At 44.2% G+C, this 227,999-nt stretch carries 248 protein-coding genes, 1 tRNA gene, 3 pseudogenes, 3 riboswitches and 1 other annotated feature (2 of these 256 only partly in view); of the genes and pseudogenes, 41 read left to right on the forward strand and 211 right to left on the reverse strand.

Going from position 1 to position 227,999, the window contains the following annotated elements; all coding sequences use genetic code 11:
* The 9 genes from AZ46_RS09110 to AZ46_RS09155 all read right to left on the reverse strand — a co-directional run.
* Positions 1-572 carry the 5' portion of an HD domain-containing protein gene (locus AZ46_RS09110; protein ID WP_029279922.1) on the reverse strand. It extends 73 nt beyond the left edge of the window, so only the first 572 of its 645 coding nucleotides appear in the window; the start codon lies at positions 570-572; its stop codon lies off the left edge, out of view.
* 130 nt (positions 573-702) lie between these two features.
* On the reverse strand, positions 703-1,449 hold the full coding sequence (locus AZ46_RS09115; protein ID WP_029279920.1) for a class I SAM-dependent methyltransferase: 747 nt from the start codon (positions 1,447-1,449) through the stop codon (positions 703-705).
* 226 nt (positions 1,450-1,675) lie between these two features.
* The gene (locus AZ46_RS09120) at positions 1,676-2,548 is read right to left on the reverse strand and encodes an Rpn family recombination-promoting nuclease/putative transposase (RefSeq protein ID WP_029279918.1); all 873 of its coding nucleotides are present in this window, start codon (positions 2,546-2,548) and stop codon (positions 1,676-1,678) included.
* 370 nt (positions 2,549-2,918) lie between these two features.
* Positions 2,919-3,350: a cytidine deaminase gene (locus AZ46_RS09125; RefSeq protein WP_029279916.1), complete on the reverse strand. Its 432-nt coding sequence runs from the start codon at positions 3,348-3,350 to the stop codon at positions 2,919-2,921.
* Positions 3,351-3,422: 72 nt separating this feature from the next.
* On the reverse strand, positions 3,423-3,830 hold the full coding sequence (locus tag AZ46_RS09130; RefSeq protein ID WP_029279914.1) for an NUDIX hydrolase: 408 nt from the start codon (positions 3,828-3,830) through the stop codon (positions 3,423-3,425).
* A 43-nt stretch (positions 3,831-3,873) separates the two neighbouring features.
* Positions 3,874-4,110, reverse strand: a complete 237-nt coding sequence (locus AZ46_RS09135) for a hypothetical protein (RefSeq protein ID WP_029279913.1) — start codon at positions 4,108-4,110, stop codon at positions 3,874-3,876.
* 112 nt (positions 4,111-4,222) lie between these two features.
* A complete protein-coding gene (locus AZ46_RS09140) occupies positions 4,223-4,618 on the reverse strand; it encodes a VOC family protein (protein WP_029279911.1) in 396 nt (131 codons plus the stop codon).
* A gap of 40 nt (positions 4,619-4,658) precedes the next feature.
* Positions 4,659-5,150, reverse strand: a complete 492-nt coding sequence (locus AZ46_RS09145; RefSeq protein WP_029279909.1) for a DUF6584 family protein — start codon at positions 5,148-5,150, stop codon at positions 4,659-4,661.
* A 465-nt stretch (positions 5,151-5,615) separates the two neighbouring features.
* Positions 5,616-5,987 carry a DUF2750 domain-containing protein gene (locus AZ46_RS09155; protein ID WP_029279905.1) on the reverse strand — a complete coding sequence of 124 codons (372 nt, stop codon included), beginning with the start codon at positions 5,985-5,987 and terminating at the stop codon, positions 5,616-5,618.
* Between the two features lie 270 nt (positions 5,988-6,257).
* On the opposite strand from AZ46_RS09155, the gene AZ46_RS09160 reads away from it, so the two are divergent.
* Positions 6,258-6,557, forward strand: a complete 300-nt coding sequence (locus AZ46_RS09160; protein WP_029279904.1) for a hypothetical protein — start codon at positions 6,258-6,260, stop codon at positions 6,555-6,557.
* A gap of 72 nt (positions 6,558-6,629) precedes the next feature.
* On the opposite strand, the gene AZ46_RS09165 is transcribed toward AZ46_RS09160, so the two are convergent.
* From AZ46_RS09165 to AZ46_RS09210, 10 genes and pseudogenes are all read right to left on the reverse strand, one after another.
* Positions 6,630-7,091, reverse strand: coding sequence for a GNAT family N-acetyltransferase (locus tag AZ46_RS09165; RefSeq protein ID WP_029279902.1), 462 nt, complete (start codon positions 7,089-7,091; stop codon positions 6,630-6,632).
* Between the two features lie 27 nt (positions 7,092-7,118).
* Positions 7,119-8,210: pseudogene (locus tag AZ46_RS09170) on the reverse strand (serine hydrolase domain-containing protein).
* Positions 8,179-8,955 (reverse strand): hypothetical protein, encoded by a 777-nt coding sequence (locus AZ46_RS09175; protein WP_029279900.1) that lies wholly within the window; start codon positions 8,953-8,955, stop codon positions 8,179-8,181. The pseudogene AZ46_RS09170 and the gene AZ46_RS09175 overlap by 32 nt, the downstream one beginning before the upstream one ends.
* A complete protein-coding gene (locus AZ46_RS09180) occupies positions 8,930-9,466 on the reverse strand; it encodes an RNA polymerase sigma factor (RefSeq protein ID WP_029279898.1) in 537 nt (178 codons plus the stop codon). Before AZ46_RS09180 ends, AZ46_RS09175 begins: the two co-directional genes overlap by 26 nt.
* Before the next feature lie 335 nt (positions 9,467-9,801).
* Positions 9,802-10,170 carry a hypothetical protein gene (locus AZ46_RS09185; RefSeq protein ID WP_029279896.1) on the reverse strand — a complete coding sequence of 123 codons (369 nt, stop codon included), beginning with the start codon at positions 10,168-10,170 and terminating at the stop codon, positions 9,802-9,804.
* 51 nt (positions 10,171-10,221) lie between these two features.
* Entirely contained in the window at positions 10,222-10,827 is a 606-nt protein-coding gene (locus tag AZ46_RS09190; protein WP_029279894.1) for a hypothetical protein, read from the reverse strand.
* A 169-nt stretch (positions 10,828-10,996) separates the two neighbouring features.
* Entirely contained in the window at positions 10,997-11,323 is a 327-nt protein-coding gene (locus tag AZ46_RS09195) for an ArsR/SmtB family transcription factor (RefSeq protein WP_029279892.1), read from the reverse strand.
* The gene (locus AZ46_RS09200) at positions 11,324-11,743 is read right to left on the reverse strand and encodes an SRPBCC family protein (protein ID WP_029279891.1); all 420 of its coding nucleotides are present in this window, start codon (positions 11,741-11,743) and stop codon (positions 11,324-11,326) included.
* A gap of 207 nt (positions 11,744-11,950) precedes the next feature.
* Positions 11,951-14,203, reverse strand: coding sequence for an ABC transporter permease (locus AZ46_RS09205; protein WP_029279888.1), 2,253 nt, complete (start codon positions 14,201-14,203; stop codon positions 11,951-11,953).
* The gene (locus tag AZ46_RS09210; RefSeq protein WP_029279886.1) at positions 14,200-14,901 is read right to left on the reverse strand and encodes an ABC transporter ATP-binding protein; all 702 of its coding nucleotides are present in this window, start codon (positions 14,899-14,901) and stop codon (positions 14,200-14,202) included. The genes AZ46_RS09205 and AZ46_RS09210 overlap by 4 nt, the downstream gene beginning before the upstream one ends.
* A gap of 254 nt (positions 14,902-15,155) precedes the next feature.
* Here AZ46_RS09210 and zwf point away from each other — a divergent pair, with 254 nt between their 5' ends.
* Positions 15,156-16,646, forward strand: coding sequence for a glucose-6-phosphate dehydrogenase (gene zwf, locus AZ46_RS09215; protein WP_029279884.1), 1,491 nt, complete (start codon positions 15,156-15,158; stop codon positions 16,644-16,646).
* Positions 16,647-16,706: 60 nt separating this feature from the next.
* On the opposite strand, the gene AZ46_RS09220 is transcribed toward zwf, so the two are convergent.
* From AZ46_RS09220 to AZ46_RS21480, 5 genes are all read right to left on the reverse strand, one after another.
* Positions 16,707-17,270, reverse strand: a complete 564-nt coding sequence (locus AZ46_RS09220) for a hypothetical protein (protein ID WP_029279882.1) — start codon at positions 17,268-17,270, stop codon at positions 16,707-16,709.
* Positions 17,270-17,479, reverse strand: a complete 210-nt coding sequence (locus AZ46_RS09225) for a hypothetical protein (RefSeq protein ID WP_029279881.1) — start codon at positions 17,477-17,479, stop codon at positions 17,270-17,272. Before AZ46_RS09225 ends, AZ46_RS09220 begins: the two co-directional genes overlap by 1 nt.
* Positions 17,480-17,596: 117 nt before the next feature.
* Entirely contained in the window at positions 17,597-18,022 is a 426-nt protein-coding gene (locus tag AZ46_RS09230; protein ID WP_029279879.1) for a hypothetical protein, read from the reverse strand.
* Between the two features lie 202 nt (positions 18,023-18,224).
* Positions 18,225-18,350, reverse strand: coding sequence for a hypothetical protein (locus AZ46_RS22450; RefSeq protein ID WP_029279877.1), 126 nt, complete (start codon positions 18,348-18,350; stop codon positions 18,225-18,227).
* Between the two features lie 291 nt (positions 18,351-18,641).
* Positions 18,642-19,433: an SMI1/KNR4 family protein gene (locus tag AZ46_RS21480; RefSeq protein ID WP_081870168.1), complete on the reverse strand. Its 792-nt coding sequence runs from the start codon at positions 19,431-19,433 to the stop codon at positions 18,642-18,644.
* 226 nt (positions 19,434-19,659) lie between these two features.
* On the opposite strand from AZ46_RS21480, the gene AZ46_RS09245 reads away from it, so the two are divergent.
* Positions 19,660-20,691, forward strand: coding sequence for an SDR family oxidoreductase (locus AZ46_RS09245; protein WP_029279872.1), 1,032 nt, complete (start codon positions 19,660-19,662; stop codon positions 20,689-20,691).
* Between the two features lie 51 nt (positions 20,692-20,742).
* On the opposite strand, the gene AZ46_RS09250 is transcribed toward AZ46_RS09245, so the two are convergent.
* The 7 genes from AZ46_RS09250 to AZ46_RS09280 form a co-directional block, all read right to left on the reverse strand.
* The gene (locus tag AZ46_RS09250; RefSeq protein ID WP_029279870.1) at positions 20,743-21,987 is read right to left on the reverse strand and encodes an MFS transporter; all 1,245 of its coding nucleotides are present in this window, start codon (positions 21,985-21,987) and stop codon (positions 20,743-20,745) included.
* A 102-nt stretch (positions 21,988-22,089) separates the two neighbouring features.
* Positions 22,090-22,734, reverse strand: a complete 645-nt coding sequence (locus AZ46_RS09255) for a hypothetical protein (protein ID WP_029279868.1) — start codon at positions 22,732-22,734, stop codon at positions 22,090-22,092.
* Between the two features lie 269 nt (positions 22,735-23,003).
* Positions 23,004-24,371 (reverse strand): MFS transporter, encoded by a 1,368-nt coding sequence (locus AZ46_RS09260; protein WP_029279866.1) that lies wholly within the window; start codon positions 24,369-24,371, stop codon positions 23,004-23,006.
* A 142-nt stretch (positions 24,372-24,513) separates the two neighbouring features.
* Positions 24,514-24,942 (reverse strand): VOC family protein, encoded by a 429-nt coding sequence (locus AZ46_RS09265; protein WP_029279864.1) that lies wholly within the window; start codon positions 24,940-24,942, stop codon positions 24,514-24,516.
* A gap of 166 nt (positions 24,943-25,108) precedes the next feature.
* Complete coding sequence (locus AZ46_RS09270) at positions 25,109-25,291, reverse strand: YqaE/Pmp3 family membrane protein (protein WP_029279862.1); 183 nt, start codon at positions 25,289-25,291, stop codon at positions 25,109-25,111.
* Between the two features lie 98 nt (positions 25,292-25,389).
* Positions 25,390-26,802 (reverse strand): NADP-dependent phosphogluconate dehydrogenase, encoded by a 1,413-nt coding sequence (gndA, locus tag AZ46_RS09275; RefSeq protein ID WP_029279861.1) that lies wholly within the window; start codon positions 26,800-26,802, stop codon positions 25,390-25,392.
* Positions 26,803-26,906: 104 nt separating this feature from the next.
* Positions 26,907-28,148: a DNA polymerase IV gene (locus AZ46_RS09280; protein ID WP_029279860.1), complete on the reverse strand. Its 1,242-nt coding sequence runs from the start codon at positions 28,146-28,148 to the stop codon at positions 26,907-26,909.
* Positions 28,149-28,337: 189 nt separating this feature from the next.
* Positions 28,338-28,478, forward strand: a riboswitch (cyclic di-AMP (ydaO/yuaA leader).
* A gap of 88 nt (positions 28,479-28,566) precedes the next feature.
* Between AZ46_RS09280 and AZ46_RS09285 the strand changes: the two genes are divergently transcribed.
* Positions 28,567-29,829, forward strand: coding sequence for a cation:dicarboxylate symporter family transporter (locus tag AZ46_RS09285; protein WP_029279858.1), 1,263 nt, complete (start codon positions 28,567-28,569; stop codon positions 29,827-29,829).
* Between the two features lie 37 nt (positions 29,830-29,866).
* Here the strand turns inward: AZ46_RS09285 and AZ46_RS09290 are convergent, their stop codons facing one another.
* The 6 genes from AZ46_RS09290 to mce form a co-directional block, all read right to left on the reverse strand.
* On the reverse strand, positions 29,867-30,097 hold the full coding sequence (locus AZ46_RS09290; RefSeq protein ID WP_029279856.1) for a hypothetical protein: 231 nt from the start codon (positions 30,095-30,097) through the stop codon (positions 29,867-29,869).
* A 676-nt stretch (positions 30,098-30,773) separates the two neighbouring features.
* Complete coding sequence (locus AZ46_RS21920; protein WP_158001637.1) at positions 30,774-30,950, reverse strand: hypothetical protein; 177 nt, start codon at positions 30,948-30,950, stop codon at positions 30,774-30,776.
* A 108-nt stretch (positions 30,951-31,058) separates the two neighbouring features.
* Positions 31,059-31,586 (reverse strand): peptide-methionine (S)-S-oxide reductase MsrA, encoded by a 528-nt coding sequence (msrA, locus tag AZ46_RS09300; RefSeq protein WP_029279851.1) that lies wholly within the window; start codon positions 31,584-31,586, stop codon positions 31,059-31,061.
* 64 nt (positions 31,587-31,650) lie between these two features.
* Positions 31,651-32,775, reverse strand: coding sequence for a M20/M25/M40 family metallo-hydrolase (locus AZ46_RS09305; RefSeq protein WP_029279849.1), 1,125 nt, complete (start codon positions 32,773-32,775; stop codon positions 31,651-31,653).
* Positions 32,776-32,793: 18 nt separating this feature from the next.
* The gene (locus tag AZ46_RS09310) at positions 32,794-34,341 is read right to left on the reverse strand and encodes an acyl-CoA carboxylase subunit beta (RefSeq protein WP_035207304.1); all 1,548 of its coding nucleotides are present in this window, start codon (positions 34,339-34,341) and stop codon (positions 32,794-32,796) included.
* Positions 34,342-34,343: 2 nt separating this feature from the next.
* Positions 34,344-34,760: a methylmalonyl-CoA epimerase gene (gene mce / locus AZ46_RS09315; RefSeq protein ID WP_029279845.1), complete on the reverse strand. Its 417-nt coding sequence runs from the start codon at positions 34,758-34,760 to the stop codon at positions 34,344-34,346.
* Between the two features lie 182 nt (positions 34,761-34,942).
* On the opposite strand from mce, the gene prli42 reads away from it, so the two are divergent.
* Entirely contained in the window at positions 34,943-35,035 is a 93-nt protein-coding gene (gene prli42, locus AZ46_RS21730) for a stressosome-associated protein Prli42 (RefSeq protein ID WP_087946338.1), read from the forward strand.
* 25 nt (positions 35,036-35,060) lie between these two features.
* On the opposite strand, the gene AZ46_RS09320 is transcribed toward prli42, so the two are convergent.
* The 9 genes from AZ46_RS09320 to AZ46_RS09360 all read right to left on the reverse strand — a co-directional run bounded on the left by AZ46_RS09320 (position 35,061) and on the right by AZ46_RS09360 (position 44,729).
* On the reverse strand, positions 35,061-35,576 hold the full coding sequence (locus tag AZ46_RS09320) for a L,D-transpeptidase (protein WP_029279843.1): 516 nt from the start codon (positions 35,574-35,576) through the stop codon (positions 35,061-35,063).
* Positions 35,577-35,597: 21 nt separating this feature from the next.
* Positions 35,598-36,581, reverse strand: coding sequence for an aromatic acid exporter family protein (locus AZ46_RS09325; RefSeq protein WP_029279841.1), 984 nt, complete (start codon positions 36,579-36,581; stop codon positions 35,598-35,600).
* A 126-nt stretch (positions 36,582-36,707) separates the two neighbouring features.
* Positions 36,708-37,430 (reverse strand): amino acid ABC transporter ATP-binding protein, encoded by a 723-nt coding sequence (locus tag AZ46_RS09330; protein WP_029279840.1) that lies wholly within the window; start codon positions 37,428-37,430, stop codon positions 36,708-36,710.
* A complete protein-coding gene (locus tag AZ46_RS09335) occupies positions 37,423-38,082 on the reverse strand; it encodes an amino acid ABC transporter permease (protein ID WP_029279838.1) in 660 nt (219 codons plus the stop codon). The genes AZ46_RS09330 and AZ46_RS09335 overlap by 8 nt, the downstream gene beginning before the upstream one ends.
* A gap of 79 nt (positions 38,083-38,161) precedes the next feature.
* A complete protein-coding gene (locus AZ46_RS09340) occupies positions 38,162-38,938 on the reverse strand; it encodes a transporter substrate-binding domain-containing protein (RefSeq protein ID WP_029279836.1) in 777 nt (258 codons plus the stop codon).
* A gap of 244 nt (positions 38,939-39,182) precedes the next feature.
* Positions 39,183-39,620 (reverse strand): BrxA/BrxB family bacilliredoxin, encoded by a 438-nt coding sequence (locus AZ46_RS09345; protein ID WP_029279834.1) that lies wholly within the window; start codon positions 39,618-39,620, stop codon positions 39,183-39,185.
* Positions 39,621-39,696: 76 nt separating this feature from the next.
* Positions 39,697-40,719: a methylmalonyl Co-A mutase-associated GTPase MeaB gene (gene meaB / locus AZ46_RS09350; RefSeq protein ID WP_051865385.1), complete on the reverse strand. Its 1,023-nt coding sequence runs from the start codon at positions 40,717-40,719 to the stop codon at positions 39,697-39,699.
* On the reverse strand, positions 40,716-42,869 hold the full coding sequence (gene scpA, locus AZ46_RS09355) for a methylmalonyl-CoA mutase (RefSeq protein ID WP_029279831.1): 2,154 nt from the start codon (positions 42,867-42,869) through the stop codon (positions 40,716-40,718). Before scpA ends, meaB begins: the two co-directional genes overlap by 4 nt.
* Positions 42,870-44,729 (reverse strand): methylmalonyl-CoA mutase family protein, encoded by a 1,860-nt coding sequence (locus tag AZ46_RS09360; protein ID WP_029279829.1) that lies wholly within the window; start codon positions 44,727-44,729, stop codon positions 42,870-42,872.
* 200 nt (positions 44,730-44,929) lie between these two features.
* Here AZ46_RS09360 and AZ46_RS21925 point away from each other — a divergent pair, with 200 nt between their 5' ends.
* On the forward strand, positions 44,930-45,106 hold the full coding sequence (locus tag AZ46_RS21925; protein WP_158001638.1) for a hypothetical protein: 177 nt from the start codon (positions 44,930-44,932) through the stop codon (positions 45,104-45,106).
* A 28-nt stretch (positions 45,107-45,134) separates the two neighbouring features.
* On the forward strand, positions 45,135-46,037 hold the full coding sequence (locus AZ46_RS09365; RefSeq protein WP_029279827.1) for a YegS/Rv2252/BmrU family lipid kinase: 903 nt from the start codon (positions 45,135-45,137) through the stop codon (positions 46,035-46,037).
* Positions 46,038-46,582: 545 nt separating this feature from the next.
* On the opposite strand, the gene AZ46_RS09370 is transcribed toward AZ46_RS09365, so the two are convergent.
* The 8 genes from AZ46_RS09370 to AZ46_RS09405 all read right to left on the reverse strand — a co-directional run bounded on the left by AZ46_RS09370 (position 46,583) and on the right by AZ46_RS09405 (position 56,833).
* A complete protein-coding gene (locus AZ46_RS09370) occupies positions 46,583-47,890 on the reverse strand; it encodes a dihydrolipoamide acetyltransferase family protein (RefSeq protein WP_029279826.1) in 1,308 nt (435 codons plus the stop codon).
* Positions 47,891-47,919: 29 nt separating this feature from the next.
* Positions 47,920-48,903 (reverse strand): alpha-ketoacid dehydrogenase subunit beta, encoded by a 984-nt coding sequence (locus tag AZ46_RS09375; RefSeq protein ID WP_029279824.1) that lies wholly within the window; start codon positions 48,901-48,903, stop codon positions 47,920-47,922.
* A 12-nt stretch (positions 48,904-48,915) separates the two neighbouring features.
* Positions 48,916-49,908, reverse strand: coding sequence for a thiamine pyrophosphate-dependent dehydrogenase E1 component subunit alpha (locus tag AZ46_RS09380; RefSeq protein WP_029279822.1), 993 nt, complete (start codon positions 49,906-49,908; stop codon positions 48,916-48,918).
* A gap of 44 nt (positions 49,909-49,952) precedes the next feature.
* Entirely contained in the window at positions 49,953-51,374 is a 1,422-nt protein-coding gene (lpdA, locus tag AZ46_RS09385) for a dihydrolipoyl dehydrogenase (protein WP_029279820.1), read from the reverse strand.
* Between the two features lie 47 nt (positions 51,375-51,421).
* On the reverse strand, positions 51,422-52,534 hold the full coding sequence (gene buk, locus AZ46_RS09390) for a butyrate kinase (RefSeq protein ID WP_029279818.1): 1,113 nt from the start codon (positions 52,532-52,534) through the stop codon (positions 51,422-51,424).
* Between the two features lie 64 nt (positions 52,535-52,598).
* Positions 52,599-53,693: a branched-chain amino acid dehydrogenase gene (gene bcd / locus AZ46_RS09395; RefSeq protein ID WP_029279816.1), complete on the reverse strand. Its 1,095-nt coding sequence runs from the start codon at positions 53,691-53,693 to the stop codon at positions 52,599-52,601.
* Between the two features lie 42 nt (positions 53,694-53,735).
* Positions 53,736-54,626, reverse strand: a complete 891-nt coding sequence (gene yqiS, locus AZ46_RS09400; protein WP_029279814.1) for a phosphate butyryltransferase — start codon at positions 54,624-54,626, stop codon at positions 53,736-53,738.
* 146 nt (positions 54,627-54,772) lie between these two features.
* Positions 54,773-56,833 (reverse strand): sigma-54 interaction domain-containing protein, encoded by a 2,061-nt coding sequence (locus AZ46_RS09405; protein ID WP_029279812.1) that lies wholly within the window; start codon positions 56,831-56,833, stop codon positions 54,773-54,775.
* A 195-nt stretch (positions 56,834-57,028) separates the two neighbouring features.
* Here AZ46_RS09405 and AZ46_RS09410 point away from each other — a divergent pair, with 195 nt between their 5' ends.
* Positions 57,029-57,259, forward strand: a complete 231-nt coding sequence (locus AZ46_RS09410; protein WP_029279810.1) for a DUF2627 domain-containing protein — start codon at positions 57,029-57,031, stop codon at positions 57,257-57,259.
* A gap of 39 nt (positions 57,260-57,298) precedes the next feature.
* Here the strand turns inward: AZ46_RS09410 and AZ46_RS09415 are convergent, their stop codons facing one another.
* Complete coding sequence (locus AZ46_RS09415) at positions 57,299-58,033, reverse strand: glycerophosphodiester phosphodiesterase (protein WP_029279808.1); 735 nt, start codon at positions 58,031-58,033, stop codon at positions 57,299-57,301.
* A gap of 41 nt (positions 58,034-58,074) precedes the next feature.
* On the opposite strand from AZ46_RS09415, the gene AZ46_RS21485 reads away from it, so the two are divergent.
* Positions 58,075-58,212 (forward strand): YycC family protein, encoded by a 138-nt coding sequence (locus AZ46_RS21485; protein ID WP_081414161.1) that lies wholly within the window; start codon positions 58,075-58,077, stop codon positions 58,210-58,212.
* Positions 58,213-58,279: 67 nt separating this feature from the next.
* On the opposite strand, the gene spo0A is transcribed toward AZ46_RS21485, so the two are convergent.
* The 23 genes from spo0A to AZ46_RS09535 form a co-directional block, all read right to left on the reverse strand.
* The gene (spo0A, locus tag AZ46_RS09420) at positions 58,280-59,068 is read right to left on the reverse strand and encodes a sporulation transcription factor Spo0A (RefSeq protein WP_029279806.1); all 789 of its coding nucleotides are present in this window, start codon (positions 59,066-59,068) and stop codon (positions 58,280-58,282) included.
* 303 nt (positions 59,069-59,371) lie between these two features.
* Entirely contained in the window at positions 59,372-60,661 is a 1,290-nt protein-coding gene (spoIVB, locus tag AZ46_RS09425; RefSeq protein ID WP_029279804.1) for a SpoIVB peptidase, read from the reverse strand.
* Positions 60,662-60,845: 184 nt separating this feature from the next.
* On the reverse strand, positions 60,846-62,570 hold the full coding sequence (recN, locus tag AZ46_RS09430; protein ID WP_029279802.1) for a DNA repair protein RecN: 1,725 nt from the start codon (positions 62,568-62,570) through the stop codon (positions 60,846-60,848).
* A 29-nt stretch (positions 62,571-62,599) separates the two neighbouring features.
* On the reverse strand, positions 62,600-63,049 hold the full coding sequence (gene ahrC, locus AZ46_RS09435; RefSeq protein WP_029279800.1) for a transcriptional regulator AhrC/ArgR: 450 nt from the start codon (positions 63,047-63,049) through the stop codon (positions 62,600-62,602).
* 181 nt (positions 63,050-63,230) lie between these two features.
* Positions 63,231-64,070, reverse strand: a complete 840-nt coding sequence (locus AZ46_RS09440; protein ID WP_029279798.1) for a TlyA family RNA methyltransferase — start codon at positions 64,068-64,070, stop codon at positions 63,231-63,233.
* A gap of 3 nt (positions 64,071-64,073) precedes the next feature.
* On the reverse strand, positions 64,074-65,966 hold the full coding sequence (dxs, locus tag AZ46_RS09445; RefSeq protein WP_029279796.1) for a 1-deoxy-D-xylulose-5-phosphate synthase: 1,893 nt from the start codon (positions 65,964-65,966) through the stop codon (positions 64,074-64,076).
* Between the two features lie 358 nt (positions 65,967-66,324).
* Positions 66,325-67,206: a polyprenyl synthetase family protein gene (locus AZ46_RS09450; RefSeq protein WP_029279794.1), complete on the reverse strand. Its 882-nt coding sequence runs from the start codon at positions 67,204-67,206 to the stop codon at positions 66,325-66,327.
* Positions 67,203-67,436, reverse strand: a complete 234-nt coding sequence (locus tag AZ46_RS09455) for an exodeoxyribonuclease VII small subunit (RefSeq protein WP_029279792.1) — start codon at positions 67,434-67,436, stop codon at positions 67,203-67,205. Before AZ46_RS09455 ends, AZ46_RS09450 begins: the two co-directional genes overlap by 4 nt.
* Positions 67,429-68,781 (reverse strand): exodeoxyribonuclease VII large subunit, encoded by a 1,353-nt coding sequence (gene xseA / locus AZ46_RS09460; RefSeq protein ID WP_029279790.1) that lies wholly within the window; start codon positions 68,779-68,781, stop codon positions 67,429-67,431. Before xseA ends, AZ46_RS09455 begins: the two co-directional genes overlap by 8 nt.
* A 19-nt stretch (positions 68,782-68,800) precedes the next feature.
* Complete coding sequence (folD, locus tag AZ46_RS09465) at positions 68,801-69,667, reverse strand: bifunctional methylenetetrahydrofolate dehydrogenase/methenyltetrahydrofolate cyclohydrolase FolD (protein ID WP_029279789.1); 867 nt, start codon at positions 69,665-69,667, stop codon at positions 68,801-68,803.
* Between the two features lie 34 nt (positions 69,668-69,701).
* On the reverse strand, positions 69,702-70,094 hold the full coding sequence (nusB, locus tag AZ46_RS09470; protein ID WP_029279787.1) for a transcription antitermination factor NusB: 393 nt from the start codon (positions 70,092-70,094) through the stop codon (positions 69,702-69,704).
* A 621-nt stretch (positions 70,095-70,715) separates the two neighbouring features.
* Complete coding sequence (locus AZ46_RS09480; RefSeq protein WP_029279783.1) at positions 70,716-71,123, reverse strand: Asp23/Gls24 family envelope stress response protein; 408 nt, start codon at positions 71,121-71,123, stop codon at positions 70,716-70,718.
* Positions 71,124-71,145: 22 nt separating this feature from the next.
* Positions 71,146-72,498, reverse strand: a complete 1,353-nt coding sequence (gene accC / locus AZ46_RS09485) for an acetyl-CoA carboxylase biotin carboxylase subunit (protein WP_029279782.1) — start codon at positions 72,496-72,498, stop codon at positions 71,146-71,148.
* 11 nt (positions 72,499-72,509) lie between these two features.
* Positions 72,510-73,010, reverse strand: coding sequence for an acetyl-CoA carboxylase biotin carboxyl carrier protein (gene accB / locus AZ46_RS09490; protein WP_029279780.1), 501 nt, complete (start codon positions 73,008-73,010; stop codon positions 72,510-72,512).
* A gap of 613 nt (positions 73,011-73,623) precedes the next feature.
* Positions 73,624-74,199: a SpoIIIAH-like family protein gene (locus AZ46_RS09495; protein WP_029279778.1), complete on the reverse strand. Its 576-nt coding sequence runs from the start codon at positions 74,197-74,199 to the stop codon at positions 73,624-73,626.
* A gap of 17 nt (positions 74,200-74,216) precedes the next feature.
* The gene (gene spoIIIAG / locus AZ46_RS09500; RefSeq protein ID WP_029279776.1) at positions 74,217-74,870 is read right to left on the reverse strand and encodes a stage III sporulation protein AG; all 654 of its coding nucleotides are present in this window, start codon (positions 74,868-74,870) and stop codon (positions 74,217-74,219) included.
* Complete coding sequence (spoIIIAF, locus tag AZ46_RS09505; protein WP_029279774.1) at positions 74,863-75,492, reverse strand: stage III sporulation protein AF; 630 nt, start codon at positions 75,490-75,492, stop codon at positions 74,863-74,865. Before spoIIIAF ends, spoIIIAG begins: the two co-directional genes overlap by 8 nt.
* A 12-nt stretch (positions 75,493-75,504) precedes the next feature.
* Positions 75,505-76,683 carry a stage III sporulation protein AE gene (gene spoIIIAE, locus AZ46_RS09510; protein WP_035207086.1) on the reverse strand — a complete coding sequence of 393 codons (1,179 nt, stop codon included), beginning with the start codon at positions 76,681-76,683 and terminating at the stop codon, positions 75,505-75,507.
* 10 nt (positions 76,684-76,693) lie between these two features.
* Positions 76,694-77,083, reverse strand: a complete 390-nt coding sequence (gene spoIIIAD, locus AZ46_RS09515) for a stage III sporulation protein AD (protein ID WP_174434979.1) — start codon at positions 77,081-77,083, stop codon at positions 76,694-76,696.
* A 12-nt stretch (positions 77,084-77,095) separates the two neighbouring features.
* Positions 77,096-77,302: a stage III sporulation protein AC gene (spoIIIAC, locus tag AZ46_RS09520; RefSeq protein ID WP_029279768.1), complete on the reverse strand. Its 207-nt coding sequence runs from the start codon at positions 77,300-77,302 to the stop codon at positions 77,096-77,098.
* Positions 77,303-77,323: 21 nt separating this feature from the next.
* A complete protein-coding gene (gene spoIIIAB / locus AZ46_RS09525) occupies positions 77,324-77,839 on the reverse strand; it encodes a stage III sporulation protein SpoIIIAB (protein WP_029279766.1) in 516 nt (171 codons plus the stop codon).
* Positions 77,833-78,756 carry a stage III sporulation protein AA gene (gene spoIIIAA / locus AZ46_RS09530; RefSeq protein WP_029279764.1) on the reverse strand — a complete coding sequence of 308 codons (924 nt, stop codon included), beginning with the start codon at positions 78,754-78,756 and terminating at the stop codon, positions 77,833-77,835. The genes spoIIIAB and spoIIIAA overlap by 7 nt, the downstream gene beginning before the upstream one ends.
* Before the next feature lie 72 nt (positions 78,757-78,828).
* Positions 78,829-79,110, reverse strand: a complete 282-nt coding sequence (locus AZ46_RS09535) for a YqhV family protein (RefSeq protein WP_029279761.1) — start codon at positions 79,108-79,110, stop codon at positions 78,829-78,831.
* A 188-nt stretch (positions 79,111-79,298) separates the two neighbouring features.
* On the opposite strand from AZ46_RS09535, the gene AZ46_RS21930 reads away from it, so the two are divergent.
* On the forward strand, positions 79,299-79,475 hold the full coding sequence (locus AZ46_RS21930) for a hypothetical protein (protein ID WP_161781207.1): 177 nt from the start codon (positions 79,299-79,301) through the stop codon (positions 79,473-79,475).
* A gap of 25 nt (positions 79,476-79,500) precedes the next feature.
* Here AZ46_RS21930 and efp read toward each other — a convergent pair whose 3' ends face one another.
* The 4 genes from efp to AZ46_RS09555 form a co-directional block, all read right to left on the reverse strand.
* Entirely contained in the window at positions 79,501-80,058 is a 558-nt protein-coding gene (gene efp / locus AZ46_RS09540) for an elongation factor P (RefSeq protein ID WP_029279759.1), read from the reverse strand.
* 48 nt (positions 80,059-80,106) lie between these two features.
* Entirely contained in the window at positions 80,107-81,171 is a 1,065-nt protein-coding gene (locus AZ46_RS09545; RefSeq protein ID WP_029279757.1) for a M24 family metallopeptidase, read from the reverse strand.
* On the reverse strand, positions 81,158-81,613 hold the full coding sequence (gene aroQ / locus AZ46_RS09550; protein WP_029279756.1) for a type II 3-dehydroquinate dehydratase: 456 nt from the start codon (positions 81,611-81,613) through the stop codon (positions 81,158-81,160). The genes AZ46_RS09545 and aroQ overlap by 14 nt, the downstream gene beginning before the upstream one ends.
* Positions 81,614-81,772: 159 nt before the next feature.
* A complete protein-coding gene (locus AZ46_RS09555; protein ID WP_029279755.1) occupies positions 81,773-82,303 on the reverse strand; it encodes a YqhR family membrane protein in 531 nt (176 codons plus the stop codon).
* 250 nt (positions 82,304-82,553) lie between these two features.
* On the opposite strand from AZ46_RS09555, the gene AZ46_RS09560 reads away from it, so the two are divergent.
* Together AZ46_RS09560 and AZ46_RS09565 are read left to right on the forward strand one after the other, a co-directional pair.
* A complete protein-coding gene (locus AZ46_RS09560; protein WP_029279753.1) occupies positions 82,554-83,501 on the forward strand; it encodes a DUF1385 domain-containing protein in 948 nt (315 codons plus the stop codon).
* Positions 83,502-83,544: 43 nt separating this feature from the next.
* Positions 83,545-83,919: an SA1362 family protein gene (locus tag AZ46_RS09565; RefSeq protein WP_029279751.1), complete on the forward strand. Its 375-nt coding sequence runs from the start codon at positions 83,545-83,547 to the stop codon at positions 83,917-83,919.
* 18 nt (positions 83,920-83,937) lie between these two features.
* On the opposite strand, the gene AZ46_RS09570 is transcribed toward AZ46_RS09565, so the two are convergent.
* From AZ46_RS09570 to AZ46_RS09590, 5 genes and pseudogenes are all read right to left on the reverse strand, one after another.
* Positions 83,938-84,810 carry a patatin-like phospholipase family protein gene (locus AZ46_RS09570; RefSeq protein ID WP_029279750.1) on the reverse strand — a complete coding sequence of 291 codons (873 nt, stop codon included), beginning with the start codon at positions 84,808-84,810 and terminating at the stop codon, positions 83,938-83,940.
* 112 nt (positions 84,811-84,922) lie between these two features.
* On the reverse strand, positions 84,923-85,354 hold the full coding sequence (mntR, locus tag AZ46_RS09575; RefSeq protein WP_029279748.1) for a transcriptional regulator MntR: 432 nt from the start codon (positions 85,352-85,354) through the stop codon (positions 84,923-84,925).
* A gap of 130 nt (positions 85,355-85,484) precedes the next feature.
* Positions 85,485-86,600, reverse strand: a pseudogene (locus tag AZ46_RS09580) (hypothetical protein); the annotation flags it as partial.
* Positions 86,601-86,859: 259 nt separating this feature from the next.
* Positions 86,860-88,299: pseudogene (locus AZ46_RS09585) on the reverse strand (vitamin B12-dependent ribonucleotide reductase); the annotation flags it as partial.
* Between the two features lie 317 nt (positions 88,300-88,616).
* Positions 88,617-89,453 (reverse strand): lipoate--protein ligase family protein, encoded by an 837-nt coding sequence (locus AZ46_RS09590; protein ID WP_029279742.1) that lies wholly within the window; start codon positions 89,451-89,453, stop codon positions 88,617-88,619.
* 219 nt (positions 89,454-89,672) lie between these two features.
* On the opposite strand from AZ46_RS09590, the gene AZ46_RS09595 reads away from it, so the two are divergent.
* On the forward strand, positions 89,673-90,044 hold the full coding sequence (locus tag AZ46_RS09595; protein WP_035319304.1) for a rhodanese-like domain-containing protein: 372 nt from the start codon (positions 89,673-89,675) through the stop codon (positions 90,042-90,044).
* A gap of 38 nt (positions 90,045-90,082) precedes the next feature.
* Here the strand turns inward: AZ46_RS09595 and gcvPB are convergent, their stop codons facing one another.
* Genes gcvPB through gcvT form a run of 3 tightly spaced genes read right to left on the reverse strand, consistent with a single transcriptional unit; the run spans position 90,083 to position 94,011 of the window.
* On the reverse strand, positions 90,083-91,543 hold the full coding sequence (gene gcvPB, locus AZ46_RS09600) for an aminomethyl-transferring glycine dehydrogenase subunit GcvPB (protein ID WP_029279738.1): 1,461 nt from the start codon (positions 91,541-91,543) through the stop codon (positions 90,083-90,085).
* Entirely contained in the window at positions 91,536-92,882 is a 1,347-nt protein-coding gene (gcvPA, locus tag AZ46_RS09605; protein ID WP_029279736.1) for an aminomethyl-transferring glycine dehydrogenase subunit GcvPA, read from the reverse strand. Before gcvPA ends, gcvPB begins: the two co-directional genes overlap by 8 nt.
* Before the next feature lie 25 nt (positions 92,883-92,907).
* Complete coding sequence (gene gcvT / locus AZ46_RS09610) at positions 92,908-94,011, reverse strand: glycine cleavage system aminomethyltransferase GcvT (RefSeq protein ID WP_029279734.1); 1,104 nt, start codon at positions 94,009-94,011, stop codon at positions 92,908-92,910.
* A gap of 166 nt (positions 94,012-94,177) precedes the next feature.
* A riboswitch (glycine riboswitch) is annotated at positions 94,178-94,270 on the reverse strand.
* 304 nt (positions 94,271-94,574) lie between these two features.
* Here gcvT and AZ46_RS09615 point away from each other — a divergent pair.
* From AZ46_RS09615 to AZ46_RS09625, 4 genes are all read left to right on the forward strand, one after another.
* Positions 94,575-96,251 carry a DEAD/DEAH box helicase gene (locus tag AZ46_RS09615; protein ID WP_029279732.1) on the forward strand — a complete coding sequence of 559 codons (1,677 nt, stop codon included), beginning with the start codon at positions 94,575-94,577 and terminating at the stop codon, positions 96,249-96,251.
* 3 nt (positions 96,252-96,254) lie between these two features.
* A complete protein-coding gene (locus AZ46_RS09620; RefSeq protein WP_029279731.1) occupies positions 96,255-97,049 on the forward strand; it encodes a YqhG family protein in 795 nt (264 codons plus the stop codon).
* A 296-nt stretch (positions 97,050-97,345) separates the two neighbouring features.
* A riboswitch (cyclic di-GMP riboswitch) is annotated at positions 97,346-97,432 on the forward strand.
* A 31-nt stretch (positions 97,433-97,463) separates the two neighbouring features.
* Positions 97,464-97,589 (forward strand): anti-repressor SinI family protein, encoded by a 126-nt coding sequence (locus AZ46_RS21490; protein ID WP_081414163.1) that lies wholly within the window; start codon positions 97,464-97,466, stop codon positions 97,587-97,589.
* A gap of 103 nt (positions 97,590-97,692) precedes the next feature.
* A complete protein-coding gene (locus AZ46_RS09625; RefSeq protein ID WP_029279729.1) occupies positions 97,693-98,028 on the forward strand; it encodes a helix-turn-helix domain-containing protein in 336 nt (111 codons plus the stop codon).
* A 56-nt stretch (positions 98,029-98,084) separates the two neighbouring features.
* Here the strand turns inward: AZ46_RS09625 and AZ46_RS09630 are convergent, their stop codons facing one another.
* The 3 genes from AZ46_RS09630 to AZ46_RS22065 all read right to left on the reverse strand — a co-directional run bounded on the left by AZ46_RS09630 (position 98,085) and on the right by AZ46_RS22065 (position 99,062).
* Positions 98,085-98,282, reverse strand: a complete 198-nt coding sequence (locus AZ46_RS09630) for a hypothetical protein (protein ID WP_029279727.1) — start codon at positions 98,280-98,282, stop codon at positions 98,085-98,087.
* A gap of 14 nt (positions 98,283-98,296) precedes the next feature.
* On the reverse strand, positions 98,297-98,578 hold the full coding sequence (locus tag AZ46_RS09635; RefSeq protein WP_235728219.1) for a DUF5658 family protein: 282 nt from the start codon (positions 98,576-98,578) through the stop codon (positions 98,297-98,299).
* Positions 98,579-98,849: 271 nt separating this feature from the next.
* Complete coding sequence (locus AZ46_RS22065; RefSeq protein ID WP_029279723.1) at positions 98,850-99,062, reverse strand: hypothetical protein; 213 nt, start codon at positions 99,060-99,062, stop codon at positions 98,850-98,852.
* A gap of 66 nt (positions 99,063-99,128) precedes the next feature.
* Here AZ46_RS22065 and AZ46_RS09645 point away from each other — a divergent pair, with 66 nt between their 5' ends.
* A complete protein-coding gene (locus AZ46_RS09645) occupies positions 99,129-99,452 on the forward strand; it encodes a DUF3889 domain-containing protein (protein WP_029279721.1) in 324 nt (107 codons plus the stop codon).
* Between the two features lie 57 nt (positions 99,453-99,509).
* Here the strand turns inward: AZ46_RS09645 and AZ46_RS09650 are convergent, their stop codons facing one another.
* From AZ46_RS09650 to comGA, 9 genes are all read right to left on the reverse strand, one after another.
* A complete protein-coding gene (locus AZ46_RS09650) occupies positions 99,510-99,689 on the reverse strand; it encodes a YqzE family protein (protein ID WP_029279719.1) in 180 nt (59 codons plus the stop codon).
* Positions 99,690-99,714: 25 nt separating this feature from the next.
* Complete coding sequence (locus AZ46_RS09655; protein WP_029279717.1) at positions 99,715-100,233, reverse strand: shikimate kinase; 519 nt, start codon at positions 100,231-100,233, stop codon at positions 99,715-99,717.
* A 73-nt stretch (positions 100,234-100,306) separates the two neighbouring features.
* Positions 100,307-100,681 (reverse strand): competence type IV pilus minor pilin ComGG, encoded by a 375-nt coding sequence (gene comGG, locus AZ46_RS09660; protein ID WP_029279716.1) that lies wholly within the window; start codon positions 100,679-100,681, stop codon positions 100,307-100,309.
* Positions 100,678-101,217 (reverse strand): competence type IV pilus minor pilin ComGF, encoded by a 540-nt coding sequence (gene comGF, locus AZ46_RS09665; protein ID WP_267881654.1) that lies wholly within the window; start codon positions 101,215-101,217, stop codon positions 100,678-100,680. The genes comGG and comGF overlap by 4 nt, the downstream gene beginning before the upstream one ends.
* The gene (locus tag AZ46_RS21935) at positions 101,102-101,410 is read right to left on the reverse strand and encodes a hypothetical protein (RefSeq protein WP_029279712.1); all 309 of its coding nucleotides are present in this window, start codon (positions 101,408-101,410) and stop codon (positions 101,102-101,104) included. Before AZ46_RS21935 ends, comGF begins: the two co-directional genes overlap by 116 nt.
* Positions 101,397-101,846 carry a competence type IV pilus minor pilin ComGD gene (comGD, locus tag AZ46_RS09675; protein ID WP_029279711.1) on the reverse strand — a complete coding sequence of 150 codons (450 nt, stop codon included), beginning with the start codon at positions 101,844-101,846 and terminating at the stop codon, positions 101,397-101,399. The genes AZ46_RS21935 and comGD overlap by 14 nt, the downstream gene beginning before the upstream one ends.
* Positions 101,824-102,135, reverse strand: a complete 312-nt coding sequence (gene comGC / locus AZ46_RS09680; RefSeq protein WP_029279709.1) for a competence type IV pilus major pilin ComGC — start codon at positions 102,133-102,135, stop codon at positions 101,824-101,826. The genes comGD and comGC overlap by 23 nt, the downstream gene beginning before the upstream one ends.
* 18 nt (positions 102,136-102,153) lie before the next feature.
* On the reverse strand, positions 102,154-103,188 hold the full coding sequence (gene comGB / locus AZ46_RS09685; RefSeq protein WP_029279707.1) for a competence type IV pilus assembly protein ComGB: 1,035 nt from the start codon (positions 103,186-103,188) through the stop codon (positions 102,154-102,156).
* The gene (gene comGA, locus AZ46_RS09690; RefSeq protein ID WP_029279705.1) at positions 103,178-104,245 is read right to left on the reverse strand and encodes a competence type IV pilus ATPase ComGA; all 1,068 of its coding nucleotides are present in this window, start codon (positions 104,243-104,245) and stop codon (positions 103,178-103,180) included. The genes comGB and comGA overlap by 11 nt, the downstream gene beginning before the upstream one ends.
* A 196-nt stretch (positions 104,246-104,441) precedes the next feature.
* Between comGA and AZ46_RS09695 the strand changes: the two genes are divergently transcribed.
* Positions 104,442-104,513: transfer RNA gene (locus AZ46_RS09695), tRNA-Gln, on the forward strand.
* A 369-nt stretch (positions 104,514-104,882) separates the two neighbouring features.
* On the opposite strand, the gene AZ46_RS09700 is transcribed toward AZ46_RS09695, so the two are convergent.
* Together AZ46_RS09700 and AZ46_RS09705 are read right to left on the reverse strand one after the other, a co-directional pair.
* Positions 104,883-105,131, reverse strand: a complete 249-nt coding sequence (locus tag AZ46_RS09700; RefSeq protein WP_029279703.1) for a hypothetical protein — start codon at positions 105,129-105,131, stop codon at positions 104,883-104,885.
* A gap of 182 nt (positions 105,132-105,313) precedes the next feature.
* The gene (locus tag AZ46_RS09705) at positions 105,314-105,694 is read right to left on the reverse strand and encodes a Spx/MgsR family RNA polymerase-binding regulatory protein (RefSeq protein WP_035207135.1); all 381 of its coding nucleotides are present in this window, start codon (positions 105,692-105,694) and stop codon (positions 105,314-105,316) included.
* Between the two features lie 268 nt (positions 105,695-105,962).
* On the opposite strand from AZ46_RS09705, the gene AZ46_RS09710 reads away from it, so the two are divergent.
* The gene (locus AZ46_RS09710; protein WP_029279699.1) at positions 105,963-106,208 is read left to right on the forward strand and encodes a DUF2626 domain-containing protein; all 246 of its coding nucleotides are present in this window, start codon (positions 105,963-105,965) and stop codon (positions 106,206-106,208) included.
* Positions 106,209-106,262: 54 nt separating this feature from the next.
* On the opposite strand, the gene AZ46_RS09715 is transcribed toward AZ46_RS09710, so the two are convergent.
* Complete coding sequence (locus AZ46_RS09715; RefSeq protein WP_029279696.1) at positions 106,263-107,351, reverse strand: class I SAM-dependent methyltransferase; 1,089 nt, start codon at positions 107,349-107,351, stop codon at positions 106,263-106,265.
* A gap of 8 nt (positions 107,352-107,359) precedes the next feature.
* Positions 107,360-107,992: an MBL fold metallo-hydrolase gene (locus tag AZ46_RS09720; RefSeq protein ID WP_029279694.1), complete on the reverse strand. Its 633-nt coding sequence runs from the start codon at positions 107,990-107,992 to the stop codon at positions 107,360-107,362.
* 81 nt (positions 107,993-108,073) lie between these two features.
* On the opposite strand from AZ46_RS09720, the gene AZ46_RS09725 reads away from it, so the two are divergent.
* Together AZ46_RS09725 and AZ46_RS21495 are read left to right on the forward strand one after the other, a co-directional pair.
* Entirely contained in the window at positions 108,074-108,520 is a 447-nt protein-coding gene (locus tag AZ46_RS09725) for a hypothetical protein (protein ID WP_029279692.1), read from the forward strand.
* Between the two features lie 83 nt (positions 108,521-108,603).
* A complete protein-coding gene (locus AZ46_RS21495; protein WP_029279690.1) occupies positions 108,604-108,777 on the forward strand; it encodes a DUF2759 domain-containing protein in 174 nt (57 codons plus the stop codon).
* A gap of 63 nt (positions 108,778-108,840) precedes the next feature.
* On the opposite strand, the gene AZ46_RS09735 is transcribed toward AZ46_RS21495, so the two are convergent.
* From AZ46_RS09735 to AZ46_RS09785, 13 genes are all read right to left on the reverse strand, one after another.
* Positions 108,841-109,149, reverse strand: coding sequence for an MTH1187 family thiamine-binding protein (locus AZ46_RS09735; protein ID WP_029279688.1), 309 nt, complete (start codon positions 109,147-109,149; stop codon positions 108,841-108,843).
* Positions 109,150-109,171: 22 nt separating this feature from the next.
* Positions 109,172-110,269 (reverse strand): YqgU-like beta propeller domain-containing protein, encoded by a 1,098-nt coding sequence (locus tag AZ46_RS09740; protein WP_029279687.1) that lies wholly within the window; start codon positions 110,267-110,269, stop codon positions 109,172-109,174.
* 51 nt (positions 110,270-110,320) lie between these two features.
* The gene (locus tag AZ46_RS09745) at positions 110,321-111,463 is read right to left on the reverse strand and encodes a M14 family metallopeptidase (RefSeq protein WP_029279684.1); all 1,143 of its coding nucleotides are present in this window, start codon (positions 111,461-111,463) and stop codon (positions 110,321-110,323) included.
* Positions 111,464-111,596: 133 nt separating this feature from the next.
* Positions 111,597-113,480, reverse strand: a complete 1,884-nt coding sequence (locus AZ46_RS09750; RefSeq protein ID WP_029279683.1) for an LTA synthase family protein — start codon at positions 113,478-113,480, stop codon at positions 111,597-111,599.
* 349 nt (positions 113,481-113,829) lie between these two features.
* Complete coding sequence (locus AZ46_RS09755) at positions 113,830-114,798, reverse strand: ROK family glucokinase (protein WP_029279681.1); 969 nt, start codon at positions 114,796-114,798, stop codon at positions 113,830-113,832.
* A gap of 67 nt (positions 114,799-114,865) precedes the next feature.
* On the reverse strand, positions 114,866-115,066 hold the full coding sequence (locus tag AZ46_RS09760) for a YqgQ family protein (protein WP_029279680.1): 201 nt from the start codon (positions 115,064-115,066) through the stop codon (positions 114,866-114,868).
* A gap of 147 nt (positions 115,067-115,213) precedes the next feature.
* Positions 115,214-116,383 carry a rhomboid family intramembrane serine protease gene (locus AZ46_RS09765; RefSeq protein WP_051865389.1) on the reverse strand — a complete coding sequence of 390 codons (1,170 nt, stop codon included), beginning with the start codon at positions 116,381-116,383 and terminating at the stop codon, positions 115,214-115,216.
* Positions 116,384-116,570: 187 nt separating this feature from the next.
* On the reverse strand, positions 116,571-116,747 hold the full coding sequence (locus AZ46_RS22190; RefSeq protein WP_087946341.1) for a hypothetical protein: 177 nt from the start codon (positions 116,745-116,747) through the stop codon (positions 116,571-116,573).
* Between the two features lie 67 nt (positions 116,748-116,814).
* Positions 116,815-117,585 carry a DUF92 domain-containing protein gene (locus AZ46_RS09770; protein WP_029279677.1) on the reverse strand — a complete coding sequence of 257 codons (771 nt, stop codon included), beginning with the start codon at positions 117,583-117,585 and terminating at the stop codon, positions 116,815-116,817.
* The gene (locus tag AZ46_RS09775) at positions 117,578-118,144 is read right to left on the reverse strand and encodes a 5-formyltetrahydrofolate cyclo-ligase (protein WP_051865516.1); all 567 of its coding nucleotides are present in this window, start codon (positions 118,142-118,144) and stop codon (positions 117,578-117,580) included. The genes AZ46_RS09770 and AZ46_RS09775 overlap by 8 nt, the downstream gene beginning before the upstream one ends.
* Positions 118,145-118,207: 63 nt before the next feature.
* Complete coding sequence (gene rpmG / locus AZ46_RS21500; protein WP_070875478.1) at positions 118,208-118,357, reverse strand: 50S ribosomal protein L33; 150 nt, start codon at positions 118,355-118,357, stop codon at positions 118,208-118,210.
* Between the two features lie 109 nt (positions 118,358-118,466).
* Positions 118,467-119,516 carry a sugar phosphate nucleotidyltransferase gene (locus AZ46_RS09780; RefSeq protein WP_051827297.1) on the reverse strand — a complete coding sequence of 350 codons (1,050 nt, stop codon included), beginning with the start codon at positions 119,514-119,516 and terminating at the stop codon, positions 118,467-118,469.
* A gap of 6 nt (positions 119,517-119,522) precedes the next feature.
* Positions 119,523-121,208 carry a glycosyltransferase family 4 protein gene (locus AZ46_RS09785; RefSeq protein ID WP_029279671.1) on the reverse strand — a complete coding sequence of 562 codons (1,686 nt, stop codon included), beginning with the start codon at positions 121,206-121,208 and terminating at the stop codon, positions 119,523-119,525.
* 196 nt (positions 121,209-121,404) lie between these two features.
* Here AZ46_RS09785 and AZ46_RS09790 point away from each other — a divergent pair, with 196 nt between their 5' ends.
* Together AZ46_RS09790 and AZ46_RS09795 are read left to right on the forward strand one after the other, a co-directional pair.
* Positions 121,405-121,752: a hypothetical protein gene (locus tag AZ46_RS09790; RefSeq protein WP_029279669.1), complete on the forward strand. Its 348-nt coding sequence runs from the start codon at positions 121,405-121,407 to the stop codon at positions 121,750-121,752.
* Entirely contained in the window at positions 121,749-122,225 is a 477-nt protein-coding gene (locus tag AZ46_RS09795; RefSeq protein WP_029279667.1) for an MltG/YceG/YrrL family protein, read from the forward strand. The genes AZ46_RS09790 and AZ46_RS09795 overlap by 4 nt, the downstream gene beginning before the upstream one ends.
* Positions 122,226-122,325: 100 nt before the next feature.
* On the opposite strand, the gene phoU is transcribed toward AZ46_RS09795, so the two are convergent.
* From phoU to AZ46_RS09845, 10 genes are all read right to left on the reverse strand, one after another.
* A complete protein-coding gene (gene phoU / locus AZ46_RS09800) occupies positions 122,326-122,985 on the reverse strand; it encodes a phosphate signaling complex protein PhoU (RefSeq protein WP_029279665.1) in 660 nt (219 codons plus the stop codon).
* Positions 122,986-123,084: 99 nt separating this feature from the next.
* Entirely contained in the window at positions 123,085-123,909 is an 825-nt protein-coding gene (pstB, locus tag AZ46_RS09805; RefSeq protein ID WP_029279663.1) for a phosphate ABC transporter ATP-binding protein PstB, read from the reverse strand.
* Between the two features lie 35 nt (positions 123,910-123,944).
* Complete coding sequence (gene pstA / locus AZ46_RS09810; protein ID WP_029279661.1) at positions 123,945-124,823, reverse strand: phosphate ABC transporter permease PstA; 879 nt, start codon at positions 124,821-124,823, stop codon at positions 123,945-123,947.
* A 1-nt stretch (position 124,824) separates the two neighbouring features.
* Entirely contained in the window at positions 124,825-125,766 is a 942-nt protein-coding gene (pstC, locus tag AZ46_RS09815) for a phosphate ABC transporter permease subunit PstC (protein WP_029279659.1), read from the reverse strand.
* A 73-nt stretch (positions 125,767-125,839) separates the two neighbouring features.
* The gene (locus AZ46_RS09820; RefSeq protein WP_029279657.1) at positions 125,840-126,814 is read right to left on the reverse strand and encodes a PstS family phosphate ABC transporter substrate-binding protein; all 975 of its coding nucleotides are present in this window, start codon (positions 126,812-126,814) and stop codon (positions 125,840-125,842) included.
* A gap of 229 nt (positions 126,815-127,043) precedes the next feature.
* On the reverse strand, positions 127,044-129,206 hold the full coding sequence (locus AZ46_RS09825; protein ID WP_029279655.1) for a peptidoglycan D,D-transpeptidase FtsI family protein: 2,163 nt from the start codon (positions 129,204-129,206) through the stop codon (positions 127,044-127,046).
* 140 nt (positions 129,207-129,346) lie between these two features.
* A complete protein-coding gene (locus AZ46_RS09830) occupies positions 129,347-130,642 on the reverse strand; it encodes an MFS transporter (RefSeq protein ID WP_029279653.1) in 1,296 nt (431 codons plus the stop codon).
* 637 nt (positions 130,643-131,279) lie between these two features.
* Positions 131,280-131,888: a superoxide dismutase SodA gene (sodA, locus tag AZ46_RS09835; RefSeq protein ID WP_029279652.1), complete on the reverse strand. Its 609-nt coding sequence runs from the start codon at positions 131,886-131,888 to the stop codon at positions 131,280-131,282.
* 116 nt (positions 131,889-132,004) lie between these two features.
* A complete protein-coding gene (locus AZ46_RS09840; protein ID WP_029279650.1) occupies positions 132,005-132,487 on the reverse strand; it encodes a DUF456 domain-containing protein in 483 nt (160 codons plus the stop codon).
* Between the two features lie 95 nt (positions 132,488-132,582).
* Entirely contained in the window at positions 132,583-134,214 is a 1,632-nt protein-coding gene (locus AZ46_RS09845) for a Na/Pi cotransporter family protein (RefSeq protein WP_029279648.1), read from the reverse strand.
* A 214-nt stretch (positions 134,215-134,428) separates the two neighbouring features.
* Between AZ46_RS09845 and AZ46_RS09850 the strand changes: the two genes are divergently transcribed.
* Positions 134,429-135,202: a DUF1189 domain-containing protein gene (locus AZ46_RS09850; protein WP_029279646.1), complete on the forward strand. Its 774-nt coding sequence runs from the start codon at positions 134,429-134,431 to the stop codon at positions 135,200-135,202.
* A gap of 61 nt (positions 135,203-135,263) precedes the next feature.
* Here AZ46_RS09850 and AZ46_RS09855 read toward each other — a convergent pair whose 3' ends face one another.
* The gene (locus AZ46_RS09855) at positions 135,264-137,003 is read right to left on the reverse strand and encodes a methyl-accepting chemotaxis protein (protein ID WP_081870172.1); all 1,740 of its coding nucleotides are present in this window, start codon (positions 137,001-137,003) and stop codon (positions 135,264-135,266) included.
* Between the two features lie 223 nt (positions 137,004-137,226).
* Here AZ46_RS09855 and AZ46_RS09860 point away from each other — a divergent pair, with 223 nt between their 5' ends.
* On the forward strand, positions 137,227-137,559 hold the full coding sequence (locus AZ46_RS09860; RefSeq protein ID WP_029279641.1) for a hypothetical protein: 333 nt from the start codon (positions 137,227-137,229) through the stop codon (positions 137,557-137,559).
* A gap of 140 nt (positions 137,560-137,699) precedes the next feature.
* Positions 137,700-138,803: a flavodoxin-dependent (E)-4-hydroxy-3-methylbut-2-enyl-diphosphate synthase gene (gene ispG / locus AZ46_RS09865; protein WP_174434980.1), complete on the forward strand. Its 1,104-nt coding sequence runs from the start codon at positions 137,700-137,702 to the stop codon at positions 138,801-138,803.
* A 46-nt stretch (positions 138,804-138,849) separates the two neighbouring features.
* Here ispG and AZ46_RS09870 read toward each other — a convergent pair whose 3' ends face one another.
* Positions 138,850-139,239 (reverse strand): DUF308 domain-containing protein, encoded by a 390-nt coding sequence (locus tag AZ46_RS09870; RefSeq protein ID WP_029279637.1) that lies wholly within the window; start codon positions 139,237-139,239, stop codon positions 138,850-138,852.
* A 188-nt stretch (positions 139,240-139,427) separates the two neighbouring features.
* Between AZ46_RS09870 and AZ46_RS09875 the strand changes: the two genes are divergently transcribed.
* Positions 139,428-140,009, forward strand: coding sequence for a nucleotidase (locus AZ46_RS09875; protein ID WP_029279636.1), 582 nt, complete (start codon positions 139,428-139,430; stop codon positions 140,007-140,009).
* Positions 140,010-140,045: 36 nt separating this feature from the next.
* On the opposite strand, the gene AZ46_RS09880 is transcribed toward AZ46_RS09875, so the two are convergent.
* The 4 genes from AZ46_RS09880 to AZ46_RS09895 form a co-directional block, all read right to left on the reverse strand.
* The gene (locus AZ46_RS09880; protein ID WP_029279635.1) at positions 140,046-140,468 is read right to left on the reverse strand and encodes a Fur family transcriptional regulator; all 423 of its coding nucleotides are present in this window, start codon (positions 140,466-140,468) and stop codon (positions 140,046-140,048) included.
* Between the two features lies 1 nt (position 140,469).
* Positions 140,470-141,306, reverse strand: a complete 837-nt coding sequence (locus AZ46_RS09885) for a metal ABC transporter permease (protein WP_029279633.1) — start codon at positions 141,304-141,306, stop codon at positions 140,470-140,472.
* 2 nt (positions 141,307-141,308) lie between these two features.
* Positions 141,309-142,082, reverse strand: coding sequence for a metal ABC transporter ATP-binding protein (locus tag AZ46_RS09890; protein WP_029279631.1), 774 nt, complete (start codon positions 142,080-142,082; stop codon positions 141,309-141,311).
* A gap of 123 nt (positions 142,083-142,205) precedes the next feature.
* Positions 142,206-143,087: a YitT family protein gene (locus AZ46_RS09895; RefSeq protein ID WP_029279629.1), complete on the reverse strand. Its 882-nt coding sequence runs from the start codon at positions 143,085-143,087 to the stop codon at positions 142,206-142,208.
* 120 nt (positions 143,088-143,207) lie between these two features.
* Between AZ46_RS09895 and AZ46_RS09900 the strand changes: the two genes are divergently transcribed.
* Positions 143,208-143,468 carry a DUF2624 domain-containing protein gene (locus AZ46_RS09900; protein WP_406818057.1) on the forward strand — a complete coding sequence of 87 codons (261 nt, stop codon included), beginning with the start codon at positions 143,208-143,210 and terminating at the stop codon, positions 143,466-143,468.
* Between the two features lie 34 nt (positions 143,469-143,502).
* Here the strand turns inward: AZ46_RS09900 and AZ46_RS09905 are convergent, their stop codons facing one another.
* Together AZ46_RS09905 and AZ46_RS09910 are read right to left on the reverse strand one after the other, a co-directional pair.
* Positions 143,503-144,399: a deoxyribonuclease IV gene (locus AZ46_RS09905; RefSeq protein ID WP_029279625.1), complete on the reverse strand. Its 897-nt coding sequence runs from the start codon at positions 144,397-144,399 to the stop codon at positions 143,503-143,505.
* Between the two features lie 11 nt (positions 144,400-144,410).
* Positions 144,411-145,727 carry a DEAD/DEAH box helicase gene (locus tag AZ46_RS09910; RefSeq protein ID WP_029279622.1) on the reverse strand — a complete coding sequence of 439 codons (1,317 nt, stop codon included), beginning with the start codon at positions 145,725-145,727 and terminating at the stop codon, positions 144,411-144,413.
* Between the two features lie 243 nt (positions 145,728-145,970).
* Between AZ46_RS09910 and vrrA the strand changes: the two genes are divergently transcribed.
* Together vrrA and AZ46_RS09920 are read left to right on the forward strand one after the other, a co-directional pair.
* The gene (vrrA, locus tag AZ46_RS21735) at positions 145,971-146,702 is read left to right on the forward strand and encodes a VrrA/YqfQ family protein (protein ID WP_051827298.1); all 732 of its coding nucleotides are present in this window, start codon (positions 145,971-145,973) and stop codon (positions 146,700-146,702) included.
* 125 nt (positions 146,703-146,827) lie between these two features.
* A complete protein-coding gene (locus AZ46_RS09920; protein ID WP_029279618.1) occupies positions 146,828-147,769 on the forward strand; it encodes a 4-hydroxy-3-methylbut-2-enyl diphosphate reductase in 942 nt (313 codons plus the stop codon).
* 43 nt (positions 147,770-147,812) lie between these two features.
* Here the strand turns inward: AZ46_RS09920 and AZ46_RS09925 are convergent, their stop codons facing one another.
* From AZ46_RS09925 to rpsU, 26 genes are all read right to left on the reverse strand, one after another.
* Positions 147,813-148,934 carry a Nif3-like dinuclear metal center hexameric protein gene (locus AZ46_RS09925; protein WP_029279615.1) on the reverse strand — a complete coding sequence of 374 codons (1,122 nt, stop codon included), beginning with the start codon at positions 148,932-148,934 and terminating at the stop codon, positions 147,813-147,815.
* The gene (locus tag AZ46_RS09930; protein ID WP_029279614.1) at positions 148,931-149,644 is read right to left on the reverse strand and encodes a tRNA (adenine(22)-N(1))-methyltransferase; all 714 of its coding nucleotides are present in this window, start codon (positions 149,642-149,644) and stop codon (positions 148,931-148,933) included. The genes AZ46_RS09925 and AZ46_RS09930 overlap by 4 nt, the downstream gene beginning before the upstream one ends.
* A 135-nt stretch (positions 149,645-149,779) precedes the next feature.
* Complete coding sequence (gene cccA / locus AZ46_RS09935) at positions 149,780-150,142, reverse strand: cytochrome c550 (RefSeq protein ID WP_029279613.1); 363 nt, start codon at positions 150,140-150,142, stop codon at positions 149,780-149,782.
* Between the two features lie 179 nt (positions 150,143-150,321).
* Complete coding sequence (locus AZ46_RS09940) at positions 150,322-151,461, reverse strand: acyl-CoA dehydrogenase family protein (RefSeq protein WP_029279610.1); 1,140 nt, start codon at positions 151,459-151,461, stop codon at positions 150,322-150,324.
* 367 nt (positions 151,462-151,828) lie between these two features.
* Positions 151,829-152,941 carry an RNA polymerase sigma factor RpoD gene (gene rpoD, locus AZ46_RS09945; protein ID WP_029279609.1) on the reverse strand — a complete coding sequence of 371 codons (1,113 nt, stop codon included), beginning with the start codon at positions 152,939-152,941 and terminating at the stop codon, positions 151,829-151,831.
* Positions 152,942-153,035: 94 nt separating this feature from the next.
* Complete coding sequence (dnaG, locus tag AZ46_RS09950; protein ID WP_029279607.1) at positions 153,036-154,847, reverse strand: DNA primase; 1,812 nt, start codon at positions 154,845-154,847, stop codon at positions 153,036-153,038.
* Between the two features lie 32 nt (positions 154,848-154,879).
* A complete protein-coding gene (locus AZ46_RS09955; RefSeq protein ID WP_051865522.1) occupies positions 154,880-155,332 on the reverse strand; it encodes a YaiI/YqxD family protein in 453 nt (150 codons plus the stop codon).
* Positions 155,333-155,645: 313 nt separating this feature from the next.
* Positions 155,646-156,458 (reverse strand): pyruvate, water dikinase regulatory protein, encoded by an 813-nt coding sequence (locus AZ46_RS09960; protein ID WP_029279603.1) that lies wholly within the window; start codon positions 156,456-156,458, stop codon positions 155,646-155,648.
* Positions 156,459-156,477: 19 nt separating this feature from the next.
* A complete protein-coding gene (locus AZ46_RS09965; RefSeq protein WP_029279601.1) occupies positions 156,478-157,116 on the reverse strand; it encodes a helix-turn-helix transcriptional regulator in 639 nt (212 codons plus the stop codon).
* Between the two features lie 180 nt (positions 157,117-157,296).
* Positions 157,297-159,357: a glycine--tRNA ligase subunit beta gene (glyS, locus tag AZ46_RS09970; protein WP_029279599.1), complete on the reverse strand. Its 2,061-nt coding sequence runs from the start codon at positions 159,355-159,357 to the stop codon at positions 157,297-157,299.
* Entirely contained in the window at positions 159,350-160,240 is an 891-nt protein-coding gene (gene glyQ / locus AZ46_RS09975) for a glycine--tRNA ligase subunit alpha (protein ID WP_035207207.1), read from the reverse strand. Before glyQ ends, glyS begins: the two co-directional genes overlap by 8 nt.
* A gap of 312 nt (positions 160,241-160,552) precedes the next feature.
* A complete protein-coding gene (recO, locus tag AZ46_RS09980) occupies positions 160,553-161,311 on the reverse strand; it encodes a DNA repair protein RecO (RefSeq protein WP_029279595.1) in 759 nt (252 codons plus the stop codon).
* A 32-nt stretch (positions 161,312-161,343) separates the two neighbouring features.
* Complete coding sequence (locus tag AZ46_RS21510) at positions 161,344-161,487, reverse strand: YqzL family protein (RefSeq protein ID WP_081414167.1); 144 nt, start codon at positions 161,485-161,487, stop codon at positions 161,344-161,346.
* 117 nt (positions 161,488-161,604) lie between these two features.
* A complete protein-coding gene (gene era / locus AZ46_RS09985; RefSeq protein ID WP_029279593.1) occupies positions 161,605-162,513 on the reverse strand; it encodes a GTPase Era in 909 nt (302 codons plus the stop codon).
* On the reverse strand, positions 162,506-162,904 hold the full coding sequence (locus tag AZ46_RS09990; RefSeq protein WP_029279591.1) for a cytidine deaminase: 399 nt from the start codon (positions 162,902-162,904) through the stop codon (positions 162,506-162,508). The genes era and AZ46_RS09990 overlap by 8 nt, the downstream gene beginning before the upstream one ends.
* 112 nt (positions 162,905-163,016) lie before the next feature.
* The gene (locus AZ46_RS09995; RefSeq protein WP_029279589.1) at positions 163,017-163,394 is read right to left on the reverse strand and encodes a diacylglycerol kinase family protein; all 378 of its coding nucleotides are present in this window, start codon (positions 163,392-163,394) and stop codon (positions 163,017-163,019) included.
* Positions 163,366-163,839, reverse strand: coding sequence for an rRNA maturation RNase YbeY (gene ybeY / locus AZ46_RS10000; protein ID WP_029279587.1), 474 nt, complete (start codon positions 163,837-163,839; stop codon positions 163,366-163,368). The genes AZ46_RS09995 and ybeY overlap by 29 nt, the downstream gene beginning before the upstream one ends.
* A gap of 5 nt (positions 163,840-163,844) precedes the next feature.
* Positions 163,845-166,022 carry an HD family phosphohydrolase gene (locus AZ46_RS10005; protein ID WP_029279585.1) on the reverse strand — a complete coding sequence of 726 codons (2,178 nt, stop codon included), beginning with the start codon at positions 166,020-166,022 and terminating at the stop codon, positions 163,845-163,847.
* Between the two features lie 62 nt (positions 166,023-166,084).
* Positions 166,085-167,044, reverse strand: coding sequence for a PhoH family protein (locus tag AZ46_RS10010; RefSeq protein WP_029279584.1), 960 nt, complete (start codon positions 167,042-167,044; stop codon positions 166,085-166,087).
* A 3-nt stretch (positions 167,045-167,047) separates the two neighbouring features.
* On the reverse strand, positions 167,048-168,232 hold the full coding sequence (gene yqfD / locus AZ46_RS10015; RefSeq protein WP_029279582.1) for a sporulation protein YqfD: 1,185 nt from the start codon (positions 168,230-168,232) through the stop codon (positions 167,048-167,050).
* A gap of 16 nt (positions 168,233-168,248) precedes the next feature.
* The gene (gene yqfC, locus AZ46_RS10020; protein WP_029279581.1) at positions 168,249-168,536 is read right to left on the reverse strand and encodes a sporulation protein YqfC; all 288 of its coding nucleotides are present in this window, start codon (positions 168,534-168,536) and stop codon (positions 168,249-168,251) included.
* A 60-nt stretch (positions 168,537-168,596) separates the two neighbouring features.
* On the reverse strand, positions 168,597-169,085 hold the full coding sequence (locus tag AZ46_RS10025) for a hypothetical protein (protein WP_029279580.1): 489 nt from the start codon (positions 169,083-169,085) through the stop codon (positions 168,597-168,599).
* 30 nt (positions 169,086-169,115) lie between these two features.
* Positions 169,116-170,105 (reverse strand): flotillin-like protein FloA, encoded by a 990-nt coding sequence (floA, locus tag AZ46_RS10030; RefSeq protein WP_029279578.1) that lies wholly within the window; start codon positions 170,103-170,105, stop codon positions 169,116-169,118.
* A gap of 16 nt (positions 170,106-170,121) precedes the next feature.
* The gene (locus tag AZ46_RS10035; protein ID WP_029279576.1) at positions 170,122-171,420 is read right to left on the reverse strand and encodes an NfeD family protein; all 1,299 of its coding nucleotides are present in this window, start codon (positions 171,418-171,420) and stop codon (positions 170,122-170,124) included.
* 158 nt (positions 171,421-171,578) lie between these two features.
* Positions 171,579-172,025 (reverse strand): GatB/YqeY domain-containing protein, encoded by a 447-nt coding sequence (locus AZ46_RS10040; RefSeq protein ID WP_029279574.1) that lies wholly within the window; start codon positions 172,023-172,025, stop codon positions 171,579-171,581.
* Positions 172,026-172,038: 13 nt separating this feature from the next.
* Positions 172,039-172,212, reverse strand: a complete 174-nt coding sequence (rpsU, locus tag AZ46_RS10045; RefSeq protein ID WP_015595024.1) for a 30S ribosomal protein S21 — start codon at positions 172,210-172,212, stop codon at positions 172,039-172,041.
* 206 nt (positions 172,213-172,418) lie between these two features.
* On the opposite strand from rpsU, the gene AZ46_RS10050 reads away from it, so the two are divergent.
* A complete protein-coding gene (locus AZ46_RS10050) occupies positions 172,419-173,366 on the forward strand; it encodes a Na/Pi symporter (RefSeq protein WP_029279566.1) in 948 nt (315 codons plus the stop codon).
* Between the two features lie 39 nt (positions 173,367-173,405).
* Here AZ46_RS10050 and deoC read toward each other — a convergent pair whose 3' ends face one another.
* From deoC to gpr, 13 genes are all read right to left on the reverse strand, one after another.
* Positions 173,406-174,077: a deoxyribose-phosphate aldolase gene (gene deoC, locus AZ46_RS10055; RefSeq protein ID WP_029279563.1), complete on the reverse strand. Its 672-nt coding sequence runs from the start codon at positions 174,075-174,077 to the stop codon at positions 173,406-173,408.
* 520 nt (positions 174,078-174,597) lie between these two features.
* Positions 174,598-175,956, reverse strand: a complete 1,359-nt coding sequence (gene mtaB, locus AZ46_RS10060) for a tRNA (N(6)-L-threonylcarbamoyladenosine(37)-C(2))-methylthiotransferase MtaB (RefSeq protein ID WP_029279562.1) — start codon at positions 175,954-175,956, stop codon at positions 174,598-174,600.
* A 5-nt stretch (positions 175,957-175,961) separates the two neighbouring features.
* Positions 175,962-176,717 (reverse strand): 16S rRNA (uracil(1498)-N(3))-methyltransferase, encoded by a 756-nt coding sequence (locus AZ46_RS10065; protein WP_029279561.1) that lies wholly within the window; start codon positions 176,715-176,717, stop codon positions 175,962-175,964.
* Positions 176,718-176,730: 13 nt separating this feature from the next.
* Positions 176,731-177,669 (reverse strand): 50S ribosomal protein L11 methyltransferase, encoded by a 939-nt coding sequence (gene prmA / locus AZ46_RS10070; protein WP_029279558.1) that lies wholly within the window; start codon positions 177,667-177,669, stop codon positions 176,731-176,733.
* A gap of 20 nt (positions 177,670-177,689) precedes the next feature.
* Positions 177,690-178,805, reverse strand: coding sequence for a molecular chaperone DnaJ (gene dnaJ, locus AZ46_RS10075; RefSeq protein ID WP_029279556.1), 1,116 nt, complete (start codon positions 178,803-178,805; stop codon positions 177,690-177,692).
* A 567-nt stretch (positions 178,806-179,372) separates the two neighbouring features.
* Complete coding sequence (dnaK, locus tag AZ46_RS10080; RefSeq protein WP_029279554.1) at positions 179,373-181,202, reverse strand: molecular chaperone DnaK; 1,830 nt, start codon at positions 181,200-181,202, stop codon at positions 179,373-179,375.
* 25 nt (positions 181,203-181,227) lie between these two features.
* Entirely contained in the window at positions 181,228-181,824 is a 597-nt protein-coding gene (gene grpE / locus AZ46_RS10085) for a nucleotide exchange factor GrpE (protein ID WP_029279552.1), read from the reverse strand.
* An 85-nt stretch (positions 181,825-181,909) separates the two neighbouring features.
* Positions 181,910-182,938: a heat-inducible transcriptional repressor HrcA gene (hrcA, locus tag AZ46_RS10090; protein ID WP_029279550.1), complete on the reverse strand. Its 1,029-nt coding sequence runs from the start codon at positions 182,936-182,938 to the stop codon at positions 181,910-181,912.
* A 143-nt stretch (positions 182,939-183,081) separates the two neighbouring features.
* A complete protein-coding gene (gene hemW, locus AZ46_RS10095; protein ID WP_029279548.1) occupies positions 183,082-184,239 on the reverse strand; it encodes a radical SAM family heme chaperone HemW in 1,158 nt (385 codons plus the stop codon).
* Between the two features lie 96 nt (positions 184,240-184,335).
* Complete coding sequence (lepA, locus tag AZ46_RS10100) at positions 184,336-186,159, reverse strand: translation elongation factor 4 (protein ID WP_035319309.1); 1,824 nt, start codon at positions 186,157-186,159, stop codon at positions 184,336-184,338.
* An 870-nt stretch (positions 186,160-187,029) separates the two neighbouring features.
* Positions 187,030-187,371 carry a YqxA family protein gene (locus tag AZ46_RS10110; protein ID WP_029279542.1) on the reverse strand — a complete coding sequence of 114 codons (342 nt, stop codon included), beginning with the start codon at positions 187,369-187,371 and terminating at the stop codon, positions 187,030-187,032.
* 24 nt (positions 187,372-187,395) lie between these two features.
* Positions 187,396-188,595, reverse strand: a complete 1,200-nt coding sequence (spoIIP, locus tag AZ46_RS10115; protein WP_029279540.1) for a stage II sporulation protein P — start codon at positions 188,593-188,595, stop codon at positions 187,396-187,398.
* A 68-nt stretch (positions 188,596-188,663) separates the two neighbouring features.
* Positions 188,664-189,782, reverse strand: a complete 1,119-nt coding sequence (gene gpr / locus AZ46_RS10120; RefSeq protein WP_029279538.1) for a GPR endopeptidase — start codon at positions 189,780-189,782, stop codon at positions 188,664-188,666.
* 204 nt (positions 189,783-189,986) lie between these two features.
* On the opposite strand from gpr, the gene rpsT reads away from it, so the two are divergent.
* Positions 189,987-190,253, forward strand: coding sequence for a 30S ribosomal protein S20 (gene rpsT / locus AZ46_RS10125; RefSeq protein WP_029279536.1), 267 nt, complete (start codon positions 189,987-189,989; stop codon positions 190,251-190,253).
* A 35-nt stretch (positions 190,254-190,288) separates the two neighbouring features.
* On the opposite strand, the gene holA is transcribed toward rpsT, so the two are convergent.
* Positions 190,289-191,317: a DNA polymerase III subunit delta gene (holA, locus tag AZ46_RS10130; RefSeq protein WP_029279534.1), complete on the reverse strand. Its 1,029-nt coding sequence runs from the start codon at positions 191,315-191,317 to the stop codon at positions 190,289-190,291.
* 294 nt (positions 191,318-191,611) lie between these two features.
* On the opposite strand from holA, the gene AZ46_RS21515 reads away from it, so the two are divergent.
* Positions 191,612-191,746: a YqzM family protein gene (locus AZ46_RS21515; RefSeq protein ID WP_029279532.1), complete on the forward strand. Its 135-nt coding sequence runs from the start codon at positions 191,612-191,614 to the stop codon at positions 191,744-191,746.
* Between the two features lie 36 nt (positions 191,747-191,782).
* On the opposite strand, the gene AZ46_RS10140 is transcribed toward AZ46_RS21515, so the two are convergent.
* From AZ46_RS10140 to AZ46_RS10150, 3 genes are all read right to left on the reverse strand, one after another.
* Positions 191,783-194,131, reverse strand: coding sequence for a DNA internalization-related competence protein ComEC/Rec2 (locus AZ46_RS10140; protein ID WP_051865395.1), 2,349 nt, complete (start codon positions 194,129-194,131; stop codon positions 191,783-191,785).
* Positions 194,132-194,136: 5 nt separating this feature from the next.
* Entirely contained in the window at positions 194,137-194,685 is a 549-nt protein-coding gene (locus AZ46_RS10145; protein ID WP_029279529.1) for a ComE operon protein 2, read from the reverse strand.
* A 68-nt stretch (positions 194,686-194,753) separates the two neighbouring features.
* Positions 194,754-195,383: a helix-hairpin-helix domain-containing protein gene (locus AZ46_RS10150; protein ID WP_029279528.1), complete on the reverse strand. Its 630-nt coding sequence runs from the start codon at positions 195,381-195,383 to the stop codon at positions 194,754-194,756.
* 85 nt (positions 195,384-195,468) lie between these two features.
* Here AZ46_RS10150 and comER point away from each other — a divergent pair, with 85 nt between their 5' ends.
* On the forward strand, positions 195,469-196,293 hold the full coding sequence (gene comER, locus AZ46_RS10155) for a late competence protein ComER (protein ID WP_029279526.1): 825 nt from the start codon (positions 195,469-195,471) through the stop codon (positions 196,291-196,293).
* An 83-nt stretch (positions 196,294-196,376) separates the two neighbouring features.
* Here comER and AZ46_RS10160 read toward each other — a convergent pair whose 3' ends face one another.
* Genes AZ46_RS10160 through AZ46_RS10195 form a run of 8 tightly spaced genes read right to left on the reverse strand, consistent with a single transcriptional unit; the run spans position 196,377 to position 201,404 of the window.
* Positions 196,377-197,132, reverse strand: a complete 756-nt coding sequence (locus AZ46_RS10160; RefSeq protein ID WP_029279524.1) for a class I SAM-dependent DNA methyltransferase — start codon at positions 197,130-197,132, stop codon at positions 196,377-196,379.
* Positions 197,129-197,458 carry a ribosome silencing factor gene (gene rsfS / locus AZ46_RS10165; RefSeq protein ID WP_029279522.1) on the reverse strand — a complete coding sequence of 110 codons (330 nt, stop codon included), beginning with the start codon at positions 197,456-197,458 and terminating at the stop codon, positions 197,129-197,131. The genes AZ46_RS10160 and rsfS overlap by 4 nt, the downstream gene beginning before the upstream one ends.
* A gap of 23 nt (positions 197,459-197,481) precedes the next feature.
* Positions 197,482-198,060 carry a bis(5'-nucleosyl)-tetraphosphatase (symmetrical) YqeK gene (yqeK, locus tag AZ46_RS10170; protein WP_029279520.1) on the reverse strand — a complete coding sequence of 193 codons (579 nt, stop codon included), beginning with the start codon at positions 198,058-198,060 and terminating at the stop codon, positions 197,482-197,484.
* Positions 198,050-198,619, reverse strand: a complete 570-nt coding sequence (locus AZ46_RS10175; RefSeq protein ID WP_029279518.1) for a nicotinate-nucleotide adenylyltransferase — start codon at positions 198,617-198,619, stop codon at positions 198,050-198,052. Before AZ46_RS10175 ends, yqeK begins: the two co-directional genes overlap by 11 nt.
* 15 nt (positions 198,620-198,634) lie before the next feature.
* Positions 198,635-198,928, reverse strand: a complete 294-nt coding sequence (gene yhbY, locus AZ46_RS10180) for a ribosome assembly RNA-binding protein YhbY (RefSeq protein ID WP_029279516.1) — start codon at positions 198,926-198,928, stop codon at positions 198,635-198,637.
* On the reverse strand, positions 198,922-199,764 hold the full coding sequence (aroE, locus tag AZ46_RS10185) for a shikimate dehydrogenase (RefSeq protein ID WP_029279514.1): 843 nt from the start codon (positions 199,762-199,764) through the stop codon (positions 198,922-198,924). Before aroE ends, yhbY begins: the two co-directional genes overlap by 7 nt.
* A 15-nt stretch (positions 199,765-199,779) precedes the next feature.
* Positions 199,780-200,886 (reverse strand): ribosome biogenesis GTPase YqeH, encoded by a 1,107-nt coding sequence (yqeH, locus tag AZ46_RS10190; RefSeq protein WP_029279512.1) that lies wholly within the window; start codon positions 200,884-200,886, stop codon positions 199,780-199,782.
* Positions 200,887-200,888: 2 nt separating this feature from the next.
* A complete protein-coding gene (locus AZ46_RS10195; protein ID WP_029279510.1) occupies positions 200,889-201,404 on the reverse strand; it encodes a YqeG family HAD IIIA-type phosphatase in 516 nt (171 codons plus the stop codon).
* A gap of 380 nt (positions 201,405-201,784) precedes the next feature.
* Between AZ46_RS10195 and sda the strand changes: the two genes are divergently transcribed.
* Positions 201,785-201,925, forward strand: coding sequence for a sporulation histidine kinase inhibitor Sda (gene sda / locus AZ46_RS10200; protein WP_029279508.1), 141 nt, complete (start codon positions 201,785-201,787; stop codon positions 201,923-201,925).
* Between the two features lie 423 nt (positions 201,926-202,348).
* Complete coding sequence (gene pssA / locus AZ46_RS10205; protein ID WP_029279506.1) at positions 202,349-202,888, forward strand: CDP-diacylglycerol--serine O-phosphatidyltransferase; 540 nt, start codon at positions 202,349-202,351, stop codon at positions 202,886-202,888.
* 31 nt (positions 202,889-202,919) lie between these two features.
* On the opposite strand, the gene AZ46_RS22195 is transcribed toward pssA, so the two are convergent.
* Positions 202,920-203,087: a hypothetical protein gene (locus AZ46_RS22195; protein ID WP_168713771.1), complete on the reverse strand. Its 168-nt coding sequence runs from the start codon at positions 203,085-203,087 to the stop codon at positions 202,920-202,922.
* A gap of 568 nt (positions 203,088-203,655) precedes the next feature.
* Between AZ46_RS22195 and AZ46_RS21520 the strand changes: the two genes are divergently transcribed.
* Together AZ46_RS21520 and AZ46_RS21525 are read left to right on the forward strand one after the other, a co-directional pair.
* A complete protein-coding gene (locus AZ46_RS21520; RefSeq protein WP_081414168.1) occupies positions 203,656-203,796 on the forward strand; it encodes a YrzI family small protein in 141 nt (46 codons plus the stop codon).
* A gap of 43 nt (positions 203,797-203,839) precedes the next feature.
* Entirely contained in the window at positions 203,840-203,980 is a 141-nt protein-coding gene (locus AZ46_RS21525; protein WP_081414169.1) for a YrzI family small protein, read from the forward strand.
* Between the two features lie 174 nt (positions 203,981-204,154).
* On the opposite strand, the gene sigK is transcribed toward AZ46_RS21525, so the two are convergent.
* A complete protein-coding gene (sigK, locus tag AZ46_RS10210; protein ID WP_029279504.1) occupies positions 204,155-204,895 on the reverse strand; it encodes an RNA polymerase sporulation sigma factor SigK in 741 nt (246 codons plus the stop codon).
* 237 nt (positions 204,896-205,132) lie between these two features.
* On the opposite strand from sigK, the gene AZ46_RS10215 reads away from it, so the two are divergent.
* On the forward strand, positions 205,133-205,879 hold the full coding sequence (locus AZ46_RS10215) for an SGNH/GDSL hydrolase family protein (RefSeq protein ID WP_029279502.1): 747 nt from the start codon (positions 205,133-205,135) through the stop codon (positions 205,877-205,879).
* Positions 205,880-206,097: 218 nt separating this feature from the next.
* Here AZ46_RS10215 and AZ46_RS10220 read toward each other — a convergent pair whose 3' ends face one another.
* The 4 genes from AZ46_RS10220 to AZ46_RS10235 form a co-directional block, all read right to left on the reverse strand.
* A complete protein-coding gene (locus AZ46_RS10220; protein ID WP_029279500.1) occupies positions 206,098-207,231 on the reverse strand; it encodes a bifunctional cystathionine gamma-lyase/homocysteine desulfhydrase in 1,134 nt (377 codons plus the stop codon).
* A gap of 1 nt (position 207,232) precedes the next feature.
* Positions 207,233-208,156, reverse strand: coding sequence for a PLP-dependent cysteine synthase family protein (locus tag AZ46_RS10225; protein WP_029279498.1), 924 nt, complete (start codon positions 208,154-208,156; stop codon positions 207,233-207,235).
* Positions 208,157-208,238: 82 nt separating this feature from the next.
* Positions 208,239-208,937 carry a 5'-methylthioadenosine/S-adenosylhomocysteine nucleosidase gene (gene mtnN, locus AZ46_RS10230; protein WP_029279496.1) on the reverse strand — a complete coding sequence of 233 codons (699 nt, stop codon included), beginning with the start codon at positions 208,935-208,937 and terminating at the stop codon, positions 208,239-208,241.
* Between the two features lie 62 nt (positions 208,938-208,999).
* On the reverse strand, positions 209,000-209,641 hold the full coding sequence (locus AZ46_RS10235; protein WP_029279494.1) for a class I SAM-dependent methyltransferase: 642 nt from the start codon (positions 209,639-209,641) through the stop codon (positions 209,000-209,002).
* Positions 209,642-210,003: 362 nt separating this feature from the next.
* Here AZ46_RS10235 and AZ46_RS10240 point away from each other — a divergent pair, with 362 nt between their 5' ends.
* Entirely contained in the window at positions 210,004-210,204 is a 201-nt protein-coding gene (locus AZ46_RS10240; RefSeq protein ID WP_029279492.1) for a DUF2536 family protein, read from the forward strand.
* Between the two features lie 29 nt (positions 210,205-210,233).
* Here AZ46_RS10240 and AZ46_RS10245 read toward each other — a convergent pair whose 3' ends face one another.
* The 17 genes from AZ46_RS10245 to AZ46_RS10325 all read right to left on the reverse strand — a co-directional run.
* Positions 210,234-210,923, reverse strand: coding sequence for a DUF1510 family protein (locus AZ46_RS10245; RefSeq protein WP_029279490.1), 690 nt, complete (start codon positions 210,921-210,923; stop codon positions 210,234-210,236).
* Positions 210,924-210,977: 54 nt separating this feature from the next.
* Positions 210,978-212,720: a peptidoglycan D,D-transpeptidase FtsI family protein gene (locus AZ46_RS10250; protein WP_029279488.1), complete on the reverse strand. Its 1,743-nt coding sequence runs from the start codon at positions 212,718-212,720 to the stop codon at positions 210,978-210,980.
* Positions 212,721-212,777: 57 nt separating this feature from the next.
* On the reverse strand, positions 212,778-213,251 hold the full coding sequence (greA, locus tag AZ46_RS10255) for a transcription elongation factor GreA (protein WP_029279487.1): 474 nt from the start codon (positions 213,249-213,251) through the stop codon (positions 212,778-212,780).
* 277 nt (positions 213,252-213,528) lie between these two features.
* Positions 213,529-214,164, reverse strand: coding sequence for a uridine kinase (gene udk, locus AZ46_RS10260; RefSeq protein ID WP_029279486.1), 636 nt, complete (start codon positions 214,162-214,164; stop codon positions 213,529-213,531).
* A 4-nt stretch (positions 214,165-214,168) separates the two neighbouring features.
* Positions 214,169-215,437 (reverse strand): peptidase U32 family protein, encoded by a 1,269-nt coding sequence (locus tag AZ46_RS10265; protein ID WP_029279484.1) that lies wholly within the window; start codon positions 215,435-215,437, stop codon positions 214,169-214,171.
* 34 nt (positions 215,438-215,471) lie between these two features.
* Positions 215,472-216,401 carry a peptidase U32 family protein gene (locus AZ46_RS10270; RefSeq protein WP_029279482.1) on the reverse strand — a complete coding sequence of 310 codons (930 nt, stop codon included), beginning with the start codon at positions 216,399-216,401 and terminating at the stop codon, positions 215,472-215,474.
* The gene (locus AZ46_RS10275) at positions 216,394-217,056 is read right to left on the reverse strand and encodes an O-methyltransferase (RefSeq protein ID WP_029279480.1); all 663 of its coding nucleotides are present in this window, start codon (positions 217,054-217,056) and stop codon (positions 216,394-216,396) included. The genes AZ46_RS10270 and AZ46_RS10275 overlap by 8 nt, the downstream gene beginning before the upstream one ends.
* Positions 217,057-217,237: 181 nt before the next feature.
* A complete protein-coding gene (gene mltG / locus AZ46_RS10280; RefSeq protein WP_029279478.1) occupies positions 217,238-218,365 on the reverse strand; it encodes an endolytic transglycosylase MltG in 1,128 nt (375 codons plus the stop codon).
* A 211-nt stretch (positions 218,366-218,576) separates the two neighbouring features.
* Positions 218,577-218,864, reverse strand: a complete 288-nt coding sequence (locus tag AZ46_RS10285; protein WP_029279476.1) for a DUF1292 domain-containing protein — start codon at positions 218,862-218,864, stop codon at positions 218,577-218,579.
* A gap of 31 nt (positions 218,865-218,895) precedes the next feature.
* Positions 218,896-219,312 (reverse strand): Holliday junction resolvase RuvX, encoded by a 417-nt coding sequence (gene ruvX / locus AZ46_RS10290; RefSeq protein WP_029279474.1) that lies wholly within the window; start codon positions 219,310-219,312, stop codon positions 218,896-218,898.
* A gap of 1 nt (position 219,313) precedes the next feature.
* A complete protein-coding gene (locus tag AZ46_RS10295) occupies positions 219,314-219,580 on the reverse strand; it encodes an IreB family regulatory phosphoprotein (RefSeq protein ID WP_029279472.1) in 267 nt (88 codons plus the stop codon).
* A 111-nt stretch (positions 219,581-219,691) separates the two neighbouring features.
* Positions 219,692-222,325 carry an alanine--tRNA ligase gene (gene alaS / locus AZ46_RS10300; protein WP_029279470.1) on the reverse strand — a complete coding sequence of 878 codons (2,634 nt, stop codon included), beginning with the start codon at positions 222,323-222,325 and terminating at the stop codon, positions 219,692-219,694.
* A 68-nt stretch (positions 222,326-222,393) separates the two neighbouring features.
* Positions 222,394-222,602 (reverse strand) — a binding site (T-box leader).
* Positions 222,603-222,647: 45 nt separating this feature from the next.
* Entirely contained in the window at positions 222,648-223,709 is a 1,062-nt protein-coding gene (locus tag AZ46_RS10305) for an AI-2E family transporter (RefSeq protein ID WP_029279467.1), read from the reverse strand.
* A gap of 726 nt (positions 223,710-224,435) precedes the next feature.
* Positions 224,436-224,627 (reverse strand): hypothetical protein, encoded by a 192-nt coding sequence (locus tag AZ46_RS10310; protein WP_029279465.1) that lies wholly within the window; start codon positions 224,625-224,627, stop codon positions 224,436-224,438.
* A 14-nt stretch (positions 224,628-224,641) separates the two neighbouring features.
* Positions 224,642-225,142, reverse strand: coding sequence for a PRC-barrel domain-containing protein (locus tag AZ46_RS10315; RefSeq protein ID WP_081414170.1), 501 nt, complete (start codon positions 225,140-225,142; stop codon positions 224,642-224,644).
* A gap of 2 nt (positions 225,143-225,144) precedes the next feature.
* Positions 225,145-227,520 carry an SF1B family DNA helicase RecD2 gene (recD2, locus tag AZ46_RS10320; protein ID WP_029279461.1) on the reverse strand — a complete coding sequence of 792 codons (2,376 nt, stop codon included), beginning with the start codon at positions 227,518-227,520 and terminating at the stop codon, positions 225,145-225,147.
* A 15-nt stretch (positions 227,521-227,535) separates the two neighbouring features.
* Positions 227,536-227,999, reverse strand: the 3' portion of a protein-coding gene (locus AZ46_RS10325; protein WP_029279459.1) for a tetratricopeptide repeat protein. It continues 190 nt past the right edge of the window; only the last 464 of its 654 coding nucleotides appear in the window; its start codon lies beyond the right edge, outside the window; it ends in the stop codon at positions 227,536-227,538.

Here is a 227,999-nt window from a genome sequence, read left to right on the forward strand (position 1 = left end):
AAAGCTTCTAATTCATTTTTAATTTCATAGAAACCCTTCCAATGTAATGAAGTGTTAAAGTTTGTACCGTGACGTAAACCAACTGAAACTAACCTTTTCTCAAGTATGGTGAAACCTTCTGCATCTGCAAGAGCATCACATAAGGTTATTACTTGATTGTATAAATCATATTCAGAATTGTTATCTAGTATTTCAACTAATTGCTTCTTCATATAATCAGGAACAAGGCTCCACTCTGCAGCATTCTCAATATTTTCATTCTTGCAGGGAAATGAATGTGTCACGCAAATAATTGCATTCCCTAAATACCCCAGATCGTTCATGTACATATATCCATCATAGGAATGAACAACAGATTTAGTAAAGCCCTTAAATCTGCCAATATCGTGCAAGAGGGCTGCATTATAAGCCAGATTAACATCAAGTTCGTGCCCGCATTTTCTAAGCTCTAAAACGATGAGTTCAGTAGCTTTGGCTACGTTAATCGAATGGTTGTACCAGGGGCCTGGATTTTTCTTATATGCCCATTCTAGTATTTCATTAGCGTATGCTCTATCCAAGATATATTTAATAAATAACCCTCTCTTTCATATAAGAATATAGCAGCCTACTTTACTGTTTCCTTTGTTCTACAATTCTGCTGTTTTTGAAAAGACGACCACTCTGCTGCAGTCGCCCCCAATTATTTAATAAGAATAATTGTCACTTTGCAAACTTACAAATACAAACCTCAGTTTTATAATGGAAAGTAACGCTTCCATTATGTTGGTATTTTGAGAAAAGTTGTCCAAGTTCTGCAACAAAATCATTATACTTTAGATCTAATTTTGAAGGTGTGTATGACAATGACAACGCACCTCCAATAAAACTTTCCTCTGTTACAGTATGCCAGTTGTCGTAGTAAACCTTGGTATACTCCTGCTCGAGAAAATTACGTTTTTCTTCATCTGGGTCAAAATTTGAAATGGCAGCAGTCGTTTTGACTTTATAATTATTTAATAGTGCTGCATATTCCATAGCCAACTGACTGGTTATCTGCATATCATTCCATAAAATAACCACAGACCCATTTTCTTTCAAAATCCTTCGAAATTCTTTCTTACATCGTTTTTTGTCAAACCAGTGAAATGCTTGTGCAATGGTAATTACATCTACACTATGTTCCATAAGTGATGTTTCTTCTGCCGGGGCCTTAATCATTTTAATGTTAGTGACATCTTTGCAATACACTTTGCACTCTTCAAGCATATGTTCGTTCGGCTCAATTGCCAAAATGTCGCACTCCAGACTCCCTAACATATGTGTAAGTATTCCGGTACCTGCACCAATGTCTGCAATAGTGGATTGATTATTAATATCTAATTCTTTCATTACTGATAAAATGTCTGTTGGATAGGAGGGTCTCCCAATTGCATATTCTCTGGTTTTATTATCAAATTCACTATTCATAAAGCGTCTCCTATCTTTGCCTGTTCATGACTATTATTGTCCCAATTACCATTTTATCACATTTACATCTTTATAAAGGTACTCTCAACTTGAATAAATCTTATGTTTTTTAAGAGACAAACTTACCCAGTTTCTTCGCTATTAATCTATTTGAATCTCCTGCCCCTTAAACTACTCAAAGAATTAAAAAAGTGCATGATCAGTTTAGATCACACACTTTCATGCTTTAGCGTATTTCTTTTTCCAATTCCTTAACTTCATCAAGGGAAAGACCTGTGTAATCTGAAACATCCTGAATAGACATGCCAGGGACTTTAAGGAGATTTTTAGCAATCTCTGCTGCCTTTTCAGACTTGCCTTCATCCAGCCCCTTACTCCTGCCTTCATTCCACCCTGCTTTTCTAGCTCCATCCATTTGCGTCTTTTGATCGGATAGATATTTCTCCCTCAATTGATACAACCTGATGGTTTCCTCGTCAGCACTTAAACGGCGTAGTTTATCTTCAGCTTTTGCTACTAATTGATCCAAGATAAACACCTCCTCTAAATTTTGCTGATTGTTTTTATCTTCTCTTAAGAATAATAACCATCGATGCAGTGAATTATGCACATCTGGTGTGATGCTGCTGAACTTCGGCATTTCAATAAAGTGGAGTTCAAGTAATTCTGTTAAGGTCTTTCCTGTTTTCGTATCACTTATTTTATGAATGGAATGAAACGATTCAATTTCATCCAGTAGAGTGAAACCCAATAAATTAATGGTGATTGTTCGATTAAGATCTGAATATTTCTCAGCAGCCTTAAAGTCTTCAGCATAAAGCTTTGCCCAGTAAAACAACGTTCTTTCAATCATATTGTGCTCGTTAACAAGCTGCACTTCGATGTTGATTTTCTCACCTGAATGACAAATTGCTTTTATGTCGAGAATCCCTTGCTTATCATCAATCTTATCTTTATCCAGCTTTTCTTCTACAATATACAAGTCTTCAACTTCTATATCTAAAACTGCATTTATAAATCCAATTAAGATGTCTTTATCTTTATTTTCACCAAACAGTTTTTTAAAAACAAAATCATTTAAAGGCTTTAATCGTTTCAAATCATAACTCCCTCTCTTTTAATTATATAACGAGGCACGGGTAGTTTAAAGCTTAAACGTAAGTGTTCATTCTATACGCCCTTAGTAATATGTCGACTCAGTGATAGAAAAGTTCCTTTGTCTGACTTTAAGAACGCAGATACTTCATTTAAAAAATATCATAGCCATTAAACAGGTTCGATTGATGGTGCAATCGTTCAATTATGAGAGAAATAAGTCTCTCCCTGATGACATATCGCAGCTACCGAATCCTTTTGGAGGAACCACTCTAGTTGCATCATCCAGAATTCTTTACCGATTGCTAAGTAATAATTTGTTTTATAATTTTTCGTTGAAAGTCAGTTTAAAATCCGGCTTTAAGTTAATTTCTCTATTCCATTTCACTCGTATATTTTTCTGGGAGTAATTCCATTACATTGCACTTCACTAATTTATCATTATAAGAAATAATGACATCTGTGTTTTTTCCATAATCGCTTATTAATTCCCGACACATACCACAGGGAGCAACTACCCAACATTTTTCTATATCTTCGTGTGGATGAGGGTGAGCAACTGCTACAATTGCTTCAAATTCGTGGTCTCCTTCAGAGATAGACTTACCAATGGCCATCGCTTCTCCGCAAACTGTTATTCTCCCCACATTCGCTTCTACGTGAACCGCAGAAAAAACATTACCTTTTATTGTTCTGACTGCTGCACCAATATGATGTCGTCCATATCTATAATTCTTTTCTATTACTTCTTCTGCTTGTTTAATCAGTTCATAGTCTTTATCATCTAAAGGTCTTACTTTTATCATAATGATTCTCCCCTTTGGTTGGTCCGCAACGTCAATCCTTTCTTGAATTGACGCCCTCTATTGATGAATATTCTACTTCCAAGTGGTTGTACTTGTTTGAAGCTGCTTACTTCCAGAAAGTTGATCAATTATCCGTGATAATTCTGAATGGAATTTTACTGATTTTAAATCTGTAATAAATTGAATCTCTTTAATCTTATCTACTTCATTAATAGCGGGAATTCCATTAGCGGCATTTGCGAAATAAAAGTAGCCGTGCCATTTGATATCTCCAAAATAAAAGGATCCATTATAAATCTCAATGAGATCATCAACATCTATTCCAATCTCTTCTTTTACTTCTCGTTTCGCACATTCTAAAGGCGTTTCACCTGCTTCTTGTTTTCCGCCCGGGAAGTTCCAGTCATCCGCTCTGTCCTGAACAACTAATATATTATTTCTTGTATCTTTAATTATTACACGAGAAAATGCTGCCTCCAAAGTACATTCCTCCAAGTTGATGACTGCTGTTTTTAGATTTTGCTCAGTATGAAGGAGTATATATCCTGTCCGTATCTGTATCAATTACAAAATCCACTTGAATATCTTCCTCAAAAGGGACGATGTCAAATTTATTTAATCTGCAAAAGATGCTGGGCAGATCACGAACATCAGCAGCCATTTGCTTTGCTCTTACATACATCTGCCTTAATTCTTGTTTTGAACATTTCTTTCCTGTAATCAGGATTTTATGATAAAATCCATCGATCTCGACAATCATTGTATTCACGATCGGTTGCTGGCCAATCTATATAGCACTAAGTATGTATACTAACCAATGAAGATAGGAATATGTCCTTCTTAAATTGACGCCATCCAAATGAAGCATAGATTTAAGGCGCTACAAGTTCCACCTTTATTCTATCCGGATCTTCAAAATACACGGCATAATGTTCATTACCACCTGCGAATGGATGTTTATCCGGATAAAGGATTGGTATCCCTTTCTCCTTTAATTTCCTTGTCAATTCATCTACGTGCTCTCGTGAACTCGAGTGAAATGCCAGATGGTTTAGGCCAACTCGACACCTATTAAAAGAAACATCCATATATCGTTCCTGTGTTTGTACGAAGACAAGGTAAGTATCTTCAATTTTCCAGCTCTGCCCCTGGTCCCATTCTTGATACTGGCTGTAACCCAGCTCTTCAAGAAACCACCCCCAGAATTCTATGGACCTTTTAAGATCAGATACATATATTTCAATGTGATGAATCATTCCTTTTGACAAACTATCCGCTCCTATCATATATCATGCATTTTTCCGCTTGCTACATTAGCCATTCCACAAAAGAATACACGCCTATAACAGCAAAGACAATTGTCCCTACTAATACTGAAAGACAGCCGACAACAAGCAGTTTATCAAACACTGAATCATCAGGTTCCTCGAGCAGCTTTTCAGTTACTTTTCTTTGAACGGGTGAGAAATTTTCACTGAATTTCAGATCATTTAATATTTCTTTATCGCCTTTAAACTTTAAAGCTCTTACAATCTGAAAAGGATTATTCCCCATCGATTTTTCGAATTCGATACAGGCATGCTCCATCTCAGGTGTTTTATTCTGTTCCAAATACCAGTATCTGCCCGCCATCGACGGGTACTTCAATGCATAGTAAATATCCCCTAATTTTCTGCGGAGCTCTAATTCATTTGGGTATGTTGCAATCAATCCATGCAGTCTGTCCCTGGCTTTCCCTAAATCGTTTTTCTTAATATCCTCATCAACCTTAAGGAGAGTATTTACCGGCACTTTTTCTATGTGAGACACCTCATTTGATTTATTCAATCCATCTTTTTTTAAAATCTGCCTCTTTGACAAAAAATCATCTCCATGAAAATCTTCCACTTACCAGTTTGTTGACACCAAATAAAAGCCAATACATGATACCTGCATTCAACAGAAAACCCCAGATTTCGAAGCTGATTTGACCGTCTCCATAGTACCCGAGCCATTGTGCCGGCACTCCAAAAAACCGGTAGTTTCCTTCCTCCCGGTATCCTATGCCAGGAATAAATGACAGGAAAACTGTTATAATCAATGAACTGACGATTAACCATTGTTTCTTATTCATTTGTAAGATAGAAATCACCTCATTAACAGCCGTTCCGTCCGATGACGTCCAATAGGACAGGGCTCCTTATACAAATATTCCAATACTGTTCGCCATAAAAAGCGCCAATCCTTCTTGATTGACGCTCCTTTCAGAAGCAAATTAGCTGAGCATTAAATACGGGTGAGCATTTCCTTTATCTCGTCACGATTTTGTATGCTCGTATTCTTTTCGTTTGGAAAAATGGCTGCAGCTCCCCCGTCTTTTTCAATATCCACCAGCAGTTCTTCTAGAAATTCCGAAAGCGGCATATTGAATGCTGCGGCTGATTTATTGACATGCGCTGCCTCCATCTCTGCAAAACTTCGACTTGGCCAAACCGGCAGTAAAAATGGATACTCTCCAAGTTCATCTTCAATTAGAACCAATTCTCCATGCTCGCCCTTAAGCAGCCACACCTGCTCATCTGTTGCAATCATTCCGTAAAAATATGCCAGCCGTTTTTCAGCAGGCCGGTTTAAGATAAATCGTTTAATGAATTTCATATCCATCTTTCCTTTATATGTATTTTCTATAAATCAGGAATTCTCTTATTGCTGCAGTCTGCCAAAGCGGTGCACAAACTGGCATCATCTTCATCCGCCTAATCCATACTAATTATTCCAAATAGATACACCAGTAACAACACCTTTTTTCATCCACTAAAAATTTATTTCTTTCAGCAGATAAGTCTATATTATATATCTGAATTCAGCCTTCCTATGATAAACTCAGCTTATCAGTATTTTCCAATTATGAAGAGAGGCGTTCCAGATATGATTCATGTTCTATTGATTACTGCGGGTTTTCTAATTTTGCTGTTTGCAGTCCGTAAAATAGTCACTGGTGAAAAATCAAACCCAAAGACGATTCTTGCAGAAGCAAAACAAATTGGCCGTTCGTTGCTATTGGGAATTGTTACTGTCTTGTCACTCTTATTCATTACATATGAGGTCTGGATTCTGGCAGGGAGTTCGGAGGATTGGGATGGCGTTTACATTTCAGCAGCTACTGTCATAGGAACCGTTCTTTTATCTTTTGGCTATTATCATAGAGTGAAATCCAAGTACAGTTAGAAGCTTATCGTTTGCCCCAGCCATCGATTTCTGTCGATGAACAAAGGCAAACGTAAGAACTAAATCGTCCACTTAAGAAGGAAAATATTCCATCGGCTCAACGCAATGTGCATACCCATTTTTCTTATAATACCCAATCGAATCATCACTTGGCCAAACAATGACAAATTCAAACTTGTTTTCTTTAATCCACTGATTAATCGAGCTTAGCATCCTGCTTCCAATCCCTTTGTTTCTATATTCCGGAATGGTGTACACGTTTGTCATGAACGCAAAGGGATAGGTTGTTCTTCCAGGCCGCGGTACTTTTTCAATTAGTTCTAAGTATATGTGCGATACTAGTTTTTCATTTTCATCAGCAACCCATATCATCCACCGGTTACCCTTAATAGCGTGCTCCAAGAAGGTTCGGCATTCTTTCTCGAAGTCTGGAAAAGATGAGTTTTCCTTGCTCTCATCATGCTCAATAGTGAAATCCCATCTCATTTTTATTAATTGGTCAATATCCTTTTCTTCAGCAAACCTTAGTTTCAAATGAAGTTCCTCTCCTGTCTTCTAAACTTAGTTTCTCACTTTTCCCAAACACCTCATCACCGTATCGCCGAATGACCTGACGTCCTGTAAATAATCATATCCCTCAGGTGACCCAAAGCTATTAAACATACGGACAGCAACGATGTTTTCTTCAGGGATCACCAATAATGTAACGCCTGTATAGCCCAATATCTGATAGGAACCTCTGGGAACTCTTTCTCCGATTTCTGTTTCCTTGGCCGGCAAATCTTTCACAAACCACAGGAAACCATTCTGAGGAGAGTCAAAATCTAAAGCTGCCGGGCTCTGCAGGGATGTAGCCAGTTGGATGACTTCTTTTGGAATGATTTGTTCCCCGTTCATTCTTCCTTCTTTAAGGTGCAGATATCCCCATAAAGCCAGTTCGCGAGCAGATACATACATGTTCATCTTGTCGCCTTCTGTACTTTTGCTCGTTCTCCAGCTGCTATCGTGTTCAGATCTCAAAATGACATCAACAAGGTTTTCATTTTTTCCGGCATACCAATCCGATTCTGAAAAACCCAGCGGCGCAAACACTTGTCCATGAACAATTTCGGAAATGGTTTGTCCAGTTGTCCGCTTGACGATTTATGTCAGGGCATTTACGCCGGCCTGCCTGTAGGTCCATTTCTCACCAGCCTCATACTCCCGATAGACTGCGCCATCTTTTTCCGATAAGCCGTGGGTATGTGTCAATAAATGCCTGATGGTTGTGTCTTTCCAAACCGTTTCATTAAGCTCGGGCAGATAGCTCATTACCAAGTCATCTATGCTTTGAATGCAGCCTTTATGTACAGCATAGGCCACAGCGAAACCGATGTAGCTTTTTCTCACAGAGGCTACATGAAATTGAGTATCCCGCTGTACTTCTCTCGCATCAGGCTTGTTTGATTGCTCTCCAATATATTCTTCCAAAACAACAGAATCGTTTTGAATAACAAAAACTGCAGCTCCTGAACAGATTACTTGATTAAATGTATGAGTAACGTGTTTTAATAATGGGTCAAAATTCGAATTTGGCTTGGTATTAAAAAGCAACGTACATTCCTCCGGTGTCAGTAATCTGTTATTCTTTTTCGAATTGAAGTAAGTCTGCAAGTCTAATAAGTTCCTGCGGGTCTATTCTAGAATCTTTTTTACTCATTCCAGCAGAGTAGATATGATAAATATAGTTTTCAGTAACTACGTACAGGTCAGTCTTACCGATTCCTGTTTTTTCTTCCTGCATAACAGCTCTGTGACCTGATATTTTCAACTCGTATGCTGAATGGGACGAACTTGGATATTTCGTAAGCGGAAGCAGCATCTTCATTCTTGTATCGATTGGTTCATTGTGTCTTTGAGTAACGATATATATGTGCTGTCCCGGTGTAGTTGATGGGTAAATGGCCTGCGTTTCGAAGACTTCTTCCTTTCCCTGCTTGGAAATACTGAGATGGATTTCCGGTTCTCCTGCAATGGTTTTGATGGTTTCATTGGCATTCGTTGGATAGACCGTATTTTCAATCCCTTTTGTTGTTAGTACCGCGGTTTTTAGACCATTGATTGTTTCTATTTGATAATGGACACCTTCGATGAATTTGCTGTTTCCGATGCTATGATCGCCTGTTCCTGCGAGATTCAACTGTCCGCTTATCTGACCAGCCATCACAAACAGGAATAATGCAGCCAGTACTGAGCTTATTGAGAAAGTATAAATCCGCTGAAGTCTTAGCATCACATTCGTTTTTTTAATGTTTTTCATGAGTTTTCGTCGAACCATTTGCGCACGGTGAGGACTCCATTCTACTTGATCATCTAACTTCTGCAGGAGCTGGTCACAATAACTTACTTCTTTGTTCATCCTGATAACCCTCCTTGATCAATGTTTTTTCCAGGGCATGAATGGCTCTTGAGAGTGTGGATTTTACCTTCGTTTCTGACCAGCCAAGTATTTCGGACGTCTCGCTGATTGAAAATCCCTTGATTTTCCGGATAATAATAACCTCGCGATGCGAATCCTTCAGCATTTCCAAGGCCTGATAAAGTTCCTTTGAATTCTCTTTCATCTCAACGAAATGTTCAGGAAGCAAACTGGTATCTTTCTTTTGACGGAACAGCTCCATGACTAATCGAACCGGCTTTTTCTTTCTTGCGTCATCTACCGTCACATTGTGCGCAATTCGGAACAGCCAGGTTTTCGGACTTGAATCCTGCCTGAAGGAATGATGCTGCCTGAATGCCTTTAAAAACGTTTCGTGCGTTAAGTCTTCAGCCTGCTGATAATCTTTTGTCATCATTAAAATGTACTTGAAGATGGTCTGATGATACTGGCTGTACCATTCTTCTATTTCGGTCTCTCTTGCATCTTCCAAATGAATCGTCCTCTTCCTTAGATTGTAAGTACCTGTTATTTAGACGTATGACGTGTTGAAAAGTTGTGTTTTCAATTAAAAACATTCATAAAAAGAGCGTTTGCCTCATCATGCAAACGCCACTTATAAAATCATTCAATTATCAAAAATACCTTTCACAAGACGAAACAGCATCCTCGGAATAAACGTGATGATATTCCAAACTACTTCAAACAGAATTTCAAATCCAAACTCCCTGCATTTTTCTCTATATGAGTCTCTTCTTATACCTCTTCTGTTCATATTCAATTGTCGGACCTCCAAAGTAAACTTTCATATCAATTCGCTCGACAAACTTACTTCTCCTGCAAAAAGAAGGTTTCCTCATTCTCATCGTCCCATTTTATGGTCACCTTCTGCTTTTCCCCTTTTCCTGTCACAGAACATCCTCTGCAGTTGGAAGAGAGAGTAATTGTAGCGCCTTTAACATTTTTTTCTGATTGAGTCGTCTTTCCGTCGCCTATGTTTATGTCAAGAGCGTTAAATTGAGTGCTCTCATTTCCGCCCTTAAAATGAAATTCATAGCTGCCATGCTCATCGTTTCCATCAATCGTTGCTGTGTATTTACCACTCCAGCTTTTGCTTTCTCCTGAAAGGTTTATAAATTGATTCGTGCAACCTGACAAAACTCCTAAAAAAAGGACGGCAATAAATAGTTTCCTCATCTAATTCTCCCTTATCAGCGGTTCAGCCTGCTGTAAATGGATACAAACACGCTACCTCTTGGTTGGTATAATTTCTTCAATCCTCCACTTAAGAGTCTTGTCATTAACTCCTTCAGTGTTCTTCAAGACAAATTGATAATCGTCCTTTATCATTTCTCCTGTTTGATAGGTAAGAATAATTCTTTCTCCTTCTATCCCCAACTTCTTAAGATCCTGCACAGAATTTGGCTTCCAATCAATGCCTCTTCCGTTTTCATATGAAAAACCGCAAGGACAAGTTCCCGCTCTGTCTAAAGAGGAGAAGCCTGTGGTAGCTGCAACCAACTCTTTCGCCTCACTGAATGATCCTTTCACTTTATAAGATTCGACTGTCTGAACCGCATCCAGGAAATCTTGATACTCAACTGGTGTTCTTAATTCATCAATTTCATTTTTAAGGCTGGTAAAATCATTAATCAATCGTTCATTTTCTTTCAATGTATCTTCTAATACTGAAGATTTTTTTGCACTGTCTTCTTTTAAAGCGGCAACCTGCTCAGTCAGATCTTCTCTTTCCTGCTTTAATTTCTCTGCCTCATTTCCCATGTTTAGATTATTGATAATCATCATTGCTAAAAATATGACCAAAGCGATAATTGCATAAGCACTTTTTTTCAAGCCAGGACCCCCTCATTAAACGATAAAAAGTTGAATAGTTAAATTACGTTAACAGGCTGAAAAAGTTTCATTTTTCTAATAATTCACGTTTGCTAAATGTCACAAGGTCGCAAGTCAGCAAGAAAAAACTCAGTTCATGAATGAACTGAGTAATCATTTGTATGAAACACTAGAGTGATTCATCATCATTCTCAACAATATGTTTAAGGATCGACAATTTGTTATTCCAAAACTGTTCATAATAGGACAGCCATTGTTTAACTTCTGTCAGCGGCTCTGGATGCAGCTGATATATTTTTTCTCTGCCTACCTTTTTACCGCTGACTAAATTAGCTTCCGAAAGAATATGAAGATGTTTAGCTATGGCCGTCCGGCTAATAGGAAAATGAGAGGTAATTTCCGTAATGGCCAATTCTTTGCCCGCAAGTAATCGAAGGACTTCTCTTCTTGTTGGATCAGCTATTGCTTGAAATACATCATGCTTTAATGCTGACATTTATCCTTCAACAACCTTCAGAAGTCGTTCATTAACAAGATTAATCCAACCATACTCCATTCTCTCGCGAACAACAGAACTTTTTTCGTTTGCTTTGGGAAGAACTTCATCTGCAGATTTCCAGCCGCCATGAATCAGAGTGAATTCTGTCTTTCCGCCCAAGTCTTTTAGGAGAAAAGTAACGACCCATCCATCTGTATCCCAGGAAAAAGAAATTTTAGTTGGTTCATCCACTTCTAATACTTTACAGGGAGATGGACCAAAAGGGGATTGAATGTGGAACTCATGACCGACCTTGGCTTCGAAGTCATTGGGCATAAACCATGCTGCAATACCTTCCGAATTGCTTACTTTTGCCCATACCTTTTGAATAGGAGCTTCAAATATAATTGTTTGTTTAATATCTTGTAATGTCTCCACTAAAAACACTCCTTGTCACTTGAAAAATACAGAACCATTTGGTTTCGTTTTTAAGTATATAACACCTTTTGGTTTCATGTCCACATGAAAATTCTAGTTTATTTTTTCCTTTTGACAGAATTAATAGCTGTATTTTTTTATAAAAAAGAGACAATCACATGGAATGCAATTGTCTCTCTTAAATTTCCAGGGCAATATCAATTCTCTTTATTCCTGGCGCTTCAGCACTTCCTGCAGCGGAATGCGGCTGATTTTTCGTTTTGAAAGCTGCAGGGAGGTTACATATGATGCGTAGATAATGATAAAACCAGCAGCAATCATCAGATAGTCGGGTTCGATCGGAAGTGAAAATCCGGTTGATTCTGAAACAGATGCCATCAATCCTTTGTAGCTGATAAATGCAAGAGGAACGCCGAGTACGTATCCTGCTATTATAACCGGAGTATAGACATTCAGAAGCAGGGATGAAATTTCTTTCCTGTCATAGCCCATGACTTTCAGCAGGGAAATGTTCACGGTGTGCTCATCCATCATCATGCTGGTGATCAGGTAGATGATGAGGAGGCCGATCAAGAATGCGAAGATACCGATGACGGCCGCCGAATAGTTGGTCGGCTCAAGCAGCTGTTCCATACCTTTTTTCATCGCGTTTTTGTCTTCAATCGCCGCGATTGCTTCACCAGATTCCTTTTCTGGCTTTTCAAGCGTCCATTTTCCGATGTATGCATCCTCTTCCAGGCTCAGAAAGCGGTTCACGTCCCCGCGTTCCATGTAGATGGCATGACCGATAAAGATTTCTGCGACACCGGTGACAGTGACGGATTGCTCCTGGTCCGTCCAGGGATTTTGAAGCGTGATGGAATCTCCGGCTTCAAGGCCTTCAGCTGCAGCCAAAGCCTGCGTTACGACTGCCCCGTCTGACAGCGCGCCGTTCAGCTCTGTACCGCTGCTGTCAATCAGCTTCAGCATTGGCGTTGAGGGATCCAAACCAATGAGCTGCGTTTTTACGTCTTTTCTGCCGTCTTTCCCTTTTATAATGGCTTCTGCTGCAGAAAACGGACTTTCCTCTGCCGAAACAGGCTCCGTTTTTACTTCCTGATAATAGACCGCATAGTTATAGCGATAGGCATCTTCATACGTTTTTTTCATGAGGACGTTCATTGAATTCATGGAAATGAATCCAAAGGTGACTAATAAGGAAGAAAAGAGAATTCCTGTAAACAGCACAAGGCTCTTGGATGGACTGCTGAGCAGCATTTTCAGACGGAACCTTCTCTTAAAGCTCCATTTCGATGGGAGCTTTATTGCTCCTTTTTTCGAAAAAGACGGTCTTGAGTGCAGCAGCTGGAGCGGCGGTTTGCTGACTTTTTTCCTGATTGTCAGGAAACCGGCCAGACAAAGAACGGAAATCGGTACGGCAAATCCAGCGATAAGAGTGACCGGATCAAAGGCAAGCCGGTTTAAAATGGGCAGATTGTAAAAAGCGGTGTAGAGCTCTGTCAGTGGCCTCGCTGCAATCAGTCCCGCCGCTATCCCGAGTATCGTGCCGGAAATGGAAATGATCAATGGATACATCATAAAGGAGAGCGTGACTTCTTTTCTGGTGTACCCAAGCGCAAGAAGGGTTCCAATTTGATTGGACTGCACGTCTATTTGTCTTTTCAGCATTAAAACGACTATAAACAGGGCAAGCAGTCCGATAAAGACGGGAAGAACACTTCCGAATGACTGATTGGACTCAATTTCTGCGTCAATGTACGAAATCCTGACATTGTCTTTTGCATCGGTCCATTTCAGGACAGGAACCGTTTCTGAAACAGCCTTTTTCAGACTGCTTAAGGAACCGCTGTTTTCAGAAAATCGCCCGGAGTAATAAACAGGCGGCTGATTTCCCCCAGGAAAATCCTCTTTGTCTATCAGCACGACACCGAAGGTCTTCGGATCAGCCATCAGGTCATTCTCGTTTTGTACGCCGTAAATATAGTCCGGAAGATACACATGGGCTGTGATTTTATATGTTTCCCCTCCGGAGTCCCAGATGTCTCCCACTTTCAGCCCGTGTGCATCTGCAAAAGAAGCGGTTATGGCTGCTTCATTCTTTTCATCAGGCAAACTGCCTTTTACCACATACGGTTCGTTAATTCCTTGCTGAATAGAAAGAATCCGGGTAATGACTCCCTCCTTCCATTCGATATCCAGCCATTGGCGGGCCTGCAGATTCACGCCAAATTCCTTTTCAAATGATGCAAGCTGATCCTCAGACAGCCGCTCTCCCACTGTAAATTGAAAATCCTCCTGCTTATACTCTTCTCTAAACAGCTGATTGCTCGAATCCATCAGTGCCATTGTGCTTGAGAGCGTGACAAAAAGCATGACGGCAACCGCAAGAAGAAGAGCAGAGCCTCCAAACTGCAGCGGCTTTTGCCCGATGGTGCGCAGAGCCATGGCGGTGATTTTCATACCCATTTCACCTGCTCTGCAGGTATTGGAGCCTCATTTTTAACGGTTTCAATGATTTTTCCGCTTTTCATTTTCATGACGGTATGGGCCATATCGGCAATGCCTGGATTATGGGTGATCATTAGAATGGTTGTACCATATATACGATTGATTTCCTGAATAAGTGAAAGAATTTTTTTTCCGGTCTCTTCATCAAGAGCTCCTGTCGGCTCATCACAGAACAGGATACTTGGATTTTTTACGATTGCCCGTGCAATGGCTGTTCTTTGCTGCTCCCCTCCGCTTAATTGATGCGGAAACTTGTGCTGGTGTTCACTCATTCCGACTTTATCCAGGATCTCATCAGGAGAAAGAGGATGGTCGCTGATGTCAGCACCGGTTTCAACGTTCTCCCTGACAGTCAGTGCAGAAATAAGATTATAGGACTGGAAAATAAAGCCCGCATGCTTTCTTCTGAAAAGCGTTAGCTGCCTGTCGTTCATTTCATGAAGGTTTTCTCCCTGGACGGTGACCTGCCCCCCGTCTGCTCTGTCAATTCCGCCGGCCACGTTAAGAAAGGTGGATTTCCCGGAGCCGGATGGTCCTAGAATGACAATGATTTCGCCTTTTCCGCAGGCAATGCTGACGTCATTTAATGCAGGCACCTCTACTTCACCTGTACGGTATATTTTTCTGACATTCTCAAAACTGAAACTCATACAGACACCCCCGGTTATTTCTAGTATATTCCTCTGTATCGTACTAAAAATCTTCCTTCTTGACGATCTCTTATTTTTGCTTGTAATCATTTTCATTTCCGTTTTATGGATACAATAGAAATGGTTCATACTACTTATGTAGGAAATTGATCTTAAATGTTTGATTTACTTCATGGTTAGCATTAAAATTAAGTACTTGAACAGGTTACATATCATTATTAATAAATCCGCTGATACAAAGTGAGGTTCAATACATGAATACGGAACATAAACCAAAAGCAGTAATCGTAATTTTCGGAGCAACAGGAGATCTTGCCAAGCGCAAGCTTTTCCCCTCCATCTACCGTCTTCACCGCAGCAAAAAAATCGACAGTGACTTCGCTGTTGTAGGCGTGGGCAGAAGACCGTGGACAAATGAAGAATTCCGCTCAAATGTCAGCGACTCGATTCAGTCATCGATCAAGCAGTCATCTGAACTAGATGAATTTGCATCGCATTTTTACTATCATCCATTTGATGTGACAAATCCATCTTCCTACCTTGAGCTGAAAGGCATGCTTTCAGAGCTTGACGGCAAATACAGCATCCCTGGAAACAGAATGTTCTACATGGCGATGGCGCCGGAATTTTTCGGAACGATTGCCCGGAATTTAAAAAGCGAAGGCCTGACAGCGACAGAAGGCTGGAGCCGTCTTGTCATTGAAAAGCCGTTCGGACACGATCTGCCTTCTGCACAGGAGCTGAACGATGAAATCCGTGAAGCTTTCTCGGAAGATCAAATTTACCGCATTGACCACTATCTTGGAAAACAGATGGTGCAGAATATTGAGGTGATCCGCTTCTCAAACGCATTGTTTGAGTCGGTATGGAACAACCGCTATATCTCAAACATTCAGGTTACTTCAAGCGAAGTTCTTGGGGTTGAAGACCGCGGACGTTACTACGAAAATTCAGGTGCGCTTCGTGATATGGTTCAAAATCACTTAATGCAGATGGTCGCCCTGCTTGCGATGGAGCCGCCGATCAAGCTTGAAACAGACGAGATTCGTTCAGAAAAAGTAAAAGTGATGCGCGCACTCCGCCCTCTTACAGAGAAGGATGTGCCTGATTACTTCGTCCGCGGACAGTACGGCAAAGGCGATTCAGAAGACGTATCTGTTCCCGGCTACCGCGAAGAAAGCAATGTAGATCCGGAATCCAACACAGAAACTTATGTTGCCGGCAAGCTGATGATCGACAACTTCAGATGGGCTGGCGTGCCTTTCTATATCCGTACAGGAAAGCGCATGACGGCCAAATCAACGAAGATTGTTGTACAGTTCAAAGACCTGCCGATGAACCTTTACTCAAACGACGTAGACAGCAAGCATCCAAACCTGCTTGTCATTCACATTCAGCCGGATGAAGGCATCACGCTGCACCTGAATGCCAAAGAAGCAGGCGGCGGCTCTTACGTCAAGCCGATCAAGCTTGACTACTGCAGCAATTGTGTTGATCAGTTCAACACGCCTGAAGCCTACGAAAAACTCATCTACGACGGCTTGCGCGGTGACGCCACCAACTTCACGCACTGGGATGAAGTGTCGCTCTCATGGAGCTATGTGGACACCATCTCCAAAGCATGGGAAACGCACAAAGCAGAATTCCCTAACTACGCAGCCGGCACAATGGGTCCAAAAGCCGCTGACGAACTGCTTGAAAAAGACGGTTTCCACTGGTGGCCGATTACGGATATGGTTGATTAATTCTATGTTATATCGCACCGCTTTTAGCGGTGTTTTTTTATTGCACAAAAACATAGAAATTTAAACATGTCGCAAGTTCATATTCCTATTTAACAGCTGGTTGTATTCAGTCCAAAATTCTTCATACAATTCTTTATCGTAGTCATCAGAAATCCGTTTTTCTTTCGAATGATCAAACAATTCTTTCGCCTGAAGGGCAAAAGAGACAATCTGGTCTTTATAATCGATGCTGCTAATATTCACTTCTAACCCTGGATAATAGATACTCCCCGTATCCGGATTGGTTGTAGTAATCTTCACAAAATCCGATAGGATCACGTGATCGTTCAGGTGTTTGACGCTCCAGTGGATAGAAATGGGGCAGCCCATCATCAGGATTGCCCCGCATCCGTGGAGAATTAGCCCTTCATCATGTTCAGGGTCACAGCAATAATCATTTTCAAGAGTTCTCAGCATTGACAGAGCGGACTCACTGATTCCCCATTCTTCGTTAACGGATGACTGTGTAATAATCGTATCATGAACACTCAAGAAAATTTCACCATGAGAACATAAGTCTTGTTCATCATGGCAAAGCCAACGTTGATTCTCAATTTTGATTGTAAAGGGATTTGGCCGTTTCATTATTCATTCTCCTGTTTCGTAGGCTTCTTTCTTTGTTTGTTTCTTGGAGAGATTAACCAATTTAAAAAAGTAATGATTCCTGCTAAAGCAAAAGCTTCAATTACGTTTTGTTTCCAAAGCAAAACTTTTGTTTCCTGATAATCAAAAAATACTTTTGTTGTACTAATTAATAGAAATAGAATAAGGAAATAAATGAGCTCTTTTTTCAATTCATCAGCTCCGAACAAAGGATAAAGTAATCAACAAACATTACTAATGTTATTTTGAGGGTACTCTTATTATTCAAACAGCCGCCGCTTAACATTTAATTGTAATCTGCCCAAAACCTATTCATACTCCATTACGTTTAACCACTGCCCATCTGGACCTATTGTGATATTAGGGATTACATTTGATTCAAATAGTTTATAGAAGTCACCGTGCCTGTTAAGTTTGGATAGGTCTTCTGTCACATCTGTTTCAGAAAAAACAAGATAGTCCATTGTTGTTGACCTCAAGTAAAATTCATAGATATATTGCTTATTAAGGTCCTTTACGTACCCTACCTCACCAGTATCCCACTTGAAAAAACGGGATAACGAAATGGTTTTAACTGAGATGAAATTTGAAGAGAGTGTAGTAAACAATTCTTCTTCATAGTCTGGAATGATTGCATAGATGTAACATCCGTTCTTATAAAAAGAAGATACCTGATCTATCAATTCCTGTTCTTCAATTTCTTCGTCGAGGAATACCTCTGTTCTCATAAACAATCGATCACCCCCTTCCAGTTCTAATTATTTCAAGTCGAAACACAATACAACTTTTAATAACAAGCCTATGTTAAATTCTTTATGTTAAATTAGATTAAATTAAAAAGAAACCAAACTTATAGTGGTTTCCTGATCACTTTTTGAAATAGCCCTCAGTTATTTAAGGACATTCATGTTATTACTAAAAAGGAGCCAAGACAAATCAAAACCAATCTTTTACATAAGCAACTAATCCCATTAATGCACCTATTCCTGCCCCAATAAAAACAGGTACTACAAAATTTGATTTATATCTTTTTTTGCTTAGTATCTCATTATTGTGACTCATTAAAATGTCCCCTCTGTATACTATTATTTATTAACTATACGAAAAAATCAGGAAAAAGTTTCAAGTTCCCTCTACTAATTATCTTTTGAGTAGATGAATAAGTACTATACATTGGATTTTGACAATCTCAAACTATCGTAGCTTATTATCTCCTTTTTTGTTTGTTCCCTTTATTCAACAAAGATGCTGCGATAGCAGAAAAGATATCACCGAAAAGAGTTAAAAGAGCACTCATGTATGTCACTCCTTTCTATATAATCAATTTATGCTTTATATGAAATCCACTTCACATTACTGCACAAGGTTCCGGAAGTAAAATTCCTCATAATCCTTGATTTCATTGTCAATTCTTATCAAAATCACAATCTTCTTTACTGCCTTAGAAGATAGAACTCCCTTTTCATAAAACCCGTTGCCATAAGTGACAGCTAACTCTTTAATCCCAAGTATAGGACTTTGCAGAAGTAATATCACACTTTCCTCAATGAAGCGTTCGTTTCCTGCAGGATTAAAGTAGAGATAATCCAGGGCAGGAATGATTTCTTGTTCAATGTTTGTTAGAAAAGCGACTTTGAGTTCCTCATATGTCCAAACCCTTTGGTTCTGTTCATAAAAGAATTCATCATGCTCGTTTTCTTCTTCGGTATACAATTTGTTTAAAAAAGCTTCAAAGTCCGGAGCAAGTTCAATGACTAGTTCTGAATCAGCCTCAATATAGATGATTGGCGGATTTTCTTTTGTCTTTCGATAATCAAAAGCACTCCAGGAATGCCCGTCTCCAGAAAAAATCACAATATTATGCGGCAGTCCCCACTCGCTTATCAAATATTCACTGTTTAAAATACTGTGTTTTTCACCTATCCCCCAAATATGGCCTACATGAATATGATCATCTGCCCAGGATGTCGGGACATTCGTCGGGAACGATTTGTCATTAAGCGAGGCGCCATTTTGTTCGGTAAGAAGAGCTAGATAGGATTTAGGCAGCCTTACTTTGAGTTTTCCTTCAGCATGATGAACTGCTTCATCAGTTAAGGTAATTAATGTATAATAGTCATCATCTTTTTGCCAGATTGTTTTCAAGATTCATGTACTCCTTAATCGTAATTACAGCTTTCGTTTTTCTATAACATACTTCAACAACTGCGTCTCCTATCCTCTTTCAGACATAGAAATACTCGTGAAGCTTCAATTAATCATATAATGAATGCTTGATACCACACATCATATTCATTGACAGAACTTTCAACTCATATTACTATATGTTTAAACACTTAAACATATAGTTGTTGGAAGGATGATCTTAGTAATGAAGAAAACCGTACTTGTCACAGGCGGAACCGGCTATGTTGCAGCCTGGGTCGTTAAGGAACTGCTTGATGGCGGCCATGATGTAAGAATTACTGTCCGCGATGCAGCGAAGACAGAAAAATACCAGCATCTCCTGGATGTTGAGCAACAATCTTCCGGAAAATTGACAGTCTATGAAGCAGATTTGCTAGAAAAAGGAAGCTTCGATGAAGCCGTGAAAGGTACTGAGTATGTCTTTCATACCGCTTCCCCTTTTTTCATCAGCGGATTTAAAGATGCTCAAAAAGACTTGATTGAACCGGCTTTGGAAGGCACGAAAAACGTTCTGGAGTCTGTCAGACGCTCACCTGAAGTGAAACGGGTTGTCCTTACGAGCAGTGCAGTGGCCATTTTTGGGGATAATGCGGATATGGAGGGCAAGTCCTCTTTTAATGAACAGGATTGGAACACAACAAGCAGTGTTTCACATCAGCCATACAGCTACTCAAAAACACTCGCTGAAAAGGCTGCATGGGAAATGGCGGACAAGCAGCACTTTGATTTAGTCACCATTAACCCAACCTTTATTCTTGGTCCGTCTCTTTCAAAACGCTCAGATTCAACGAGCATCAGCACAATTCTCGATCTTCTGAAAGGCGGATTTAAAAGCGGTGTGCCAAACTTAATCAACGGAACCGTTGATGTGCGTGATGTTGCAAAAGCCCATGTGCTTGCAGCCTTCACTGAATCTGCAAAGGGCAGATACTTGATTTCAAATGAGGAAGCTTCCCTGCTCGATATGGCCCGAATATTTGAAGAGAACCGCCCAAATCACTATCCTCTTCCAAAACGCGAAGTGCCGAAGCCGCTCATCTGGCTGATTGCACCGAAAGTCGGCCTGACACGGAAGTATGTCAGCAAAAACGTTGGAATAAATGCTCGTTTTGATAATAGAAAAAGCATAGATGAACTCGGCATGACTTACAGAAGTCTAAAAACGACGCTGATTGATCAGAACGAGCAGCTTGAGGCTGACAGATTGCTTGCATAAAAAGACCAAAAAAGATGATTTCATGATGAAATCATCTTTTTTGATTTATTGTTACCCTTTAAGGACGGAAGAGGAAATAGTTTGATCAGATTCTATAAATCTTACATACTTCCTCACAGTAAAAGAATAAATCCCTGTACCAATCAATATAACGGAAGACAGAACAAAGAGGATGGTAATGCCGTATGCTTCAGCTATCATGCCGTACAGCAGACTGGATATGCCAAATACACCGGTCAAGATAGCGTCCCTGGCTGCAAACACTTTCGGCAGAAGCTTTCTTTCTGTGTGATTTTGTATAAGCGTGATTTGACTGATCAATTTGATTTCACTCCCTATTCCAACAAGGAATGAAATCAGAAGTGCTGCGGTCCCCTCTGTTGTGAATCCAAACATTAGGGTTAAGATTCCCCCGGCTGTTGAACCGGCAATGATTGCATAGCGAATTGATTTTTTTAAAATGGTCTCAAATCTTATACATAAAAGCCCGCCCAAAATCAAACCGGCAAAATAGGCTGAGTTCAAATATCCCCACCAGGCTTCACTTTTGTTCAGTACTTCTTCCACATAGACAAGCAGAACAGCTGCAATCCAAACGACTTGTGCAATAGAATCGAAGAAATCAACGACTGAAATAACGCGCAGGGACGGGGTTTTCCAAAGCGCTTTCCAGCCCTCCTGCATAGAATTCCACTTCGTCTTTCCTTCCTTTTCGTTACTGGCTTCATTGATATGCCGCATCTGTATTCGTGTCATCATAATGGTTGAAGCGGCAAAAAGCAGCACAGAGAAATATAATACTTCTTTTCCGCCGGCAAGCGATACCGAGATACTTCCAAGCGGCCAGCTTCCGAGCTGAACAAGTTGATCAATAACCGCCATAAATCCATTCGCGCGGACGATGCGGTCCTCTGGAACTAAATGCGGAACGAGCGAATTTCTGATCGGCACAGCCCAGCCGTCGAAAAAAGCGATGACTGAAATCAGCGGGAAAACTGTAAAGATCCCTTCCCCCGGAAAAAGAGTCAAGCAAACAGCAAGCATGAGTAAAAACATCGTCTTAATCAGTTGCGAGTATACAAGAATGGTTTTATAAGAGAATCGGTCAATCATGAACGGAGCTGTCATACCGCCTGCGAACCTTGACAGCGTGACAGCAAACGGAACAGCTGCTGTCATTGCAATTGAGCCTGAGACGGAATACATGTAACTTAACAGTGCTACGATATAGAATACATCTGCGGCATTTGCAAAAGCCTGGCCAATCCACAAAAAATCAAACGAATGGTTTTTCACCTGTCAATCACCTTCACTTGTCTTAAAATATGTTTAAGTAGTAAGTGAAAGTGTCATTACAATGGAACTCATCCTTTCTTAAGTAATGAACCCTTCTATGTCTTATTCCAGAAAGGAATTGACCATCGGAGACTTCCCATTTATTCCTGCGGGCAGGTCTCCTGCAATTTGTCTGCTGTCAATCTCTAAGAAATAAGCGGCTTTACTAAGTGTGTCATAAAAAAATGGAACTACTTCCATTTCTCTGAATACATACACCTCTATATTCTGACAGCCTGATTTATAAGCTTCAGTCAGACGGTGGTTTCCATTTATACAATAAGGGTTGCCGTTTGTCAGCAAACTGTTTTGAAGGATCATGACAGGATTTTTTTGATTGGGCTTAATTCTTGCAGGATCAGTGTTTACATTCCCTTGATCAACGGCGTGAATAATGCGGGATGGCTCGAAAATTTCTGCTTTAAGTCCATTTTTATTTATATGCGATGCTGCTCCATCAATGTCTAGCGCGTATTCAAATACTCCAGTTTCATATTCCGCATACAGGGAAAAAGTTTCTAGGCCAATTGGATGCACAACAGGGTATTCTTCTTTAGCCAGGATGCGGGTAAACACATCCAGCCATTTCTCTGCAATGTATGCACCGTGCTGCGAGGCGATCTTCATTTCTTCCATGCGCAAATGAAAATGACGGGCTGGCTGGAATATCCATGATTCTCTTTCATACTGCTCTATTTTTGATTCCACATGTATCTCCACGCGATCATTGTGATTTTTCACTTTATATTATCACATAATAACCACGCTAATTGCAGATAATTTCGAAAGCTTTAGAGACACTACTGTCAAAAAACACCACGAATGCGAATTCAACTCTGTAAAAAGTGGCGGCACTCCTGATGTAACATCACAATTAAAAATCCATGGCTTATATGTTCAACTAACATAAAAAAACGAACTAGTTAAACTCTAGTTCGTTTTTTTCCTTATATCTCAATCTCGTTATAGGCATCAATTCAGCTTTGAAGCAATCTCGCATTTCTTCGAACATACGATAAGAAAATAATGCCTGAAGCTCCAATCAGCAGCGTCATTCCCCAGAAAATGTTTGTATAAACAGCTGCGCCAGAAACACCATGCTGCCATTCAATCAAGAGACCTGACAGTGCGACACCGAATGCTCCGCCGAAAAATTGAATCAGCTGCATCAGGCCCATGCCCGAACCGATTTCATCCTCCGGCAGGATGCGGGATGCTTCGTTTGCAATGCTTGAGGTCAGGCTTGAAAAACCTGTGCTCATAAACATGTAGGCAACCAAAATCGCATATGGATTCTCTCCTGAGAACAAAGCCAGAATCAGCAGTGATATCATGAGCATCACATGGCCAAAGGAAATTAACGGTATATTTCCGAATTTGTCGATCAGCCGCCCAATGAACTGTGCGGCAACCGCTGAAAGGATAGCACCAGGAAAGATAATCAGACCGATGGCAGCCGGATCTTTTTCAAACAGCTCTGTCAGGATGATCGGCATCATAAAGAGCGCTGAAAAATGAAGAATAAATCCTGAAAATGCTGATAAAGCAAGCTTCACATACTGTCTGTTTTTAAACAGCGAAGGCTGCACAAACGGCAGGCTGACTTTGTGTATATGCCTCCATAAGAAATACAGGATGGCCAGTGAACCAATGAGAAGAGGCACTGACATGGTGGATAAAAAGAGCAGCAGCCCCGTAACTCCGAGACCTGTCAGCAATCCTCCGGTTGAATCGAAGTGTACCTTATGGACTTCCTCTTTAGGAAGCAGTTTTTTAAACAGGGGAAGAAGCAGGACAACAAATGCGGTGATGACAAATAAGTAATTCCATCCGAGATAGGTTGTAATGGCTCCTCCAATAACGGGTCCAAGTCCAAAACCGAGCGATGCGGCAGACGAAATCAGCGACATTGCCTTTCCTCTTCTGGAAATAGGAATATATTTACCCGCCAAAACCATGGCAAGACCAGGCACAGCCCCTGCTCCCGCTGCCTGAAGAACTCTTGCGAATAAAAGCAGATAAAAGTTATGAGAAATAAAACCGATAATGGATGCTGCACCAAGCATGGCAAGCCCGACTGCAAGCAGCCTTGAGATCGGAATAAAATCTGATAAACGGCTGTAAGTGAGAGTCGAGATGGCAAAAGCGATTGAGTATCCTGACACAATCCAGGATGCAGTGCCGGATGAAAGGCTCAAATCGCGAAGCACGCTCGGCAAAGCGACATTAAACATCGTCGTGTTCATCACAACGAGCCATACGGTTAAACTCCACAGCCAAACAATTCTGTTTTCATATTTTAAGCCAGGAACTGCTGGCGGTCTTTCTTCTATAATCGTTGACATTCTATCCCGCCCTCAGCTTTTATTTCGTATACCTAAAGAAATATATACTCTTACAGCCTGTATAGTCAACCGATTTGCTTCAATCGGTTCTGTAAAAAGATGAAAACCCTTCTTAACCAAGAAGGGCTCTCTTTTAGTCATATTATTCGTTTTCTTTAACAGCAGATACTTGCCATTCAACACCATATTTGTCTTTAACCTGACCGTATGCAGGACTCCAGAATGTTTCCTGAAGAGGCATTGTGACATTTCCGCCTGCTGAGAGTTTTTCAAATACATCTTTGGCTGCGTCTGCTGAATCAATATGAATCGCAATGGAAAGCTGCGAACCGAGAGTATAAGGCATTCCGGGAAACGTATCTGACAGCATCATGAGGGTATCGCCCGCTTTGAACTGTGCATTCATCACACGGTCCTTTGCATCAGCGGGAATAGGATGATTCGGATCCTCCGGCATTTCCCCGAATGTTTGAATCGAAACAAGTTCAGCATTTAATGCATCCACATAAAACTTCACTGCCTCTTGACCATTTCCATTTGTCACAATGTAAGGATTTACTGATGTGATCATGTTACACCTCATCGTCATAAATTTAATAAGAACATTTGTTCTGTATTATCATACCATGTACAGCTGCCTTTTGCTACACCCTTTTAAAAAATACAATAAATAAAGCCCGTCCCTCTATTTCTCTAGAGGCGGGCTAATTTCCTTCAGAGTCTGCATCTTTTTTAAGTTACCTCACTCCGTACTTCTTCATACGCTTCTCATCTTTTGCATCCTTCACCACAAGCACGGCGTGTATGGCTCCCGGAAGATAAAAAATGAGCGTCAAAATCAGGTTAAGCAGCGCCTGAAACGGTCTGCCGACAAACAGTACGGCAACAGGCGGCAGTAAAATCGCCAATAAATAAAGCATCACATCACCCCGTTCTTTTCTTATCCGTAACATTTTACCCCGATTCAGCGGTTTAGAAACAGCAAAAAACACGGAGCACAAGGCCCCGTGTTCTGTTTTTACTTAGACATCCATTCTGTATGGAAAATGCCTTCTTTATCTGTACGCTGATAAGTGTGCGCTCCGAAATAGTCGCGCTGCGCTTGAATCAGGTTTGCTGGCAATGTAGCCGTGCGGTAGCTGTCATAATAAGAAAGGGCAGCTGAGAAGCTTGGTACCGGAACACCCTGCTCAATAGCAACTGTCAGCACTTTGCGAAGAGCTCCCTGGTAGCTTTCTGCAATCTCCTTGAAGTAAGGATCAAGCAGAAGATTTGCAAGCTCGCCGTCACGGTCATACGCATCTTTGATTTTTTGAAGGAATGCTGCACGGATGATGCATCCTCCTCTGAAAATCATCGCGATGTCGCCATACTGAAGATCCCAGTTGTATTCCTCAGAAGCTGCTCTCATTTGGGCAAAACCTTGGGCATAAGAACAGATCTTGCTCATGTAAAGCGCTTTGCGGACAACTTCAATCAGTTCTTTTTTGTCTCCTTCATATGGTGTCACAGAAGGACCTGAGAGAATGCCGCTCGCTTTTACACGCTCATCTTTCATGGCAGAGATGAAGCGGGCAAATACGGATTCCGTAATAATCGGAAGCGGAACACCTAAATCAAGGGCACTTTTGCTTGTCCATTTTCCAGTTCCTTTTTGTCCTGCTGTATCCAGAATCATATCGACAAGCGGCTTGCCTGTTTCATCATCTGTTTTTGTGAAAATGTCAGCCGTGATTTCAATCAGATAGCTGTCAAGCTCGCCTTTATTCCACTCGGCAAATACTTCGTGGAGTTCCTGTGCAGATAAACCAAGAACATTTTTAAGGATGAAATAAGCTTCTGAAATCAGCTGCATATCGCCGTACTCAATGCCGTTGTGCACCATTTTCACATAGTGGCCGGCACCGTCCGGACCGATGTAAGTTGTACATGGATCTCCGTCCACTTTTGCAGAAATCGCTTCGAAAATCGGCTTTACAAGTTCAAATGCTTCCTTTTGTCCTCCAGGCATGATGGAAGGTCCTTTAAGGGCTCCTTCTTCTCCGCCTGAAACGCCGGTGCCGATAAAGTGAATGCCGCTTTCAGCAAGCTCTTTGTTTCTGCGCTGTGTATCTGTGTAAAGTGTATTACCTCCGTCGATCAGAATATCGCCTTTATCAAGATGAGGCAGAAGCTGTTCGATTGTTGCATCTGTTGCAAAGCCGGCTTTTACCATCAGAAGAATTTTGCGGGGTGTTTCAAGAGACTGAACAAACTCTTCAATGCTGTATGTACCTGTAAGGTTCTTGCCGCTGTGTTCTTTCAGCATTTCTTCTGTTTTATCTGAAGAACGGTTATAAACGGCCACCGAATAGCCGCGGCTTTCTATATTAAGAGCGAGGTTTTTGCCCATTACGGCCAAACCGATAACGCCAATTTGCTGTTTAGACATGTTTTTACTCCCTTTCTGTCCCGAATATCGTTGTGCGCATGAATATGCATTCCTTCTGTAAAATAACACAGTGCCCTTGCTTTTATCAAGGAAAGCGCCTTGTCTCATTCCCTTAAAAAATCTTTATTGAAACTTGTCCCGCTTGTTTTATCATCCTCCAGGCGGACCGCTTTCATCCCGCGTTTAATGACACTTTCGCCAAATTTTTTCTGGATGTCCTCAATCGTTTTAAAAAGCGGCTCTTTTTTTGCATCCTCCTGAAAAGAAAACAGATCCAGCTGTTTATAGGCATCTCCTTTTGGCACAAGGTCCTGGCACGTCACACCGAGCAACCGTACGGGCTCTCCTGTCCAATGCCTGTCAAAAATCTCTTTTGCGTGAGTGTACAGCTCTTCCTTTTCGCCAAGAGGGTTATTGACTGTCCGGCTGCGGGTAAATGTGCTCCGGTCTGAGTAGCGGATCGTGATAAAGATCTTTGTTCCGAGCACCTCTTTCCGCTTCATCCGCATGCTGACTGACTGGGAAAGGCGGTTCAGGGTATCATACAGGACGCGCACATCGCTTGAATCTTTGGAGAGAGTGGTTGAATTCCCTATGCTCTTAAAATCATTGATGCTGTCCGGGTTAACTTCTCTGCTGTCTATGCCGTTTGCCCGTTTTTTCAGCCGTTCACCGTTTATGCCCAGGAGCTGTTTCAATGAAATCGGATCGGCTTCAGCCAAATCTTTGATTGTTTTGACGCCGATGGTGAGAAGTTTTTCTGCCGTTTTTTCCCCCACTCCGTGCATCTCGCCTGCTGGAAGCGGCCACAGTGTCTCGTGAAGCTCCCTTTTTCTGAGAACGGTGATGCCAAGGGGCTTTTTCATATTGGAAGCCATCTTGGCTAGGAATTTATTTGGGGCAATGCCTATACTTGAAGGCAGAAGGAGCTCTTCAAGCAATCGCTGCTGAATCGTTTTTGCCACTTGAAGCGGATTGCCCTCCTTCAGATATTCCGTCAAATCCATATATCCCTCATCAATAGAGACAGGCTCAACAAGATCTGTAAATTCTCTTAACAGGTCAAACATCGCTCTTGATGCCTTCCGGTACCGGTCAAAATTCGGTTTCCTGACAATCAGTTCAGGACAATGGCGCTTCGCCTGCCACAACGGCATGGTTGTTTTCACGCCTCTGGCCCTGGCCTCATAGCTGCACGTGACAACAATTCCCTTCCGCTCTTCCACATTTCCGGCGATGGCGAGCGGCTTTCCCCTCAGCTCAGGCTCAAACGCCATCTCAACAGATGCGTAAAAACTGTTCATATCCACATGGAGAATGACCCTTGGACCGCTCTGCTGCTTCATGCCGTTCAACTTCTTTCCAAACTGTTATAGTGCCTCAATTTTATCACAGTCAGCAGATGAACCGCTAATGATGGGTACGGAATTAGAAAAGCGCAAAAATTTGATCCTTTCTTACTTTTTATAAAACAATTGACAGACTCCCCTTATCACAAGTAAATTATATCTTGTGTGTTTTTATTGTCCGTCAAATTTCATAACAAGCTTAATCTTTTCAGAGCGGGGGAATCATGCATTTGGTAAGGCTCTTACCTTGGGGTGAATCCGTAAATGGAAGGGAACTCTCAATCCCGAATCCGACAGTTAACCTCGTATGCTTTATTGGGAGAAAGACTTTAATTGTGTATTAAAGACCTTTCTTACTTTAGATTGGTCTTTTTTTGTTTTTTCAGAATTCTTACATCTCAGAGGAGGTTCTTCTATGAAAAAAATTCGTTTGGGACTGGCTTCCCAAATTTTCATTGGTTTGACTTTAGGTATTTTAGTAGGTGTTGTCTGGTTTAATGACCCCCGAGTTGCCGCAGTTTTGCAGCCGCTTGGAGATTTGTTTTTGCGTTTGATCAAAATGATTGTCATTCCGATTGTTATCTCTAGCCTGATCGTTGGAGTTGCAGGTGCTGGGAATGGAAAACACGTTGGAAGACTCGGCGGAAAAACCATTCTTTATTTTGAAATCATTACAACTGTTGCGATTGTCCTCGGCGTATTGCTTGCAAACGTCTTTCAGCCTGGACAAGGTGTGGATTTGGAATCTGCCCAAAAAACAGATATCCAGCAGTATGTCGATACATCTGAAGAGCAAAGTGAAAAATCGGTTGCCGAAACGTTCCTTCATATCGTGCCGACAAACTTCTTTAAATCTGTCGTAGAAGGCGATATGCTTGCCATCATCTTTTTCTCCGTCCTCTTCGGACTTGGCGTAGCAGCCATCGGAGAACGTGGAAAGCCGGTCCTTCAGTTCTTTGACGGTGTTTCACACGCGATGTTCCACGTCGTCAACCTTGTAATGAAAGTGGCTCCTCTCGGCGTGTTCGCCCTGATCGGAGTAACCGTTTCGAAATTTGGAATTGACTCACTGCTGTCTCTTGGAAAATTGGTTCTATTAGTATACGCTGCCCTGATTTTCTTCCTGATTGTTGTATTGGGGGCAGTTGCGAAATGGGCAGGCGTCAATATCTTTTCCCTGCTTCGCTACATTAAGGATGAGCTGCTGCTTGCGTTCAGTACATCAAGCTCTGAAACTGTCCTGCCCCGCATCATGGAAAAGCTTGAAAAAATGGGTTGTCCTAAGGGAATTGTGTCCTTCGTCGTTCCGATCGGATACACGTTTAACCTTGACGGATCCGTACTCTATCAAGCAATCGCTGCCTTGTTCCTTGCACAGGTCTACGGCATCGAACTGACAATTGTTCAGCAATTGACGCTGATCCTAGTCTTGATGGTTACGTCTAAAGGGATGGCTGCCGTTCCTGGAACATCCTTCGTCGTTCTGCTTGCCACTCTCGGAACAATCGGCATTCCCGCAGAAGGACTTGCCTTCATTGCTGGAGTGGACCGCATTATGGATATGGCCCGCACGGTCGTCAACCTTGTCGGCAATACCCTCGCTGCCATCGTGATGTCAAAATCCGAAGGCCAGTACAACCGGATTAAAGCGAATGAAGTCATGAAAGCAAGTGCATAAACAAGATCAGCCCCCGGAAAATGTTCCGGGGGTTTTGTTAGTTCTTCTTGTACTTCTTGAATACATATGTAAGCACTCCACCTACAATTCCAATCATGGCAGCAACCGGTGCAGAAAAAACAAATCCGATTGCTATTGCAAATCCGACTCCGGCACCTACGGACGGGTCCTCGTTAGGATAAAATTCTGCAAAAAGTGCCAGCCCCAGACAGATTAGAATAAATGATCCAATCCCTGTAATCAAAAACCCCTGAAAAAAATGTTTCATCTTATGCTCCTCATGATTTTATTGAAGTTCTCTCTCGTGAGAACATGGATTGTGTATTTGCTTACCCTCCACCCATCGTTTTTCGGTATCAGAGGGTACGATTCACCACTTTGCTTACCCTCCCACATCGTTTCTCAGTTTCCGAGGGTACGATTCACCACTTTGCTTACCCTCTCACATCGTTTCTCAGTTTTCAGAGGGTACGATTCACCACTTTGCTTACCCTCCCACATCGTTTCTCAGTTTCCGAGGGTACGATTCACCACTTTGCTTACCCTCTCACATCGTTTCTCAGTATCCGAGGGTACGATTCACCACTTTGCTTACCCTCTCACATCGTTTCTCAGTTTCCGAGGGTACGATTCACTCTTTAAATGACTCTCTAATGCTGCTAGCCTCAAGCTTCCTTCCACGAATTCAAAAACACATCATCCCTTACAAGAATGATGTGCTCCGCTTGACCCTGATTCACTGCTTTGCTTACCCTCCCACATCGTTTCTCGGTTTCCGAGGGTACGATTCACCACTTTGCTTACCCTCCCACATCGTTTCTCAGTTTCCGAGGGTACGATTCACCACTTTGCTTACCCTCTAATGCTGCTAGCCTCAAGCTTCCTTCCACGAATTCAAAAACACATCATCCCTTACAAGAATGATGTGCTCCGCTTGACCCTGATTACTTGCACTCTACTTTATCAAATCCAAACCGCTCCAGAAATTCATTGTAAGCTTCCATTCTGCCGAGGATTTTTCCTCTTTCCAGCTCTTCCATGTTCTCCTGGAGGAGTTTGCAGTTTTCTTCGGCTCTTGTTTTCACATATGATGCAATGGCACTTTCATTAAATGTATTCATTGTAATCACTCTCCTTATTATGGAAAATACCCATTGCAGGTTTAATACAAACACAGAGCCGAACATCGAAAAAGCCCTCCGTCCAAATGAACAGAGGGCTTGCTTGCTTTATTTCTTCCAGTTGTTCCGGATAAATTCTTCTCTTCCGGACTCTTCGCGCTCCTGCTTGTACTTTTCAGGGTTTTTCGCGTAGAATTTCTGATGGTATTCTTCTGCCGGATAAAATGGAGCGGCAGGAAGGATTTCAGTCACAACAGGTTTTTGAAAGCGTCCGCTTGCTTCAATTTCCTGCTTTGTTTTCTCAGCCTTCAGCTTTTGCTCTTCTGTGTGATAGAAAATGGCTGTGCGGTACTGGCTGCCGCGGTCAAAGAACTGGCCGCCGTCATCTGTCGGATCAATCTGCGGCCAATAGAGCTCAAGCAGGGTGTCATAGGAAAAAACATCCGGATCAAAGGTAATTTCGACCGCTTCCCTGTGTCCTGTATCACCTGTTTTGATTTGTTCATATGACGGATTATCAAGGTTTCCTCCCGTATAGCCCGAAACGACTTCAATAATGCCCGGCTGTTCGTCGAACGGCTTCACCATGCACCAAAAACAGCCGCCTGCAAATGTTGCCTTTTCTCTTCTTCCCATAATATGCACCTCTTTCTATGATGTAAAACAGCAGACACAATCCATGTGCCTGCCATCTTTTCACTTATTCGCTTTTAGCTACTTCTTTGATTATTGATACCACAAGTTCAGCTGTTTTGACAAGTTCTTCGATTGGCATCTTTTCATTTGTCGTGTGGATGTCTTCGTATCCGACAGCAAGATTGACAGTCGGGATGTCGAATCCGGCAATCACGTTGGCGTCACTTCCGCCGCCGCTTGTCTGAAGCTCGCTTGTACGGCAGATGTTTGCTGCCGCGCGCTTTGCCACTTCTACAACGTGATCTCCTTCGCCAAACTTAAAGCCAGGATACATCACTTCGATTTCAACTTCTGCACGGCCTCCCATTTCAGCCGCCGCACTTTCGAACGCTTCTTTCATTTTAGCTGTTTGAGCTTCCATTTTTTCAGGAACGAGTGATCTCGCTTCAGCCAGGATATTCACTTGGTCGCACACAATGTTTGTTTGCGTGCCTCCTTCAAATCGGCCGATGTTTGCTGTTGTTTCATGGTCGATTCTTCCAAGCGGCATTTTCGCAATGGCTTTTGAAGCAATCGTAATCGCAGAAATGCCCTTTTCAGGCGCAACACCTGCGTGAGCGGTTTTGCCGAAAATAGAAGCTCTTACCTTTGCCTGTGTCGGAGCAGCCACGATAATGGTTCCTACTTTTCCGTCACTGTCGAGGGCATAGCCGAATTTAGCCGTCACTTTAGAACCGTCCAATGCTTTTGCTCCAACAAGACCGGACTCTTCTCCAACTGTGATGATGAATTCAATTTTACCGTGGGCGATGTTGTTTTCTTTCAGCACACGAACTGCCTCAAGCATGGCTGATAATCCCGTTTTGTCATCTGCACCAAGAATCGTTGTGCCGTCTGTTACAATGTAACCGTCTTTAATAGAAGGTTTAATTCCTTTTCCCGGAACAACTGTGTCCATATGGGATGTAAAATAAATCGGATCAATGCCGTCCTGTACAGCATCCAGCGTGCAAATCAGGTTGCCTGCACCGTGTCCAGTAATACTTGTTGTATCATCTTCTTCAACCCGGACGCCAAGTGCTTCAAATTTTTCAGTAAGGACTTTGGCAATTTCTGTTTCGAATTTTGTTTCGGAATCAATTTGAACAAGCTCTAAAAACTCATTCACTAAACGTTCTTGATTAATCATCTTTGTTTCCTCCTAGGCTTAAAGCGGAATGTTTCCATGTTTTTTCGCAGGACGCTGTTCCTGCTTTGTACGCAGCATCTCGAGCGCCTGAATAAGTTTTATTCTTGTATCGCGGGGGTCAATCACGTCATCGACCATCCCCTGGCTTGCTGCCACGTAAGGATTGGCGAATTTTTCTCGGTACTCCTCAATTTTGGCTGCCCGCGTTTCTTCCGGGTTCTCGCTGTTTTCAATTTCTCTGGCAAAAATAATATTCGCAGCACCCTGAGGACCCATAACAGCAATCTCGGCATTCGGCCATGCAAAAACCAGATCCGCTCCGATCGATTTGCTGTTCAGCGCCACATACGCTCCGCCGTATGCTTTGCGGAGAATGACCGTAAGCTTCGGCACCGTTGCCTCTGAGTAGGCATATAAGATTTTTGCCCCGTGGCGGATAATTCCCCCGTGCTCCTGTTTAATTCCCGGGAAAAATCCAGTCACATCTTCAAATGTAATCAGCGGAATCTGGAATGAATCGCAGAAGCGGATGAATCTGGATGCTTTGTCGGATGAATCAATATCAAGCCCGCCCGCCATATATTTCGGCTGATTGCAGACAAGGCCCACAACTTCTCCTTTAATGCGAGCAAACCCGACAACAATGTTTTTAGCAAAGTCTTTTTGAACCTCGTAAAAAGATCCTGCATCTGCGACTTCCTCAATGACCACTCTGACGTCATAAGGTCTAAGCGCGTCAAACGGAATGCAGTCCGTCAGATTCGGCCTGTAGTCAGACTCTTCTTCATGCGGCAGAACCGGCGTTTTTTCCTGGTTGTTCTGCGGCAAATATGTAAGTAATTTTCGCACCTGGGAAAGCACTTCTTCCTCCGTCTGTCCGGAGAAATGGGCATTCCCGCTGATCGTATTATGTACTTTGGCCCCGCCCAGATCCTCTGAGCTGATTTTTTCCCCTGTCACGGTCTCAATGACCTTAGGTCCAGTTATGAACATCTGGCTTGTTTTTTCAACCATGAACACAAAATCGGTGATGGCCGGAGAATATACGGCTCCTCCTGCACATGGGCCGAGGATGACAGATATCTGCGGAATGACACCTGAATAGATGGTATTCCGGTAAAAAATCTGCCCGTAGCCATCTAATGATACCACACCTTCCTGAATCCTCGCACCTCCGGAGTCATTCAGGCCGACGAACGGCGTCCCGCTTTTTGCGGCAAGATCCATGACTGCAGCTATCTTTTTGGCGTGCATTTCGCCCAGGGCTCCGCCAAAAACTGTGAAGTCCTGCGAGAACAAATAAATCGGACGGCCGTTTACTTTTCCGTAACCGGTCACAACTCCGTCCCCCGGCCCTTTTTTCCCGCTCAGCCCGAAATCATTGCAGCGGTGTTCAATGAAGGGATTCATTTCAACAAACGTTCCTTCATCCACCAAAAGGTCTATTCTCTCCCGTGCAGTCAGCTTGCCCTTTTCGTGCTGCTTATCAATGCGTTCATCTCCGCCGCCCATCTCAACTTCCCGTCTCCGGTCATACAGCTCGTTAATCTTTTCAAAGATATCAATGTTCATGATACAGTTCCTCCCTTCTTTTCACATAGTTCAACCAGCACTCCATTTGCAGCCTTTGGATGCAGGAAAGCAATGGAGGCACCGCCTGCACCGTTTCTTGGAGTCTCATCTATCATCTTGATTCCGTGTTCTTTCAATTCGTGAATCCTCATTTTTATATCATCTACTGCCAAAGCCAAATGATGTATGCCTTCTCCGCGCTTTTCAATGAACCTGGCTACAGCACTTTCTTTTGAAACCGGCTCAAGCAGCTCAATTTTCGTTTCGCCTGCTTTCAGAAATGCCACTTTGACTCCCTGTTCTTCTACCGTTTCCATTCCTTCAAGCTTTAACCCCAGTGTTTCCTGATAAAAAGGAAGCACCTCTTCAATTGAATGGACGGCTACCCCAATGTGATCGACCTTTTTGACCATTTCTTCCCCTCCTCATGATGAAAACGCTTAACATCGTGAACATGACATACTTCTTTGCCAATCGACGAAATTCCTTCTTTTTCGGGCAAAAATGTCCATCTTTGTTCATATCTCCTCCCTTGTCCGTACCTCCTATCCGCGTTAGAATAGAAGGACAAACCCTCTGAAATGGAGTGAACGAAATGTCTAAACGATTTCAAAAAGCCATTATCTATCTCATGCTCTTTGTCATGCTGGCAACAACGCTGTTGGCCGGGATGAGCATGTGGTTCTAATAGACGCCAAAAAAGGTGATTCCCCTCAGGAATCACCTTTTTTAATTGCCCCTTTTTCAGCTGCAATCTCTTCAAAGGACTTGCCGTTTTTTGTGATAAACACTTTGGTCCCAACCGGAATGTGTTCAAAGAGGATTTCGACTTCTTCGTTGTACATGCGGACGCAGCCCTGGGTGACGAAGGATCCGATGGAATCCTCGTTGTTTGTGCCGTGAATGCCGTATATACGTCCATCCGTGTTTTCGGCGTCAAAGCCGATCCACCTTGTGCCGAGCGGATTTTTCGGATCTCCGCCGGGGATGTCTTTTTTCCGGTAATAGGGCTCTGCCGCCTTGACTGTGATCGTAAATTCTCCCTCAGGCGTCAGATTCTCATTTTTCCCGGTTGCGACATCAAAGGTTTTAATAATCTGTCCGTTATCAATGTAAGCAAGCTCGTTCGTCTGCTTATTAATGATAACGTACGGATCGCCCACAGAAGGATTTTGCCCGAGCGGCCAAAGCGGAGACAGGAACATCATGAGCAGGAACAGCATTTTCAAAGACTATCACCCTTTTTTGAATTAGGATGCTCCTGCAGCCTTCATTTCATTCTTGCGGGACATGCCTTTAAATTGACTTTTTATCACAAGATATTGTTCCATCTCACGAACAAAATGCAAGAGCGCAGCACGCGCCTCGAATTCTTCACGGGTTTCGGGAAGCGGCATTTCTTCGAACATTTTTCTCATTTCAGCAAGCTTTACAAGAAATTTGTGAGCGGTGTTGCCGGGATGGATCGCTTCTCTCACTTCGCGGATAAAGTCCGCCACAATCTCCGCCTGATCGACCGTTACTTTAATCGAGGCAATGATCGGAAGAACCCTCTCAATGATTTCGAACTGTTTTTCCCTCATCTTAAAATAATGATAGTAGAGATTTTCATGTCTCATAAAATGGTTCTCTACATCTCTGAACGCGAGCGTTTTTGCCTCATTAATGATAGCGGCTGTTTCTGTGATTTCCCTTCCGTCCCACGAAGTGTCATGCGAGAGCAGGTATTCCTCTATTTCAATGAAGATTTTCGAGAGGCGGTCTTCCACTTCCAGCTGATATTCTTTCAGCTTCTTATCAACACTCGGCATGTATAGGTTCATGATCAGCGCTACCCCTATACCGGTTGCAATCAGCGCGATTTCATTTACGATCAGATCAAACGTAATGTGCGAGGCTGTGTAGAGATGGAGGATGATGACCGAGCTTGTCACAATTCCTTCTTTGGCTTTTAAACGAACGGTGACTGGAATAAAAAATAAGAGCAGAAGGCCGATTACAAATGGATGATAGCCGATTCCTTCGAAAAAGACAAAGGAAAATAAGATGGCGATCAGGCAGGCAAAAAAGCGTGCCCATGAGGTCTGAAGCGATTTTTTCTTCGTCACCTGGATGCATAAAATAGTCAGTATGCCGGCAGATGCAAAATTCTGCAGTCCGAAAAGCTCGGCAAGACTGATGGCGATGGCTGCACCAAGTGCTGTTTTGAGTGTGCGGTAACCAATTTTAAACATGCGTCTTCCCCTTGCGTTTCATGTGATATGAGGTTTCATATCCTTTTTCATACGTTGCCCAATTGCAGGCTTAAAGATTAAAACGAAAAAAGATGATCATGATGATCACCTTTTTCTAAGTAGCCATTATAGCATTTTTTCAAGGAATAGTTGAGCACGCTGTGTTTTCGGGTTTGAGAAGAATTCTTTCGGAGCAGCGTCTTCTACAAGTCTTCCTTCATCAAGAAAGAGAACCCTGTCAGCCACTTCTCTTGCAAAGCCCATTTCGTGCGTGACGATAGCCATCGTCATGCCTGAGAAAGCAAGATTCTTCATGACCTCAAGAACTTCTTTGACCATTTCAGGGTCAAGTGCGGATGTCGGTTCATCGAACAGCATCACTTCTGGATTCATCGCGAGTGCTCTTGCAATCGCAACACGCTGTTTCTGTCCGCCCGACAGACGGTTTGGATACTCATGCGCTTTTTCTGCGAGTCCGACTTTCTTAAGAAGTTCATGCCCCTGTTCCTCTGCTTCTTTTTTTGAAGTTCCTTTAACGGTAAGAGGTGCATATGTTAAATTCTCAAGAACTGTTTTATGAGGGAACAAGTGAAAGTGCTGAAACACCATTCCGACATTCTGGCGGACTTTGTTGATGTCTGTTTTCGGATTCGTAATATCCTGATCTTTAATGTAGATATGGCCGCTCGTCGGATCCTCAAGCCTGTTCATGCACCGTAAAAAGGTGGATTTTCCTGAACCGGACGGGCCGATGATGGCCACAACTTCTTTTTCTGCGATGTGTGTTGAGATGCCTTTCAGCACTTCTAATTTTCCGAATGATTTATGAAGGTTGTCCACTTTAATCACTGCGCGCCATTCTCCTTTCAACAAGTTTGCCAAGAACCGTTAAAATAATGACCATGACATAATAGATGAGGCCGGCAATTAAGATCGGCTCAAAATAGCGGTACGTCTGGCCTCCGACTATGTAGGAGCTTCTCATAATATCCTGTACTCCGATAATCGTCACGATGGCTGATTCTTTAGTAAGGGTGATAAATTCGTTCATTAAAGCAGGCAGAATGTTCTTGATCGCCTGCGGGAAAATAATGTCTTTCATCATTTTTGAATATGGAACGCCAAGAGCCATTGCCGCTTCACGCTGCCCTTTATCAATGGCCATGATGCCTGCTCTGATTACTTCGGAGATATATGCTCCGGAGTTAAGAGCGAATGTTGCGACTGCAGCTGGATACGGATCAATTTCAAATCCCAGTATTTGAGGCGCACCGTAGTAAATAATCAATAATTGCAGGATAAGCGGTGTACCGCGGAAAATGGATGTGTATGCATCCGCAAACCACATCAGCGGCTTGATTCTGCTGATTTTAAAGAGAGCAAGAATGACAGCCAGTGTAAAACCGAGCAGTGCAGAAAGGCCGACAATCTTAAGTGTTACCGGAATCCCCTGTAGGATAAACGGTATCGAGGGCGCTATCGCCGGAAAATCCAGATTCATTGATTTCGACACTCCTTTCTCATGTTAAACAAAAAAACGTTCAACATTCGTGTGTTGAACGTTTTCCTGAATTGACTGCTTATTCTTCTCCGCCGAACCATTTCAAGACAAGCTTTTCAAGTTCGCCGTTTTCTTTCATTTCGTTCAGCACTTTGTTGAATTCCTCAGCATATTTGCTGTCTTTCGGGAATGCGATTGCTGAACCAGCTTCTTCCGTTTCACCGTCTTCAATGACTGTGCCTTCAAGCTCTTTGTCATTTTTGAAGTAGCCTTTTGCTACTGTGTCTTCAATAATTGCTGCATCAAAGCGGCCAGCTTTCATTTCCTGAATCAGTTCAGGGATTCTGTTGCGGTTTTCTACTTTGATGTTCACTGTTTCAGCGATTTCTTCTGCTTTGCCTTCTTGAATGGATGCAAGCTGAACACCGACTGTTTTGCCTTCAAGATCTTCAACGGACTTGATGCCGCTGCCCTTTTTAGTCACAATCATGTGCTTTGCTGTGTAATAAACATCTGAGAAATCAACGCTCTTTTTACGTTCTTCAGTAGGCGTCATTCCTGCAAGGACCAGGTCAGCTTTGTTGGCTTGAAGCGCTGGGATCAATCCTGTGAAATCCATGTCCTGAACTTCAATTTCATAGCCAAGCTCTTTGCCGATTGCTTTTGCAAGATCGATGTCAAAACCGATAATTTCGCTTCCTTTTGCTGTGTCAATGTACTCAAATGGCGGATAATCGGCTGATGTTGCCATTTTTAGGACTTTTTTCTCCTCTTTGCCGGATGTTTCTGAAGAACCGCAGGCAGCAAGAACTCCAATCACCAAAATCGAAATCAAAAACAGTGCAAACTTCTTCATTTTTACTTCCCCCTCGTTATTTTCTTAAAATTCTAAATTTAATAATATTATGTTCTATAGAATAATAATTTACAAGACTTTTTTCGCGAATAAATATCCGAATAAATGTATTTTAACACAGACTTATAAATATGCAATATATCTTTTAATAATTTATTTTTATGCAAGAATATTATAGTAAAAAAGAATGTTAAACTATGGAAAAATAAAATTACGCAAAAAAAAAAGCCGCATAAGCGGCAGTTTAGATTTCTTCGCAATATTGGTCAAATGCTTCCTGAAGCTTTGCTACAACACTCATCGGGTCATGTCCTTCAATTTCGTGGCGCTCGACCATAGTCATGAGTTTTCCATCTTTTAGCAGGGCAAAAGACGGAGATGATGGCGGATAACCCGTAAAAAAGTCTCGGGCGTATGCAGTCGCTTCTTTGTCCTGTCCGGCAAAAACCGTTACAAGTCGGTCCGGGCGTTTATCATAATGCACGGAATGCGCAGCTGCCGGTCTGGCAATTCCACCTGCACATCCGCAGACGGAGTTAATCATGACAAGCGTTGTTCCTTCTTTTTTAAACGTTTCTTCAACATCTTCAGGTGTTTTCAGCTCTGTATAGCCTGCAGCCGTAATCTCTTTTCGTGCCTGAGCCACGACATCGTTCATAAACATATTAAAATCAATATTCATTGGTTGCATCTCCTTTATACACACTATACATCTATTCTACCAGTAGATTTTGAAAAAAACTACCTTAATGCAAGACTCACCCTTCTAAAAAGGCCGTGATCAGCTCTTTGACGCTTCCAGAAACCGGGCGTTTTCCGCTGATGACCTCCTGTTCGAGGACAGGCATCGTTCCTTTAATCGATGGATGCTGAAAAAAGTGATGCTTAAGCTGTTCCTGAATCATCTCATAGAGCCACTCTTTTTGCTGAAGCTGTCTTCTTTTTTCAAACACGCCGCTTTTCATTGTTGTGTCCAGAAAAGCCGTGACAGTGTCCCATATTTCTTCGATTCCTTTTTCCTGAATGGCAGAAGCCGTGACAGCTTTTGTTTCCCATCCTCTTGTGTAGGATGTCAGAAAGTGAAGAATCTGATTATACTCATGCCTTGCTCTCTCTGCATTCTTTACGTTATCTCCATCCGCTTTATTGACGACAACCAGGTCCGGCAGCTCCATGATTCCCTTTTTCATCGTCTGAAGCTCGTCACCTGCACCGGTAAGAACGAGGAGAAGGAAAAAATCGACCATTCCTCTGATAGCAAATTCCCCCTGGCCTACCCCCACTGTTTCGACCAGGATGACGTCATAGCCAGCCGCTTCGCAGACAATGATGGATTCTCTCGTTTTTCTTGTCACTCCGCCCAAAGTTCCGCCAGACGGGGATGGGCGGATAAAGGCATCCGGATTTCTGGACAGGCGCTCCATTCTTGTTTTATCTCCAAGAATGCTGCCTTTGGACACCTTGCTGCTGGGGTCGACAGCAAGTACAGCCACCCTGTGGCCCTTTGCGCACAAATACGTTCCGAACGCATCTATGAACGTGCTCTTCCCGGCGCCGGGTACGCCTGTAATCCCGATCCGGACGGACTTGCTTGTTGTCCGCTGCTGCAGCGCTTCAATCATCTCCTGGGCCGTTTCGAAGTGCTTTTCAGCATTGCTTTCGACGAGCGTAATGGCTTGTGCAACCGCGACTTTATTTCCGCTTAGCACGCCGTCTGCATAATCGTTTGCACTCTTTCCCGCAACTCCAGCCTTTTTTCTTCGTTTAGGAGCATCGGTCATTCTTCTGCTGCCTCATAGCCAAGACGTTCATATACTTTTTCAAGCATGATTTTTGCAGCATTCGGAATCACCGTTCCAGGACCGAAAATAGCAGATGCACCATTGCTGAGAAGGAATTCGTAATCCTGATACGGAATCACGCCGCCGACAATGACCATGATATCTTCTCTTCCCAAAGCCTTCAGCTCCTGAACAAGCTGCGGCAGAAGGGTTTTGTGTCCGGCTGCAAGCGAGCTCATTCCGACGATGTGCACATCATTTTCAACGGCCTGAGCCGCAGTTTCTGCAGGAGTCTGAAATAAAGGGCCGATGTCAACGTCAAAGCCTAAATCTGCATAAGCGGTGGCAACTACCTTCGCTCCGCGGTCATGTCCGTCCTGACCCATTTTTGCAATCAGAATACGTGGCCTTCTTCCTTCCAGCTGTGAAAATTCATCGGTCATTCTTCTGACACTTTCGATTTCTTCTTCGTTTGAAAACTCTGAACTGTAGACACCGCTTATAGAGCGGATTACTGCCTGATGGCGTTTAGACGCTTTTTCTATTGCGTCTGAAATTTCACCGAGAGTGGCTCTGGCGCGCGCCGCTTCCACCGAAAGCTCCAGCAGGTTCCCCTCTCCCGTCTTCACGGCTTCTGTGAGAGCCTGAAGCGCTTGATCCACCTGCTTCTGATCACGTGATGCCTTCAGCACTTGGAGTCTCTCAATCTGCTTGCGTCTTACTTCCGTATTATCGATAGAAAGAATCTCAATTGGATCCTCTTCCTCGACTTGATACTTGTTCACGCCGATAATCGTTTCTGATCCGGAGTCAATTTTCGCCTGGCGTTTTGCGGCAGCTTCTTCTATTTTCATTTTAGGAAGACCTGTCTCAATCGCTTTTGCCATTCCCCCGAGATTTTCAACCTCTTCAATGTGTTCCCATGCCTTATCCATCAGCTGCTTAGTCAGTGACTCCACATAATGCGATCCTCCCCAAGGGTCAATCACATCGCAGATTCCTGTTTCCGCCTGAAGATAAAGCTGGGTATTCCTTGCGATCCGCGCAGAAAAATCAGTAGGCAGGGCAATCGCTTCGTCAAGTGCATTTGTATGCAGAGACTGGGTATGGCCCATAGCAGCGGCATGTGCTTCAAGGCATGTCCGGATGACATTATTAAACGGATCCTGTGCAGTCAGGCTCCAGCCGGATGTCTGTGAGTGTGTCCGTAGTGCGAGCGATTTCGGATTTTTCGGCTCAAACTGTTTGACAATCTGCGCCCACATCAATCTCGCCGCTCTCATTTTGGCCACTTCCATAAAATAATTCATGCCGATTGCCCAGAAGAATGACAGCCTCGGCGCAAACTGATCAATTGTAAGACCCGCTTTTAAACCCGTCCGGATGTATTCCAGGCCGTCAGCAAGCGTATAAGCGAGTTCAATATCCGCAGTAGCCCCCGCTTCCTGCATATGATAGCCCGAAATGCTGATGCTGTTGAACTTCGGCATATGCTTTGCGGTGTACTCAAAAATATCCCCTATGATTCTCATGGATGTATCAGGAGGGTAAATATACGTATTTCTCACCATATACTCTTTTAAAATATCATTCTGAATTGTACCGGCAAGCTTCTCTTTAGAGACACCCTGTTCTTCCGCTGTCACAATATAAAAAGCCATAATCGGAAGCACAGCCCCGTTCATTGTCATCGACACAGACATCTCATCAAGCGGAATGTCCTGAAAGAGAATTTTCATATCCAGGATCGAGTCAATGGCAACTCCCGCTTTTCCGACATCTCCTTCCACTCTTGGATGGTCGGAGTCATAGCCTCTGTGCGTGGCCAGATCAAAGGCGACTGAAAGACCTTTTTGCCCCATAGCAAGATTCCGCCGGTAAAACGCGTTGCTGTCTTCAGCGGTTGAAAAGCCGGCATACTGCCTGATTGTCCACGGCCGGTTCACATACATCGTGGAATACGGGCCTCTTAAAAACGGAGCAATGCCCGGATAGCTGTCCAAAAACGGCATCTCTTTTCTGTCTTCCTCTGTATAGGCCGGTTTAAGCGGAATCCCTTCGTTTGACAGAAAAGCTTCTGTGGAGCCTGTCTGTCTTTCTGGACTCTTTTTTTCCGTCCATTCAACATTCGCAAAACTGATCCGGCTCATTTACTTCACCCCCAAGTGACTATGAAGATTCTTTAAAAATTCGTGCACATTCATCCCCTGGTAAAGGGAAGCAGCATATTCGGTCTTAAAACGTCCTGCAAGGAAGAGCGGATGTTTTTCAGACAGGTTTTTAAGGTCCAGCAATCCATATTCTTCGTCTGTTCCGCATAAGATGACAGGCTTGTCTGCCTCTGCCTCGTCCATCGCCGTAATTTTTGCTTCCACGCCTCCTGCCGCAAGCAGTCCTGCCGTAAAATCAAGTCTTGCTTTATAATCAATCGGTTCACCAAACACGACCACTTGGATGAAAGGAAAGCTTCCTGTTTCTTCTTTAAATCTTGACGAAGCGGCCCTGAGCTCTTCAAACGGCTCGGAAAGCCTCTTTTGCAGCAGCGGTTTCACCCCGTCCTGAAGGTCATCCCGGTACATCAGGCTGTTGAGTTCAGTTGCTTTGACGGTATAAGCGTCCTGGATCCATTTCGCAATGTCTGGTGCAGAGTGAGCCGTACTTTTGTCTGGCTTCACTTTTTCTTCTGCCTTCGCCTCGTAAGCTGATTCCTGAAGGTTGGCATAAACGTTCGTTCCAATCAGCTGCACGCTCCGTTTGCTGATATCCTCCAGGCGCTTCTCAAGCAGACTGCTCAAATGGTTCTGGATATACTCGTTCTTTGCGGCCTCTGCAAAGCCACCGAGCGTTTCAATTGCCTGGATTTCCTTCCACGATTGCTCGGCAAGCTCACTTGTCAGCTCTTCAATGTACCATGATCCCGCTGCAGGGTCCTGCACCTTTGAAAGATGGCTTTCTTCTTTCAACACGTAGTGCGTATTTCTCGCAACCCGTTCTCCGGTTTTGCCCGGCATGCCAAGCACTTCATCAAATGGAGAAATAGACAGGCTGCTGACTCCCCCGGCCGCAGCAGAAAACGCTTCTGTTGCTGCTCTCAGCATATTGACGTGAATATCGTGTTTCGTTTTCGTGATCAAAGATGTGGCCGCATGCAGGTCGATCGGGAACTTTTCTGGATCTGCTCCAAACCCGTTTAACACAGCAGCCCACAGTTTCTTAGCTGCTCTGAACTTGGCAATTTCCATAAAGAACGGCGCCGCTGCCGAAAATGAAAATGCCGTTCTGCCGGCAATCACATCAACAGGCACACCCCGGTCTTTTAATGCATTGAACAGTTCAATGGCATTGGCAAATGTATAGGCAAGCTCCTCTTTTGCAGAAGCTCCGGCATTCCGGTAAATCTGCCCGTCCAAAAGGATGGTTTTGACGTCCGGCAGGTTTGCTTCTTCCAGCGCCTTCATCATATCCGCTGCAGCATCCAGTTTTTCTGTAATCGGCATGCAGCTTCCCCCGCTCTCGATCCACTCCCCAAGCGGATCAAAAGCAAACCGTCCGCTTCCATTCCGGTTTTTCAGGAAGGCTGTGAAAATCGGAAAAAATCCGATGTTTTCTTTAAGTGAAATGTGAAACGGGGTTGCACTTAACTCAGTGTTTTCAAACGCAATTTGAATATCTTCATATGTATTGAGAAAAGAGACATCCTCAAGATGAATCGTATCCTGTCCGCATTTCAGTGCCTCATGAATTTCCGCTTTCAGTTCTTCAGGCGTTTTTGATTTCTGAAGTTTCTGGCTCACTTCCCAGCCGTTTTGCTTCTCCAGATGCCTTGGAATCTGATGCGCAGCCCGGCTGTTTTGCTCTGTATAAACAGGACGCAGTGTAATGCCCTCATATGTTTTTCTAGAGAGCGTCTCAATGCTTTTTCCTTTCAGCGCTCTTTCTGCTTCTTCCACCCACATTTGTTCGGTTGCTTTTTCAAAATCATATCTTTCCCTGCTGATTCTTTGCTTCATTCTCCCGCTTCCCTGAAGGAAGCACACCCCCTTGACGCAAAAGAATGCGTTTACATTTTTGAAAATAATAAAAACTTAGTTTCTTTTATTTTAGTACACCTTGCAGAAGTCAGCAAATGTAATTCATAATTGAAACCAGACCAAGTTTTGAAACGTATAGGAAGAAAGATGTTTCATTTAATGGAAGAGAGGATAATTTAATGAAGAAGAGACCATTCGGATTAAAAAAGAAGCGGAAAAAGAGAAGCAGCAAATGGCTAGATTTCCTGTTCGATCTCCTTGAACTGGCCGAATTCCTGATTCTTTTTCCTTTCCGCATCATCTATTATTTGCTCCGTGCTGTTTTAAAGGCATTCGGAGACCTTTTCAACTTTTAAACGACTTTTGCTCGTAAGGGGTTTTTTTATGGCTGAATATAAAAAGGGCATTCTTATCTACAATGGCAATGCCGGTCAAAAAGATGCGGAAAAAACGCTTGGCGTTTGCGTTCCCATTATCTCGCAGCATGTGGAGCAGCTTCTTTTGCTCCAGACGAAAAAACCTCTGGACGCCCTGGAGTTCTGCCGGGAGCATGGTGAAGAAAGTGATATCGTCATCATTCTTGGGGGTGACGGAACGGTTCATGAGTGCATTAACGGTCTTGGCGGACTTGAAAACAGACCGGTCATTGCCATACTTCCGGGAGGCACCTGCAATGACTTCTCCAGAACACTGGGCATCCCGCAAAACCTGAGAAAAGCTGCAGAATGCATATTTGAGGGTGAAGTCCGCGGAGTAGATGCAGCTGAATCAACCAGCGGCTATTTCCTCAATTTCTGGGGCATCGGCCTGATCGCCGAAACATCTGAAAATATCAACGACACCGAAAAAGCACTGCTTGGCAGAGTCAGCTACTTTCTCAGCGCACTCCGAACAATCAAAAGCATGAAGCCATTTACCTTTAAACTGGAGCTGGATGACAGAGTCATAGAAGATGAAGCCATCATGATCCTGCTTGCAAACGGACGGATGATCGGAACAAACGAGCTTCCCTACCCTGACATACAAATAGATGACGGCCTTGCAGATATCTTTATTATAAAAGAAGCAAGCTTCACGGTTTTAAAAGAAATCTTCACCATGAAAGACACCATCGACTGGGACCATCTCGATTCACAGCTCCAGCATTACCGGACAAGCATCATGAAAATTGAAACGGAGGATGAAATGAACTGCGACACCGACGGAGAAGTCTACTCCTCCACTCCCGAATCCATCCGTATTCTGCACCAGCATTTTCAGATGCTGGTTCCAAAAATGGTTATTTAAAAAGTGTTCTGCAGCTATTGCTGTTGGGGCACTTTTTTTGTGGGGGGGTTGGAGGGTCCGAACACTTTGCTGGCTTTTTGGCATCTGCAAAGTGTTGTTAAAGCCAGATTAGAACACTTTCTGGGCTTTCTGGCCTCTGCAAAATGTTGCTAAAGCCAGGTTAGAACACTTTCTGGGCTTTCTGGCCTCTACAAAATGTTGCTAAAGCCAGGTTAGAACACTTTCCGGGCTCTCTGGTCACTGCAAAATGTTGTTAAAGCCAGATTAGAACACTTTCTGGGCTTTCTGGCCTCTACAAAATGTTGCTAAAGCCAGGTTAGACCACTTTCCGGGCTCTCTGGTCACTGCAAAATGTTGTTAAAACACATTTAGAACACTTTCAGGACTTTCTAACATCTGCAAAATGTTGCTAAAGCCAGGTTAGAACACTTTCCAGGCTTTCTAGCCACTGCAAAGTGCTGCAAAAGAACCCTGCTAGCCTCCCCCTTCTCAAAACAAAAAAAACAGGCATAGAAAACCGAAGTTTTCCTGCCTGCTTAATGTTTTTAATAGATCGATGTTGTTTCTTTTGATGTTTGTTCGATGATTTCTTTCACCCGCGCCAAGAATCTTCCGCAGATCAAGCCGTCAAGTACGCGGTGATCGAGGGACATGCAGAGATTGACCATGTCTCTTACAGCGATCATGCCGTTGTTCATGACAACCGGGCGCTTCACGATGGATTCGACCTGAAGGATGGCAGCCTGCGGGTAATTGATAATGCCCATGGACTGAACAGAGCCGAATGATCCGGTGTTGTTTACGGTAAAGGTGCCGCCTTTCATGTCATCTGCAGACAGTTTGCCGGCACGTACTTTTCCTGCAAGTTCTGAGATTTCGCGGGCAATGCCTTTGATGGTTTTTTCGTCCGCATGTTTGATGACAGGGACGAAAAGGGCATCATCTGTTGCGACTGCAATCGAGATGTTGATGTCTTTTTTCTGGATGATGCTGTCGCCTGCCCACATGGAGTTGATTTGCGGGAATTCTTTCAGTGCCTGGGCAACTGCTTTGACGAAGAAGGCAAAGAACGTCAGGTTAAAGCCTTCTTTTTGTTTGAACTCGTTCTTGAGACTGTTGCGGTATTCCACGAGATTCGTTGCATCCACTTCCATCATCGTCCAGGCGTGCGGAGCTTCATGTTTGCTGCGAAGCATGTTGGCTGCAATGGCTTTGCGGATGCCGGTAACCGGTATTTCCACGTCTCCCGGCTGCGCGGTGACAGCTGCTCCCTGCGTCGTTGCCGGTTTGGCCGGAGCCGGAGCTGCAAGGGTTTCCTTCTGTGCTGAAGGCGCCGGCTTCTCTGCAGCAACTGGAGCTTGATTTACGGTTTCGACGGCTTTAGGGATCGTTCCGCCTTCAATCAGCTGCTGAAGATCTTTTCTTGTGATTCTCCCGCCTGCCCCTGTTCCGTTCACTTGGGTAAGATCAATGTCATTCTCCTGTGCTAGGCGTAGGACAGCCGGCGAGTATCTCTTTTTATTAGACTGATCCTGTTCTTGTACAGGCTCCCGAGCTGTTTTTTCAGCTGCAGGCGTTTCAGCTTGAGCAGGTGCTTCTGTTTCTGCACTGCCTCCGACTTCTACTTTGCAGATAATTTCTCCTACAGCAAGCGTGTCTCCCTCTTCAGCTGTCAGTTCCTTGATGACGCCTGAAAAAGAGGACGGGACCTCTGCATTTACTTTGTCTGTCATAACCTCTGCAATCGGGTCGTACTTATTAACGGTATCTCCGACGGATACGAGCCATTTGCTGATGGTGCCTTCTGTTACACTCTCCCCAAGCTGGGGCATGGTCATCTGTTCAACTGCCATGAAAGTTCCCTCCTCAACTAGAACGTTTCTTAAAACTCCGCAAGCTTCCGCATGGCTGCTTCGACTTTATCAGGGTTGATCATAAAATGCTTTTCCATTGTCGGGGCATAAGGCATCGCAGGAACATCAGGACCTGCAAGACGCATGATTGGAGCATCCAGGTCGAACAGGCAGTTTTCAGCGATGATCGCTGAAACTTCACTCATGATGCTTCCTTCTTTGTTGTCTTCTGTGACAAGCAGGACTTTGCCTGTTTTTGATGCCGCTTCAATAATCGCTTCTTTATCGAGCGGATAGACTGTGCGCAAATCAAGAATATGAGCTGAAATGCCGTCCTGGGCAAGTTTTTCCGCAGCCTGGAGGGCAAAATGAACGCAAAGGCCATACGTGATGATCGTGATATCTTCGCCTTCCCGTTTTACATCCGCTTTCCCGATCGGCAGAACATAATCATCATCAGGGACTTCCCCTTTAATCAGACGGTACGCCCGCTTATGTTCAAAGAAAAGAACAGGGTCTTCGTCTCTGATGGCAGCCTTCAGCAATCCTTTTACATCATAAGGAGTTGACGGCATCACAATTTTCAGACCCGGTGTATTGGCAAAAAGAGCTTCAACTGACTGGGAATGATACAGAGCGCCGTGCACTCCGCCGCCGTAAGGGGCACGAATGGTAATCGGACAGTTCCAGTCATTATTGGAACGGTATCTGATTTTCGCCGCTTCTGATACGATCTGGTTGACAGCCGGCATGATAAAATCAGCAAATTGCATTTCGGCAATCGGTCTCATGCCATACATGGCCGCTCCGATTCCTACTCCGGCAATAGCAGATTCTGCAAGCGGCGTATCAATGACGCGTTCTTCTCCAAATTTATCGTAGAGTCCTGCTGTAGCTTTAAAGACTCCGCCTTTTCTGCCGACATCTTCGCCAAGGACAAACACCTTCGGATCGCGTTCCATTTCTTCGCGAATGGCCATTGTTACTGCATCTATATAAGAAATGACTGGCATTGTACTTCCCCCTTACTCTGCGTATACGTATTTGAGTGCTGATTCCGCTTCTGCATATGGCGCATTTTCAGCGTAATCCGTCGCTTCATTGACAACCTTCATAATCTGATCAAGGATCTCTTTTTCCTTTTCTTCTGTCAGGATGCCTGTCTCCTTCAGATAAGAGGCAAATGTTAAAATCGGATCCTTTTTCTTCGCTTCAGATACCTCGTCCTGTCCGCGGTATGAACGGTCATCATCATCACTTGAATGAGGCGTCAGACGGTATGAAACTGCTTCAACTAGAGTCGGCCCCTCACCGCGGCGTCCTCTGTCTGCAGCTTCTTTCACTGCTGCATAAACTTCAAGCGGATCGTTTCCGTCCACTGTCACGCCAGGCATGCCGTATCCAACAGCACGGTCGGAGATTTTTTCGCATGCAACTTGCTTCTCATACGGCACACTGATGGCGTACTTGTTGTTTTCGCACATGAAAATAACCGGAAGTTTATGAACACTTGCAAAGTTTGCGCCTTCATGGAAGTCACCCTGATTGGATGAACCTTCTCCGAATGTTACGAACGTCACGATGTCCTTTTTCTCCATTCTTCCTGCAAGAGCTATGCCGACAGCATGCGGCACCTGCGTGGTTACAGGAGAAGAACCTGTTACGATGCGGTTTACTTTTTGCCCAAAGTGACCGGGCATCTGGCGTCCGCCTGAGTTCGGATCTTCCGCTTTTGCAAATCCCGAGAGCATTAACTGCTTGGCTGTCATGCCAAAAGCAAGAACAACGCCCATATCTCTGTAGTAAGGAAGCGCGTAATCTTTTTTCCGGTCAAGGGCAAAAGCAGCTCCTACCTGTGCCGCTTCCTGTCCCTGACAAGAGATGACAAACGGAATTTTACCTGAACGGTTCAACAGCCACATGCGCTCATCAATTTTACGGGCCATAACCATAGTTTCATACATTTCAAGAACATCCTGATCTGTCAGACCAAGAGTTTGATGACGATTTTCAGCCATTTTGCTGCCTCCTAAAAATCAGTATGTAAGGGAAGTCGTTCCCCTTAAGAATGTATTGCACTGCCATCCACTGCAAGTGCAGCTTCGCCGATTGCTTCAGAAAGCGTAGGATGCGGATGGATCGTATGCCCGATTTCCCACGGGGTTGCATCCAGCACCATGGCAAGGCCTGCCTCTGAAATCATATCTGTCACGTGCGGTCCGATCATATGAACGCCAAGAAGGTCATCCGTTTTTGCATCTGCCACCAATTTGACAAACCCGTCCGACTCGCCGAAAACAAGCGCTTTTCCGATTGCACGGAAAGAGAATTTCCCTGTCTTCACGTCAAAACCGGCATCTTTTGCTTCTGCTTCCGTGTAACCCACACTTGCAATTTCAGGTGTGCTGTAGACACATCTTGATACGTTTCTGTACGTGATGGCAGAAGGATTTTTCCCTGCAATGTGTTCAACAGCCGTAATGCCTTCGTGTGAAGCTACATGAGCAAGCTGCATGCCGCCGATCACATCCCCGATTGCGTAAATATGCGATTCTTTTGTCTGCATAAAGGCGTTTGTCTTAATAAATCTATTTTCAATCTGGATGTCGGTGTTCTCTAGACCAATGCCTTCAACATTTGCCTGACGGCCGACGGAAACAAGAATTTTTTCTGCCGAGAAGGTTTTTACTTCTCCTTTATGCTCTGCAGATATGGAGACTCCTTCTCCTTTTTCAAGTGTTTCAGAAAGAACCTTTGCACCTGTCACGACATTGACGCCCTTTTTCTTCAGCAGGCGCTGCATTTCTTTTGATATATCTGCATCTTCTGTAGGGAGAATTCTGTCTGCATATTCAAGTACTGTCACGTCAAGACCGAAATCAGAAAGCATGGACGCCCATTCAATTCCGATCACGCCTCCGCCGACAATGATGATGGACTTCGGCAGGGACTGAAGGTTTAATGCTTCATCTGAAGTGAGGACTGCTTCTCCATCAATTTCAAGTCCAGGAAGGCTGCGCGGTCTTGATCCTGTTGAGACAATCACATTCTTCGGTATGAGCATTTCATTTTCCTCCCCGTTGTTCATTTCAACGGAGATGGTTCCAGGCATTGGAGAAAAAATCGACGGTCCAAGGATTCTGCCTGTTCCTTCAAATACATCAATTTTTCCCTGTTTCATTAAATGCTGCACTCCTTTATGGAGCGTATCGATAATGGACTGCTTCCGTTCCTGCACTTTGGCAAAATCAAGCTCGACTCCGGAAGTGATGACACCGAATTCTTCGCTTCGTTTTGCTGTTGCAAAAACCTCCGCACTTCTAAGCAAAGCTTTGCTTGGTATGCAGCCTGCATGCAGACATGTGCCGCCAAGCTTCCCTTTTTCAACAATAGCTGTTTTTAAACCGAGCTGGCTTGCACGAATGGCTGCTACATAGCCGCCTGTGCCTCCGCCGACAATCACGAGATCATATTCAGTTGCCATGGGATCATGCTCCTTTCTTTAACCGGTAAGAAGATCTATTTTGGCGCTCAGTTTCTGCTGAGCGGTTTTGCGATGACGAGGTTGGGATATTCTTTCGGCTCTTCTTCTCCCCGAAGGACACGAAGTGCACCTTCTGTTAGAGCCTGCAGCTCATTCTCACCCGGGAATACCGTAATGTCTGCTATCCAGTCAATATAAGACGAGATTTCTTTTACAAACTTCTTCCCGTATGCGAGGCCTCCGGTAAGGATTATCGCATCTACTTTGCCTTTAAGGACTGCACTTGCAGCACCGATTTCTTTTCCGATTTGATAAGCCATCGCATCAAAAACCAGCTTTGCCCGCTCGTCACCTGCTGCAATCATGCGTTCAACCTTTTGTCCGTCATTTGTTCCAAGGTAGCCCACAAGGCCTCCGCGGCCGACAAGCATTTTCATAATTTCCTCGCGGTAGTAATCCCCTGAGAAACACAGGCTGACAAGATCTCCTGCAGGAACCGTCCCAGCTCTTTCAGGGCTGAACGGTCCATCACCATGGAGACCGTTGTTCACATCGATCACTTTTCCCTGCTTATGGACACCTACTGTAATCCCACCGCCCATGTGAGCGACAATCAGGTTCATTTCCCCATACGATTTGCCGTACTGCCTGGCTACTTTTCTTGCGACTGATTTTTGGTTCAGTGCGTGAAAAATACTTTTCCTTTCAATTGAAGCAACGCCTGATACTTTTGCAATCGGTTCCATTTCATCGACAACGACAGGATCTACGATGAATGCAGGGATATTAAGGCCTCCAGCTATCTCGTATGCAATGATTCCTCCAAGGTTAGAGGCATGCTGGCCTGCATAGCCTATCCGGAGATCATGAAGCATCTGCTCATTGACATGATATGTTCCGCCTTCAATCGGACGAAGCAATCCGCCTCTTCCGCAGACAGCGCTTAATTTTGAAATGTTGATGCCTTCTTCATCAAGCGTCTCAAGAATCGTTTGCTTTCTGAATTCGTATTGATCAATGATTTGGGTGAAAGACTGAATCTTTTCCGCATCATGTCGAATTGTTTTTTCAAAAATAGAACGTTCATTATCAAATACACCAATTTTCGTAGAAGTTGAACCAGGGTTGATGACGAGTATCCGATATTCTTTTTCTTGCAACTTTCATAACCTCCAGGTAAGAGAAGGATCTGACCAAACAGACCCTGCTCCATGTATTTCCAAATTAGCGGCGGCTTAAAATATGATGGCCGTTTTGAAGGAACTGGCTGCGGGAGTTTCTCATTCTTTCAATCCGCTCTTCTGCCAGACGGTCAGCAGCCATATAAGTAGGAATGCCGTCACGCTTTGCAATTTCAAATACACGCTCAATGTTCTGGTAGATGCCTTCTACTTTTTTCATGGCTCTTTCGCTGTTATAGCCAAGAAGTTCGTCGGCTACATTGATAACTCCGCCGGCATTAATGACGTAGTCCGGTGCATAAGCGATTCCCATTTCATGAATTGTATCGCCGTGGCGTGTTTCTTTCAGCTGATTGTTTGCAGCCCCCGCAATGACTTTTGCTTTAATTTGAGGAATAGTATCGTCGTTAATGGTTGCTCCAAGTGCACATGGTGCATAAATGTCGCAGTCAACTGAATAAATCTCATCAGGATCGACAGCTTTTGCTCCAAATGCTTCCACCGCTCTTTGAACCGCTTCTTTATGAATGTCTGTTACGATCAGCTGCGCACCTTCTTCATGAAGATGTCTGCAAAGGTTAAAGGCAACATTTCCTACACCTTGTACAGCTACCGTTTTGCCTTCAAGTGAATCTGTTCCAAAGGCTGCTTTAGCTGCTGCTTTCATTCCGCGGTATACACCGAATGCAGTGACAGGAGACGGGTTGCCTGAAGAGCCGAATGCAGGAGAAATACCTGTTACATAATCTGTTTCCTCATGAATCAGGTCCATATCTTCTACTGTAGTCCCTACATCTTCCGCTGTGATATAACGGCCGTTCAGCCCTTGAATATAGCGGCCGAATGCGCGGAACATTTCTTCATTCTTATCTTTTCTAGGGTCTCCGATGATGACCGTTTTGCCGCCTCCGAGGTTAAGTCCCGCTGCAGCATTTTTGTAAGTCATGCCACGTGCAAGACGAAGGGCATCTTCAATGGCATCTGCTTCAGAAGCATATGTCCACATGCGCGTTCCGCCAAGAGCCGGTCCAAGCGTTGTATCGTGAATAGCAATGATCGCTTTTAGTCCTGATTGTTTATCCTGGCAGAAAACCAATTGCTCATAGTCGTATTGTTCCATATATTTGAAAATTTCCATCTGTAAATCCTCCTAGTGGTATCATTTTTGCTTTTTCTGTTTTCAACTTGTGCAAATGGCAAGTGCCAGTGAATAAAGCTTGCTTTCAGCTGAATCTGCACGGCTTGTCAGTACAATTGGCGCTTTAGCTCCTGCAATGACAGCTCCAACCTTTGCCCTTGCGAAATAAATAAGTGATTTATATAAAACATTGCCAACTTCAATGGTTGGTACCAATAAAATATCTGCCTGTCCCGCAGCCCCGCTCTTTATGCCCTTATGCTCCGCAGCTTCCATGGAAACGGCGTTATCAAGAGCCAGCGGCCCGTCTACAAGACAATGTTTGATTTGCCCGCGGGCATTCATTTGCGTTAGTGCAGCAGCATCAAGTGTGGCCTGCATGGCCGGGTTAATGACTTCAACCGCTGCAAGCGGTGCAACTTTCGGCATCTCAATGCCGATTTTCCTTGCGACCGTAACGGAGTTTTCAAGAATCTGCTTTTTTTGCTGAAGATCCGGCGCAACGTTCATGGCAGCATCTGTCACAATGGTGTACCGGTCGTAGCCTGGCACATCAAAAACGGCCACGTGTGAAAGGATGTTTCCCGTGCGAAGACCGAACTCCTTGTTCAGTACAGCTTTTAAAATCACAGCAGTCGGAACATTCCCTTTCATAAGAACATCCGCTTCATTTTGAAAAACGGCTTTTACAGCTGCTTCTGAAGCCTGTTCGGTTGATCTTGCGTGATGGATTGTGACTCTTCTGGGATCAATTTGTTTTTCAAGAAGCATCGTTTCAATGACTTCTTTGTTGCCAAACAGCATAAAATCAGCCAGTTCCCGTTCTAAAGCAAGCTTAACAGCTTCAAGAACTTCCTCGTCTTCTGCCGCTGCAACAGCAACCGTCTTATTTTCCAGCTGTGCCGCTTTTTCCAGCAGGTCGTCTAATGTCATGTAGTGTTCAACCCTTTCTTGATGTAATCACAGCACCCGATTATGTATAATGCAAGAAGCGTGCCAAATGAAAAAACGTGAAACCGCTTCATCTGCTATTTATTTTTCGTGCAAAATATTGCATATCACGCAATATCTTGCATGCATTATTTTTCAATTCCGTATTTCTCCATCTTATAATACAGGTTTCTTAATGAAACACCTAATGAAGAAGCGGTTTTTGTCCGGTTATAGCCATGTTTAATCAGTGCGTTCTGTATCAGGTTTTTTTCGACTTCTTCCACAGCTTCGGCAAGCGTAATATTCCCGGTATCTTCTATAAGGACACTCCCGGTATGTCTTTCTTTTTCAGAACTCTGAATGAGTTCAGGCAGATGGCGGGCTGTGATTCTCAGTTCATGATAGTGCATAAAGATCATCGCTCTTCCGATCACATTTTCAAGCTCTCTCACATTACCCGGCCAGCTGTATCCCATCAGTGCCGCAGCTGCTGATTCATCAATTCCTTCAATACTGCGTCCATAATCCTGATTCAGCTTTCTGATCAGATGTTCGGCAAGCATGGGAATGTCACTTTTCCTGTTCCGCAGCGGAGGAATGGATATTGGGTACCTGTTTAATCTGTAATACAGATCCTCCCTGAACGTGCCGTCAGACAAGGCTTTTTCGATATTGATGTTCGTTGCGGCAATTACCCTTACATTGATGGAAATGGATTTCGCCGACCCTACTCTGACAATTTCTTTTTCCTGAAGAACGCGCAGCAGCTTGGCCTGTACACTGGCTGACAGTTCACCAATTTCATCAAGGAAGATGCTTCCGTTATTCGCCTCTTCAAAAAACCCACGCTTGCCTCCGCGTTTCGCGCCTGAAAACGCTCCTTCTTCGTAGCCGAACAATTCACTTTCAAGCAGGGTTTCTGAAATGGCTGCACAGTTTACTTTAATAAACTTGTTGTATTTTCTGTCGCTAGCATTATGTATAGCGTGTGCAAATAACTCTTTTCCCGTCCCCGATTCTCCTCTCAGGAGCACGGTCGCAGGTGTTTTCGCCCCAAGCTTTGCCTGTTCGATCGCGAGCTTTATTTCTTCACTTTCACCAACGATGTCTTCAAAGGAATATTTCGCTTCGAGGGTTCTGATAATTTGCCTTGCCCGGTTTAATTCTGTTGTCAGCGTTTGGATCTCAGACATATCGTGAATAACGCCCACGCTTCCCTTTAATTTGCCGTCGACGATAATCGGGGCTACATTGACGATGACGTCTTTTTTAGAAGGGCCGACTTTCATTCTCGCTCCGCGGACAGGCCTTCTTGTCTCAAGCACTTTCATATGCATGCTTTCACCCTCTGAGATGTCCGCTGTAGCAGGCATTCCGAGGACCTCGCCCTCAGTCAGGCCGGTCATGCGGGAGTAGGCAGGATTAATCATGATGCCTCTCCCTTCTTCGTCCACCACAGAAATCGCTTCATCCGATGACTGAATAATCGCCTGAAGCATGGTCTGAATTTCTTTTAGGTTCGTCATCTCTTCAGCAAGATTCACAATTTCCGTTATATCTTTAAAAAGCGAAAGCGCCCCAATAAGAATGCCCGAGTGGTCAAAAATCGGAATTCGGGTTGTAATGATTTTCAGGCCGTTCTCAAGAACCTGCTCCTGGTTCATTTCAACTTCTTTCGTCTGGAGGATTCTCGGCAGTTTGCTTGATGGCATGACTTCCCTGACAAGCCTGCCGATGACATCCTCCTTTTTTAAGCCTGTCATTTCTTCGGCCATTTTATTAAAAAGAATGAGCCTCTCCTTGTCGTCGATGACAATCATGCCGTCATTCGTTGCGTCAAAAATGGTTTCATGCTTATATGTAATTTCTTGAAGAGCTGTAATCAGATCTTCTTTCTGATTAATCAGATTTGTTATGATATGAGCCACGCTGCCCGGTATGATGACTGTGCTCCTGCTTCTTTGCTGAAGCAGTTCTTCAAACACTTCAGAACTCCCCGTTGCTTCTATGACAATGTTGATCTGATCAGACAGAAGCGGCTTCCAGTCTGAGCTGGTCAGAATTCCGATTTTCTTGGCATATTCGATACCCGGTGCATTTGAATCAATATCAACAACAGCCATAATTTCCATCGCTTTGATCTCAAGCAGCATTTTAAGGAGTGCAGTCCCGCCTTTGCCCGCACCAACAAGCAGCACTTTTTGCATGAATCTATCCCCTTGTTTTTTATAAAATCGGAAAATACTCCGTAAAAAAAGCCTTTCCCATTCCCTCATTAGTGTACTCGAACAGCTCCTTTTATGCAAAAAATTGCACGATCTCATCATCTGCTTTTGCTCACTTGACAAAAAGGCCCATTCACTTGACAATTTAGAAAGAACAGGGAAAGGACAAGGGGAAATATGAGGATAGTTGCTCTGATTATAATGGTCATACCTGGCGTTTTGGCAGGCTATGGCATCAAGCTTATGCGCGATATGCTGTTTGGCATTCTCCAGCCGCCATTTCCGGCATTATGGATGCAGTTCATAGGAGGACTGCTTTTGTTTATAGGGGGATTAAGCTTTGTCGCAGGATTCATCTTCCGCAGAGACTCAAAGAGGAAAAAGGTTCAAAAGCGATTCCAGAGGTAGTAAAGCAAAAGCGCCAAGTCAGCCCGGGCGCTTCGTCAATCAGCCATTTTTTAGTGATTTTCTAATTCGCACAGCCATTTCAGGATAATCTGTGAAAAATCCTGCACAGCCGGCTTTCATTAGGTCCTTCATCATTTGTTCGTCGTTGACCGTATAAGGCCTGACCATGACCCCGTGCGCCTGACTTTCTGCAATCATTGATTGATCAGCCGATAAAAAGTAAGGGTGCACGGAAGCAGCAGGGATGGTTTTTGCATATTCCCAAGGCTGATACAGCCTTTCATGAATCAGAGCCCCGCGCTCAATATGAGGTGAAATGTGATAACATGTTACTAAGCTGTCATGGTTAAACGAAGAGAGGATAACTCGGCTCTCTAAGTTGTATTTTTCAATGATGCTGATAACTTTTTCTTCGATTTGCCTGTAATGGATCCGGTCATTTTTCAATTCAATATTCACCTTAACATTCAGCGGTCTAATCCACTCCGCCACTTGCTCAAGAGATGGCACGGATGCTTTTCCGCTCCACTCAGGAAACAAATAGCACGCATCAAGCTGCTGAAGCTCTGCATACGTCAAATCTTTAACATAGCCGGTGCCGTTTGTGGTTCGGTCAACTGTTTCATCATGGATGACAACGGGAATGCCGTCTTTAGAAAGATGCACATCCAGTTCAATTCCGTCAGCACCAAGGTCAATTGCCGCCTGAAAAGACGGCATCGTATTTTCAGGATGCGTGCCGGCTGCACCCCGGTGGCCAAATATAATCGTCATTGCTTTTTCACCCGCTTAAAAAGAATAAAGGAGGATTTCCCATGAGACCACTGCCAATTTCAGCTGATACTGCTGTAAAATTGAGCGAAGCACTGAATGTACCGGTTGAACAGCTGATGCATATGCCCCAGCACATTCTGCTTGCAAAGCTTGCTGAACTTGAGAAAAAAGAGAATTGATCTTTAACTGAAAAGAACCCCCTTTCAATCGAAAGCGGGTTCTTTTTCTATTTAATGTCTATCCCTCTCAGGAAGCCTTATGCTCAAGTCGAAGTTTATCGGCAACCATTGCGATAAATTCTGAATTTGTCGGTTTTGCTTTTGACATGCTTACCGTATAGCCGAAAAGGGATGAGATGGACTCGATGTTTCCGCGGCTCCAGGCCACTTCAATCGCATGGCGGATTGCACGCTCGACACGGCTTGCTGTTGTGTTGTATTTTTTAGCGATGTCAGGATAGAGAACTTTTGTAATCGAACCAAGAAGTTCAATATCGTTATACACCATAGAAATGGCTTCCCTTAAGTACAGGTACCCTTTAATATGAGCAGGTACACCGATTTCATGAATGATGCTGGTAATGTTCGCATCGAGGTTCTTGCCTTTGTTTTCGGGCTGAGATCTGAGTGAGGAACTGGATCTTGAAAGAATAGGAGCCGATTTTCCGCTGACCTGGCGAATGTGGCTGACAAGGTTTTCCATGTCGAACGGTTTTAAGATGAAGTAAGACGCACCAAGGTCGACAGCTTTTTTCGTGACATCTTCCTGTCCGAACGCTGTCAGCATAATGACATTCGGCTGTTTGGATTTTTCCATCTCCCTGACCTTTTCAAGGACAGCAAGACCGTCAAGATGCGGCATAATAATATCCAGTACAAGGACATCCGGATCTTTGTCCTTCAGCATGTTCAGGCATTCCTGACCGTTATAGGCAATTCCCAGTACTTCCATGTCATCCTGGCTTGATATAAACTCATCTAAAAGGCCGACCAACTCACGATTATCATCAACGACACATACTTTTATCTTCTTCACTAAAGTTCCTCCTCAGTCTTCATTTCTCCGCCTTAACCCGTTAGCATCTCTATTGTTTATTCTAAATGAGAATTTCGACAATGCAACTTAAATTCCTCTAATTATTTTAAAAAATACCAAAAAAATGAAATATCTAAGTTTTTCTCCAGTTTCCTCACATTTTCGACGATTACCGCAACCAATCACTTCCAAAGTTAAACAGTTTTGTCGAATAATCTTCTTTTCTCTATTCTACCGAAAAAACAGGAATAAAGAAAGACATAAAAAAGAGCTGTCAAGAATCACCTCTCAACAGCTGCCCTTTTAGCTTGCTTTCTTTGCACCTTGCGTATAGATATCAATTCCCGCTTCACTCAGCATCCACTCGATATGAACACCATACCCTGAAGTCGGATCGTTAACAAACACATGTGTAACGGCGCCAATCACTTTGCCATTTTGAATAATCGGACTTCCGCTCATCCCCTGAACAATCCCGCCTGATTTCTCAAGCAGTTTTGGATCTGTAATTTTTATGACCATCCCTTTAATTGCAGGGAACTTTTGAGGAGTAGAACTGACGACCTGTACATCAAACTCCTCTACTCTGTCACCGTCTACAACCGTCAGTATATGCGCAGGACCTTCCTTTACCTCGTTTGAAAGGGCGATTGGCATAGGCTTATCATAAAGACCATTTGTCATGTCTCCGTTCAGTCTGCCAAAAATACCGAATGGACTGTTGCGTGTAATGTCCCCGATAATCTGTCTGTCGCTTGAAAATCTGGCAAGCTTTTCTCCAGGATTCCCGTTGCTTCCCTTTTCAATGGATGTGACAGTCGATCTGACAACCTGTCCGTCCTGTACGACGATTGGTTTTTTTGTATCCATATCTGAAATAACGTGGCCTAAAGCGCCGTATTTCTTCGATTTAGGATCATAAAAGGTCATCGTCCCGATTCCCGCTGCTGAATCTCTGATATAGAGTCCGATCCGGTATGCGCCTTCATTTTCATCTTTTACCGGAACAAGCTTTGTCTTAAGCTCTTTGTTATCCCTTGAGATCACTAAATCAAGAGGCTTGCCGGTCTTTCCTGAACCCTGAATAAACGGCGTCACATCACTCATGCTTTCAACTGTGGTGCCGTTAATTTTCGTAATGATATCACCGACTTGCACTCCGGCTATTTCTCCGGGGGATTTTTTTCCTCCGGATGTTTTAATTTGATGATGTCCGACAACAAGGACGCCAAGTGAATTAAGTTTAACGCCTATTGACTGGCCGCCCGGAATAACCCGGAAATCTTCAAGGACTTTAACGTCCACTTTTTTTATCGGAATTCCGGCAAGGTCAAATACGATTTCTCCTACTCCGCTTTGCCTGCCTTCAATTTGAAGGGATTCACTCCCTGTTTTAATGGAAAATACCTGCTCTGAATCCGCCGCGGCTGCATCAGCCTGCAGGGATGTCTGCATTGATAATTGCTGATTTTCGAATACAGTTAAAGAATTTGGCAATAGAACGTATTCTTTAACAGGTTTTACAAATCCTAAACTCATTAAAGAAACAAGGAGAATACAACCAATTATTTTTCTTATTTTATCTGAGCCCAACTATACACACTCTCCTCGCTCCTACCACACCAATACATCGGCTACATTCATTAATTTTGCCTTTTGGAGGAGCATTTATAACTGATATAAAAAGAAAATGTTGATGTTTTGGCGTATAATGCCGCAGGACGGCACATGAGGTGTTTTTTGCAGACAAAAAAAATACTGCCGGCGAAGGCAGTATTTAGAAGCTCTTTGCAGCTTCTGCAAGAGCAAGCAATTCTTTGGCATGCTGTTTCGTCAAATCCGTTACTTCAACTCCGGCAATCATCCGGCCGACTTCTTTTATCTTTTCTTCCTCGAGAAGAGGCTTAACACTTGTTTTCGTGCGTCCTTTAACCGTTTCTTTGGAGATGAAAAGATGCGTGTCTGCCATTGCAGCTACCTGAGGCAGGTGAGTGATGCAGAGCACCTGGGACCCGACAGAGACCTTATAGATCTTCTCTGCGATGGCCTGGGCCACTCTCCCGCTCACTCCAGTATCAACCTCATCAAAGATGATCGACGTCACTCCCTGATGCTTGGAGAAGATGCTTTTCATCGCAAGCATGATTCTTGAAAGCTCTCCCCCGGATGCAATTTTGGAAAGCGGTTTAAGGGGTTCACCCGGATTTGTAGATAGGTAAAATTCCGTTTCATCTACTCCGTTTTCGGTGAATTTTGCAGGAACACTGTCTATTTGGACACTGTCTGGATGTCCCTTGCGGACGCCGAACACAACTTCAAACTTTGTTTTTTCCATATAGAGTTCTTTAAGCTCCTGCTGGATGTTTTTTATCAGCTCAGCAGCACTTTTTCTTCGCACAGCCGTCAGGTTTGAAGCTTCAATCACCAGATCCTTCGTAACCGAATCAAGTTCGTTTTTCAGTTTATAAAGGTGGCTGTCGCGGTTTTGAATGGTATCAATCTCTTCTTCAATTCCTGCTGCATATTCAAGGATTTCCTCTACACTCTGACCGTACTTTCTCTTCAGATGCGTGATCTCCGCAAGTCTTGCTTCAATTTCATTTAGCCGCTCCGGGTCAAACTCAAGTCTGTCAAGTTCACTGCGGATCTGAAACGACAGATCTTCAAGCATGTAGTAGCAGTTGGAGACGGTTTCTGACATTTCTTTCAATGAGTCATTAATCGAAGACACTTCTTCAAGGTGACTCATGGAATGGCCGATATAGTCGAGTCCCCTCTGTTCGCCGTGAAGGGAATTATAGCTGTTCTGCAGGGATTCATAGACCTTTTCAAAGTTGGAGATTTCATTTTTTTCTTCCATGAGCTGTTCGTCTTCTTTTAATTTCAAATCAGCTTTTTCAATTTCTTCGAGCTGAAACTGAATAAGATCAAGCCTGTGGGCCATTTCCTGTTCGTTTTCAGAAAGCTGTTTGATTTTCTTTTGCAGCGAAGCATATGTAGTGTAAATCTCTCTGTATGACGAAAGGGCATGGTTTATTTTTGACGAACCGTACTGATCGAGCAGCTTCCAGTGATTTTCTTCATTCATCAGCTCCTGATTATCATGCTGGCCGTGAATATCAATCATGAGCTGGCCGATTTCCCTGAGAATTCCGATGGTCACAAGCTTTCCGTTCACACGGCAAATACTCTTGCCTGCTGCTGAAATGTCGCGTCTCAGGACAATCATCCCGTCACTTGTATCAATTCCAAACTCCTGGCATCTTTCAAGGACCGGATGAGCGTCATCATCCAGCAAAAAAAGACCTTCCAGTTCAGCCCTTTTTTCTCCGTAGCGGACAAATTCAGATGACCCTCTTCCTCCTACCAGCAAATGAACGGCATCTATAATAATGGATTTTCCAGCTCCTGTTTCTCCGGTAAGGACCGTAAGCCCTTTTTCAAAAGAGACAGTCAGTGCTTCGATTATGGCAAAGTTCTTTATGGAAAGTTCTGCTAACACAGGGCCGAATCCCCCTTCCATTTCATTCTTTAAAGCATATCCAGGAATCGCTTGGAGATGGTTTCGGTATCATCTGGTGTTCTGCAGATAATTAAGATCGTATCATCTCCGCAGATTGTCCCTAATATTTCATTCCAATCCAGGTTGTCGATAAGTGCTCCTATGGCATTTGCATTGCCGGGAAGTGTTTTCATAATAATGTTATGGCCTGCTGAATCAATTTTTACAAAGGCATCCATTAGCGCCCGTTTCAGCTTCTGAAGCGGGTTAAAGCGCTGATCTGCAGGGAGGCTGTATTTATACCGCCCATCAAGCATTGGGACCTTTACAAGGTGCAGCTCTTTAATGTCTCTTGAGACTGTAGCCTGAGTAACATTAAAGGCAGCTTCCTTAAGCATGTCCACCAGTTCATCCTGCGTTTCCACTTCATTATGTGTGATCAGCTCGCGGATTTTAATGTGTCGTTGACCTTTATTCATTGGGCACCCCTTGTTAACTGTATGATTATACTGAATATGTTATATGAAATCGCTAAAAATGTACATGTTTTTGTCAGCCTGCATGTTCAGGCGGTTCATTGATTTACTGGTAGTATACTCAGAAATGCAAGAAGCATTTGCATTTCTGCCGGCAGAACAAACAGGAATAACGGCAGCAGCGTTATTCCTGTTCCTGTTTCTTAGTTTTCAGTTCACTTTGTGCTTGTTCGACTACTGCATCAATGCTCTCAGGCAGCAGGTTTTCACCAGGCTGGCCGATGGCATTCTTCAGATGCAGCAGAAATTCAATGTTTCCGTCTCCGCCTGTGATGGGGGAGTAGGAAAGATTGACACAGTCATAGCCCTCTTTCAGAGCAAATTGGGTAATATCTTCAAGCACCAGTCTGTGTGTTTTCGGTTCTCTGACGATACCCTTTTTGCCTACAAGCTCTTTGCCTGCTTCAAACTGAGGTTTGACGAGCGCGATGCAGTCTCCTCCTGCGACTAATATTTTCTTAAGTGCAGGAAGGATCAGCCTCAAAGAAATAAACGACACATCAATGGATGCAACTTCAGGGAGCCCCGCTGTAAAATCAGCAGGCACTGAATAACGGAAATTCGTCCGTTCCATCACCGTCACCCGTTCATCCTGCCGGAGCTTCCAGGCAAGCTGGTTATACCCGACATCAAGCGCATAGGAGCTTTTTGCCCCGTTTTGGAGGGCACAGTCTGTAAAACCGCCTGTTGATGATCCGATATCCAAAAGAATTTTACCTTCTACCGTTAAGTCAAATTCTTTCAGTGCTTTTTCAAGCTTTAAGCCTCCGCGGCTGACATACGGCATGACATTTCCTTTTACAGTAAGCGTTAGAGAGGTGTCGACCTTTTCACCCGGTTTTTCCACTCTCTCTTCATTTGCATACACAAGCCCTGCCATAATAGCCCGCTTGGCTTTTTCTCTTGTTTCAATTAACCCTCTTTCAACAAGGAGGATATCAATTCTTTCTTTTTTTGAACTCATTCATTAAACCCTTTTCTCTTTCTCTTTTGAAATGCTGATAATCCGGTTTTCTGCATGCGCAGCTGTCATCCCGATCTCATCAAGCAGCTTGCCCACACTTCCGTGTTCGATAAATCGATCCGGTATTCCCATTCTGTCAATCACAGCATCTGAATAGCCGTTTTCCTGGGCAAATTCCAGAACGGCACTGCCGAATCCTCCTTGAAGGACAGCTTCTTCTATTGTCAGAACAGCAAGCTTTTCTTCAAAAATCTCTGCCAGCATGCTCTCATCAAGAGGCTTGATGAACCTTGCATTGACCACTCTTACAGACAGGTCTTTTTTAGCCAGGCTTTCAGCAGCTTCAAGCGCCATTTCAATGGTCGTTCCAAATGTAAGGATCACAGCGTCAGTTCCAGGTCTGATCACTTCCCATGTACCTATAGGAATTTCCTTAAGCTCGGCATCCATCTTGACTCCGATGCCGTTTCCGCGCGGATATCTCAGGGCTATCGGACCGTCATTGTATTTGATGGCCGTATTAACCATGTGCTGGCCTTCATTCTCATCTTTCGGCATCATCAGCACAATGTTCGGCAAGTGTCTCAGGAAGGCAATATCAAAAACACCCTGATGCGTCTCACCGTCTGCACCAACTAGGCCTGAGCGGTCGATTCCGATAAAAACGTTCAAATTCTGCCGGCAAATATCATGCACGACCTGATCGTACGCTCTTTGCAGGAACGTTGAGTAAATGGCAAGAAACGGCTTCATATCCTGGGCTGCAAGTCCTGCGGCCATTGTCGTTGCATGCTGTTCAGCGATACCCACATCAAACATGCGGTCCGGAAATTCCGCTGCGAACTTCTCAAGCTTAGAGCCGACAGGCATGGCAGGAGTAACGGCAACAATCCGTTTGTCTTCACGCGCAAGTTTACGCACTGTCTCACTGACTAAAGCGCTCCATGCCGGACCGGCTGCCTCCCCTTTCACAAAATCGCCCGTTTCAATTTTATACGGCCCTGTTCCGTGCCATGTACCGATCTTATCGGTTTCAGCAGGCTGGTAGCCCTTCCCTTTTTTTGTAATGACGTGCAGCAGCACCGGACCTTTCGTCTTCTTCGCATACTGCAGATTTTCAAAAAGGTCATCATAGTTGTGTCCGTCTACAGGACCTAGGTAAGTAATACCGAGCTCCTCGAAAAAGATGCCTGATACAAGCATATATTTTAGACTGTCTTTCACGCGTTCTGCAGTCGAAGCAAGCTTGCCGCCTACAGCAGGGATTTTTTTCAGGATATATTCGAGTTCATCTTTCACCCATTGATATTTTCCTGCTGTCCGGAGCTTTCCAAGAACGTTGTGCAGAGCACCGACGTTTGGTGCGATGGACATTTCGTTGTCATTTAAGATGATGATCATGTCCTTTTGCTCATGACCGATATGATTAAGGGCCTCAAGTGCCATTCCGCCTGTCAGCGCCCCGTCTCCGATAATCGGCACAATGTGATCTTTCGTGCCTTTTAAGTCTCTTGCAATGGCCATTCCCATAGCAGCAGAAAGAGAAGTCGAGCTGTGACCGGTTTCCCAGACGTCATGTTCGCTTTCATTACGTTTCGGGAATCCGCACAATCCCTGGTACTGCCTGATTGTATCGAATTCGCACGCGCGGCCTGTCAGGATTTTATGTACATAAGACTGATGGCCTACGTCCCACAGAAATTTATCATTCGGACTGTCGAAGATTTTATGAAGGGCGATTGTCAATTCAACCACACCTAAATTCGGTCCGATGTGCCCTCCTGTTACAGAAAGCTTTTCAATCAGAAATTTGCGGATTTCCGCACCCAGCTGTTCTAATTCAGGGTTTGAAAGCTTCTTAAGGAAGGACGGGTCTTTAATGGATAATAGATCCAAATGGATCACTCGCTTTCAGTTCATTTTCAAGGTCTTTTGCTAAAAAAGAGCCGCTAACACAGCAAGTGATAACGGCGCCATTGTTTAATTATCGCTTTATTTGCAGTCTTTACCGCGCTGTCTGCTTAAGATATGTATAAAATATGGTGATAGTATACCATACCGTATGAAAAACCTCAATTTGACGGTGTTTTACAGAAAAAGGAGAGGCGCCTTGATCAGATTCGGCAGATTAGAATTCCGCAGAAAAGTCCGCTTTTGACTTTTTTGCCATGGGGCAGCTTAGTAATGTTATCGGTGTTTTTATGTTATTTATGATACCCTGCCCAACAAAAAAACGCGACCTGATGTCGCGTTTTTAATGATCTCTTGAAGCAATCAGATCGCAAAGCTCCTCTAAAAGAGACGAATCTATCTTCATTTCTAAAAGAATCCCTTTTGCTTGTGCAATATGGCCTGCAAGCTTTTCTTTTGCTCCCTCGAGAGTGAGAAGTGCAGGATAGGTTGTTTTTTGATTTCCTTCATCTGAACCGACAGGCTTGCCGATCTTGGCCTGTTGCCCTTCAATATCCAGAATATCATCCTGGATTTGAAAAGCGATTCCTACATGATAGGAAAACGTTCTGAGCATTTCTTTTTCATGTGCTTCTGCTTCAGCGAGGATTGCTCCTGCCATGATGGAAAAGCCAAGAAGCTTTGCTGTTTTATGCTCATGTATGTATTCTAGCTCGGTAAGGGAAAGAGTTTTCCCCTCACCCTGCATATCAGCAACCTGCCCTCCAACCATGCCTTCTGCACCCGATGCGCGCACAAGTTCACTGATTAAAGACAGACGCATTTCTGCAGAGATGTCCTGCTGGTCGGTTAGGATGCCGAAGCTGTGTGTTAGTAGACCGTCACCTGCAAGAATCGCCATTGCTTCGCCAAACACTTTATGGTTTGTCGGTTTGCCTCTCCGCAAGTCATCATTGTCCATCGCCGGAAGATCATCATGAATGAGAGAATAAGTATGGATCATTTCAACTGCGCATGCAGCAGGAATGCCTGTTTCTTCTTCTTTGCCGAACGCTCTGAGAACCGCCAGGACCAGCGCGGGACGCAGGCGCTTGCCTCCTGCTGTCAGGGAATAGGACATTGCCTCTTTAATAACAGCCGGAGCCTGAAGTCTGCTGATATACTCAGGCAGCCTTGCTTCAATCAATTCTTTTCTCGAAGAAAGAAACTGGCTGAGGTTCATCATTCTTCCTCCTGAAGGTCAAACGGCGCAAGCTCACCGTCTTCGCGGAGAATCAGGTCCATTTGCTTTTCAACCGATTGAAGCTTATCGTGGCAAAGTTTTGACAGCTTCATGCCGTCCTGAAAGTAGGCAATCGCTTTTTCAAGTGGAACATCGCCTTCTTCAAGCTTTTCCACAATTCCCTCAAGCTCTTCCATTGCCTGTTCAAACGTAACCTCTTTTTTTTCACTCATGTGACTTTCGCTCCTCCACTCCTGTAACTTGGCAGATGACTTGTCCGTCCTGCAGATGAATGTGCAGACCGTCGCCTTTTTTCACCTGTGTAATGCTTTTTACAAGGTTGTCATCCTGATAAGCAATACTGTAGCCCCGGTCCATGATTTTAAGGGGGCTGAGTGCATTAAGATTTGCTGCCATTGCCCCGAACGCAGCCTGTTTTTGTTTCAGATGCACAGACATATCCCTCGTCAATTTTTTGACAAGCTGCTGGTGCCGTTCTTTTTCGCGGCTGATTTTTTCGTTCGGATGCACTCTAAGCAAGCGGCTGCTTAATGCTGCAAACCGCTCTTTTTTCATCTGGATGTTGCGGATGCTCTCTTTTTGCAGGGATTCAACGAGAACATCAAGCTGCTGCTCTTTTTGCTGATACAGCTGCTTCGGGTATTTAAAAGCATAGGATTTCTGGTAATAGGCAAGCTGTTCTTTTTTCGCCGTAAGCTTCTCCTGCATGGCTCTCAAAAGCCTGGTCTTCTTGTTTGCCGTTCTCTCAAGAAGATCGGCAAAATGGGGAACAGCAAGTTCCGCAGCACCTGTTGGCGTTGGAGCGCGCAAATCTGCGACAAAGTCAGCTATTGTATAATCCGTTTCATGCCCGACAGCCGAGATAATCGGCACTTTCGAGCTGAATATTTCACGTGCCACAATTTCTTCGTTAAATGCCCAAAGTTCTTCAATTGAGCCTCCGCCCCTGCCTGCGATGATCACATCAAGTGTCCCGAGGCTGTTTGCCTGCCGGATGGCTTTCACAACAGACGGGCCTGCGTTTATTCCCTGTACAAGTGCAGGGATAATGATCACCTTTGCAGATGGGTACCTGCGCTTGATTGTTGTTAAAATATCACGCACAGCAGCGCCCGTAGGGGATGTAATCACACCGATTTCAGAAGGATATTTCGGTACCTGCTGCTTGTGCCTTTCGTCAAAAAGCCCTTCCTTTTCAAGCTTCTTTTTCAGCTCTTCATAAGCAAGATACAGACTTCCAATTCCGTCAGGCTGCATTTCTTTTACATAGATCTGATAATTTCCGCTTGGTTCGTACACGGAGATTTCACAGCGCAGCAGCACCTTCATCCCGTTTTCCGGCATGAATTTTAAGGAAGCGTTCTGACCTGCGAACATAACAGCTGCAATACGCGCTCCCTCATCCTTCAATGTGAAATACATATGGCCGCGGCTGTGCATTTTAAAGTTGGAAAGCTCGCCTTTGACCCAAATATCCTTTAAATGCGGATCGGCATCAAACTTCCGCTTGATGTATTTTGTGAGGGCGGTTACCGTTACATGTTTGATTTCACTCATCCGCCTGAACTCCTTTATCTTACTTGGAAGGCTGATTAACAGCAGATTTTTTGGCTGATTTTACAACGTTATGGGCTAGCATGGTGATGGTCATCGGACCGACGCCGCCTGGAACAGGAGTAATATGGCTTGCTTTGTTCATTGCATCCTCAAAGACAACATCTCCGCACAGCTTTCCTGTGTCCAGTCTGTTGACTCCGACATCAATGACTGCTGCACCTTCTTTAAGATGGTCTCCTGTAATGAAGTTCGCTTTGCCGACAGCAGCAATCAGAATATCTGCCTGACGGGTCATTTCTTTTAAGTTTGGCGTTCTTGAATGGCAGTAAGTCACTGTCGCATGCTCATTAAGCAGCAGAATGCCGGCAGGTTTTCCGACAATGTTGCTTCTTCCGACAACAACCACGTGCTTCCCTGAAATTTCAATCCCGGCAGATTTAATCATTTCCACAATTCCTGCAGGGGTGCATGGAAGGAAGGTATCCTGTCCGACCATCATTTGTCCTACATTTAGAGGATGGAATCCGTCAACGTCCTTTTCAGGAGAAATTTTTTCAATGACTGCTTTTTCGCTGATGTGTTCAGGCAGAGGCAGCTGGACAAGAATGCCATGGCAGCTGTCGTCCTCATTATAGGTTTCAATCACATTAAGCAGTTCTTCTTCCGTCATCTTTTCTGAAAAATGTTCAAGTTTAAAAGCAACCCCGATTTCTTCGGACGCTTTCTGTTTCCCTTTAATATAGGAAAGAGATGCGGGGTTGTCACCGACAAGAATAATCGTTAATCCGGGAGTAATTCCCTGTTCTTTTAATCCTTTTACTTCCTCGGCAAGCTGTCTGCGTTTTTCCTGTGCCAATTCTTTTCCGCTGATGATTGAAGCTGTCATTGTTTTGTTCCTCCTCAGGTGGTGTTTGACAGAGTTATCTGTCGAGTGCTGATTTAATGTTTGAGAGGACTCCGTTGATAAATTTCGGCGACTGGTCATCCCCGAACGTTTTAGCGAGTTCGATGGCTTCGTCAAGGGTAACGTTAAGAGGAATTTCCTCCATAAACATCATTTCATAAACGGCTAAACGAAGAACAGAGCGGTCTACGTTTGCAAGCCGTTCAAGCTTCCAGTTTACGAGGTGAGGCTTAATTTGCTCATCAATCTCTTCTGTATGTTCCACAGTTCCCAAAACGAGAGCCGTCATGAATTCATCCATCTGTTCTCCGTCCAGGGCATGATTCATTGCTTCTTTTGGATCAATCTCGCTTACGTCTATCTGAAAGAGTGCCTGAAGTGCTTTTTCTCTTGCTAATCTTCGTTTCATTCTTACTTGCTCCTTTATGTACAAAAATGTCGAAATGTCATAGAACGATCATACCATATTTTACGGACAGAAGCACACTGCAGTTGTTGTTTTTCGGCCAAATAACGAATAAAAAACAGTCCTGCCTCTAAAATATTCGTACTTAGTGGAATCTTCGCTCAATTCAGTCTGGAATAAAGCATGTGTAAAATGGATGATTTTGTGTAGGTTACAGTCAGTAAAATGGTAATCGTTTCTTTCCGCTGCAGGAATTTGCTTTCCGCGGGGAGGGATGGGAGCTTGTACCCGTTCCCTTTCGCTCCAGTCACTTGCTTTCCGCGGGGAGCGCCTGGAGCCTCCTCGCTTCGCTTGCGGGGTCTCCAGTGCCCTCTTCATCCCTAGAAAAGCGGAAGCGCCCGTTTTGCTCCGGCAGTCAGATAAGAAATCACCCGAAAAGTCCGCTTTTGACTTTTTGGGGGATTTTGTTCTGACAGAGGAGTTGGGCGCTGCAGCTGGACAAGGAGTCAAGTGCCTTCCGCTGCAGTTCACTGGTGTTTACATTTTTCATATTTTACGCTTTTAAAAATACCTTTTTCCGGGCTGAACTCAGAAAAAAAAACCAAAGGAAGAACTCCTCTGGCTTTACATTTCCTGGTCGATTTCAATTTCCTGTGATTTTGTTTCGAATTGAATTCCGACTACATGGATATTAATCTCGTTGATTTCAAGAGCTGTCATGTTGTACAACGCCTGGCGAGTGTTGTCCTGGATGCGCTGGGCGACGGTCGGGATGGAAACGCCGAACATCATGACGCAGTAGACATCGATTGTGATTCCGTCTTCAGAAAGGTCGACTTTCACGCCTTTGCCGTGATTTTTCTTGCCGAGGCGTTCTACAACGCCTGACGCGAAGTTTCCGCGCATTTGTGCAACGCCTTCTACTTCAGAAGCAGCGATTCCGGCAATCACTTCAATGACTTCCGGGGCAATTTCAACTTTGCCGAGACCATTTTCTTCATGAGTCATTTCAAGCAGCCTGTTTTCTTTCAAGAGTCAGCACCTCCGTGTATTTTTAAGATTCCATAACTTTATGGATTTCTAAGAACTTCGTATTAAAGTCTCCGGAAACAAACGTTTCGTGTTCAAGCAGTTTTTGATGGAAAGGAATCGTTGTGTGGATCCCCTCTATAACAAATTCACTAAGCGCGCGTTTCATTCTGGCAATCGCTTCCTCGCGGGTTGCTCCATATGTGATCAATTTGGCGATCATGGAGTCGTAATATGGAGGAATGGAATAACCAGGGTATGCTGCTGAGTCTACTCTAACACCAAGGCCTCCGGGCGGCAAGTACATTTCTATTTTACCAGGAGAGGGCATAAAATTCTTCTCCGGATTCTCTGCATTGATGCGGCATTCGATTGCCCAGCCGTTAAAGACAACATCTTCCTGCCTCACAGAAAGCTCTTTGCCTGAAGCAACCATGATTTGTTCCTTGATCAGGTCAATGCCTGTGACCATTTCCGTTACAGGATGCTCAACCTGAATTCGCGTGTTCATCTCCATGAAGTAAAATTTATCTTCGATGTGATCAAAAATAAATTCGACTGTTCCTGCTCCAGTATAATTGACGGCTTCAGCAGCTTTAACAGCAGCCCTTCCCATCGTCTCGCGCATTTCAGCTGAAAGGGCAGGAGACGGGGTTTCTTCAACGAGTTTTTGAAGTCTGCGCTGAATGGAGCAGTCTCTTTCTCCTAAATGGATGACATTGCCGAGAGAGTCTGCCATGACCTGAATCTCCACGTGTCTGAAATCCTCAATGTACTTCTCAATGTAGACACCGGGATTTCCAAATGCAGTAGCAGCTTCCTGCTGAGTAATTTGGATGCCTTTGATCAGATCCTGTTCTGTTTTTGCAACACGGATTCCTTTTCCGCCTCCGCCTGCCGTTGCTTTGATAATGACAGGGTATCCGATGTCATTTGCAAGTGAAACAGCATCTCCCGTATCCTTGATAATGCCTTGAGATCCCGGAACAATCGGAACACCGGCTTTTCTCATCGTTTCCCTGGCAACGTCCTTTGTTCCCATTTTAGAGATCGCATCTGCGCTTGGTCCGACGAAGATGATGTTGCACTCTTCGCACAGCTCTGCAAAATCTGCATTTTCAGCCAGGAATCCGTAACCCGGATGAATGGCTTCACTGCCTGTAAGTTTTGCCACGCTGATGATATTTGTGAAATTCAGATAGCTGTCTTTTGAAGCTGTCGGTCCGACACAATACGCTTCATCAGCAAGCTGAACGTGCAGAGAATCTCTGTCTGCTTCTGAAAAGACCGCAACCGTCTCAATTCCCAGTTCTTTGCAGGCCCGAATGATCCGTACCGCAATTTCTCCTCTGTTTGCTATAAGCAATTTCTTAATCATAGTTTCTCTCCTTACTCTGGTCTGACAAGGAATAAAGGCTGTCCGTATTCTACTAGCTGGCCATTTTCAGCCAGGATTTCAACGATTTCGCCTTTTACTTCTGCTTCAATTTCATTAAACAGCTTCATCGCTTCTACGATGCAGACAACCGAATCATTAGTTACCTTTGAACCAACGCTCACATAGTTGTCTGTGTCAGGTGATGACGCTGCATAGAACGTGCCGACCATCGGCGAAGTGATTTTATGTAGATTTTCATCCTGGGCAGGAGCCTTCGCTTCTTCCTTTGGCACTTCTTTTACTTCCTGAAGGGCTGCAGGAGCCGCAGCCGGCTGTGCTGCTGGCATTTGAGGAGCTGCTTGTACAGGAGCTGTCTGCACAGCTGCTTTCTCAAGCTCTTCCATGCGTTTCTTTAACTTAATTTTAGATCCTTCATGTTCATACGTAAATTCGTCGATTGAAGACTGGTCAACAAGCTTGATCAGTTCTCTGATTTCTTGTATTTTCAACATCTGCTGGCACCCCTATTCAAATTCTTGATGATTGTGATTCCGTGTCTAAGCAAGGCAAAGCTTCATTTAAGGATTATGGACTATGAAAGAAAAAACGCCAAAAAAGCATTGCCCGTACTCTTCGGGTGATTTCTTATCTGACTGCCGGAGCTAAACGGGTGCTTCCGCTTTTCTTATTGTCCAGCTCCATCAGCCAACTCCTCTGTCAGAACAGGAATCGTCGAAAAAGGCAAAAAGCGCCTTTCCGGGTGATTCCTTATGTGACTGCCGGAGCTAAACGGGTGCTTCCGCTTTTCTTATTGTCCAGCTCCATCAGCCAACTCCTCTGTCAGAACAAAATCCCCGAAAAAGTCAAAACCGGACTTTTCCGGTGATTTCTTATCTGACTGTCGGAGCTGAACGGCTGATTCCGCTTTTCTTATAGCCTAGTACTAAAACGAAGTCCTATGTCTATCTTACGACATTTGCGTGCTTGAATTCAATATGTATTCTTGCCCGCCCCCGGTGATCTTAAAATAATCTGTTCTTTTCAATTATAAGGGATAATTGAAAATTTTGAAATGACAGGCAGGTAAAAGAGAAAACCCCGCGCCATGGACGCGGAGTTTTACGATTATTGATTTGAAGGTTCAAGCGTGACAGCTACATCTTCCATACCTTTCATCTCGCTGCTGACAAGCTGGATGATTTTGTTCGCTTCTGAAGCTGAGCTTTCTTTCGCTTTTACTGTTACTTTGACTTTTTCGCCTTCAATTCTTACAAGGGCATCATCGTAGCCGTTTGATTTGATGAACGTTTCAAGGATTTCTTCGTTGGCAACTGCTTCATCAATCGCATTCATCTCATCACGGGCAGCGCTTTTTTCTGCAGCACTCGCCTCTTTGCTTGCTACAATATCTTCAAGACTTTCTTTCTTGGCGTTTCGGGAATCTTCAAGCTGCATGCGAATCGTTGCAAAAAGTTCATCGTTTGAAACAGAAACAACCGTTCCGTCCTCTGCTTCTTCAACTGTCACTTCTGCCTCTCCATCTTTCTTTGCTTCTTTCGCAGCTTCCGCTTTCTCTGCTTTTTCAGCACCTGTCATAGCCACATCATTTTTGATTTCTTCAGGTGTCGTGATGTAGTACACTGAAAGCACAACCACCAAGCTTAACATTGTTAATAACCAAACCGTTTGTTTTTTCAGCATCATTCAAGAATCCTCCTCTATTTCCCTTTTTTCGCTGCAACTGCTACGCGGTGGCTTGGGACTCCAAGCACTCTCGTTACAGCCTCAACGATTGATTTTTTTATTTGAATGTTGTCAGCACCCTCAGCTACCACAAGCACACCCCTGATTTCCGGTTTTTTCGTCTGCAGGATGATGGGTGTCTCCTGATCTCCCTTTCGGATAATAACAACGGATTCTTCTGTTGAACCATCTTCCACTGTCCGCTTGCCGCCCTGAGGATCTGTCTCTTCAGTTGTCTGGTTCTGGCTGACGCTGTTTCTCTCAAGAATTTGCTCGGAAGTCGCTTCTACGTTGACAACGACCATGGCATTGTTTATTCCGGACATGGAATCAAGCGCTTCTTTTAATTGATTCTCGTATTCCTGCTCATATTTCTCGATTGAACCTGAGCCCCCGCCTTCATCAGCCGGTTTAAACACTTCTTCGTCTTTATCAGATGCAGAAGACATTCCGGAGACTTGAGATACGTCAGGCATGGCTGTCTGACCGGACAACAGATTGCTTACGAGCATGAATCCGATGCCAAGCGCAAGCGCGATCAGGAGGTAGTGGTACTTGTTCGGTTTTTTGCCGTTTTCAGAGTTTAGCAGTGTTTTCAATTTTTCCAGCAATTGTTTGGGACTATTCATCTGTGCTGCCCTCCCCCCCTTCCATTTTCAAGGAAATCTTCTCAGGGTCGACTCCCCAGATACTTGCTAAATAAGCTTTAATCTCAGGTTCAGAAGAAATGGAAGCTTCCTCTTCCCTATTAGTACCGCCGATGTCAACCGGCTGTACAGCTTCAACGGCTCCGGTTTCTTCTGCGCCGGGCTGAAGCGTCACTTCAATGCTCTGGAGACTGGTTTCTATTTTTTCAAAAGGTGCTTCTGCAGATAGACGAATGTCTTTTATCGCTAGATCATAGCTTTTCACCAGCTCCTCTTTTGCCTGCGTTTTTAATTGGACAGCCATGTTTTCTAAAATATATGCATCATTTGAGGCTTGTATTTCTTTTTTTTGTGAATCTATGGATTTTTTTATTTCTGCTTCTTTTGCAGAAGAGTAGCTGCCGATCCCGGCTTCCTGGACCATTGCCGGGATATCGGCGGACAAAAGCTTAAAAATCGGTGACAGGATAATCACGATCAGAAGAAGGCTGATCACCATTTTGGCGTACTTTTGCATGGCCGAGTTCGGCAAAAGCAGATCCAGTATGACAGCCAGCATGATGAAAAGAATAATGTTTGCAATCCACTCTGTCAGAAATGACATGCCGACTCCCTCCTATCGAACCATCATGGTTATATTGCCAGCCGCAATAATGACTGTAAGACTCAGGAAAAACATCAGTGACACGATGGCAAGCGCCGCAAAAATATAGATGACACTTTTGCTGATGATATCCAGGCATTTGATGATCGGACCGCCGCCAAGGGGCTGAAGCAGTGCAGCTGTAAATTTATAAATAAAGGCCAGAGTCAGCACTTTTATCGCCGGGAAAGCAGCGATAAACAGGAGAATCGCCACACCGAGAATGCCCACTGTGTTCTTCAGAAGAACAGAAGCGCTGATGACCGTATCGGTTGCATCGGTAAACATCCGCCCGAGGACAGGTATAAAGTTTCCTGTCACAAACTTGGCCGTGCGGATGGCCATCCCGTCAGAAACGGCAGCTGATGCCCCCTGAACAGAAATGACTCCGAGAAATACCGTTAAAAACGTACCAAGCAGCCCGATCCCTATGTTTCTTAGAAGCTGGGCCAGCTGCGTTACTTTATACTGATCCGTGAGCGTGCTGACAATGCTCAGCAAAGCGGAGAGAAACAGAAGCGGCAGAACAATTTTTTCAATCAGCACTCCGCTTGTATTCATGAGGAAAAGGATGACCGGGTGAAAAAATGCTGCTGATATCAGCCCGCCGGATGCCGCCATCAGAGCAAGAAGAAGCGGAATGAGTGCGAGTATGAAGCTTGACATCGTCCGGATCGCTTCAACCGTATATTCAATGGCAATATGAAAGCTGTTCAGAGCGATGATCATTAAAACCATGTAAACGAGAGCATAAGCGACTTTGCTGACTGTGCTCTGGCTGAACGCGTCCTGAAGGAGCTGCAGCAGCATGCTGAAAATTGTCAGCATAATCAATGTCCCGAGCAGTTTTCCGTTTGCGATGATTTCATGGAAAATGTAGCTCAGGAAAGCTTTTGACCATTCTTTAAAGGATAATTCTTTCTCGCCATTTAAAAATTGAAGCAGACTTCCTTTCTGGCTTTCAGGAAGATACCCTCCGTATTCTGTCATAATGTCGTCCCAGAACGTTTTAATTTCCTGGATCCCAAGCTTGTCTATCTGCTGATCAACCAATTCCTGCTGCGGTGGAGGGGGAGAAGCTTGTACAAGAGCCGGAAATGAAAAAAAGAAAAGAAAAAAGACAGCGGCGATTCCCTTTTTAATAACTCTCACCCCTTATCCATCACGCCGGTATCAGGCCGATGATGGTTTCAATTATGACAGTCAGGATCGGAACCGCCATTGCAAGAATAATGATTTTTCCGCCAAGCTCAATCTTTGAAGCAATGGCTCCCTGACCTGCATCCTTTGTAATCTGTGCGCCGAATTCGGCAATATAGGCAATTCCGATAATTTTCAGGATCGTCTCCACATACATCATGTTAATGTTTGCATTCAGCGCAATTTTTTCAATCATGGTGATAATCTGGGAAACGCCGTCGACTAAAAACAGAAAAATGACGCAGCCGACAAAAACCACGAGCATGAATGCATATGTCGGCTTTTGTTCCTTTACAATCAATGCGAGAAAAGTAGCAACTAAACCAAGTCCGACAATCTGTATAATTTCAATGGCTGAGCCCCCCTATCCCTGAAAAAGGAAGACTGATTTAATTTTCTGAAACAAATCTTCTACAATGGAAGCCACCATAAACAGAATATAAATAAAACCCAGGAGCGTGACCCATTGCGCATACTCTTTTTTGCCCATCTGATCAAGGATTGTGTGAAGAAACGCGACGACAATTCCGATGCCCGCTATTTGAAAAATGATATTAACATCTACTCCCATTGCATGTAATCCTCCTGACTGCTACATCAATAAAATAACCAGCAATAAACCCGATAAGAATCCAAGGCTTTTCAGCATTTTTTCATAGCGGCTCTGTCTGTCGAGTGCATCCGCTTCCTCTCTTTCAAGATGGGCAAGTGCGAGGCGGATATGTTTCTGCTGAGAGATCAGGTCGTGCTGGCCGAGTGTTTCGCCAAACTGCTTCATGATCTCGTACTCTCCCTGCTTAAAGGCAGTCATCCTCCATACTTCCTGCAAACTGTTTTCCCAGGCTGCCCTGACGCTTGTATGCCCTGCAGACAGACGCTTTGAAAATACCTCAAAAAACCAGGAAAGCGGCTTTGGCATTTGCTTTGAAAGGGTGGCGGCTGCTTCTTTTAACGGGGTATGAGCATACATGATTTCTGCTTCGAGCGCCTGCAGGGCAACCTTCAGCTGTCTCAGCTGGCGCGGGCGTTCACTGATGTGTTTTGCCGTTTCAAAACCGGCCCATGTTGTAGCAAGCAGGATGAATACAGCTCCAAGCAGCTTCAGCATAGCGGGACACCTTCTTCCGTTCTGACAATCCGTCCTTCTTCATCAATGACTCTCTGGACCGTTCCGGGACCGCTTACTCTTGATAGCTCTATGAATCTCTTAAAAACATGATGATTTAATAGAGGAGCAATAGTCGGCCTCATTTTAATATCCTCAAGAGAGCATCCGTGAACGGATATAAACAGTCCGACACCCGCATGAACGGCCTCAAGTATCGCTTCTGTATCTTCCATTCTCCCCGCCTCATCCACAACGAGAACATCGGGGCTCATAGAGCGGATCATCATCATCATGCCTTCTGCTTTCGGGCATGCATCAAGCACGTCCACTCTTTCGCCGAACTCATGCTGGGGTATGCCGTTTATGCATCCTGCAATCTCTGAGCGCTCATCTACAATCCCTACTTTTCTTGATGGGATCTGTCCATGGCCTGTACTCATAATTCGTGCAAAGTCGCGGAGCATCGTCGTTTTACCAGTCTGAGGCGGGCCGATAATCATGGTATTCAGCCACTCTCCGCTGTAGCAGCAATGGATGAACCGGTCAGCAATTCCGCGTTTTTGGCGCGCTACCCGAATGTTGAAAGACGTGACATTGCGGATGGCTTTTACACGGCCGTTTTCTGTTATGACCCTCCCCGATAGCCCTACACGATGGCCGCCCTGAATGGTGATAAAGCCGCGTTTGAGCTCTTCTTCAAGTGCGTAGATGCTGTATTGGCTCAGTTCGCTCAGCAGAGAAATTCCGTCCTGATGTGTAGCGATGCATGACAGGAAAACAGGTTTTCCCGCCGCTGTCACTTCAACCCGCTTTGATATTCTGATGCGAATCTCTTCCATTTGCTGCAGCACATGCGGCGGAAGGTCCAGTATATGCTGTCTGATCGGCTCAGGAAGCATAGCTGTAATCTCATTCACATGGCTTCCTCCTTGCATAGTCTCTTAATACTCCTATGTTTATGCAGGCTTGGACACATTATGACTGTGACCTCATTTATAAACCCCAATTAAGATAAAGGCTACGCCGATTGAGATGAAAATCAGTTTTGCATAAGACAGCTGTTCAGCAATTTGGAAAATGCCGATCGTCATTGTCAAAATAAAAATGACCGGCCCGACAATGGCTAACAATGAGTTGATCAGTACTGCCTTCCGCACATCATTAAAGACAAGCATCAAAACAGCAGCTGTCATTTCAATGCTTGCAGACAGCAGCCTCAAAAGGGCCATGGATCTGACAGCAGGATCCAGACCGGCTAGAAAATGCTTCATCTTCTTCCTCCCCTACTCTTCTAATCACAAAGCTGCGGAGTTTCGCTTGTCCATTCCCTAAAGAACGAAAACGGAGCCCGCAACCGGAGTGATAGTCCAGTCTATGAGAGAAAAAGGCCGTTTAGACAAAAAGAATTCTTGACAGAATTTTCAGATTTTATAATAATAGGTACAAAGGGGGATGTGTCATGGGATTTGGAATAGAAGCTTATGAGGTCTATCACTATTTGCAGTGGGCCATTGGGATTGCCGTATACATAGTATTGCCGGCCGCACTTCTTTTCAAAGCGGGGAAAAAGAGAGAGCAGGAGCCGCGTACTTTCCGGGCGCAGACAATTATTGAAGAAACAAAAAACTCCATCTGATCAGATGGAGTTTTTTAATGCGGTTTTACGCGCGTGATACGTATGAGCTGTCTGTTGTGTTGATGATCAGCACGTCACCTTCGTTTACGAAGAACGGGACGTTGACGATCAGTCCAGTCTGCACTTTAGCAGGCTTTGTTCCGCCGGAAGCTGTATCACCTTTAATACCTGGCTCTGTTTCAATAACTTCAAGTTCTACTGTGTTTGGAAGCTCAACACCAAGTGTTTCGCTGCCGAACATCATGATTGATACTTCCATGTTTTCCTTAAGGAATTTAAGTTCATACTCGATTGAAGCTTCAGGCAGTTCCACTTGATCATAAGACTCATTGTCCATGAACACATGCTGGTCGCCATTTGCATACAGATACTGCATTTTGCGGTTTTCAATTTGAGCTTTCGCTACTTTTTCTCCAGCACGGAACGTTTTTTCCTGAACAGCTCCAGTACGAAGGTTACGCAGTTTTGAGCGTACGAATGCAGCGCCCTTTCCCGGTTTTACATGCTGGAAATCCATAACGCGCCAAATGCCGTTATCTACCTCGATTGTTAAGCCCGTACGAAAATCATTAACTGAAATCATATTTGTTCCTCCTATGTAAATAACACTTTTTAACCTTCCGGAAGCTTTTTATAAGATAATAAGCTCTTTAGGGGAGTGTGTCAGAGATTCATTGCCATCTTCCTTAACCACTGTATCGTCCTCGATCCGGACACCGCCAAGCTTAGGAACATAAATTCCCGGCTCTACTGTAACAATCATGCCCGGCTCAAGAACCGTTTCTGATTTTCCGGATAATGACGGACTTTCGTGAACTTCCATTCCAAGGCCGTGTCCGGTTGAATGGCCAAAATACTCGCCATAGCCGTTCTCTGAAATATAATCCCTTGTCAAAGCATCAGCTTCTTTTCCGGTCATACCTGCTTTAATTCCATTCATGCCGCGAAGCTGGGCTTCAAGAACAATGGAATAAATCTTCTTCAGCTCATCACTTGGATTGCCGACTGCAATCGTGCGTGTAATATCTGAACAATATCCCTTGTAGTATGCTCCAAAATCAAAGGTTACAAAATCGCCCTTTTCAATTTCTTTTTCACTTGCCACACCGTGCGGAAGAGCTGACCTGTGGCCGGATGCGACAATGATATCGAATGATGAAGAAACAGCTCCCTGCTTTCGCATAAAGAATTCAAGTTCGTTTGAAACTTCAATTTCCTTCATGCCGGGCTGTACTACTGTAAGAATGTGCTTAAATGCAGCATCGGCGATCTCCGCAGCTTCCTTTAATATCTTAATCTCTGCTGCAGACTTAATCAAGCGTAACTTTTCCACCGCCTCAGACACCGGAACAAACTCAATTCCCTTCAGTTTGGAAGCATATGAGGAATAAGCTGCAAAGGATAAATGATCCTGTTCAAAGCCAAGACGCCTGATTGAAAGCTTTTCTGCCTGTGCAGCGACTTCGTCAAGAATCGGCCCCTTGTGCTGAACAATTTCATAGCCTTCAACCTGCTTGGCTGCCTGCTCTGTATATCTGAAGTCTGTAATAAAAACGGCTCCTGACAGAGAAACGAGCGCGACGCCCGATGAGCCTGTAAAACCGGTCATGTACCGTCTGTTATAATCGCTTGCAATAAGAAGTCCGTCAACATCAAGCTCCTTGAGCCTGTTTCTTAATTTCTCAATCTTCAGCATGCTGTTTCTCCCCTATCTTTGTATGTATTGCCTGCAGGGCAAACTGGTATCCCTGAAATCCGAGGCCGACTATCTGTCCGGCAGTGACCGGCGCAGTGACAGACTGATGCCTGAACGGCTCGCGGCTGTGAACATTGGAGATATGCACCTCAATCACAGGTAGAGGCACACTTGCGATTGCATCTCTTAAGGCATAGCTGTAGTGGGTAAACGCACCCGGATTCAGAACAATGCCGTCGTAGTGGCCATCTGAACCATGAATGGCATCTATCAGGTCTCCTTCATGATTGGACTGAAAGCACGTGACCTGAAACCCCTGCTTTTCAGCAAAAACCATCAGCTCCCGCTCAAGATCTGTCAGCGTTTTGCTTCCATAAATATCAGGTTCACGCAACCCAAGGCGATTCAGGTTTGGGCCGTTAATTACTATGTAGTGTCTCATCTTTCGACCTCCAAGCACGATGAGGACTCTCCTTCATGTGACAGATGTTTTCGTCAAAACGCTGCCTTAAACAATAGCCGCATGAATAAAAAGCCGACAAAAAATAGAATGTTCATTTTAGAACATTCTACCATACTTCATTGTGCGTTACCTCTATTGTTACGTGGAAGCGCTGCCCTTTTTTTTCGATTGAAGCTCATTTTGTTCAAAGGAAATGGAATACCCGATAAAGACCCCATATAAAATGTATAAACATATCATCGTAACCGTTGTCAGGCGCTCGAGTTCAAAGACTGTTTTGACGTTTGGAAAGATCGGATTCAAGAGGAAAAAGACAAGCGCCCATAAAGCGGCTCCATAGATCATGCCGACGAAAATAGACGAAAACCTTTTTAAAACTAAATAATAGACGAGTGCCGTTCCTATAGAAAGGAATCCGATAACCAGTACTCCCGCAAAATTTCCGATCGTGCCGTTTTTCCAGTCACCAAGAAGAAACGGCTGCAGCAGCATGTTCGGACTGATCTCTGTCATGTTCAGCACATAAGCCAAATAGCCGATTAAACTCCAGAAAATACCTCCTGCAAATCCGGTAATCATAGCTCTTGCGATAAACGGGAGACCCTCGCCCTGCTTATCATCCTGTCCATCTTCTATTCCTGCAGAATTAGACTGATAATCATCTGTCATATGTACACCTCCTACTTCTAGTATGTACATCCAATCCGAAATTCGATGCAGAAAATGTCTAACTGGCAAGTATTAGGATATACTACAGACGTACTTACCTGCAGAACCTTTCCGGCGCCCATAAATTGAAGAATAAAATATAACTGCCTAGAGGTTTATGCTGTTTTTATGTAGAATATAAACATAACATTCTCTTCCGTTTTGTTTAAAATCCGCTCAAAAAGAGAATAGATAGGTAGGTTGGTGAAAAATGTCAAAGCAGAACAAGCCCGCATATGGAGGGCAAGCAGTAGTAGAGGGCGTCATGTTTGGCGGCAAGCATCACTATGTTACAGCCATCAGACGGAAGAACAAGGAAATTGATTACTTCCGGCTGCCCAGAAAATCAAGCAGCTCACTGACAGCCCTTAAAAAAATACCATTTATCCGCGGAATCGCAGCAATCATAGAAGCAAGCGCAAATGGTACGAAACATCTCAACTTTTCAACAGACAGGTACGACCTTGATCCTGAAGATGACGAGAAGCTGAACGAGCCGAAAAAAGAATCAAAGCTGACGATGATACTCGGAGTTGCAGCAATCGGGGTCCTGTCCTTTTTATTCGGAAAATTCATCTTTACGCTTGTCCCGCTTTTTCTTGCAGAGCTTACAAGACCTGTTTTTTCATCGGATTTGTCACAGATCCTGATTGAAGGTCTTTTCAAACTTATTCTCCTGCTTGCCTATATTTACGCGATTTCCTTTACACCGCTGATCAAGCGCGTATTCCAGTATCACGGTGCAGAGCATAAAGTCATTAACTGTTATGAAAACGGTATGCCGCTCACAGTCGAAAACGTACAGAGCAACAGCCGCCTTCATTACAGATGCGGAAGCAGCTTCCTTCTTTTCACCGTGATTGTCGGAGTTTTCGTCTACATGCTCGTTCCCACTGAACCGCTTTATGTGCGCGTTTTGAACAGACTGGCGCTTATTCCCGTTGTGATCGGCATTTCTTTTGAGGTGCTGCAGTTTACAAATAAGCTCAGAGACGTGCCTGTCCTGAAATGGCTTGGATATCCGGGCTTATGCCTTCAGCTTCTGACCACAAAAGAGCCAGACAACGAACAGACAGAAGTCGCAATTGCAAGCTTCAATGAAATGCTCCGCCTCGAAAAAGAAACAGAAGAAGGTATAAAAACAGAACAAATTGTATAAGCTAAAACTTCATTAACTCATTTTCATCTTGGGAGGTGGACTCATGAAAAAAAGAATGAATCCATTTGTGATGATTGTGTTAGCTCTGGGAGGAATCGGGTTTTTAGTGACTCTCATCAGCAGGCCCGGCTTCCTCTTCAGAGAAATGCTCGTGTTTGCTGCTGTTCTAGCCATCATCTATTTTGTTGTCCGTTACTTTACAAAACAAAGAATGGGAAAAGACTCTTCCTCTTATTCCAAAGCTGCTAAACAGTCCAAAAGGCGTTTCAGCGACCGCAATCAGAGCAGCTCCCATTTGAAAAGTGTGTCAGCCCCTAAAAAGAGCAGCAAAACAAGCGCTCTTAAAAAGAAGCAGGCTTCACACCTGACCGTGATTGAAGGCAGAAAAGGCAAAAAGAAAAGCAGGGCTTTTTTCTGACCTGCTTTTCTTTTTGAATTAATATGTCCAGCGTTTAAGAAATTGTTCCGTCCGACTTCTACCTAGCTCAATCAGAGCTAGTTTTTTTTGTTCTGAGAGATCAAATTCTGTCGTGAGAATGCTTTCTACCGGCAAAAAAATGATGTTTCTCTCATGCCTGCTTGATACATGCCTGGCATCATGGGCATCTTTCATTGTTTCAAACAGCGCACCGTACATTTCAATCGCATTTTTAATCTGATTCCTCGGCCTTTCTTCATCTCTCGGGCTTAGCTTGATTCCAATAACAGGCCTGGCCTTTTCCTTAAAGAGCCAGATCGGAAAGTTGCTTAAAACTCCCCCGTCTACCACTATATTCGTCCCTTCAGCACTCGTCAGCTTAACAGGTTCAAAGAAATACGGAAGACTGCAGCTCATCAGCACAGCTCGCGCAACTGAAAACCTCTCGGGAACAAGTCCGTATCTGGGGAGATCATCAGGCAGCACAATGATCCTGCCGTTAGTGAGATCCGATGCGACAATCTTTAATGAACCGGGCCTCAAATCGCCAAAGGTGGAAACGCCCCTTTCCTTCAGCCTGGCTGCTATCCATTCCTCAAGCTTCCCGCCTTTATACAGACCGAGGCGCCAATAGAGGTTAAGCCATTTCATCAATTTAAATGGAAGAATGGAAGGGTTTTTCTCAAGAAACTTCCCAAGCTCCATATCGTCCATCATTCGGATAATTTCATCACTTCTGTATCCTGCTGCGATAAAGGATGCCACAATTGAACCCGCGCTTGTGCCTGCCACTCTTACAAACTGCAGCCCTCGCTGTTCAATTGCCTGATAGGCTCCAATCAGCGCAAACCCTTTTATGCCGCCGCCAGAGAAGACACCATCAATGTACACAGAAGTTCCTCCCCTCTTCTCCTATCCTTATAGTGTAAGATGGAGGCAGATGAAATAGACCTTTTCCCATTTTTGAGCAAGAAAAAAACGAAAGCGGCTGCTTTCGTCTTCTTCAGGACTCGTTATCCTGTTCATTTTGTTTTTGGATCGCACGCAGGGTATCTACACGCGCTTCATCACTTTCGAAAAATTGCACGAGATCTCCGATGCGGTCTATGGCATTCCAGCTGAGGTGATGCTCAATGCCCTCAACATCGTTGTAAATCTTTTCTTCATCCACGCCGATCAAACGCATAAACTGCTCGAGCAGCTCATGGCGGTAGACAAGGCGTTTTCCGATCTTCTTGCCCTTAGGCGTCAAAATAAGTCCACGGTATTTTTCGTATATGAGATATTCATCTTTGTCTAGTTTTTGGACCATCTTTGTCACTGAGGAGGGATGAACGGATAATGCTTCCGCGATGTCTGAAACACGGGCATATCCTTTTTCTTCTATTAAAATGTAGATCTGTTCAATATAATCTTCCATACTTGGTGTTGGCATGAGGTCCCCTCCAAAAAAACGTTCAAAACATAGGAAATCATTACAAGTGTACACTAGTTTGCAGGTCATGACAAGAAAGCTTGCAGGGGAAGCACAAGAAAAGAGCCGGATGTCCCGGCTCTTCCATTTCTTATAATCCGCACTTCAGCTGTGCACCGCAGCTTGTGCATGTGTTGCATCCGCCAATGTCCTCAACTGTACCTTCACGGCATACAGGGCAAGTATTGCCCACTTCGTTTCCGATTGTTACATTTGTCGAGCGCAAAGCCTGGATTGTATCCACAAGAACAACTTTGCCTTTTTCTTTCGGTGCTTCTTCTGTTTCAGAGAAGGTATTCTCCTCCGCTTTTAATGTAAGGACCTGAGTGTCCCGGCTTCCGTCAACATAGACCGTTCCGCCTTTTGCTCCGCCTTTATACAGTCGCTCATATACTTTTTGGACCTTGTCCACCGTATATCCTCTAGGAGCGTTGACCGTTTTGCTGATTGAACTGTCGATCCAGCGCTGGATGACGCATTGTGCATCTGCATGCGCTTCTGCACTCAGTTCCATAGCTGAGATAAACCATTCAGGAAGATTCTCCGGATCTGCATCAGGATTTTTATCCAGATACTCCTGTACGATATCTGCTTTTACTTCAATGAACTTGCCAAGTCTTCCGCTTCTGTAGTAAGAGAAGGAGAAGTATGGTTCTAGTCCAGTGGAAACCCCGACCATCGTCCCAGTGGATCCCGTGGGAGCAACAGTCAGCAAGTGTGAATTGCGGATACCGTATTCTTTAATATCTTCCAGGATATCAGACGGCATTTTGCTCATAAAACCGGTCTCAGTAAAGGCCTGGCGCAGTCTGTTCGTTTCTTCAGCCGTTTCGCCGGTCAAGAATGGGAAGCTGCCTTTTTCTTTTGCAAGCTCTACAGATGCTTTATACGCAGTGACAGCGATCGTTTCAAAGACCTTGTCAATGAGCTCGTTGCCTTCTTCAGAACCGTACTGGGTTTCACAGTAGATCAGAAGATCGTGAAGTCCCATAACACCAAGACCTACACGGCGTTCGCCTAGTGCCTGTTTTTTATTTTCATCAAGGAAGTACGGTGTTGCATCGATTACGTTATCCTGCATGCGGACACCGACTTCAACCGTTCTTTTCAGTTTTTCGAAATTGACGGTTTTTGTTTCTTTGTCTGCCATTTCAGCAAGGTTCACTGCAGCAAGGTTGCAGACAGAATATGGTGCGAGAGGCTGTTCCAATATTGTTATCGCACGGCTTTTTATCCGTACTTCTTACACTTCTCCTTCGTGTAAGTTCAGCATATCTTTTCATTACAAAAATACTGATTGATGTAATGTTGCGGCCTCGTGGGAGAATTATATTCTGATCTCTCAGGTTCATCTCCTATGCGTTGCCCCTGACTAAACGTTTAGGCTTAGCCTTCGGTTCGGATTCCCATCTCAGGGTTCCCGCTTCATTCCGCAATTTTTAACGTGAGGCAAACAAAACTGCTCTACCACACGGATTCGTTGCAACTACCTTCTGTCCATACGCTTTAGCGTTTGTCATGTCATTGGCGTTATCAATGAAGAAAATGCCCGGCTCTGCAGAGTATGTTGCGCAGATGTTGATGAGGTTCCAAAGTTCTTTCGCCTTGATCGTACGGTACGTGCGCACTTTGTAGCCGAGTTTTTCCCACTCGCGAACGTCACCATGGTTATGCCAGTCTTCATTGTAAGCTTTCATTTCCTCTGCATTGTAGCTTTCAACATCAGGGAAGCGCAGCTCGTAATCGGCATCCTTTTCAACGGCATCCATGAAATCCTTTGTCAGCGTGACTGAGATGTTTGCTCCTGTAAGGAATTCTGAATTATGAACGGTATAGGTTCCGCCGACTGCAAGCTTCACTTCTGCGTCTTTAATGATTTTCTCGTTAAATCCGCCGTAGCCCGGAATCTGCTTGTAATTGACGATGCTTTGATACATAGCTTCCTCGTCCTGTGTAAGCGGCTTGAACTTCAGCTTTTCCTGGGCGTATTTCTTTATGGTTTCATCGTTTGTATTTTCAATCAGATAACGCAGGATACGGGGATTCTGCATTTTGGAAATAATGAATTCAATAATGTCAGGATGCCAGTCGGCAAGCATGATCATTTGCGCGCCCCTGCGCGACCCGCCCTGCTCAACCAGATGAGTCAGTTTCGCAATGTCATCAAGCCAGGATACCGACCCGGATGATTTGCCGTTGACTCCTCTTGCAAGGGTGTTTCTCGGACGCAGCGTTGAACCGTTTGTTCCAACGCCTCCGCCGCGGCTCATGATCTCCATGACCTGCTTGCGGTGTTCGGAAATGCCTTCGCGTGAATCCTGCACAAACGGCATCACGTAGCAGTTGAAATACGTCACATCTGTTCCTGCTCCCGCTCCGTATAACACGCGTCCGGCTGGAACAAAGTTCAGGCCGACGAGTTCCTGATAGAACTTCTCAAACCATTCCTTGCGTTTTTCTTCTGTTTTCTCAACAGATGCAAGACCTGTCGCATTCCGCTTGGCTATTTGCTCGTAATATACTTCAAGCGGTTTTTCTATAACGTCAAGAGAGCGGTGAATGACTCCTGATTCTACTTCTTCAGGCTTTTCAAGTGAAAGGCGGTACTCTTCTTCCACCTGAACGTGCGCCATTTTTGCCTGCCAGTCTATATCTAAGATGTACCCGAGGCCTCTTGCCGGGAATTTCGGATCTTCCTTAATTGTCAGAACGACAAAATCGCCTTTGGACAGCGTCAGCTTTTCAGTGTCTTTAAATGTGTACCTGTCAAGCATGACTAAACGCGATACACCTTTGTGTGTAAGCTTCATATCTTCTGTAATCGGATGAACTTGGGGAAAAAGTGAAATATCGTGGTTAAGCTTGTCCACATCAAGTTTCAGATTTTCATTCAGTGCAACGGTCATTCAAACAACTCCCCTATTATCTTTGTACTTGATTTAATTTATCACACAGCCATCCGTTTATCAATATATAGTGTTTCTTTTTCGTTCGACAATACTATATATGGATAAAAAGTCAGTCTGCTGTTATTTTGTCAAATTACAAACTTCGTAATTGAGTGTGAAAAAAAGAGAATAAAGAAGATAGGAGATTGAAAATCACTTTTTTTGAAGTAATTTGTCGCTTGCAAATTTCGAATCGAACAGAAAGCTAGAAAAATAAGGAACACATAGAAATAACTAGAAAATAAAAATAAACGAAAGCGACTTATTTCAGCCGCTTATCGTTTATAATTCCACTCATCCGATTCATATTTTTCAGCTGCCAGTTTCATAACTGCAGCGTGTTCTTCGTCAGTCAGTTTATACGATTCGAGCTTAATATTCAGCCCTTTTTCAAACCCTCTTCTAAACGCCTCTTTCGCCTCTTCAATCGTTACTTTCGTCTCTCTGAGAGCATTCACTGCTACTGCCTTATTTTTAAAGTTCTTCTGCATTCGTTCTTTTACCCTGTCACTCGGGTACTTAAACAGGCTGAACAAAAGATCTTCATCAAGATCAAGCAGAATCGATCCGTGCTGGAGAATCACGCCTTTTTGACGTGTCTGTGCACTGCCTGCAACTTTCCTGCCTTCAACGACAAGCTCATACCAGGAGGGTGCATCAAAGCAAACCGCTGAACGCGGATTTTTAAGCCCCTGCTTCTCTTCCTCCGTTCTCGGCACCGCGAAATAAGCATCAAGGCCAAGCTCTCTGAATCCCTGAAGAATTCCTTCTGAGATCACCCGGTATGCTTCTGTAACGGTCTTCGGCATCTCCGGATGGTCTTCTGAAACAATGACACTGTATGTAAGTTCTTTATCATGCAGAACGCCTCTGCCCCCTGTTGGCCTGCGCACAAAGCCGAGCCCATTTCGTTTAACAGCTTCAAAGTCAATTTCTTTTTCCGCCTTCTGGAAATAACCGACAGAAAGTGTCGCAGGATTCCATCCGTAAAAACGGATGACAGGCGGAAAGTTCCCTTCGCTGTTCCACTCAAGCAGCACCTCATCAAGCGCCATATTGTAAGCAGGAGAGCAGTTGCCCGAATCAATAAATCTCCAAATTTCTTTCTCCATGTTCATACCCCATTTTTCATGCTTAGGCTGTTTGTTAAATACATTCCGCTACCATAGTCTATCAAAAAGAATTCCAGGATGAAAATAAATAACTCTGATTCATGGATGACAATTTGACCCTGCTCTTATATAATTATACTTGTCCAATAAACAGAAGTTTACATGAACCAGCCCGCATAAAGGGTATAAAAAAGGAGTCGGGTCAGCTTGACAACATGGATTTTCTTATTAATTTTAGTCGGCGCAATTGCAGCCTACACAATCTTCTCTTATTTTTACCAGCGTAAAATTATGAAAACATTAACGGAAGAGGAATTCCGTGCAGGATACAGAAAGGCTCAGCTCATTGATGTCCGCGAGCCGAACGAATTTGAAGGCGGCCATATTCTTGGCGCAAGAAACATCCCAATGTCACAAATGAGACAGCGCCATAAAGAAATCCGCAAAGACCAGCCTGTTTATCTTTATTGCCAAAACACAGTAAGAAGCGGACGCACAGCGCAGATGCTTAAGAAAAAGGGCTATTCAGATCTTTACACATTAAAAGGCGGCTTTAAGGGCTGGAGCGGAAGAATTAAGACGAAGAAGTAAATAACAAAAAAGGATTCGCCAGCGGCGAATCCTTTTTCTTATTGCTTCTGATAGCGGAGAATCGGCTTGCGTGCTGCCGTTGTCTCATCAAGACGTCCAACAACGGTTGTATGAGGAGCTTCCTGAACCATTTCTGGGTTTTCCTCTGCTTCTTTCGCAATTTGAAGCATAGCATCAATGAATGAATCAAGTGTTTCTTTTGACTCTGTTTCCGTCGGTTCAATCATGATGCACTCCTCGACATTAAGCGGGAAGTAGATCGTCGGCGGATGGTAGCCGAAGTCAAGAAGGCGCTTTGCGATATCAAGCGTGCGCACTCCGAGTTTTTTCTGGCGTTTTCCTGATAAAACAAACTCATGCTTGCAGTGTCTGTCAAACGGCAGATCATAGGCTTCTGAAAGTCTTCTCATCATGTAGTTTGCATTCAGAACCGCATACTCTGTCACTGCTTTTAAGCCGTCTGGCCCCATTGTGCGGATATACGTATATGCACGCACATTGATTCCGAAGTTGCCGTAAAACGGCTTGACTCTTCCGATGGACTGAGGTCTGTCATAGTCAAATGCATATTTGTCATCACGTTTCACAAGAACAGGCTTAGGAAGATACGGAATCAGATCTGCTTTTACACCGACAGGACCTGAACCCGGTCCTCCGCCGCCATGCGGCCCGGTAAACGTTTTGTGGAGATTTAAGTGAACCACGTCAAATCCCATATCTCCGGGACGAGCCTTGCTTAGTACAGCGTTTAGGTTGGCTCCGTCATAGTACAGCTTGCCGCCTGCATCATGCACGATCTTTGCCATGTCCAGAATATTTTCCTCAAACAGACCCAGCGTATTCGGATTTGTGAGCATCAGCGCAGCGGTATCATCTCCTACTACACGCTTCAGATCTTCAAGATCGACGAGTCCATGTTCATTTGATTTAACAGTGACCGTTTCAAAACCTGCCACTGTAGCAGATGCAGGATTGGTTCCGTGTGCAGAATCAGGTACGATGACCTTTGTGCGTCCAGTGTCGCCGTTTGCTTCGTGATACGCACGGATCATCATAAGTCCGGTCCACTCTCCGTGGGCACCCGCTGCCGGCTGAAGCGTGACTTCATCCATTCCTGTAATTTCTACAAGGTGCTCCTGAAGGTCATACATCAGCTCAAGAGCTCCCTGTACGGTACTTTCATCCTGAAGCGGATGGATATGGGCAAGCCCTGCCATGCGGGCAACATTTTCGTTTATTTTCGGGTTGTACTTCATCGTGCATGAGCCAAGCGGATAAAAGCCTGAGTCCACTCCATGATTGCGCTTTGAAAGAGCTGTATAGTGCCTCATAATATCAAGCTCTGATACCTCCGGCAGTTCAGCTTCCTCTGTGCGGAGATAGTCAGCGGGAATGAGTTCATCTGCTGATTGTTCGGGAATATCCATATCAGGCAGGCTGTAGCCTGTTCTTCCAGGCTTTGTCAGTTCAAAAATCAATGGCTGATTCTCGTTATTCATGTCCATCCCCCAATTCCAAAACAAGTTGATCGATTTCTTCTTTCGTGCGAAGTTCTGTCACAGCTACGAGCATGTGATTTTCAAGCTCAGGATATACGCTGCCAAGATCGAAGCCTCCGATGATGCCCTTTTCAATCAGGCGGGCATTCACTTCTTTCACCGGTTTATTTAATTTAACGGCAAACTCATTGAAGATCGGTCCGTCAAATGGCACGTCAAAGCCTTTTTCTTTAAATGCCTTTTTAGCGTAGTTTGCTTTCTGGATATTCTGCAGAGCCATTTCTTTGACTCCTTTTCTTCCGAGCGCTGTCATGGCAACAGACGCTGCAAGTGCATTCAAAGCCTGATTTGAACAGATGTTTGATGTCGCTTTATCACGTCTGATATGCTGTTCGCGTGCCTGAAGCGTGAGAACAAATCCTCTGCGTCCCTGGTCATCCTTTGTCTGTCCGACAAGACGGCCGGGCACTTTGCGGATCAGTTTCTGAGTGACAGCAAAATAGCCGCAGTGCGGGCCGCCAAATGCTGTTGGGATACCAAACGGCTGAGCGTCGCCGGCAACAATGTCCGCGCCGAATGCTCCCGGAGGTGTTAAAGCTCCAAGGGCGAGCGGGTTGGAAGAGACGATAAACATGCTTTTGCCTGTATGGGCAATTGGCTCAATGTCCTTAAGAGGTTCAATCTGGCCGAAGAAGTTAGGATATTGAACTACGACCGCTGCTACATCATCAGACAACTCCTGCTTTAATGCCTCAAGATCTGTGACGCCGTTTTTGACAGGCACTTCCACCACTTCAATGTACTGTCCTTTTGCATACGTTTTCAGCACATCTCTGCTTTCCGGATGAACGGCTCCTGACACAATGACCTTTTTCTTTTTCGTCTGTCCGCAGGCAAGCATAGCCGCTTCAGCAAGTGACGTTCCGCCGTCATACATAGAAGAGTTGGCTGCATCCATGCCGGTAAGCTCTGCGATCATCGTCTGAAATTCGAAGATAGCCTGCAGTTCGCCCTGTGAAATCTCAGGCTGATACGGCGTGTAGGCCGTATAGAATTCCGATCTTGAAATCACATGATCCACAATGATCGGCATGTAGTGGTCATAGACTCCCGCTCCAAGGAAAGAGGCATTGCTTCTTAGGTCTTTATTTTTAGCAGCAAGCGCGCTCATCTCTTTCATTAGCTCTGTTTCCGATTTAGCCTTCTTGATGCTGTATTCGCCCTTAAATCGAACACTTTCAGGAATGTCTTGAAAAAGCTCATCAATTGATGCTACTCCGACAGCTTGAAGCATCTCCTGCTGATCTTGCTCTGTCATCGGCAAGTAACGATGTTTCATGGATGTATTCCCCTTTCAACCCGGTTTATTTTTTTGGTCGCTTATAAAAAGGCGTCTGCACGACAACTGCTTTCAAGCGTTTTTTACGTACTTGAACAACCACTTCAGTGCCGGGCTCGGCAAATTCTTTCTTAAGCAGTGCCCAACCGATATTCTTTTTAAGTGTAGGAGATTGTGTGCCGGTTGTAATTTCCCCGATCTGCTCTTCTCCTGCAAACACCTCATAGCCGTATCGCGGTATGCCTTTATCGATCATTTCAATTCCGGCAAGCTTTCGGTCCGGTCCGTTTTCTTTTTGATCCTTTAACACAGCTTTGCCGTTGAAATCACTTTCCTTGTTCGGTTTCACGGCAAATCCGATGCCTGCTTCTATCGGGGTAATAACTTTGGAAAGTTCCTGTCCGTAGAGCGGCAGGTTCGCTTCAAAGCGAAGCGTATCACGGGCGCCAAGTCCGCATGGCAGCAGACCATCTTCTTTTCCGGCTTCCAAAATCGCTTTCCAAAGCTCAGGAGCTTTTGACGCGGCGCAGTAAATCTCAAAACCATCTTCACCTGTATAGCCTGTTCTTGATACAAGAGCAGAGGCTCCTGCAATGTTTACGTCATCTTTGAATTTAAAAAACTTGATTTCACTTAAATTTGTATCCGTGAGTTTTTGAAGGATTGACTCAGCAAGCGGTCCCTGGATAGCGAGCTGGGCGACATCTGAAGATACATTGTGCAGTTCCGTGTCCCCGAACAGCTGGGAGTTCAGCCAATCAAAATCCTTTTCAATGTTGGATGCATTCACTACAAGGAGATAATGCACATCTGATTTTTTATAGATTAATAAATCATCCACCGTTCCGCCGTCTTCATAGCACATAGCGGTATACTGCGCTCCTCCGTCTTTTAAAAGAGCAACATCGTTTGTCATTGTTTTTTGAAGAAATGCAAGGCTGCCAGTGCCCCTCACTTCAATTTCCCCCATGTGGGATACATCGAACAAGCCTGCTCTTTCGCGAACAGCTTCATGTTCTTCTTTAATAGAAGAAAACTGCACCGGCAAGTCCCAGCCGCCGAAATCAATCGTTTTTGCACCCTGCTCTTTGTATAAGTCAAAAAGTGGTGTCCGCTTTAAATCCGCCATTTCATCGCCTCCCGGTATGATCCTCTTTTTTTCATCAAAAAAAGGACAGAGAACTCCCTTTAATGGAAGTCTCTGTCCCTGCACCTGAAAGTTTACCCGGCCTAATAAAATGGCCGAGCTTTCCCCTTTGGTGGTTTGCCGCTTTCACAAACTCTCTCCAGAGTTGCGTCAAGCAAGAGTTCTTTTGCCTGAGAGATTCACATCAGTTTGCTCCTTCGGCGCTGCATGCGTATGCTGCAGTCTCTCCCCTTGCTCTCATCCGCTCATATTTTTTCATTAATTGGTGATACTGATAAGTAGACATTTTAGACATTATGACATTTTTGACATAAGAAGCCTGCTGACTGAAAACTGAGTAAGTTAGCAACTTTCTTACTTATTAACATCCTACCATTAAGGTCTTTATTCATCAATCACTTTTTTCACAAATGTTTTGTTTAAAACACATTGGAATGTTCGTGTTTTACTGTCTTTTCATCTAATCCATTGTGATAACCTGCTATTTTACCACTTAACGTGAACAATAGAGAAAGATCTACTCTTTTTTGAAAGGGCTGTCAATCATGAACGTTAAACTGAAATTTGACTCCGCGTGGCAAGATATATTTCTTAAAAAGCTTGATGACGACGGTCCGTGGGCCAGCTGGGAGAATTACAAATTAGCATGCGCCGTGCAAAAGCACCTGATTGTTCCTTCCTTTGAAGGGCTTCAAGCTCCAAATCACCTGACAGACTTCACTCCTCTTCCCCATCAGTTGGAGGTTGCAAGGCAGGTGGTGGAAAACATGAACGGAAAGGCCATCCTTGCAGATGAGGTAGGACTTGGAAAAACAATTGAAGCAGGCCTCATCGTCAAGGAATATATGATTCGGGGACTCGCTAAGAAAATTCTCATCCTCGTTCCTGCCTCTCTTGTTTCCCAGTGGGCAAGAGAGCTTCATGAAAAGTTCTATATTCCAGCCGTTGAGCAAAAGAAAAGCTACGTATGGGAAGCCTGCGATGTAGTGGTCTCTTCCATTGATACGGCAAAAAGAAGCCCCCACCGGGAAATTGTTCTTAACCAGCAGTACGACCTGGTGATCATCGATGAAGCTCATAAACTGAAAAACAGCAAAACGAAAAACTATGAATTTGTTCAGAGCCTGAAAAAGAAATACTGCCTGCTTCTTACTGCAACGCCCATTCAAAACCGCGTAGAAGAGATTTTTAACCTTGTATCTCTGCTGAAGCCCGGACATTTAGGCAACGAAGCTTATTTTTCAGAAGTATTTTCTGCCAAGAACCGCTCTTTGGAACACCATGAGCACCTTCAGGAACTCGTGAACAAAGTCATGATCCGAAACCGCAGAGGAGATACGGGCATTGAATGGCCTAAACGACATGTTGAGACCGTTCCGATCGAGCTGTCTGAGAGTGAGCGCCAGTTGTATACGGCTATATCACGTCTCAAAACATTCGGCGCCTCTTCCGCCAGCACGTTTTCAATCATGACGCTGCAAAGAGAGGCATGCTCAAGCAGGGAAGCTGTCTACATGACGCTGAAAAAAATGGCCGAGCGCCCCGAAGGCGAAGCATCCCCTCTTCCAGACTCTGTCATTGAAGAGCTGATGAACTGCATTAATGAAGTTGACGGAAATTCCAAAGCACAGCGGACGGTTGAACTGATTCAGCAAATCAATGACAAAGTCATCATTTTTACAGAATACAGGGCCACCCAGTTTTATCTTCAGTGGTTTCTTCAGCAGCACGGCATTTCATCTGTTCCTTTCAGAGGAGGATTCAAGAGGGGCAAAAAAGACTGGATGAAAGACCTTTTCAAAAACCGGGTTCAAGTACTGATTGCGACAGAAGCTGGCGGGGAAGGAATCAACCTGCAGTTCTGCAATCACATTATCAACTATGATCTTCCCTGGAATCCGATGCGGCTTGAACAGCGGATTGGACGGATTCACCGTCTCGGGCAGGAAAAAGATGTCCACATTTATAATATGGCAACAAAAAACACCGTTGAAGAGCACATTCTGAAACTTCTCTATGAAAAAATCAACCTGTTTGAAAAAGTCATCGGCGAGCTTGATGAAATACTGACAAAACTTGAGATATCCAATTTCGAAGATCACCTGCAGGACATCCTGTTTAAATCTAAAAGCGATGGAGAAATGAAAATTAAGATGGAAAACCTGACATCCATCCTGCATTCTGCAGAACAGGAACACACAAAACAGAGAATGGAGGGATAACCAATGCAGCAGCAGCAGATCAGCGAGTTCCTTGAAACCTTTTTCACGGCCAATTCATGTGACATTACAGAAAAACAGCCTGGCTATATGACGATCCAGCTGACAGTGGACATGGATAAAGAATTGATGAACAGGCCGTTTTACTGGACATATCTTGAGAAAACAGGCGGTGTGCCGAGTCCGATGCAGCTGACTTTAATAACAGATGCCAAACGGGCACCAGCTGATTTGAAAGGGGAAATCATGCACTTCGGAGCACCAAGACTGCACCAGATTTTCCGGACTGCCAAAAAATTCGGAGGCCATATCCGCCTCTATGAAAACCCGCCGAACACGGGAAGCTCTCAGTCCCTGCATCCATGGCTGGGTGTAAATGTCATGGTATCCTATCAGAGCGACAAGAAAAAAGATCATCTCTATTCCATTGGACTTCACCTGATCAGCGGAGCCATCATAGAAGATTTTCAGGATCATTTGGAAAACATGGCCCTCACTCCCAGAATTCCTGATTTGTGTTTTACAACTTCGCCAATGATTAAAGTTCAAAGCGGCCTCTTGCGAATTCAAAATTATATACAAGCTAAATTTGAACAGGATGACCACACCTGGGCTGATGATGCAAGACAGCGCTGGAATTCAGATATGATGCTGCTAAGCCATTTTTATGAAGATCTTGAAGAAAAACCAGAATCGTACCATCTTGAAAAAGAAGCCTTGAAAGAGCTGTATGATCCTCACATTCATGTCTCGATTACAAACGGCGGGTTATTCTATTTATCGAGGACTGCCCTCGCTTAATGTCAAAATTTGCGCAAAAAATGATTTTGGTGTCATAAAATCATTTTTTGCCTTTTTATTTTTGCTGAAGAATGGCTGTCGAAGAAAACAGTAAAATCAAGCCAAAATGCCCATATAAAAGGAATATAATTCTAATTACTAGTAATTTTTTGAAAAAAATGAAAATATTTTTTTCTCTCGACATATTTCAGCACAATAAATGAAAATGAAATTTTATACTAGTAGTAAATTAGATAGACAACACGAAGTGACAAAAGAAATACTTTGTTTTTGATGCAGTGTCAGAGTTACACATAATCAGACAAAGGCAAACCTGCTGAAAAGCCGGGACGCAAAGTCACAGATCTAACGTTCTACGGAGCTATGATGGCTGGACTGCCTGAAATACTATTGCGTATTTTAGGAGGAGTTACAATGGAAGTGTTAATGGAGGAGTTTCAAAAGCTTGATCAGGAATGGAAAGAGTTGATTCTGTCGGCTTTGGAGATGGGTATCAGCAAAGAGGAAATCAGAGAGTTTTTGAAAACGCAAACAGTTTAAAGTTGACAAACAGCTGCAGTCTGTATTTTTTTTTCGTAAATTCGTTCTGTATATATAACAATCCCTTCGCTATATGCTATAATACGACTGGGAAGGTGATTATATGATTGGTGAACGCATACGAAAATACCGCAAAGAACGTGGACTGTCACTATCAGAGCTTGCCGATCGGGCCGGAGTTGCCAAATCATATTTAAGCTCAATCGAACGGAACCTGCAGTCAAATCCTTCTGTTCAATTTCTCGAAAAAGTCTCTTCCGTCCTTGGGGTCTCAATGAATACACTTATTCTTGAAGACCAGTCACAAAACATGAAACAGGCAAACCTTGATCATGATTGGGCAAATCTGGTCAAAGAGGCAATGGATTCAGGTGTTACAAAGGATCAGTTCAGAGAGTTTCTTGAATTTAACCGCTGGAAAATGAACCAGGAAAAATAACAGCACCATGCAAAAGGTCTTCTTACCCCTTTTGTATGGTGCTGTTTTTACGTACGCTATCCTTTTCTGTCAAATTCGTATCCTGTTCCCATATTTTGCTGATAGGCTGACAGCGGTATTTTCTTTACAGCGTGAACAGCCTGTATCGCTTTATGGGAGGTAAGATCCTTTGAACAGACAGGACAAATCCACTGATATGATTTGCTGCTGCTGAAAGATGGCTGATAGCACTGACTGCAAAGTTTTTTATACATCGCTTTTCCCCTTTTCATCCAATCAGCAGCCGGATCCAGTGCAAATGAGCCAAAAGAACAGCAGAATACAGAAATGCAGCGGCAATTGAAAGGACTTTAATGATCGGTGATGACGGCACACGCCCCGTGAAAACAAACAAAAGCAGAAATAATGAAAATGACAGCTTACTACATGTAAATACCGCAGGATGTATCTCATACAGAATCCTCATAACAGGATTGGCTTCTGTAATCAGCTCATAATGCAGACCGGCAAGGGTCAATGCTGCGTCCATACCATTTAAAGCTGCTAACATCAAAAAGAGTGCCTTCAACACATTTCCGCCTTTATTCTTAATAAAGAACAAAAAGAGCAAACTTAATCCGTCTACTAAAAGTATATACCTCTTCAGCGAATAAAAACAGGTTCAAATTCCGCTATTTTTCTTTTTAAAGAACGTTTACCGCCGATTTCCTCCAATTTTCTTTAATAATCTTACTAAATTTAAACATTATAAAGAACAATCACTAGCATGCCGCATTCTTCATTAAAAACAAAAAAGCCTGTCTTTGCAGGCCCCCTCTTTCTCAATCTCCTCCGCCGCCACCGCCGCCGCAGTCTCCCCCGCCTGAATCCCCGCCGCCGAAGAATCCAGAATCAGAATGGCAGTCTCTGCCATTGTCTGAACTCGTATACGTATAACCAGAGGAGTCCCTGTGCCTGCTCCTTTTTTTGTTATCACCAGCGATCCCCATTACTGCCAAAATTCCGACAAATACAACCATTAAGAAAAATCCCATTTTAAATCCCCCTTTGAATAGCAGCATGTTTTTTGGAAAAAATAACTAACAAGGACGGTGAATATCATGAGGAAAACCATTTTGCTTTTGCTGCTTCTCCTTATATACGGTCTGCAGCCGGCTTTGGTTTCACAATCAGCAAATGTTTATGCGGAAAAGCATACAGACTGGAAAAACGTAGCGGTGAAAGAAACGAAAAAAAGATATCCGCTCTCACAAGTATTGTTTACCCAAAAAATCTGGGACAACACCAAGAAAAATCAGACGGTCAAACAATACAAGGTGACATTGCGCGAGGGAATGAAAGACATCGGGGTGTTTGTCACCATCTCTTACGATGCAAAAACAGAAAAAATCAAAAAGATACAGGTTCTGGAAGAAGCGGATTAAACCGGTGTAGAACACGAAAGAAGGTACCTCTCTCCAAGGTACCTTCTTTCATTGAAGCTATTTTCTTCTTTTTAAGAAAAACATAAATGCAAAGGGAAGGATACCGAACCACCTGCTTGCAAACGGCGACTTCTCCGTTTTTCGCATTGTTTTTATTGCCTTCCGCTCTTCTTTTGGAGTATCCATATATCTGACCAGCTGCTGAGTCATATATTTCACATAATCATTCGTAGACACTGCAAACACACCTCATACGCACTTTTTAGCTAGTATGCCGCGTTTCCAGCTCTTTTATACGTTCAATCAGTTCATCTGCCAGCTGTTCTATGGTTTTTCCCTCTGTTTTGATTTTTATCGTACAGTCCTCATATGCATTTACGCGTGACTCATAGAGCGATGAAAGCTCTTCTTTTGAAGCTTTTGAAGCTAGCGGCCGGTTTTCATCCTGCTGCACACGTTCAAAAATGACATCAAGATCGGTTTGAAGGAAAATCACAATGCCGCTCTCTTTCATTTTTTCCCTGTTCACTTTGCGCACAGGCAGTCCGCCGCCTGTCGTTATCACAGCATTTTCGGAAGGCGCACGCTCAATCATCTGTGTTTCTAGTGAACGGAACACCTCTTCCCCGTCTTCTTTAAAGATGTCTTTGATCTGCTTTCCTGCTGCGTGTTCAATCATTTGATCAGTATCTAATACAGGGCATCCGAGTTTTTCGGCAAGAACCTTGCCTACAGTCGTTTTTCCGGTCCCCATAAATCCCGTGATAAAAATTGGCTTCACTGCTGTTCACTCCGCTTGTTTTTCAACTACCTTACCACAGAATCAGGATGCAGGGAACTGCTCTGCAGGTAAATCAGTAGACCGTCCAATCAGTCATTTCTCCGGAATTCAGATTGTACGTATATTTTGCTGATGAAAAATGGCCTGTATTAAGTTTTGCAGCAAGTGATACCAGCAGTTCGCCTTCACCTTTTTCAGCAGCCGTATAAGTGATGGAACCATCGTCCGTCTTTATTTCATAGTGGTTTACCCCTTCTTGATCAGCAATGGACTGCATCGAATGCTGAACACCGCAAAGGAGCAGATTCTCAAGAATCATTGAACGTTCTCTCTCGCTGTAAAACTTTTTTTCTGCTGTGAATACTGCTGTCTGGTGAAGGAGAATCAGCAAGATAAAGAATGCGATCATTGAAACAGACGGCAGGATAAATCCTTTTTCATTTCTCATCCAGACCGCTTCAATCCTAAAAAGCTTCTGAATGTGCACCTGTAGGTTTTGCCTGAAGTACTGACAACTGTGAGCAGGGCTCCCCCTTCGATTTGGGTGAATTGCATATCCTTCACATGTCTCAAGCAAATAATGTGGCCGGTGTTATTCACCTGTCTACGAATCATCGTTCCATACTTTTCAAATTCAATGCTTCTTCCCGTTTTCGAGGTAAATGAAAGCATTTGGTCCTGGACTTTGAAGCCGGTGCCTTCTCTGAATTCAATGGCTGCCTGCTGCTGAAAGATCTCCCATTCCAGCGGATTTATGTCCCGTTTATCTTCCGACACTCTGTATAGATGGGGAATAAGCAGAGCTGACGATGCTGTAATCACAGCGAATATACTGAAAGAAAACAGCATATTCAAGAACGTAAAACCGCTATGGTCTGAAAGAATAGAGGCATTCCGTTTCGAGCTTGCCTTTGTAGCTCCACTCAATGCATGCTTTTTCGAGCTCTCCCGAAGCACTCCAGCTGATATCCTTTCCTTCTTCATTGTGTTCTCCTTCCTTATACGCGCGCTTTTCAATGATTGACTGCAATTCAGTGACTGCTTCATGTTTAAGGCGCGTTTTTTCCCGTTCCTGACTGATATACATAGAGGCAGGGATCAAAATCAGCGAAATCATAGACCAGATGCTAAAAGCCATAACCGTCTCAGCCAATGTAGTGCCGCTATCGTTCCTCAACGCCCATCCTCCCCATCCCCATGTAAAAAATCATGTTATATCGTTTTTTGCGGTATTGCATGACAATCGTGCCGCTGTCAGAGAGCCTCCCGTCAGGAGTAAACTGAACTCTCGCTTCCATCGTGGAAGGCGTTAGCAGGATATCCGAATCATACGAAACGGTATAGAGTCTCTTCGGGGATATCCCCCCTTCTGTACCTATATACCTGTGGTTAGCAGGGTCAAATAACAGGACGATCGTTTTTTTATTTGAAATGGCGTACTGCTGGGCATATAAAAGATCCTGTTCAAGAGTCTTGAAGAAAAGCTGAGCAGGCTTTTGACTTTGAAATGGCTGAAGGATGAAAACAGCCGTCCCTGTCATCACAGTAACGATGCTGATTACGATGACGGTTTCCATAAGCGTGAACCCTTTATTCGGCTGCAGACGCCTCACCGACTTTTCCCTCCGAATCAATAGTAAGCGCCGTGCCATTTGGACATGCAGGTGCTTCTTCAAGGTACCCTGCCGTCACAAGGGCTTCGATCGTCGCAGTCTTTTTCGTTTCAATCTGATAGGCTGAGGCTTGGGCCTGAACCGTATTTTTTAGCCCTTCACATCCTTTGCTCTGGATGTTTGCGTGATGCTTTGTAATATTGGGAATGGTGATCAAAAGCAGGACGGATATGACAAGAAGGACAATAAGCATTTCAATCAGTGTAAATCCCTTTTCATTTTTAACCATAATCAGACTCCTTTCCCGTTATAAAGCTTCCATCATGTGATACATGGGCATAATCATTGACAGGTACATGATCAGGACTGTAATTCCCACGGTGATATAGGCTGCAGGCTGAATCATCAACAGCCATTTCATTGTTTTGTCTTCTAGCCTTTCAAGAACAAACTGGCTGTATGTATACAGCTCTCTTGCAAGCCTTCCATTTGCTTGTCCATGGCCGACGACCTGACTCATTTCCTTTTCGTAAAAACTGTTATGGCTTATGAGGGTTTCAAATCTCTCCCCCTTTTTTAAATGTTCAATAAACCATTTCGCCTCATCTCTGTAAAACGGAAGAAAATTCTGATGTTCAAAAACCTTGAGAGATTCATAAATCGATAAACCGCTTTTCAGGAGATTGCTCAGCTGCAGGGAAAAATAGTAGCTGTTAATGAGAACAATGATTTTTTTCCATACCGGAATTTTCAGCATAAATCTCATTTTTCTCTGAGGTTTAAAGGCTCTCAGCCGGACCATGTAATAAACACCGCCAAGCATCAGCAGGACGAGGCTTCCAATCACCGCTGATTTTACTGCTTCAAACAGGAAAAACAGAAAATGTGTCAAAAAACTGGGTTCAAGGTTCATGGAATGGTAGATCTGCTGAAACTGAGGGGCAATGACAGATTGTGAGAGGTAAAAGAGAATGCCAATTGTGAAGAAGAGAAAAAGAGGATATTGCATAACCTTCTGCCATTTTTCGCGCTGCACGACTTTTCTGCTGAGCATATCTCCAGCTTCTTTGAAGGCGGCATCCAGATCCCCGTGCTTCTCGGCAAAATACAAATAGCTTAGAACTTCACGGTGAAAGGATAATTCTTCAAAAGCCGAACGGATCGACTGACCTGCAGAGAGCCTTCTCAGACAATGAGCCACATCCCCGCTTTTATCTGCGCGAAGATCAATAGAAGTAAATTTTAACGCTTCATTTAGTGTATAGCCCTTTTCTAAAAGATTGCTCATCCTCTTCAGAAATTGCGATTGATCCTTAAGGCTCCATCTTTTTTTAGTCTTCATAGGCATACATCCACTTATGAAGAGCATAAGACGGCAAGTACCCCAGGGCAATCCCCTTCTTTATCGCATCCTTTAAGGTGGCATAATCACATTCGACCTTTTCCCCGCGTGCTTCTTTTATGGCAAGTGTAAGGTTTTTCCCGTACAGCATTTCAAAGATTCCAAGTCTCCTGACGTTTCTCATTTTTTTACACTGCGGTGAGCATTCGCCCTCGCAAAATGGACATTTGACACCGACAAGCCTCTGAGCAACGACAGCTAGAAAGGTCTGCTCAATTTCAGACAGGCTTACATCAAATTCAAGCATTCTGTAAATCGCGCCTTTGGCATCTCTTGTATGCATCGTCGACAGAACCAAATGTCCTGTGAGCGCTGCCCTGATTGCAATTTGTGCAGTTTCCCGGTCTCTGATCTCACCGACCATTATGATATCCGGGTCGTGCCTGAGTATGGCCTTCAGCCCGACCGCATACGTGATCCCCGCTTTTTCATTAACCTGTACCTGCAGAACCTCGGAGCTTTTCGTTTCAACCGGATCCTCAAGCGTTATAATGCTGCGGTTAAAATGTTTTTTGGCATAATGAATGAGAGAATAGAGAGTCGTTGTTTTTCCGGAACCGGTTGGACCCGTAAAAACCATTAAACCGTGGGAATGGTTTAGAAAAGAGAGAAGTTTTTGTGCGGACTGCGGAAAAAGCGACAGCTTGGTGACGGAAGGGATGCAATCATTCGGGAGAATTCTGATCACTAGACTTTCTTCAAATACGGTAGGAAGAGTGGACATGCGAAGCTGAACATTGATTGCCTCATTTGACAGAGCAAGTGAACCGTTCTGCGGCCTCCTCCTCTCGCCAATATCCATAGAAGCAAGAAATTTAAAATGGGCGATAATCCTGCCACAGACTTCTTTGCGGATAATCCTTTTTTCAATGAGATCATCATCAATTCTGTATTGAATAACCGCGTCTGTTTCCCTGGGAACAAAATGAATATCAGAAGCGTTAAGCTCACAAGCTTCTTCAACAATTCTTTCACTGAGCAATTCGATGGAATTCATGATTTCCTCCTTTCTGTGCGGCTACTGAAAGACTACCTCATTTAAAGAGAAAGCGCACATACCGAAAAGTCAATTTTCGGGACAAATCAGGAGTTCTATAAGGGCGAAAACCTCATTTTCCCCTTGAAGAAAAACAAAAAATAGAGCGGCAATGAATAATTTTACCAGTTTTGCCCATACTGTATAAAGTCTTTAATGGGCTATAGCCAAGCGGTAAGGCAACGGACTTTGACTCCGTCATGCGCTGGTTCGAATCCAGCTAGCCCAGTACGAAAAGCGGAGCCTTCCGTTTAGCTCCGGGAGTCAGATAAGAAATCACCCAAAAAGGCCGGTTTTGCCTTTTTGGGTGATTTTGTTCTGGCAGAGGAGTTGGAAGGCGCAGCTGGACACCACGAAAAGCGGAGCCGACTGTTCAGCCCTGACAGGCAGAAAAGAAATCACCGGAAAAGTCCGGTTTTGACTTTTTCGGGGATTTTGTTCTGACGGAAGGGCTAGGAGGCGGAGCTGGACACAACGAAAAGCGGAATCGCCCGGTTAGCTCCGGGAGTCAGATAAGGAAACAACGAAACGGCTGTTCAACCTTTGCACAGGCCCCTTAACACAAAAAAACCTGCGGATAAACTTATCCGCAGGTTTTTTAAGCGTTTCTTTTCGCATAATAAATATATGGCTTCCTCTTAGATTTGAGCAATGACGGTTTTAGATAGTAAACCCTGTACCCGCTGTTCAGGATTTCATATTCTATATATTTCAGCTTGTTCTTTTTAGCGAACTCTTTGGAAGCTTTTTCAATGCTTGACTCATCTGTAATAAAATTCGGGCTGGAGTAGTCTGTTGCTACATTCCGGTTGCCAATGCCTTCTAAGAAAAATTGAATTTCTGTCATCATCATTCCACCCTTTTCGTTCTTTATAATGAACCATCTGTATTCACTATACAAAGAAAAGGCTGAAATGAAAATCTTCAAATTCGGGCAAATTTTTAAGTTATCCCATCATTACTAGGTATTTCTGCATAATTCTCATGAATTCTTATTATTTTGTTCCCTATAAAGAACGGGAGAGCTTTTTATGAAACGGATTTTTGTACTTCTTTCTTTTTAGAAAGCTTTGTCAGGGCTTGAGGATTATAGCCGACGACCAGTTTTTTTCCGTCTGTGATAATAGGCCTTCTAAGTAGTTTGGGCTCGTCGATGATCAGTTTTATCACATCTGAAAGCGGCAGTTCATCAATATCCAGGTTCAGTTCCTTGTATGTCTGGCTGCGGGTCGCCAGAATCTCATCCATGCCGTCTGTTGTAAGCTGAAGGATTTTTTGAAGTTCTGAATAAGTAGGAGTTTCGCGAAACAAATGTTTTTCATTGAAATCAACGTTATGTGCCTTAAGCCAATGCTTTGTCTTTCTGCATGATGTACAGCTCGGATAACTATAAAAAACCAATTCGTTCATTGTCTTCATCTCCCATTTTATATTGTTTTTTTATGATCAATTTTGTTTAGACGGCAGCTGTTCAACTTGTATAAACCAATTGTACAGCAATTGTTTAACTTTTGTACAGCAATAAGCCTCGATTTCAACAAACTTTTTTAGGTTTGTTTACACTTTGTGACATAATTGGTACTTCTAGAATGTAAACGCTATTTACAAGGACGTTGGACGTACTTTATAATAAAAAAAGTGATGGACTTAGGGACTCAAACAAAGGAGGGATTGACATATGGATCGCATGTTCCGAGTATTAGGCTTCTGGACTGGCATCTTCGCTGTCATGTTTTACCTGGGAGATATGAAAACGACTTCATTATTATTCTTCGGTCAGACGGGATTTTTCGTGTTTTTATCTTATCTTAAACTTTCTGAGCGCATGTACATTTACGTGTTCGGCGCATATTTAACGATTTTCTTCGTGGGCTTTACATATTGGACTACATTTATGATGGTTCCTGGGCAAGGCGGTCACTAAGATCAAACCCCAACAAACTTATCAAAATAAAAATGGTGACCTGCAAAATGCAGGTCACCATTTTTTATAAATGTCATCAGTCAGGCGCTCAATACCTTTGCCATGCAGAAACACATGAAACGCAGAACTGATGTTGCCTGGCATGATCAGGTCTCTTACAGCTCTGTTTTGTTTGGCAGACGGGCTGAAAGGATCCCTGTGGGAATGCTCATGGAGAAATGAAAGAATTCCCGCATTCATCAGAAACTGATCCTGCCTTTCTTTCACGAGCAGGTTCCACCCAAGCTCTTCCGCTTTTTTCTCATACGCATCAAAATGGATATGTGTTGTTATATCCATTTCAAACGGGTGAAGAAGCGGCGGCATCATTTGATGTCTGAAATATCCCCTCATGCTCCCCTGCTTTCTTGCAGGAGTGTGCCACTCTGCGTTTGTGTAGCCATAGTCCACCATTGCGATGACAGCAGCCTCACAAGCATGATCCAGCATCCGCATATAGCTGAGCATAGCCAGCGGCACTTCAAAGCGCTGGCCTTCTGAGAGCTCAATATTCTGCCACAGCAGGAAGGAAGCAATCTCTTCATTCTTGAGAGGCTCGAATTCTTCAACTAGCGCGCCATTTTTATATGCTACTTTCACTTCAAACAGCTGTGAATCTATTTTGGCAACTACATGTACAGGGAAGGCATCAAACAGTTCATTTGAGAAGATGATCCCTCTGAAATTTTCAGGAAGCTGCTCCTGAACAGAAACGGCAAGATCTGCGCATCTTTCCATTTGAAGGTTTCTGTGAAATCCGCTTCCTTCAACAGAAATAACCGTTAAAGCCTCATAAGTACGAGGTGAACAATTTTTCCATTCCAAAAGAAGTGCTTCCAGAAATCTGCCTGTGCCCCCGCCGATTTCACAAAACGCCGGTTCAGCGAGGTCTTTTTCAACCATCCTGGAAAAAAAGGCTGCAAACACTTTCGCATAAACATCCGAAACATTGCTCGAGGTGTAAAAGTCTCCGCCTTTTCCTATCTTTTGCCGGGTACTTGAATAATAGCCGTGCTCAGGATGATAGAGGACAAGGTTCATATACTCCGCATAGGAAATAGAGCCTCCCTGCCGGTCAATCAGATCGAAGACAAGCTGTTTCATGGCAGTTCCTAAAAACCGTTTAAAAATGGATTGCTGTCCATTTCGGCTCCTATCGTTGTATCCTGTCCATGCCCAGGCAGCACGACCGTGTCTTCAGGAAGGTTCAGCAGTTTGTCATGGATGCTTTTAATCAGCTGGCGATGATTGCCTTCAGGAAGATCCGTCCGGCCAATGCTGCCCGCAAACAGAGCATCTCCGGAGACGACAAATCCGCTTTCCTCAAAGAAAAAGGAAATGCTTCCCGGTGAGTGGCCCGGCGTTTCCAGCACTTTGCAGGAAAAAGACCCTGCATTCAGAATGGTTTCCTCATCAATTAGATGGTCGGCATCTTCAGCTGCAATAGATTGTCCAAGAAAAGCGTTTGACCCGTTCTTAGCGGGATTTCCAAGCCACTTTTTTTCAAGTCTGTGTATGTAGACAGGAATTTTGTATTCATTGCGCACGTCGTCAACAGCGCCGATATGATCAAAATGGGCGTGTGTCAGAAGCACTGCCATTGGCTTCAGGCCGCGTTTTTGCAGGTGCTGAATCAATTTATTTCCTTCGCTCCCCGGATCAATGACCAGGCATTCTTTTTCGCGGTTGGAGATGATGTAGCAATTTGTTTGGAGAGGACCTAAAGGAAGCTGCTCCCAGTTCATATAAACACCCCGTTGCATGCATTTTCTTTCTATTCTACACTAAAAAGGGAAACAACTAAAAGAAGGAGGGGCTGAAAAAGGGTGAAAAGATTATGGGGAATCGAATGGACCAGTGGTGCCTCTGCTGAAGCTATTCAGGAATATGACTGGATAGACAGAGCGGATATGATCACGGTAACAGACTGCAGCCGTCTTGTCTCAAAGCTGAAAGAAGAAAAGCATACTCTGATAGAAGATGTGCATGAGCTGCTGCAGACAGATCTGAGTGTGCTGTACGGTACATTTACTGACTATGGCTTTACAAGTGAAGCCGGCCGCCATTATTTCCTTTCAGAGATGATCCTTTCGTTCAGACTCACAAGCGGCGATCCTCTCCAGAAACAAATGTGCAGACTTCAGACAGAGGAGCACTTGATTGCAGAGAATGACAGCGTTTTATTCACTGATGCAGACAATTTCGAGCTCATGAAAAAAATGGCTGATTCATATGGGGTCTGTATAGAATTCGGGCCTCGACAAACAGAATGAAAACGTTTAAACTATTAAAAGGAATATTTTGCTTTTCTTCATGATTTTATGAAACGACTTACATACGTCAGGGGGCTACAAATATGGGGTTAGTTATTATTTTTGCTCTAGTTACATTGCTGTCTGTGCTAGGATTGCTGCGCTCGTTTAAAGACAAAAATGTAATGGGCATTGTTTTCGCCGGCGGAACACTTGCTGTTTTCGGATGGTTTACGGTAATGACCATTCTTCACCATGGATTTCCGACTGCTCACTAACAGGCAGCAAAAAACGGCCATACGGAGTGCACATGCACTCTGTGTGGCCGTTTTTGTTTTTTACTACTGATGGGCATTTACACTTTTAAGCTTGCTTTCCATTGTAGACTTTTTGTCTCTCCGGTCATCGATTCGGATATTGGTGGCCACTCTTTGAATCCCTTTCTCAAAAGGAGACTCGTGAATCGCCTGAATGACTTCAAATAAATCCGGCAGCTCTCCTTCGATAAGCGTATTCATCGGGGTAAGCTGAAATTTAATCTTGCCTTCCGCTTCATATCCTTTGAGGATTTTTTGAACTGCTGCTACATACTGGCTTACACTTGCCGTTTCGGTGCCTATTGGTATGACGGTTACATCTGCTATGGCCATATTCGTTCCTGCCTTCTTTTTTTCATTTAACGATACTCTTAATTTCACCATCTTTCAAGTGAATGAGCTTTTCCCGGTATGACCCGTACAGGGCATATTCCCCATCAGGTGAAAGACTGATCGGGCTGTTGTCGACATTCTCAATGATTGTACTCATTGTTTCTTTTTCCGGGTCAACAGCAGTCAAATCGAACTTCCCTTCCGTATCTCCCGGAATAAAAGTATAGAAAACACCTTCTGCCGTGTCATATTCAGGAATAAGCCACTCGGAGTATAAAGGAGTTAATGGAACGTCAAATGAATAGAGAAGTTCCCCGTTTTTGAAAAACAAATACGTGCCGGTTGATTCCTCTTCATTCTCTACTTTTATTGAGAATGTGTATTCTCCAAAATGCGCATGTGAGATAATGTGTTCTTCAAGAATCCGTTCTTCCTTTGTCTGCAGAGAATAAGCTGCAAGCGGAGCTGTGAGCTGCGGTTCTGCTTCATTCCATTTTAGATAAGTGATTTCATCATCAGTGAGCCACTGAATAAATGGAAGCTCGACCGGGTTTTTCTCAAGCGAATAATCACTCATTGAAAGGAGAAAGGTTTCAAAAGACCAGTTTTCATCAAAAGCTGTGATGAAAAGCTTTTCTCCTGAAGGACTCCATGAAAAATTCAGTTCAGTTGACGGGAATGACCGCTCTGTCCTGATATTTCCTGATTGATCAAGGACCGTGATGCTTGCCTCATAGCTAGTGGGGCTGGAGTGGACGGCGAGCAAGCCCGATTCCCGGCTGATTGACAATTGAACGATGGATGCCTCTGTTTCAAAGAACGGCTTTCTTTCTCCTGTGAACAAATTATATTGGTAGACGACGGACCCGCCGGCATTTTCGCTTAAATAATAAATGCTGCTCTCATCTGCCCAGTCTTCAGCCGAAAAGAATTCTGAGTCCGAAAGCGGGACAAGATCTTTTTCTGCTGCCTTGTCTGCAGACATGTCTTTCTCATTCGTTTGCTCTGATTTAACTGCCTTTTCGTCCGGGACATCCCGAGATTGATGAGGCTCCTGCGAGCAGCCGGCAGCAATTATGACAATAAATAGTAAAGCGGTAAATCGTCTGGCTCTCATCATCTCGTCTCCCCTCTTCTTATCTTGTAATACGTTCAGACTTGCTGAAAAGTTTCAGGATTTCAGCATATATAATGAAGCCCAGAAAATGCCTCTGCTTTTTTTGTAAATGTCATCGAACTGACTGAGAGGAAGAGGATTCACTCCCGTCCCAAGCTCTATAGTATACCCGCATTTCTTCTTCACCAAAACAAACCAGTCCCTGAATCCCGCATGACTGTCAATGGTTCTGATCGCTTTATAGCCGCTCTGCCTGCTGAATTCTTTCACGATGATGCCCGCTTGTTCCGGCTCACAGTTCATGTATCCCCAGTAGATTTCTTCGCCCTGGGTATGAACAGCGACAACCATATCAAAGTTTTCTGTCTCCACAAGCTTTGCCATCATAATGGATTCCGGTTCAGTCAGCGGCGCGTCACCCGGGTAATCCCTTGAAGACGGAGCTTTAGGAATTTTTCTCTCCTTTTCAATCTCCCAGTTCGCAGGATATTGATTGTTCAGATCCACTCCATTAATATTCGCCTTCCACTGTTCAAAATCAAGGCTGTTATTGTTCATGTGAAGCGTCGAATGATAGTGCGAATTATCAGACGGCAGTCCGTTCAGTACAAGCTGTACACCGTCAGGATTGACCATCGGGACAAAAGAAAGGGATACTTGCTGATATAAATCCATTGCGGAATGACCTTCAAATGACCCTCCGTCAACAACCGCTTCTAAATATTCATGGAGCCAGTTCATCAGGACAGATGTTGTAATCCATTCATTTGCATGAAAGGAGCCGTTCATATGAACTTTTTTGGGTCCGTTTCCAATTTTAAGCTCATATACTGGCAGCCCCAAAACACTGTGTCCAATTGTCCGTTTTTCTACAAAAGGATAGGCATGAAGGATTTTTTCCAGATCTTCAAGCAGAACAATGTAATCATATGCTCTCGTCTTCTGGATAAACTCAGGTGATGGCGGCAGTGGAAGCTGCCCCTCATAAAAGTCTATTATATTCCTAATATGCGGTGCATTGAAAGTGGACGATATGTGACATTTTACATTCTCGGTAAAAGGTATGCGGAGCGTTTCTCCTGAAAGGATGCAGGCTGCGGAACATGCCGGATTTGCCTCAAATAGGAGCTGTTCATGTATATTCAGCAGATGGGACAGTTCTTTTAAATGTGTATCCCTTTTCACTCTGACAATCATTACAATCCCCCCAAAAAATGTGCTTATATTCAGCATATGATTACATGCGGGCTTTCTTGTTAAAGCATTTATTAAAGAAGGGAATCAAAGAGAATAAAAAAAGCTTTGGCACAGGGCCAAAGCTTTTGCAGGTTTACTCTTTTTTCTCATTTTCCTTTTTCATTTCATCATAGAAACGAAGGAGGTCACCATAGATGATTTTATCGGAGTAGTTAAGCTCCTGTTTCGCTTTATCCATATATGGTTCACACGCATCCTTGTCTTCAGCAGGCTGCTCTGTTGATTTGTCGTAGCATGTGCCGCTTGTGTAGACAAATTTGTCTGTGATGAAGCTTCCATCACGTAGAACCGTAAAAGGAAGTTTATCTTTTGAGAAGAGATCCTTGCCGAATTCAATCTCATCTTTCGTCTCTACGCCAAGCAAATGCATTAGTGTAGGACGAATATCGATCTGTCCTGAAACGTCAGAAATGGTTTTAGGATTTTTATCCGTCACTCCAGGGATGTGAATGACAAAAGGCACTCTCTGAAGCTGAATTTCATCGTACGGCGTCACTTCTTTGCCGAGGAACTCGCCCATCGCAGCATTGTGGTTTTCAGAAATACCGTAGTGGTCACCGTAAAGGACGATAATGGAATTCTCGTAAAGCCCTTCATCTTTTAGCTTCTGAATGAAGTGCTTTAAGGCTTCATCCTGGTAACGCACAGTCGGGAAATAGTTATTCAGCGTTTTGCTGTTTGAGTTAAACTCATCCACCATTTTGTCTTCTTCGTTCAGTTCAAACGGGAAATGGTTGGTAAGCGTGATATGCTTGCTGTAAAACGGCTGGGGAAGTTCTTTCATATGGTCAACAGACTGTTCAAAAAACTCTTTGTCTTTTAATCCCCATCCGACAGAATTTTCTTCGTTTACTTCATAGTCATTTACATCAAAGAACCTGTCATATCCAAGTGCCTGATACATGATGTCACGGTTCCAGAAGCTTTTATTATTGGCATGGAAAACAGCCGAATAGTACCCTTGCTCTTTAAGAAGCTCAGGAGCAGCTACATATTCGTTGTTGCTGTTTGTAAAGAAAACGGCTCCCCGGCCTAGCGGATACAGGGAATTCTCTACGATAAATTCAGAATCGGACGTTTTCCCCTGTCCTGTCTGATGATAAAAGTTGTCAAAGTTGTAGCTTTCACCGATAAAATCATTTAAAAATGGCGTGATTTCTTTGCCGTTAATGGTTTCGTTAATGACAAAGCTCTGAGTCGATTCCAGTGAAACCAGGATTACGTTTCTGTCTTTTGCAATGCCGAACATGTCTTTGTCCGGTTCCTTCTTATTCGCTTTTACATAGTTCTCAATTTCAGTCAGGCTGTTGCTGTCTGCAAGAGCGCGCTGTGCAGATGTTTTAGACTGCAGCACGCCGTCATAAATGTGGAAATTATAGACGCTGATGTTTTTCACAAGCATTTCACGGTCAAATGAACGTGTAAGCAACTGCGGACGTTCAGTCTCAGCCAGTCCCAGGTTGAAGAAAAAGATACCGGCAACAAGCAGATAGAAAGCTGATTTTTCTTTTCTTGTGACGGCGGCACCTGCCTGAAAGCGCGGACGCTTCATAAGCCAGGCAAGAATGACAATGTCAACAAGCAATAGCAGATCAAGCGGTTCAAACAGGGAAGAAATACTGCTTCCGAGGTCACCCATATTGCTTGTCTGAAAAAGAACCGGAATTGTCAGGAAGTCATTGAAAAATCGGTAAAAAACAATGTTTGCAAGCAAGACAAACGTTACGATCATGCTCGCAGCAAGGATATATCGGTTGCGGTTTTTCTCTTTCATGAACAGGCCAAAGCCGAAGATAAACAAAAGAAAGCTCAGGGGGTTAATAAACAGGATAAACTCTTGGGTGAAATTTTCAATTTTGATATCAAAGCTAGTTTTGTAGACAATGTATGTTTTGATCCACATGAACAGTGTCGCGATAAGCAAAAATGAAATTTTTGAAAATGATTGGATACGCATTTCATAACCTCCTCATTCGTTAGAACCTGCGCAGTCAAGATCTCGTTTTTTTATTTTTTTAAATTCTCTTTAATTTCCATAAATTAGGCAGATTGAACAACTAAACCATATCTTAATACTTCTTTAACAAAAAATCAATCGTTTTTAACACTTAGCTTACAATAGGCTGATAGAATTGTAATGTTGTTCAGCTTATTCGTTTTACCCTATAGTTAGACGTATAAAACCCAAAAAGGTTTCAAAAATGCCAAAGTAAATATCTTCTGAATATTCTTTAAAATAAGAAAGGAGCCTTATCTGCTTTGATAAGGCTCCTTTTAGTATTGCTTTCCCGGGCTTTTATATGCGATTAAACCGCGGAAAGTTTTGTTTTTACAAGCCACGCTCCGCCAATAACGCCAGCATCATTGCCAAGAGTTGCAATGGATATGGACGCGCCTTCAGCCACACGCGGGAATGCATAACGCTTGAAATACTTCTCTGTGTTTTTTCTTAAGTGCTCTCCGGCTCTTGAAACTCCCCCGCCGATTACAATCTTCTCAGGATTCAGACCGTTTGAAAGGTTTGCAAGTGCAAGTCCAAGCTGCTTCGTAATATATTCAACAACTTCCGATGCAAGAGCATCTCCCTGTTCAGAAGCTTCAAAAACATCTCTCGACGAAATGCTGCCGTTTTCGGCATAAAGGGTTCTGAGGCTGCTCTGCGCATCACTTTCGCTCAGTTTTTCAACGGCAAGTCTTACAATGCCCGTTGCAGATGCAATTGTCTCTAAGCAGCCTTCTTTGCCGCAGTTGCAAGGTGCTCCGCCTTCAGTCACAGAGGTAATGTGTCCTATTTCTCCCCCTGCACCGTTTACACCATGCACAACCGTTCCGTTTGAAATGATGCCGCCGCCGACTCCTGTGCCAAGCGTTACACATATAACATCCGTCGCTCCGTCTCCGGCTCCCTTCCACATTTCGCCGATCGCTGCGATGTTTGCATCATTGTCAATAACGGCTCTGAGGCCTGTCTCAATTTCAAGGTGATGCTTTAACGGGTAATTTTTCCAGCCGAGGTTCACTGTTTCATACACAAGTCCTGTTTCTAAATTCACAGGGCCCGGTGCACCCATGCCAATGCCGGCAAGCTTCGCTTTTGTCTGGCCAAGCTCTGAAAGTTTGGCGTCAATTGCCTTTGCAATATCTGTCGTAATGGTTTTTCCGCTTTTATCTGTAGGGATCTCCCATTTTTCAATCATTTCGCCGTAATGGCTGATAAATGCCATTTTAATTGTTGTACCGCCAAGATCTATTCCAACCAGCCATTTATCTGTCATAATATGTCATCCTTTTTTGTTGTAGTCTTAGAGAAACCGTTTGCACAATCATTTAAAACAGCAGGAGCTATTTCTTTTCAAGAACCCGCTGCCTTTCCTGCCTAAGAAGCAGGATTGCCATTTGGTAGTCCTTTACGTCCATTAGGTTTGATTCATATATTTGCCTGATTTCCATTTCCATCAGTTCAAGATCAGCTGCTCTGTCTCCAATATATATGATCGTTCCCATTTTTTTCAGAAACTGCTGAATATCGTAAATCGTTTTCATCATTACACCTGCTCATTTCATAGATATTCTGCATGAACCTACATAAAAGTATAAAGGAATGTCACTTTCCGTCAAGAGGATATTTTAAAATTCAAAACTGGAGTGTATTTTTTCAGGGAACAAAAAAAGAGCGGGCCCCGCTCTTCGCTACAATCCCTTTATCAGAAGCGAACCGTAAAGATACAGCCCCCCTGTAAAAAACAGAGCAAGAACTGCTCCTGTCAGCCGCAAGCCCCATTTCTTCTGTTTGGGCAGCTGCACCATCAAAGCTGCAAGAAATCCTCCTGCAAGACCTCCAAGATGACCGGCGTTATCCACTCCTGGAAATGCAAAACCAAACAGCAGATTCAAAACGATGATAAAGATGACATTTGTTCCAATTGTCCTGAAAAACAGCTTTGGCTTATCAATGCCCATATAGAGCAGGGCTCCGAAACATCCAAAAATGGCGCCTGATGCCCCCGCGGATATGGAAGGGCTGAATGCAAAGCTCGCTAGCGTTCCTGATGCTCCCGCAAACAAATATATAAGCAGAAACCTTACAGATCCGTACATTCTCTCAACCGCCCCCCCTATATAAAGAAGCGCCAATGTATTCATCAGCAGATGGAGGATTCCGATGTGAAGAATAATAGGAGTGAACAAACGCCACCATTCCCCGTCGGCAAGCAGCGGGTTATATTTCGCCCCATAGTCAACAAGCGTCTGGGGGTTCTGGCTGCCTCCTGAAGCTTCAAGAAGCATAAACATGCCGACCTGCAAACCGATAAACAAATAGGTGAAAAGAGGTTTTCCATAACGGAAAAGCTGTCTTTCTTCATTCGCTTTCTTATTTGAATGAAAGATGGCCTCCTTCTTCAACAAGCCTATGTCTGCTTCTTCTGCATCTACCAAAAACGGCAGCCTTTTCCCAAGCAGCGCTTCAAGATAGTCAATCATCTTCTGCTCATTGTCTTTATGGATGACAACCGATTTAATGGTTGTTTTTCCTTCCTGATGAGGTCTTTCGGTCCGGTGTTCCCAATCATCAACCGGCGGATAGGGGGAAAGATAAATATTCAGAAGCTGGACAGGGTGCTTGAATGTTTGCGCGCGGAGCCTATCTATTCTGAATGCGGTTCTCTCGATATCCTGCTGAAGCTGGCTGCCCCAGTCCAGGTCTATCTGCAGAATGCGTATAAGCTGAAACTCTTTATTTTTATTTGGAGCAAGCAGAATTTCGCGATCATCGTCCGAAAGACGGATGATCTGATCATTATGCCGCGTGACAGCATCGTGAACATATTTCCAGAATATTTGTTCCTGCCTTATTCCCATATGCTTCACTCCGACCTTTTTAAGTATAGTATATCAACTCCATGCATCCCTGTTAAGAAAAGCGCCTGTTACTGAATTTTATGAAAAGCCGCCAAATATGCATTGATTGCGTTTCAATATCCTTTTTTATGCTGCTGATTATGTATATGTCTGCAAAAAGATAAAAAAGCACCTGCAGGAGGCGCTTTCAGCGGAAAACACGAAACATAAACTTATTGCGGATAAACGGTATCCTCATCGACAGCTGTATAAACTGGTGCCGGATGGCCGGGCTGCTCAGAACAGCATTCATCAGCCTGTAGCGGTACTGATAAAAGACAAGAGCTCCGAGTATAGTCAAAAGTACAGAATTCACTTTTCGCATGATCATCCCTCCTGCTATTACTCTCTGCGGGAGATCACGGTTTTATCCATGCATCATTCACTTTCGGTTAATAAAAAAGAAAGACTAGCAATGCTGCACCAAGGATCGCGGTGAAATTAACGGCATCATTATCAAGAAAGCCGCCAATTTTCTCTCCTTCAGTATCGCAGTGCATCTTTTTTTCTGTTGTTTTTCCGCATGCAGGGCATTGAAACTGCACCTGAACGGCCGCACCGAGAAACGTATCAATCAGATTTCCGGCGAACCCTATAAGAAAGATCAGATAGAACTCCATCGGCTCAAGAGCAAAGACAGCATATGCACAAAGGGCTATCAGCCCGGACCCTGCCGCTGCGGCTGCTGTGCCGAGAACGCTGACTGCTCCTGATGTTCCTTTCTCCACTTGTTTCAAGGAAAAAATCATTCTCGGCTTTTTTCTGCTCAATGTTCCAATTTCTGAAGCCCAGGTGTCAGCATTTGCTGCAGCAATTGCTGCACTGTAGACAGCAAATCCTCCCTCAAATGGAAAAAATGCATAAAGAATGCTTAAAAGCGAGGCAGCCCCTCCATTTGCAAACACCTGAACGGCATCCCTCTGATCTCCTTTAACAAGCATCTCTTCAACACTCGCTTTTTGATTCCGCTTGTACTTGCTCCATAAGCTTGAGCTTCCAAAAAACACGCCAAGCAAGATCAGTCCCGGATAACCAAAGCCTGCATAAATGGAGATGCCGGTAAAAACCGCTGCCGCTGCACCGCCAAGCGTTAAAGATTTCAGCTTACATCCTGCAGCAGAAATGCCCAGAATAAACAGAATGGCAATTAAAAGATCAGCCACTTGTCAAGATCACCTCATCTTCAGTTATGATCTTCCTGACCGGAATATCATGATGTTCTGCAGGAAGGTCCGGCAGAATTTGTTGAGAAAAGGCAAGTGAGACCGTCATCCCTCCAAATGAAGGAAGATACCTGTCATAATAGCCTCCCCCGTAGCCGATCCGGTACCCCAATTTGCTAAAACAAACCCCGGGAACAAATAGTAGATCCATTTCGTCAGGCGTCACTAAGGATGTTTTTGACACAGCAGGTTCCTTTAAGCCGTAATAAACAACCTCCAGCTGATCTTCTGATGTATACGTGCGAAATTCCATTTCCCTGGTTTTCGGCAGGCATCTCGGAATAGCTACACGCTTGTTCATCTGCAGCGCTTTTTCAATGATACGATTTGTGTCAACTTCCATGCCTCGTGAGATTGTAATGCCAATCGTCTTGCTGTCTTTCCAGCAGGAGGACTGAAAGAGTTGTTTATGTATACGCCCGCAAAGGCTTCTGTATGTATCAGGTTCCATCTCAGATAATTCGTCCAGCATTTGTTTTCTCAATGTTTTTTTCAGCATCAGCCATTCTCCCTTTGCTAAAATTCGCGTAAAAAAAAACAGCAAGGAAAAAATTCCTGCTGCTTACTTTGTTTCGCGGTGCAATGTAACCTTTTTCTCTCTAGAGCAGTATTTTTTAAGCTCCATACGATCTGGGTTATTACGTTTATTCTTTTTAGAAATGTAATTACGTTCGCCGCATTCTGTGCAAGCTAATGTAAGATTAACGCGCATGTTGATTTCCCTCCAAACTGAAAAAACTTATACTAAATCAGACTTAACTATAATAGCATTTTTAAAAAATAAATGCCACATTATTTTCAACTTTTATTTCATACAGATGTTAGGAATTTTTTTTCGTGTACTCTTGCCAGGCATTTGCCGTCTCTTCATTCATATCAGCGAGAGCTGAGTGATCTTGAATCTGGCACTGTCCGATCATCCCGCCAAGGCTGCACGATTTTCCTACATAGCTGTTTTCCCACAGAATGGAATGTGTAACAGAAGATTTTTCGTGGATGATGGCTGATTCAGACAATACAGTGTGAGGCCCCACTGTCGCCCCTTCATGTATGATCGTATTGCTGCTGATATAGATTGGCCCCTTCAAAGTCACATCATCATGGATCGTGACACCGTCCTCCATCCAGATGCCCTTGGCAATCTCTTTTCCCTTAGGGGCGAGATTCACTCGATGTTCAAGCATATCAAATTGTGCTTCGCGGTAATTTGAGAGAGTTCCAATATCCGACCAGTACCCCTCCGCTCTGAAAAGGGAGATAGTCTCTTTATTTCGGATCATTTCAGGGAACAGATCATTGCTGAAATCACTGGATGCAAACTCTTCCAGGTAAGAGAAGATGCTTGGATTGAAAATATAGATCCCCGTATTGATGGAGTGATCTGAAAGGTCATTCCACTTCGGTTTTTCAAACATCCTGCTGATATGGGTTTCTTTTGAAAGCAGCACTCCGTATTCAATTGGGAGATCAAGCGGCTTTGTGAAGATTGTCGCAGCCGCACCGTGTGACAAATGATGATCAATGCCTGCGGTTAAATCAAAATCGGTCAGAATGTCCCCGCTGATGACAAGAAAAGGTTCTGTCAGAAGCTCTTCTGCAAGCTTGACGCTCCCTGCTGTGCCAAGAGGCATTTCCTCTTCACTGTATGTGATTCTGATGCCCCACTTCGAACCGTCTCCAAAATAGGACCTGATGGCTGACGACAAGTAATGTACGGTCATAATAACATCATCTATACCATGCCTTTTGAGAAGCTCAAGGCTATATTCCAGTACGGGCTTATTCAGTATGGGCACAAGCGGCTTTGGACAATGATTTGTAAGCGGTCTGAGCCGGCAGCCTTCTCCGCCTGCGAGGATAACAGCTTTCACTTTACTTCAGCTCCTTGTCTTTATGGAATTCAGCACTTCATATTCTTCTATCACTTGCTCTGCAAACAGATCATAGGAAAAACGCCGCGAAACGTCAGACAATCCTTCCTTCGCAAGGCGATCTGCCCATATTTTATTTGTTAGTGCCTCTAAGATAGCTGATGTTAAAGCTTCCGAATTCCCCCGCTCAAATAAAAGACCGTTTTCCCTATGCCGGATGATTTCTTTAAGCCCGCCGGTATCAGATGCAATTGTAAGCTTACATGCTGCCATGCTCTCAAGGGAGATCATTCCAAAGGGTTCATACAAACTTGGCACAACGGTCATCTCACAGTTCTTAAAACATATATGAAGAGGTGCATCGTCTAAAAAACCAAGAAATATGACATGATTTTGAACGTTCAATTCTTTCGCTAGTTTTTCATATTCGCTGCGGTATGGCCCATCTCCTGCAATTATAAGCCTAATTTCAGGAAAACGCTTTAAAATTTCCGGCATGGCTGCAAGCAGCACGCCGAATCCTTTTTCGGGGACCAGCCGTCCCGCTGCAAAAATATATGGCTCTCCAGATAAAAAAAGAGGTTTTTTGTTTTTAGAATTTTTATCATTCATATTACTTTTTAGCGGATTTATTCCATTATAGATGACCGCAGACTTGCCGGGGGCCATTTCTAATTGATCTTCAGCTTGTTTCTGCATATATTGGCTGCATACGATGACCCTGTCAGACTCTTTAACAAGCCTTTTTTCTTCCATAGTAATGTGTTTCTGCAGCGGGGTACATGCGGACCCGTTTCGCCCAATTTCTGTCGCATGTATGGTCGCTGCAAGCGGAACTCCCCAACCTTCCCTTACAGCCCGTCCGGCCCCGGCAGTCAGCCAGTCATGTACGTGAACAAGATCAAAGGAGAGGCCTCTATTTCTTTTCAAAAACTGAACGAAGGCAAAGTTCATGTTCAGCACCCACTCTTCAAGGCTAGTGCTCGTCTTATACAGGGGTTGTAGCCTGAAAATGTGCAGAAAAGGCGCCGGGTTCTCATAGCCTTGCAGAGCGGGGTCCGCTGCAGCGGTTAAGAGAATGACTGTTTTCTTTTTTTCAGCGAGGGCTTGAACAAGGACATGCACATGACGGCCTAGTCCGCCAATAAGATTTGGCGGATATTCTGTTGAAATCATAAGGACAGAAGCGTGAAGTTTGTGAAGCGAGCTTTTGACCTCCTCCACATTCTGCATATTCGTGTTTAAGTCCTGTAATATTACCGGTTCTTTTTCATCTGGAACATCCCCATATGAGGTGTATCCGGAAAAGCAGCGCTTCCAGTTCGTTCTGGAATAGGCCGATCGCCAATCTGAACTGCTGCCGCTGCCTGTTTCTCCATGAACGGAGTCTGATCTTGCAAGTGTAAGTTCTCTGCTTTGATCATATAAGATGAGGTCGGCAAAGTAGATGGCTTCCGTCCCGCTGTATGGAATAAATGCGTGCCTTTCCTTTTGCAGCTCTATATCCTTATAAGCAAGAAACCCTTTTGCCTGCCTGAAAATGCGGATCTTTTTTCCAAGCAGGCAAAACGCTTTGCCGAATAGAGTGGACACAATCCTTTGATCCGGCTCATCGATATCCCAGCTAGCATACAAACCTGACTGTTTTTGGGCGAGTCTGATCCCTGTCTCCTTTTCATGAATGATATCCACTGCTATTCCCCTCGCTTCACTTGCTTCAATGTCATTTCCCGCACATCCATTTCTCTCCTTATTATGACATAAATCCTGTATTTGAAAAAAGCTGATCCAATAAGGACAATTTTCGACAATATCTACGAATTTCCTTTAGTCCATAAGCTTTTTATGGTATAAAGAAAAAGGGAAAAAATATTAGAAGGTGAATAAAATGGAGATTATGATTATTGCCCTGTTTGCCGTAAGCATCCTTTTAATTGGCGTCTCATATTTTCAGAGAGATTCCGTTAAAGACATTGAACAGGAAGTAGAGCACCTGTCGGTATCATCTATGCAGGAGATCTACAAGCTGAAGAAAAAAGTCAGAGTTTTAGAAGAAGAAATTCTGCAAAACGGCCTTCAGCTTTCAGATTATGATTCAATCGATCCTCAAACGCTTCAGCGCATTGTTTTAAAGCATAATCAAGGATTATCCACTGAAGCCATTGCACGTTCTGAATACTTAAGCGAGGATGAAATCAGAGACATTCTAAAAAAGAATGAGAGGGTCCTCACATGAGCAGAAAAGGATTTCAATCGTTCGCAGCAGGAATGATTCTTTCCACATCTGTACTCGCTGCCACTCACTTTTTCGGAGAAAACAACGACAAAGCGACTGTGACTGTCAATAGAGAAGTAACTGAAAATGACATCAAAGAATACTTAATCAAAAACGGCCAGACGGCTGTTGATACGAAAGAATATGACGAATTAATCGCCTTTAAAGAAAAGGCTTTAATTGAAAAGCAAAAACAGGCTGAAAAACCTGCAGAAGAAAAACCCCAGCAGGAAAACTATACCCTTAAAATTGTAGACGGCATGGCGACTTCTGATGTTTCGCGCATTCTCGAACAGGAAGGCGTCATCGAATCCGCAAGCGAATTTAATGATTTTGTCATTAACGGAAATTATCATACAAAAGTACGCATGGGAACATTCCAGCTTAAAAAAGGAATGAGCTTCAGCGAGATTGTAAATGTTCTCGTAAAATAAAAAGGAGTGAACGCCAGAGAAATCGAGGCGTTCATTTTTCTATTCGGGAATTCCCGACATAAAAAAGCTTGCCGCGTTTGCGGCAAGCTTTTTTGATGGTTTAAGCATTAAGGTCGTATCTTCTGCCTTTTACGAGGTAGAGGACGCTTTCTGAGATATTTGTCGCATGGTCAGCTGTGCGTTCGATGTATCTGCACACGAACATAAGCTGAGTAAGCTGCTGCATAAGCTCTTTGCGCTCAGGCATAATTTCAAGCAGTTCACGAATTGTCTGGCCATATAAATCATCCACCTGATCATCCATCTCCGCTACTTGCTTGGCAAGGACCACATCTTCTTCGTTATATGCCTTAACAGACAGGGATAACATTTCAACAGCAATCGCATGCATTTTTTTAATGGTTTCAATCGGTTTGAATAACGGCTCGTCCCCGATTCTGATTGTTGATTTTGCAATATTAACAGCAAAGTCCGCCATTCTTTCAATGTCATTAGAGATTTTAATGGCGACGATAATTCTTCTCAGGTCAATGGCAACGGGCTGCTGCTTGGCAATAAGAAGGATGGCAAGGTCATTGATTTCCTCATCCAGATCATCAATTCTTTCATCATTTTCGATAATTTCAAGCGCTGCTTCTACATTTCTTGTTTCAAGTGCACCGATTGCCTCAGACAGCGATTTTACGGAAAGGCTTGCAATTTCATTTAATTTATCCTGAAGAATTTTAAGGTCATATTCAAACTTCTCTCTTACTACCATGTCGCTTCCCTCCAATAGTATCAAGCTGATGTGTTTTTCCCAGTAAATCATACAGGAATAAGCCGTGCAAACTGATTGTTTTGCACGACTTACCTTTATTTAACCGAAACGTCCTGTGATGTAATCTTCTGTACGTTTATCAGACGGGTTAGAGAACAGCTTGTCAGTATGTGCGTATTCCACAACTTCGCCGTTTAGGAAAAATGCTGTGCGGTCGGAAATACGTGCAGCCTGCTGCATGTTGTGAGTAACAATCACGATGCTGTACTGCTTTTTCAATTCCTGAACAAGCTCTTCCACTTTTAACGTCGAGATCGGGTCAAGTGCAGACGTCGGCTCATCCATCAGGATCACATCGGGTTCAATCGCAAGACAGCGCGCGATGCACAAACGCTGCTGCTGTCCGCCGGAAAGGCCGTATGCATTTTCTTTTAAGCGGTCCTTTACTTCATCCCAGATGGCTGCGCCTTTTAAGCTTTTTTCAACGATGGCGTCAAGCGTCTTTTTCTCGCGGATTCCATGAATTCTTGGTCCGTATGCAACATTGTCATAAATAGATTTAGGGAACGGATTTGGCTTTTGAAACACCATTCCTACTCTTGTACGCAGGTCTTCAACCCCGTAGCCCTTGTCAAAGATATTTTTTCCGCGGTAGATAATTTTGCCTGATGTGCGGACTGTAGGAATCAGTTCAACCATGCGGTTCAATGTTTTAATGTACGTTGATTTACCGCAACCTGAAGGTCCGATAATCGCCGTTACTTCGTTTTCATAGATATCAAGGTCAATATTTTTCAGCGCCTGGTCATTTCCGTACCAAAGATTCAGGTTATCTGTTTTATAGACGATGCTTTTTTCTTTTTCAGCCTTCGCCGCGAACTCCTCGTTTTCCTTGCGCTCTTTCACAACTTTTGTCATTTCCATCGTGTGAAACCTCCTTCATCCATTTCAAAGCATGTTTAATAATTTTTCTGGAACTTGTTACGAATCAAGACAGCCACAGAGTTCATGACAATCAGGAAGATAAACAGAACGATAATTCCGGCGGCAGCTACATCCTGGAAATCAGCCTGCGGTCTTGAAGCCCAGTTAAAGATCTGAATTGGCATAACGGTAAATGTGCTCATTACACTTTCAGGCAGGTAGTTTACGAATGCGAACGCACCTACAACCAGCAGAGGCGCTGTTTCGCCTATTGCCCTTGAGAATGCAAGAATGCTACCTGTTAAAATACCTGGTATAGCAGCCGGTAAAACAACTCTGCGAATGGTCTGCCACTTCGTTGCCCCCATACCGAAAGATGCTTCACGTAGCTCTTTAGGAACAGCTCTGATGGCTTCCTGAGACGCAACGACAATAACCGGAAGAACAAGAAGCGCCATTGTAAATCCCCCGGCTAAAATGCTTCTTCCAAGGTCAAAGTAACGGACAAATACAGTAAGACCCAAGAGTCCAAAAACGATCGAAGGAACTCCGGCAAGGTTTGCAATATTCACTTGCAGGAAGTTCGTGAATTTATTTTTCTTAGCGTATTCTTCCATATATAAAGCCGTGCCGACACCAAGAATCAATCCAGTCGGTATGACTACAGCCATAACCCAGAGGGAACCGACCAGTGCTGCTTTAATACCTGATGCTGACGGTCTTCTTGATGCGAAATTCTGAAAAAATTCCGGTGTTAAAAAGCTAAATCCTTGAGTGAATATCCGATATAAAAGAATTCCGAGAACAACGAGAGCAAAACTTGTGGCAATCATAAAAATACCTTTGTAAATGCCGTTTACCGCAAGCCTGCTGCCCATCTTCTTTGCGACTTTATCTTTATTAATGTAGTTCATCTTAGTATTCCTCCCTGAAGCGGCGGGAAATAAACTGTGCAAGCAGGTTCATGAGCAATGTGAACAGGAATAGCGTCATACCGACAGCATAAATGCTGTAGTAGATTGTTGTTCCATAACCTGCATCACCTGAACTTACCTGAACAATGTAAGCTGTCATCGTCTGAATGGATTCCGTCGGATCAAACGTAAGCTTAGGTGTAGCACCGCCTGCTAGTGTAACAATCATCGTTTCGCCGATTGCACGTGAAATAGCCAGTACAAATGAAGCAATGACACCGGATATAGCTGCCGGAAGCACTACCTTAATGGCAACTTCAAATTTCGTTGATCCAAGTGCCAGGGCGCCTTCTCTCATAGCTCTTGGAACAGATGTCATGGCATCCTCAGATAGTGAAGCAATCATTGGAATGATCATAATCCCCACCACAATACCCGGGCTCAGAGCATTGAAGAATCCAAGGTCAGGCATAATCGAACGAAGCAGCGGTGTAACAAATGTCAGGGCGAAGAATCCGTACACAATAGTCGGTATCCCGGCAAGTACTTCAAGGATCGGCTTTATGATCCTTCTTACCCGGTCTGATGCATACTCACTCAAATAAATAGCAGATGCCAAACCAATCGGCAAAGCTACAACCATTGCAATTACTGCTACAAGAAGTGTTCCAGAAATAAGTGTTATAATTCCGTAGGCTGGATCACTTTCAAAAAACGGATACCATTCCCGCTGGGTTATAAAGTCAAGCAGAGGCACTTTGCTGAAAAACGTTACCGTTTCAACAATAAGAGTTAACACAATTCCTACTGTCGTAAGAACGGAAATGACAGCTGTCAGCAATAAAAATGCCGGGACCAGTTTTTCTGTAGATCTCATCCAGGATCTTTTCTCTTTTTTTTCTCTGATCAGTTCACTGACAGAGCGGCTTGATTCTGTTGCCATAATGCGAAAACCCCTTTCCAAAACATGGGAAGATGAGAAGCAGTTTTATGCTTCTCATCTATTAGATTTTAAATTATTTTAAACCTTCGATTGTTTCAAGCTGCTCTTTGTACTTTTCTTCAGGAAGGCTTACGTATCCGACTTCTTCAGCAAGTGCGCCGGCGTTTTCCATGTAGAACTTCACGTATTCAGCAACTTGTGGCTTTTCTTTCATTGAAGCGTTGTTCACATAGATGTAAAGCGGACGTGAAAGCGGATTGTATTCGCCAGACTCAACTGATTCATTTGTCGGCTCAACTGCTTTGCCTTCTTCATTTACGATTGGAACAACTTTAAGTGTATCTTTGTTTTCAAGGTAGTAAGCATATCCGAAGAATGCCATTGCGTTTTTGTCTCCTTGCACACCTTTAACAAGAACGTTGTCATCTTCAGAAAGAGTAGCAGCTTTAGCAACAGGCTCTTCGTCAAGAATTACTTCATCGAAGTAGTCATACGTTCCTGAATCAGTTCCTGGAGAGAAAAGCTTGATTGGCTCGTTTGGCCAGTCAGGGTTGATATCAGACCATTTCTTTTCTTTACCGTCTTCAACCCAAATCTTTTTAAGGTCTTCAACCGTTAATTCTTTGATGAAATCATTTTCTTTATTTACTACTACAGAAAGTCCGTCAAAAGCGACTTGAAGTTCAGTATATTCAATTCCAGCGTCTTTAGCTGCTTGTGCTTCTTCATCTTTAATTGGACGTGACGCTTGAGAAATATCCGTTTCGCCTGCTACGAACTTCTCAAATCCGCCGCCAGTTCCTGATACGCCGATAGGAGCTTTAACATCTTGATTTTCCATTGCGAATTCTTCAGAAACTGCTTCACCGATAGGAGCAACAGTTGATGATCCGTCGATTCCAACTTCACCTTCTAATTGAGCTGCTTCTTCAGAAGTTTTGTCTTCAGAACCGTTTCCTTCTGTGCTTTCACCATTTCCGCATGCTGCTGCGAATGCAAGCAAAGACGAAATCATAATAGTCATGGCTAAAAATTTGAAGCTTTTCATATTTCTTAATTCCCCCTACAAAGTGGTGTTTTTGTCCTACAAGTAATACAATAACGCCTAAGTGTTAACATGGTTTTAATCAAATGTTAAGGTTTTGTAAATGCATATCCCTTTTTGTCGAATAGTGAAAGGGTGCCGGCTTAATGCTTGTTCCAGCAGACTCTTTTCAAACCCAACAAAAAAAGCACTCTCATTTGAGTGCTTTTATTGTCCTCTTTATCGCTTGCTTTTATTCAGCTTCTTCCAGCTCTCTTGCATTTTCAGGCTGGCCGACACCTTCTTCAATGCCTTCTTTGCTCTGTTCGCTTTTCAGTTCAAAATACTTATCCATAATTCTCCGTCCTATCAGGTTATTGATTGGATGAGAATTGCTGGCTTTATCATACGCCCATGGTACAACTACTGAAAAGGCGATTTCAGGGTTGTTGTGAGGCGCATACCCCACAAGAGTCAGATTATAAGTAGGCGAAAGGAACTGGTCTTTGTTCGGCCCGTCGTAAAATGCCTGGGCTGTCCCTGTTTTGCCTGCAGGGAGGTAATCCGCTCCCATGAAATAACCATAGGCAGTCCCTCTTTTTTCCTGCATGACCCTTCTGAATCCTTCCTGAACACGTTCAACATACTGGGGCTTCATTTCAACCTTATTTAACACTTCAGGATTAATGGATTCAATCACAGATCCAAGATTGTCTTTCGGAGACGGTTCTCTTATTTCCTTCACAAGCTGCGGCTTCATGCGGTAGCCGCCGTTTGCAATGACAGAAACATATTGCGCAAGCTGAAGCGGCGTATACGTGTCATATTGTCCGATTGATAAATCAAGCAGCAGGCCGGGCGTTACATCCCTTCCTTTAAAGCCTGTTGCTTCGTTAGGGAGGTCTATGCCCGTTTTGACGCCAAGACCAAACTGGCTGTAGTAGTTTCTCAGCACAGAAAAGGCTGATGTATCTAGGGGCAGTGATTTGTTTCGTCTATACTCGCCATCCGCCATAGCGATGGCAGTTTTAAACATATATACATTGGAAGACCGCTGAAGCGCTTCAAGATCATTGATGTTTCCCATTGTCTGATAGGACTTTTTAGGCGGGGAGCCTTTGATGTAAAGAGGTTCGTCCAGCTGTATGCTTCCGGGCTTAATCACACCTGATTGGAAACCTGAAAGAACAGTGGCCCCTTTTACAGCTGACCCCATTGTGTATGAACTTGTCATCGTCCCGAGAGCATAATCATCAATGACGGTTTTTCCATTTTCATCTTTTTTGATCTGTTTACCCGCCATAGAAAGCACTTCACCGTTTCTCGGGTCCATCATGACGACAAAGGCCCGGTCAAGGAGGGCCGTTCCGGATTTCTTTTTGGCCGCTTTCAATTCTTCTTCGATGATCTTTTCAACTTCCTGCTGAAGCTCTACATCGACTGTCATGATCAGGTCTTTGCCGCTCTTTCCTTCGGTGATGATTTCTGTATCAATGATGTTTCCCGACTTATCGGTAATATTGCGGGCTTTTGCTTTTTGCCCCTGCAGAATGTCTTCATATTGATACTCGAGATAACTTTTCCCCACTCTGTCATTCCGGCTGTACTCACGGGAAGTGAAATAGTCCAGTCTGTCCTGGGGCACTCCCTCTTCAGAAGAAGAGATGCTGCCTATAAGCGTTCGGAGTGTTTTATCAAACACATAGTTGCGCTCCCAGTCGGTTGTAATATCGATACCGGGCAGCTCATCAAGGTTTTCGCTTATAAAAGCAAATTCCTTTTCAGAAATGTTGTCTTTTTTAATAATCTGGGGCGTCAGGGCATAACCGCTGTCCATTTCCCGTTTGATCGCAAGAACTTTAAGCTCTTCCTGAGTAATTTCCTTCAGCTCATTTTCCGTTATTCTTTCAAGCTGCAGATCGTACAGGTCATCTTCGCTCATTACTCCGTCAAGCACCTTCTGACGGTCCGCTTTCGTGATTTTCTTTTCTGCTTTTTCAGGACGCGTCAAAATCCAGTAATCTTTTTTATCTCTTACCGTGATTTTCTTTAAGTCTTCTTCCAGAGCCTCCTGGTCCTCTTTTGAGTCCGTTGTGTCCTGGTCAAAAATCTTGGCAAGTTTGGCTGCTGTTTCAAGTCGTTCCTCTTGATCAGAAGAAGCCGATCTTGTATATGTAATCGCCTTGATCGGCTTGTTGTCTACAATTGTATTGTAGTTTCTGTCAAAGATTTTCCCCCGGGGGACAGACGTGCTTATTGTTACTTCTTCCGTCCTTTCAACTTCCTTGCGGTAATCTTCTCCATATACAATCTGGACAATGCCAAGCCTTAGTATCATTCCTGAAAATAACAAAAAGATAAGGAAAAACAGGATATTCAAGCGAAGCGGGACTGTCCGTTTCTTTTTCTTTGTCATGCTGCACCGCCTTATTGTCGAAATCAGGTTTTAAAAATGAAAATAGACACCATAACATGGTGTCTACCCTCTATTTTATGAAAAAAATCGACTTATTTCTATTATTTTCGACAGTTGTAACACGATTGTCATATGCCGTGTCAGCTGCTTTCTCCATCTACAAGGTTCGGCTCAGGCATTTTTTTCTGTCCGTTAACCTCTTTTTTATCGATGGGTTCATTTGTTTCAGGCAGTGAAACCTTCCTTATGAAAAAATAAATACAGCTGTGTCCTGCCCCTATGATAGCAAGCAGAAAAGGAATGCTCTGTTTTTCATTAAACAGCGTGACAGAAAGAATAAACAGGAGGATTGACGTAATTCTCCCCATGTTTAAAAACAGTTCTCTGACGACAATGTATTCGATCCTTGCTTCTCCTGCATTCCATGACCGCCCAATCACATCGTAAGTCAATGAAATGTAGGGAACGAGCAGAAGCGGATAGGCGACCGCAATAGAAATCGCATAGATGATGAGCTTTGTGTAGGTCAGATCAAAAAGAAGCAGGAAAATGGAAGCATAAAGCAGAATTCCCCCTGCCAGGATAAACTTCTTTCTCATTTTCTTCGTAATCATCCTTGTGGCCAGATAATAAAAAACAAAAGCAACCGCAGAGTTAATCAGCCCATATTTCCCCAGAGCAAGTTCGCTGCCGGTCGTGATAAAAACAAGGACTCCAATGACAAAAATAAACGTACCTTCCCTGAGCCCCTGAAAGAAATGAGCGTTCGTAATCATACGCCAGTTCATGTTCCGCTTTCTTTCTTTTAAAACATCCATAAGCAGAAAACGCCCGTTCGCATGCCTTCTTTTCAAGAAGAGACTTAGAATCACTGCACAAAAAAACAGGGCAAGCGACAGGGAAAAGATTGTTTTGTATCCCGTGTCTCCTGCAAGCCTTGAGATGACAAAACCGGCGACAATCGGGCCGATCATTCCAGCAGAGGAAGTCATGACCCCTAAAAATCCGTTAAAAAAGTCCCTTGTCTCAGGTTCTGTAATTTCAAATGTCAGTACATTAAAGGAAAGCCAGTAAAAACCTGAGCCTATCCCAAGAAGACCTCCAAGCAAAATCAAATTATCTGCTGCCCTGTCCCCAATTAAGAGAACGGACAGATAAAATACAGCCAGAAAGGCAACACCAAGACGAAACACAATCACCCGGTCAATTTTTTTCGCCCATCTCCCGGCAATAATAAATGTAATGGGCTGCATGATCACAATCGTCAGATTATAGATCCCTAAATCCAAAAAACTGCCGGACTGCTTCCACAAATACACATTAACAAAAGCATTCGAGAGGGCAATCCCTAAAGAATACATGCCCCCAATCGTCAGAAGCAGAAGCAAATCGCGGTTCACTTCCACATTACCAAAGACTTTCTGCAGCTTAGACATACCTAAAACTCCCCTTCATCAGCTACTAATTAGTCTGTGTAAAGGGGGGGGAGATATGCAAAGAAAAGCGGAATCAGCCGTTTAGCTCCGATAGGCAGATAAGAAATCACCCGAAAAGTCCGCTTTTGACTTTTTGGGGGATTTTGTTCTGACAGAGGAGTTGGCTGATGGAGCTGGACACCACGAAAAGCGGAATCGCCCGGTTAGCTCCGAAGGACAGAAAAGGATCCGACGGAAAAAGCCGGGTTTGCTTTTTGCGGCGGAGCCGTTCTGGCCGAGGAGTTGGGCGATGGAGCTGGACAATACGAAAAGCAGAGCCTTTCGTTTAGCCCTGACAGGCAGAAAAGAAATCACCCAAAAAGTCCGGGTTTGACTTTTTGGGGGATTTTGTTCTGACGGAAGGGTGGGAGGCGGAGCTGGACAATGAGAAAAGCGGAATCATCCGTTTAGCTCCGGGAGTCAGATAAGGAAGCGGCGGAAAAGGCGCTTTATGCCTTTTTTGACGATTCCGTTCTGGCAGAGGAGTTGGCTGATGGAGCTGGACAACACGAAAAGCGGAATCAGCCGTTTAATTCTTACTATAAAATCTCCAAATAAAAAAACAGGAAATCCAAGATTTCCTGTTTTTTCACGTCTATTATTTAGCTTCTTCGTAGCGTCTGTTTACTTCTTCCCAGTTTACAACGTTCCAGAAAGCTCCGATGTAGTCAGGACGGCGGTTTTGGTAGTTCAGGTAGTAAGCATGCTCCCAGACATCAAGACCAAGGATCGGCGTTTTGCCTTCCATTAAAGGAGAGTCCTGGTTTGGAGTGCTTGTTACTTCAAGCTCGCCATTGTTTACAACAAGCCATGCCCAGCCAGATCCAAAGCGTGTAGCGCCAGCTTTAGCGAATTCTTCTTTGAATGTTTCAAAGCTTCCGAATTTGCTGTTGATTTTGTCAGCAAGTTCTCCTGATGGAGCTCCGCCGCCGTTTGGTGAAAGGATTGTCCAGAACAGGCTGTGGTTCGCATGGCCGCCGCCGTTGTTGCGTACAGCTGTGCGCGCTGATTCAGGCACTGCGTCAAGATTTGAAACAAGTTCTTCAACACTTTTGCTGAGAAGATCGTCATGACCTTCTAGAGCAGCATTCACGTTCGTGATGTATGTGTTATGGTGTTTCGTGTGGTGAATATTCATTGTTTCCTTATCGATATGCGGTTCAAGTGCATCATATGCGTAAGGCAGTTGCGGTAGTTCGTAAGCCATTTAAATCTCCTCCTTGAATGGTATGTAGTTGCTAAGCCTAAGCTTGTCACATTAAGATTACCAAAATTGACCGATTGTTTCAATTTATATGCATGTTTTTTCGAATGTTCTTCACGTCAGAGAACGGTATACAGGAAATAACCGATCATAACGAGCTGAATGATTGTTTTGGCAAAAACCCCTGATATAAATCCAATAAGAGATCCAAGGCCGACTTTTACAGATTCATTAAAATCTTTTTTGTGAACGAGAAGTTCTGCAAGCACTGCACCGATAAACGGTCCAATGATGATTCCCGCTATAGGAATGATAAATGGACCGATCAAAAGTCCAATCGTGCTTCCCCAAATGGCAGCCTTGCTTCCTCCGACTCTTTTGACCCCCATTAAATTTGCCACATAGTCAGCGGCAAATAAGACAGCGACAAACACTCCCTCAATCAGCCAGAACTGATAGCCGAATTCCTCAAAGCCAAAGAAAGCGCCAAATAGAAGAAATCCGCCGACAATGAAGAGAACGCTTGGGATAATCGGATAAATCAGTCCTGCAAATCCAATCACAAACATAATGATAATCAGTGTCCAATATAAAGCTTCCAAATCGGAAAACACCACTCTTTCTTCGTTATTGCTGAAAAAAAGCAAGAGCTTTAGCCCTTGCTTTCATTATAGCTTATTCAGTCTTTTTTAAACCATTATTTGCGGTAGCCAAGCACAGCTTCAGCGATGTTGACAGAATGGTCGCCGATTCGCTCAAGGTTGCTGATGATGTCGACAAATACAATGCCTGCCTGACCCGTGCAGCTTCCCTCATTTATGCGGAGAATATGCTTTTTGCGCAGTGTGCGTTCCATTTTGTCAATCTGTTCTTCTGATTTCATGACTTTTGCTGCAAGATCTGTATTTTTATCATCTAATGCAGTAATGGCATCTTTCAGCGTGCTGATTGTCAAAGTGAACATTTCATCTAAATCTTTCAGTGCGGATTCAGTGAGCTTTACTTTGTTTGTAAGCTGATAATCGACAAGCTCCACAATGTTTTCAAAGTGATCGCCGACGCGTTCGATGTCTCTTACCGTATCCATCAGAGTTGAATGTTCTTCAGACTCTGCTGCAGACATTTCTGCCCGTGAAATTAATACGAGATAGTCTGTGATTTTCCGGTCAAGATTATTGATGGCATCTTCGATCTGGTAAGCTGTATCGGCATGTTTACTCTGGTTTGTTTTCAGATATTGATTTGCCTCTTCAAGGCCAAGTGATGCAAACTGACCCATGCGAAGGATTTCCTCTTTCGCCTGGCCAAGCGCAATGGAAGAGGATTGCTCAATAAACAGCGGATCCAAATGTTTTGCTTTGTATTCTACCAGAGAATCTTCTCCAGGAATTAACTTTGTTACAATGTAAGCAAGCACCCCGATAAACGGAAGCTGAATTAACGTATTTGATAAGTTAAATGTTCCATGAGCAAAGGCAATCGTCATCTCGGGATTCAATCCAAGGTTCGCCTTCAGCATGGCGACAAAGGCTGTGAACAGCGGCAGAATCAGCAGGAAAATGGCTGTCCCTATCAAGTTGAAGATAACATGCGTCAATGCCGCTCTTCTTGCAGCAACAGAAGCACCAATTGAAGCCAAAACGGCCGTAATCGTAGTACCAATGTTATCTCCGAAAAGAACCGGCAGGGAAGCTTTAATATCAATCAGGCCAAGTCCATGAAGCTCCTGCAGGATACCGATTGTCGCACTCGAGCTTTGGACGATGACAGTAAAGACAGTGCCGATCACAACGCCAAGCAGCGGATTGTCACTCATGCTGACAGTGAGTTCCTGAAAAGCCTGAAGCGAACGAAGCGGCTTCATGCCGTCGCCCATTAATTCAAGTCCAAAGAACAAAGCACCAAATCCGAAGACAATCTGGCCGAAGTTATGAATTTTTTTGTTTTTAAAGAAGAAAAGCAGTACAGCACCGGCAAACAGAATCGGCAGTGCATAGTCTGAAATTTTAATACCTATGATAAAGGCTGTGACAGTGGTTCCAATATTTGCACCCATAATGACACCAATTGCCTGGCGCAAATTCATAAACCCTGCGCTGACAAGTCCTACGACGAGTACAGTCGTACCGCTGCTTGACTGGATGAGTATTGTAACAAATATACCTGCCAGAACACCCATAACAGGATTTGTCGTAAACTTATCCAGTATGTCACGCAGTCTGTCACCTGCTGATTTTTGCAGTCCGTCGCCCATGAATTTAATTCCGAAGAGGAAAATCCCAAGGCCTCCGAGAAATTCAAAGATCATCTTCTGTAAATCGAGATCCAACTTCATTCAACCCCTAACATCTTTTTATCGACATGTTTCTACAACCTCCCCAATTATTAACGAATTGTGGATTGATTGTAAAGGTGTTTATCCCTTTTTCATAAAAAATTTACAATATCTTAACATTAGCAGTTTCTATTCGATTATTCCTTGTTTCTTGCGGTCTGCATGGTTAAAATGAAAACTGGATGATTATAGAAGGATGTGCGTATAATTGAACATTTTTAAACAGCTCGCAAAAAGTACTTATTCCCCCAAATCGATCTCCATGTTCAGATTTCAGGGAATCGGCAAAACCATTCTTTATGTCTTTATGCTGACAATACTTATCACCCTGCCAATGGGGATTTACATGTCCTCCGGCATATCAGCACTGCTGAAAGGCCTTGACTCAACACTTAGAGAGGACTTGCCGGAGTTTACAATAGAAGATGGAGCATTGGTTTCAGATGCGAAAGAGCCGTTAGAGCTCACAAAAGATGATCTCTTTATCGTCTTCGATCCCACTGGTTCTTTTACAGTTCAGGAAATTGAAAGCAAAGAAAATGCGATCGGCCTCCTGAAAAATGAATTTGTCTATGCTTTTGCCGGACAGTCGCAAAGCTATGATTACTCTATGCTGAACACATTGTCTAAAGCGGATCTGCTGACGTACTCGTCCCAGTTCGAAAGTGTTCTGCCAATTGTCATCGGAACTGTCCTGCTCGTCTTTTACCTTTTTACCGCTGCATCAAAATTTATCGAAATTACGTTTCTTGCGTTTGTGAGTATTCTCTTTAAGAATAGTCTGCAGAAAAAAGTGAATTTTAAACAGCTGTGGGTAATGGCTGCATATTCAATTACACTCGCATCTATTTTCTTCATGATTATGGAGTTCCTGCAAATTTCGGTCCCTAGCGGAATTTTCATCAACTGGTTTGTAAATCTGGTTGTCATGTATCTGGCACTTAAAGAAATTCCCGGTGCACGCAAGAAAACGCTCGACTGACTGACAAAATGAGCCCCAAAGCATCTTCAGCTTTGGGGCTCATTTTATATGTACAAGTGTTTTACACTTTGTATTCTTTGGCGGATTGCGCGAGGCTCTTTGAAAGTTCTGAAACCCTTAACCCGATTTCATGCGTTCTGCTTACCTGAGTCATTTGTTCTTCTGAAGAAAACAGCATCTGCTCTGCGCTCGCAAGCGTTTCCTGAGAAACAGATTCAAAGCCTGCCGAAGATTTTTCCATGACAGGCAGATAGTCATGCAGCTTATTCATTTGCCTCTTCATTCCAGACAGCCTGTCACTCACTGTTTTAATTTCAATTGAAAGTTCATCAAACAGAACACGTGATTCTGAAGCCGCATGAAGATGGGAGTGAATGGCTGAGAGCATTTCATCAAATTCTTTTGATGCATGAACGGCGATACCCTCCATGTTTGAGATGGAATTCCTGATTTTATGAGTGGCATTTGATGATTGTTCAGCGAGTTTTTTCACCTCATCTGCAACAACGGCAAACCCTTTTCCCGCCTCACCCGCTCTGGCTGCTTCAATGGCTGCATTGAGTGCAAGCAGTTTCGTCTGCTCAGCAATCGTATGAATAATGGCGGCAACATCCGCAATCGACATGGAATGCTCTTTCACGCTTCTGATCACAGCCGTCATTTTCTCTGTTTCGCGCTCAAATACATTCATCGTACGGATCATCTTTGATCCCTGCTCTTCTCCGCGTGCTGCTGAAGAGTTCATATCTGATGCACGGCTGAACAAAAATTCCATGTTGCGGAAAACTTCTTTTAATTCATCCTTCACCCTGCTGAACACCTCTGCGCTTTCCGCTGAACCCGCGGCTGTCTGCTCTGCACCCAATTTCACAATTTTAATGGCCTCTACAAGCTGGCCATTTTGCATAACCCCTTCATCTGTCGCTTCCCTGAGCTGATCTCCTTTAGCCGACAGCTCATCTGCAGCATGATTGATATCACCAATAATGCTGCGCATATGATTCATCATGGAATTAAAGCTTTTCATGACTGAATTTATTTCAGGAACCTTCGTTTTCACATGGACATTCCTTGTTAAATCGCCGTCCCTCACATCTTTCATCGCTTTTCTGAGGACGGCAAGAGGATTCGTTAAGCTTCTGATCACAATAATCAGCACCGCTGCTGTAAGCAGGACACTGATTCCAATCATCCAAACGGTAAATGAAGCGAGGGTCTTAGAGGTTTCCATATAACTTTCTGTCTCTACCGCAATAAGGAATTGACCCTTGAGCTCCTGAACTTTCTTAAAAGACAATGTGTAGTCGGTCCCGCCTATCGTCTGGTGGATCACGCCATTTTTCTTTTCGGTGATTTCTTTCAGCTGATCCTCTTTAAATTGCAGCCTGCTGTTTGAACTCACAGAAAAAGGATTGGCCTTCCCTTCGGCTACAAGGAAAAAATCAGCCTTCAGCCCGTCCTGTATTAATGCGGAGGCCTGGTTGGAGAGGACCACTTTATTAAACCTTTCAAGGAATGAATCCTCTTCGCCTACGTAGGCAATCATAAGATTCCCTGCAATTTCGTTTGTCGTGTTAACCTCCCTTGCAAGCCTGTCCTCAATCAATGACATCGTTGCTTCTTTGGATTTTGAATAAGAAATAAAACCTACAGCACTTATAGATGCTGCCATAATGGTTAATACAAGGAACAGGAGCCTTGCCTGGAGGCTCACTTCTGATATTTTTACAGATCGTATCTTCATGTATATGTAAGATAAAGACCCATTCTTTTTGCTTACTTTCCCGATAAGTCCCTTCAATGCGCCTACACCCTTCCTCTTAACTCATGAAAATTATCCCAGATTAATGTTAAGAGAGTGTAAACCCCTCATTAATTTATGGAGAATTTTGTCGTATTTATAGGTATTAAGAAGGTTTCTCCACCACTTCATCTTTCTTAGAAAGGAATAAAGAAAGGCATGTCATATTTTTAGTGGACAAGCCATATAAATAATCATCGTGACGGATTGGGAGATGATACATATGAAGCGGCTGATGGTCTTTCTTTTAACACTCTTTCTTCTCTATATTATGTACTATGACATCAGTACAGGAACGATTGCCTTTTCGCCCCCTGCCAAGGATAATGAACCTGCAGCGGCAGTTCAGACGTCGCCCTCTCCTTATACAGTAAAAGAAATTAAGCAGGGTGAAACCGTCTTAACCATCGTTGAACAGCTCCACAGCGGACTGCCCGTTTCCATAGAACAAGTCAGGAAAGACTTTGAAAAGCTGAATCCAAATGAAAAAGCAGATGCGATCCAAGTAGGAAAAGCATATAAATTTCCACTTTATGAAAAAGAAGTTGCTTCTTAATTCTTGTCAATATCGCGCACTCACTGTTACAATATTGTGAGGGAAAGCACAATTTCCCCGCATTGAATGATGATCAAATAGGTACTATGAAACCATAGGACCATGATTATGAATTAAGGAGCGATTTACACGTGAGTGAAATCATACATCGTACCAAAACCCGTCCTGTTAAAGTCGGCAATCTGACCATTGGCGGAAATAATGAACTAGTCATTCAGAGTATGACAACAACGAAAACACACGATGTGGAAGCTACGGTCGCTGAAATCCTGCGTTTAGAAGAAGCAGGATGCCAAGTAGTGCGTGTTGCCTGCCCGGATGAGCGTGCAGCCGATGCTATTGCTGAAATAAAAAAACGCATCAACATTCCGCTTGTTGTAGATATTCATTTCGATTATAAACTGGCTCTAAAAGCTATTGAGGGCGGTGCAGATAAGATCCGCATCAATCCGGGAAACATCGGCCGCAGAGAAAAAGTCGAGGCTGTTGTAAAAGCAGCGAAAGAAAAAGGAATCCCGATACGCATCGGGGTTAATGCAGGTTCTCTTGAGAAACGCATCATTGAGAAATACGGCTATCCGACAGCAGACGGAATGGTCGAGAGTGCCCTGCACCATATTAAAATTCTTGAAGATCTGGATTTCCACGATATTATTGTGTCCATGAAAGCATCTGATGTCAATCTTGCCATCGAGGCTTACGAGAAAGCCGCAAAGGCTTTTGACTATCCCCTTCATCTTGGAATTACGGAATCAGGAACGCTGTTTGCCGGTACAGTTAAAAGCGCTGCCGGACTTGGTGCTATTTTAAACAAAGGAATCGGAAACACGCTTCGCATTTCCCTTAGCGCAGATCCGGTTGAGGAAGTGAAGGTTGCACGCGAGCTTCTTAAATCTTTCGGCCTTGCATCAAACGCCGCGACATTAATTTCATGCCCGACATGCGGACGCATTGAAATTGACCTGATCAGTATCGCAAATGAAGTGGAAGAATATATTTCAACCATCAAAGCCCCAATCAAAGTTGCCGTTCTGGGCTGTGCCGTAAACGGACCTGGAGAAGCACGTGAAGCTGATATCGGCATTGCTGGAGCACGCGGTGAAGGTCTTCTTTTCCGCAAAGGACAAATTGTCCGCAAAGTGCCTGAGGAGACAATGGTTGAGGAACTGAAAAAAGAAATCGACAAAATTGCCGAAGAGCATTATGCAAAGCAGGAAGCTGAAAAAGCTTCCGCTGAAATGTAAAACAAGCCTGGCCAAATGGCCGGGCTTGTTTTTATTTATCCTACTTTTAAAAGAACGGCAGGATAAAAATTCCGAGGATGAGTGATACGATACCGATGCCGATTGCCCATCCGCCAAGAGCTTCTGCCCCTCTGCGGCGTGCAACAAAGCCTACAATGATGCCCGCTGCCCCGAGGATGACAGGGAAAACGAACAATGAGATGACTGACAGAACAATGGCCAAATACCCCATTCTTCGTCCGTCCGTTCTGACTCCTTCTTCTTCGTCGCGGCGGTCGTAGTCTGCCTCTCTTCTCAGAGTGGCCGGAGCTGCAAGTTCGGCAGCCGTTTCTTCTCTATAGTCATCGCGGAAATCTCTGCTGTAGCCAACTTCATCATCACGGAGGTCATATTCCTTGATGTTACCGTGATAATCATAATGTTTCTCATCTGCCATGCGTGATCCCTCCATTCATATTGTAAGGAACATTTATAGTATGAGTTGATCGGCACGTCAGTATAACTGTTAAAGTTTACTGTGATTGTAATGGCTGATTATGATACACTAAAGAGTATAGTTCATCATTAATCAGTTATGAGATAAACTTTTATGGGAATGTTTGACAGCAAGGGAGAGAAGACATGATGCTGCGTTTAGGAATTGATATAGATGGCACAGTTACATCACCTGAAACCTTTGTGCCGTATTTGCAAAAATCATTTAATGAATCCATTACTTTTGAAGATATGAAGGAGTACGATCTGACGAAGCTTTTAAAGATCTCAGAAGCTGAATTCTGGAAATGGATGGATGAAAAGGAACCGCTCATTTACAAAGAAGCACCAATGGCACTGGATGCGAAACTCGTTCTTGATGAATGGAAGAATAAACATAAGCTTCTTTTCATCAGTGCAAGAAGAAGCCACTTGGAAGAAGTGACGTATGAGTGGTTTAATCGAAACGGTCTTACGTACCATCAAATCGACTTAATCGGCACACACGATAAGCTCCAAGCAGTGAAGAAAAATAAAATTGATGTCTTTTTTGAGGACAAGCATGACAACGCATGCACCATCAGTGAGGTATTTAATATTCCTGTCATTTTATTTAATACCCCATATAATCAGGAACCTGTTCCAAAAAACGTCATCAGGGCAGATAATTGGCTTGAGGCAAGAGACTGGGTCAATTCTTATGCAGAAAACCGTTACTCCTTAACAAAATAAAAAAACGCCTGCGAAAAACAAGCCGCAGGCGTTTTTTTATGTGGTTACTTCATGGCATTCAGGGCACATTCCGTAAATTTCGAACTTGTGGCCGCTGATTTCATATCCGGATAAGTTTTCCTTCAAATTCCCCATAGGACAAGAAGAAATTTCTTTAGTCTTTCCGCACGTCAGACAAATAAAGTGGTGATGATGGTGTTTCGTTGAGCATGAAAAGCGGAAATGCTTTTCGCCTGAGAGTTCTGTCGTTTCAAGAATGCCCATTTCCGCAAAAAGTGAAAGGTTGCGGTAAATCGTATCAAAACTCAGACCCGGATATTCCGGCTTCATTTCTTCAAGCACATCCCTCGCAGTCAAGTATTTGTTGGACTGCGAAAAAAGTTCAAGCATCTCTTCCCTCTTGCTCGTATATTTATATCCTTTTTCCTTCATTAAAAGAAGAGCTTCCTGTACATTCATTTTACTGGCCCCTTTTTAATTTAGTCCATCCAATTGTAAGAACGAGAATGAGAACGGAAAGCATAACAATCGTCCCGCCCGGAGCTAAATCGAGCTGATAGGCTAACACTAAACCAATGATAACAGATATTTCTCCGAAGAGTACAGAAAAGAAAATGGCCTGCTTAAACCCTTTTGCAATCCGGATGCTTGCTGCCACAGGAAGCGTCATAAGCGATGAAACAAGCAGAATGCCGACAATCCGCATAGACGCTGCAATGACAAGCGCAACGGTTAAAATAAAGATAAAATGGATCCATTTTGAATGGATGCCCGATGCTGCTGCATGCTCCTCGTCAAATGACAAAAGGAACAGTTCTTTATAAAGAGCAAAAATAACGATCAGAACAAAGGCAGCAATGGAGATGATCACCCATAAATCCGTGCGCGTTACAGCACTTACACTTCCAAATAAATAGTTGAACAAATCTGTGTTAAATCCGTCCGCAAGTGAAATGAAGATAACACTGAGGCCTACTCCTGCCGACAGGATGATCGGAATAGCGAGCTCCTGAAAATGTTTATAAACGCCTCTGAGCTTTTCAATAAACAATGAACCCGCAACCGAAAAGCCCATTCCAAGATAAATTGGATTGAGTCCTGACATGCCGAGGACTTTCTTTTCAAGAAGAAGACTCGCGGCGATGCCGGCGAGTGTCACATGACTTAAAGCATCTGCAATCAGCGACAGTCTCCTGACGACAACAAATACTCCCAGAAGCGGAGCTATGAAACCAATTAATATGCCTGCAAGAAACGCATTCTGCAGGAATTCGTACGTAAATATACTGTTAATCATTTTTACCTTCCCCCATGATCGTGATGATCGTGAGTCAACACATGAACTGAATGACCGTAATAGTCAGACATATCAGAGCTCTTCAGGCTTTCAAATTCCTGTGTATTTCCGTGGAAATGCATATGTTTATTTAAGCATGCGACATGTGTTACCTTATCTGTGATCGTTCCGACATCATGTGTAACGAGAATGAGGGTAATACCCATGCCTTTGTTTAAACGCTGCAGCATTTCATAGAAGCTCTGAACGGTTTGAGCATCAACTCCGACTGTCGGCTCATCCAAAATGAGCAAATCCGGATCACTCACAAGCGCTCTGGCAATAAAAGTCCGCTGCTGCTGCCCGCCTGAAAGCTCTCCTATGTTCCGGTTTGTCAGTTCTTCAAGCCCGACTGCGCCAATCGCTTCTTTTACTTTTTGATGATGGGCATGGTTCAGTTTCTTAAATAACCCGAGCTTTGATGTCAGCCCGCTCGCAACCACTTCATAGACAGAAGCCGGAAACCCGGTATTAAAGCTGCTGGCTTTCTGGGAAACAAAACCGATCCGATGCCAATCTTTAAATTTGCGGATGTCCTGGCCGAAAAGCTTTATATTCCCGTGATCCGGCTTTAATAGCCCAAGCATGCATTTAAGCAGCGTTGTTTTTCCGGATCCGTTTGGGCCGACAAGACCGAGAAAGTCTCCCTCTCTCACGGTAAAATGAATATCCTCGAGCACCGCGGTGCGTTCATATGTGAAAGTCAGACTTTGAACATCAATAATAGGCTGATTCATTACATTCACTTCCAAGTTTCAGAATGGTTCCGATTTATTTTCGTAAAAAAAGATCAGAAGCCATGTCTGATCTTTAACATAGAGATTATACAAGATTACCCGTAAAAGAGCAAGAATTTCTGCTTAGTGAATCGCAGATTTAAAATTGGTACCCTTTGTTTCCTGGGTGTTCATGATGGTGATAAAGGCGTTTGTGTCAATCTCATGCACGATGGATTTAAGCTTAGTCACCTCTAGCCTTGTCACAACCACATAAATGACTTCTTTTTCATCATCAGTATAGCCGCCTTTTCCTTTCAGCTTTGTTGTACCCCTTCCAAGGCGCTGAAGGATGGCATCAGAAACATCTTCATAATAATCGGATATGATGATGACCGCTTTAGTTTCATCTAGTCCCTGAATGACTGTGTCGATTGTTTTAAACGCAATATAGTAGGCCATGACTGAATACATCGCCTGTTCCGGCCCGAAGACGAACGCCGCCCATGTAAAAATGAAAATGTTGATAAACATAACGAATTCGCCTACAGAAAACGGAAGCTTCTTAGTCAGAAGAATCCCGAGGATCTCCGTTCCGTCCATCGAACCGCCATTTCGGATGACGAGCCCGACACCCGCTCCAAGCATCAATCCGCCAAACACTGTTGCAAGCACCGGCTGGTTTGTAAAAGGTTCTACATGATGCAGCATACTTTCAATGACCGCGAGAAACACAATGCCGAATATAGACGAGATCATAAATGTTTTGCCTATTTGTTTGTAGCCGTAGTACATAAACGGCAGATTCAGAACGACCACAAGTGTCCCGAAATTAATAAACGGGAGGCTGTCAGGGGTTATGTAGTCCAAGATCAGCGAAATTCCGATAATTCCTCCGTCAATGATCTGATTGGGAATTAAAAACAGTTCAATCGAGGCTGCTGCAAGGGCAGCTCCGATCACAATCAGGATCATCCTTCTGGCAAACCGTCCCGCACTTTCTTTTTTATGCTGTTTTTTTGCCACAATAAAACTCCTTTCTTAAAGAATTCCTGTTCCGAATATGTGTAAAAAATTTGCCTTTCTTCTTTCCTGAATAGGCACTTTTTAAAAAACTCCGCCATACATTGAACTGTAGAGGAGGTTATGTACGTGATTTTATTTCAAAAGATTGTCAACCAGAAACTGAATACCCTTGATACAGACGGCCTGCTTCAGCTTGCCAAGCAGAATAACCTTTCCATCAGCAGACCCCAGGCACAGGAAATTGTGAAAATCATCAGAGGGAAAAACATCAATATTTTTAACGATGCAGAACGAATCGATCTTTTAAAACGGGTGGCTGCCATTACTTCGCCTGCGACAGCCCAGAAGGTCAATCAGCTCCTGCAGCAGTTTATTGGGTAAAAGCTGCCGGTTTCCCGGCAGCTTTTTTTTTGTTTTATTCCTGATTGCGTATTAAATCAAGCAAATCCGGGTTATATTCCTGATTGCGGAGCATCTCAATTTCAAAGCGGTACGGAGGCTTCTTGTCTTTTTTATCTTCTCCTACATATGGCGTTTCAAGGATTTTCGGAACATCCGAGAGTTCAGGATGATGAACAATCCGGTTCAGTGCTTCAAAGCCGATGTGACCGAAGCCGATGTTTTCATGGCGGTCTTTTCTGGCTCCTACCGGGTTTTTGCTGTCATTGATGTGAAGAACTTTCAGTCTGTCGAGTCCGATAATGGAATCAAATTCCTTCAAGACGCCGTCAAAGTCATTGATCAAATCGTAGCCGGCATCATGAGTATGACACGTATCAAAACAGACGGATAAATGTTCATTATGAGTCACTCCGTCAATGATCTGTGCAAGCTCATCAAACGACCTGCCGCACTCAGACCCTTTTCCGGCCATAGTCTCAAGGGCGATCTGAACATTTTCTTCTTTCACAAGCACTTCGTTCAGGCCTTCAATAATCTTTTTAATGCCTATATCGGCTCCCGCACCTACGTGCGCACCCGGATGCAGCACAATCTGTTTTGCGCCGAGTGCGTGGGAACGGTCTATTTCCGAGCGCAGAAACTGCACACCGAGCTCAAACGTTGCCGGATTTGTCGTGTTGCCGATATTGATGATGTACGGTGCATGCACGACAATATCCGAAATGCCGTGCTCCTTCATGTGTGCAAGACCGGCCGCAATGTTCAGGTCTTCTATCTTTTTTCTTCTTGTATTCTGGGGTGCTCCTGTATAGATCATAAACGTATTTGCACCGTAAGAAGCCGCTTCCTCACTTGCCGCAAGGAGCATTTTTTTTCCGCTCATTGATACATGTGATCCAATTTTAAGCATGCCTTATCCCCCTACTTGCGCTTTTTGTTCAATCTTCTTTGGCGTTTTTTAATTTCATCCATTTCACGGGACATTTTCTTTTTGTAGCCCGGTTTGACGCCCTTAGGCTTTCTCACCATGCTTTTCGCCATCTGTTCGGTTCCGTCTGACGGCTTAGCCCGTTTTTGTCTGCGTTTGCGGTCGTCAATCGTTTTCCACTCGCCGTTTGCAAGGTCCATGTTTTCAAACTGGATGCCAAGCTTTTCAAGCAAGTTCAGAGCATGCTCATTTTCAGGCTCATAAATGGTTGCCGCAATGCCTGAATAATCAGCTCGTCCTGTACGGCCGACGCGGTGGATGTAAAAATCAAGATCGCTTGGCAGTTCAAAATTGATGACGTGGCTGACTCCGTCGATATCAATTCCGCGTGAGGCAAGGTCTGTTGCAACAACGTACTGATACTCCAGGTCATTAATCTGTTTCATCATTTTTTTGCGGTCTCTCGGCGTCAGATCCCCGTGGATTCTGCCGACTCTCAGTCCTTTTGCAATCAGTCCGTCTGCAACCTCATCCGCTTTCTTTTTCGTGTTTGTAAACACGATGGCAAGAAACGGATTATAGCTTTTCAGCATTTCATAGAGCAGACTTGTTTTATTGCGGTGACGCAGGGGCACAAGGACATGTTTGATTTTCTTCGCCGCTGCCTGTTTAGGTGCAACATGGGTGAATTTCGGGTTTTCCATGTATTTTTTTAAGAATGGCTTTAGTTTCTCAGGAATCGTTGCCGAGAATACAAGCATTTGAAGCTTTGCAGGCATAGCTGCACCGATTTTGTCCACATCTTCAATAAAGCCCATATCAAGCATAAGATCAGCTTCATCGACAACAAGCGCTTTTGCATGATGAACATGCAAGGCGTTTGCTGCAACAAGGTCTTTAATACGCCCAGGCGTGCCAATGACGATTTGAGGCTGAGTTTTCAGTTTATCAATCATTCTTTGCTTATCGGTTCCGCCGATAAAGCATTTCGCTGTAATTGTTTCGTTTTCAGGAGCAAATTTAATAATGTGAAGAGCATCCTGGTAGATTTGATTTGCAAGTTCTCTTGTAGGTGCGGTAATGACGACCTGCACACTTTCGTCTGCGGCATCGATTCTTTGAATAAGCGGCAGCAGATACGCATGGGTTTTTCCCGTTCCTGTCTGTGACTGCCCGATTGCCGTTTCCCCTTTCAGAAGGGAAGGAAATAAGCGTTCCTGTATTTCAGTTGGTTCATAAAAACCCAGCGCTTTAACAGCATCTATAATAAAAGGCTTAAATGGAAACTGAGTGAACTTTGTCTGTTCCATGTTCATCATCTCCTTGATGAAAAATTAAAGTAAGACGGTTTTAGCCATACGAAGGTGAGATCTTCTTTCAAACAAAAACACTGCACGCATCCGGAGACACGCCTGTCCATCAAAACATTATATACGATATCCGGCAAAAAAACCAATTTGCTTTTTGGCCTATTCTCATAAATCTGCTGACCATCCGCAGGTACCCTGCATATTGTGTAGGTAGGATAGACGTTAGTTTAAAGGAGGGTCATCATGTTTCAGCAAAGACCAATGCCCCAAATGCCTTCAAGAGGTATGCAGCCCCAGAGAATGCAAATGGGCGCACAGCGGTTTTCGGGGCAGCCTATTGGATATCAGCAAGCAAGAGGATTAGGCTCATCCAGGTTTCAGCCTTTCGGACCGCAGATGGGATCATTTGGACCGCAGTTTGGCGGACCGGGTTTTGGAGGTCCTGGTTTTGGAGGTGCCGGGTTTGGCGGACCGGGATTCGGGGGACAGGGATTCGGAGGAGCAGGATTTGGCGCACAGCAATTCGGACAGCAGGCAATCGGAAAAAGCGGAGGGCTAAAAGGTCTTTTATCGAGATTTTTGCCGGGCGGCGGAGGCCAGGGACTTACAGGTGCGGCGAATGCAGCGCAGGGCCTTCAGGGACTCACAAATCCAGCCAATCTTTCAGGCATGCTTGGAAACGTTCAGAAAGTGCTGGGCATGGCACAGCAGGTCACTCCAATGGTTCAGCAGTACGGGCCTTTGGTACGAAACCTTCCGGCTATGATTAAAATTTACAGCGAACTTAAAGGCGGAGGCTCAAGCGACGACGGCGAAAGCACAGAAACAGCTGAAACTCAGCCTGCCGCAATCCAGACTGAGGCCGTTTCAACCGAAACATCAGAGCAAGAAACTTCAGCTGAAGTAAAACAGGCTGCAGTGAAAGAAAAAACACCTGCAGTCAAAGGCGCTTCTGCTCCAAAGCTGTATATCTGATATTCTTCTTTGAATTATTCCCCAGTCTCAGCTATAATAATGAAGAGATTACAAGAGCCAAGAGCCTGATTCTTTGGCTTTTTTCTCTTTTCTGTAAAGTACTTCTCTTTAGGGGGCTCTTTTTAATGGAAGTAATTAAGATTGCACCGCGGGGCTATTGCTATGGCGTAGTAGATGCCATGGTTATTGCCAAGAATGCCGCTCTCGATAAAACTCTGCCGAGACCGATTTATATCCTCGGCATGATTGTTCACAATAAACATGTAACTGACGCATTTGAAGATGAAGGCATCATCACGCTCGACGGAAGCAACCGCCTTGAGATTCTTGAGAAAGTCCAAAGCGGAACCGTCATTTTTACCGCTCACGGCGTTTCTCCGGAAGTAAGAAAGATAGCATCCGAAAAAGGGCTGGTTACCCTTGATGCGACATGCCCTGATGTAACAAAAACACATGATCTGATCCGTGCAAAAAAAGCGGAAGGCTATCATGTCATATACATCGGAAAGAAGTCCCATCCTGAACCTGAAGGAGCTGTCGGTGTAGCGCCTGATATCGTCCATCTTGTTGAAACAGAAGAAGATGTCGATGCTCTGACATTCCAGAATGATAAAATCATCGTCACAAACCAGACAACGATGAGCCAGTGGGACGTTTATGACATTATGGAACGCGTGAAAGAAAAATACCCGCATGTTGAATATCACCAGGAGATCTGCCTTGCGACACAGGTGCGCCAGGAAGCCGTTGCCGAACAGGCCAAAGATGCTGACCTGACGATTGTTGTCGGAGATCCGAAAAGCAACAACTCAAACCGTCTAGCCCAGGTTTCTGAAGAGATTGCAAGCACGAAGGCCTACCGCATTTCAGACCTCAGCGAACTGAAGCTCGAATGGTTTGAAGGAGTGAAGAAAGTGGCCATCACAGCAGGCGCTTCAACTCCGACCCCTATTACCAAAGAGGTCATTCAGTTTCTTGAAAAGTATGACCCTGAGAACACTCTGACGTGGAATATTGAGCACAATGTTCCCCTGCAGAAGATTCTTCCGAAAGTAAAAGCAAAATAAAAAAGTACAGCCGCCGGAAATCCTTTTTTCCGGCGGCTGTTTTTTATACAAGGCTAAATGGATCGGTGTTAATTGCTGAAGGGTAGATGCCCACTTCAAATTTCTTTTCTTCACACATTGAAAGCAGAAGGTCTGAGACCCCTTTTTTCATCACTTTCTCAGCGTTGTGGCCCGGGTCAACGATGTTTAGGCCAAGCATCATAGCGTCGTGAGCCGTATGGTAGTACATATCCCCTGTCACATAAACATCAGCACCCTTGCGTTTTGCGTGATGGATATATTTGTTTCCGTCGCCGCCAAGAACCGCTACTTTTTTGACTTTGTCTTCTTTATTTCCAACAAGTCTCACAAACGGCACATCGAGCGCCTCCTTTACATGAACGGCAAACTCTTCAAGTGTCATTTCTTTTTCCAGTTTTCCGATTCTGCCAAGACCAAGTGACTTCCCTCCGTTTTCAACCGGATAGATGTCGAACGCAGGCTCTTCATATGGATGTGCTTTCATCATAGCTGATACAATTTTCTTCTGACTGCTCGCTGGAATGACCGTTTCGATTCTCTCTTCTTCTGCACATTCCAGCTTTCCTTTTTCTCCGATGTAGGGATTCGTTCCTTCAAGGGGAAGAAAACGCCCGGTTCCTTCTGAAGAAAAAGAACAATCGCTGTACATGCCGATGTGACCTGCACCTGTATCCCCCAGAACGGTCCGTATCCGGCCGGCGTGATCTTTCGGGACATAGACCACCAGTTTCTTCAATGTCTCCTGATAGGTGTCTGCCAGGACTTCTGTGTCTGTGAGCCCGAGAGCGTCTGCGAGCAGATCATTCACTCCGCCTTCTGCGACATCCAGGTTTGTATGGGCAGCATACACGGCGATATCATGCTTGATGCATTTTTCAATGAGTGCTCCGCCTGGCTGGTCGGTTGCAAGCTGTTTTAGCGGCCTGAAAATAGGAGGATGATGGGCAATGATCAGGTTTGCCTTTTTTTCAATGGCTTCATCCACCACTTCATCAAGTACATCCAGTGCCACTAATACGCCTGTTATCGGTTTATTCAGCGTTCCGATCTGCAGGCCGATTTTGTCTCCTTCCACCGCATATTCTTTCTTTGAAAAAGATTCGAAGAGCTGAATGATTTCATAGCCGTTTGGTTGTTTGCTCATTCTCCCGCCGCCTCCTCAAGCATGGCAATCATGCGAGTTAATTCCTGCATTTTCCTGCTGTTTTCTTCGCTTTCTGTTGCCTTGCTTATATTTTCTAAAATACGTTTATAGTGTTCTTTTTCCTGTGACCACTTCTTTATAAACGTGCTTGATTGTTTTCGCATTAAATGGGGTCCTACAAGAAGGCCGGTTTCAAGAGAAACATCTTGATACGGAGCTTTTGCGTCTCCTCTTTCCCCGACAAGAATTTCATAGATTTTTCCGTCCTCTTCCAAAATCTCTTCATTCACCAGTTCCCAGCCGTTTTGAAGCAGCCATTCTCTAATGTGATGAGCATGAATATTCGGCTGAAGAATCAGCCTCTGCACACCCTGGAGCTTTTCCTTTCCTGCATCCAGAATCTTTTCGATCAAAGCACCGCCCATGCCGGCGATCGTAATGCAGGTGACTTCATTCGGCCCTATCACTTCCAGCCCGCTGCCGAGACGCACAGAGATGACATCCTCGAGTCCGCTTTTTTTCACCTGTTTTTTGGCAGACTGGTAAGGCCCTTCCACAACCTCTCCCGCTACTGCAGAAGCGGCCAGCCCGTTCAGAAGGGCATAGCAAGGCAGATAGGCATGGTCTGAGCCGATATCAGCAAGCACCGCACCTTCAGGTATATAATCAGCCACTGTTTTCAGCCGTTTTGATAAGTTTACATCGTTCATTTTCTATCACCACATTCTTATGTACTTTTAAATCAGTCTCTCTATATAATAAGAAAAGTCCTCCGCAGATGCAAAGGACTTTTCTTTATCACATTATGTAATGCTTTAAGCGTCATAATATGACCCGGTTCAAGGCTATTTGATTTCTGATACCCATTTGGCCATTTCGTCAAGCTTTTCATCAGGAACAAGTCCTGCAGGCATTGCTCCGCGGCCGTTTTTAATCGTGTCTTTGATTCCGTCAACACCGAGCTTGTCCCCTACTCCTTTAAGAGCCGGACCTGCTCCGCCTTCGTAATTCTCACCATGGCACGAAATACAGTTCTGCTTGTAGATTTCCTCCGGTGAAGCGTTTGCAACTTCCCCTGATTTATCTTCTTCTTTTCCTTCACCAGCCATTTCCTTCATATCGCCGAGCCCCTTGATGGATAAGAAAAACATAAGGCCGATTCCGATTACGGCAACTAGAGCAAATGGAATGAGCGGATTGCGATTCATTATGTAACCTCCCCTATGTAAAAATCTTGAAATGCAGGTAAACGATAGGTTTAAACAATCTCTATTTTACTTGAAAACGCTGTTAAGGAAAAGAGTTATTGCAGAAAGATGGCGTATTTTTCAAAAATTAGACAAAAAAACCTCATCTGTTAAGATGAAGTTCTTCAAATCACGTTCGTTCAGCACCCAATCTGTCTGGCAATAACCATTCTTTGAACTTCACTCGTGCCTTCACCAATCTCAAGAAGCTTTGCATCCCGAAGATAGCGCTCCACCTGGTATTCTTTCATATAGCCGTATCCGCCATGAATTTGGATCGCCTGGTTGGATACCTCTGTGCACATTTCAGATGCGAACAGCTTGCAGTAGGACGCTTCTTTAGTGAATGGCTTTCCTTGATCCTTGAGCCAGGCCGCTTTGTATACCGCTGTACGCGCAAGGTCAATTTTCATGGCCATGTCAGCAAGCTTGAACTGTATCGCCTGAAACTCGCTTAGCGTTTTGCCGAATTGCTTTCGCTCCTTTGAGTAAGCAAGCGCCTTTTCAAATGCCGCCTGTGCAATCCCGACAGCCATTGCAGCAATTCCGATTCTTCCTCCGTCAAGAGTCATCAGGAATTGCCTGAAGCCGTTCCCCTTCTTGCCAAGGAGATTTTCAGACGGAACCTCGACATCTTCTAAAATCAGTTCTGTCGTGTTGGATGCGTTCAGCCCCATTTTTTCATAATTATCAATGACCTTGAAGCCAGGTGCATCTGTCGGAACAATAATGGCACTGATTTCTTTTTTTCCTTCATTCCGTCCAGTAATGGCTGTTAATGAAAGAAATTTGGCGTAAGAAGCATTTGTAATGTAGCATTTGTTGCCGTTGATCGTAAACTTGCCGTCCTTTTCAACTGCTTCAGTCAGGGTTCCTCCTGCATCAGAGCCTGCGTTAGGCTCAGTGAGACCAAAAGCCCCTAAAGACTCTCCAGAGCAGATTTTTGAAAGATATGTTCTCTTCTGCTCTTCTGTTCCAAACATGCTGATTGGCGCCCCGCCTAAAGAAATATGGGCGGAATATGTAATGCCTGTCGAACCGCAAGCTTTGCTTAATTCTTCCGTTACGATTGCAAAACTGGTTGTATCTGCTCCGCTTCCGCCGAATTCCTCAGAGAATGGCAGTCCAAGAATGCCCATATCCCCCAGCTGTTTGAAAATTTCGGCCGGAAACTGTTTCGTTTTATCCCGTTCATATGCTCCCGGTTCCACAACTTCTTCTGCGAATTCCCTGATGGTTTTTTGAATCATGCGCTGCTCTTGTGATAGTTCAAAATTCATTTTATCCCTCCGTTTTGAATACGCTTACATTATAAATTATAAGATGAACAGCTCTATTTTCACAACTTTTTAAATTTTTTATTTTATGAAAAAATATTTTTTTGTGTTTGTTTTGTGCCCATTTGCCCGGAGATGATCCTGCAGCCGGAATGAAACCCGCATGTTATCAGGGTAAAATCATGTTTTCCCCGTCTATTCAGCAATTGCTGCCGAAGAATTTTTTTAAGAAGGCAGTTTGCAAATTAAATAACAATTAAGTAAAATAATGAAAAGAAGATGTAAGAAAAAGGGTGTTAGCGCTGTCACATCTGATTCTTAAGAATTTGAACAACAAAAAAAAGCGAACGTAATGTCCGCTTTCTGCTTTCTATTCAAGAAAATCTTTAAGCCGTTTGCTTCTGCTTGGATGGCGAAGCTTGCGAAGCGCTTTTGCTTCAATCTGACGGATACGCTCTCTTGTTACGCCGAAAACTTTTCCGACCTCTTCAAGAGTGCGGGTACGTCCGTCGTCAAGTCCGAAGCGAAGACGAAGCACGTTTTCTTCCCGGTCAGTAAGAGTATCAAGCACATCTTCAAGCTGTTCTTTCAGAAGTTCGTATGCAGCATGCTCAGATGGAGATGTGGCATCCTGATCTTCTATAAAGTCACCAAGATGCGAGTCATCCTCTTCCCCGATTGGAGTCTCAAGAGAAACAGGCTCCTGCGCAATCTTAAGGATTTCTCTGACTTTATCAGGCGTCAGATCCATGTCTTCCGCAATCTCCTCCGGTGAAGGCTCACGGCCTAAATCCTGAAGCAGCTGGCGCTGAACCCGGATCAACTTGTTAATTGTTTCAACCATATGAACCGGAATACGGATCGTTCTTGCCTGGTCGGCAATGGCGCGTGTTATGGCCTGGCGAATCCACCAAGTAGCATAGGTACTGAATTTAAAGCCTTTGCGGTAATCAAATTTCTCTACCGCCTTCATCAGTCCCATGTTGCCTTCCTGGATCAGATCGAGAAACAGCATTCCGCGGCCTACATACCGTTTTGCAATACTGACGACAAGACGGAGGTTTGCTTCAGCGAGTCTTCTTTTCGCTTCTTCGTCTCCTTCTTCTATCCGGTTTGCAAGCTTAATTTCTTCGTCTGCAGTCAAAAGGTCTACTCGTCCGATTTCTTTAAGGTACATGCGGACAGGGTCATTTATTTTAACGCCCGGCGGCACACTCAAATCATTCAGGTCAAACTCTTCTTCCTTTGCAAGCTGCTGAATGTTCGGGTCTTCTGTTGATTCGTTATCTCCCACCAGTTCAACACCCTGTTCACCCAGGAATTCATAATACTCATCCATTTGGTCTGATTCAATTTCGAAGCCTGACATGCGTTCAGCAATCTCTTCGTATGTTAAAACTCCACGTTTTTTTCCGATTTCAGTTAATTGGTCCTTAGCCTGTTCCAATGTCAATTCAGAATCATGGGTTTGTTTATCAGCCATTGGATCCCCTCCTTCCAAACTCTTGCAATTAGTGCTTTATAGTAATGTTCTGATTGGAAATAATCAATCAGCAACAGTGAATCTCATTTCAGTGCTATTTAAGGCTTTGTTTCAGCTTAATGATTTCCATGGCAATGCCGGCAGCTTTAACAAAATCCTTTTTGCGTTCTGCATCGTGCTTTTCAGATTCTTTTTCTTTTATCATTAACCAATTTTGGTGATTCAACACCTGTTTGATATAATCTGACAGCTCCCGCTCCGAAATTTCTTCATTCACGGAAAGCATCGCGATATCTGAAACCACTTGATGAAGCTTATGATCAGGCAGTCTCCTCAGAAAGGAGCTTACATTTGCTTCAAAGCCCTCTTCGTAATAAGCATATAAATAAGTAATAATGGCTCTGTGTTCCTCAATATTAAATTGAAGCCCCACCCTGTCCAGCACTTTTTGGGCGATTTCTTTGTTTCTCAGCATGTGGGCGATGAGCAGCCTTTCTGCATTATGAAAAGCTTTCAGAAGGCGCTTTTGCTGCGGTATCCTTGTCTCCGTTTTTGGAGGAGCCGGCGCAGCCTGCTCTTTTTTCGGCTCACGCTGCCTGCTTCCTTTCTGATCAAGCACACGGCTTTTCAAAACATCCATGGAGAGTGAAAACTCTTCAGACAGCTGTTTCAGATAAAGCTCAATTTCAACAGGATTGTCAAGAAGACTCAGCTCTCTGACTATATCTTCGATGTACTGCAGTCTTTGTCCTTCATCGTGCAGATTTTTGCCTTTTCTGAACATCTGCATCTTAAATGCCATCAGCGTAATGCTTGCCCCTATTACATCCTGCCTGAACTTCTCGGCTCCGTGTGTCCGGATGTAGTCATCAGGGTCTGTCCCATGAGGCAGGGCGGCTACCCGCATTTTGCATCCTGCAGCAGCAAGTGTTCTTGAAGCCCTGAGCGTTGCCTCCAGGCCTGCAGAATCTGAGTCATAGCATATGATAACATCTCCTGCATTTCTTTTGATGATTTTTGCCTGGGCATCTGTAAGCGATGTACCCATTGTGGCAATCGCATTCGGCACATTTGAACGGACAGCAGATATCACATCGGCAAAACCTTCGAATAAAACGGCTTGCTGATTTTTGCGTATATGTACTCTTGCCTGATGAAAATTGTAAAGGACCTTGCTCTTATTGAAAATCGGGGTTTCAGGACTGTTCAGAAACTTCGGCTGTTCCTTGCCGAGCACTCTGCCTGAGAACGCGATTGTTCTCCCGGTATGGTCAAGGATCGGGAACATAACTCTGTTTCTGAAGCGGTCAAGATAGGAATCAGAATTGTTCTTCTTAACAAGAAGCCCTGCTCGTTCCATCATTTCGGGACTGTATCCGCGTTTGGTCAGAAATTTCGCAGCGAAATCCCACGAATCAAGCGAATAGCCAATTTCAAACTGATCGATAGTTTCCTTATCAAAGCCTCTGCCTGTCAGATAATCAAGAGCTTCCTGGCCTTCTTTCGTGTTTACGAGCAGGTGATGGTAAAACTTTTTCAGCAGTTCATGAGCTTCAATCATTTTTTCATCATCGCTGTTTGCGTCTTTTGGCTGGGCGGAATGAAGATGATCCGGCAGTTCTATGTTAAGCCTGTCTGCTAAAGATCCGGCTGCCTCCACAAAGGAGAGCCCTTCTATCTGCATCAGAAAGGAAAAAACATTTCCTCCGGCGCCGCATCCAAAACAGTGGTAGATCTGCTTATCATGCGAGACAGAAAATGACGGAGATTTTTCTCCATGAAAAGGACAGAGACCAAAATGATTTCGCCCCTGCTTTTTCAATTGAACATATTCGCCTACAACATCCACGATATCTGCAGACTTCTGAATCTGATCAATAAGTTCGTCAGGAATACGATTTGCCATAGTAACATCTCCGTGAAACTAATATTCGCGATTTAATCACCAATTCCTGCATCTTTCGACAAAATCTTTTGAAGGGTGCGGACAAAATGTTCCCGGTCTGCTCCGGTAAACTTCTTCGGTCCTTTCGTATGATTCCCGCTTCGCCGTTCCTTTGCGGAAAGATACCTGAACTGAAGAGCTGTTTCAATCGAATCTTCTGTAAGTTCTATACCCCGGGGTGTGATAACTGTAACCCCTTTTTTAAGGAGAAGCCCTGCAAGACCGATGTCCTGAGTCACAACGGTATCGTGCCTCGAGGTGTGATTAACAATGTATAAATCAGCAGCTTCTTTTCCTGTGTCCACGTATACCCAGTCGCATCCATATGTAGTTGATGACTGATGATTGTAGGAAGCAACAAACAGGACCCGTACCCCGTGCACTGCAGCCAGATCAGCAATCTCCTGTTTAACCGGACACGCATCTGCGTCGACAATAATCTGCATCTTTTTTTCGCCGTCTTTCACTATTCTACATCACTCCGAAGGATTCCTTCTAAACTATCCAGAAAAGATGCCAAAGGAAATCAAGACTGAATTTGTCGAATTATTTTTTAATGATTAGCTTGACAGATCACAATAAATAGTTTATTCGTAATAGGTCAAGTCTAAACCTAAAATAAGTAATTTTATCACAATTTTTTATTATAATACAAAGTCTTTCATTTTTCCATTCTTTTTAGCCAATTAAAGCTGTAAACAGGATACATGCAGAAAACTCAGAGTATCAGGCCACTCTGAGTCTTTACATCCGTTAGATTCAGTTGTATCTGTTCATGATGTTCTGGATCATGTTGGCTGTCTCTTCTACCGCTTTATTTGAAACATCAATCACCTGGCAGCCGATTCTGTCGATTATTTTTTCGAAGTATTCAAGCTCCACTTTGATTCTGTCAATGTTGGCGTAGATCGCCTTGTCGTTAAGCCCCAGTGAAATGAGCCGTTCTTTTCTGATATCGTTTAACTTGTCCGGGCTTATTTTAAGGCCGATGCATTTTTGCGGCGACACTTTAAACAGCTCTTCAGGCGGTTCAACTTCCGGAACGAGCGGAACATTGGCCACTTTAAACCGTTTGTGCGCCAGATACTGGGACAAAGGCGTTTTCGATGTTCTAGACACACCGACAAGGATGATATCCGCTTTCATGATGCCCCTTGGATCTCTTCCATCATCGTATTTTACGGCAAATTCAATGGCTTCTACCTTTTTGAAGTAATCTTCATCAAGTTTTCTTACTCTTCCCGGCTCATATTTGGCTGAGATGCCGTACGCAGATTCCATTTTATCAATGAGCGGTCCGATAATATCGTAATAAACGACCCCCTGGGCTTCCGCCTCCTCAATCAGTCCCTGCCTCAGGTCAGGCACAACAAGGGTAAAGCAGACAATAGCCTGTTCAAGCTTTGCATGGGCGATAATCTCTTTAATCGTTCCAAGATCCTCTACATATGGAATCCGCTTTACTTTGGTGTCTGCAGCGTACCCGTTGAACTGGCTGATCGCAGCTTTGATAACCAGTTCAGCCGTTTCACCGACAGAATCCGAAACAACATAGACATGACGATTGTACATACCATTCCCCACTCCCCAGTTAGATGATTTCATTCTCCGCTAGTCCGACCAATATCTTTGTCATATTTGTTTTTGTAATTCTGCCTGTTACTTCGAACCCTTTATCTGTTTCTTTAATAACTGGAATGGCATCAATTTGTTTATGAATTAAATATTTCGCTACATCCACGATGTTGTCCTCTCTGCTGCACATCGTGATGTTCGGCATTCTTGTCATAATGATATTGACCGGAATCGATGCAAGCTCCTGCTTTCCGATGCTTGCCCTGAGCAGATCTTTCCTCGACAGCACACCGACAAGGATGGACCCCTGGTCGACGACAAAGAGCGTCCCCACATCTTCAAGAAACATGGTCACAATGGCATCGTAAACAGACACATTTTCATTTACAACGACAGGTATGGACTGAAAATCCTTTACCTGAAGTTTTTTCAATTTATCAGACAGCATGCCGGCTCCGGTCTTGCCTGTGTAAAAATAGCCGACTCTAGGCCTCGCTTCCAGGTATCCGGCCATCGTCAGGATGGCAAGGTCAGGCCGCAGAGTGGCCCTCGTTAAATTCAGCTGGTCTGCAATGTGTTCGCCGGTAATCGGCCCGCTTGCTTTTACAATCTGCAGAATATGTTCCTGTCTTTTATTTAATTCGATTGTACTCACCACCTTAAGGTTCCAATACATATGTATCTATAGTTCTGCTTTCACTCAATCCAAATAGGTTATACTCATATAAAAATATTATATACTATTTGAGCAGATTGAAAAGAACCTTTTCACAGGCTGCTTTTGAAATACGTAAACAAACGGGACGATTGCCTCAAGGCAACCGTCCTCGTTTCTCTATTTTACAATGACAGCATTCATGTCCGCAAAGGATTCAATGAGTGCTGCAAGCTTTTTCATCTGGGCAAGGCGATTTGTTTTCAGTGCTTCGTCTTCTGCCATAACCATAGTTTCGCTGAAATAGCTCTCAATGGCAGGCTGAAGGGAGCGAAGAGCTTTAAACGCTTCTTTATACTCGCCGCGGGCTCCGTGCGCAGCATATGCTTCCGCTGCTTCTGTGTACTTGCTGTAGAGATCTTTTTCTTCCTGATTTTTAAACAGGGAAGGATCTACAGCGTCACCCGTTCCTTTTTTGGAGATATTCTGAACGCGGGCAAAAGCTTCCATTTCTTCTTTAAATCCTGCTTCACCTGCAGCAGCGGCCAGAACTTCCGCTTTGGAGAGGACAGCCGTAAGTTCAAGCTGTTCAGACCCAAGAACCGCATCGACGATATCGTATCTGATTTTCTTTTCATCAAGAACATGCTTGATGCGCATTTTAAAGAATGAACGCAAATCTGCCATTACTTTTTCTTTATCCGAACCTTCAAATGGAGCAAGGGCAGCTTCAAACAATTCATCAAGCGTCACCTTCCACTGCTTGGCAAGAAGAATGTGAACAATACCGCTTGCCTGACGTCTGAGTGCATATGGATCCTGCGATCCTGTCGGAATGACGCCGATTGAGAAGAATCCCGCAATCGTATCCAGTTTATCCGCAAGAGCAACAATCGCACCCGCGGTGGTTGAAGGTGCTGCATCATCCGCGTGACGAGGCATGTAGTGCTCGTTAATGGCCGCTGCCACTTCTTCTGCTTCGCCGAACGCTCTTGCATATTTTTCACCGATGATTCCCTGCAGTTCAGGGAACTCATAGACCATATGAGTGACCAGATCGAATTTGCAGATTTCAGCTGCGCGCACCGCATGTTTTTTCTCTTGCTCTGACGCAAAGCGGTCTGCCAGTTTTTCAGACAATGCCGTTACTCTTCTGACTTTATCGCCTGTAGAACCAAGTTCTTCGTGGAAAATGATTTTATCAAGTTTCTTTACGTTATTTGCAATCACAAGCTTTTGATCCTCATTGTAGAAGAACGCAGCATCAGAAAGGCGTGCACGCAGCACTTTTTCGTTTCCTCTTGCTACATTTTCAATATGGTTGTGATCACCGTTTCTGACAGTCACAAAGAATGGAAGCAGCTTTCCTTCTTTGTTTTTCACAGGGAAATATCTCTGATGTTCTTTCATCGTTGTAATCAGAACTTCTTCAGGAAGAGACAGATATTCTTCTTCAAACTTGCCGAAGAGCGCCGTCGGATACTCTACAAGATTCGTTACTTCTTCAAGCAGATCCTTATCGATCGGAATCTCCCATCCGTTTTCTTCTTCGATATGATGAAGCTGTGTCAGAATCGCTTCTTTCCGTTTTACCGGGGAAGCGATAACGTATTGTGAAAGAAGGGTTTCTTCATAGTGAGATCCTGATTGCACCGTCTGATCCTGTCCCAGGAAGCGGTGTCCTCTTGTTTCATTGCCTGTTTTCACACCGGTGATTTCAAACGGAATGATTTCGCTGCCAAAGAGCGCAATCATCCATTTGATCGGACGTGCAAACCTTAGGTCCTGGGATCCCCAGCGCATATTCTTCGGGAATGTCAGGCTTGTGATGATGTCTTTAAGCTCTGACAGCAGCTGTTTTGTTTCTTTTCCCTTAATAAATTTATGAACATGGGCATATTCAATGCCGCCGATTTCTTTAAAATAAATATCCTCAGGAGACGCTCCCTGGCCTCTTGAAAAGCCGGCAGCCGCTTTTGACCAGTTTCCTTCTGAATCAAGCGCTATTTTCTTCGCCGGTCCTTTCGCTTCTTCTTCAATATCCTTCTGCTTTTCCGCAACATCCTCAATCCGTACGGCAAGCCTTCTCGGAGTTGAGTAAACATGCACTTCTCCAAATGAAATGTTTTTCTCTTTCAGCCAGTTTTCAACTTTCATAGAAAGCTGATTCATCGCATCTGTTACAAATCTTGCAGGAAGCTCCTCAAGTCCAAGTTCAAGCAGCAGATCCTGTTTACTCATTTGTTTCAGCCTCCTCTTGTTTCAGCATTGGAAATCCAAGCTTCTCCCGTTCATTATAAAAAGTTTTGGCTACTTTTCTGGCAAGGTTTCGGACGCGGCCGATATATCCCGTTCTTTCTGTCACGGAAATCGCCCCTCTTGCGTCAAGCAGATTGAACGTATGGGAACATTTTAAAACATAATCATATGCAGGGTGCACAAGTCCCTCGTCCATCTGGCGGTGGGCCTCTTTTTCATAAATGGAAAACAGGTTAAAGAGCATATCTGCATCTGATGTTTCAAACGTATATTTAGAATGTTCGTATTCAGGCATCAGGAAGATGTCACGCACAGTGTATCCTTCTGTCCATTCCAGATCGAACACATTTTCTTTATCCTGAATGTAGGATGCGAGACGTTCGATACCGTAAGTAATTTCAACAGAAACAGGTTTGCATTCGAGTCCCCCTACTTGCTGGAAGTAAGTGAACTGTGTAATTTCCATGCCGTCAAGCCATACTTCCCACCCGAGTCCTGCGCATCCAAGAGACGGGTTTTCCCAGTTATCCTCAACAAAACGGATATCATGCTTCAGCGGGTCAATGCCAAGAGCTTTAAGAGAATCGAGATACCACTCCTGAATATTGTCAGGAGAAGGTTTAATAATGACTTGAAACTGATGATGCTGATACAGTCTGTTCGGATTTTCGCCGTATCGTCCATCTGCCGGGCGGCGGGAAGGTTCAACATAGGCTACCTTCCAAGGCTCCGGACCTACAGCTTTCAGGAACGTGTACGGGCTCATTGTACCTGCCCCTTTTTCTGTGTCATATGCCTGCATTAATACACAGCCGTGATCAGACCAGTGTTTTTGCAATGTCAATATCATGTCTTGAATATTCATAACATGCACCTCCAAAATGTATTGTCATTCACAAGATAAGCAACAAAAAAACTCCCGTCTCTATGCTGCTTAATCTCAGCATAGGGACGAGAGTTAACCCGCGGTTCCACCCTAATTGCAAGTGCACTTAGTGCACTGCCACTTTCCGTAAGCGCCGCTCGGGAAACGCCTTTCTTTGCCTGTTGTCACCCGGCTTCCACCGTCCCGGGTTCGCTTTCGCACAACTGCAGCAAATACTCTTTTTCCTTCATAGCAGCTCCATATAATTATTAGCATCATAACCTGAATGCAAGCTCAAAGTCAATAGGCCCGTTAATCCGAAAGCTTGCCACGCAGCGCGTCCATCTGATCAAGGAAACGCTTGGATTTAAGAAAAAGGCCTGAGTACTCGCTGTAGTATGTATGGATGACCATTTTCAGCTCCGCCTTCGTTTCGGGTTTTAAAGACACTTGCCCAAGCCTTTCCAGATCAAAATAATAAAACAGCCTCAGCAGCTTGGCGGTTCCCTGCGAGATCTTGAGTCTGTAAGGGTCCATTTCAAAGCAGCGGTGGCACAAAAAGCCGTTTTCCCGAATGGAAAAATGAAACGTTCCATCTCTGCTTCCGCAGTTGACGCAAGAGTCAAGCTGAGGATAAAGACCAAGAACATTCAGCATTTTCATCTCGAAAATGTGAAGCAGAACATCCGGGTCCACTCCTTCATTCAAAAGCTTGAGAGACTGGCTGAAAAGCTCAAAAAGAAAGGGATTAGGATCATTTTGCTCCGTGCTTTTATCAAGCAGCTCCGCCATATAGGATGCATATGCCGTCAGAAAAATATCTTCCCTGATGCCTCTCATTGATGCTATTGTTTCTCCCTGCTGAAGACCGCCGAGACCTGTTGATTTTTGAAATAAAAAATACCCGTAAGTGAATAACTGTGTAGAAGCAGTCAGGCGGCTGTTCGGCTTTTTAGCGCCTCTCGCCATAACGCCCACTTTTCCAAGCTCACGGGTATAGAGTGTCACAATCTTGTTTGTTTCACCATAATCATTTGTGCGTATCACAATGCCTTCGCATTTTTGAAGCAATCATTCTCACCATCCAGAAGGATTCGGTCAGATCACGAAATTGGAAAGTCCGCTTCTGTCAGCTCATGATCATGTAAATCGGGTCCGTCACCAGTATCTTTTTCCATTTCCTTAAAAAGAAGATAGGTATCAATATTACCTGTCTGAATAAACACTTTCCAGGTAAAATCAAGCATGTTAACCCCGCCTTTCAGTTGTTAAGAGAAGCAAGCTGTTATCCAATTCTATACCGTTATCTTGACCGAACATCCTTCGTTTCATGTTAGATAAAATTTGTTAATTTCAAGGAGCTTTTAATATTCATCTTCTCTGAAACCGAAGTCTCTGAGCTGATTCATTTTATTGCGCCAGTCTTTCTGCACTTTCACCCAAAGCTCTAAAAATACTTTCGTCCCAAGCAGCGCTTCAATATCTGCCCTAGCCCGCTGGCCTACTTCCTTGAGCATTTTTCCCTGTTTGCCGATGACAATTCCTTTTTGAGAATCACGTTCGACAATAACGGTTGCACTTACGTAAATGGACTGATTGTTGTCGCGTCTTTCAATCGCATCAATCACCACTGCAACCGAGTGGGGAATTTCTTCGCGTGTTAAATGCAGCACTTTTTCCCTGATAAGCTCAGAAATAATGAACCGTTCAGGATGATCTGTCACCTGATCGGCAGGATAGTACTGCGGTCCCGCTGGAAGATAAGATTCAATCTGTTCAAGAAGAGTGTCCACATTATTGCCCTGAAGAGCTGAAATCGGAATAATTTCCTTGAAGGGATAGAATGCGCGGTACTGGTCAATCAGCGGAAGAAGCTGATCCGGATGGATCTGGTCTATCTTATTAATGATCAGGAAAACAGGTGTCTTTGTATGCTGAAGTTTTTCAATGATAAATTCATCTCCGCGGCCATAGCCTTCTTCTGCATTGATCATAAATAAGACGACATCGACTTCCTTAAGCGTATTCTGGGCTACCTTCATCATAAAATCGCCCAGTTTGTGCTTTGGTTTATGGATTCCAGGTGTGTCTATGAACACAATCTGAGATTCGTTTGTTGTATATACGCCTTGTATTTTATTACGTGTTGTCTGTGGTTTGTCGCTCATAATCGCGATTTTCTGTCCGATCACGCGGTTTAAAAATGTTGATTTCCCAACGTTCGGTCTGCCGATAATGGAAACAAAACCTGACTTATATTCATTTTTACTCATTCAAATCCTCCGATGAAAATGCCCCGGGCAATAATTCAGCAACTGTCCATTCTTTTACGTCGCCTTTTAAATTTGTCAGTATTACTTTCATGTCTCTCGGACACAATTCTGAGATGACCTGCCTGCACGCACCGCACGGGGACACAGGGCCCTCCGTATCTGCTACGATGGCAATGGCCGCAAACTCCTTGTCGCCTTCTGATACAGCCTTAAAAAGCGCTGTCCGTTCTGCACAGTTCGTCATGCCGTATGAGGCATTTTCAATATTGCAGCCTCTGTACACTTTTCCGTCTTTTGTTAATAGAGCAGCACCAACCTGGAATTTGGAATAAGGAACATATGCCATTTCCCGAGCTGCTATTGCTTCTTTGATGAGTTGTTCTGAGTTCAATGCTATTCTCCCTTTCTTAAGCGGCTCTGTGTACTTCTATTTTACCTCTGCCGGAATGAAATTTCACCTGATTGCCGCAAATGTAATTTAATTGTAAGAATTTTCTCATAACTTAAAGGATCTTTGGAAAGAAAATGAGTAACCCTATCATAACCGCAAGAATGGCATAAATCAAAACAGCGCCGGCTGCTGCGTCTTTGGCTGCCTTTGCAAGCGGGTGATAGTCGGCGGTTACAAGGTCAACAACACGCTCTACCGCCGTATTCATGAGCTCAAGCGAGAGCATTCCGCCCATAAGGAAAAGAATGATGATCCACTCGCCGGCAGACAGGTGAAAGTACAGCCCGGCCCCCGTCACGATCAGACATACAAAAGCATGAATCTGAAAGTTCCGCTCATGAATCAGGGTCATCTTTATCCCCTGCCAAGCATAATAAAAACTTTTTAAAAACCGTTCACGCTCAGACTTCTCTTTTAAGTCCATACGCATCGAGAATATCCTTTTGTTTGCCGAACATCTTTTTTTCATCTTCTTCTGTCATGTGGTCATATCCCAGCAAATGAAGAAGGCCGTGAACAGCCAGAAATCCTAGCTCTCTTGTAAAAGAATGACCGTATTCTTCCGCCTGTTCCTTTGCACGGGGCACTGAAATGATGATATCCCCGAGGATGCGGGGCATATCTTCCCCGCCGACGATCGAAACCTCGCCTTCGCCCAGCTCTTCCATCGCAAAAGAAATGACGTCCGTTACCTGATCTTTGTTCCGGTACTCTCTATTTACTTCCTGAATTCTCTGATTGTCTGTGAACGTAACAGAAAGCTCTGCATCCTGAGGCACGTTCTCAGTTTGAGCCGCGTGCTGCAGCAGGTTTTCGACCATAGAAAGCTGGTCTTGTGAGAGCTGTTCTGTTTCATCCTCCATATCGATTATCATTCTGTTCATGCCTGTTTCACCTTCTGTTTTGTAATTTCCGGATATTCAATTCTTGAGTGAAATATCCCCTTTAATGTTTCGCTGAATGATTTCGCAATGATATCCAGTTCCCTCAGAGTCAGATCACACTCGTTCAGCTGATGGTCCTGAAGCCTGTCCGCAATGATTCCGCGTATCAGCTTTTCAATTTTATCCGGTGTCGGACTCGACATGGATCTTACCGCAGCCTCTACACTGTCTGCAATCGAAATAATCGCGATTTCTTTTGTCTGCGGCTTCGGTCCGGGATATCTGAACTCTTCTTCGTATATATCAGGGTGGTTCTGCTTCGCTTTATGATAGAAAAACTTCAGCAGGGTTGTCCCGTGATGCTGTTCTGCAATATCCACAAACTCTTTGGGCATTTTGTGTTTCCTGAGCATTTCCGCACCGTCTGAAGCATGTGCGATAATCACATTTTTACTTAGCTGGGGAGACAGTTTATCATGCGGATTTTCAATATTCATCTGATTCTCAATAAAGTACTGAGGCCGTTTTGTTTTTCCGATATCATGGTAATAGGCTCCCACGCGGGCAAGCAGTCCATTCGCACCGATTGCCTCGCACGCTGCTTCTGAAAGATTTGCGACCATGACACTGTGATGATACGTCCCTGGTGTTTCAGTCAGAATTTTTCTGAGCAGAGGATGATTCGGGTTCGACAGCTCAATCAGTTTCATTGTCGAGAGAATTCCGAAACCCGTTTCAAAAAACGGCATGAATCCAATTGTCAGAACAGACGATATGAGTCCGGAAGCAAGAGCCATTATGAAATAAGAGCCCAACTCAATATTTGAGTAGCTTCCGTTTTGTATCAAGGTGATCGCTGTGATGATCATGATGTTGATCAGCGCCACAAACAATCCCGTCTGCAAAATTCTTGACCTGACATTCTGCTCGTTCAAAAAGAGGACGCCTGCTATACTGCCGAACAGGAAGTAGATGCCGATCGTGAAATTGAACGTCCCCGTTACGCCTTCATTAAAGATAATGCTGCCGCATACAGCAAAGATAATGCTTGTCAAAATGGCCAGTCTCTCATGGAGAAGCAGCTTGATCAGCATGGCACCCATAGCGACAGGAACGAGATACCCTACGTTATTATAATTGATTTCCTGAAAGAAGCTGATAATTTTAATCAGCAGGATGGTAATGCTGAATATCAGGACATACAGAATGAGAGAGTGATTTTTTCTGTGCGGCTGTCTGTCAGGAGCCTCAAAATAATAAATGAGCGCCGCAAGGATCAGAAGGATCATCAGCAGCAGACCGGCAAACGGCTTCAAAGCAAGCTTATTGTCGAGAAGACCTACAAGATCAAGTTTGCGGTAGATATCCCTGCTGATGTAACCGCCTTCTTCAACAAGAATCTGTCCCTGTTTAATCTGTACTTCATTGACATCATCGTATGCCTGCTGCTTTTTCTCTTCCGTCGCATCAAGATCAAAGACATAGTTCGCAATAACGGCATATCTTCCGAGTTCAATCGCTGCTTTCAGTAAGTCCGCCCTTAAATTCGAGGATGTAAGGTCCTCTTCAACCAGATCCTTTGCCTCATCCTGCTTCTGCAGCGGAATTTCCTCGCTCATCACCCGGTTGACTGCCGTGACCGCTGCATCCTTGGCTATATTCAGCTCATTCTCCGAGGATTCAAGGAGAGCGGTGAATGTATCATCTGAAATTTTTTCTCGGATATCTTCTGTAAGCTTGTCCTTCAGCCGAATGAGTTTTTCTTCAATTGATACTGTGTAGGCTTCTTCGCCTTCTGTCACATTTTCATTCTGCAGCTTCATTTCATCTGCAGCCTCTTTGTTTGTTTCTTTTACAAAGTCAAAGATCGATGTTATGACTTCTACGCGGTTTACAACATAATCTTTTCTCAGGACATATTCATCTTGAACGGCATCGTATGCTTCCTGCCGTTTGCTCTCAGTTTCAAACGTATCTTCCGCCTGAGTCGGAGCTATGATTGTCTGATCAGAGTAAGTAAAAAGTTCAACATCAACCGTTTCCGGCTTTACATTGCTGTAAAGGGAGACAAAAATGACAGCAGCAAGCAAAAAATACATGGAAATATGTATAAACTTATAATGCTTTAACGTTTCAATGAGCTGACTGAGCTTAGCACTTCGCTTTGTTTTCATAACATCACCCCCCGCTCCCCTTTGCATTCCTGAAAAAAGTGACCCGAAAACGGGCGCCCGGGTCACTTTGTCTTGTCATATGCTTCAATGATTTTCGCTACAAGCGGATGGCGCACGACGTCTGACTGCTGCAATTCATTAAACGCTATACCGCTTACAGAATTCAGTGTATCCCTTGCTGCAGCAAGACCCGACTGGACGCCTCTCGGCAGGTCAACCTGTGTAATATCGCCGGTAATGACCATTTTCGAACCAAATCCGAGTCTTGTTAAAAACATTTTCATCTGTGCAGGTGTTGTATTTTGGGCTTCATCCAAAATAACAAAAGCATCATCAAGCGTTCTTCCTCTCATATAGGCAAGAGGCGCAATTTCGATGGTGCCTCTCTCAATCAGCCGCTGCGTATGTTCCGCTCCGAGAACATCGTTAAGCGCATCATAAAGAGGGCGTAAGTAAGGGTCTACTTTTTCTTTGAGGTCTCCAGGCAGGAAGCCAAGACTTTCTCCTGCTTCAACAGCCGGCCGCGTGAGAATGATCCGCTTTACTTGATTATTCTTAAGTGCGCTGACCGCCATCACAACGGCGAGATACGTTTTGCCTGTTCCTGCAGGGCCGATGCCGAATATCAGGTCCTTGTTTCGGATAGAAGACACATAATGTCTTTGCCCGAGAGTTTTGACTCTGATGGATTTCCCCTGAGCATTTTTGCTTACTTCCTCAACATAAAGAGCTTCAAATTCATCAAGCTTGTGTTTTTTAGCCATTTCAATGCCATAGATGACGTCGCGTTCGCTGATGGCTATTCCTCTTTTCAGAAGAACCTGAAGCGACGCAAGCACATCACCAGCTATATTTGCATTCTCTTCTTCTCCATTTACATAGACAGCTTCGCCTCTTGATACAATTGTAACGGACAGCTCATCTTCCATCCGCTTCAGGTGTACATCATTGTTTCCAAAAAGAGATGCTGCTTCGTTTGGATTTTCGACTTGCAGATTTATCGTAATGAGTTCTTCTGGCATGATTTAGTCTCCCTGAACAATTGGTGTTGTTTTTACGATATTTTCTATAACTTGGTAGAGCACTGTTAGTTTTACTTTACCATTCTCGTTCGTCTGGTGCAAAACTTTTTGACCCTTTACCTCTGCATCTTCTCCTAATTGTCCAAGCAGCTCTTTTTTGCCCTGATCAATCGCGGCAGCGCGCGCCTCTTCCTCTGTATATTGTTTTTCATAGACTTCTTTTTCACGGTAGATCTTCTGGCCGAATCCAAGCGGGAGAGTCCATTTTAAAAACCGGAGCGGCCTGATATCATTTTCCTCTTCATATTTTGCATACAGGTCCTGATTAAATCCCCAAATCTGGAGATCGGCTGACCCAACTGAAAGGTACGTTTTTCTGACTTCGCTGCCTGAAAAAAGCTGAAAGGTTTGTTTTTTTGGCACAGTTATTTCCGATCTATACCATGTTTCACCCAGAATTTCCGCTTTAGCCGCAACAAGCTGCTTCTTTTTTTCGCCTCCGATTAAGCCTGATACGAGCAGCTGCCCTTTTTCAACATGATCATGAATGGTCACGGAAGGCTGTCCTTTTTCAACATACATCTTTGTAATGACCGCTTTCTTTTTCGCTACAATATGCTGAGGGCCTGCTTCTGCTGTTTTTTCGGGTTCATTCTTTTCGACCACCTCAAAATGAAAATGCGTTCCCCTGAGTTCAACACCCACCCATGTCAATTCACTGATATTGTCTGTCAGCTTTTTCTGGATGGAATCAGGATCAAGCGTCATGAACTGCAGCCTTCCTGTTTTCACCCCCATTGCATCCAGCTCTTTCATGATTTTATGCTCCGTGCTCGGCTTTGCGCCTTTTACATCGATTCCCCAAATCATATTGGAGAGGAGCAGGATGACAGCAAAGAACAGAGTGAATCCGATAACAAAGCCGCTGTTTTTCAATGATTTCTGGATTAGAAACGGCAGTCCCGACACCTTTTGCAGCGAACATTTGCATTCGCTTTTTCTTGCCGCCCGCCTCAAGGCATGTACATCTTTCAGGCGAATAAAAAAAGAGAGTCCATTCTCTTCTTTTCTCACATTCCAGACAGGGATTCCCTGTCTGATGCAGTCATTTACAAACCGTTCCGTTCCTCTTCCCGCTGCTGTTACTTTTATCACGCCGTAAAAGAAATGCATCCATTGATTTTTCATCGTCATCCCCCGATTTTTAAGATTGTTCCAAGTAATTGACCTGATCAATTTTCCCCTGCAGAAGAATCTCTTCAGGCAGAATGGTTTTTATGACAAAAGCTTCTCCCTTTATTTGAAGCTGACCCTGTTTTAACAGAAGCCTCAGCTCATTGTCTGTAAATGTAAGCAGCCCTCTGTGATTTTCTATATAAATATGTATCTGGCCGATCATGGTGATGCGGGGAAGATCCATCATGACATCCTGGGGTATTTCAATTGTTCGCGTGATCCATTTCGCAACGTTCTGCCGCCATTTTTTCGCCATAAAAAAGAACCCCCTCTCATCTCATATGTATGAGTTTAAAGGGGGTTCTAACACATTTTTTTAAAGTTGCCGCCTTGCTGCCCTGTGCGGCTTTTTAGAACGCGGCGGTCCGATGATTTCGCTCCAGATAATGCCCCGGACAATATCATCTCTTGCAGCTGCAGGTGTTTTCTTAGGTGCAGCAGGAGCCTTCTGAGCCGTCTGCTGCACAAACAGATCCGCCTGCTCCTTTAATTCCGTCACATTCCTTGAAGCGGCATCTTCGTCCGCATTCGGCAAGGTGCTTTTAGCAGACTGATATCTTGCTTCAATTGTTTTAACAGCTTCTTTCATTCGGTCCTTTGCTTCTTCAAACGATTCCCTGCCCGGCTTTTCAGCCTCCGCTCTATTCGGCGCGGCAGTATTTTGTACAGTAGCAGGTTTTCTTTTTCGATCACGCTGCGCTTCTGCTTTTTTATCTCTCGCTTTTTTTCCGAACAGGGAAGAAATGGCGAAGATAAGACCTGCTATCACAAGAGGGTTGTTTAAAAGAAAATCAATCCATTGCATCCATCAGCACCTCCTGATTTGGGCTGATTCCTACTCTTCATGATCAGGCTGATCTTTCGAAAGCTTTCCGATCGAATCTCTCATGCCTGTATCAGCATGTATATTTTCAAAATTCATATAGTCCATCACGCCGATTTTCCCATTGCGCAGTGCTTCTGCCATCGCGAGAGGAACTGTAGCCTCTGCCTCCACAACCTTCGCTCTCATTTCCTGCGTTCTGGCATTCATTTCCTGTTCAAGAGCGACCGCCATCGCACGGCGTTCTTCAGCTTTTGCCTGGGCAATTTTCTTATCTGCTTCAGCCTGATCAGTCTGCAGAATCGCCCCGATGTTTTTGCCAATATCCACATCTGCGATATCGATCGACAGAATTTCAAAAGCAGTCCCTGAATCAAGTCCTTTGTTTAATACCGTCTGAGAAATCCTATCCGGGTTTTCAAGAACTTTTTTATGGTTGTCAGAAGAACCGATCGTACTGACGATTCCTTCTCCTACCCGTGCAATAATGGTGTCTTCGCCGGCACCCCCGACAAGTCTTTCAATGTTTGCACGGACTGTGATGCGCGCTTTTGCTTTTACTTCGATTCCGTCCATAGCAACCCCTGCAATAAACGGCGTTTCAATCACTTTTGGATTAACACTCATCTGTACAGCTTCAAGAACATCGCGTCCAGCCAGGTCAATGGCTGCACAGCGCTCAAATGTCAGTTCGATGTTGGCGCGCTCAGCTGCGATCAAAGCATTTACAACCCGGTCTACATTCCCTCCGGCAAGATAATGGCTTTCAAGCTGATTGATGGTTACTCCAAGTCCAGCCTTATGTGCTTTAATGAGCGGATTAATGATTCTGTTCGGACTTACTCGGCGAAGCCTCATCCCGATCAGGGTGAAAATACTGATTCTTACCCCTGCAGCAAGTGCTGAAATCCACAGTGTAATCGGCACAAAGGTAAATAAAACACCAAGTACAATGACACCTATAACAATTAAGCCTAACGTGAGCAGCAATGATGGATCCATTTTGTTCCTCCTTCAATTAAATGATTTCTCTTACGACGACCCGGGAGCCCTCTACCTTAATAACCTTTACTTTCTGATCTTTTGCAATAAACGTTCCTTCTGTCACCACATCAATGCGCTCATCTTCGATCAGAGCTGTGCCCGAAGGCCTCATTGAAGTTAGTGCCACACCCGTCTTGCCGATCAGCTCGAGCCTGCTGCGGTTCGAAACATATCCGCTTTCCGTATTGGTTGAATCACGCAATATGAGTTTTTTAAAGATATTCATACGTTTTCCAAACACCTTTACAAATATGATGGCTGCCGATACGGCAACTAAAAGCGCAATCCCAAGCGAAAAGGCCATATAGCCTATGTCATCTGTTGCGATGAAGAAACTGAGCAGGATTGCTCCAAAACCAATAAATCCTATTATGCCTCCCGGGACGAAAAACTCAGCTGCCACAAGAATGATTCCGGCGGCAAAAAGAATGATGGTCTCAAGCCCGGCAAGCCCTGCAATATAGTGTCCGTAGAAGAATAGGAAGAGCGAAGACAGTCCCATAATTCCCGGCAGTCCGAAACCTGGACTGTAAAGCTCAACAATTAGCCCGAGGCTTCCAATAGAGAGCAGAATAGGGATGACAATCGGGTTTGTGACAAACCGCGCGACCTTCTCGGCAAAGCTTACTTCAATATCAATGACTTCTGCTGAGGCAAGATTCAGCTTTTGGAGCAAACTGTCCAGATTTTCAGCCGTTCCCTCAGAATAACCGACCTCAAGCGCCTGCTCCGAATTCAGTGTCAGAAGATCACCTTTTCCGGCTCCGTACTCAGGCACATCCACATCAGGATCTGCCATGGCAAGGGCATATTTGGCATTCCGGTTATTTTGCTCAGCTGATTCCTTCATTTCCGCAAGCCAGAGCGATTCTGCCTTTTTATCTGCTGTATTGCCTTCAAGATCAATGATAGCGGCAGATCCCATTTTCGCACCGGGAACCATATAAATCTGATCTGCATTCAGGGCAATATACGCTCCGGCAGACAGCGCCCTGCGGTCAATAAAAGCGGTTACAGGGATGTTCGACCCTCTGATTGTATCAGCAATTTCAAGAGCGGCATCAACCGCTCCCCCTGGAGTATTGATGTCTAAAATGATATGGTCTGCATTTGCAGCAGCAGCTTCCTTAAACGATCTCTTGATAAACTGCGACAATCCTTTTTCAACCGTCTCTTCAATGGGGATAACCGCAACTTTATCTGCTGAATTGTCAGCTGCAGGCATATATGCACTTCCAAAAAGCGAAAGGAAAAGAACAATGCCGAAAAAGATATGAAATAGACGGTTATGATGACTCTTCAATGTTCAGCTGGCCCCCTTTCATCTGCAGTCTATCAGTAATACGTTTCTACTTAAGTATAGGTTTCATTTTTATTAAAAATTCTGCTAAAAAACACCCTGTTCAAATGAACAGGGTGTTTTTCCGGTTTTTATGATAGCTGTCCAGCTACAGTTTTATTGACAAGCGCACCGTCAGCCTTACCTTTAACCTTAGGCATGATGGCAGCCATAACTTTACCCATGTCTGCTTTTGACACAGCATTCACTTCAGCAATCGTTTCCTGAACGATAGCTGTAAGTTCTTCCTCTGTCAGCTGCTTAGGCATGTATACAGTTAAGATATCAAGTTCAGCCTGTGTCTTTTCAACTAAATCTAAGCGATCAGCTTTACTGAATTCCTGGAGGGAGTCTTTACGTTGCTTTAATTCGCGAGAAAACACAGTCAGTTCCTCTTCAGCAGACAACTCCTGTTTACCCAGTTTGATGGCTTCATTCTGTAATGAGGCTTTCACCATACGGATAACAGCCAGTTTGTCCTTCTCTTTGTTCTTCATCGCTTGTTTCATATCTTGATTCAAACGCTCAAGAAGACTCATAAATCCACCCTCTTTAGAATTTGCGTTTTCTAGCAGCTTCAGACTTTTTCTTACGTTTTACGCTAGGTTTTTCATAGAATTCGCGCTTTCTAGCTTCTTGTATAGTACCGCTTTTTGATACTGTACGTTTGAAGCGACGAAGAGCGTCCTCAAGCGACTCGTTTTTACGAACGACCGTTTTTGACATTCTTATTCCCTCCCTCCGAATACAACCAATCGACATCATCTGTTTAATAAACATGTTTAAAGAAAACATGTACTTTGCCATTATAATATAACGTGCCTCAGAGGTCAACTTATATAAAAAAACTTCTAAAGAACAATCGTTTGTCCATAGTATTTCTGTCATGATTCTGCGCGCTTGTCCATATAGTGTGAAGAAGAGGTGAGCACATGGCGGCTGCAATGTTCTTTTTGCTGTATTTACTTTTCTTTCTGACAGGTATGCAAATACTTAAAAACGGTCTTTCCATTTTATCAGGAAGCACTATGAGAAGCTGGGTGTTTGCCTGTATAGATCACCCGTTCAAAGCGTTTCTTGCAGGCATTGTTTTTACCGGTATTCTGCAGAGCAGTTCAGCTGTTATGGTCATTGTGATCGGGCTGGTCTCTGCGGGTATCATTACATTCAGACAAACCATCGGCATCATATTGGGAACGAATATCGGGTCGACTTTTACGACTCAGCTGATCACACTGGACCTTGGATCACTGATTTTCCCCATGATAGGCGGGGGATTACTTTTCTTTTTAGCGGGTGCGATGATGAAAAGGCAGTCCCTTCTCAGGATCAGCGGAATTCTTTCCGGGCTTGGCCTGCTGTTTTTATCCATGTCCGGGTTTGGCAAGCTTGCAGAACCTCTATCGCACCTTGAGACCGTAAGTGAACTGCTGCTGTATTCAAACACCCATGCGTTTGCAGGAGTGCTTGGCGGCACAGTTTTGACTGCCATCATTCACTCAAGCGCTGCAGCCGCAGGCATCATTATGAGCTTTATGAATGCAGACCTACTGACTCTCAGCGCCGGCATAGCCTACATTCTCGGAGCTAATATCGGAACGTGCATCACCGGTTTGATGGCATCAGCCGGAGCCGGGCATGAAGCCAAACTGACAGCCTATGCCCATGTCTGGCTCAATGTCCTTGGAGTCGCTGCCTTTTATCCATTTATTGCTTTCTGCAGCGGTATTGCAGAGCATTTTGCAGCCGAGCCTGATTTGCAGCTGGCCCATTTCAGTCTCGTGTTCAATGTCGTCAGTTCGATTGCCGTCCTTCCTTTTGCTGAACCATTCGGAAGATTTGTGGAGTCTTCCGCCAGGTTTGTTAATAGAAAGCATTAAAAAAAGCTGCCGGATTTCTCCGTCAGCTTTTTGCTGTTATTAATAATCTGAAGTTGACGTTTCACCATTTACAATGGCAATTCCAGCACTTGCACCGATGCGCGTAGCGCCTGCTTCAACCATAGCCATTGCACCTGCACGGTCACGGACTCCGCCTGAAGCTTTAACGCCGATATCAGGGCCTACTGTTTTGCGCATAAGAGCGATGTCTTCTACAGTTGCGCCTCCAGTTGAGAAGCCAGTAGATGTTTTAACAAAGTCAGCTCCTGCTTTTACAGAAAGCTCGCATGCTCTGACTTTTTCTTCGTCAGTCAGAAGGCATGATTCAATGATTACCTTCGTAAGCGCTTTTCCTTTAGCTGCATCGACAACTGCGCGGATGTCACGCTCAACAAGCTCATCGTTTTTGTCTTTTAGGGCACCGATGTTGATGACCATGTCTACTTCAGTTGCACCTTTTGCAATTGCATCGCCTGTTTCAAATGCTTTCGTTTCAGGAGTAGATGCTCCAAGCGGGAAACCGATTACTGTGCAAACTTTTACTTCTGTGCCTTTTAGAAGGGCTGCTGCTGTTTCAACCCAAGTCGGGTTTACACAGACAGATGCAAATTTATATTCTTTCGCTTCTGCGCATAATGTTTCGATTTGTGATTTAGTTGTTTCAGGCTTTAAAGCCGTATGGTCGATCATACTGCCAATGTTTACTGACATATGTACTACCCCTTTTCCATTATTATAGTCGTCTGACCTCTTACATCTTATCATTTTTTTGATTGAAATACGAGTACAAGTTTAATTTACACCGGGAAAATAATTATAAACCTGCTTTCGGTAATTCTTTTCAATTGGGTTTGTATTTGTACCCGCTCCCTTTCGCTCCAGTCACTTGCTTTCCGCGGGGAGTGCCTGAAGCTTCCTCGCTGCGCTTGCGGGATCTTCAGTGCCCTCTTTATGCCCCAGAAAAGCGGAAGCGCCCGTTTTGCTCCGGCAGTCAGAAAAGAAATCACCCGAAAAGTCCGGTTTTGACTTTTTGGGGGATTTTGTTCTGACAGAGGAGTTGGGCGCTGGAGCTGGACAAGGAGTCAAGTGCCTTCCGCTGCAGTCCACTGGAGTTTTAATTTCGCTCGCTAAAACGTAAGTACTCTCTAAAATAAAACTTTACTTTTAGGAGCCTTTCAAAAGAAAAAAATCCGAACTAAGTAATTCCCAGTTCGGATTTTTCTTTTGCTGTTTATGAAATTTGGCGGACCGCTTCAGCTGTGGTGTCTTCGTCCATGACGCGGACGAATTGTCCTTCTGAGTACGGGTAGCCTGCTTTTGTGATTTTTACTTTTACGATTTTGCCGACCATTTCTTCAGAAGCCGGGAATACGACTTTCAGATAGTTGTCAGTATATCCTACATAAAGGCCGCTCTCGGGAGATTCTTTGTACTCTTCTTCAGGAATGACCTCAAGTACTTCTCCTTCGTAATCTGAAGCATATTCTTTTGCAAGCTGGTCTGACAGTGCAATCAGCTGATGAACGCGTTCGTTTTTAATCTCTTCGTCCACCTGATCTTCCATTCTTGCAGCAGGTGTTCCGGTACGTTTCGAGTACGGGAATACGTGAAGCTCGGAAAATTTGTGCTCTTTAATAAAGTTGTAGGTTTCCATGAATTCTTCTTCTGTTTCGCCAGGGAAGCCGACAATGACGTCAGATGTAACAGCAAGGCCCGGCAGCGCTTGTTTCAGACGCGTTAGACGCTCTGCGAAAAATTCCATTGTGTACTTGCGTCTCATTCTTTTCAGCACTGTGTTAGAAGCGGATTGAATTGGAATGTGCAGATGACGGACAATCTTGTCCGACTGATCCAGTACTTCAATCACTTCGTCTGTAATTTGGCTTGCTTCAATAGATGAAATCCGGATGCGTTTCAGTCCTTTTACCCGTGCATCAAGATCGCGGAGAAGCATCGCAAAGTTGTAATCTTTCATATCTTCGCCGTATCCGCCTGTGTGAATGCCGGTCAGAACAATTTCTTTGTATCCAGCATCAACAAGCTGCTGAGCCTGATTGATGACTTCCTCAGGGTCACGTGAACGCATGAGTCCGCGTGCCCAAGGAATAATGCAGAATGTGCAGAAGTTATTGCACCCTTCCTGGATTTTCAGGGAAGCACGTGTGCGGTCTGTGAAGGCAGGAACGTCCAGTTCTTCATAGACGCGCGCCTTCATGATGTTGCTGACGCCGTTGATTGGCTGTCTTTCTTTTTTGAACTGCTCGATATAATCAAGCATTTTAATGCGGTCGGATGTTCCAACTACAATATCGACTCCTGGAATAGCCATAATTTCAGCAGGAGAAGTTTGTGCATAACAGCCGGTTACACAGATGACGCCGTCCGGATTTTTTCTGATGGCGCGGCGGATGACCTGGCGGCTTTTTTTATCGCCCGTATTTGTAACGGTGCATGTATTAATAACATATACGTCTGCTTTGCTTTCAAATTCAGACCGCTCATAGCCTGATTCTTTGAACAGCTGCCAGATCGCTTCTGTTTCGTAATGATTTACTTTACAGCCAAGTGTATGAAAAGCTACTGTTGGCATGGGATTCACCTCGATAATTCAAAATGATAGGAAACAGCAGACAAAAGGTATAGAGGAGCCGTTTCCGTCCTTAAAATTCTTGGCCCAAGTCCGCAAAGGTTGAATCCTGCGGCTGTCAGCTGCTCTGTTTCTTCTTTCGTCAGGCCGCCTTCCGGTCCAAACACAGCAAGAACCGACTGCCCCGGACTGCACGACTGCAGCACCTTTGCAAGGTTCGACATCTCGCCTGTTTTGGCTGATTCCTCGTAAGCGGCAATTTTATAATCATAAGACTCTGAATGTCTTAAAAGCTCTTTAAAACTTTGAGGCTCAGAAACATCGGGAATCACATTCCTGTACGATTGCTCTGAAGCTTCTTTCACGATCTTTCTCCAGCGGTCCGCTTTCTTGCCTGCTTTTTTTTCATCAAGCTTGACAACGGAACGGGCAGCATTAAAAGGGATAAACGAAGAAGCACCAAGCTCAGTGCCCTTTTGGAAAATCCACTCGAGCTTATCCCCTTTAGGCAGCCCGCTCGCAATCGTGACCTTCACAGGCAGTTCATTGTCCGCATCCTGCCATTCCAGGACAGAACATACAACCGCATCTTCGTGAAGCTCTGCGATTTCACACAGCGCAGAAAAACCGTCTGCTGTACAGCAGACAATTTCATTGCCGGGCTTCATACGCATGACACGGGAGATGTGATGAACATCGTCTCCCGTGATGGTTATTCTGGATGGACTATTTTCTTTTGTTTCCTCGATAAAATAACGCTGCACCGATGAGCACCTCTTATTTTTTTCTGGCGATAAAGGCCACCCAGTCTTCCATGACCACTGTTTCTTCAATCTCAAAACCGGCTTCGATCAGGCCATTTCTGACTTCTGCCTTTTTGTTTAGGATAATGCCTGAAGTAATGAATAATCCGTCCTGCTTCAGGATTTGATTGGCGTCACCTGCAAATCTCAGAATGACTTCAGCCAAAATATTCGCAACAACAACATCAACCGGCCCTTCGACACCGTTCAGGAGGTTGTTCTGTGTAACCGTGACTGTCTCATGCACTTTGTTGAGCTTTGTATTAAGCCGTGCCGCATCTACTGCAACCGGATCAAGATCCATTGCCTGTACATGTTTTGCCCCAAGCATTGCGGATGCAATGCTTAGAACGCCTGAACCGGTACCGACATCGACAACCGTGTCATTTTCTTTTACAGAGCGCTCAAGCGCCTGAATGCATAAAACGGTCGTCGGATGTGTTCCTGTGCCAAATGCCATTCCAGGATCAAGCTCAATGATGAGCTCATCCGAATGGACGGGAGTATAGGTTTCCCATGTTGGAACAATTGTGAACCGCTCTGAAATTTTGACAGGGTGGTAGTACTTCTTCCAGGCTGTAGCCCATTCTTCCTCATTCACTTCACTGATTGATATATCATTCTTCCCTAAATCAATATCATGAATAAGCAGATTGTTCACAGCTTCTTTAATTTCTTCCACCGTTTCCCCGAGAAAACTGTTTACGGGAAGATATGCTTTAATAATAACACCTTCATCAGGATAATCATCAGAATTGAGGTGGTAGATTTCTCCATACACACTTTCGCGCTCTTTTAACAGATCCATCTGATCTTCAATTACGACTCCGCTAGCTCCCGCCTCATGCAGGATATTGGAAATCGGCTCAACCGCTTCCTGTGTTGTATGAATACTTAACTCAGACCATTTCATTCTACCAGCTCCACTTCTGTTTATTCACCCTTGAAAGCACGTTTCACTTTATCAAAAAAACTTTCTTCATGCTCATCCGGTCTGCCGCCGCTCATTTCAGCAAATTCGCGCAGCAGTTCTTTTTGTTTTTCATTAATATTAGTAGGTGTAAGCACCCGGATAACAATGTGCTGATCTCCCTGGCCATAGCCGCGCACATTCGCGACGCCTTTGCCCTTCATGCGGAATTTGGTGCCCGTTTGTGTACCTGCAGGCACCTTCAGCTTCACTTTGCCGTGAAGGGTCGGAACCTCAATTTCATCTCCAAGAGCAGCCTGTGCAAATGTCAGAGGCATTTCGCAGTAGATGTCATCGCCGTTGCGTTCGAAAAACTCATGAGGCCTTACATTAAAGACAACATAAAGGTCTCCTGCTGGACCGCCGTTTACGCCTGGCTCACCCTGTCCGGATACTCTCAGCTGCTGGCCGTCATCAACACCGGCAGGAATCTTAACCGAGATTTTCTTGCGCTTCTGCACTTTTCCGGCTCCGCCGCATGTTGAACATTTGTGTTTGATTTGTTTGCCTGTCCCGCTGCAGTAATGACATACTCTGCGGTTGACAATTCTTCCAAATGGCGTGTTCTGTTCAACGTTCAGCTGGCCTGAACCGCTGCAGTGCGAACAGGTTTCAGGTTTTGTTCCGGGCTTGGCTCCGGATCCGTCACACGTGTCACATGTTTCTTCTCGCGGAATTTCGATGGTTGTTTCTTTGCCGAATACAGCTTCTTCAAAGGCAATCGTCATTGTATACTGCAGGTCTGCACCCTGTCTCGGCGCATTAGGGTCGCGTCTTCTTCCGCCTCCGAAAATAGAGCTGAAGATATCGTCAAAACCGCCGAATCCTCCGCCAAAGTCAGAACCGCCAAAGCCCTGATTTGGATCAGCATGGCCGAATTGATCGTATTGAGCCCGTTTTTGGTCGTCAGAAAGGACTTCGTATGCTTCTGTAATTTCTTTAAATTTATCTGAAGCGTCTGCTTCTTTGTTAATATCAGGATGATATTTTTTTGACAGCTTGCGGTACGCTTTTTTCATCTCATCCTTAGACGCGCTCTTACTTACTCCAAGCACTTCATAGTAATCACGCTTGCTCATAATTGCTCACTCCCGAATTCTCACATAAAGTAAATTGTATCACTCGATTTGGCATGATTGCAAGATAATGTTTGTGGGGGTCATTCTGTACCTATACATTATTCTTGGCAGCTGAAAGTGTCTTTGTTTCTCAATAAAAAATGAACACCTTGTCAGCACGCGCTCTTTGCAGATTGAAGATTGCTTTCGCATAGAGTGCTGTTTTTGCAATCGTACCCGTTCCTTTCCGCTCCAGTCACAAGATTACCGCGGGGAGTGCCTGAAGCTTCCTCGCTGCGCTTGCGGGATCTTCAGTGCCCTCTTTATGCCCCAGAAAAGCGGAAGTGCCCGTTTTGCTCCAGCAGTCAGATAAGAAATCACCCGAAAAGTCCGGGTTTGACTTTTTGGGGGATTTTGTTCTGACAGAGGAGTTGGGCGCTGCAGCTGGACAAGGAGGCAAGTGCCTTCCGCTGCAATCCACTGGAGTTTGACGGATTCACACTAAAGCAACATTATCTGCGAAAAGAGCCTCATCAAAAAAAGCCAAAGTCAAGACAAGCCTGACTTTGACTTTCGGGATGGCGACATTTATTTCTTGTCGTCATTTACTTCTTCGTATTCTGCATCAACGACATTGTCGTCCTGGTTGGAAGCGCCTTGTGCACCTTCAGCACCCTGCTGCTGTTTTGCAGCTTCTTCGTACAGTTTCATTGACAGCTGCTGAACGATTTCCTGAAGCTCGTCTTTTTTCATTTTGATTTCTTCAAGTTCGTTTTTCTCAATGGCTGCTTTTAAAGCGTCTTTTGCTTCATTTGCTTTAGCAACTTCCGCTTCGTCCACTTTGCCTTCAAGATCTTTCAGTGTCTTTTCTGTTGCGAAGACAAGCTGATCTGCTTCATTGCGAAGTTCTACTTCTTCTTTGCGCAATTTATCTGCTTCAGCATTTTCTTCTGCTTCTTTTACCATGCGTTCGATCTCGTCATCGCTCAGGCCTGTAGAAGACTTGATTGTGATCGCCTGCTCTTTATTTGTTCCAAGATCTTTTGCACGCACGTTTACGATACCGTTTTTATCAATATCGAATGATACTTCGATTTGAGGTACTCCGCGCGGTGCCGGCGGAATGTCAGTAAGCTGGAAACGGCCAAGCGTTTTGTTGTCTGCTGACATTGGACGCTCACCTTGAAGAACGTGAATGTCTACAGCTGTCTGGCTGTCTGCAGCTGTTGAGAACACTTGGGATTTGCTTGTTGGAATCGTCGTGTTGCGCTCGATTAATTTCGTGAACACGCCGCCCATTGTTTCAATTCCTAGTGAAAGCGGAGTTACGTCAAGAAGAACAACATCTTTAACGTCTCCAGTAATAACGCCGCCCTGAATTGCTGCTCCAAGCGCCACTACTTCGTCAGGGTTAACGCCTTTTGACGGCTCCTGGCCAAGCTCTTTTTTGATTGCTTCCACAACGGCAGGAATACGCGTTGATCCGCCGACAAGGATAACTTTATCGATTTCTGATTTAGATAGACCTGCATCTTTAAGAGACTGGCGAACCGGTCCCATTGTTCTTTCAACAAGGTTTGAAGAAAGCTCTTCAAATTTAGCTCTTGATAATGTTACTTCCAGGTGAAGCGGTCCAGCTTCTCCAGCTGTAATGAATGGAAGTGAGATTTGTGTAGATGAAACGCCTGAAAGATCTTTTTTCGCTTTTTCAGCTGCATCTTTAAGACGCTGAAGAGCCATTTTGTCTTTAGAAAGATCAATGCCGTTTTCTTTTTTGAATTCAGCTGTAAGGTAGTCAATAATCACTTGGTCAAAGTCATCTCCGCCAAGACGGTTGTCACCTGCAGTTGAGCGTACTTCAAATACTCCGTCGCCAAGTTCAAGAACAGAAACGTCAAATGTACCGCCGCCAAGGTCGTATACAAGAATCGTCTGATCCTGATCTGTTTTATCCAAACCATATGCAAGTGCTGCAGCAGTTGGTTCGTTGATGATGCGCTCTACTTCAAGACCAGCGATTTTACCTGCATCTTTAGTAGCCTGGCGCTCTGCATCATTGAAGTATGCAGGAACAGTAATAACGGCTTTCGTTACAGGCTCGCCAAGATAGTCTTCTGCATAAGCTTTCAGATGCTGAAGGATGATTGCAGAGATTTGCTGAGGCGTATTTTCTTTGCCCTCAACCTCTACTTTGTAGTCTGTACCCATGTGGCGTTTAATGGACATGATTGTGTTAGGGTTTGTGATTGACTGACGCTTCGCAACTTCCCCAACCTGACGCTCGCCATTTTTGAATGCAACGACTGAAGGAGTCGTGCGGTTGCCTTCTGCGTTTGGAATAACCTTAGGTTCGCCGCCTTCTAATACAGCGACACATGAGTTTGTAGTACCTAAATCGATGCCGATAATTTTCCCCATCGTAGAAAACCTCCTGATATGTAGTTTATTGATTCACTTTCACCATTGCTGGTCTGATGATGCGGTCTTTTAGCTTATACCCTTTTTGGAACTCTTCAATAACCGTTCCCGCTTCAAAATTCTCATCTTCCACCTGCATGACAGCCTGGTGAAGATGCGGGTCAAACGGCTGGCCTTCTGCCTGAATGGCTTCAGCGCCTTCGTTTTGAAGTGCCTGGATCAGCTGGCGGTATACCATATCCATGCCTTGCAGCAGAGACTGTGTTTTTTCGTCATCTGTATCTATTTTTAACGCTCTTTCAAAGTTATCAAGAGCTGGCAGAATGTCGGTAATGAGATTTTGAGAACGATACTTTTGAGCAGATTCCATATCAAGGCGGGCACGTCTTCTGAAGTTATCTAAATCCGCCTGAAGACGGTACATGCGGTTTTCTGTATCGCTGAGCTTTGCTTCAAGCTCCTCAATTTTAGCTTTCGCATCAGATAACTCGCCTGAATCCTGCTCCTGAGCTTCCTCCTGGCCGGCCTGAGCTTCAGCTGCCTCTTCTTCCTGGCTGATCACTGTTTCTTCTTGCCCGGCTGCCCCATTTTCTTTTAAGCTTTCTTTTGCTTCGTTAGTCAATTTCTTTCACCTCCCTTAAAGGATAAACATCATGGAAAGGAGCGGAAAACGGTTTTTCCGCTCTCTTACAATATGGACAATTGTTTTACGAGTGATACAAATTTGTCAGCGCCTTGGACATGTCTTTTGTCACTCTCTGCAGCAGGCTGATAACCCGCGAATATTCCATTCTCGTCGGGCCAAGCACGGCAATGCGGCCGATCTGCCTGTTGTCAACGGAGTAGGTTGCGGTGATCAGGCTGCAGTTTTCCATTGCGATATTTTCATTCTCTTTGCCAATTTTAATTGTTATGCCTGAATCGTTGGCATTTAAAATATTGTATAGTTCCTGTTCCTGTTCAATCATCGTAAGCAGCGTTCTGACCCTTGAGATGTCATTGAATTCAGGCTGACTGAGCATGTTTGTCTTTCCGCCGAAATAGATCTTTTCATTGCTGTTCAGCGTAAACGTTCCAGTAAGCACCTTCATGACAGCGTCATAATTCTGGATATGATTTTTCAGGAGACTGACGATTTCTTTATAGATTTTGTCATGCAGCTCCACAATCGGCACATTAAAGAGCCTCTCATTTAAAATATTGACCATCTTCTCAATATCCTGGGGAGCTATGCTTTCGGGAAACGAAATCGTTCTGTTCTCTACATGTCCGGTATTTGTCACGATAATGGCAACAGCCGTATCGTCATTGATTGGAACGATCTGAATGCGCTTGAGCCGGTTTTCGTTCACCTTTGGACCGAGAATAATCGATGTATAGTTTGTCAGATCCGATAAGATCTGCGCAGATTTCTGAACGACTTTTTCAAGTTCAAATATACGTTCTGCAAACACAGATTTAATTGTGACAACATCCATATTCGATAGCTTCTGCGGTGCAAGAAGGTTGTCGACATAGTAGCGGTACCCCTTTTCAGAAGGAACTCTTCCAGAGGAACTATGTGTTTTCTCAATAAACCCCATATCTTCAAGATCGGCCATCTCATTGCGGATGGTAGCCGAACTGAACGTGATCGAATCCTTTTTGGACAAGGTCCTTGAGCCTACAGGCTGTGCAGACTGAATAAAATCATCCACAATGACCTGAAGGATTAAAAGCTGACGATCTGTTAGCATTATCATCACCTCTGTTAGCACTCTGTATGTGTGAGTGCTAAATCTATAATAAAAAGTATCAAATCACTCGTGAAATGTCAATTATTTAGACGAAATTCTCATGCCAGATCAGGCAAAAATACAAAGAGGAAGAAAAGAACTGATTACTGTCCGTCCTTTTCAGGAATAACCCCTAAAAACGCCTGGAACACTTCGTTTCCAAGAAGCTTGCCCTTGTGTGTGAGCGAGAGGAAGTCTCCGTTTTCTTCAATCAGTCCATTAGCAATCTGTTCCTTTATCTGCTGTCCAAAAACCTGCTCCATGCGCATGCCAAATTTTTCATAAAACCTGGCACGGCTCACTCCGGCGGATTTTCTCAGCCCAAGAAACATTTCTTCTTCCATTGCTTCCGCTTTAGACACGATGTGCTCACTCGTATACGGAAATCCTTCTTCTTCAACTAAAGACATGTATTTTTTCAGCGGTCCTGCATTGGCACGGCGTACTCCGCCTCCATAGCTATGGGCGCCTGCACCGATTCCGAAATACTCTTCATTGTTCCAGTACGTCAGATTATGCATGCTTTCATAACCGGGCTTTGCAAAATTGCTGATTTCATACTGTGCGAAACCGTGCTTGTCCATTTCCTCCATTAGCAGCTCATACATGGCTGCCTCTTCTTCCTGAGGAGGAAGAAGAAGTTTTCCTTTGGACATTAAATTATAGAAAACGGTTTTAGGCTCCACGATCAGCGAATAGGACGAATAGTGCTGAACATCAAGACTGAACGCTGTGTGAAGGGTTTCTTTAAAATCATCCATCGTCTGCCCGGGCAATCCATACATTAAGTCAATGCTGATATTGTCAAAGCCCGCTTTTTCTGCAAGGCCAATTGTTTTCATCACATCTTCAGACCTGTGGCTGCGGCCTATTTTTTCAAGCAGCCTGTCATTAAACGTCTGCACGCCAAAGCTCAGTCTGTTTACTCCAAGTTCTTTCATGATTTTCAGTTTTTCCAAGGAGACTTCACCGGGATTTGCTTCTGCAGCATATTCATGAAGACCTCCAACCGGAAATTCTTCAGCAATGGACGTAAGCAGCTTCTCCATCTGAAACTCATTCAGGGCTGTCGGTGTGCCGCCGCCTATAAAGATGGTTTTAAGTCGGTCTGCCGGTGTTTTTTTTACTGTGTTTTTCATTTCCTTGTGCATGCTGTCCAAATACTCATCTACAGGCTGATTTTTTAAAAAGACTTTATTAAAATCGCAGTAGTGACAGATTTGTTCGCAGAATGGAATATGAAAATATGCTGCCTGAACCATATTTCTCACCTTCTAATAAAGAAGCCGCAGTACACGACTGCGGCAGTAGTTTTTTCTTACAATATCACAGATTTCCGGGGACTCAAAATCATTTGATTAGTTGTCATCCATTTTGAGGACCGCCATGAAGGCTTCCTGCGGAACTTCAACAGAACCAACCGTTTTCATCCGCTTTTTACCTTCTTTTTGCTTCTCAAGAAGCTTACGCTTACGTGAGATATCCCCTCCGTAGCACTTGGCAAGAACGTTTTTGCGCATCGCTTTAATCGTCGAGCGCGCAACAACCTTCTGTCCAATTGCCGCCTGAATCGGAACTTCGAACTGCTGGCGGGGAATCAGTTCTTTCAGTTTTTCAACAATGATTTTCCCGCGGTCATAGGCCGAGTCTTTATGCACAATGAACGAAAGGGCATCAATTTTTTCGTTATTTAACAGAATATCCATTTTCACAAGCTTGGATGCTTTGTATCCAATCAGCTCGTAATCAAAAGAGGCATATCCTTTTGTATTGGATTTGAGCTGGTCGAAGAAGTCATAGACAATCTCTGAAAGCGGCAGCTCATAAATAATGCTGACACGGTTCTCATCAAGATACTGCATGTCAATGAAATTGCCGCGCTTAATCTGGCAAAGCTCCATAACCGCTCCAACGTAATCGTTCGGCACCATAACGGTTGCTTTTACATACGGTTCCTCGATCCGGTCAATCTTCTGCGGATCAGGCAGGTTTGACGGATTGTCAACACGGACATCCGATCCGTCTGTCAGGAAAACATTATAAATAACACTCGGTGCAGTTGTGATCAGGTCGATTTTAAATTCGCGTTCGATCCGCTCCTGGATAATCTCCATATGAAGGAGGCCAAGGAATCCGCAGCGGAAGCCGAAACCAAGTGCCTGTGACGTTTCCGGCTCAAATTGCAGGGCAGAATCATTCAGCTCAAGCTTTTCAAGCGCTTCGCGAAGGTCATTGTATTTTGCTGTATCAATCGGGTAAAGTCCGCAGTATACCATTGGATTCAGTTTCCGGTAGCCCGGAAGCGCCTCAACGGCACTGTTTTTTGCATCCGTAATGGTATCACCGACACGTGTGTCTCCCACGTTTTTAATGGCAGCCGTTAAAAAACCTACGTCTCCGACATTCAGTTCGTCCATGAGTACAGGTTTTGGCGTAAATACGCCGACTTCTGTCACTTCAAACTCTTTGCCTGTTGCCATCATTTTGATTTTCTGTCCGACTTTGACGGTTCCCTCTACAACACGGATGTAAGCAACTACACCGCGGTATGCATCATAAAGCGAGTCAAAGATCAGAGCTTTAAGAGGAGCTTCAGGGTCTCCTTGTGGAGCCGGAACCTTCTCAACAACCTGCTCCAGAATTTCTTCAATACCGATGCCAGCTTTAGCTGAAGCAAGAACAGCCTCTGAGGCGTCAAGTCCAATCACATCTTCAATCTCCTGACGCACACGCTCAGGGTCTGCGCTCGGAAGATCAATCTTGTTGATTATCGGCAAAATCTCAAGATCATTGTCAAGCGCCAAATAAACGTTTGCCAGCGTCTGAGCTTCAATACCCTGGGCTGCATCTACAACAAGAACCGCACCTTCGCACGCAGCAAGGCTTCGGGATACCTCGTATGTAAAGTCAACATGTCCCGGGGTATCGATCAAATGGAAGATGTACTCTTCCCCGTCTTTTGCTTTATATCGCAGCTGAACAGCATTAAGTTTGATCGTAATGCCGCGTTCCCGCTCAAGGTCCATTGAGTCAAGAAGCTGATTTTTCATTTCTCTCTGAGTCAAAGCAGACGTCTTCTCAAGAATCCGGTCGGCTAGCGTTGACTTCCCATGGTCAATATGAGCAATGATTGAGAAGTTGCGGATCTTGGACTGCCTCTTTAATTTATCGTCTTTATTCATCATAATCGTTCTATCACTCCTACTAAACTGGCCAATGCACTAACTTTGATTATAACAATAGGGGGGGGAACATTCAACACCGAAAAGCGGAGCCTTCCGGTTAGCTCCGACAGACAGATAAGAATTCACCCGAAAAGGCCGGTTTTTGCCTTTTTGGGGGAATTTGTTCTGGCCGAGGAGTTGGAAGGCGGAGCTGGACATACGAAAAGCGGAATCGCCCGGGCAGCTCCGGGAGTCAGATAAGGAGGCGGCAGAAAAGGCGCTTTTTGCCTTTACTGACGGATCCGTTCTGACAGAGGAGTTGGGCGATGGAGCTGGACATCACCGAAAAGCGGAGGGGCCCGTTTAGACCTGGCAGGCAGATAAGAAATCACTGAAAAAGGCAGGGTTTGCCTTTTTCGGGGATTTTGTTCTGACAGAAGGTCTGGGCACCGGAGCTGGACATCACCGAAAAGCGGAATCGCAACAATTTGTATCTGGATTATGCCCTACAACTTACTTCTTCTTCTCTGAAGGGCACATTCTTGCCTTGTCTTCTCCCATCAGTTCACTTCCTCTTCTCTGAAGGGCACATTCCTGCCTGGTTTTCGACCTTCAGCTTACTTCCTTTTCTCTGAAGGGCACATTCCTGCCTGGTTTTCGACCTTCAGCTTACTTCCTTTTCCCTGAAGGGCACATTCCTGCCTGGTTTTCGACCTTCAGCTTACTTCTTTTTCCCTGAAGGGCACATTCGTCCCCGGTTTTCGACCTTCAGCGATCATCAAGCATCTTAAGGGCTCAATACACTTTTCACTTCTGCCCTTCATAATCCCCAAAAAAAAAAAAAGGAAAGCAGCTGCCCGCTTCCCTCCATCTTATGCAGTATCCCCCTTATTGAAACAGGCTTTCAACCATGCCTGCCAAAAAGCTGATCAGGCCTGTAATGACAGCACTCGCAAACGAGGCAAATGTCTTTCCCAGCTGGGAAAAGAAGTTGAATGCTTCCATGTCTTCGAGCTTTTGCTGTTTTTCTTCAAGGTTGTGTGTGTTTCCGAGGACAGAAGCTTCGAGTTCGCCTGATGCATCATTTTTCACCTCAAAAGCGCTGCTTAACTTCGGGTCTTCATAGCCTTTCATTTTGACGAGGCCGTGGTTTGCCTGCTGCATGCCGAACAGGACTCCAAATAAAAGAACCGAGCATAGGACAAAGCACTTCAGCATGAATTTTATCATCGTACGTCCCTCTAATCTGATTGCTTATTTTTTCTCAGCGGCAGGCGCTCCATTTACTTTTTCAGCCTGCCAGTAATAATCTGCAAAAATGTCGGCCACTGCATCCGCTGTTCTGTTCAGTTCTTCAAGGTTATTATCGATTCCGCCAAATTCGATGAGTATAGCGTTTTGCGTTAGATCCTGGTTGTACAGGCTGTTTGACCCCGGCGAGTCTTTCATGAAGACACCACGGCTGAGGCCCGGGTATTTGCTCTCAATCAGCTTGTGCAATTCAGAAGCAAGATGTTTGTTTTTATCGCGGAGAGGATTCTTCCCTCCAATGACAAATGCCACTTTAGCGTATTTCTTGCCGCCTATAGTTGCGGTTGTTACATTATAGCGCTGTGAATCCCGGTGAATATCAATCACATACTGAATTTCTTTATTGGAAGCCATCGCGGTTTCAACTGTAGGCCTGGACATTGTGTAGGCTTTTCCGAAGGACCATCCCTTTTCATTCAGCTTTTTCATAAAATTCGTTTTATCAACATTTGTCCCAATTCCCTTGTCTTGAAGTGCTTTCCCAAGCCTGTCGCCTACAAGGGTTACATTAGCTTCTGAGTGATAGGCGCTGTTTGGGTCCTTCACATTTTTCAGCATAGGCAGATAGGATTCTGTTGTATGGGTGTGATAAATATAGACAACTTTCCGGTCACCAGTCGTTTCGACCGGCGGGGTTTTCGCCTGGTCAGGCTCCTCACCCGCTCCCTCCAGGTCAGCGATTGAAGCCTCTCTCTCCTCAAGCAGAACCTCTGTTGGAGGAGGAGATTCAATCGGCATGGTTGTATAGTCGGTTCCTTCGCCGGCAACTAAAATTTCACTGTCAAAGAGAGTAAAACCCGGAAGCTCTCTACCAAGAAGACTGCGAGGGTCGTCGGGATTAATGCTTGTTGCCGCTTTAAAAAACAGGGATGACACGCTCGGAAGCTTCGTTTCTTTAGGAAGATCCTTTATGAAATAACGGTTTTCAAAACCAAGCAGGTGAATGAATGCCTGTCCGTTAATATTGCTTGTCAGTTCGTTTATTGATTTTGAAGTAATCCTGTATTCAGGCTTGAGCGAGGTCAGTGCGCCTGAGAGCAAAAACACGAGCATAAACAAAGTAAAGCCTAGTGCGAATCCTTTTTTCAAGCTTGTCCCGTTTAGAGTGACAACAATACCGCGAGTTTGACGAAAGTGCTTCATCTTTCTTTTTCCTCCTTAAAGCCTGCCTGCTAAACTATATGCAGCAGAAGGAGAAAATAGACTGTTTTTCAATGGGTATATGATCTTGCGTTTCCTTTGTCCACTTGCTGGTGAAGTGCTTCGTTCAGGCCGTTGGCAACGACGGTCGCCATGTCTTCAATAAAGGTATCCACTTCTTTCGGTGTTACCATCAGATTATGCCCGAGCGGAGAGAGCACCTCATGAATGAGTCTTCTTTTTTCTTCATCTTCAAGCGTGCCGATCACTCCGAGAAACTGCTGTCTGTGTTCATCCGACGGCATATCTTCATCAGTAAGAACTTTCTTTTTGCCAAATGTCATTCCTGCAGGTGTTAATGCTTTTGAAGGTTTGTCCCCTTCTCTCATCTCTCTGCCGAAATGCTTTAAAATAAAATCGATGGTATCGCTTGTAATGGATACGGCATCCACTACCGTTGGAATGCCGAGTGCAATAACCGGTATGCCAAGCGTATCCATGCTGAGTTCCTTGCGTTTGTTTCCTACACCTGAACCCGGATGGATGCCCGTGTCTGATATTTGTATGGTCGTGTTCACACGTTCAATCGAGCGCGCCGCAAGAGCATCGATGGCAATGACAAAATCAGGCTTGCTTTTATCAATGATGCCTGTAATGATGTCACTAGTTTCAATGCCTGTAATCCCCATAACTCCGGGGGATATGGCGCTGACCGGCCTGAACCCTTCCTGAACATTTTCAGGCTGCAGTTTAAACAGATGCCGGGTCACCAGGAGATTTTCCACAACCTGCGGTCCAAGCGAATCAGGCGTCACATTCCAGTTTCCAAGACCGACAACAAGACAGCTTGCGTCTTTCGATATGTTCAGCCCCTCCATAAACTGGCTGAACTCTTTTGCAAAGACATCAACAACCTGATCCTGGAGGGCTGTGTCTTTCTGGCGTATGCCCTGAACTTCAAGCGTCAGATAATTGCCTGGTTTTTTGCCGGTCAGCTCTGCTCCCTGTTCTGTTATTTGAAGAGATGTTATTTTGATGCCGTTCTCATCCCTCTCTTTAACTATGACACCTTCTATTTCGGGAGATTTCGCCTTCTGTTCGGGAGTTCTGGACTCATCTGCCATCCCCTTCGCTTCAATGGCTAAATCTGTCCGGACTGAATACTTGCTTAGATCCAATGATTCTTTCACGTGTTTTCCTCCTGGCAAATTAGATTTATTCCTTATTTTTACCGGTTTTGGACCGTTTCATTCCAGGCGGAAAACAGCTGCGAGATTTTCCTTTACAATTATATTGCATTCTATATGCCCGTTTGATAAAATATCACTTGTTCTTATTGTTGATGAAAATATCGAGTATAATAGATCTCGAATGCTTTTTAGGAGGTGAAACGAATGCCAAACATCAAATCTGCGATCAAACGCACAAAAACGAACGCTGAGCGCAATGCACACAACGCTACAATCAAATCTGCTATGCGTACTGCTATCAAAAGAGTAGAAGCTCTTATTGTTAACAACGATGCTGACAATGCTAAAGCTGCACTATCTGTAGCTGCTAAAAGAATTGACAAAGCTGCTCAAAGTGGACTTATCCACAAAAACGCTGCTGCTCGTTACAAATCTCGTTTAACGAAATCTGTAAACGGTCTTTCAGCATAATGCAAAAAAATCCTCTTCACGGGAAGAGGATTTTTTTATGCATTTTTTCTGTTAAATAGCTTCAGAAGAAACAGTTCAATGGTCAGTTTCTTATCCATCTTTCCCGTTTTCATGACATAATCAGCTTCTGCCAGCTCATTTATGATGGCTGTAAGCTCGCTGCTTTGAAACAGCTGCGCCTGCCCCAGAGCAAGCTTGACTCTGAAAGGATGCACTTTGAGGTTTCCTGCTATCTGCTGCTGTCCGTACCCAAGTGCAGCAAGCTCTTTCGCCTGCAGCAGGAGCCTGAACTGATTGATCAGAAGGGACAGAATTTTAATCGGTTCTTCATTTGCTTTCAGCAGGTCATAAAAGATCTGCATCGCGTTTGCCCGGTCTTTGCGGACGACCTTTTCAATTAGTTCAAAAATATTCTGCTCAAGTGTTCTTGCCACTAAAGACGATACTGTGTCCGCTGTAATGGTTCCGCCTTCACCTGTATATGTACTCAGTTTTGAAAGCTCCTGCGAGATGGCCATAAGATTTCCGGCAGTCAGCATATAGAGCATGTCCCGGGCCTCGTTTTGCAGAGTGATGCCATGCGTTTCCGCCAGTTCATTCATCCATTTTTTCGTATCGCCTTCTGAAAATCCGTTCATTTCCACCGTTTCAGCAGTTTTTTTCAGGGCTTTTGTGATTTTTTTCCGTTCATCAAGCTTTTCATACGGAGCTGCAATCACAAGAACGGTATAAGGTGCAGGGGAGTTTACGTACTCCTCAAGTTTTTCAATGCGGTGCTCAAGCTTTTCCTTCTTTTTCTCACTAGTTAAAAACGCCGGGTTTTTTAAAATAACCACTCTCCGCTCACCGAGAAACGGAAGCGTTTCAGCATCTTCTATTGCAGCTTCAAGCAGCGTTTCCGACAAATCGTACTGCGCAAGATTAAAATCCATTTCGGACGGTTCCAGTGCAGCATCTATGATCAGCTGAAGGGTTTCCTGAAGAAGATAAGATTCCTTGCCCAGCAGAAGATATACAGGCTTAAGCTTTTTATTTTTCAGGTCTTTCCAGACATTTACTACCATGTAATCACCCAGTTTCCATCATGCTTCTCTCATCGTATAGGTCCTTTGCTTTTTTTTCAAGAGAAAAAGCCAAATGGAACAGGGAACCTGATGACAAGTCCCCTGATTTATATAAACGCCGCCGCATATGACCCGGGTTCCACATACTGGCTGGCGATCGATCTGATTTCTTATAGTGTCCTCTTGCCCCCATCTTTCTATAGGTGTAAAGTGTTGACAAATGGCCGATTGGAAAATGATAGATTTTTTGGCGGATTTGACTTATACTATAAGGCATAATAGGAGGGGTAAATTGTGAATGAATTTGAAAAGAATGTTCAAAGTAAACGCAACGACGCTGTAGACTCTGGAGTGGGATTTGTTGTATCATTTGGTTTTTTCGCCACGATCTTCATCATGGCAACTGTTATTAAGTTAATCGGTTCATGACAACCCTTACATAGAGGCTGCCGGGCAGTCTCTTTTTCATTTTTCCTTTCCTGATACGCTATCGTATGGAGGGTGGATAGAAAATGTTCCATTGTCCCCCTTAAATTTATAAGCAATTGACCCATCCCGGTCCGTGCGGTATGTTTTGGTCCCATTTTGCTCAAGGAGTTTCAGCACATCCGGATGGGGATGATTGTATCTGTTCTTCCTTCCGGCCGAAATCAGGGCGATCTTGGGCTGCAGCTGCTGAAGAAAAGGAACAGAAGTGGAGCCTTTACTTCCGTGATGGCCAATTTTCAGCACATCCGCCCGTAATCCCCTGTAGGCTTCAAGGATCCGCTTCTCCCCGTCATGTTCAAGATCACCGGTAAAAATCCACTTCAGACCACCTATTTCCGCGTACAGAACAAGCGAATCATCGTTTTCACTGTCTGTAATCTCTGCAGGTGATAATACTTTCCACTTGAAGTATTTGTCATCCATAACATCTCCGCTTCCAAGAGCGGTTATTTTTATCCCTTTTGCCAAAGCTTCCTCCACAATTTCTTTTTCAAAGTCCCCTCTTATAAATCCTTTTGGAACGACGATTTCCTTTACCTCTACTTCCCGCAGCAGTTTCAGCGCTTCCCCTGCATGGTCCGCATCCCCATGAGTCAAAATCAGCTTATCAAGCGTCTTTTTACCTTTAGATTTTAAAAACGGCACCAGCGTATCCTCGGCTATGGAGTAGGACGACCGTTTTTCCTGCCAGGCTTCCCTGCTGAACGAGAGAATGCCTCCGGTATCAATCAGATAGGTTCCCTGATTATAAGGCGCAGACACGTATATGGAATCACCCTGACCGACATCCAGAATGACAACCTCTCCTTCTGCCTGGAAGTGTGCAGATTGATGCTGAAGGAAGAGAAGCAGAAAAACGGCTGCCGCCGCCCCTTTCAGCCTGCTGAAAAGGAAGTGCTTTTCAAATGCCACAGCTGCAAAGCAAAACAGGACCGTGTAAAGAGAAAGCACCAGCCATGATGGCTTCCCGAATACAAGCATAAAAGAATATCTGCTGCCTGCAAGCAGCGCAGCATCATTGCTGATGGCAATGACGGCATCAGTCACTCCAATCAGCACGGTTCCTGCAGAAGGAACAGCTGCCTTTAAAAGAAAAGAGCCCAGGCAAAGAGGAAGAACGACCGCTGAATAAAATGGCACAAACAGCAGATTCACAAGCACACTTACTGCTGACACCTGATAAAAGCTTTGCAGGATGATTGGAAGTGAGGAAGCCTGCGCAATCACTGATACAGCTGTGAGCTGATGCAGACGGCTTGAAAATGAGGAAATGATTTTAACGGATAAAAGAAGGGCAAGACTGACTGCGAAGGACAGCTGAAAACCGATGTTAAATAAATAATAGGGATCTGCGGCAAGCATCACAATACATGCAATGGAAATCGCATCTGCAGCTGTGAGCTTTATTCTCAGCTGTTTAACGGCGAGATAGATCATGCTCATGCCGGCAGCTCTCAGGACAGACGGAGCCCCGCCTGCAAGCAGGCTGTATACGGGAAGCAGCAAAAGAAGAATACGGGCAGCCCATTCATGGGTCACACCTGAGCGTATGAGAATGAAGTAAATGCAGGAAACAAGAATGCTGACATGCAGTCCTGAAATCGCCAGCAAATGGATGATGCCCAAATCGCGGTATGCTTTGTTGATCTCATCTGGAATATACTCCCTGTATCCAAAAAGCAGAGCCGCAGCAATGCCTCTTGACTGGGGAGAAAATTCCTCGGCAGCAAACTGAATTCCCTTTGCTCTGTACTCAGCCAGCTTTTCGAAAAAAGAGGAAGCCCCGCCGCTGCAGTCTTTGATCGAATCAGGGGTCATAACCCAGTGAATTCTGCTGTTTCTTAAGTAATCATGGTAGTCAAACGCATTAGGGACAGTCGCTTTTAATGGATGCGACAGATGGCCATTAAATGTGCAGGAGGTGCCTGCTTCAAGCTGTTTGGCCAGGTTCATAAGTTCCCCTTCAGACTGAACGTAATAAACGGCAGACAGCTTCTCCCCATGCGCTTTAATGACACCTTTCATCTGATTTCCGTCAAACTCAGGCGGTTCTAAAAAGGCTGCTCGGAGAACTGTTCTGCCTTCTGTAAATTGTGAAACATTTCGATTGTCCGTTTGGGTGTAGTGAACGGCAAAAAAGATAAACATGAGAAGTGTAAGAACGAAGAGGGTCTTCATTTTACGAAGGAGAAGAAAGGAAAAGAAGAAAAACACCAATATGAGCATAAGGGGATGATCAGGAGATTTTGCAGCAGCAACACCTAAACCGGATGCTGCCGCAAAATAGATAAGCCTTCCCTGATAGCTTATTTTAGAGATCTGCAAGATATTCACCTTTTAAAAAGCTTGTCTGCTTTTTTTATGAGCATGTCGCGCGTATCCGAATCTTCAGCACTTACTTGCCTGAGAAGTTCTTCTACGAACTCTCTTTGCTCCGCTTCAAGTGAATCCGTCTCGCCTTCCACTTGCTCTACTGCAACTCCCGCCTGTTCAAATAATTCGATCGCATAAGGGTGATTCCTATAGCTTTTTGCATAATAAACTTTCTTTATGCCGCTTTGAATGAGAGCTTTGCAGCACTGCAGGCAGGGAAAGTGGGTCACATATATTTCCGCTCCCGCCGCCGGAACCCCGAATTTTGCACATTGAAGCAGCGCATTCATTTCCGCGTGGATGGTTCTTACACAATGGTTGTCGATGACGTAGCAGCCTTCATCTATGCAGTGCACTCCTCCGGCAATGGAGCCGTTGTATCCGCCTGCTATAATCCTCTTGTCTCTTACAATGGTCGCTCCTACTGCAAGCCGCGTGCACGTGCTTCTTAATGCGAGCAAGTGGCTCTGGGCCATAAAATACTGATTCCAGGAAATTCTGTTCATATTATCCCCCATTTGTAAAAGTGCATGATCTTCTTCTAGTGTACTGATAGTTCTAAAACGCAGTCAATTCATTTTACTGAAATACTGTCTTTCACTTTTTCAAACGACTTTTCACCGATCCCTGAAACATTCATGAGATCTTCAACGGTTTTAAAACCCCCTGTTTCCTCCCGGTAGGCAATAATGGCCTCTGCTTTTGCCGGTCCGATTCCTGTAAGGGTCTGCAGTTCCTCAGATGACGCCTTATTCAGATTCACCGTTTTCTCTCCTCCCCCGCCAGAAGGATGTGCCCCTCCCGGCTGCTGAGTGAATTCATTCGGGATTTCACCAATCTTCGGAACCTGAACCACCATACCGTCTTCAAGCAGTGCTGCAAGGTTAATCTGTGCTGCATCCGCCTGTTCAGTAAGTCCCCCGGCGGCATCGATGACATGATGGTATCTTTCTCCTGGCTTCATTTCATAAACGCCGGGCGCTTTCACTTCACCCTTCACGTCCACAATGAGCTCTTCCGGCTGACTTTCCGCACTTTGATCGGGCGTAGTTTCTGGAGACTCAGGTTCCATTAATACAGCCTCTCCATCAAGCAATAATGCCTTCTCGCCCCCTGAATCTTGCTCCTGGGATTGATAAACAAACAGAAATGCAGCTGCAGCGGCAATCAGAACAGCGATTTTATATTTTTTAAGTAATTTCATTTTCAGCTCCTTAGTTGTATTCATAAAAGGGAAACAGATTTCATAAAGTGTAGGAGTAAGTATGATAAAAGGAGGGGATGACACATTGAACGCAGGTTTTATTGGAACAGGCAATATGGGGAAGATTCTGATTGAAGCGTTTATTGAATCTCATGCACTTAAGCCCTCAGACATTCATATTACAAACCGGACCTTTGAAAAAGCGGCAAACCTGAGAAAAGAGCATCCTAAACTGAACCTGTATTTAACGCCCGAAGAAATTGCTCGGCAAGCTGAGCTTATTTTTATATGCGTCAAGCCGCTTGATATTCACCCCCTGCTGCTGAAATTGTCACCCTATCTCCGGCATGATCAATGCATTATTTCCATTACTAGCCCAATCAGTGTCGAGCAGCTGCAGTCGGTTGTCAGCTGTCAGGTTGCCCGTGTGATACCGAGTATTACAAACCGGGCATTGTCAGGCGTTTCACTGCTGACATTCGGAAGATGCAGCGGGGATATGCGAAAGAAAATTGAAGAGCTCTTCCAGACCATCTCTCACCCCTTTACAATTGAAGATCAAATTACACGTGTCTCCTCGGATATTGTAAGCTGCGGGCCGGCATTCTTCAGTTATCTGCTTCAGAGGTTCATTGATGCAGCTGTCAGGGAAACAGACATCACAAAAAATCAGGCGGTCCAGCTTACCAGTGAAATGGTCGTCGGTCTCGGGAAGTTGCTTGAAAGCGAGAGGTATACACTGCCAACCCTTCAGGAGAAGGTGTGTGTAAAAGGCGGTGTTACGGGAGAGGGAATCAGTGTGATGGAATCTGAACTGGGCGATGTCTTTGAACACCTGTTTCAGAGGACCCATAAAAAATTTGATCAGGATCTGAGAGAAGTGGGAGAACAGTTCGGGAGATATGAGTGACTATACTAATCATTCTTCAAGCAGCCTTCTATTCCTTCTCCATACGAAAAAAAACCATCAAAAAAAATGATGGTTTTTTAGTGTTAACCCAGTAATCCGTTCTTTCGTGCTGTAAAAAAGATTCTCTCGGATTCTTCGTCAGGCTGATCCTCCGAAAAATCCGCACTTATCTCAAGCAGTTCCAGCCCTGCAGCCGCAATCATATCTTTATAGCAGTCAATGGAGTAGGTTCTTTGCATATGGAATTCATCGAAACGCTCATAAAAAGAATCACGCTTCACAAAAAAGGATAAATCGTGCTCGATGCTGCCGGGCTCATCGCCCAGGAAGCTGTTCCAAATAAAGCTTACGTCCTCATCATTTCCTGCAAAAGTTGCGCCATTAAAGATTTCATGAATTTTATATAATGAGTGCACATCAAAAATAAGCAGACCGCCTTCAGCCAGCTGGTCAAAGGATGCTTTGAAGGTACTTTGGACATCTTCTTTTGACTGCAGATAATTCAGGGAATCACAGCAAATAAAAACACCGTCAAATGATTGATTAAGATCGCTTTTTTCCCGCATATCATGCTGAAGATACTGGATGCTGAGACCAAGTTCGGCTGTCTTCTGATAAGCGACTGAAAGCATTTCTTCACTGATGTCCATGCCGGTAACAGCGTATCCCTTTTGCTTCAGCCTGATGGATATTTCCCCTGTACCGCAGCCTAAATCAAGGATGCGGCTGCCTCCGTTTCCAAATCTCTTCATTCTTTCATGAAGAAAATCCGTCCACTGTCCATACGGGACGTCTTTCATCAGCTCATCGTAAATTTCTGCGAACCCTTTATAAATCATGGAGTGAGAACATTCTCCAGATTCTCATGCGGAGCATCTCCCCATAGCTTTTCAAGCTTATAGTAACCCCGCTCTTCTTTATGGAAAACATGAGCGACAACATCTCCCATATCAATCAGGACCCAGCGTGCTTCATCGAAGCCTTCCAGACGTTTCACGTTAATCCCTTTTTCGCCTGCCTGATCTTTCATCTCTCTTGCGATTGCCTGAACCTGTTTGTCTGAATTCCCGTGACAAATCAGAAAGTAATCCGCAATTAATGAGATTCCTTCCATTTTAAGGGCAACAATATCTTCCCCTCTTTTGTCATCTGCTGCTTTTGCCATGATTTCCAATGTTTCTTTACCAGTCAATAGCTTGTTCCTCCTTTTTCTTCAAACACCAAATAATTATATGATTGCAGAGTCTGCGGATAAATGGGCTGATTTTTTTTCAGCAAAAACAGGATCGTATTTTTCATCGATGCCATCAGCGCCTGATTCAAATCGGTTTCAGCGATTTTGCGCACTTCCTCGGCACCGGGAAAAATTCTTCCGGGCTCGATGTAATCTGCCACATAAATGATTTTATCAAGCAGGGTCATGTTTTCTCTGCCTGAGGTATGGTAACGGATTGCATCAAGGATTTCTGCGTCCTCTATCCCCGCTTCCTTTTTCACAAGGTACGCCCCGACAGGAGCATGCCACAGCTCAGGACTGTGAATCAGCAGATCAGGGGCCATCTTCTGCTCCGTGATGATCTGCTTCATTTCTTCCTTGCTGCGGAACTTTGCATAATCGTGAAAAATAGCAGCTGTTTCTGCTTTTTTGAGGTCTCCCCCGTATCTGTCAGCGAGCTCGATCGCCGTTTCCATCACGCCGATTGTATGAACGTATCTGTGTTCTGTCAATTGTTCTTTTACAATAGCAAGTGCCTGATCACGATTCATATAAATGATTCTCCTCTATATATCCTATCACTTCTTGAGGCAGCAGAAAATCCGCTGACTGCTGCTGCCTGAACCGTTCCCTGATCATTGTGGAAGAAATCTCAATAATCGGAGCAGTGACTTCACAGACAGGATAGTCTGTCTCTGTTTGATAACCTTCCCGTTTCACCCCGACAAATTGAACAAGTTCAGTAAGCATGTCTATATTATGCCACTTCGGCAAATATTCGATCATATCCGCGCCAATGATAAAATAAAACGAGCAGTCAGGGTATTGTTCCTTCAAAAGAACGACCGTGTCATACGTATAAGAAGGCCCGACCCGCTCAAACTCAATACTCTGAACCTTAAATTCCGGCTTCTTTTCTGTACACAGCCTGAGCATATGCATGCGGTGAAGGCTGTCTGAAATTTCTTCTGAGTCTTTATGGGGAGGGTTCTGGTTCGGCATGAACCAGATTTCGTGAAGGTGAAGAGCACTTAGAACTTCATTTGCCATAATTAAATGTCCAAAATGAGGAGGATCGAATGTCCCTCCAAATATCCCAATCTTCTTCATCCTTCAGCCTCCTTGTTATCTGGGCAGCTTCAGCTGCTTGTTCTCTCTGGACTCTTTGTAAAGAACAATCGTATTGCCGATTACCTGCACAAGTTCAGCTCTTGCGCCTTTTGAAAGGGCTGCTGCAACTGTATCTCTGTCTTCTTCGCAGTTTTGCAGCACACTTACTTTTATTAATTCTCTCGCTTCAAGCACATCTGCGATTTGCTGAATCATATTGTCATTGACCCCGCCTTTTCCTACTTGAAAAATCGGGTTCAAATGGTGAGCTTCTGAACGCAAAAAGCGTTTTTGTTTTCCTGTTAACATGAATTTCCTCCTAATTGTGCAAATACGAGCTTACTCATTCTTGCAGTATCCGGTTTTTCACCGGTCCATATTTCAAATGAAAGGGCCGCTTGATAAACAAACATGCCAACCCCGTTCAGGATTCTAGCACCTGCTTTTTCCGCTTCTGTCAGAAAAGCGGTTTTTACCGGATTGTACACGATGTCGCTTACAATCGTCCCTCTTCGGATATTGCTTGCCGCAAAGGGCTTTTCTGTTTCATTTGGATGCATGCCGATGGCCGTTGTCTGGATGATGACATCATAATCAGATAAAAGAGATTCCGCCTCACTTAATGAAAAGACGTTTCCATCGACCTTATGCGGACACTCCTCCATAAGCATGCGAGCTTTTTCAGGCGTCCGGTTGGCAAGATCAATGGCTGATGCGCCCTCTGATGCGAGTGTGTAAAAAATGGCCCTGGCAGCCCCTCCAGCACCGATAATCAAATACCTCTGCTCATGCAGTGGCTTTTCCATCAGCTGCTTCAGTGATGCCAAATATCCCTGTCCATCTGTATTATACCCGATCAATCTGCCCTCTTTATTCAAAACGGTATTAACAGCGCCAAGCAGCTCTGCGCTTTGATCAAGTTCATCCAAAAAAGGGATAATGGAAATTTTATGAGGAATGGTCACGTTGAATCCGGCAATGCCAAGCGCTCTTGCACCTTCAACCGCAGCTTTGAGGTGTTCTTTTTCCACATGAAAAGCATGATAGGCCGCACTTATTTTCTTATGCTGAAGCTGATCATTGTGAATAAGCGGCGACATCGAGTGTCCGACCGGACATCCTATAAGACCGTATACTTTGTTCAAAAGAATCTCTCCCCGTTAAATTAAGGATGATCTTAATGTAACATTTACGCCTTTAGGCGCGTAAGCCGTTACTTTTTTGTTTCCTTCATTGACAGTTACCCATCCAAGTCCGGAAAAGACAATGTCAGTCTTATCATCCTTAATTGTAAATTCATGAGCTGTCAGTTCCGGGAAGCTTCCGAGCTGGTCTTTTCTTGGCGGAGTCAGCATGTCTCCTGCATGGCGTTCATACAGCTCGTCTGCATTTTCAAGCTTTGTGCGGTGAATCGTAATTTCTGCAGGCACATAGCACGTAAGAGACGTTCTTCCGCCGCTCACGTAGTCAAGACGGGCAAGACCGCCAAAGAATAGAGTCTGAGACTCGTTCAGCTGAAAAACCTTTGGCTTGATCTCTTTTTTTGGAGACAGCAGTTTTAAGTCTTTTTTATCGACGAAATGGGCCATCTGATGGTGGTTAATAATACCCGGAGTATCATATAAAGCTGATCCGTCATCAAGCGGAATTTCAATAAGATCGAGCGTTGTACCAGGAAAATGCGATGTGGTAATCACATCTTTTTCACCCGTCACTTCTTTAATAATGCGGTTGATGAAGGTGGACTTGCCGACATTTGTGCAACCGACGACATAGACATCCTGTCCGTTCCGGTATTCTTCAATCGCTTCAGTGACTTCCGGAATGCCCTGGCCTCTTGCAGAGCTGATCAGAAATACATCCACAGCGTTTAAGCCGAGTTCCTTAGCTTCCCGTTTCATCCAGTTGGTCAATTTTTGTCTCTTGACCGACTTTGGAAGAATATCCGCTTTATTTCCGACGAGCAGAATCGGGTTGCCTCCGACAAAACGCTGAAGGCCGCTCAGCCAGCTGCCGTTAAAGTCGAAGATATCAACGATTTTCACCACAAGTGCGTTCGTGTCGCCGATACTGTGAAGGATTTTCAGAAAGTCATCATCTGTCAGTGAAACATCCTGAATTTCATTATAGTTTTTTAGGCGGAAGCACCTTTGGCAAATGATCTGTTCCTTTTGCAAAGCGCTCTCCGGTGCATATCCAAGCTCGTCCGGATGTTCTGTCTGTATTTTCACACCGCAGCCGATGCAGACAAATTGTTCCTCTGTCACGTTTAATCCTCCCACTGAATCAAGCCTTTTCTTTTCAGAACAGCAAGAATTCTTCTTTCAATTTTGCGGTTAAGTCTCGTTACAAAACCGTCAGTAGATGCAACAGGCACGACTAAAATCGTATGAAAACCGTTGCGGTTGCCGCCAAGGACATCTGTCAGCAGCTGATCGCCAATCACAACAACATCCTTTTTATCAAGCTCCATGTTTTTCAGAGCTCTGCGGAATGCTTTGCCCATCGGTTTTCTTGCTTTATAGATGAAAGGAATTTGAAGGGGATCTGAGAAAGAGCGCACCCGTTTTTCTACATTATTAGAAACAATGGTAACCTTGATGCCATGTTCTTTTACATCTTTGAACCATTCAATAAGTTTCGGAGTGGCACTTGGACGGTCCCATTCTACCAGGGTGTTGTCAAGGTCGGTGATGATGCCTTTTACTCCTCTGTCTTTTAATGCCTGTGGAGAGATTTCATAAATATTCTTCACGTACTCTCCCGGCAGAAATAATTTCAACATTCTATAAACACCTCATCGGACATTTTTTAGCCAAACTACATCATATCTGATTTTAATCTTTCTTTCAAAAGAAACTTGGCATTCTGCAGAAATTCAGAAGAAATCCGGTAAATTTTTCGACAAAATGTTCGGCCTTCCGTTCTGTGGATAAGTCTATTCACATTGTTCACTCATATAGATTCCTCTGCTGATAGGATTATAAACAAGATATTAACAGCTTATCCACTTTCTTCTGTGGATAACAGAACGATTGTTCTATTTTATATTTCGTGTTAGATTGGATTTACTAGAAGAAAATAACATAAAAGTATATGCATGGTGCTTACTTTATAGAACATTATTTCCATAATGGAGGTGCAAGCCGGCAAGCCGGCGATCCTATGAGAAAACTTTCCGATGAACTGCTCATTGAATCCTACTATAAAGCGACAGAAATGCAGCTGAGCGAAGATTTTATAGAACTGATCAAAAAAGAGATCAAACGCCGGTCATTGACTCACGTTTTAAAAGCTTCGAGCTGACTTTTAAAACGTGAAGCTCTCTTCTTTTGCGCTTATCAGCCAATCCCGCGAAAACCTTAACCTCTCCCCGAGACTCTGCAAATGCCGCTTTATTCTTTTCAAAAAGGAGAACAGCAGCCGGTCCAAAAAATAAGCCAGCTCCTCTCCTTTTTCATCCTTTCCTTAGCATGAGTCAATTCAATCGTATTTATAAACAGCGCCTGGCTTAACATGGATTGATGATTAACCTGGACGAATCACATGATTTGGGTTATCATCAAATGTTCATGCTTCTTTTTTCATGCTTATTTATAAAGAAATCATTGGAAAATTATTGTTATAAATGTTCATCCTCCAAAAAAATATCTTTACTACTGTCAATATCATGCATAGAATAAAAGTAGGCCTGAATAGGTCATTTATGCTATTTAAGGAAGTGCCATTATGTTTTTAGCAGGCTATATCGATGCCACATTAAAAAAAATAAAAGCAAATACCGCCAACATGCTGACCCTTGTGAATCTTGGACTGGGCGGCTTCGCCATTATCTATACTCTTAACGACGTGCTGAAGCTGAGTCTTCTGCTTATTTTTCTTGCTGCTCTTGCTGACAGGTTTGACGGAATGGTTGCCAGAAAATTCAACATCGAGTCCGAACTCGGCAAACAATTGGATTCAATGAGTGATATTATATCATTTGGTGTTGCTCCGGCACTACTTATTTATAAAGGAATTCTTTTTGAGCTCGGGGCGCCGGGAGCTTTTTTCGCCGTTTTATTTATAGGATGCGGTGCTTTCAGACTTGCCAGATTTAACATTACAGATAACTGCGGATTTTTCAGTGGACTGCCAATAACAGCAGCCGGATGCATCGCCACCCTCAGTTATTTATGGAAAGACTTCATGCCGGTGCATTCCTATATGTTCCTTCTGATGATTCTTTCTTTTTGTATGATCTCATCCTTCAGAATCCGCAAAATGTAAAAAACACCTCAGCCGAGGTGTTTTTTTTTGGCTATTTGCAGCAATAGTTATTGTAGTAATAGCCTCCTCCTAAAACAAGCAGCAGGATCAGCAATACGACAATAAAAGCGTACCAATAGCCAAAGCCCGCGTAAGGTGCATAGGGATAAGGATAAGGATATGGTGCAGGCGGTCCGTAGAATGGTGTGCAAGAGCGCATGAGTAAGACCTCCTTTTAAACTGTTCCCTCTAAATTATGTGACACTCAACTAATTGGTATAGGCTATAGCCATAGATTGTCAGCTCATTTAATAAATATTGCCTATTTTTCAAAAAAAGGGTTTACAATTTATCCTTTCGTGGATATAATTACCATTGTAATCAAAACTACGAAAAGGGAGGTCGAATCAAATGTCAATCATGTCAGTGTCAGCACAATGGAATGCAGCTCAATTGAATACACGTCTATTCGGCCGAACTGGTAAACGGTAATTATCCTATTGTCCTTACCGCCGCAGGTTGAGTAGCACTCTCCTGCGGCGTTTTTATGTCCATTTTTATAAAACGCGACACGCCACAGGTATGCCCTGCGGCGTTTTTGTGTTCTCTGGGGATTTTGAACAGCCTCTCCAGTGGATTGCAGCGGAAGGAACTTGACTCCTTGTCCAGCTGCAGCGAGGAAGCTTCAGGCACTCCCCGCGGAAAGCAAGTTCCTGGAGCGAAAGGGAACGGCTGCACTGCAATCAATATTAAAATTGGTTTTAACCATTTAAAGGAGGTGAGAAAAAATGACGATCAACTTATTATTTGTATCACTTACAATCAACCGCAGAAAACAGACGCTTGAACAAGTGCAGCATGAAGAACAAGTTTTCAAATCTTACGAAGCCATGCAGAATAAATGCTTCCAAATGTATAACGGCATCTAATGAACAGGAAAAAACATCAAAGAAAAACAGGAGGTGAAACTATATGACGATCAACCTATTGTTTGTAAGTCTGACAATCGAACGCAGAAAAAAATCAATCGAAGAGATCCACCACGAAGAACAAGTCTACAAATCTTATGAAGCCATGATGAACAAATGCTTCCAAATGTATAACGGAAACTAACACCCCACCATACTTAAAAAACGAAAGGAGAGAGCGAAAATGATGATTCAAATGAAACTCAGAATGCACCTTAATGTGGAGAAGGATTCTGACTAGCACGGGCGGAGCCGACCGTTTAGCCCTGACATAAACCAATACAAAAAGCGAAGATCTTTTTAAAGATCTTCGCTTTTTTCATCCCTTCCCCTTTTGCCGGCCCTTCTGCTGGCCCTTTTTTTCCTTTTCCGCCCTGTAAAATTCATGGAACATTTTCATGAGTGCCCTCTTTTCGATCCTCGACACGTAACTCCTTGAGATGCCCAGCTCCTTTGCGATTTCCCGCTGCGTTTTCTCTTTTTGCAGGTCAAGGCCGAATCTGCCTACAATGACTTCTTTCTCCCGTTCATCCAGAATATCGATAAATTCTTTTACTTTTTCTAGTTCCATGTTCAGCTGAATCGTATCGATGACGTCTTCTGACTCTGATTTCAGCACGTCAATCAGGCTGATTTCGTTCCCCTCTTTATCCTGGCCGATCGGATCATGAAGGGAGACGTCCTTTTTGGTTTTCTTTAATGCCCTCAGATGCATGAGGATTTCATTTTCAATACATCTTGCCGCGTACGTAGCGAGCTTTGTGCCCTTGCCTTCTGAATAGCTTTCAATTGCTTTTATCAGACCAATCGTGCCGATTGAAATAAGGTCCTCCGAGTCCTCGCCGGTATTTTCAAATTTCTTGACGATGTGCGCCACCAGCCGCAGATTGTGCTCGATCAGCATATTACGGGCATGCTCATCCCCTGTTGCCATCAGCCTTAAGTATTTTTTTTCTTCGCTTGCTGACAATGGCTGAGGGAAGGCATTGTTTTTGACATAAGATACTAAAAAGACCAGCTCTTTTAATAAGTATCCTAATGCAGCTAAAACTCCTGACATTGACCCACCTCCACGAACAGATTGTAGGCAGCTGCCTATAATCAAGTCTATGTCCGGAAGGGTGTGAAAGTGTCTGTACTACGAAAGATTGCGGAAGTCCTTCCAGTTTTTCACCAAAAATGAAGCGCATACATTATGACATTTTTGAAAACTCTATTGATTCTTCCTTCTTTTTCATCAATAATGAATGCTGGTGCTGTCAAGCCCTTGGCCATCTTATGTTGGAGGTTGTTTTTTTTGAAAAAATACTTGTCTCTCGCTGCTTTTCTTTTGTTTTTTCTGCTGCTGATCAGCTGCGGAAACCGATCAGATAGATATACCATTGTTGCCTTTGGCGACAGCAACACGCGCGGAGCAAACTGGACCATCCGAAATTATCAGGATACAGATAAATGGGTAAACCTCGTCAAATCCACTCTCCCTGTAAACGATGGACAGACGTTCATTCATAATGCAGGAGTAGGAGGAGAAACGACTGAGGATGCAAGAAAACGGTTTAGACGGGATGTGCTGAACACAAAACCCGATCTTGTTTTCATCATGTTTGGAACGAATGATGCTGTGATTCTGCCAAACGGGCAGCCAAAAGTCACACACAGCCGCTTCAGGGAAAATCTGCTTTACTATGTAAATGAGATTAAAAAGAACGGCGGAAAACCCGTTCTGATGACATGCCTTCCTATAGTTGAAGGAAACGGCCATGACAAGCTTTACTACACGAGATATCCGAAAAAACTCTATTCCCATACAGACGGGGCACGGAACTGGCATAATTCCTATAATGACATTACCCGCGAAATTGCGTTTAAAAATGACATCACCTTAATTGACAACTGGACGACCATGGTGCAGGCTGCCGGAGGCGACTCTGATGAACTGCTGCTTAAAGCAGGAATTATTGACCCATCCGGAAATCATATGACTCCGCATGGAGCAAAGCTGATCTATGAATCCATCTTAAAGAGCAAGGTGCTTAACCAATAAAAAGAACCCGTTCAGATAAGAACGGGTTCTTTGTTTATAGTAGAAGACTATGCCTGATCCTGCTCATCCAGCCGTTTCTTGTATGCCAGAGAACGTTTAAAGCAGTAAAAGGCCCCTATAAGAAAAAGTCCAGTTGTGACCTGCCTGAATATGTGTCTATAAAAACCTTAACATATCAGAGCAGGCAATGATGCAGGCAAATACAGGCAGCAGAGGAATTAGTTTAATGCATGTTTCAGATCTTCAACAAGGTCCTCCGCATCTTCAATGCCCACTGAAATCCGGACCAGGCCATCTGTGATGCCAAGCTCTCTTCGGCGCTCTGCCGGAATGGATGCATGCGTCATTTTAGCCGGAACTGAAATCAGGCTTTCAACTGCGCCAAGACTCTCTGCCAAAGTAAAGTATTTTACTTTTGAAAGCACTTCTTCCGCCTTTTCTTCGCTGCCGACATCAAACGAAACCATTCCGCCGAATCCGCCTGACTGCTTTTTCGCAATTTCATGATTAGGATGATTTGCAAGGCCCGGGTAGAATACTTTTTCAACTGCCGGATGCTCCACTAGAAAATCAACGATGGCTGCCGTATTCTTCTCATGTGCTTCCATACGGAGAGCGAGTGTTTTAATGCCGCGCATCAGAAGCCAGGAATCCTGAGGCCCAAGTACTCCACCTGTAGAGTTTTGAACAAAATGAAGCTCTTCTGCCAGTTTTTCAGACCGGACGACTACAAGGCCGCCGACTACGTCACTGTGTCCGCCAATGTATTTTGTTGCGCTGTGAAGGACGATGTCAGCTCCCATTGAAAGCGGGGTTTGCCAGTATGGCGTGCTGAACGTGTTGTCTACGATCGTCAGCAGTCCGTGTTTTTTCGCAAGTGCCGCTGCCGCTTCGACGTCCGTAATTTTAAGAAGCGGATTTGTCGGTGTTTCAATGAACAGGGCTTTCGTGTTTTCTTTTACCGCAGCTTCAATTGTAGAGAGTTCGCTTGTGTCAACGAAAGTAGAATCAATGCCCATACGGTTCAGAATCTTTGTCATCACACGGTATGTTCCGCCGTAAACATCATCAGTCAGGATCACATGATCTCCGCTGTTGAACAGCATCATGACGCCTGTTATGGCAGCCATGCCGGAACCAAATGCAAAGCCTGCATGACCCCCCTCAAGATCCTTGATCAGCTCTTCCAAAGCATGACGGGTAGGGTTTCCTGTGCGGGAATACTCGAATCCTTTATGATTGCCGACTCCGTCCTGTTTATAGGTGCTTACCTGATAAATAGGTGTTGATACAGCTCCTGTGTGCGGGTCTCCGACAATGCCCCCGTGAATCATTTTCGTTTTCTGTTTCATGCTAGATTCCTCCTTCGTAAATCTTTTTGCTTAAATACCGTTCACTGCTGTCAGCAAAGATCGTCACAATGTGTGAGCCCGGGGCCGCTTTTTCTGCCTCAAGAAGGGCTGCATGCATCGCTGCACCTGCTGAGCTTCCGACTAAAAGGCCCTCTTTCATGGCAAGCTCTTTCACTCTTTTAAACGCGTCTGTGTCCATGACTGTATGAATACTGTCAAAATACGTTTCATCCATATAATCCGGGAGGAATTCCATTCCGATCCCCTCTGTTTTGTGCGGTCCGGATTCTCCGCCGTTCAAAATTGATCCTTCAGGCTCTACTATAACGGTTTTCACACCGGGATTTACCTCTTTTAAATACTGCGCCGTTCCCATAAATGTTCCGCCGGTTCCTGCCCCTGCGAGAAACACATCGATTTTCCCGTCGAGCTGCTCCCACAGCTCAGGTCCAAGCGTTTTATAGTACGTCAGCGGATTTGCAGGATTTCCAAACTGCTGAGGGCAGTAGGATCCGGGTATCTGCTCACTAAGCTCCTGAGCTTTCTTGATGGCGCCCTTCATTCCTTCTGCTGTCGGGGTATTGACAACTTCTGCCCCGAGCGCCCTCATGAGATCCTGTTTTTCCATACTGAACTTTTCGGGGACGCACACAATCACATTTACATTCCTGCTGATTGCGGCAAGCGCAAGTCCGATGCCCGTATTGCCAGCGGTCGGTTCAATAATCGTTCCGCCTTTTTTCACCTTGCCTGTTCGTAATGCTTCATCAATCAGTTCAGCGCCAAGACGGTCTTTAATGCTCCCGCCCGGATTCATAAACTCCAGTTTTGCAAACAGGCGCACGCCGTTTGGAAGCGGAAACTGGGTCAATTCCATCAGAGGCGTTCTGCCAATCAGTTCTTCAATGCCTTTTACGACTTTCATTCTGTCCACTCCTGTGATAAGAATGTCTGCACTCTTATCCTGTTATCCTTAAAAAAGAGGATCATTGCGATCCCCTCTGTTTTTAGCTTTTTAATGCACGGACAATGCTTAAAACAAGCTCTGCGGAATTTTTTGCAGCTGTTTCCAAGTATTGTTCGAATGATACATCCGATTCTTTTCCTGCAATATCAGACAAAGAGCGGATGATGACAAACGGTACGCCGAATTGATGGGCAGTCTGGGCTATGGCCGCAGCCTCCATCTCAACTGCGTATAGGTTTTCAAATTTTGTTCGGATGTATGCGACTCTTTCAGGATCATTCATAAACGAATCACCGGTGGCAATCAGACCTTTCACAACCTGAATCCCTTCCTGTTCCTGAGCCTGCTCGGCAGCAATTGCAACCAGCTTTTCATCCGGAAGGAAAGCAGCCGGCATGCCGGGCACTTGACCGTATTCGTAGTTAAATGCTGTCACATCTACATCGTGATGTCTTACTTCTGTAGAAATGACGACGTCTCCAACATTCAGGGAATGATGAAAACCTCCAGCTGAACCTGTGTTAATGACCACATCAGGTTTGAAGCGGTCAAGCAGGATAGCAGTGCTTACGGAAGCATTTACCTTCCCAATTCCTGATTTCAGAAGGATAACGTCCATCCCGCTGTATGTTCCAGTTGTAAATTCGCTTCCTGCGATCGTTTCTGTTTTTGCATGTTCAAGCTGATCTCTTAAAATAGAAACTTCTTCTTCCATTGCTCCAATGATGGCTGCTTTCATTTGTTGTTCCATTCCTTTCAAAAGGGGTTTTTGGCCGGCATCAGCCTGAAACGCTGTCGGTATTATTTTTTTACGGCTTCTATCAGCCACACAAATTCGTTGAGCTGCGTGAAGTCGGCAGTGAATGAATGTTTTTCAAGGATGCCGCGCATGACTGAATGTGTTGTGTAATATTCTGTTTCAAGGTCGGCTGCCAAGTTTAAGTAGTGCTGTTTTTTTGCTTTTTCAATCATGGACTTGTAAGCCTTCTGATCTTCAAACATTGTGTCAGCAAACACTATTTTACCACCTTTGCCGAGAAGACGGGCATAAATTGCGACAGCTTTCTCTTTTTCTTCATCTGTTAAATGATGAAACGCATACGTACTAACAACCGTGTCTATTTCCCCTTTTGGAACAGGGAAGGTGAGAAAATCACCGTCGCTGATCTGAGCCTTGTTTCCAAGCTTTTCAGCTGCTTTTTCTCTCATCGTCTTCGATGGTTCGATTCCGTAGACCTGCTTTCCTTTATTCAGCAGTTCTGCTGTCAGGTTGCCGGTTCCGACTCCGAATTCAAGGACGAATTTACCAGATTTGGATGCTACAGCTTCAAGAATGGCGCTGTAGCCGCTGAACACATCTTTATATTCTTCATCATGTCCGACTACAGTCGAATCATACGAGTGAGCCCAATCTTCAAATAGTTCTACAAACTCTCTTCCCATCATGCACCAATCCTTTGATGATAATTTAAATAATTCCTATGTGTATACTATGATTTAAAAATAGAACTGTTCTTAATTTACCACACGGTTTGTTTAACAGGCAATGAAAAGACTTTCCAGAAGGGTATTTTATGAGATATTCTATAGAAAAGCGGAAGCGCCCGTTTTACTCCGGCAGTCAGATAAGAAATCACCCGAGAAGTCCGGGTCCCGCCTTTTTGGGGGATTTTGTTCTGACAGTAGAGCCTGAGCGCTGCAGCTGGACAAGGTGTCGAGTGCTTTCCGCTAAAGTCCACTAAGTTTAAAACTTTTATAGCGTTACTAAATAGTAGCAGAAGAATATATATTTGGAGGCATCTAATATGTTTAAACTGGAGTTCATTAAAGATAAAGTGGAATTTTTCGAGTCGGAGAAGCTTGCAGATCTTGAGAAGAAGATCAGCGAGCAGATTGAGATCAATAAAGCGATTTTGCTTGAGGTGCATTCGGTTTCCCACCAGATGCATGTAAGTGAAGAAGGAAGACGGTTTTACAGCGCTGCGGTGCATTTTAAGGCAAAATAAAAAGGTGAGACGTTTTGTCTCACCTTTCATCAATTTTCAGGCTGTTTCAGTTTTTCGACTCTGACCGGCTTCCAGCCTTCGTTTTCAACCCAGGTAATCTCTACTTTGTAATTTTGTGTTTTGTCTTTTGAAGAAATGGTTCCTTTTGCATCATTCGGACTGCCGTTGTTTCCGATAAACCAGATGGTCATATCTGATTCGCTCAGTCCTGTAGCATAACTCATAGCCTTGATCATTTCAGCCCAGTCCTGTGAGCTTTTGTCATATTGGGCAACGTGGGGCTCAGATTGCGAAGTTCCGACCGGCTTCCAGCCTGGATTTTCAATAATCTGATCTACGTTTGAATTCGGATCGCCTTCTGTTACGACAGGTTCTCCGGCTTCTTCATTTTCTTCGCCGTTTTCTTCGGCCGTTTCTTCTTTTTCTGCTTCATCTGCATCTTCTGTGCTGTTTTCTTCGCTGTTTTCTTCAGACGCTTCAGCTTTTTCTTTATCTTGTTGTCCTTTATTCTCATCATTCTTGACGGTACCTGATGCCGTCTCTTCGTTTGCTTTTTCTGACGCCTTTTCGCTGTCATTTCCGCCAAGCAGCAGCTGTGACCCAATGACAAGAATTAAAATGGCTACAATCCCAATTAAAATGTTCAGGACAACATTTGCTTTCCGGCGTTTATCACGGTTTTCAAAGCGTGATCCTTTACTTAGATTGCTCAAGTGCATTACACTCCTTTATCCCTCTAACATTCTGTCTTATTCTATCATTAGATTGCGTTTCTATCTAGTAGAAGCATTTTCTAATCGGGATAATTCAGCTGCGACATCATAAAAGATGCTGTTGGCCGAGGATGTTTCACTTTGAGTATCCAGTTCAACAACCGCAAGGGCATATTTGGGATTGTTTGAAGGAAAATACCCTGCAAACCATTTGTGGACAGTTTTATGTCCTGTTTCAGCCGTGCCTGACTTTCCCGAAACTTCAAATGGCAGCGACTGAAATCTTCTGCCGGTTCCGTCCTTATCTGTTACAACCAGCCTGAGCAAATGCTGCAGCTTGGAGGCTGTGTAAGGAGAGATCCCATCACCTTCCATATCCTGATCCGGAAATTCAAACATGGTTGTCCCGTTTTTATAAAGAATGCTGTCAGCAATCTTCACCTGCTTTTTTTCTCCTCCCCGCGCAATTGTCGCCATCATGTTCGCTGCAGCAAGCGGGGTTACGCGGACATTTTTCTGCCCGATTGCCGTCTGTGCCACAGCACGAAACGCTCCTTTATCTCGCGGGTCATCCCAAATGGAAGGAGACTTCTCTTCAGGAAACTGCCTGAACTGGTTATAATGAAACACATTTCCGCTCCAGCCATTTTTTTCAGTCAGGCCTAATTTCCCTGCAAATTCCTCAATGGTCTTTTTGTCTTTTTTAATCAATTCTTCAGCTGTCGTTGTAAACGTGTAGTTGCAGCTTCTTGCAAAACTGCGTTCAAAGTTGAGGATTCCCATATCAGAATCATCGTCATGTTCACCATACATATCCAGCTGGCAATTATACGAATTTTTCAGCTTCAGCCCGTTTTCAATCGCAGCAGCGGCGATGACCGTTTTAAAAACGGAACCGGGAATTTGCGGAGTCAGCATATGGTTTGTGTGTGAACCGGAGTCAGACCTTTCAAGCGCCGGTTTGCTTACCATCGCCAGCACTTCACTCGTTTCAGCGTCCAGGAGCACAAGTCCCCCTTTTTTAATGCCGTATTTCGTGACGATCGCATCCGCCATTTTCTGTATCCTGCTGTCAATGGTTGTTTTGACGCTTACAGGATAAAAAGGATTTGCGTTTGCAATATACTTGACGTTTATGCCAAAGAGCGGATTTCCATCGCCGTCCACATGGTATAAAAGCTTTGTTTCTGCATCCGGAAGTAAAAATTCATCAAATGCTTTTTCAAGCCCGGTAAAGCCGACCTGCGTTTTGGAGGATAGCTCCTTCTTATCAGGGTAGCGTTCTCTCAGTACATCCGGACTTTCTCCCGTGATGCCGATGATATGGTTTGCTGCTTCATCCTTCTTTTTTGCCTGCTGGTAAATGGCGAAAACCCCAGGGATCTCAAGGTCATTGATCGTATCCATTTGGGACTCAGTCAAGGTTATGCCCTCTGCAGAACCCATGATCAGCGGTTTGTCAGCATCCTCAAGCATGTTTTTAAGGGCAAAAGCAGAGTATCCGGTTATCTGCGCCAGTTTTTCTTTCGGCCACTCAATGTTTTTCAAAAACGGGAACAATACGAGTTTGGGTTCCTGAAAATTTCCGACAGGAAGGAGATTTCTGTCCACAAACCGGCCGCGGCCGTCGTCAATCATGACTTCCTGCGTTCTCTGTCCGACACTCTCTTCAATTAAATTGACATTTTCTCCCCCAAAGGACTCTGTGTTTATAAGCTGGATGTCTGCAAGCCTTGCAATCAGCACAAGCATGCATATAAAAATAAAAGCGCCCGTCCATTTCATTCTCTTCTTCATTATCATCAAAAAAACACCTCGCCTTTGACTAGTGTCGACGAGGTGTTTTCTTATTAAACCTTCTTACTTAACGTTTGTGATTCTTACTTGCATTTCTCCGCCCGGAGTCTGCACGTTTACTTCATCTCCAACCTGACGGCCCATGAGGCTCTTTGCGATTGGGGAATCATTAGAGATTTTGCCTTCAAATGGATCTGCCTCAGCGCTTCCGACGATTGTATATGTTTCTTCATCGCCGTTTGGAAGTTCAATAAATGAAATGGTTTTGCCGAGAGTGACAACATTTGAATTAGCATCATCCACAATGATTTTAGCATTGCGGATCATATTCTCAAGTGTTGTAACGCGTCCTTCAACAAAAGCCTGTTCTTCTTTGGCTGAATCATATTCCGAATTCTCAGACAGGTCTCCGAAGCTGCGTGCAATCTTGATTCTTTCTACTACTTCTTTACGTTTGACCGATTTTAAGTATTCAAGTTCCTGCTCAAGCTTTTCTTTACCTTCAAGTGTCATAGGAAATACTTTTTCTTGTGCCATGATCTCACTCCTTCTAGTATAACTGCCCCCAAAATCAATTGGTATGTAAGACTGCACTGTGATAACGGAGGAGCTAGATCTGCTCCCGCCCGGTTTATGCATATTATTTGCTTTATGTAGCTTAAAAGCAAGCCCTGGGCTTGCTTTTAAGACATCGTACTTTTCCCGATGAAGCTTTCTGAACATAAGAATTTTAAATCCGGTTCATAAAAGCTGTGAGAAACTTTAACAGCCTATACATAATATGGTCACAGTACTCTTTATCTATGCTATGTTATTACAAAATTGCGTTTAGTTCAAGAATTGTTTGAATCTTTGTAACCATAAGGTCGATGGCCACATGGTTCTGGCCGCCTTCAGGTATGATAATATCCGCATAGCGCTTTGTCGGCTCAATGAACTGGTTATGCATTGGACGGACAACGGAAACATACTGCTCGATGACAGAGTCAATCGTTCTTCCGCGCTCTTTTATATCACGAAGCATGCGTCTGATGATCCTGATATCTGCATCTGTATCAACGTACAGCTTAATATCCATTAAATTGCGGAGTCTCTCGTCCTCAAGAACGAGAATGCCTTCAAGAATAATAACGTCTTTAGGCTCAACGAGCAGGACATCTTCAGAGCGGGTGTGAAGCTTGTAGTCATAGACAGGCTTGTTGATGGCTTCGTAATTTAAAAGCTGTTTAATATGCTCAATCAAAAGCGTGTTGTCAAAAGCAAGCGGGTGATCATAGTTTGTATTCAGCCTCTCCTCAAACGGAAGATGACTTTGATCTTTATAATAAAAGTCCTGCTCCAGCATTAAGATGGAATGGCCTTTAAAGTAATCATAAATAGACTTTGTCACACTGGTTTTTCCGGAGCCTGAGCCCCCGGCTACCCCAATGACAATGGGCTTTTTCCCCATCGGTTCACTTCCCCTTCCGCATCATGTTATTTGGGAAGACTTTTCGGTCTGCTTTAAACGTCACAATTTGCAGAGGGTGGCGGGCTGCATCAAGAACATTTCCGTCTTCATCCCACAGCTGCTCAATTTTTTGCGTGAAGTTTTCCATTTCAGGGCCAAAGAATTCAACTTCGTCTCCCGGCTTGAAATAGTTGCGCTGCTGCAGTGTAACCATTCCAGTCTCTTCATTGTAATCAAGAACAAGCCCAACGAAGTCAAACGTTGTTTTCTTGCCGTGAATGCCGAACATTTGCTCCTCTGTTCCTGGAACACCTTCAAAGAAAGCAGGAGCTGTGTCGCGGTTTGCACACTTATCAAGCTCATCAAGCCATTCTTTTTGGATAACAAAGTTTTCAGGATCAGCGCAATAGGCATCGATGACCTTGCGGTAAACACTGACAACCGTTGCAACATAGTGAATGGACTTCATGCGGCCTTCAATTTTCAGGCTGTCAATTCCAAGCTCGATCATTTTCGGAATCGACTGGATCAAATTTAAGTCTTTCGGACTCATGGCAAACGCAGCGTCATCCTGGTCGAACAAAGCTTCTTCACCATTACCTGAAAGCTTATAAAGATCGTAGTCCCAGCGGCATGACTGACAGCATCCCCCGCGGTTTGAATCACGCGCAGTCATATGATTGCTCAGTACGCAGCGTCCTGAATACGCGATGCACATCGCTCCGTGGATAAAGGTTTCAATCTCAATATCAACTTTTTCTTTCATTTCTTTTATTTCTTCAGCGCTTGTTTCACGCGCAAGCACAACTCGCTCAAGTCCCTCTTCTTTCCAGAACTGAACAGCTTTCCAGTTCGAGAGAGACTGCTGTGTGCTTAGATGCACTTCAAGTTTCGGAGCTACTCTGCGGCATGTTTCGATAATCATCGGATCAGCCACGATAATGCCTGAAACGCCTGCTTCCTGAAGGCCCATAAGGTACTCTTCAAGCCCGTCCATGTTTTCGTTATGGGCAAAAATGTTGGTCGTAACATAAATTCTTGCACCGTATTTGTTTGCAAACTGTACTCCTTCAGCCATTTCTTCCAATGAGAAATTATCTGCATTAGAACGGAGGCCGAATTCTTTCCCGCCGATAAAAACGGCGTCTGCACCGTAGTGAACGGCAATTTTCAATTTTTCGAGATTGCCTGCCGGTGCAAGCAATTCCGGTTTTTTCACAATGACGCGTTTGCCGTCTATGATCTGTGAAATGTTATCTGCAGCAGTCACCATCATTTATTCCTCCTTGTTTCTTGCTAAGCTTCTATTAATAAACGGTTTCTTTAAAGAAAAATCCTGTATCAAGCGGTCGGTTTTCAGGCTGAATGTCTTCAATTTCTGAAAGAAGAGCATCTTTTACATTTTCATACTCATCGCGGTCTTCCACGCAGAGATCGATTGCTTTGCGGTATTTTTTCGTTACCTCAATCAAATACTCAGACGTTTGAAGGACACCGTCAATTTTGAATGAGTCAATGCCGGCATCAATCATGTCAGTGAGTTCATCTATGATGCACATATCGTTCGGGCTCATGATGTGCGTGCCGTTTTCGTCCTCATAAATCGGATATTTGTTGCTGCGTTCTTTGTCATGCAGGAACATCGCTTTTTCGCTTTGGATGTTTTCGATTTTCATTGCTTTTCCCTGATATTCGAAGTAGTTTCCGATTAGAGAGCGTTTGGACTGGAACATGCATGTCATTCCGTGGACCTGAACCTCAATTTCCACTTCTGCATGTTCTTTCGTGTTGATAATCGACTCCATGCTTAACTCACGTGCAAGAACTGCCCTTTTTGCCCCTTTTCTTCCCCAATAATTGCATGTATACCAGTTTGTAGCTGTCGTTTCCGTATTCCAGTGGAGAGGAAGGTCAGGAGCAGCTTCTCTTGCCGCCATGAGAACGGCTGGATCTCCAAATAAAACAGCATCCACGTTGATTTCTTTCAGAAAACGAAGATAGTCATAAAGCTCTTCTACCTTTTCGTTATGAAAAATCGCATTCATAGCGGCGTACACTTTTACATCTTTCGAGTGGGCAATGGCTGTTGCCTCTCTCATTTGGTCACGATTAAATTCACCTGCAAGTCTGAGCCCGAAGCGCTGTTCTCCAAGAACAAAGGCAGTGGCTCCTGCATCTACAAGGGGGATTATATCTTCCATCTTGGTTGGTGTGACAATTAATTCCGGTTTATTCATCTTGTTCACCTCGTTTTATACTTACGGCCATTCCGTCTCCGACAGGAAAAATCGCTGTGTGATAGGAAGGATGGGACATCAGCCATTCATTATAGCTGCGGATTTTCCTGAGCAGCGCACGCCGTCTCCGGTGAAACGACATGTCCTCCTCTTCATTCGCAACAAGTCCTTTAAACAGAACGTTGTCCGTTATGATACAGCCGCCTTCAGAGAGCATCGGCTCATACATTTCAAAAAATCTCATATACTGCCCCTTGGCAGCATCAATGAAAATCACGTCATACGGTCCTTTTTCTTCAATCTGCTCTTTCAGCTGGAGGGCGTCGCCGTGGAGAGCGGTTATTCTGTCACTTAGTCCGTTCTCCGTGATATTCTGGGATGCCTGTTTGTAGCGTTCTGCATTTCGCTCAGCCGTCACAATTTCCGCTTGCGGCAGCGCCCTGCACATGCGGATGGCAGAGTAGCCGATGGCTGTGCCGATTTCCAGTATTTTTCTTGGCTGTTTCAGCACAAGGAGACTGATCAGAACTTCGATCCCTGTCTTTTCCATAATCGGAACGACGTTTTGTTCTGCATATTCCTCCATCTTTTTGATGGATTCATCCTGCTCGGGAAGAAGGCTTTCTATATATGTCAAAATTGTTTCGTTTTCCATTGTCTTCTCCTTTAAACGCCGCACTGGCGGGCGTTCAGGTCTATCTTATCTCATGAAAATAAGAGTTCTTCCGAAGAACTCTTGGCTGTATTTATCGTTTTGTTTATCTCTGTCTTTGCAACTCGATATATTTTACCACAATAGAAAAGGGAATGCGAATTTTTTCGCCTTCCCCAGTTTCTTATTTATTCGTGATGTGTTCAGCTTTTGCTTTGTTATGTTCTGCAAGTGTTTTTGTGAAGATCACTTCGCCTTTTTTCGTTGCGAGGAAGTAGAGATAGTCCGTCTTGGCAGGCTCAATTGCCGCCTTCAGTGACTGGCTTCCCGGATTTGCAATCGGTCCCGGCGGAAGTCCCTGTACTTTGTACGTATTGTAGGGTGATTCTACTTCAAGATCTTTGTAATACACGCGGTCTTTATGCTCTCCAAGTGCATAAAGCACGGTAGGATCAGTCTGAAGCGGCATTTTTTTGCTGATCCGGTTATAAAAAACGCTTGATATCTTTTCTCTGTCAGCTGACTGGGTCGCTTCTTCTTCGATGAGAGATGCCATCGTCAAAAATCTGTGAACCGGCATGTTTTTTTCTTCCAGCTGGTCTGCATAAGGCTTGACCACTTCATCTGTTTTCTTGATCATTTCTTCTAGAATCAGATCAAGCGGAGGTTTTTCCTCATAAAACGGATAAGTTGCAGGATAAAAATAGCCTTCAAGCGGGTACTTAATATCCTGGCCGTAGATTTCTTTTGTCACGGTTTCCGGGTATTTTTTCTGCATAGCCGAAATAAATTCTTTGCTGTTCATTCTGTTCAGCACTTCTTTTTCAGGGTAGCCGGAGTGCTTGGCAACCTGTGCTGCAATCTGTGTGAGCTGAATGCCTTCAGGAACGGGAATCTGAAATACAACGTCTGTTATAACCCGGCCTGATTTGAGGCTTGCGATAATGTCTTCAAGTTCCATCGATGGGGTAAGTTTATAGTCACCCGCCTGAAAACCTGATTCGTTTTTAAATTTCACATAGTATTTGAAAACCCGTTTATCTTTAATAATCTTTTCTTCTTCCAGAATAGCCGCAATGGATGAGACAGATGAACCTATAGGTATCGTTACATTCACTGCTTTTTTATCTGTTTCATCAGCCGGCTCCAGCGCGGATTTGATATATAAATAGCCTCCGCCGATCAGCCCTGTCATAGCTATAAGCAGCACAGCGACAACAATCAGGACAATCTTCCGGATGACTCTTGCTTCCTGCTGTTTTTCCAGGAGTTTGTGCTGCAATGTATGTTTGTTCGAATCTCCCTCTGACATTATGGACGAGCTCCCCCTTTCATCATCATGATTATACTACATAATGACCATTTTTTCGCCAAATTCCACCACATTTTTACGGGAGCGCCTGTTCCATCCCGCACAAACAGAGAATTTCAAGTTCTTCTTTGTCAAGAGTGTTCCCTTAATACGGTTTAAAAAGCAAAAAAAAATAAACCGTCAAATGACGGTTTACTTTTTATCTGACGATTTAGTTTTCTTCCTCTTCGTTGTCAAGGAATGTATTCAGCATTTCTTCTACAAGATCCCACTCTTCTTCTGTTTCGATCGGAGCAAGTTCCCCGTCCACGCCGTCTGCAGTAGGCTCGAAGCTTGATGCATGAATTTCGATTTCTTCCTCGTCATCCTGTTCGCCAAGCGGATAGTAAAGGACGTAAGACTTTCCGAACTCCTCAGAAGCGAAAGTGAAAAGAATTTCGCAAAGCTGCTCGTTGCCGTTTTCGTCTACTACTGTAATTTGTTTTTCTCCGTGTTCCATGTAAGTCACCTCATCTATAGTTTGCTGCCTGTTAGTTCAGGCTGTCAAGATAGCCCTGAAGGATCATGACGGCAGCCATTTTATCAATTACCTTTTTTCTCTTTTTTCTGCTGACATCCGCTGAGAGCAGAACACGTTCTGCAGCCATCGTGGATAATCGTTCATCCCAGAGGATGACCGGGATGCCGAAGGTTTTCTCAAGCTTTGATGCAAACCTCTGGCTTGCTTCTCCCCTTGGTCCGACCGTTCCATTCATGTTCTTTGGAAAACCGAGGACAAATTTCTCTGCATGATGCTCATTTACAATCTGAGTCAGCCTGGGAAGTCCAAAATTCCCTGCTGTTTCATCAATCTTGATTGTCTCGATTCCCTGTGCTGTCCAGCCAAGTTCATCGCTGACAGCGACTCCGATTGTTTTGGAGCCATAGTCAAGCCCGATAATTCGCATATTAATCCTCTCTATGATGGTGTAAGTACGATTTGACCAATTCCTCAATGAGTTCGTCGCGCTCAAGCTTGCGGATTAAATTTCTTGCATCGCGATGCCGCGGGATATAAGCAGGATCTCCGGAGAGAAGGTAGCCGACGATCTGATTGATCGGGTTATACCCTTTTTCCTTTAAGGCATCATAAACAGTGAACAGCACTTCATTTACGTTCGTCTCCACTGCTTCCTCAGAAAAATTAAACTTCATTGTTTTGTCAAAGGAACTCATCACACGCACCTCTTTCCCAGATTCGCTGTTTGAATCTGCTTGTCCATTCTTATTACCATTCTACACTAAGTATGGAAATTATAAAACGGATTTCCCTTGCAGGAAGAAAAATCAGACAGTTTTCATCCATTCTGAAGCATATTCCAGAGCGCTTTCAAGCTTTTCAGGTTCTTTTCCGCCTGCCTGAGCCATATCCGGACGTCCGCCGCCGCTTCCGCCGCAGCGTGCCGCTACTTCTTTGATCAGTTTGCCGGAATGATAGCCTTTCTTGACTAAATCGCCTGTAACACCAGCTGCAAGACTGACTTTCCCGTCATGGGCCGCACCCAGAATGACAACCGCTGATCCAAGTTTCTGCTTCAGCTCATCCACCATAGAACGCAGGCTGTTCATGTCTTTTGCACTTACCTTGCTTGCAAGCAGGGTGACTCCGTCAATTTCCGCAGCCTGGCTCAGTAAGCTTCCAGCTTCTACGTTACCCAGTTTTGCTGTCAATGATTCATTCTCCCTTTGAAGAGAACGAACTTCTAAAAGCAGGGCGTCAACACGGTTTGCAGCATCTTTCGGGCTTGATTTAAGTTTACCTGCAACGTCTGAAAGGATAGAAAGCTGATCTTTAACAAGCTGGTATGCGCCTTGTCCTGTTACAGCTTCAATTCTTCGGGTTCCGGCGCCAATTCCTGATTCAGCCACAAGTTTAAACATGCCGATGGACGCTGTATTGTCAACATGGCAGCCTCCGCAAAGCTCAAGGCTGTAATCGCCGACTTGAACGACACGGACAATATCTCCGTATTTCTCGCCGAACAGAGCCATTGCACCCATTTCTTTTGCTTCAGCAATCGGCTTAAGCTCAATATTCACTCCGATGCTTTTCCAGATCTGTTCATTGACGATCTGTTCAATTTGCTCAAGTTCCTCAGGCTGCACCTGACCGAAATGAGAGAAGTCAAAGCGGAGTCTTTCTCCTGTTACAAGAGAGCCTGCCTGATTGACATGTCCTCCAAGGACATCTTTAAGAGCCTGGTGCAAAAGATGTGTCGCTGTATGATTTTTAATAACGGCACTGCGTGTTTTTTCATCAACAGAAGCTGTTACCTCGTCATTTGTTTTCACTGTCCCGCTAACAACAAAGGCCGTATGAAGGTTCTGGCCGTTTGGAGCTTTTTGGACATGCTTGACCTGAAGCTTAACAGCTTCACTTTCAATTGTGCCCTCATCTGCAATCTGTCCGCCGCTCTCTGCATAAAACGGCGTTTCATTCAGAATCAGCTGAACTTCTTCTCCTTCATGCGCTTCACTGATGATCTCGCCGTTTTTCAAAAGAACGGAAACAGAAGCTTTTGCTGTAAGGCTGCTGTAGCCGACAAACGTGCTGTCTGCTTTAATTTCTCCGAGCACTCCGCCCTGAACCTGCATGGAATCAACATCCTGCCTTGCAGCACGTGCCCGCTCGCGCTGGCCTTCCATCTCTCTTTTGAAGCCTTCATGGTCGATTTCCATCTGCTCTTCCTGTGCATATTCCTCTGTTAATTCAACAGGGAATCCGTACGTATCGTAGAGACGGAATACATCCGCACCAGGAATGACTGAGCTGCCTTTAGCTTTTTGGGCTTTGACCACTTCTGATAGAATTGCCAGGCCGTCATTCAGTGTTTCATGGAAACGTTCTTCTTCGTTTTTGATCACCTTTTGGATAAATTCTGTTTTCGCCTGCACTTCCGGATAAAAATCAACCATAATTTCTCCGACAACCGGAACGAGTTCATACATGAACGGGCGGTTGATGGAGAGCTTTTTAGCATACCTCACAGCACGGCGGAGAAGGCGTCTAAGTACATAGCCGCGGCCTTCGTTAGAAGGAAGCGCTCCGTCACCGACTGCGAATGTCACTGTCCGGATATGATCGGCAATCACTTTGAAGGCTTCATCTTTCTCAGCATCCACGCGGTATTTTTCGCCAGATGCGTTTTCTGTTGCACCAATGATCGGCATGAACAGATCTGTATCGAAGTTAGTCGGCACATCCTGAATGACCGAAACCATCCGCTCAAGGCCCATGCCTGTATCAATGTTTTTCTTAGGCAGTGGAGTATACGTTCCGTCTGAATTATGGTTGAACTCAGAGAACACAAGGTTCCACACTTCAAGATAGCGCTCATTTTCACCGCCAGGATAAAGCTCAGGGTCCTGCGGGTCATTTCCGTATGATTCTCCTCTATCGTAGAAAATCTCTGTATTCGGTCCGCTCGGGCCTTCTCCGATATCCCAGAAGTTGCCCTCCAAGCGGATAATACGCTCTTCCGGAACACCGATTTTGTCTTTCCAGATCAGGAACGCTTCATCATCTTCCGGATGAATTGTAACCGAAAGCTTCTCAGGGTCAAAACCGATCCAGTTCTTGTCCGTAAGAAATTCCCAAGCCCATTCAATCGCCTCTACTTTGAAGTAGTCGCCGATGGAAAAGTTGCCGAGCATTTCAAAAAACGTATGATGACGAGCCGTTTTTCCGACGTTTTCAATGTCATTTGTGCGGATTGATTTCTGGGCGTTGCAAATTCTCGGATTTGCAGGAATCACCCGGCCATCAAAGTATTTTTTTAATGTAGCAACCCCGCTGTTGATCCATAAAAGAGACGGATCTTCATGCGGCACGAGAGATGCACTTGGTTCCACTGCATGCCCTTTTTCTTTAAAGAAGTCCAAGAACATTTGGCGTACTTGCGCTGAGGTTAGTGTTTTCATCTTTGTTCCTCCTTTTAAATGTCTGCAAATAAAAAACTCCCGCCTCTGTGAAAATCACGCTTGATTTTCACAGGGACGAGAGATTGCTCGCGGTACCACCCTGATTATAGACATAATAGTCCATCACTTCATTAAAACCGTAACGTGGTTTCACCGGCAGGGTTTGCCTGCACTCCGGAATAGCCTTCTGTTTCCCTTCACCTCAGAGCTCTCTCAGCGTACAAGCCCCTCTCTTGTCAGATGGTCTGAAACATACTCGTTCCTTCATCGTTTTCCTATTTGCGCTTTATACGCTGAATTATAGTTTAACGCCAACCCATTGTCAATGCTGTCTTCTCAGCTGCATGAGATGCATGAGTGTGACTTTCAGCACAGCAAGCAACGGTACAGCCAGAATCAGCCCGACGATGCCGGCTATTTCACCGCCGGCAAGCAAAGCAAGCATAATCACAATCGGATGCATGTGAAGGCTTCTCCCGACGATCAGCGGACCGAGAATGTTCCCTTCAATAAACTGCAGCGTGAAAATAATGGCCGCAACAATCAAGACGGTGTTTACAGACATCGATGCAGCAATAATGACAGCCGGAATGGCTCCGATGACAGGCCCAAAATACGGGATGACATTCGTAACACCAATCAGAATTCCGATAACGAGCGGATACTTAATATCAAAAAACCAAAGAGAAACAAACGCAAGAAGTCCAATAATCACACAGACGAGCAGCTGTCCTCTTATATAGCTTCCAAGCGACTGATCCACATCTCTGACAAATACGGAAGCCTCCGCTCTCCATCTTTTAGGAGTCAAATACCAGGCTGCTTTTTTCAGCTGCTCATAATCCTTCAGCATATAAAAAACCAGAAATGGAATCAGCGCGAGAACCAGGACGTAATCAACAGCCTTGCCCAGACTGCTCAGAATTTTATCAATCCAGTATGAAAACCAGGCTTCAACATTCTGAAATCCCTCTTCAATCCTTGTGTGTATTTCATCAGGGAACCGGTCCGTCTGGGTGTGAACCATCTCAAGCCAGCCCTGGTATTTCTGCTCAAGCACAGGAAAACTGGCCGACAATTCCTTCAGCTGAATAATCATCACCGGAATGCCTTTATAGAGGCCGTAGCCGACACCGCCAAAGAACAGGGTGTAGATGATCAGGATGGAAAGTGTCCGCGGAACACCTGTAGAGTGGAGCTTTTCAATGACCGGATGCAGCAAGTATGTAATAAAGCCTGCAATTAAAAAAGGGATCAGGATGGCCTTTATCATCATGTACAAAGGATCCCACAGTACTCTCAGCTTCATAAAGAGAAAAACAGAAAGCAGGATCAGAAGGAATATTGCGATTCTAAGCAGCCATTTGACATATCGTTCTCTCAAGTTGCATCCCCTCCTCGTCTTTAGTTTGGTGATGGAGGGGGGAATTATTCATGGGCGGGAAAGAAGAATGAGTGCTTATTGTATTATGGCCGTTTGATTATACCCGTTCTCTTGGACTACAGTCACAAGATTACCGCTGGGAGGGATGGGAGCTCGTACTCGTACCCGTTCCCTTTCGCTCCAGTCACTTGCTTTCCGCGGGGAGCGCCTGGAGCCTCCTCGCTTCGCTTGCGGGGTCTCCAGTGCTCTCTTAATCCCGCAGGAGTCAAGTGCCTTCCGCTACAGTCCACTGGAGTTTTAAGTTGTTCTAGGTGCACTCTTTTCTGACCTTCTTTTTACCTGTTGTCCTATACTATTGAAGTTTGTATTTATAGGGATGCATTTTCGCTTTTTGGTACCCCATATTTCCGCTGCACCTTTTTATGGGACAGCATTTTTTCTTTTTGCTCCCCTATATTTCCGCAACTTCATTTTATATGGATGCATTTTCGCTTTTTACTACCCTATATTCCCGCTGCTCCTTTTTATACGGATGAATTCCCCTGTATCCAAAGCAAAAAAGCAGCCAGGTAATCTGACTGCTTTTCATCATGCGCGCATCAGAATAGTTTCTTGATGCGTTTTTTCATTTTTTTCATGTCCCGCTTAGAAACGGAAACACGTCCAAGTAAATCTGTAAGCATTGAGGTCATTCGCCGGTTCATACTCATTTCCCCCTTGCTGCGTTTACATGCTGATTGTTCGGTCATCATCTGAGAAAAGATCATCAAGAGAACTTAAGGAACCGTCCTCTTCCACCTGGTGGGTGAAAATCTGTCCTTTAGATACAGACAGCTCTATGAAGCATCCCCAGCAGTAATACTGGTTTACGCCGATTTTGCCTATATCTTTGCTTTTGCAATTCGGGCATTTCAACAATTTGGTGCACCTCGCTAATGAATAAAATCCATGACGATTGCATCTTTGCTGATCGTTAAAGTCCCCGGAGGATCAAGTTTCTTCTTTCCCTCCATCATGTCTGCAAAGAATCCGTCCGTCAGTTCATATGCTACAATGGTGCCCAAATGTTCAGAAAAATATACATCTGCGAGAAGACCAAGCTTCTCGCCCTCTGCAGAAAAAACCTCTTTGTATTGGATTCGGCGGCGTGATGTCAGGAAATAAGCTTCTCTGAATTCAGACAGCGATTTCAGCGTGCTTCTTCCTTTCATCATGATCCCGTCCTTGCCGATGGTGCAAATCGATTCACTCGGTACGATGCGCCCTTTTTTAAAAAAGCCTTTTTCATGCAGCAAAAGTCCGGTGAAACGGCCGTTTTTATCAAGACATGCATCACATACATACCCTGCTATATACCCGTCTTCCAGATCGACTACAGGAAGGCCTCTGAGCTCTGTGAATGTCCGCAGGAGAAACTCCCCCTTTCCGAACACTCTTAGATTCTGCTGTCTTCCATAAAGTCATACGGGGTAATGCCTTCCATTCCGATCATGGCATCTGCCGCGCCGAATGGAAGCTCTGACTCGAGCTCCTGTTTTTCTTCCTGCTTTTGCGACAGCTTCATGCGAAGGGACGTCTGCCGGCTCAGATGATCGCGGTTTTCGATACCCCTGAGAAGCGCATCCTGCTCTCCGCAAAGAATCAGAAACTGCTTACTTCGGGTGATGGCCGTATAAATAAGGTTCCGCCTTAGCATCCGGTAGTAGCTCTTCACAACCGGCACAACCACAATAGGAAATTCGCTGCCCTGGGATTTATGGATGGAGCAGCAGAACGCGTGAGTAAACTGAGTAAAATCTGATTTTGTATACGTCACTTCATTACCGTCAAAGGAAATGACGATCATATCTTCTTTTTCTGTGTTTTCCTTCGCATAAAAGATGGAGACAATCTCCCCGATATCCCCGTTGTACACATTGCTTTCAGGCTGATTGACGAGCTGAAGCACTTTATCGCCTGAACGGTACACCGTTTCTCCAAACTTCATTTCACGCTTGCCGGAGGATTTCGGATTGAACAGCTCCTGCAGCATCACGTTCAGCTGGTCTATGCCTGCAGGACCCCTGTACATAGGAGCAAGAACCTGCACATCGCGTGCGGTATACCCTTTCTTAATAGCATTCGCAATAACCTTTTCCACCACTTCTTTTACCTGCGTGCCGCTGCACCTGATAAAAGAACGGTCTTTCGTCGGGGCGGCAAGGTTTTCAGGAAGCCTCCCTTTTTTAATATCATGGGCAAGCTCAATAATGGATGATCCTTCTGCCTGTCTGTAAATATCCGTCAGTCGCACGACAGGAACGGCATCCGACTCAAGCAGATCACGCAAAACCTGGCCGGGTCCAACAGAAGGCAGCTGATCTTCATCCCCTACCATAATCACCTGAATCTGTTCAGGCAGGGCTTTAAAAAGCTGATGGGCAATCCAGGTATCCACCATGGACATTTCATCGACAATCAGGAGCTTGGCCCCGATCGGATTGTCTTCGCCGTGGTCAAAGCCTTCTGCCCCGTTCCATTTCAGCAGCCTGTGAATCGTGACGGCAGGCAGTCCCGTCGCTTCTGTCATCCGCTTTGCAGCACGTCCGGTAGGCGCCACCAATGAAATCGGAAAAGGCTCTTCTTTTTTATAATCCTTTGGGTCAAGAGAACACCCGTGCAGATCGGCATACAGCTCGACAATCCCCTTGATCACGGTCGTTTTTCCTGTTCCGGGTCCTCCTGTAAGAAGAAGCATCGGCGACATCAAGGCTGTCTGAATAGCCTCTTTCTGACTGGAAGCATACTGAACGTTCATCCGTTCCTCCAGGTTTCCAAGTGACAGGAGAAACTCTGACTCGGGAAAAAGACTGTCATACTCCGTTTGAAGAAGGACCCGTTGAATGCTTTTCACAAGCCCCTGCTCCGCAAAATAGAGCGATGGCAAGTACGTTCTGTCCTCTTCAATGATGATGCCTCTGTCTTCGGCCAGCTTAATAATCTGTGCTGAAATATCTGTTTCAATCACTCTGATGTCACTGGACTGATTCAGGAGATCCATTGCTTTTACAATAAGCTGTTCGGTTGAAACATATGTATGGCCTTCCTGAAGGCAAAGGTGCTCAATCGTGTAAAAGCAGGCTGCTTTGATTCGCTCTGGATGGTTTCCCCCAAGCCCCATGCGGCTTCCCAGTTCATCTGCCCGCACAAACCCGATGCCTTCAATATCCTTTACGAGCTGAAACGGGTTCTCCTGGATGATCTGTACCGTTCTGTCCTGATAGGCCTGATAAATTTTCATGGACAACTGCGGGCCAAATCCGAGCTGGTTCAGGATAATCATGGCCTGTTCAAGTCCCTGGTGCTCCTTCAGCTGATCGAGTAGCAGTTTCGCCTTGTCTTTGCCAAGTTTCGGGACCTTATCAAGAAGGGATGGATCCTCCATCATTTTTGAAATGGCCCCTTCTCCAAGCTCGTCCACAATGGCTTCGGCCGTTTTTCTCCCTATGCCTTTGAAAAGATCACTTGATAGATACTGGATGACCCCGTCCCTTGTTTTAGGAATCTCTTTTCTGTAGTGCTCTGCCTGAAACTGCTGGCCGAATTTTGGATGCTGCGTGACCATCCCAAAGAAGGTGTACGTTTCATCTTCATGCAGAAGCGGAAAATAGCCTGTCACGGTCATCTCTTTTTGATCAATATTTTCGCTCGTCTCAAGAACCTCCGTCTTCAGGACGGTGTAATGATTCTGCTCATTCTGAAAAATAACCGTGATGATTTTGCCTTTTAGAAACCGTTCCTGTTCCTGAAACAGATCCGCCTGTTGCTGCACAAGATCTCCTCCCCGCTACATCTCTTGCAATAATTGTTTCAGATTGGCAGCCATCGCGTGACCAGGCTGAATCTCAAGCGCGCGCTCAAGCATTTGAAGCGCTTTTTCAGGTTTTTCCTTAAATGCATATCCAACGCCTAGATTGTAAAAAGCATCAGCATGTTCTGGGTCCTTCTCAGCGACAATGCCAAATTGCTTGATTGCTTCATCGAGCGCATCCTGCTGGGCAAGACAAAGAGCATACTGAAAACGTGCTTCTGTATCTTCTTCATTTAATTCTGCTGCTCTCTGCAAATAAGGAAGCGCCGGCAGCGGCTGTTCCGTCACCACATAGCTCATTCCCAGCATAAAGTAGACATCTGAATTGTCCATTCCTTTTTGTATCGCTTTTACGAACATGTTTTTCGCCTGCTCATAGCGTTCCTGATCGTAATAAACACTTCCTGCTCCGTAATAAGCCGTAGTTGCCTCTTCATCAA

This window comes from Metabacillus indicus LMG 22858 (assembly GCF_000708755.2).
Classification (GTDB): domain Bacteria; phylum Bacillota; class Bacilli; order Bacillales; family Bacillaceae; genus Bacillus_P; species Bacillus_P indicus.

What these genes read in the sequence shown, in the direction of transcription:
- pstC (WP_029279659.1), bottom strand. Translation starts at nt 125,766, where the DNA reads ATGGCAACAGAATCAAGCCGCTCTGTCAGTGAACTGATCAGAGAAAAA.
- gcvPA (WP_029279736.1), bottom strand. Translation starts at nt 92,882, where the DNA reads ATGAAACATCGTTACTTGCCGATGACAGAGCAAGATCAGCAGGAGATG.
- AZ46_RS09440 (WP_029279798.1), bottom strand. Translation starts at nt 64,070, where the DNA reads ATGAGTTCAAAAAAAGAAAGAATTGATATCCTCCTTGTTGAAAGAGGG.
- AZ46_RS09615 (WP_029279732.1), top strand. Translation starts at nt 94,575, where the DNA reads ATGAACGTTAAACTGAAATTTGACTCCGCGTGGCAAGATATATTTCTT.
- AZ46_RS09635 (WP_235728219.1), bottom strand. Translation starts at nt 98,578, where the DNA reads ATGTTAGCAGCTTTAAATGGTATGGACGCAGCATTGACCCTTGCCGGT.
- AZ46_RS09645 (WP_029279721.1), top strand. Translation starts at nt 99,129, where the DNA reads ATGAGGAAAACCATTTTGCTTTTGCTGCTTCTCCTTATATACGGTCTG.
- yqiS (WP_029279814.1), bottom strand. Translation starts at nt 54,626, where the DNA reads ATGACATTAGACGACCTGCTGGAAAAAGCGGCACAGCTGGAAAATAAG.
- AZ46_RS10160 (WP_029279524.1), bottom strand. Translation starts at nt 197,132, where the DNA reads ATGATTTATAAAGGGTTCGCAGAAATTTACGATGAGCTGATGAAAGAC.
- lpdA (WP_029279820.1), bottom strand. Translation starts at nt 51,374, where the DNA reads ATGGCAACTGAATATGATCTCGTGATTGTCGGCGGAGGCACAGGCGGC.
- AZ46_RS09630 (WP_029279727.1), bottom strand. Translation starts at nt 98,282, where the DNA reads ATGTATAAAAAACTTTGCAGTCAGTGCTATCAGCCATCTTTCAGCAGC.
- AZ46_RS09875 (WP_029279636.1), top strand. Translation starts at nt 139,428, where the DNA reads ATGCTGCGTTTAGGAATTGATATAGATGGCACAGTTACATCACCTGAA.
- AZ46_RS09535 (WP_029279761.1), bottom strand. Translation starts at nt 79,110, where the DNA reads ATGAAGCATTTTCTAGCCGGTCTGGATCCTGCTGTCAGATCCATGGCC.
- mtaB (WP_029279562.1), bottom strand. Translation starts at nt 175,956, where the DNA reads ATGCCAACAGTAGCTTTTCATACACTTGGCTGTAAAGTAAATCATTAC.
- AZ46_RS09220 (WP_029279882.1), bottom strand. Translation starts at nt 17,270, where the DNA reads ATGAAACGGCCAAATCCCTTTACAATCAAAATTGAGAATCAACGTTGG.
- AZ46_RS10235 (WP_029279494.1), bottom strand. Translation starts at nt 209,641, where the DNA reads ATGGGAAGAGAGTTTGTAGAACTATTTGAAGATTGGGCTCACTCGTAT.
- AZ46_RS09260 (WP_029279866.1), bottom strand. Translation starts at nt 24,371, where the DNA reads ATGTCAACGATTATAGAAGAAAGACCGCCAGCAGTTCCTGGCTTAAAA.
- dnaG (WP_029279607.1), bottom strand. Translation starts at nt 154,847, where the DNA reads ATGGCAAATCGTATTCCTGACGAACTTATTGATCAGATTCAGAAGTCT.
- AZ46_RS09745 (WP_029279684.1), bottom strand. Translation starts at nt 111,463, where the DNA reads ATGATTGTCAGAGTGAAAAGGGATACACATTTAAAAGAACTGTCCCAT.
- AZ46_RS09880 (WP_029279635.1), bottom strand. Translation starts at nt 140,468, where the DNA reads ATGAATGTACAGGAAGCTCTTCTTTTAATGAAGGAAAAAGGATATAAA.
- comGG (WP_029279716.1), bottom strand. Translation starts at nt 100,681, where the DNA reads ATGAGAAATGAAAAAGGATTTATCCTGCCGTCTGTTTCAATGATCGCA.
- AZ46_RS09210 (WP_029279886.1), bottom strand. Translation starts at nt 14,901, where the DNA reads ATGAGTTTCAGTTTTGAGAATGTCAGAAAAATATACCGTACAGGTGAA.
- AZ46_RS09940 (WP_029279610.1), bottom strand. Translation starts at nt 151,461, where the DNA reads ATGAATTTTGAACTATCACAAGAGCAGCGCATGATTCAAAAAACCATC.
- AZ46_RS10145 (WP_029279529.1), bottom strand. Translation starts at nt 194,685, where the DNA reads ATGAACAGAATTTCCTGGAATCAGTATTTTATGGCCCAGAGCCACTTG.
- AZ46_RS09860 (WP_029279641.1), top strand. Translation starts at nt 137,227, where the DNA reads ATGAAGCGGCTGATGGTCTTTCTTTTAACACTCTTTCTTCTCTATATT.
- AZ46_RS09820 (WP_029279657.1), bottom strand. Translation starts at nt 126,814, where the DNA reads ATGAAAAGCTTCAAATTTTTAGCCATGACTATTATGATTTCGTCTTTG.
- AZ46_RS09620 (WP_029279731.1), top strand. Translation starts at nt 96,255, where the DNA reads ATGCAGCAGCAGCAGATCAGCGAGTTCCTTGAAACCTTTTTCACGGCC.
- nusB (WP_029279787.1), bottom strand. Translation starts at nt 70,094, where the DNA reads ATGAAACGAAGATTAGCAAGAGAAAAAGCACTTCAGGCACTCTTTCAG.
- pstB (WP_029279663.1), bottom strand. Translation starts at nt 123,909, where the DNA reads ATGGAAATGACAAAAGTTGTGAAAGAGCGCAAGGAAAACGAGGAGTTC.
- AZ46_RS10110 (WP_029279542.1), bottom strand. Translation starts at nt 187,371, where the DNA reads ATGATAAAATTCATGCTGAAGTGCTTTGTCCTATGCTCGGTTCTTTTA.
- AZ46_RS21485 (WP_081414161.1), top strand. Translation starts at nt 58,075, where the DNA reads ATGAGACCACTGCCAATTTCAGCTGATACTGCTGTAAAATTGAGCGAA.
- AZ46_RS09325 (WP_029279841.1), bottom strand. Translation starts at nt 36,581, where the DNA reads ATGTTTAAAATTGGTTACCGCACACTCAAAACAGCACTTGGTGCAGCC.
- phoU (WP_029279665.1), bottom strand. Translation starts at nt 122,985, where the DNA reads ATGGTAGTAAGAGAGAAGTTTGAATATGACCTTAAAATTCTTCAGGAT.
- deoC (WP_029279563.1), bottom strand. Translation starts at nt 174,077, where the DNA reads ATGTCAGTAAACATTGGCAGTATGATCGACCATACGGCTTTAAAGCCT.
- AZ46_RS21920 (WP_158001637.1), bottom strand. Translation starts at nt 30,950, where the DNA reads ATGAATACATTTAATGAAAGTGCCATTGCATCATATGTGAAAACAAGA.
- AZ46_RS09555 (WP_029279755.1), bottom strand. Translation starts at nt 82,303, where the DNA reads ATGACAGATGATTATCAGTCTAATTCTGCAGGAATAGAAGATGGACAG.
- gndA (WP_029279861.1), bottom strand. Translation starts at nt 26,802, where the DNA reads ATGTCTAAACAGCAAATTGGCGTTATCGGTTTGGCCGTAATGGGCAAA.
- comGC (WP_029279709.1), bottom strand. Translation starts at nt 102,135, where the DNA reads ATGGTTAAAAATGAAAAGGGATTTACACTGATTGAAATGCTTATTGTC.
- AZ46_RS09290 (WP_029279856.1), bottom strand. Translation starts at nt 30,097, where the DNA reads ATGAAACATTTTTTTCAGGGGTTTTTGATTACAGGGATTGGATCATTT.
- AZ46_RS09160 (WP_029279904.1), top strand. Translation starts at nt 6,258, where the DNA reads ATGATTCATGTTCTATTGATTACTGCGGGTTTTCTAATTTTGCTGTTT.
- AZ46_RS09270 (WP_029279862.1), bottom strand. Translation starts at nt 25,291, where the DNA reads ATGCTTTATTTATTGGCGATTTTACTGCCGCCTGTTGCCGTACTGTTT.
- mntR (WP_029279748.1), bottom strand. Translation starts at nt 85,354, where the DNA reads ATGCCAACACCAAGTATGGAAGATTATATTGAACAGATCTACATTTTA.
- vrrA (WP_051827298.1), top strand. Translation starts at nt 145,971, where the DNA reads ATGTTTCAGCAAAGACCAATGCCCCAAATGCCTTCAAGAGGTATGCAG.
- yqfC (WP_029279581.1), bottom strand. Translation starts at nt 168,536, where the DNA reads ATGGCGAAAAAATGGCGGCAGAACGTTGCGAAATGGATCACGCGAACA.
- rpmG (WP_070875478.1), bottom strand. Translation starts at nt 118,357, where the DNA reads ATGCGCGTTAATCTTACATTAGCTTGCACAGAATGCGGCGAACGTAAT.
- AZ46_RS09775 (WP_051865516.1), bottom strand. Translation starts at nt 118,144, where the DNA reads ATGCTGAAAAAAACATTGAGAAAACAAATGCTGGACGAATTATCTGAG.
- AZ46_RS10250 (WP_029279488.1), bottom strand. Translation starts at nt 212,720, where the DNA reads ATGATAATGAAGAAGAGAATGAAATGGACGGGCGCTTTTATTTTTATA.
- AZ46_RS09370 (WP_029279826.1), bottom strand. Translation starts at nt 47,890, where the DNA reads ATGGCAGTTGAACAGATGACCATGCCCCAGCTTGGGGAGAGTGTAACA.
- prmA (WP_029279558.1), bottom strand. Translation starts at nt 177,669, where the DNA reads ATGAAATGGTCTGAGTTAAGTATTCATACAACACAGGAAGCGGTTGAG.
- pssA (WP_029279506.1), top strand. Translation starts at nt 202,349, where the DNA reads ATGTTTTTAGCAGGCTATATCGATGCCACATTAAAAAAAATAAAAGCA.
- AZ46_RS10195 (WP_029279510.1), bottom strand. Translation starts at nt 201,404, where the DNA reads ATGTTGAAATTATTTCTGCCGGGAGAGTACGTGAAGAATATTTATGAA.
- hrcA (WP_029279550.1), bottom strand. Translation starts at nt 182,938, where the DNA reads ATGCTAACAGATCGTCAGCTTTTAATCCTTCAGGTCATTGTGGATGAT.
- AZ46_RS10245 (WP_029279490.1), bottom strand. Translation starts at nt 210,923, where the DNA reads ATGCACTTGAGCAATCTAAGTAAAGGATCACGCTTTGAAAACCGTGAT.
- AZ46_RS09590 (WP_029279742.1), bottom strand. Translation starts at nt 89,453, where the DNA reads ATGGAGAAAGAAATTTGGAGATTTATTGATTCGGGCAACTGCTCTCCT.
- AZ46_RS10265 (WP_029279484.1), bottom strand. Translation starts at nt 215,437, where the DNA reads ATGGTGACTGCTGCAGATAACATTTCACAGATCATAGACGGCAAACGC.
- AZ46_RS09305 (WP_029279849.1), bottom strand. Translation starts at nt 32,775, where the DNA reads ATGATTAATCAAGAACGTTTAGTGAATGAGTTTTTAGAGCTTGTTCAA.
- xseA (WP_029279790.1), bottom strand. Translation starts at nt 68,781, where the DNA reads ATGAGTGAAATCAAACATGTAACGGTAACCGCCCTCACAAAATACATC.
- AZ46_RS09345 (WP_029279834.1), bottom strand. Translation starts at nt 39,620, where the DNA reads ATGAATATTGATTTTAATATGTTTATGAACGATGTCGTGGCTCAGGCA.
- AZ46_RS09115 (WP_029279920.1), bottom strand. Translation starts at nt 1,449, where the DNA reads ATGAATAGTGAATTTGATAATAAAACCAGAGAATATGCAATTGGGAGA.
- spoIIIAC (WP_029279768.1), bottom strand. Translation starts at nt 77,302, where the DNA reads ATGGGAGTAGATGTTAATATCATTTTTCAAATAGCGGGCATCGGAATT.
- sodA (WP_029279652.1), bottom strand. Translation starts at nt 131,888, where the DNA reads ATGGCTTACGAACTACCGCAACTGCCTTACGCATATGATGCACTTGAA.
- AZ46_RS09720 (WP_029279694.1), bottom strand. Translation starts at nt 107,992, where the DNA reads ATGAACTGGGAGCAGCTTCCTTTAGGTCCTCTCCAAACAAATTGCTAC.
- AZ46_RS09930 (WP_029279614.1), bottom strand. Translation starts at nt 149,644, where the DNA reads ATGAACGATGTAAACTTATCAAAACGGCTGAAAACAGTGGCTGATTAT.
- msrA (WP_029279851.1), bottom strand. Translation starts at nt 31,586, where the DNA reads ATGGGAAGAAGAGAAAAGGCAACATTTGCAGGCGGCTGTTTTTGGTGC.
- spoIIIAB (WP_029279766.1), bottom strand. Translation starts at nt 77,839, where the DNA reads ATGCTGAAGCTGCTTGGAGCTGTATTCATCCTGCTTGCTACAACATGG.
- aroQ (WP_029279756.1), bottom strand. Translation starts at nt 81,613, where the DNA reads ATGAGACACTACATAGTAATTAACGGCCCAAACCTGAATCGCCTTGGG.
- AZ46_RS10275 (WP_029279480.1), bottom strand. Translation starts at nt 217,056, where the DNA reads ATGGAAAACGAAACAATTTTGACATATATAGAAAGCCTTCTTCCCGAG.
- AZ46_RS09285 (WP_029279858.1), top strand. Translation starts at nt 28,567, where the DNA reads ATGAAAAAAATTCGTTTGGGACTGGCTTCCCAAATTTTCATTGGTTTG.
- AZ46_RS09455 (WP_029279792.1), bottom strand. Translation starts at nt 67,436, where the DNA reads ATGAGTGAAAAAAAAGAGGTTACGTTTGAACAGGCAATGGAAGAGCTT.
- AZ46_RS09905 (WP_029279625.1), bottom strand. Translation starts at nt 144,399, where the DNA reads ATGCTTAAAATTGGATCACATGTATCAATGAGCGGAAAAAAAATGCTC.
- rpoD (WP_029279609.1), bottom strand. Translation starts at nt 152,941, where the DNA reads ATGGCTGATAAACAAACCCATGATTCTGAATTGACATTGGAACAGGCT.
- rsfS (WP_029279522.1), bottom strand. Translation starts at nt 197,458, where the DNA reads ATGGCAAAAGCAGCAGATGACAAAAGAGGGGAAGATATTGTTGCCCTT.
- AZ46_RS10270 (WP_029279482.1), bottom strand. Translation starts at nt 216,401, where the DNA reads ATGAATAAACCGGAATTAATTGTCACACCAACCAAGATGGAAGATATA.
- AZ46_RS09900 (WP_406818057.1), top strand. Translation starts at nt 143,208, where the DNA reads ATGTACGTGATTTTATTTCAAAAGATTGTCAACCAGAAACTGAATACC.
- AZ46_RS09545 (WP_029279757.1), bottom strand. Translation starts at nt 81,171, where the DNA reads ATGCTGAAGATTGAGAAATTAAGAAACAGGCTCAAGGAGCTTGATGTT.
- yqeK (WP_029279520.1), bottom strand. Translation starts at nt 198,060, where the DNA reads ATGAATCGTGATCAGGCACTTGCTATTGTAAAAGAACAATTGACAGAA.
- AZ46_RS22190 (WP_087946341.1), bottom strand. Translation starts at nt 116,747, where the DNA reads ATGCGAAAAGTGAATTCTGTACTTTTGACTATACTCGGAGCTCTTGTC.
- AZ46_RS10010 (WP_029279584.1), bottom strand. Translation starts at nt 167,044, where the DNA reads ATGCCAGAAGAACTCATTACGATAAATCTGCAAGTCGAAAATCCAAAC.
- AZ46_RS10050 (WP_029279566.1), top strand. Translation starts at nt 172,419, where the DNA reads ATGGCGGCTGCAATGTTCTTTTTGCTGTATTTACTTTTCTTTCTGACA.
- sda (WP_029279508.1), top strand. Translation starts at nt 201,785, where the DNA reads ATGAGAAAACTTTCCGATGAACTGCTCATTGAATCCTACTATAAAGCG.
- AZ46_RS10225 (WP_029279498.1), bottom strand. Translation starts at nt 208,156, where the DNA reads ATGAAAGTCGTAAAAGGCATTGAAGAACTGATTGGCAGAACGCCTCTG.
- AZ46_RS09715 (WP_029279696.1), bottom strand. Translation starts at nt 107,351, where the DNA reads ATGAAACAGCTTGTCTTCGATCTGATTGACCGGCAGGGAGGCTCTATT.
- AZ46_RS21510 (WP_081414167.1), bottom strand. Translation starts at nt 161,487, where the DNA reads ATGCTTGATTTTACCTGGAAAGTGTTTATTCAGACAGGTAATATTGAT.
- hemW (WP_029279548.1), bottom strand. Translation starts at nt 184,239, where the DNA reads ATGGTTCAGGCAGCATATTTTCATATTCCATTCTGCGAACAAATCTGT.
- meaB (WP_051865385.1), bottom strand. Translation starts at nt 40,719, where the DNA reads ATGACCGATGCTCCTAAACGAAGAAAAAAGGCTGGAGTTGCGGGAAAG.
- mtnN (WP_029279496.1), bottom strand. Translation starts at nt 208,937, where the DNA reads ATGAAAGCAGCCATCATTGGAGCAATGGAAGAAGAAGTTTCTATTTTA.
- gcvT (WP_029279734.1), bottom strand. Translation starts at nt 94,011, where the DNA reads ATGGCGGATTTAAAGCGGACACCACTTTTTGACTTATACAAAGAGCAG.
- AZ46_RS09870 (WP_029279637.1), bottom strand. Translation starts at nt 139,239, where the DNA reads ATGGCAGATGAGAAACATTATGATTATCACGGTAACATCAAGGAATAT.
- efp (WP_029279759.1), bottom strand. Translation starts at nt 80,058, where the DNA reads ATGATTTCAGTTAATGATTTTCGTACGGGCTTAACAATCGAGGTAGAT.
- AZ46_RS10005 (WP_029279585.1), bottom strand. Translation starts at nt 166,022, where the DNA reads ATGAAAACAAAGCGAAGTGCTAAGCTCAGTCAGCTCATTGAAACGTTA.
- yqfD (WP_029279582.1), bottom strand. Translation starts at nt 168,232, where the DNA reads ATGAAAAATCAATGGATGCATTTCTTTTACGGCGTGATAAAAGTAACA.
- AZ46_RS09955 (WP_051865522.1), bottom strand. Translation starts at nt 155,332, where the DNA reads ATGCAGATTATTGTCGACGCAGATGCGTGTCCGGTTAAACAGGAGATT.
- spoIIIAG (WP_029279776.1), bottom strand. Translation starts at nt 74,870, where the DNA reads ATGAATAGTCCCAAACAATTGCTGGAAAAATTGAAAACACTGCTAAAC.
- AZ46_RS09335 (WP_029279838.1), bottom strand. Translation starts at nt 38,082, where the DNA reads ATGAATCTGGATTTTCCGGCGATAGCGCCCTCGATACCGTTTATCCTA.
- AZ46_RS09825 (WP_029279655.1), bottom strand. Translation starts at nt 129,206, where the DNA reads ATGACAAAGAAAAAGAAACGGACAGTCCCGCTTCGCTTGAATATCCTG.
- folD (WP_029279789.1), bottom strand. Translation starts at nt 69,667, where the DNA reads ATGACAGCTTCAATCATCAGCGGAAAAGAATTGGCACAGGAAAAACGC.
- AZ46_RS09195 (WP_029279892.1), bottom strand. Translation starts at nt 11,323, where the DNA reads ATGTCAGCATTAAAGCATGATGTATTTCAAGCAATAGCTGATCCAACA.
- AZ46_RS10295 (WP_029279472.1), bottom strand. Translation starts at nt 219,580, where the DNA reads ATGAGTTCCTTTGACAAAACAATGAAGTTTAATTTTTCTGAGGAAGCA.
- AZ46_RS21525 (WP_081414169.1), top strand. Translation starts at nt 203,840, where the DNA reads ATGACGATCAACCTATTGTTTGTAAGTCTGACAATCGAACGCAGAAAA.
- AZ46_RS09405 (WP_029279812.1), bottom strand. Translation starts at nt 56,833, where the DNA reads ATGCAAAAAGTGCTGCTTGTTGGTGCGGGCAAAGGCGGGACTGCACTC.
- AZ46_RS09920 (WP_029279618.1), top strand. Translation starts at nt 146,828, where the DNA reads ATGGAAGTAATTAAGATTGCACCGCGGGGCTATTGCTATGGCGTAGTA.
- accB (WP_029279780.1), bottom strand. Translation starts at nt 73,010, where the DNA reads ATGTTGAAAATACAAGAAATCAGAGAACTGATCAAGCTTGTTGACCAG.
- AZ46_RS09795 (WP_029279667.1), top strand. Translation starts at nt 121,749, where the DNA reads ATGAGCAGAAAAGGATTTCAATCGTTCGCAGCAGGAATGATTCTTTCC.
- AZ46_RS09415 (WP_029279808.1), bottom strand. Translation starts at nt 58,033, where the DNA reads ATGACGATTATATTTGGCCACCGGGGTGCAGCCGGCACGCATCCTGAA.
- AZ46_RS09175 (WP_029279900.1), bottom strand. Translation starts at nt 8,955, where the DNA reads ATGAACAAAGAAGTAAGTTATTGTGACCAGCTCCTGCAGAAGTTAGAT.
- ahrC (WP_029279800.1), bottom strand. Translation starts at nt 63,049, where the DNA reads ATGAATAAAGGTCAACGACACATTAAAATCCGCGAGCTGATCACACAT.
- AZ46_RS09755 (WP_029279681.1), bottom strand. Translation starts at nt 114,798, where the DNA reads ATGACAGATAAATGGCTGGTTGGAATAGATCTTGGCGGTACAACAATT.
- comGF (WP_267881654.1), bottom strand. Translation starts at nt 101,217, where the DNA reads ATGAAGAAGGAAAGGATATCAGCTGGAGTGCTTCGGGAGAGCTCGAAA.
- prli42 (WP_087946338.1), top strand. Translation starts at nt 34,943, where the DNA reads ATGTCTAAACGATTTCAAAAAGCCATTATCTATCTCATGCTCTTTGTC.
- scpA (WP_029279831.1), bottom strand. Translation starts at nt 42,869, where the DNA reads ATGAGCCGGATCAGTTTTGCGAATGTTGAATGGACGGAAAAAAAGAGT.
- spoIIIAF (WP_029279774.1), bottom strand. Translation starts at nt 75,492, where the DNA reads ATGTCATTTCTGACAGAGTGGATTGCAAACATTATTCTTTTCATCATG.
- AZ46_RS09890 (WP_029279631.1), bottom strand. Translation starts at nt 142,082, where the DNA reads ATGAATCAGCCTATTATTGATGTTCAAAGTCTGACTTTCACATATGAA.
- AZ46_RS21495 (WP_029279690.1), top strand. Translation starts at nt 108,604, where the DNA reads ATGGGGTTAGTTATTATTTTTGCTCTAGTTACATTGCTGTCTGTGCTA.
- AZ46_RS09380 (WP_029279822.1), bottom strand. Translation starts at nt 49,908, where the DNA reads ATGGCTGAAAATCGTCATCAAACTCTTGGTCTGACAGATCAGGATGTT.
- AZ46_RS09245 (WP_029279872.1), top strand. Translation starts at nt 19,660, where the DNA reads ATGAAGAAAACCGTACTTGTCACAGGCGGAACCGGCTATGTTGCAGCC.
- AZ46_RS21925 (WP_158001638.1), top strand. Translation starts at nt 44,930, where the DNA reads ATGAAGAAGAGACCATTCGGATTAAAAAAGAAGCGGAAAAAGAGAAGC.
- mltG (WP_029279478.1), bottom strand. Translation starts at nt 218,365, where the DNA reads ATGTCAGAGGGAGATTCGAACAAACATACATTGCAGCACAAACTCCTG.
- AZ46_RS09265 (WP_029279864.1), bottom strand. Translation starts at nt 24,942, where the DNA reads ATGATCACATCAGTAAATCCTTACATTGTGACAAATGGAAATGGTCAA.
- AZ46_RS09280 (WP_029279860.1), bottom strand. Translation starts at nt 28,148, where the DNA reads ATGAAGCAGCAGAGCGGTCCAAGGGTCATTCTCCATGTGGATATGAAC.
- AZ46_RS09910 (WP_029279622.1), bottom strand. Translation starts at nt 145,727, where the DNA reads ATGGAACAGACAAAGTTCACTCAGTTTCCATTTAAGCCTTTTATTATA.
- AZ46_RS22450 (WP_029279877.1), bottom strand. Translation starts at nt 18,350, where the DNA reads ATGAGTCACAATAATGAGATACTAAGCAAAAAAAGATATAAATCAAAT.
- udk (WP_029279486.1), bottom strand. Translation starts at nt 214,164, where the DNA reads ATGGGGAAAAAGCCCATTGTCATTGGGGTAGCCGGGGGCTCAGGCTCC.
- bcd (WP_029279816.1), bottom strand. Translation starts at nt 53,693, where the DNA reads ATGGAAATTTTCAAATATATGGAACAATACGACTATGAGCAATTGGTT.
- AZ46_RS09790 (WP_029279669.1), top strand. Translation starts at nt 121,405, where the DNA reads ATGGAGATTATGATTATTGCCCTGTTTGCCGTAAGCATCCTTTTAATT.
- AZ46_RS22065 (WP_029279723.1), bottom strand. Translation starts at nt 99,062, where the DNA reads ATGGGATTTTTCTTAATGGTTGTATTTGTCGGAATTTTGGCAGTAATG.
- AZ46_RS09365 (WP_029279827.1), top strand. Translation starts at nt 45,135, where the DNA reads ATGGCTGAATATAAAAAGGGCATTCTTATCTACAATGGCAATGCCGGT.
- gcvPB (WP_029279738.1), bottom strand. Translation starts at nt 91,543, where the DNA reads ATGAATAACGAGAATCAGCCATTGATTTTTGAACTGACAAAGCCTGGA.
- glyQ (WP_035207207.1), bottom strand. Translation starts at nt 160,240, where the DNA reads ATGAATATTCAAGACATGATATTGACATTGCAAAAACACTGGTCTGAT.
- AZ46_RS09760 (WP_029279680.1), bottom strand. Translation starts at nt 115,066, where the DNA reads ATGAAAACGATTTACGATATTCAGCAGTTTCTGAAAAAAATGGGAACG.
- dnaK (WP_029279554.1), bottom strand. Translation starts at nt 181,202, where the DNA reads ATGGGGAAAATTATCGGCATCGATTTAGGTACTACAAACTCATGTGTC.
- cccA (WP_029279613.1), bottom strand. Translation starts at nt 150,142, where the DNA reads ATGAATCGCAATCCGCTCATTCCATTTGCTCTAGTTGCCGTAATCGGA.
- AZ46_RS10025 (WP_029279580.1), bottom strand. Translation starts at nt 169,085, where the DNA reads ATGCAATGGATTGATTTTCTTTTAAACAACCCTCTTGTGATAGCAGGT.
- yhbY (WP_029279516.1), bottom strand. Translation starts at nt 198,928, where the DNA reads ATGTTAACAGGAAAACAAAAACGCTTTTTGCGTTCAGAAGCTCACCAT.
- AZ46_RS10040 (WP_029279574.1), bottom strand. Translation starts at nt 172,025, where the DNA reads ATGAGTCTTCTTGAGCGTTTGAATCAAGATATGAAACAAGCGATGAAG.
- AZ46_RS09375 (WP_029279824.1), bottom strand. Translation starts at nt 48,903, where the DNA reads ATGCCAGTCATTTCTTATATAGATGCAGTAACAATGGCCATTCGCGAA.
- AZ46_RS09740 (WP_029279687.1), bottom strand. Translation starts at nt 110,269, where the DNA reads ATGATGAGAGCCAGACGATTTACCGCTTTACTATTTATTGTCATAATT.
- AZ46_RS09750 (WP_029279683.1), bottom strand. Translation starts at nt 113,480, where the DNA reads ATGCGTATCCAATCATTTTCAAAAATTTCATTTTTGCTTATCGCGACA.
- AZ46_RS09830 (WP_029279653.1), bottom strand. Translation starts at nt 130,642, where the DNA reads ATGTCTAAGCTGCAGAAAGTCTTTGGTAATGTGGAAGTGAACCGCGAT.
- AZ46_RS09885 (WP_029279633.1), bottom strand. Translation starts at nt 141,306, where the DNA reads ATGATTAACAGTATATTTACGTACGAATTCCTGCAGAATGCGTTTCTT.
- holA (WP_029279534.1), bottom strand. Translation starts at nt 191,317, where the DNA reads ATGGTAGTAAATGTCTGGAAAGACCTGAAAAATAAAAAGCTTAAGCCT.
- AZ46_RS09765 (WP_051865389.1), bottom strand. Translation starts at nt 116,383, where the DNA reads ATGGGAATAAGGCAGGAACAAATATTCTGGAAATATGTTCACGATGCT.
- spoIIP (WP_029279540.1), bottom strand. Translation starts at nt 188,595, where the DNA reads ATGAAGCACTTTCGTCAAACTCGCGGTATTGTTGTCACTCTAAACGGG.
- AZ46_RS21520 (WP_081414168.1), top strand. Translation starts at nt 203,656, where the DNA reads ATGACGATCAACTTATTATTTGTATCACTTACAATCAACCGCAGAAAA.
- AZ46_RS09495 (WP_029279778.1), bottom strand. Translation starts at nt 74,199, where the DNA reads ATGCTGAAAAAACAAACGGTTTGGTTATTAACAATGTTAAGCTTGGTG.
- rpsT (WP_029279536.1), top strand. Translation starts at nt 189,987, where the DNA reads ATGCCAAACATCAAATCTGCGATCAAACGCACAAAAACGAACGCTGAG.
- AZ46_RS10285 (WP_029279476.1), bottom strand. Translation starts at nt 218,864, where the DNA reads ATGGAACACGGAGAAAAACAAATTACAGTAGTAGACGAAAACGGCAAC.
- AZ46_RS09960 (WP_029279603.1), bottom strand. Translation starts at nt 156,458, where the DNA reads ATGTACAATCGTCATGTCTATGTTGTTTCGGATTCTGTCGGTGAAACG.
- AZ46_RS09410 (WP_029279810.1), top strand. Translation starts at nt 57,029, where the DNA reads ATGAGGATAGTTGCTCTGATTATAATGGTCATACCTGGCGTTTTGGCA.
- AZ46_RS09155 (WP_029279905.1), bottom strand. Translation starts at nt 5,987, where the DNA reads ATGAAATTCATTAAACGATTTATCTTAAACCGGCCTGCTGAAAAACGG.
- AZ46_RS09135 (WP_029279913.1), bottom strand. Translation starts at nt 4,110, where the DNA reads ATGATTGTCGAGATCGATGGATTTTATCATAAAATCCTGATTACAGGA.
- comGA (WP_029279705.1), bottom strand. Translation starts at nt 104,245, where the DNA reads ATGAATTCCATCGAATTGCTCAGTGAAAGAATTGTTGAAGAAGCTTGT.
- ybeY (WP_029279587.1), bottom strand. Translation starts at nt 163,839, where the DNA reads ATGATAATCGATATGGAGGATGAAACAGAACAGCTCTCACAAGACCAG.
- AZ46_RS09205 (WP_029279888.1), bottom strand. Translation starts at nt 14,203, where the DNA reads ATGAAAATCACCGCCATGGCTCTGCGCACCATCGGGCAAAAGCCGCTG.
- sigK (WP_029279504.1), bottom strand. Translation starts at nt 204,895, where the DNA reads ATGTCAGGAGTTTTAGCTGCATTAGGATACTTATTAAAAGAGCTGGTC.
- AZ46_RS09560 (WP_029279753.1), top strand. Translation starts at nt 82,554, where the DNA reads ATGTCAAAGCAGAACAAGCCCGCATATGGAGGGCAAGCAGTAGTAGAG.
- AZ46_RS10220 (WP_029279500.1), bottom strand. Translation starts at nt 207,231, where the DNA reads ATGAAACAGAAAACGAAAATGATTCACGGGGGCATTGTCGGAGACCCG.
- AZ46_RS09450 (WP_029279794.1), bottom strand. Translation starts at nt 67,206, where the DNA reads ATGATGAACCTCAGCCAGTTTCTTTCTTCGAGAAAAGAATTGATTGAA.
- AZ46_RS09925 (WP_029279615.1), bottom strand. Translation starts at nt 148,934, where the DNA reads ATGAGCAAACAACCAAACGGCTATGAAATCATTCAGCTCTTCGAATCT.
- lepA (WP_035319309.1), bottom strand. Translation starts at nt 186,159, where the DNA reads ATGAATAAAGACGATAAATTAAAGAGGCAGTCCAAGATCCGCAACTTC.
- AZ46_RS09625 (WP_029279729.1), top strand. Translation starts at nt 97,693, where the DNA reads ATGATTGGTGAACGCATACGAAAATACCGCAAAGAACGTGGACTGTCA.
- mce (WP_029279845.1), bottom strand. Translation starts at nt 34,760, where the DNA reads ATGGTCAAAAAGGTCGATCACATTGGGGTAGCCGTCCATTCAATTGAA.
- AZ46_RS09125 (WP_029279916.1), bottom strand. Translation starts at nt 3,350, where the DNA reads ATGATAAAAGTAAGACCTTTAGATGATAAAGACTATGAACTGATTAAA.
- AZ46_RS09705 (WP_035207135.1), bottom strand. Translation starts at nt 105,694, where the DNA reads ATGAACGAATTGGTTTTTTATAGTTATCCGAGCTGTACATCATGCAGA.
- AZ46_RS09565 (WP_029279751.1), top strand. Translation starts at nt 83,545, where the DNA reads ATGAAAAAAAGAATGAATCCATTTGTGATGATTGTGTTAGCTCTGGGA.
- AZ46_RS09185 (WP_029279896.1), bottom strand. Translation starts at nt 10,170, where the DNA reads ATGAGGAAACTATTTATTGCCGTCCTTTTTTTAGGAGTTTTGTCAGGT.
- era (WP_029279593.1), bottom strand. Translation starts at nt 162,513, where the DNA reads ATGAGTAAAAATGAATATAAGTCAGGTTTTGTTTCCATTATCGGCAGA.
- pstA (WP_029279661.1), bottom strand. Translation starts at nt 124,823, where the DNA reads ATGAACTACATTAATAAAGATAAAGTCGCAAAGAAGATGGGCAGCAGG.
- AZ46_RS09995 (WP_029279589.1), bottom strand. Translation starts at nt 163,394, where the DNA reads ATGCGTATGGACTTAAAAGAGAAGTCTGAGCGTGAACGGTTTTTAAAA.
- accC (WP_029279782.1), bottom strand. Translation starts at nt 72,498, where the DNA reads ATGATTAAGAAATTGCTTATAGCAAACAGAGGAGAAATTGCGGTACGG.
- floA (WP_029279578.1), bottom strand. Translation starts at nt 170,105, where the DNA reads ATGGATCCATCATTGCTGCTCACGTTAGGCTTAATTGTTATAGGTGTC.
- AZ46_RS09735 (WP_029279688.1), bottom strand. Translation starts at nt 109,149, where the DNA reads ATGGCCATAGCAGATGTAACCGTCATACCAATAGGCACCGAAACGGCA.
- zwf (WP_029279884.1), top strand. Translation starts at nt 15,156, where the DNA reads ATGAATACGGAACATAAACCAAAAGCAGTAATCGTAATTTTCGGAGCA.
- AZ46_RS10150 (WP_029279528.1), bottom strand. Translation starts at nt 195,383, where the DNA reads ATGAAATTACTTAAAAAATATAAAATCGCTGTTCTGATTGCCGCTGCA.
- AZ46_RS21490 (WP_081414163.1), top strand. Translation starts at nt 97,464, where the DNA reads ATGGAAGTGTTAATGGAGGAGTTTCAAAAGCTTGATCAGGAATGGAAA.
- greA (WP_029279487.1), bottom strand. Translation starts at nt 213,251, where the DNA reads ATGGCACAAGAAAAAGTATTTCCTATGACACTTGAAGGTAAAGAAAAG.
- alaS (WP_029279470.1), bottom strand. Translation starts at nt 222,325, where the DNA reads ATGAAAACACTAACCTCAGCGCAAGTACGCCAAATGTTCTTGGACTTC.
- AZ46_RS09700 (WP_029279703.1), bottom strand. Translation starts at nt 105,131, where the DNA reads ATGACAGAAATTCAATTTTTCTTAGAAGGCATTGGCAACCGGAATGTA.
- comGB (WP_029279707.1), bottom strand. Translation starts at nt 103,188, where the DNA reads ATGAAGACTAAAAAAAGATGGAGCCTTAAGGATCAATCGCAATTTCTG.
- glyS (WP_029279599.1), bottom strand. Translation starts at nt 159,357, where the DNA reads ATGAGTAAACAGGATCTGCTGCTTGAACTTGGACTTGAGGAGCTTCCT.
- AZ46_RS09340 (WP_029279836.1), bottom strand. Translation starts at nt 38,938, where the DNA reads ATGAAGAAGTTTGCACTGTTTTTGATTTCGATTTTGGTGATTGGAGTT.
- AZ46_RS22195 (WP_168713771.1), bottom strand. Translation starts at nt 203,087, where the DNA reads ATGCGCTCTTGCACACCATTCTACGGACCGCCTGCACCATATCCTTAT.
- ruvX (WP_029279474.1), bottom strand. Translation starts at nt 219,312, where the DNA reads ATGCGAATTATCGGGCTTGACTATGGCTCCAAAACAATCGGAGTCGCT.
- AZ46_RS10240 (WP_029279492.1), top strand. Translation starts at nt 210,004, where the DNA reads ATGTTTAAACTGGAGTTCATTAAAGATAAAGTGGAATTTTTCGAGTCG.
- AZ46_RS21930 (WP_161781207.1), top strand. Translation starts at nt 79,299, where the DNA reads ATGGGATTTGGAATAGAAGCTTATGAGGTCTATCACTATTTGCAGTGG.
- dnaJ (WP_029279556.1), bottom strand. Translation starts at nt 178,805, where the DNA reads ATGAGCAAGCGTGATTACTATGAAGTGCTTGGAGTAAGTAAGAGCGCG.
- rpsU (WP_015595024.1), bottom strand. Translation starts at nt 172,212, where the DNA reads ATGTCAAAAACGGTCGTTCGTAAAAACGAGTCGCTTGAGGACGCTCTT.
- AZ46_RS10175 (WP_029279518.1), bottom strand. Translation starts at nt 198,619, where the DNA reads ATGAAGAAGATTGGGATATTTGGAGGGACATTCGATCCTCCTCATTTT.
- AZ46_RS09710 (WP_029279699.1), top strand. Translation starts at nt 105,963, where the DNA reads ATGGATCGCATGTTCCGAGTATTAGGCTTCTGGACTGGCATCTTCGCT.
- AZ46_RS09360 (WP_029279829.1), bottom strand. Translation starts at nt 44,729, where the DNA reads ATGAAGCAAAGAATCAGCAGGGAAAGATATGATTTTGAAAAAGCAACC.